Annotated in this window: 142 protein-coding genes, 1 tRNA gene and 3 rRNA genes (1 of these 146 cut by a window edge); 61 read left to right on the forward strand and 85 right to left on the reverse strand. The window is 61.5% G+C overall.

What is annotated here, in order from left to right; genetic code table 11:
- From L6D74_RS08970 to L6D74_RS08980, 3 genes are all read right to left on the reverse strand, one after another.
- Nucleotides 1–159, reverse strand: the 5' end (the start) of a protein-coding gene (locus L6D74_RS08970; RefSeq protein WP_039764604.1) for an acyl-CoA thioesterase. It extends 273 nt beyond the left edge of the window; 159 of the gene's 432 nt are visible here — the first part of the coding sequence; its start codon is at nucleotides 157–159; its stop codon lies beyond the left edge, outside the window.
- Nucleotides 160–190: 31 nt separating this feature from the next.
- On the reverse strand, nucleotides 191–1414 hold the full coding sequence (locus tag L6D74_RS08975; protein WP_236188775.1) for a 3-hydroxyacyl-CoA dehydrogenase: 1224 nt from the start codon (nucleotides 1412–1414) through the stop codon (nucleotides 191–193).
- 109 nt (nucleotides 1415–1523) lie between these two features.
- Nucleotides 1524–3452 carry a RecQ family ATP-dependent DNA helicase gene (locus L6D74_RS08980; protein WP_236188776.1) on the reverse strand — a complete coding sequence of 643 codons (1929 nt, stop codon included), beginning with the start codon at nucleotides 3450–3452 and terminating at the stop codon, nucleotides 1524–1526.
- Between the two features lie 234 nt (nucleotides 3453–3686).
- Here L6D74_RS08980 and L6D74_RS29975 point away from each other — a divergent pair, with 234 nt between their 5' ends.
- The gene (locus L6D74_RS29975) at nucleotides 3687–3821 is read left to right on the forward strand and encodes a hypothetical protein (protein ID WP_257784437.1); all 135 of its coding nucleotides are present in this window, start codon (nucleotides 3687–3689) and stop codon (nucleotides 3819–3821) included.
- Between the two features lie 17 nt (nucleotides 3822–3838).
- Here the strand turns inward: L6D74_RS29975 and L6D74_RS08985 are convergent, their stop codons facing one another.
- The gene (locus L6D74_RS08985; protein WP_064592749.1) at nucleotides 3839–4342 is read right to left on the reverse strand and encodes a hypothetical protein; all 504 of its coding nucleotides are present in this window, start codon (nucleotides 4340–4342) and stop codon (nucleotides 3839–3841) included.
- Nucleotides 4343–4646: 304 nt separating this feature from the next.
- Between L6D74_RS08985 and L6D74_RS08990 the strand changes: the two genes are divergently transcribed.
- From L6D74_RS08990 to L6D74_RS09010, 5 genes are all read left to right on the forward strand, one after another.
- On the forward strand, nucleotides 4647–4928 hold the full coding sequence (locus L6D74_RS08990; RefSeq protein WP_085647951.1) for a hypothetical protein: 282 nt from the start codon (nucleotides 4647–4649) through the stop codon (nucleotides 4926–4928).
- A 102-nt stretch (nucleotides 4929–5030) separates the two neighbouring features.
- Nucleotides 5031–6158, forward strand: a complete 1128-nt coding sequence (locus L6D74_RS08995; protein ID WP_064592745.1) for a hypothetical protein — start codon at nucleotides 5031–5033, stop codon at nucleotides 6156–6158.
- 347 nt (nucleotides 6159–6505) lie between these two features.
- Nucleotides 6506–6805 (forward strand): hypothetical protein, encoded by a 300-nt coding sequence (locus L6D74_RS09000; RefSeq protein WP_007952679.1) that lies wholly within the window; start codon nucleotides 6506–6508, stop codon nucleotides 6803–6805.
- Between the two features lie 158 nt (nucleotides 6806–6963).
- Complete coding sequence (locus L6D74_RS09005; RefSeq protein ID WP_039764743.1) at nucleotides 6964–7407, forward strand: hypothetical protein; 444 nt, start codon at nucleotides 6964–6966, stop codon at nucleotides 7405–7407.
- Nucleotides 7407–7679 (forward strand): type II toxin-antitoxin system RelE/ParE family toxin, encoded by a 273-nt coding sequence (locus L6D74_RS09010; protein ID WP_236188777.1) that lies wholly within the window; start codon nucleotides 7407–7409, stop codon nucleotides 7677–7679. The genes L6D74_RS09005 and L6D74_RS09010 overlap by 1 nt, the downstream gene beginning before the upstream one ends.
- A 173-nt stretch (nucleotides 7680–7852) precedes the next feature.
- Here the strand turns inward: L6D74_RS09010 and L6D74_RS09015 are convergent, their stop codons facing one another.
- Both L6D74_RS09015 and hslO read right to left on the reverse strand, forming a co-directional pair.
- Complete coding sequence (locus tag L6D74_RS09015; RefSeq protein WP_236188779.1) at nucleotides 7853–9394, reverse strand: phosphoenolpyruvate carboxykinase; 1542 nt, start codon at nucleotides 9392–9394, stop codon at nucleotides 7853–7855.
- A 181-nt stretch (nucleotides 9395–9575) separates the two neighbouring features.
- Entirely contained in the window at nucleotides 9576–10478 is a 903-nt protein-coding gene (gene hslO / locus L6D74_RS09020; protein WP_011331968.1) for an Hsp33 family molecular chaperone HslO, read from the reverse strand.
- A gap of 104 nt (nucleotides 10479–10582) precedes the next feature.
- Between hslO and L6D74_RS09025 the strand changes: the two genes are divergently transcribed.
- On the forward strand, nucleotides 10583–11383 hold the full coding sequence (locus L6D74_RS09025) for a phosphatase PAP2 family protein (RefSeq protein WP_236188786.1): 801 nt from the start codon (nucleotides 10583–10585) through the stop codon (nucleotides 11381–11383).
- A 66-nt stretch (nucleotides 11384–11449) separates the two neighbouring features.
- Here L6D74_RS09025 and L6D74_RS09030 read toward each other — a convergent pair whose 3' ends face one another.
- Nucleotides 11450–11857, reverse strand: a complete 408-nt coding sequence (locus L6D74_RS09030; RefSeq protein ID WP_011331966.1) for an RNA-binding S4 domain-containing protein — start codon at nucleotides 11855–11857, stop codon at nucleotides 11450–11452.
- 116 nt (nucleotides 11858–11973) lie between these two features.
- Between L6D74_RS09030 and rimA the strand changes: the two genes are divergently transcribed.
- From rimA to rimK, 3 genes are read left to right on the forward strand one after another with little or no spacing between them, the layout of a single operon-like run.
- Nucleotides 11974–12753, forward strand: coding sequence for a S6 modification regulatory phosphodiesterase RimA (gene rimA / locus L6D74_RS09035; protein WP_085611198.1), 780 nt, complete (start codon nucleotides 11974–11976; stop codon nucleotides 12751–12753).
- A 16-nt stretch (nucleotides 12754–12769) separates the two neighbouring features.
- Complete coding sequence (rimB, locus tag L6D74_RS09040; RefSeq protein ID WP_011331964.1) at nucleotides 12770–13249, forward strand: retropepsin-like aspartic endopeptidase RimB; 480 nt, start codon at nucleotides 12770–12772, stop codon at nucleotides 13247–13249.
- Nucleotides 13246–14151 carry a 30S ribosomal protein S6--L-glutamate ligase gene (rimK, locus tag L6D74_RS09045; RefSeq protein ID WP_007949201.1) on the forward strand — a complete coding sequence of 302 codons (906 nt, stop codon included), beginning with the start codon at nucleotides 13246–13248 and terminating at the stop codon, nucleotides 14149–14151. The genes rimB and rimK overlap by 4 nt, the downstream gene beginning before the upstream one ends.
- A gap of 83 nt (nucleotides 14152–14234) precedes the next feature.
- Here rimK and L6D74_RS09050 read toward each other — a convergent pair whose 3' ends face one another.
- Together L6D74_RS09050 and ompR are read right to left on the reverse strand one after the other, a co-directional pair.
- Nucleotides 14235–15548: an ATP-binding protein gene (locus L6D74_RS09050; RefSeq protein WP_039764576.1), complete on the reverse strand. Its 1314-nt coding sequence runs from the start codon at nucleotides 15546–15548 to the stop codon at nucleotides 14235–14237.
- Nucleotides 15549–15662: 114 nt separating this feature from the next.
- Nucleotides 15663–16403, reverse strand: a complete 741-nt coding sequence (gene ompR / locus L6D74_RS09055; RefSeq protein WP_007952694.1) for an osmolarity response regulator transcription factor OmpR — start codon at nucleotides 16401–16403, stop codon at nucleotides 15663–15665.
- A gap of 360 nt (nucleotides 16404–16763) precedes the next feature.
- On the opposite strand from ompR, the gene L6D74_RS09060 reads away from it, so the two are divergent.
- The 7 genes from L6D74_RS09060 (at nucleotide 16764) to tauD (ending at nucleotide 25258) form a co-directional block, all read left to right on the forward strand.
- Nucleotides 16764–19088, forward strand: coding sequence for a Tex family protein (locus L6D74_RS09060; protein ID WP_236188788.1), 2325 nt, complete (start codon nucleotides 16764–16766; stop codon nucleotides 19086–19088).
- Nucleotides 19088–19471: a PaaI family thioesterase gene (locus tag L6D74_RS09065; RefSeq protein ID WP_085647944.1), complete on the forward strand. Its 384-nt coding sequence runs from the start codon at nucleotides 19088–19090 to the stop codon at nucleotides 19469–19471. Before L6D74_RS09060 ends, L6D74_RS09065 begins: the two co-directional genes overlap by 1 nt.
- Nucleotides 19472–19788: 317 nt before the next feature.
- Entirely contained in the window at nucleotides 19789–21372 is a 1584-nt protein-coding gene (gene gshA / locus L6D74_RS09070; protein ID WP_163973843.1) for a glutamate--cysteine ligase, read from the forward strand.
- 361 nt (nucleotides 21373–21733) lie between these two features.
- Entirely contained in the window at nucleotides 21734–22711 is a 978-nt protein-coding gene (gene tauA / locus L6D74_RS09075; RefSeq protein WP_007952702.1) for a taurine ABC transporter substrate-binding protein, read from the forward strand.
- A 16-nt stretch (nucleotides 22712–22727) separates the two neighbouring features.
- On the forward strand, nucleotides 22728–23522 hold the full coding sequence (gene tauB, locus L6D74_RS09080) for a taurine ABC transporter ATP-binding subunit (RefSeq protein ID WP_011331959.1): 795 nt from the start codon (nucleotides 22728–22730) through the stop codon (nucleotides 23520–23522).
- A complete protein-coding gene (tauC, locus tag L6D74_RS09085) occupies nucleotides 23519–24358 on the forward strand; it encodes a taurine ABC transporter permease TauC (protein ID WP_074689446.1) in 840 nt (279 codons plus the stop codon). The genes tauB and tauC overlap by 4 nt, the downstream gene beginning before the upstream one ends.
- Nucleotides 24359–24415: 57 nt before the next feature.
- Nucleotides 24416–25258, forward strand: a complete 843-nt coding sequence (gene tauD, locus L6D74_RS09090) for a taurine dioxygenase (protein WP_074689444.1) — start codon at nucleotides 24416–24418, stop codon at nucleotides 25256–25258.
- Nucleotides 25259–25478: 220 nt separating this feature from the next.
- On the opposite strand, the gene mgrA is transcribed toward tauD, so the two are convergent.
- Genes mgrA through L6D74_RS09105 form a run of 3 tightly spaced genes read right to left on the reverse strand, consistent with a single transcriptional unit; the run spans nucleotide 25479 to nucleotide 30102 of the window.
- Entirely contained in the window at nucleotides 25479–26516 is a 1038-nt protein-coding gene (gene mgrA, locus L6D74_RS09095) for an L-glyceraldehyde 3-phosphate reductase (RefSeq protein WP_236188789.1), read from the reverse strand.
- 39 nt (nucleotides 26517–26555) lie between these two features.
- The gene (locus L6D74_RS09100; RefSeq protein ID WP_236188791.1) at nucleotides 26556–27875 is read right to left on the reverse strand and encodes an LLM class flavin-dependent oxidoreductase; all 1320 of its coding nucleotides are present in this window, start codon (nucleotides 27873–27875) and stop codon (nucleotides 26556–26558) included.
- Nucleotide 27876: 1 nt separating this feature from the next.
- Nucleotides 27877–30102 carry a TonB-dependent receptor gene (locus tag L6D74_RS09105; protein WP_236188796.1) on the reverse strand — a complete coding sequence of 742 codons (2226 nt, stop codon included), beginning with the start codon at nucleotides 30100–30102 and terminating at the stop codon, nucleotides 27877–27879.
- A 206-nt stretch (nucleotides 30103–30308) separates the two neighbouring features.
- Here L6D74_RS09105 and L6D74_RS09110 point away from each other — a divergent pair, with 206 nt between their 5' ends.
- Together L6D74_RS09110 and L6D74_RS09115 are read left to right on the forward strand one after the other, a co-directional pair.
- The gene (locus L6D74_RS09110) at nucleotides 30309–31346 is read left to right on the forward strand and encodes a LacI family DNA-binding transcriptional regulator (RefSeq protein ID WP_064592716.1); all 1038 of its coding nucleotides are present in this window, start codon (nucleotides 30309–30311) and stop codon (nucleotides 31344–31346) included.
- A gap of 87 nt (nucleotides 31347–31433) precedes the next feature.
- The gene (locus L6D74_RS09115; protein WP_007952727.1) at nucleotides 31434–31694 is read left to right on the forward strand and encodes a hypothetical protein; all 261 of its coding nucleotides are present in this window, start codon (nucleotides 31434–31436) and stop codon (nucleotides 31692–31694) included.
- A gap of 24 nt (nucleotides 31695–31718) precedes the next feature.
- Here L6D74_RS09115 and betT read toward each other — a convergent pair whose 3' ends face one another.
- Both betT and epsC read right to left on the reverse strand, forming a co-directional pair.
- On the reverse strand, nucleotides 31719–33680 hold the full coding sequence (betT, locus tag L6D74_RS09120) for a choline transporter BetT (protein ID WP_172829513.1): 1962 nt from the start codon (nucleotides 33678–33680) through the stop codon (nucleotides 31719–31721).
- 377 nt (nucleotides 33681–34057) lie between these two features.
- A complete protein-coding gene (gene epsC / locus L6D74_RS09125) occupies nucleotides 34058–34984 on the reverse strand; it encodes a serine O-acetyltransferase EpsC (protein ID WP_007952730.1) in 927 nt (308 codons plus the stop codon).
- 190 nt (nucleotides 34985–35174) lie between these two features.
- On the opposite strand from epsC, the gene L6D74_RS09130 reads away from it, so the two are divergent.
- The 11 genes from L6D74_RS09130 (at nucleotide 35175) to L6D74_RS09180 (ending at nucleotide 46596) form a co-directional block, all read left to right on the forward strand.
- A complete protein-coding gene (locus L6D74_RS09130; RefSeq protein WP_085647938.1) occupies nucleotides 35175–36179 on the forward strand; it encodes a D-cysteine desulfhydrase in 1005 nt (334 codons plus the stop codon).
- 245 nt (nucleotides 36180–36424) lie between these two features.
- Nucleotides 36425–37225 (forward strand): cystine ABC transporter substrate-binding protein, encoded by an 801-nt coding sequence (gene tcyJ / locus L6D74_RS09135; RefSeq protein ID WP_064592710.1) that lies wholly within the window; start codon nucleotides 36425–36427, stop codon nucleotides 37223–37225.
- Nucleotides 37225–37890: a cystine ABC transporter permease gene (gene tcyL / locus L6D74_RS09140; protein ID WP_236188800.1), complete on the forward strand. Its 666-nt coding sequence runs from the start codon at nucleotides 37225–37227 to the stop codon at nucleotides 37888–37890. The genes tcyJ and tcyL overlap by 1 nt, the downstream gene beginning before the upstream one ends.
- Before the next feature lie 4 nt (nucleotides 37891–37894).
- Nucleotides 37895–38644: an L-cystine ABC transporter ATP-binding protein TcyN gene (gene tcyN / locus L6D74_RS09145; protein WP_064592708.1), complete on the forward strand. Its 750-nt coding sequence runs from the start codon at nucleotides 37895–37897 to the stop codon at nucleotides 38642–38644.
- A gap of 456 nt (nucleotides 38645–39100) precedes the next feature.
- The gene (locus tag L6D74_RS09150) at nucleotides 39101–39865 is read left to right on the forward strand and encodes a hypothetical protein (protein WP_085647937.1); all 765 of its coding nucleotides are present in this window, start codon (nucleotides 39101–39103) and stop codon (nucleotides 39863–39865) included.
- A 267-nt stretch (nucleotides 39866–40132) separates the two neighbouring features.
- Complete coding sequence (locus L6D74_RS09155) at nucleotides 40133–41374, forward strand: SfnB family sulfur acquisition oxidoreductase (RefSeq protein ID WP_039764545.1); 1242 nt, start codon at nucleotides 40133–40135, stop codon at nucleotides 41372–41374.
- A gap of 38 nt (nucleotides 41375–41412) precedes the next feature.
- Entirely contained in the window at nucleotides 41413–42606 is a 1194-nt protein-coding gene (locus tag L6D74_RS09160; RefSeq protein WP_064592705.1) for an SfnB family sulfur acquisition oxidoreductase, read from the forward strand.
- Complete coding sequence (locus tag L6D74_RS09165) at nucleotides 42606–43958, forward strand: LLM class flavin-dependent oxidoreductase (protein ID WP_085611211.1); 1353 nt, start codon at nucleotides 42606–42608, stop codon at nucleotides 43956–43958. Before L6D74_RS09160 ends, L6D74_RS09165 begins: the two co-directional genes overlap by 1 nt.
- Before the next feature lie 67 nt (nucleotides 43959–44025).
- On the forward strand, nucleotides 44026–44835 hold the full coding sequence (locus L6D74_RS09170) for a MetQ/NlpA family ABC transporter substrate-binding protein (RefSeq protein WP_007952748.1): 810 nt from the start codon (nucleotides 44026–44028) through the stop codon (nucleotides 44833–44835).
- Between the two features lie 2 nt (nucleotides 44836–44837).
- Nucleotides 44838–45962: a methionine ABC transporter ATP-binding protein gene (locus L6D74_RS09175; RefSeq protein WP_236188802.1), complete on the forward strand. Its 1125-nt coding sequence runs from the start codon at nucleotides 44838–44840 to the stop codon at nucleotides 45960–45962.
- Nucleotides 45952–46596, forward strand: a complete 645-nt coding sequence (locus tag L6D74_RS09180) for a methionine ABC transporter permease (RefSeq protein ID WP_007952752.1) — start codon at nucleotides 45952–45954, stop codon at nucleotides 46594–46596. Before L6D74_RS09175 ends, L6D74_RS09180 begins: the two co-directional genes overlap by 11 nt.
- A gap of 30 nt (nucleotides 46597–46626) precedes the next feature.
- Here the strand turns inward: L6D74_RS09180 and L6D74_RS09185 are convergent, their stop codons facing one another.
- The gene (locus L6D74_RS09185; RefSeq protein ID WP_236188805.1) at nucleotides 46627–48030 is read right to left on the reverse strand and encodes a hypothetical protein; all 1404 of its coding nucleotides are present in this window, start codon (nucleotides 48028–48030) and stop codon (nucleotides 46627–46629) included.
- Between the two features lie 216 nt (nucleotides 48031–48246).
- On the opposite strand from L6D74_RS09185, the gene L6D74_RS09190 reads away from it, so the two are divergent.
- Nucleotides 48247–48876, forward strand: coding sequence for a class I SAM-dependent methyltransferase (locus L6D74_RS09190; protein WP_236188807.1), 630 nt, complete (start codon nucleotides 48247–48249; stop codon nucleotides 48874–48876).
- 26 nt (nucleotides 48877–48902) lie between these two features.
- Here the strand turns inward: L6D74_RS09190 and L6D74_RS09195 are convergent, their stop codons facing one another.
- From L6D74_RS09195 to L6D74_RS09205, 3 genes are read right to left on the reverse strand one after another with little or no spacing between them, the layout of a single operon-like run.
- Nucleotides 48903–51956, reverse strand: coding sequence for an efflux RND transporter permease subunit (locus L6D74_RS09195; protein WP_236188808.1), 3054 nt, complete (start codon nucleotides 51954–51956; stop codon nucleotides 48903–48905).
- Nucleotides 51953–53017, reverse strand: coding sequence for an efflux RND transporter periplasmic adaptor subunit (locus L6D74_RS09200; protein ID WP_236188810.1), 1065 nt, complete (start codon nucleotides 53015–53017; stop codon nucleotides 51953–51955). Before L6D74_RS09200 ends, L6D74_RS09195 begins: the two co-directional genes overlap by 4 nt.
- Nucleotides 53014–54117, reverse strand: coding sequence for an efflux RND transporter periplasmic adaptor subunit (locus L6D74_RS09205; protein WP_011331936.1), 1104 nt, complete (start codon nucleotides 54115–54117; stop codon nucleotides 53014–53016). Before L6D74_RS09205 ends, L6D74_RS09200 begins: the two co-directional genes overlap by 4 nt.
- Nucleotides 54118–54261: 144 nt before the next feature.
- Between L6D74_RS09205 and L6D74_RS09210 the strand changes: the two genes are divergently transcribed.
- Nucleotides 54262–55422, forward strand: coding sequence for an AAA family ATPase (locus L6D74_RS09210; RefSeq protein WP_085667646.1), 1161 nt, complete (start codon nucleotides 54262–54264; stop codon nucleotides 55420–55422).
- Nucleotides 55423–55667: 245 nt separating this feature from the next.
- Here the strand turns inward: L6D74_RS09210 and L6D74_RS09215 are convergent, their stop codons facing one another.
- The 13 genes from L6D74_RS09215 to L6D74_RS09275 form a co-directional block, all read right to left on the reverse strand.
- Nucleotides 55668–56546 (reverse strand): transporter substrate-binding domain-containing protein, encoded by an 879-nt coding sequence (locus L6D74_RS09215; protein WP_236188811.1) that lies wholly within the window; start codon nucleotides 56544–56546, stop codon nucleotides 55668–55670.
- On the reverse strand, nucleotides 56543–57340 hold the full coding sequence (locus L6D74_RS09220) for an amino acid ABC transporter ATP-binding protein (RefSeq protein WP_236188813.1): 798 nt from the start codon (nucleotides 57338–57340) through the stop codon (nucleotides 56543–56545). The genes L6D74_RS09215 and L6D74_RS09220 overlap by 4 nt, the downstream gene beginning before the upstream one ends.
- On the reverse strand, nucleotides 57337–57996 hold the full coding sequence (locus L6D74_RS09225; RefSeq protein ID WP_236188815.1) for an amino acid ABC transporter permease: 660 nt from the start codon (nucleotides 57994–57996) through the stop codon (nucleotides 57337–57339). Before L6D74_RS09225 ends, L6D74_RS09220 begins: the two co-directional genes overlap by 4 nt.
- Nucleotides 57977–58642: an amino acid ABC transporter permease gene (locus tag L6D74_RS09230; RefSeq protein ID WP_007918712.1), complete on the reverse strand. Its 666-nt coding sequence runs from the start codon at nucleotides 58640–58642 to the stop codon at nucleotides 57977–57979. The genes L6D74_RS09225 and L6D74_RS09230 overlap by 20 nt, the downstream gene beginning before the upstream one ends.
- Before the next feature lie 665 nt (nucleotides 58643–59307).
- Nucleotides 59308–60105, reverse strand: a complete 798-nt coding sequence (locus tag L6D74_RS09235) for a MetQ/NlpA family ABC transporter substrate-binding protein (RefSeq protein WP_236188816.1) — start codon at nucleotides 60103–60105, stop codon at nucleotides 59308–59310.
- Nucleotides 60106–60269: 164 nt separating this feature from the next.
- Nucleotides 60270–61202 carry a sigma 54-interacting transcriptional regulator gene (locus L6D74_RS09240; protein ID WP_064592681.1) on the reverse strand — a complete coding sequence of 311 codons (933 nt, stop codon included), beginning with the start codon at nucleotides 61200–61202 and terminating at the stop codon, nucleotides 60270–60272.
- A gap of 56 nt (nucleotides 61203–61258) precedes the next feature.
- Nucleotides 61259–61840: an alpha/beta hydrolase gene (locus L6D74_RS09245; protein WP_007952774.1), complete on the reverse strand. Its 582-nt coding sequence runs from the start codon at nucleotides 61838–61840 to the stop codon at nucleotides 61259–61261.
- A gap of 169 nt (nucleotides 61841–62009) precedes the next feature.
- Complete coding sequence (locus L6D74_RS09250) at nucleotides 62010–62411, reverse strand: ExbD/TolR family protein (RefSeq protein WP_003220570.1); 402 nt, start codon at nucleotides 62409–62411, stop codon at nucleotides 62010–62012.
- Nucleotide 62412: 1 nt separating this feature from the next.
- Complete coding sequence (locus L6D74_RS09255) at nucleotides 62413–63138, reverse strand: MotA/TolQ/ExbB proton channel family protein (RefSeq protein ID WP_011331927.1); 726 nt, start codon at nucleotides 63136–63138, stop codon at nucleotides 62413–62415.
- A gap of 45 nt (nucleotides 63139–63183) precedes the next feature.
- Nucleotides 63184–63996: an energy transducer TonB gene (locus L6D74_RS09260; protein WP_236188818.1), complete on the reverse strand. Its 813-nt coding sequence runs from the start codon at nucleotides 63994–63996 to the stop codon at nucleotides 63184–63186.
- Between the two features lie 380 nt (nucleotides 63997–64376).
- Nucleotides 64377–64703: a hypothetical protein gene (locus tag L6D74_RS09265; protein WP_039764506.1), complete on the reverse strand. Its 327-nt coding sequence runs from the start codon at nucleotides 64701–64703 to the stop codon at nucleotides 64377–64379.
- A 181-nt stretch (nucleotides 64704–64884) separates the two neighbouring features.
- Nucleotides 64885–66228, reverse strand: a complete 1344-nt coding sequence (locus L6D74_RS09270) for an aryl-sulfate sulfotransferase (protein WP_236188820.1) — start codon at nucleotides 66226–66228, stop codon at nucleotides 64885–64887.
- A 23-nt stretch (nucleotides 66229–66251) separates the two neighbouring features.
- Nucleotides 66252–68612, reverse strand: coding sequence for a TonB-dependent receptor (locus L6D74_RS09275; protein ID WP_236188821.1), 2361 nt, complete (start codon nucleotides 68610–68612; stop codon nucleotides 66252–66254).
- Between the two features lie 165 nt (nucleotides 68613–68777).
- Between L6D74_RS09275 and L6D74_RS09280 the strand changes: the two genes are divergently transcribed.
- Nucleotides 68778–69722: a LysR family transcriptional regulator gene (locus L6D74_RS09280; protein WP_236188822.1), complete on the forward strand. Its 945-nt coding sequence runs from the start codon at nucleotides 68778–68780 to the stop codon at nucleotides 69720–69722.
- Nucleotides 69723–69912: 190 nt separating this feature from the next.
- The gene (locus L6D74_RS09285) at nucleotides 69913–71523 is read left to right on the forward strand and encodes an alkaline phosphatase family protein (protein WP_236188823.1); all 1611 of its coding nucleotides are present in this window, start codon (nucleotides 69913–69915) and stop codon (nucleotides 71521–71523) included.
- A gap of 222 nt (nucleotides 71524–71745) precedes the next feature.
- Here L6D74_RS09285 and L6D74_RS09290 read toward each other — a convergent pair whose 3' ends face one another.
- A complete protein-coding gene (locus L6D74_RS09290) occupies nucleotides 71746–72654 on the reverse strand; it encodes a TauD/TfdA dioxygenase family protein (protein WP_236188824.1) in 909 nt (302 codons plus the stop codon).
- 180 nt (nucleotides 72655–72834) lie between these two features.
- On the opposite strand from L6D74_RS09290, the gene L6D74_RS09295 reads away from it, so the two are divergent.
- The gene (locus L6D74_RS09295) at nucleotides 72835–73755 is read left to right on the forward strand and encodes a LysR family transcriptional regulator (RefSeq protein WP_041475105.1); all 921 of its coding nucleotides are present in this window, start codon (nucleotides 72835–72837) and stop codon (nucleotides 73753–73755) included.
- A 39-nt stretch (nucleotides 73756–73794) separates the two neighbouring features.
- On the opposite strand, the gene L6D74_RS09300 is transcribed toward L6D74_RS09295, so the two are convergent.
- Nucleotides 73795–74808 carry an ABC transporter substrate-binding protein gene (locus L6D74_RS09300; RefSeq protein ID WP_236188826.1) on the reverse strand — a complete coding sequence of 338 codons (1014 nt, stop codon included), beginning with the start codon at nucleotides 74806–74808 and terminating at the stop codon, nucleotides 73795–73797.
- Between the two features lie 310 nt (nucleotides 74809–75118).
- On the opposite strand from L6D74_RS09300, the gene L6D74_RS09305 reads away from it, so the two are divergent.
- From L6D74_RS09305 to L6D74_RS09315, 3 genes are read left to right on the forward strand one after another with little or no spacing between them, the layout of a single operon-like run.
- Nucleotides 75119–76717, forward strand: a complete 1599-nt coding sequence (locus L6D74_RS09305) for an ABC transporter permease (protein WP_236188829.1) — start codon at nucleotides 75119–75121, stop codon at nucleotides 76715–76717.
- Nucleotides 76714–77529 carry an ABC transporter ATP-binding protein gene (locus tag L6D74_RS09310; RefSeq protein WP_236188831.1) on the forward strand — a complete coding sequence of 272 codons (816 nt, stop codon included), beginning with the start codon at nucleotides 76714–76716 and terminating at the stop codon, nucleotides 77527–77529. Before L6D74_RS09305 ends, L6D74_RS09310 begins: the two co-directional genes overlap by 4 nt.
- Before the next feature lie 14 nt (nucleotides 77530–77543).
- On the forward strand, nucleotides 77544–79154 hold the full coding sequence (locus L6D74_RS09315) for an arylsulfatase (RefSeq protein ID WP_064592659.1): 1611 nt from the start codon (nucleotides 77544–77546) through the stop codon (nucleotides 79152–79154).
- Between the two features lie 236 nt (nucleotides 79155–79390).
- On the opposite strand, the gene L6D74_RS09320 is transcribed toward L6D74_RS09315, so the two are convergent.
- Nucleotides 79391–80464, reverse strand: a complete 1074-nt coding sequence (locus L6D74_RS09320) for a fatty acid desaturase (protein ID WP_236188832.1) — start codon at nucleotides 80462–80464, stop codon at nucleotides 79391–79393.
- 100 nt (nucleotides 80465–80564) lie between these two features.
- Between L6D74_RS09320 and L6D74_RS09325 the strand changes: the two genes are divergently transcribed.
- Nucleotides 80565–81569 carry an AraC family transcriptional regulator gene (locus L6D74_RS09325; RefSeq protein ID WP_236188833.1) on the forward strand — a complete coding sequence of 335 codons (1005 nt, stop codon included), beginning with the start codon at nucleotides 80565–80567 and terminating at the stop codon, nucleotides 81567–81569.
- A gap of 133 nt (nucleotides 81570–81702) precedes the next feature.
- On the opposite strand, the gene L6D74_RS09330 is transcribed toward L6D74_RS09325, so the two are convergent.
- Complete coding sequence (locus tag L6D74_RS09330; RefSeq protein WP_236188834.1) at nucleotides 81703–83088, reverse strand: heavy metal sensor histidine kinase; 1386 nt, start codon at nucleotides 83086–83088, stop codon at nucleotides 81703–81705.
- The gene (locus tag L6D74_RS09335; protein ID WP_236188835.1) at nucleotides 83078–83758 is read right to left on the reverse strand and encodes a heavy metal response regulator transcription factor; all 681 of its coding nucleotides are present in this window, start codon (nucleotides 83756–83758) and stop codon (nucleotides 83078–83080) included. The genes L6D74_RS09330 and L6D74_RS09335 overlap by 11 nt, the downstream gene beginning before the upstream one ends.
- A 136-nt stretch (nucleotides 83759–83894) precedes the next feature.
- Between L6D74_RS09335 and L6D74_RS09340 the strand changes: the two genes are divergently transcribed.
- Together L6D74_RS09340 and uraH are read left to right on the forward strand one after the other, a co-directional pair.
- Nucleotides 83895–84377: a GlcG/HbpS family heme-binding protein gene (locus L6D74_RS09340; RefSeq protein WP_085647913.1), complete on the forward strand. Its 483-nt coding sequence runs from the start codon at nucleotides 83895–83897 to the stop codon at nucleotides 84375–84377.
- 16 nt (nucleotides 84378–84393) lie between these two features.
- Entirely contained in the window at nucleotides 84394–84804 is a 411-nt protein-coding gene (gene uraH, locus L6D74_RS09345; protein ID WP_064592647.1) for a hydroxyisourate hydrolase, read from the forward strand.
- A gap of 61 nt (nucleotides 84805–84865) precedes the next feature.
- On the opposite strand, the gene L6D74_RS09350 is transcribed toward uraH, so the two are convergent.
- The gene (locus L6D74_RS09350) at nucleotides 84866–85549 is read right to left on the reverse strand and encodes a Crp/Fnr family transcriptional regulator (protein WP_064592639.1); all 684 of its coding nucleotides are present in this window, start codon (nucleotides 85547–85549) and stop codon (nucleotides 84866–84868) included.
- Nucleotides 85550–85634: 85 nt separating this feature from the next.
- Between L6D74_RS09350 and L6D74_RS09355 the strand changes: the two genes are divergently transcribed.
- Nucleotides 85635–86159: an Mpo1 family 2-hydroxy fatty acid dioxygenase gene (locus L6D74_RS09355; RefSeq protein ID WP_236188836.1), complete on the forward strand. Its 525-nt coding sequence runs from the start codon at nucleotides 85635–85637 to the stop codon at nucleotides 86157–86159.
- 44 nt (nucleotides 86160–86203) lie between these two features.
- Here the strand turns inward: L6D74_RS09355 and L6D74_RS09360 are convergent, their stop codons facing one another.
- From L6D74_RS09360 to dibA, 9 genes are all read right to left on the reverse strand, one after another.
- The gene (locus L6D74_RS09360) at nucleotides 86204–88414 is read right to left on the reverse strand and encodes a GMC family oxidoreductase (protein WP_064592636.1); all 2211 of its coding nucleotides are present in this window, start codon (nucleotides 88412–88414) and stop codon (nucleotides 86204–86206) included.
- Nucleotides 88411–88923 (reverse strand): sorbitol dehydrogenase, encoded by a 513-nt coding sequence (locus tag L6D74_RS09365; protein ID WP_236188837.1) that lies wholly within the window; start codon nucleotides 88921–88923, stop codon nucleotides 88411–88413. Before L6D74_RS09365 ends, L6D74_RS09360 begins: the two co-directional genes overlap by 4 nt.
- Nucleotides 88920–90287 carry a cytochrome C gene (locus L6D74_RS09370; protein ID WP_373874464.1) on the reverse strand — a complete coding sequence of 456 codons (1368 nt, stop codon included), beginning with the start codon at nucleotides 90285–90287 and terminating at the stop codon, nucleotides 88920–88922. Before L6D74_RS09370 ends, L6D74_RS09365 begins: the two co-directional genes overlap by 4 nt.
- Before the next feature lie 221 nt (nucleotides 90288–90508).
- The gene (locus L6D74_RS09375) at nucleotides 90509–91498 is read right to left on the reverse strand and encodes a sulfate/molybdate ABC transporter ATP-binding protein (protein ID WP_064592629.1); all 990 of its coding nucleotides are present in this window, start codon (nucleotides 91496–91498) and stop codon (nucleotides 90509–90511) included.
- Nucleotides 91499–91501: 3 nt separating this feature from the next.
- Entirely contained in the window at nucleotides 91502–92374 is an 873-nt protein-coding gene (cysW, locus tag L6D74_RS09380) for a sulfate ABC transporter permease subunit CysW (protein ID WP_064361637.1), read from the reverse strand.
- 13 nt (nucleotides 92375–92387) lie between these two features.
- Nucleotides 92388–93206 (reverse strand): sulfate ABC transporter permease subunit CysT, encoded by an 819-nt coding sequence (cysT, locus tag L6D74_RS09385; protein ID WP_007952818.1) that lies wholly within the window; start codon nucleotides 93204–93206, stop codon nucleotides 92388–92390.
- A 156-nt stretch (nucleotides 93207–93362) separates the two neighbouring features.
- A complete protein-coding gene (locus tag L6D74_RS09390) occupies nucleotides 93363–94376 on the reverse strand; it encodes a sulfate ABC transporter substrate-binding protein (RefSeq protein WP_011331904.1) in 1014 nt (337 codons plus the stop codon).
- A gap of 139 nt (nucleotides 94377–94515) precedes the next feature.
- A complete protein-coding gene (oscA, locus tag L6D74_RS09395; protein WP_039772974.1) occupies nucleotides 94516–94698 on the reverse strand; it encodes a sulfur starvation response protein OscA in 183 nt (60 codons plus the stop codon).
- A 190-nt stretch (nucleotides 94699–94888) separates the two neighbouring features.
- Nucleotides 94889–96808, reverse strand: a complete 1920-nt coding sequence (gene dibA, locus L6D74_RS09400) for a phosphodiesterase DibA (RefSeq protein ID WP_236188838.1) — start codon at nucleotides 96806–96808, stop codon at nucleotides 94889–94891.
- 146 nt (nucleotides 96809–96954) lie between these two features.
- Here dibA and desA point away from each other — a divergent pair, with 146 nt between their 5' ends.
- Nucleotides 96955–98139, forward strand: a complete 1185-nt coding sequence (gene desA / locus L6D74_RS09405) for a delta-9 fatty acid desaturase DesA (RefSeq protein WP_039772978.1) — start codon at nucleotides 96955–96957, stop codon at nucleotides 98137–98139.
- Between the two features lie 146 nt (nucleotides 98140–98285).
- Entirely contained in the window at nucleotides 98286–99275 is a 990-nt protein-coding gene (locus L6D74_RS09410; RefSeq protein ID WP_085613312.1) for a GGDEF domain-containing protein, read from the forward strand.
- Nucleotides 99276–99302: 27 nt separating this feature from the next.
- Here L6D74_RS09410 and L6D74_RS09415 read toward each other — a convergent pair whose 3' ends face one another.
- From L6D74_RS09415 to gabD, 3 genes are all read right to left on the reverse strand, one after another.
- Nucleotides 99303–100514, reverse strand: coding sequence for a response regulator (locus tag L6D74_RS09415; RefSeq protein ID WP_236188839.1), 1212 nt, complete (start codon nucleotides 100512–100514; stop codon nucleotides 99303–99305).
- Nucleotides 100515–100655: 141 nt separating this feature from the next.
- Nucleotides 100656–101933 (reverse strand): 4-aminobutyrate--2-oxoglutarate transaminase, encoded by a 1278-nt coding sequence (gabT, locus tag L6D74_RS09420; protein WP_007957613.1) that lies wholly within the window; start codon nucleotides 101931–101933, stop codon nucleotides 100656–100658.
- Between the two features lie 186 nt (nucleotides 101934–102119).
- On the reverse strand, nucleotides 102120–103562 hold the full coding sequence (gabD, locus tag L6D74_RS09425) for an NADP-dependent succinate-semialdehyde dehydrogenase (RefSeq protein WP_236188841.1): 1443 nt from the start codon (nucleotides 103560–103562) through the stop codon (nucleotides 102120–102122).
- A gap of 443 nt (nucleotides 103563–104005) precedes the next feature.
- Between gabD and L6D74_RS09430 the strand changes: the two genes are divergently transcribed.
- Nucleotides 104006–104082 (forward strand) — tRNA-Arg (locus tag L6D74_RS09430).
- 67 nt (nucleotides 104083–104149) lie between these two features.
- On the opposite strand, the gene L6D74_RS09435 is transcribed toward L6D74_RS09430, so the two are convergent.
- The 5 genes from L6D74_RS09435 to L6D74_RS09455 form a co-directional block, all read right to left on the reverse strand.
- A complete protein-coding gene (locus L6D74_RS09435) occupies nucleotides 104150–104419 on the reverse strand; it encodes a hypothetical protein (RefSeq protein ID WP_232253888.1) in 270 nt (89 codons plus the stop codon).
- Nucleotides 104420–104439: 20 nt separating this feature from the next.
- A complete protein-coding gene (locus L6D74_RS09440; RefSeq protein WP_236188843.1) occupies nucleotides 104440–105042 on the reverse strand; it encodes a hypothetical protein in 603 nt (200 codons plus the stop codon).
- Nucleotides 105039–105620, reverse strand: coding sequence for an RNA polymerase sigma factor (locus L6D74_RS09445; protein WP_371855319.1), 582 nt, complete (start codon nucleotides 105618–105620; stop codon nucleotides 105039–105041). Before L6D74_RS09445 ends, L6D74_RS09440 begins: the two co-directional genes overlap by 4 nt.
- Before the next feature lie 29 nt (nucleotides 105621–105649).
- A complete protein-coding gene (locus L6D74_RS09450; RefSeq protein WP_236188845.1) occupies nucleotides 105650–107341 on the reverse strand; it encodes a vWA domain-containing protein in 1692 nt (563 codons plus the stop codon).
- Nucleotides 107342–107429: 88 nt separating this feature from the next.
- Complete coding sequence (locus L6D74_RS09455; protein ID WP_236188847.1) at nucleotides 107430–107990, reverse strand: YbhB/YbcL family Raf kinase inhibitor-like protein; 561 nt, start codon at nucleotides 107988–107990, stop codon at nucleotides 107430–107432.
- Nucleotides 107991–108129: 139 nt separating this feature from the next.
- Between L6D74_RS09455 and L6D74_RS09460 the strand changes: the two genes are divergently transcribed.
- The gene (locus L6D74_RS09460; RefSeq protein WP_236188849.1) at nucleotides 108130–109659 is read left to right on the forward strand and encodes an FAD-dependent oxidoreductase; all 1530 of its coding nucleotides are present in this window, start codon (nucleotides 108130–108132) and stop codon (nucleotides 109657–109659) included.
- On the opposite strand, the gene pgaD is transcribed toward L6D74_RS09460, so the two are convergent.
- The 11 genes from pgaD to L6D74_RS09515 form a co-directional block, all read right to left on the reverse strand.
- On the reverse strand, nucleotides 109652–110185 hold the full coding sequence (gene pgaD / locus L6D74_RS09465; RefSeq protein WP_039772993.1) for a poly-beta-1,6-N-acetyl-D-glucosamine biosynthesis protein PgaD: 534 nt from the start codon (nucleotides 110183–110185) through the stop codon (nucleotides 109652–109654). The genes L6D74_RS09460 and pgaD overlap by 8 nt on opposite strands.
- Nucleotides 110182–111537, reverse strand: a complete 1356-nt coding sequence (pgaC, locus tag L6D74_RS09470; protein WP_236188851.1) for a poly-beta-1,6-N-acetyl-D-glucosamine synthase — start codon at nucleotides 111535–111537, stop codon at nucleotides 110182–110184. Before pgaC ends, pgaD begins: the two co-directional genes overlap by 4 nt.
- A gap of 1 nt (nucleotide 111538) precedes the next feature.
- A complete protein-coding gene (gene pgaB, locus L6D74_RS09475; RefSeq protein ID WP_236188853.1) occupies nucleotides 111539–113536 on the reverse strand; it encodes a poly-beta-1,6-N-acetyl-D-glucosamine N-deacetylase PgaB in 1998 nt (665 codons plus the stop codon).
- 12 nt (nucleotides 113537–113548) lie between these two features.
- Nucleotides 113549–116029: a poly-beta-1,6 N-acetyl-D-glucosamine export porin PgaA gene (gene pgaA, locus L6D74_RS09480; protein ID WP_236188854.1), complete on the reverse strand. Its 2481-nt coding sequence runs from the start codon at nucleotides 116027–116029 to the stop codon at nucleotides 113549–113551.
- 256 nt (nucleotides 116030–116285) lie between these two features.
- A complete protein-coding gene (locus L6D74_RS09485; protein WP_085647902.1) occupies nucleotides 116286–117791 on the reverse strand; it encodes a YdgA family protein in 1506 nt (501 codons plus the stop codon).
- Between the two features lie 199 nt (nucleotides 117792–117990).
- Nucleotides 117991–118626 carry a hypothetical protein gene (locus L6D74_RS09490; protein ID WP_011331886.1) on the reverse strand — a complete coding sequence of 212 codons (636 nt, stop codon included), beginning with the start codon at nucleotides 118624–118626 and terminating at the stop codon, nucleotides 117991–117993.
- A gap of 93 nt (nucleotides 118627–118719) precedes the next feature.
- A complete protein-coding gene (locus tag L6D74_RS09495; RefSeq protein WP_064382679.1) occupies nucleotides 118720–120162 on the reverse strand; it encodes an efflux transporter outer membrane subunit in 1443 nt (480 codons plus the stop codon).
- The gene (locus L6D74_RS09500; RefSeq protein WP_236188855.1) at nucleotides 120159–121046 is read right to left on the reverse strand and encodes an efflux RND transporter periplasmic adaptor subunit; all 888 of its coding nucleotides are present in this window, start codon (nucleotides 121044–121046) and stop codon (nucleotides 120159–120161) included. Before L6D74_RS09500 ends, L6D74_RS09495 begins: the two co-directional genes overlap by 4 nt.
- Entirely contained in the window at nucleotides 121043–121252 is a 210-nt protein-coding gene (locus L6D74_RS09505) for a DUF1656 domain-containing protein (RefSeq protein ID WP_007957657.1), read from the reverse strand. The genes L6D74_RS09500 and L6D74_RS09505 overlap by 4 nt, the downstream gene beginning before the upstream one ends.
- On the reverse strand, nucleotides 121249–123312 hold the full coding sequence (locus tag L6D74_RS09510) for an FUSC family protein (RefSeq protein ID WP_236188857.1): 2064 nt from the start codon (nucleotides 123310–123312) through the stop codon (nucleotides 121249–121251). The genes L6D74_RS09505 and L6D74_RS09510 overlap by 4 nt, the downstream gene beginning before the upstream one ends.
- Nucleotides 123309–123737, reverse strand: a complete 429-nt coding sequence (locus tag L6D74_RS09515; RefSeq protein ID WP_011331882.1) for a MarR family winged helix-turn-helix transcriptional regulator — start codon at nucleotides 123735–123737, stop codon at nucleotides 123309–123311. Before L6D74_RS09515 ends, L6D74_RS09510 begins: the two co-directional genes overlap by 4 nt.
- A gap of 203 nt (nucleotides 123738–123940) precedes the next feature.
- On the opposite strand from L6D74_RS09515, the gene L6D74_RS09520 reads away from it, so the two are divergent.
- Together L6D74_RS09520 and L6D74_RS09525 are read left to right on the forward strand one after the other, a co-directional pair.
- A complete protein-coding gene (locus tag L6D74_RS09520) occupies nucleotides 123941–124219 on the forward strand; it encodes a hypothetical protein (protein ID WP_007957667.1) in 279 nt (92 codons plus the stop codon).
- Complete coding sequence (locus tag L6D74_RS09525) at nucleotides 124216–124497, forward strand: type II toxin-antitoxin system RelE/ParE family toxin (protein ID WP_236188858.1); 282 nt, start codon at nucleotides 124216–124218, stop codon at nucleotides 124495–124497. Before L6D74_RS09520 ends, L6D74_RS09525 begins: the two co-directional genes overlap by 4 nt.
- 3 nt (nucleotides 124498–124500) lie before the next feature.
- Here the strand turns inward: L6D74_RS09525 and L6D74_RS09530 are convergent, their stop codons facing one another.
- Together L6D74_RS09530 and L6D74_RS09535 are read right to left on the reverse strand one after the other, a co-directional pair.
- The gene (locus L6D74_RS09530; protein ID WP_236188859.1) at nucleotides 124501–124746 is read right to left on the reverse strand and encodes a DUF2789 domain-containing protein; all 246 of its coding nucleotides are present in this window, start codon (nucleotides 124744–124746) and stop codon (nucleotides 124501–124503) included.
- 129 nt (nucleotides 124747–124875) lie between these two features.
- Entirely contained in the window at nucleotides 124876–125337 is a 462-nt protein-coding gene (locus tag L6D74_RS09535; protein ID WP_007957669.1) for an aminoacyl-tRNA deacylase, read from the reverse strand.
- Between the two features lie 197 nt (nucleotides 125338–125534).
- Between L6D74_RS09535 and L6D74_RS09540 the strand changes: the two genes are divergently transcribed.
- Nucleotides 125535–126062, forward strand: coding sequence for an NfeD family protein (locus L6D74_RS09540; RefSeq protein ID WP_236188860.1), 528 nt, complete (start codon nucleotides 125535–125537; stop codon nucleotides 126060–126062).
- A 2-nt stretch (nucleotides 126063–126064) separates the two neighbouring features.
- Nucleotides 126065–126823, forward strand: coding sequence for a slipin family protein (locus tag L6D74_RS09545; protein WP_039773021.1), 759 nt, complete (start codon nucleotides 126065–126067; stop codon nucleotides 126821–126823).
- A gap of 43 nt (nucleotides 126824–126866) precedes the next feature.
- Here the strand turns inward: L6D74_RS09545 and L6D74_RS09550 are convergent, their stop codons facing one another.
- The 12 genes from L6D74_RS09550 to L6D74_RS09605 form a co-directional block, all read right to left on the reverse strand.
- A complete protein-coding gene (locus L6D74_RS09550; RefSeq protein ID WP_236188861.1) occupies nucleotides 126867–128447 on the reverse strand; it encodes a glycosyltransferase family 39 protein in 1581 nt (526 codons plus the stop codon).
- 55 nt (nucleotides 128448–128502) lie between these two features.
- Nucleotides 128503–130014 (reverse strand): efflux transporter outer membrane subunit, encoded by a 1512-nt coding sequence (locus L6D74_RS09555; protein WP_236188862.1) that lies wholly within the window; start codon nucleotides 130012–130014, stop codon nucleotides 128503–128505.
- Nucleotides 130011–131081 carry an HlyD family secretion protein gene (locus L6D74_RS09560; protein WP_085613328.1) on the reverse strand — a complete coding sequence of 357 codons (1071 nt, stop codon included), beginning with the start codon at nucleotides 131079–131081 and terminating at the stop codon, nucleotides 130011–130013. The genes L6D74_RS09555 and L6D74_RS09560 overlap by 4 nt, the downstream gene beginning before the upstream one ends.
- An 18-nt stretch (nucleotides 131082–131099) precedes the next feature.
- The gene (locus L6D74_RS09565) at nucleotides 131100–132635 is read right to left on the reverse strand and encodes an MFS transporter (RefSeq protein WP_236188863.1); all 1536 of its coding nucleotides are present in this window, start codon (nucleotides 132633–132635) and stop codon (nucleotides 131100–131102) included.
- 102 nt (nucleotides 132636–132737) lie between these two features.
- Nucleotides 132738–133655, reverse strand: coding sequence for a LysR family transcriptional regulator (locus L6D74_RS09570; RefSeq protein ID WP_011331856.1), 918 nt, complete (start codon nucleotides 133653–133655; stop codon nucleotides 132738–132740).
- Between the two features lie 58 nt (nucleotides 133656–133713).
- Entirely contained in the window at nucleotides 133714–134580 is an 867-nt protein-coding gene (locus tag L6D74_RS09575; protein WP_064592581.1) for an ABC transporter permease, read from the reverse strand.
- Between the two features lie 20 nt (nucleotides 134581–134600).
- Entirely contained in the window at nucleotides 134601–135461 is an 861-nt protein-coding gene (locus L6D74_RS09580; protein WP_007957720.1) for an ABC transporter ATP-binding protein, read from the reverse strand.
- Between the two features lie 5 nt (nucleotides 135462–135466).
- Complete coding sequence (locus L6D74_RS09585) at nucleotides 135467–136492, reverse strand: ABC transporter substrate-binding protein (protein WP_007957722.1); 1026 nt, start codon at nucleotides 136490–136492, stop codon at nucleotides 135467–135469.
- An 18-nt stretch (nucleotides 136493–136510) separates the two neighbouring features.
- On the reverse strand, nucleotides 136511–137407 hold the full coding sequence (locus L6D74_RS09590; RefSeq protein WP_236188865.1) for a TauD/TfdA dioxygenase family protein: 897 nt from the start codon (nucleotides 137405–137407) through the stop codon (nucleotides 136511–136513).
- A 386-nt stretch (nucleotides 137408–137793) separates the two neighbouring features.
- Nucleotides 137794–139161, reverse strand: a complete 1368-nt coding sequence (locus L6D74_RS09595; protein WP_011331851.1) for an HlyD family type I secretion periplasmic adaptor subunit — start codon at nucleotides 139159–139161, stop codon at nucleotides 137794–137796.
- Nucleotides 139151–141307, reverse strand: coding sequence for a type I secretion system permease/ATPase (locus L6D74_RS09600; protein ID WP_064592577.1), 2157 nt, complete (start codon nucleotides 141305–141307; stop codon nucleotides 139151–139153). Before L6D74_RS09600 ends, L6D74_RS09595 begins: the two co-directional genes overlap by 11 nt.
- 34 nt (nucleotides 141308–141341) lie before the next feature.
- A complete protein-coding gene (locus L6D74_RS09605; protein ID WP_011331849.1) occupies nucleotides 141342–142694 on the reverse strand; it encodes a TolC family outer membrane protein in 1353 nt (450 codons plus the stop codon).
- A gap of 359 nt (nucleotides 142695–143053) precedes the next feature.
- Here L6D74_RS09605 and L6D74_RS09610 point away from each other — a divergent pair, with 359 nt between their 5' ends.
- Nucleotides 143054–158986 carry a LapA family giant adhesin gene (locus L6D74_RS09610; RefSeq protein ID WP_276574946.1) on the forward strand — a complete coding sequence of 5311 codons (15933 nt, stop codon included), beginning with the start codon at nucleotides 143054–143056 and terminating at the stop codon, nucleotides 158984–158986.
- A gap of 146 nt (nucleotides 158987–159132) precedes the next feature.
- Entirely contained in the window at nucleotides 159133–159471 is a 339-nt protein-coding gene (locus L6D74_RS09615) for a hypothetical protein (protein WP_039773037.1), read from the forward strand.
- 236 nt (nucleotides 159472–159707) lie between these two features.
- Here L6D74_RS09615 and lapD read toward each other — a convergent pair whose 3' ends face one another.
- Together lapD and lapG are read right to left on the reverse strand one after the other, a co-directional pair.
- The gene (lapD, locus tag L6D74_RS09620) at nucleotides 159708–161654 is read right to left on the reverse strand and encodes a cyclic di-GMP receptor LapD (protein WP_236188866.1); all 1947 of its coding nucleotides are present in this window, start codon (nucleotides 161652–161654) and stop codon (nucleotides 159708–159710) included.
- A gap of 14 nt (nucleotides 161655–161668) precedes the next feature.
- Nucleotides 161669–162361, reverse strand: coding sequence for a cysteine protease LapG (gene lapG / locus L6D74_RS09625; RefSeq protein WP_039773040.1), 693 nt, complete (start codon nucleotides 162359–162361; stop codon nucleotides 161669–161671).
- 193 nt (nucleotides 162362–162554) lie between these two features.
- Here lapG and L6D74_RS09630 point away from each other — a divergent pair, with 193 nt between their 5' ends.
- The 5 genes from L6D74_RS09630 (at nucleotide 162555) to L6D74_RS09650 (ending at nucleotide 169613) form a co-directional block, all read left to right on the forward strand.
- On the forward strand, nucleotides 162555–163265 hold the full coding sequence (locus L6D74_RS09630; protein WP_221398446.1) for a GntR family transcriptional regulator: 711 nt from the start codon (nucleotides 162555–162557) through the stop codon (nucleotides 163263–163265).
- A gap of 754 nt (nucleotides 163266–164019) precedes the next feature.
- Nucleotides 164020–164793: a DUF3050 domain-containing protein gene (locus L6D74_RS09635; RefSeq protein ID WP_236188867.1), complete on the forward strand. Its 774-nt coding sequence runs from the start codon at nucleotides 164020–164022 to the stop codon at nucleotides 164791–164793.
- Nucleotides 164790–165719, forward strand: coding sequence for a diiron oxygenase (locus L6D74_RS09640; protein ID WP_236188868.1), 930 nt, complete (start codon nucleotides 164790–164792; stop codon nucleotides 165717–165719). The genes L6D74_RS09635 and L6D74_RS09640 overlap by 4 nt, the downstream gene beginning before the upstream one ends.
- A 13-nt stretch (nucleotides 165720–165732) precedes the next feature.
- Nucleotides 165733–169122, forward strand: coding sequence for a non-ribosomal peptide synthetase (locus tag L6D74_RS09645; protein WP_236188869.1), 3390 nt, complete (start codon nucleotides 165733–165735; stop codon nucleotides 169120–169122).
- Nucleotides 169123–169145: 23 nt separating this feature from the next.
- Nucleotides 169146–169613, forward strand: coding sequence for an SRPBCC family protein (locus L6D74_RS09650; RefSeq protein WP_085748542.1), 468 nt, complete (start codon nucleotides 169146–169148; stop codon nucleotides 169611–169613).
- Nucleotides 169614–169760: 147 nt separating this feature from the next.
- On the opposite strand, the gene L6D74_RS09655 is transcribed toward L6D74_RS09650, so the two are convergent.
- The gene (locus L6D74_RS09655; protein ID WP_064592567.1) at nucleotides 169761–171641 is read right to left on the reverse strand and encodes a methyl-accepting chemotaxis protein; all 1881 of its coding nucleotides are present in this window, start codon (nucleotides 171639–171641) and stop codon (nucleotides 169761–169763) included.
- 310 nt (nucleotides 171642–171951) lie between these two features.
- On the opposite strand from L6D74_RS09655, the gene L6D74_RS09660 reads away from it, so the two are divergent.
- The 4 genes from L6D74_RS09660 to L6D74_RS09675 all read left to right on the forward strand — a co-directional run bounded on the left by L6D74_RS09660 (nucleotide 171952) and on the right by L6D74_RS09675 (nucleotide 177296).
- Nucleotides 171952–172452 carry a sigma-70 family RNA polymerase sigma factor gene (locus tag L6D74_RS09660; RefSeq protein WP_236188871.1) on the forward strand — a complete coding sequence of 167 codons (501 nt, stop codon included), beginning with the start codon at nucleotides 171952–171954 and terminating at the stop codon, nucleotides 172450–172452.
- Nucleotides 172452–173453, forward strand: coding sequence for a FecR domain-containing protein (locus tag L6D74_RS09665; protein WP_236188872.1), 1002 nt, complete (start codon nucleotides 172452–172454; stop codon nucleotides 173451–173453). Before L6D74_RS09660 ends, L6D74_RS09665 begins: the two co-directional genes overlap by 1 nt.
- Nucleotides 173454–173540: 87 nt before the next feature.
- Nucleotides 173541–176042 (forward strand): TonB-dependent siderophore receptor, encoded by a 2502-nt coding sequence (locus tag L6D74_RS09670; RefSeq protein WP_064592562.1) that lies wholly within the window; start codon nucleotides 173541–173543, stop codon nucleotides 176040–176042.
- Between the two features lie 75 nt (nucleotides 176043–176117).
- Nucleotides 176118–177296 (forward strand): PepSY-associated TM helix domain-containing protein, encoded by a 1179-nt coding sequence (locus L6D74_RS09675; RefSeq protein WP_236188873.1) that lies wholly within the window; start codon nucleotides 176118–176120, stop codon nucleotides 177294–177296.
- Nucleotides 177297–177369: 73 nt separating this feature from the next.
- On the opposite strand, the gene rrf (L6D74_RS09680) is transcribed toward L6D74_RS09675, so the two are convergent.
- From rrf (L6D74_RS09680) to L6D74_RS09690, 3 genes are all read right to left on the reverse strand, one after another.
- Nucleotides 177370–177485: ribosomal RNA gene (gene rrf / locus L6D74_RS09680) — 5S ribosomal RNA — on the reverse strand.
- A 106-nt stretch (nucleotides 177486–177591) separates the two neighbouring features.
- A 5S ribosomal RNA gene (gene rrf, locus L6D74_RS09685) occupies nucleotides 177592–177707 on the reverse strand.
- Between the two features lie 156 nt (nucleotides 177708–177863).
- Nucleotides 177864–177957: ribosomal RNA gene (locus L6D74_RS09690) — 23S ribosomal RNA — on the reverse strand; the annotation flags it as partial.

A 177957-nucleotide genomic window follows, 5' to 3' on the forward strand; every position in this document is an offset into this window, starting at 1 on the left:
CAGCCCTCCGACCTGAATCAGATAGGTGTTCACGGCCGTGTCGAAGAAGCTGTAATAGGTGACGTTGTTGACGTGACCGTAGGCGTCGTTGTCATGCCAGCGCGTGGTGATCGGCTGGAAGTGCGGGTAATCGCTGCGTTGCGGCATCGGGTTGGACATCAGTGTCGATTCCTGGAGTGATCTGCTCAGTCTAAAGATAAAAACCCTTGCCGCGCGCCGCCAGCTCGCCAATCAATGGCGCCGGCCGCCAGTGATCACCCTGCCGGGTCTCCAGTGCCAGCAATCGCTTGTGAATGTCGGCCAGCCCCTGGTCATCCGCCCAGGCCATCGGCCCGCCTCTCTCTGCCGGGAAGCCGTAGCCATTCAGATAGACCTGATCGATGTCATGCGCCGACTCGGCAATCCCTTCCTGCAGGATCTTCGCGCCCTCGTTGACCAACGCCAGCAGGCACCGCTCAAGGATCTCCTCCGAGCCAATATCCCGGCGATGAAACCCCAGGCCTTCGCTGACGTTCAACACCAGCGCATCGACCTCGGGATCATGCTCGGCCTGTCGACTGCCCGGCTCGTAGTGGTAATAACCGTTGCCGGACTTCTGACCGAACCGACCCAACTCGCACAGACGGTTATCCACTTGAACCTCCGGTGCATCCTGCCCCTTGCCCGCCAGTTCACGGGCACGCCACTCGAGATCGATGCCGACCACGTCGTACATGCGAAACGGCCCCATGGCAAAACCGAAACTCTGCAACGCCGCATCGACCTGGTGTGGGTACGCCCCTTCAAGCAACATCTTGCGCGCTTCGAGCACATACGGATGCAGCATGCGGTTGCCGATAAAACCGTGGCAGTTGCCCGACACCACACTGACCTTGCCCATGCGCTTGCCCAGCTCCAGAGCGGCTTCAAGCACAGCCGGAGAAGTTTGTGCGCCACGGACTATTTCCAGCAACTTCATGATGTGCGCCGGGCTGAAGAAATGCAGGCCCAGCACTTGAGTCGGTCGCCGTGTCGCGGCGGCAATGGCGTCGATATCCAGCGCCGAAGTATTGCTCGCCAGCAGCGCCTCGGGTTTCAACACGCCATCGAGCTCGCGGAAGATCTTCTGCTTGAGCTCGAGGTTCTCGTACACCGCTTCGATCACCAGGTCGACGTTGCGGATTGCCACATAGTCCGCCGCCGCGCTGACACGGGCAATCCGCGCATCGGCTTCGGCCTGATCGATCCGCCCCTGTCGCACGTTGTGCGCGTAGGTCTCGGCCACGGTGGACAGCGCCTGCTCAAGCATCTGTGGATTGTTATCGACCCACTGCACTGACACGCCGGCGTTGGCCAGGCACATGACAATGCCGCGGCCCATGGTGCCGGCGCCGATCACGGCGGCCTGCTGAATAGCGAAGGATGTCTGGCTCATGTTGTTCTCTTGTTGGCGATCCGAAGACAGCCATCACCATAGTCAGCCACCGGGCATTTTTGAAGTTCATTGCCGTGATGATCGACATTCAGCAGATGGATTCGGAATCTCAAAGATGCGTCTGAGCCCAGGTCCGGACCTCGGCGTAGGGATATTCCTCCAGTGCCGCAAACCCGGAAATGGCCCGGGCCTTGAGCTTGGTAAACAACGGCACGCTAATTCCGCACAGAAAACGGGTCAACCGCTCCGCCGACGGAGCACTGCCGGTCAATTGTTGATGCCTGTGGATAAACTCCCCACATAACGCCGCAAAACTTTTATCCACAAGCGCCGGCAATTCCGGAGGCGCCGGGAGCCGGGCGATGTGCCCGTGACACACCGAGCAATGTCCGCACTGCTGCGGCGCATTGTGATCGCCAAAATATTCCGCCAGCCGATAGCCGAGACATCGCTCGGTGGCAAACAGCTCGAGCATGGCGTGAATCCGCGCCACTTCGGTTTGTTCATGGCGGGTGAAATAGTCATGCAGGTCAGCGCTCAGGGCCTGGCTGTCGAAATCGCCGCGCAGGACGTTGTAGACCTCGGTCATCTGCTTGCTCTCAAGCTCGACCCAGCCCTTCTCCTGAAAGTAATCCAGCGCTTTCACCACGCGGTTGCGCTCGGCGGAATACTGCTCGTACATCGCCTGGAAATTCACCGTGGCCCAGGTACGCGCGCGGCTTGAGGTCTGGATGATCGCGGCGACGAAATCCCTGCGTTCACCTTCAAAACGCTCGAGCAACGCCTCGGGCTCCAGCAGGTATTTGAAACGGTACTCGGCGTAGTACGCGTAGCGCGGGGCAATCAGTCCTCGCAGCTCCAACTGCACCAACAACGTCTTCAAAGGCAACGCGCGAATGTTGCTCTGATCCGCCAGCGGCCCGAGCAGAAACTCCCATTGGCCTACCGGCGCGGCGGCCTGCAGCTCGTCCAACACATGACGAATGCCCTCCTGTTCCGGCGTGTCGCCATACACGAAGTTTTCCAGCACGTTGAGGCTGTCGCGGTTGGCCAGTACCAGACAATCAGACGGTTGCCCGTCACGCCCGGCGCGGCCGATTTCCTGGCTGTAGTTTTCGATGGATTTGGGCAGGTCGAAATGCACCACGTTGCGGATGTCGCTCTTGTCGATGCCCATACCGAAGGCGATGGTGGCGACGATGCAATCGGACTGCCCGCCCATGAAGCGCTTCTGGATCGCGTCACGTTGCTCATGGGGCAAACCGGCGTGATAAGCCTCGGCCTGAATGCCATTGCGCTCCAGATGTTCAGCAATCTGCTCGGCGGTTTTCTGCAGGGTCACGTAGACGATGCTCGGCTGACCTGCGCGCTCGTTCATCCACTCCACCAGACGCCGGCGCTTGTCCTGCCCACGCACCGGCTCGACCAGCAGATTGAGGTTGGGCCGGTAGAAACCGGTGGTCACCACATCGTCTGCCGCGATGGCGAATTTCGCCTGCATGTCGTCGATGACCTTTGGCGTTGCGGTGGCGGTCAGCAGCAGGGTTTGCGGGATGTTGAACTGGCGCTGGTAGTCCGGCAGCTTGAGGTAGTCGGGGCGGAAGTTGTGGCCCCACTCGGAGATGCAGTGCGCCTCATCCACCACCAGCAGCGAGATCGGCACCTGCTGCAAAAAGTTGCGAAAGCGCTCGTTCTTCAAACGCTCCACGGAAATCATCAGGATCTTCAGTTCGCCCGAACGGGCGCGGGCCATCACATCGTTGGCGGCTTCGCGGCTCTGCGCCGAATCGATGCTGCCTGCGGATATCCCGTGCCGGCGCAAAAACTCGAGCTGATCCTGCATCAGCGCCAGCAACGGTGAGACCACCAGCGTCAGGTGCGGCAGCAAGAGTGCCGGGACCTGGTAACAAAGGGATTTGCCGGAGCCGGTGGGAAATATCGCGGCTGCCGAGCGCCCGGCGAGAACAGCGCTGATCGCGGCCTCCTGACCGGGTCGAAACTGTGGATAACCGAAAACCTGTTCCAGGGTGTTGTGCATTCGCTGTCACTCCGTTGACCGCTGTGATGCCAACAGCCTAGCGGGCGATCGCAGCGCGTCGAGAATAGGTCGGGGGTCAAATCGATACGGGATGATACAGCGTCGACGGCACGGTCAAGGGATCAAACAAATGAAACACTTTGTTCATCGCCGGGTGAAGCGATCCGAGGGTAATGTCCGTCACGCCTTGAGCCAGGACGGCCAATGCGCATGGATTTTTACCAAGGAGTGAACATGTCGAACAACTTGAAACTGCCCCTCGCCCTGATCTTTGCCTCCCTGCTGCTGGGAGGCTGCACCCCCTCTCCCGACGACTTTCCGCCGATCCTGGCCAGCGCCGTGACCGTCACCGCAGCGCCCTCGACTTAACCCCCGCAAGCGCTGTGTCAGGGCCGCAATACGGCTACCCGCAATTGCTCATCCAGTACCCGTTCATGCACATCGAGGCTCTGGCTCGCCCATCGTGCATGAGCCGGGCTGATATCGCCGGTGAAGGCTGCCGCCAGTTGACGCAAGTCGGCAACGCTGCGCACCCGGGGGCAAAATGCTTTCTCGTCGCAGTGAGTGCTGGCATTGCGGTAGGTGTTGAGCAAGCGATCCCACAGACCGTCGCGTACTTGTCTGATCGACTTGAGCTGCATTGGCTGCACGCCCAGTCGTTGCGTGAGTCCCGGTTCGTCCAGGGCTTCGCTCGCCAGCAGAGCCTTGCCGAAAACCAGCACTTCAGCACGGGCAGCTGTGTCGATGTCGGCCTGAGTGGCAAGCGCGTCGGGCCAACCGGTGCGCTCCAGGTTGGCAAGCAGCAACCCGTTGCCCGTGTCGGAGGCCAACGCCAAACGACAGCCACTCACCCACAGCAAAACGATCGAGGCCATTCGTAGCCACTGCATACCTAATTCCCTTTAAGCGTGTGTCGGACATTTGGAAACGACCTACGGATTCTGGCGCGCACCATACAGAGGTTTACTTTGAAACGCCTGATAATCACGTCGGAAAATTCGCCAATAAGGGTTTGGCTTTGAAAAACCGAAAAAACATGTAGGGCAAATGCCCATATCGTGGAAAAAACCCTTACGAAATCTGTCCATTGCGGCCGTCTTGTCCCACTCGACGGCGCCCTTCTATAGTGGCCGGCGCGACTGAAAACACTGTGTCGGCCCACCGAAGCGACTTCGTAAAGGACACGCCTCAATCATGAACATGTTCACACCGCTGAATACTCGTTTTCGCCCTCTCAAGACCTGCGACGGCGACAACCCGGTAATGGTCATCGACACCGCTGCAACAGCGGGTGACCTGCTCAATGCCGCCGATCAACGTCTGCGCGCGGCCAGCGATCTGCTGGAAACTCTTTACTGCTTGTGTTTCAAACAGGCCGATGTGAAAGACATTCCCAACATCGTCAATGCGCTTTATTTATTGACCCAAGACGGTTGTGACTTGTTGGAAGTTGCCAGACAACGAATAAACAACTAACGCCGCCAGCCACATTTACAAAGTTCGCAACAACCCTTCGCTTCCATTACTACAAAGTTTACAACTAGCCTGATTGCTCTTATATCAACCGAGAGCAACAACATGACTACGTTAACTATTTTCTTCTGCGGTACAGGTTCTACAAAGTTTGATAATGCACACGTTAACTATTGGAATGGGGAATTGGTCTCAACACTGGCCGCTCACCACACCGGGCGCGAGTTCGCCGACTGGATCGTGGTCGACGGCCCCGGCACCAGCAACCTGCAAGCCGATGAACTGTTCACCCAGTCGAAGGACTACGGCCTCAGTGGCACCTTGTTCGGCAAGGGCTGGGAGGAAAACGTCCAGCACGCGATGAACATCATCAAAGGCCAATGTGACTGGCAGCGCGAACAACTGACCGAAGCGGAATACAACCGCCTCAAAGCCGCCGGCATTCCGATTGAAGATGTAAAAGTCGAAGGTTCCTGGCTGTGGCGTAAATATAACTATGGCGATCGCAGCGTCACGCAACAGAAGTTACAGGAGCAAATTATCAAAACCTTTCGCAAGGACGGTGTTATTCCAACAAAAGTCAATCTGGTGGGCTGGAGCCGTGGCGGTATCAGTTGTCATATGCTGGCCAATGCCATGTTTAACGACAGTGCACTGAAAAACATTCCAGTGAATATCTTTGCCATCGACCCGGTGCCGGGCATCGGTAACTTTCAGGAACACCGGGTAAAGCTCAATAGCAACGTAAAAGAATATGTGGGTTTCTATGCGCGGGATGAGCGCTCCAAGGGTTTCAGTTGTGTCATTCCGCAAACCGCGACCGGCACCAAGACCAGCATCTTCCCCATGCCCGGCCGTCACGCCACCCTGGTCGGCAACGCCTCCGCCGACGGCAACAGTGGTCCAAAAGTGCTGGCCGAACCCGGCCTCATCGTCCGTCACTTTGCCGAGGTCTGCCTGAAACGCTGGGGCACCGTCCTCGACAAAAACCTCAACCTCAGCGACACCGATCTTCGCAACCACACCGCCGCCATCGTCAACGCGGCAGCGAAATACAAGGCCATGGAAAAGTGTTCCTACACCTGGTTCACCGAACTGGATCAAGGCGAACGCTACGTATCGCTGGGCAGCAAAGGCGTTCCGTTCTCGACGGTGAAAGGCGCGATCTACACCCCGGCGACCGGGCTGACGACGAGTGTGCTGGATGTTGAGGGGTATCGGGCTATTCGTTAAAAACCGTGATTGATCTGTAGGAACGGACTGCCGGAATATGCATCCCGTTCCTACACGTAGCGGCGCCTTGTCTTCTATCGGCGCCAGTGGGCCGAAACCTATAGTTGTGACTGTCGCTGCCAATTCAGCGACTCGGGCTTGGTCACCCGAATGGAACATGCATTCGCGTCCGCTGTATGCTGCCGGCACTCAATTGCCAGTAGCGTTATGGTGGCTGTGTTTGGGACGCTTCCGAGCGTGCCGGGTATGTGCATGATCCTCACCGGTTGACCAACCCGAACACAGTCGCCTCCAGTCGCTTGGTCACGATGTGGTGGCTTCATTCGAAGCAATTGAGGATCTAAAAAATGAAATCATGGAACGAGCTCCACTCCGATCGCTACCGCCCACTCGACTCCAACCTCACCGACACCAAGCCCCTGGTCATCGACACCGAAGCCAACCCGCAAGACATCCTCGAATGCGCCGTCCAGCGCCTGCGCGCCTCAAGCGACCTGCTGCAAACCCTCTACTGCCTCTGCTTCAAACACGCCGACGTCGAAGACATCCCGCACATCACCCACGCGCTCTACCTTCTCACCAAAGACGGCTATGACCTGCTCCAGGTCGCCCAGCAGCGAATGCTCAACTGGAAAGCGCCGGCCTGACGGACTCCTCGGGCAGGCGTGTTCATGGCTAGAACTGCCTGCCTCTATCTCGAACACTGACGCTGACATCTCCGGCGCAAAACTTAAGGATCAGAATTTTGCAAACTATTATTGATTGCGTACGATGGGAGCCATTGTTCAACCAAGGGCTTGCCTTCATGACCACTGAAACCATTGATCACAGCACTCTCACGCGGCTGTTTGAGAACGGTTCGATCAGTAGCGCACATATCGTCGCCAAACCGGGTGGCTGGTCGATTCAGATTCAGCAAGGAAGCAAAGAATACTCACTGACCGCACAACGCAGTGGCCAGGTACGTCTGTTCAAGCGGCTTGAAACACTGGTGACCTACCTGCAAGGAGTGGGCATCAATCACTTCGATGTGGACGCCTCCAGTTATGACCCTCTTCAGATAAAAACCTATGCCCGCCCTGATCGCGCCGAAGCGATGAAACAAGCTCATGAAGCAGCTGCGTATGAAGAATGGGTCAAGCAACAGGTACAAATAAGCATTGATGACCCAAGACCCAGCGTCAGCGATGAAGACGCTCGCAGGATATTTGCCGCCAAACGGGATGCCCTTCGTCAGCGAGCACGTTGATGAGGTTGGTCTGGCGCCAAGAAGCGCTGGATGACCGAGACAACATCATGGAGCGTATCGGCCAGGAAAATCCCGCTGCAGCGATTGAACTTGATGAGGCTTTCGAACTGAAAGGAGAAAGCGCTCGGCAGCACCCAGCCCTGTACCGAAAAGGTATCGCGGGAGATACCCGCGAAATCGTCGTCACTCCAAACTACGTCATCATCTACACAGTCAAAGTTGATGTTGTGGAAGTGCTACGAGTGCTGCATACCAGACGGCAATGGCCATGATGGCTGGAGGGAAAATGCTTAGGAGTTCACGGCTCCTTAAGTAGCATTATTCTGGCTGTTTAACGCGGATTCTGCGGGAATAATGGCAGTTGATCTGACAATGAAGTCCAACCCATCACCCACAAAAAAGCCGCCCTCAAGAGGCGGCTTTCTCATTCGCTACAAACCCAGTCTTACAACTTAGGCCCGGCAGCCTTGATCGCATCGCTCACTTCGAACTTCTTGAAGTTCTCGATGAACAGACCGGCCAGGGCTTTGGCAGCTTCGTCGTACGCAGCCTTGTCAGCCCAGGTGTTGCGTGGGTTGAGCAGGTTGGTTTCGACGCCCGGTACGGCCAGTGGCACGTCCAGGTTGATGGTGTCCAGGTGCTCGGTGGCTGCACCGATCAGCGCGCCGCTCTGGATCGCTGCGATCACCGCGCGGGTGGTCGGGATGTTGAAGCGTTTGCCGGCGCCGTAGCCACCGCCAGTCCAGCCGGTGTTGACCAGGTAGACCTTGGAGCCGAAGCCGCGGATGCGCTTGATCAGCAGTTCAGCGTATTCCCCAGCCGGACGCGGGAAGAACGGTGCGCCGAAGCAGGTGGAGAAGGTCGACTTGATTCCGCTGCCCGAACCCATTTCAGTCGAGCCCACCAGTGCGGTGTAGCCGGACAGGAAGTGGTAGGCCGCTTGTTCTTCGTTGAGGATCGACACTGGCGGCAGGACGCCGGTCAGGTCGCAGGTCAGGAAGATCACAGCGTTCGGCTCGCCGCCTAGGTTCTTCTCGGAACGCTTGGCAACGTGCTCCAGCGGGTAGGCCGCGCGGCTGTTCTGGGTCAGGCTGACATCGGCGTAGTCGGCGTGCTTGGCATCGTCGATCACGACGTTTTCCAGCACTGCGCCGTGCTTGATGGCTTTCCAGATGACCGGCTCGTTCTTCTCGGACAAGTCGATGCACTTGGCGTAGCAACCGCCTTCGATGTTGAAGACAACGCCTTCGCCCCAGCCGTGTTCGTCGTCACCGATCAGGTAACGGCTTTCGTCGGCGGACAGGGTGGTCTTGCCGGTGCCCGACAGACCGAAGAACAGGGTCACGTCGCCTTCTTCGCCGATGTTGGCAGCGCAGTGCATCGGCAGCACGTCAGCGGCCGGCAGCAGGAAGTTCTGCACGGAGAACATGGCTTTCTTCATTTCACCGGCGTAGCGCATGCCGGCGATCAGCACTTTCTTCTGGGCGAAGTTGATGATCACGCAACCATCGGAGTTGGTGCCGTCACGCTCAGGCACGCACTCGAAGTTGGCGACGTTCAGCACTTGCCACTCTTCGCGACCGGCCGGGTTGTACTGGGCCGGGTTGATGAACAGGCAACGACCGAACAGGTTCTGCCAGGCAGTCTGGGTGGTCATCTTCACGGCCAGGTAGTGATCTTCGGCCGCGCCTACATGCACGTGGGAAACGAAATGCTCTTGCGCGTTGTTGAATGCTTCAACACGAGCCCACAGCGCGTCGAACTTGTCGGCCGGGAACTTGCGGTTGATCGGGCCCCAGGCGATGGCAGCCTGGGTGGAAGGCTCTTCAACGATGAAACGGTCGACTGGCGAACGTCCGGTGCGATGACCGGTGCGAACAACCAGAGCGCCGGTATCGGCAAGCTCGCCTTCACCGCGGTTCAGGGCTTCTTTTACCAGATCATCAACACTCAGATCGGTGTACACGGCGTTATTGGCTTGCGTCATGAGGTTCCCCGTCGGCCAGTGGCCGAGTGTGCTCCAAACGTTTTGTAGTAGAAAGTCGTGCACTACTACCGCGAAAAAAGTGGGCCGGATTATGCCAGAAAAGCCCAAAAAGAGTAGGGCCCTCCCGTCGTAACGGCGTAATTCCGTCGTTGAGCAGTGAATTTACCTGCGCTGAACCGTTTTAGTGCCGGGTATCTGACGGCGTCTCGACGCCCGCGCCAGCGAACAATTGAGCGATATCCGCCGCGTCGAACAGGTAGCGCTGGTTGCAGAACTGGCAATCGATCTCGACCTGGCCACCTTGCTCGGCCACCAGTGCCTGCGCATCTTCCAGACCCAGACTGACCAGTGCATTACCCGAACGCTCTCGGGAGCAGCTGCAGTGAAAGCGCAGTTTTTGCACATCGAACAGACGAACCTGCTCTTCATGGTAGAGGCGATGCAGGACCGTTTCGTTGTCCAGGCTCAACAGTTCATCAGCGGTCAGGGTATTGCCCAGCGCGGTGATGTGCTGCCAGCTGGCGGCGCGTTCTTCTTCGTCTTTCAGGCGATCGGCCGGCAACTGTTGCAGCAGCAGACCACGGGCACGGCGGCCGTCGGCACAGAGCTTGAAGCGGGTGCCGACCTGCTGGGACATGACGAAATAGTTGGTGAAGCAGTCGGACAGGGTTTCGCCGTCGAGGTCGACGATGCCCTGGTAACGCTGGCCGGCGATCGGGTCGACGGTCAAGGCAAGGACACCGTTCGGCATCAGGTCGCCGAGGGTTGCGTCGGCCGGGATCTGCTCGGCGTGGTAGCGCGCCAGGCCACGAATCTCGCGCTCGCTGGAGCACTCGATCATCAGCAGCGGGATCGGGCCTTCGGAGCGGGCCTGCAGAATCAGCAAGCCATCGAATTTCAAGGTGCCCACCAGCAACGAGGCGGCCGCCATCAGTTCACCCAGCAATTGCGCAACCGGTTCCGGGTACGGGTGCTTGGCGAGCACTTCGGCGTAGCTGCGCTCCAGCGACACCAGTTCGCCGCGTGTGTCGCTGTCATCGAAGATGAAGCGTTGGGTGTAATCGGTATCGAGGAAATCGGTCATAGGTCTGGGTATCTGAATGTGATGACAAAATGGTTACAAAGAATGAAAATCCCGCGCTTCTGGCATCCTTTTTGATGCCGATGTTCAGCCACGGGAGGCATTTTATGAACAATCCGGGTTTGTTCCAATCAAGGTGGAACCTCGGCCGGCTGGTTCTGTGCAACGTTGTGCCATTGGCACTGCTGGCTTTCTGGTTATGGCCTACAGGTCAGATGCTGTGTGTGATTTTCGACGAGTGGCTGTTCCGCTCACTCAATGCACCGCTGGCCAGCAACCCCATATGGCTCCACATCTGGGCAATTGCAAGTCTGCGACCGTTCGACATTGTCGTCGGCGTGATTCTGCTGATGCTGCTGATCAAGGGCGACTGGGTGTTCAGGGCGATTGACGTGCGCCGCGCCTTTTTCGGTTTTTTCTCGATCCTGCTGCTGATGGTGGTGATCCGCGCGCTGTTTTCCAAGTTCTCCGATCACATGGGCTGGCAGCACAGCAGCCCGTCGATGGTGCTCGAAGGTGCCGTGCATATCAGCGATTACTTCCCGCATCTGGAGAAGACCTGGGAGCTGAAGGATCGCTCGAGCCAGAGTTTCCCCGGTGACCACGCCTCGGTGCTGCTGATCTGGGCGCTGTTCATGGGCGTGTTCAGTCGCACGGTCGGCCAGTTCCTGGTGATCTGGGGTCTGGCGCTGCTGTTCATGTTGCCGCGTCTGGTCGCCGGTGCTCATTGGGGCCAGGACGATTACATCGGCGGCATGCTGCTGGCGGTGTGGGCACTGGGCTGGGGTTACTACACGCCGTTTGCTTATCACGCGGCGAACTTCTGGTTGAAGGTCACGGCACCGGTCTTCCGGCTGCTGGGCAAGCTGCCGGTGGTTTCGCGGATGAGTGTAGTGTCCGCGCAGTAATCAACGGTTACTGAAAAAAACGCAGCCGGCGGCGGGTCTTGAACCCAGGCCGGCAGGCTGCGTTTTTTATTCGCCGCTACTGTTCCCACGAAATTTAAACAGATCCCGACGCTGCTTCTTGCTCGGTTTACCGTCGGTGGTGACACCCAGAGCGCCCGCCTTGCGCATCGCCGCAGCCGCTTCACGCTTGGCAATGCTGGCCTCGGTCTCGGCATACAGCGTCTGCGCCTCAGGTGCGCCGCGACGCACGATCGACAGGGCCTGAACCACAACGGTCTTTTCGTCGAAGCCGGCGCGAATCTCGAATTCATCGCCAATGCGTGGTTCTTTGCCAGGCTTGCAGCGCTCTCCCCGACAATGCACCTTGCCACTCTCGATGGCGGCTTTGGCCAAGGCGCGAGTCTTGAAAAAACGCGCGGCCCACAGCCACTTATCGAGACGAACCTTGTCGTCCTCTTCGCTTTTTTGTGCCATATGAATTCCTCGTTCAGCCAGTAGTCGGAACTGTACTACCGATTCTGTCGGGCGCAAGAACTCGGCCCTCCAGATAAACTGTGATCTTCGCCGGTTCAACGGCATGGAGTGATCGAGTGACCAAATTTCCGTCTTCATTGACCTCGCCCAAATCCGGGTGCCTGGGCTGCCAGCAAAGTGAGCCGCTGGGCTTCGACTTTTCCTTCGCGTATCAGCCCATCGTGGATCTGCGTGACAAGTCGGTGTACGCCTACGAGGCACTGGTCCGTGGTGTGGCCGGTGAAGGCGCATTAACCGTGCTGGATCAGGTTACAGAAGATAACCGCTACCGTTTCGACCAGCTCTGCCGGACTCGCGCCATCGAAGGCGCGGCCGAGCTTAATATGCAGACACACTTGTCGATCAACTTCATGCCCAACGCCGTCTATCGTCCAGAGTTGTGCATTCGCAGCACCCTGGAGGCCGCCAGGAAACACAATTTCCCGATCGACCGGCTGATTTTCGAAACACTGGAAAGCGAGCATGTAGATAACTATCGCCATTTGACCAATATTCTGCGTGAATACCGCGAATTCGGCTTCAAGACGGCCATCGACGATTTCGGTGCCGGCTATTCGGGGCTCAATCTGCTGGCCGATTTCCAACCGGACCTGATCAAACTCGATATGGCGCTGATTCGCGATATCGACCATGACCGTGTTCGTCAGGCTATCGTTCGGGGGATTGTCACAATCTGTGCGGAGTTGGACGTTACAGTCATCGCCGAAGGCATCGAGAGCGCTGGTGAGCGGGATTTCCTGGCGGACTGCGGAATATTTCTGATGCAGGGTTACTGGTTCGCCAGGCCCGCATTCAAAGCGTTGGCCCAGGTATCCCCTGAAGCGTGGACGCGTTAATTGTTGGTTTTTTCCATTGAAGACATTTGACCATTTGACCGTTATCGGTTTGCGCGAGTGGGTGGCGCTTCCGGATCTGGGAGTCGCCGGCCTTCGGGCAAAAATCGACACCGGCGCCAGCACCTCCAGCCTGCATGCCACCGACATCGAGCCGTTCGAGCGCGACGGCGAGAAGTGGGTGCGCTTCACCGCGCACCTGGGCACCGTCGTGCAGCTGCGCCATCGACGCTGCGAAGCGCCGCTGGTCGCCCGCAAGACCATCAAGAGTTCGAATGGCCAGGCCCAGGTGCGCTACGTGATCAGCACCACCCTGGCCCTGGGTGATCGGGTCTGGCCGATCGAGTTCACCCTCGCCTGCCGCAAGTCCATGCGCTATCGCCTGCTGCTAGGTTCCAAAGCCCTGATCGACGGCCAGCTGGTGGTCAATCCGGGCATCAAATATGTACAAGACAAGCCGGTGTTCCCGGTATCTACCTCCTCCACAGGTGTTGCATGAAGATCGCTGTGCTGTCGCGGAACCCGCGTCTGTATTCCACCCGCCGTCTGGTCGAAGCCGGAACCGAGCGCGGGCATGAAATGGTGGTGATCGACACCTTGCGCGCCTACATGAACATTGCCAGCCACAAGCCGCAGATCCACTACCGCGGCAAGCCGCTGGAGGGTTTTGACGCAGTGATCCCGCGGATCGGCGCGTCGGTGACGTTTTATGGCTGCGCGGTGTTGCGTCAGTTCGAAATGATGGGGGTGTTTCCGCTCAACGAATCGGTGGCCATCGCCCGCTCGCGAGACAAGCTGCGTTCGCTGCAGTTGCTGTCGCGCCGGGGCATCGGTTTGCCAGTGACCGGCTTCGCCCACTCGCCGGACGACATTCCCGATCTGATCGACATGGTCAACGGCGCGCCGCTGGTGATCAAAGTGCTCGAAGGCACCCAGGGCATCGGCGTGGTGCTGTGCGAAACCGCAACGGCTGCGGAGTCGGTGATCGAGGCGTTCATGGGCCTGAAGCAGAACATCATGGTGCAGGAATACATCAAGGAGGCCGGCGGCGCCGACATACGCTGCTTCGTGGTCGGCGACAAGGTGATCGCGGCCATGAAGCGTCAGGCCAAGCCCGGCGAGTTCCGCTCCAACCTGCACCGTGGCGGCAGTGCCAGCCTGATCAAGATCACTCCGGAAGAACGCATGACTGCGTTGCGCGCCGCCAAGGTCATGGGTCTGGCGGTAGCGGGTGTGGATATCCTGCGCTCCAACCACGGGCCGCTGGTGATGGAGGTGAACTCGTCACCTGGCCTGGAAGGAATCGAAACCACCACGGGCAAGAACGTGGCGGGGATCATCATCGAACACCTTGAGAAGAATGGCGGGCCGAACATGACCCGCACAAAAGGCAAGGGATAGGGGCACTGGGGAGCGGCGAGCTACGAGCTGAAAGCGGCGAGTGAAAGCAGCTTTGGCTTGTAGCTTGCCGCTTGTAGCTGCCGTTAAACGGCATCTCTTGGCAGCATCAATCCCAGCGGCAATCGAACCCGCGCCTCCAGCCCGCCACCGGAGCGGTTGCGCAGTTCAACATTGCCGCCGTGCATCGAAGCAATCCGCTTGACGATCGCCAGCCCCAGGCCGGTACCTTTTCCGCCCCGCGCCCGATCACCTCGGGTGAACGGGTTGAAAATCGCCTCAAGTTCCGACGGGGCGATTCCCGCCCCACGGTCCATTACGCTCAGCACCACGTACGGCGCACTCGTGTCCCCGGATACATAGGCCGCGACGTCCACGCTCCCTCCGGCATGATTCAACGCGTTGCCAATCAGGTTGTTCAGCAAACGCTTCATCGACACCCGCCGCAACGGGAACGGCTGGATCGGCTCCAGGCGCAGGCGCACTTTCTCTTCACTCTGGTTGTACGGTGCCGCGACTTCACGCACCAGATCACTGAGATCCACTTCCTCCACCGACTCGTCCCGACCATCACGAATGAACGCGAGGAACTGGTCGAGGATGGCGTCCATGTCTTCGATGTCGCGCACCATATCGTTGGTCAGATCCGTGCGGTCCCCCATCAACTCCAGCGACAGCCGCAAACGGGTCAGCGGCGTACGCAAGTCATGCGAGACCCCCGCCAGCATCAGCTCACGCTCGCGACCGGCCTGCTCGACGTCTTCGGCCATCTGGTTGAAGGCGCGATAAACCTCGGCCATTTCGCTGGGGGTGTCACTGATCGGCAGGCGTACGCTGCGGCCCTGGCCGAGTTGCCGGGCGGCATAGACCAGACGTTTCAATGGCTGATTGAGCTGGCTGACGAAAATCCAGGCAGATGCCGTGGACAGCAACCCGATGGCCAGGAACCAGCCGAGTACGTTCCAGATTTTCTGGCCGCGCAACGGGTGCGGGTACAACGGCACTTTCAGCCAGCCATCACCGAGGCTAGGTGCGCGCACCCACAACGCTGGCGGCGAATGCATGCGCAAGCGCACTTCGGTGTCGGCGCCCAGCTCCGCCTGCATCTGCCGCTGGTAGATTTCACTGTACGGCCAGTGCTGTTCGCCTTCCGGCACACCGGCGCCGACCACCCGGATCAAGGTCGCGGCATCGGCGATTTTCGCGCGGTTTTCTTCGTCGGCGGCCCAGTAGGCACGCAGCGTCAGGGCGACGCCGTGGCTGTATTGGCGATCCACCAGCACGTCCTCGTTCATCAACAGATAAACCAGGGTCAATGCCTTGGAAAACAATACGACGATGAGCACCAGCCACAGGGTGCGGGAGAAGAAACTTTGGGGGAACCAGACGGGGGTTTTCATGGATAACCGCTACACACTTGCAGGAGCGAGCAATGCTCGCATATTGCGGATTGCGAGTCTGCGTGGACGGCGTTTCCGACCGTTCCCCGCAGACTCGCTCCTACAAATCACCCATCACTTGGTGGAGTTGCCATCCGGCACGAACACGTAGCCGACACCCCAGACGGTCTGGATGTAGCGCGGCTTGGACGGATCGGGTTCGATCATCCGGCGCAGGCGGGAAATCTGCACGTCGATGGAACGCTCCAGGGCATCCCACTCCCGGCCACGGGCCAGGTTCATCAACTTGTCGCGGGTCAGCGGCTGACGGGCATTCATCACCAGGGCCTTGAGCACCGCAAACTCACCGGTGGTGAGCATGTGCACTTCGTCGCCGCGTTTGAGTTCGCGGGTGGCCAGGGACAGCACGTAGTCGCCGAACGTGACGTTTTCTTCTTCACTGCCCGGCGCGCCCGGCACCGGTGCGGCCTGACGGCGCAACACGGCCTTGACGCGGGCCATCAGCTCGTCCGGGTTGAACGGTTTGGCCAGGTAGTCGTCGGCCCCCAGTTCCAGGCCCTTGATACGACTCAGCTCGTCGCCCTTGGCGGTGAGCATGATGATCGGAATCTGATTGTTCGCGCCACGCAGGCGGCGGCAAGCAGTCAGGCCGTCTTCGCCGGGCAGCATCAAGTCGAGGACGACCAGGTTGAACACTTCACGCGACAGCAGACGATCCATCTGCTCGGTGTTCGGCACGGCGCGGGCACGGTAGCCCTTGCTGACGAAAAAGCGTTCCAGCAGGCTGCTCAGCCCCGGATCGTCGTCAACGATGAGAATTTTTTCGCCTTCAGCAGTTTGTGCAGTGCTGCTCATTGGATGCTCCTTTTAGCTCGGCGCGCATTATGGCGTAGCTGCCGTTATACGCACCGTGTGCATTGTTAGCAGATTTTTCCTTCACTGCCAGAAAACCGGGGCTTGTGCCTACAGACTGTGTCGCCCCCGAATGACAGAACGCTGGTTATAATGCGCGGCCTTTTGTGTCAGGCAACGTCTGAATCGTTACCGCAGGTGGCCGTCCCTTATTTTCATGGGCGCCGCAGTAATTGTTCGATTTCACGGGTCAATGGGATGCCTTTTGACCCAGGCAGCGGCCAGCATCAAGCCGCCCCACCAGACTCCGGGCCTTCATTTACGCGCCTGCGAGCCTGCTTTCACAATTTGTCAGGTGGTTTTATGGACAGCATCAACAGCCGCATCGCCGAGGAACTCGGCGTACGCCCACAACAGGTCGAAGCGGCCGTCGCGCTACTCGATGAAGGCTCTACCGTTCCCTTCATCGCCCGTTACCGGAAAGAAGTGACCGGCAGCCTCGATGACACCCAACTGCGTCATCTGGAAGAGCGTCTGCGCTACCTGCGAGAACTCGACGAACGGCGCATCAGCATTCTTTCCAGCATCCAGGAGCAGGGCAAACTCACCCCTGAGCTGGAGCGCGAAATCAAACTCGCCGACACCAAGACCCGCCTCGAAGACTTGTACCTGCCGTACAAGCAGAAGCGCCGCACCAAGGGCCAGATCGCCCTGGAAGCCGGCCTCGGCGAACTGGCCGACGGTCTGTTCAACGACCCGTCGCTGACCCCGGAAGCCGAAGCCGCACGCTTCATCGACGCCGAAAAAGGCGTGGCCGACGCCAAGGCAGCACTGGAAGGCGCCAAGTACATCCTCATGGAGCGCTTCGCCGAAGACGCCAACCTGCTGGAAAAACTGCGCACCTACCTGAAGCAGGAAGCCACTCTCAGTGCCCGCGTAATCGCCGGCAAGGAAGAGGAAGGCGCGAAGTTCCGTGATTACTTCGAACACGACGAACCGCTGAAAAGCATGCCGTCGCACCGCGCGCTGGCGATTTTCCGTGGCCGCAACGAAGGCATTCTCAGCTCTGCACTGAAAGTCGGCGAAGAACTGCCGGGCACCCTGCACCCATGCGAGGGCATGATCGGTCAGCACGTCGGCATCCAGAACCAGAACCGCCCGGCCGACAAATGGCTGAGCGAAGTGGTGCGCTGGACCTGGAAGGTCAAGCTCTACACCCACCTGGAAACCGACCTGCTGGGCGAGCTGCGCGACGGCGCCGAAACCGAAGCGATCAACGTGTTCGCTCACAACCTGCACGACCTGCTGCTGGCCGCCCCGGCCGGCCCGCGCGCCACCCTGGGCCTCGACCCGGGCCTGCGTACCGGCTGCAAGGTCGCGGTGGTCGACTCCACCGGCAAACTGCTGGATCACGCCACGGTTTACCCGCACGTGCCGCACAACAAATGGGATCAGACCATCGCCATCCTGGCCGCCCTGTGCGCCAAGCACTCGGTCGACCTGATCGCCATCGGCAACGGCACCGCCAGCCGTGAGACCGACAAGCTGGCCATCGAACTGATCAAAAAATATCCAGCAATGAAAATGACCAAGGTCATGGTGTCCGAAGCCGGTGCATCGGTGTACTCGGCCTCGGAACTGGCAGCCAAGGAATTCCCGGATCTGGACGTGTCGATCCGTGGCGCGGTCTCGATCGCCCGTCGTCTGCAGGATCCACTGGCCGAACTGGTGAAGATCGACCCGAAATCCATCGGTGTCGGTCAGTACCAGCACGACGTGTCGCAGCTGAAACTGGCGCGCGGTCTGGACGCCGTGGTCGAGGACTGCGTGAACGCCGTGGGCGTGGACGTGAATACCGCCTCCGTGGCACTGCTGGCGCGGATCTCCGGCCTCAACGCGACTCTGGCGCAGAACATCGTGGCCCACCGTGACGAGCACGGCGCGTTCAAGACCCGCGCGGCGCTGAAGAAAGTCGCGCGTCTGGGCGAGAAAACCTTCGAACAGGCCGCCGGCTTCCTGCGCGTGATGAATGGCGACAACCCGCTGGATTCCTCGGCCGTTCACCCGGAAGCCTATCCGCTGGTGCAGCGCATCGCCGCTGAAACCGACCGTGACATCCGCTCGCTGATCGGCGATGCGGCGTTCCTCAAGCGTCTGGATCCGAAGAAATTCACCGACGAGACTTTCGGTCTGCCAACCGTCACCGACATCCTGCAAGAGCTGGAAAAACCGGGCCGCGACCCGCGTCCGGAGTTCAAGACCGCCGAGTTCCAGGAAGGCGTCGAGGACCTGAAGGACCTGCAACTGGGAATGATCCTCGAAGGCGTGGTGACCAACGTGACCGCGTTCGGTGCGTTCGTCGACATCGGCGTGCATCAGGACGGTCTGGTGCACATTTCGGCGCTGTCGGAGAAATTCATCAAGGATCCGCGCGAAGCGGTGAAGGCCGGTGACGTGGTGAAGGTGAAGGTCATGGAAGTCGACATCCCGCGCAAACGCGTCGGCCTGTCGATGCGCATGAGCGACACCCCGGGCGAGAAGATCGACGGTGCCCGTGGCTCGCGTCCGGGCTCGGCGCCACGCCAGTCGCAAGGTTCGGCGCCGCGCAAGGAAACCACCCCGGCGGCTCCGGCGAACAACGCCATGGCGTCGCTGTTCGCCAACGCCAAGCAGTTGAAGAAACGCTGATGGAGATTCCGGCCGGGCTCGTCGAGAGCGCGTTTTTCAAGCTGTTGGGCTGCCGCCTGCACAGCCTGGAAACCGGGGTGGCGCAAGTCGCCCTGGCGCTGGAACCCGAACTGCGCAATCGCGGCGGCAAGCTGCACGGCGGCGCGCTGTTCAGTCTGGTCGATATCGCCATGGGGCTGGCCTGCTCCAGCACCCACGGCTTCGACCAGCAGAGCGCGACCATCGAGTGCAAGATCAACTACATCCGCGCCGTCTCTGATGGCGAGGTGCTGTGCACGGCGCGGGTGATCCACCCGGGCCGGCGCACGCTGGTGGTCGAAGCCGACGTGATGCAGGGCGACAAACTGGTCGCAAAAGCGCAAGGCACGTTCGCTGTCCTGTAGATGTTGTTCATCATTTTGAGTTAATTTCGGCGCTGTGATCGCAGCGTCGAGCGTTTCTGGGGGAGCGGGCTTGCCCGCGAAGAGGGAGTGTCAGGCAGCATCAGTTCGCCTGACACGACGCCTTCGCGGGCAAGCCCGCTCCCACAGGAACCGCGTAATCTTCGCGTGCATCGGCCAGATTCAGGGAGTGAAGTTGGCGTTTCAACGGGGGCTTCAGAGCCCGACAAACCAGGCGAAAACGCCAGTTTCAACTTCACCCTTGTAGACCGTCCTGCCCACCCCCATATTGGGGCGACTGACGCGTGAAGGAATCCAAATTGAGCGAACTTCTCAACCGCCGCCTGGCTCTGCTCGGCGAGCGCGCTAACCTCTCTCTGCTTGAGCAGTGCCTTCACGGTATCGAACGTGAATGCCTGCGGGTGACCGGCGAAGGCCGCCTGGCCCAGACGCCGCACCCTGAAGCCCTGGGTTCCGCGCTGACCAACGAACAGATCACCACCGACTATTCCGAGTCGCTGCTGGAGTTCATCACGCCCGCCCTGCCGGACCCGGCCGATACCCTGGCCAGCCTGGACAAGATTCATCGCTTCGCCTACAGCAAGCTCGGCAACGAGTACCTGTGGAGTCCATCGATGCCGTGCCCGTTGCCGGCCGAGGAAGACATCCCGATCGCCTATTACGGCACCTCCAACATCGGTCAGCTCAAGTACGTCTACCGCAAGGGCCTGGCCCTGCGTTACGGCAAGACCATGCAGTGCATCGCCGGGATCCACTACAACTTCTCCCTGCCGGAAAAGCTCTGGCCGTTGCTGAAAGAAGCCGAAGGCTTCGTTGGCACTGACCGGGATTTCCAGTCGTCGTCCTATATCGCGCTGATCCGTAACTTCCGCCGCTACAGCTGGCTGCTGATGTACCTGTTCGGCGCTTCGCCGGCGCTGGACGCCGGTTTCCTGCGCGGTCGTTCGCACCAGTTGGAACAGCTGGATCCGGACACCCTGTACCTGCCCTACGCCACCAGCCTGCGCATGAGCGACCTCGGTTACCAGAGCAACGCCCAGGCGGGCCTGACCCCGTGCTACAACGACCTGGCGAGCTACACCGACAGCCTGCGCCAAGCGGTGGCCACGCCGTACGCGCCGTACGTTGAAATCGGTACGCACCAGAATGGCGAGTGGGTGCAACTGAACACCAACATCCTGCAGATCGAAAACGAGTACTACTCGAACATCCGCCCGAAACGCGTGACCTACACCGGCGAGCGGCCGATCCAGGCCTTGATGGCCCGTGGCATCCAGTATGTCGAAGTGCGCTGCCTGGACATCAACCCGTTCCTGCCGATGGGCATCGACCTCACCGAGTCGCGCTTCCTCGACGCATTCCTGCTGTACTGCGCGCTGAACGAAAGCCCGCTGCTGACCAACAACTCCTGCGGCAACGCCACCTCCAACTTCCTCAGCGTGGTCAAGGAAGGTCGCCGTCCGGGCCTGCAATTGCAGCGCGATGGCCAACCGGTCGAGCTGAAGGAATGGGCTGCCGAACTGCTGGAAAAAATCGCTCCGCTGGCGGCATTGCTGGATCAAAGCCATGGCGGCGATGCCCATAGCAAGGCGCTCGATGCGCAGCTGGCGAAGGTCAAGGATTCATCCCTGACGCCTTCGGCCCAGGTGCTGGCGGCAATGGCCGCGCACAAGGAAAGCTTCGCGCAATTCTCCCTGCGCCAGAGCCAGGCTCACGCCGAGTTCTTCCGCAGCGAGCCGTTGGCGGCTGACGAGCAAGCGAAGTTCGAAGAACTGGCGCGGTCTTCGCTGGCGCAACAGGCGGAGCTGGAGCAGAACGAGGTGGGCGATTTCGACGTATTTGTCGGGTCGTATCAGGCGAGCATTCTGGCGATCAGTAACTGATTGATCGGCGTTGGATCGCAGCCCCCTCACCCTAACCCTCCCGAAACGTCGGACCGCCCAGAGGGAGAGGGGACTGACCGCAGTGTTTATCAGAGCTACGTCGACGTGAAATACCGAGTCGAACTCAGGATCTGAAAAGCCCGCGATCAGCTCCCTCTCCCCCTCGCCCCCCTGGGGGAGAGGGTTGGGGTGAGGGGGAAAAAATCTCAAGCCATACCCAAAACTCAAACGCCCCCAACACCAGCGAGCCTTAGATTTTTCCGCTCATAAGCTCATTCTAAAAAGTTATTTATTTTTAGATTCTTAGATCATTTAGTCTCCTTTCACGCCGACGCTCGGTCGCCTGATATGGAGCTCTTGAATGAAACTGAATTTCCCGCTTCGCCTGCTGGCCGTGGCCTCTCTGGCTGCTGCGAGTTTTCTGGCTCAGGCCGCCGACCTCACCGTCGCCTACCAGACCACCGTTGACCCGGCGAAAGTCGCCCAGGCCGACGGCGCCTATGAAAAAGCCACCAAGGCCGACATCAACTGGCGCAAATTCGATAACGGTGCCGACATCATTGCCGCCATCGCCTCCGGTGACGTGCAGATCGGCTACCTCGGTTCCAGCCCGCTGACCGCTGCGATCACCCGCAAAGTCCCGGTGGAAACCTTCCTCATCGCCACCCAGATCGGCGCCGCCGAAGCACTGGTCGCCCGTGACGGCTCCGGCATCAAGACCCCGCAGGATCTGGTCGGCAAGAAAATCGCCGTGCCGTTCGTGTCCACCGGTCACTACAGCCTGCTGGCCGCGCTGAAGCACTGGAACATCGATCCTTCGAAAGTCACCGTGCTCAACCTCGCCCCGCCGGCAATCATTGCCGCGTGGAAACGCGGTGACATCGACGCCACCTACGTTTGGGATCCGGCGCTGGGTGTGGCCAAGGAAAACGGCAAAGTGCTGATCACTTCCGGTGAACTGGCCAAGTTCGGCGCGCCGACCTTCGACGCCTGGATCGTGCGCAAGGACTTCGCCGAGAAGCACCCGGAAATCGTCACCGCCTTCGCCAAGGTCACCCTCGACGCCTACGCCGATTACCGCAAGGATCCGAAAGCCTGGCTGGCCAATCAGAGCAACGTCGACAAGCTGGTGAAACTGTCCGGCGCCAAAGCCAGCGACATCCCATTGCTGCTGCAAGGCAACGTCTACCCGCTGGCGGCGGATCAGGTCAGTGACCTCGGCGCACCGACCACCAAAGCCATCACCGACACCGCTGCGTTCCTCAAGGAGCAAGGCAAGGTCGAAGCGGTACTGCCGGACTACGCGCCGTACGTCAGCGCCAAGTACATCACCAACTGATCGGGAGTTAATTGCGATGGCCTTGCTACAGCTGGAGCGCATCAGCGCACAGTATCCCGGCAGCCCGGAACCGGTACTGTCCGACATTTCCCTGACCCTCGGCCCGCAGCAATTGCTGGTGGCCCTCGGCCCGTCCGGCAGTGGCAAGACTTCGCTGTTGAACCTGATTGCCGGTTTCGTCGAACCGAGCGCCGGCCGTATCACCCTCGACAATGTGCCGGTCAAAGGCCCGAGCGCTGAGCGCGGCGTGGTGTTCCAGGACGACGCCCTGCTGCCCTGGCAGGACGTGCTGGCCAACGTGGCTTTCGGTCTGGAACTGGCCGGTGTGGCCAAGGACAAACGCGAACAGCGCGCCCGGGAAATGCTCGCGCTGGTCGACCTTTCCGGTTTTGAACATCGTCGCATCTGGCAGCTGTCCGGCGGCCAGAAACAGCGTGTTGGCCTGGCCCGCGCTCTCGCGGCCGACCCACGTGTATTGCTGATGGACGAGCCCTTCGGCGCCCTCGACGCCTTCACCCGTGAACAGATGCAGGAGCTGTTGCTGCAAGTCTGGCAACGTACCGCCAAACCGGTATTCCTGATTACCCACGACATTGAAGAAGCAGTGTTCCTCGCCACTGACCTGATTCTGCTGGCGCCGAATCCGGGGCAGATCGTCGAGCGTCTGCACCTGGATTTCGGCCAGCGCTACGCCGCCGGCGAATCGGCGCGGGCGATCAAGTCCGATCCGCGCTTCATCGAAACCCGCGAACACGTGCTGGCCAAAGTGTTCTCGCAACGCAGCGCCGTTCAGCGGCAGGAGCGCGCATGAGCAGTTACGACGTTTCCGCCACCGCCGTGAAACCCGCCGCCACGTCAGTGGCGACTCCCGTGCGCCGCCGTCTCAGCACCCGCTGGATCAGCCTGCTGACCTTGTTCGCCTTGCTGGTGATCTGGTGGGCCGTCACGGCTACCGGCCTGATCGAACCGCTGTTCCTGCCACCACCGTCCGCCGTGCTGCAAAAAGGCTGGTTGCTGGCGACTACGGGCTACATGGATTCGACGTTGTGGCAGCACCTGGGCGCGAGCCTCAGCCGAATCGGCCTGGGCCTGGGTTTTGCGATTCTGACCGCGGTGCCGGTGGGCATCGCCATCGGCGCCAACCGCATCGCCCGTGGCGTGCTCGATCCGCTGATCGAGTTCTATCGCCCGATTCCGCCACTGGCCTATTTGCCGCTGATCGTGATCTGGTGCGGCATCGGCGAGTTGTCGAAAGTGCTGCTGATCTACCTGGCGATTTTCGCTCCGATCGCGATTGCCACCGCGACCGGCGTGCGCACCGTCGACCCGGCCAAATTGCGCGCCGCGCAGTCGCTGGGTGCCACCCGCGCGCAACTGATCCGCCACGTGATTTTGCCAAGCGCCCTGCCGGACATTCTGACCGGTGTGCGCATTGGTCTGGGTGTCGGCTGGTCGACTTTGGTCGCTGCCGAATTGATCGCGGCCACCAGCGGCCTGGGCTTCATGGTGCAGTCGGCTGCGCAGTTCCTGGTCACCGATGTGGTGGTGCTGGGGATTCTGGTCATCGCCCTGATCGCCTTCGCGATGGAAATGGGCCTGCGCGCCCTGCAACGCAAACTGGTGCCGTGGCACGGCCAGGCCCACTGATTTTTCAGCACTGACTACCCCGACAGTTTCGGGGCCCCGGAATTGAAGAGAACCACCATGAGCAGCCTGAACATCACCCCGTTAAGCTCGGCCCTCGGCGCACAGATCAGCGGCGTCGACATCAGCCAGCCGCTGAATCTGGAACAGCGCGATGCCATCGAGCAGGCACTGCTCAAATACCAGGTGCTGTTCTTCCGCAATCAACCGATCGAGCCGTCGCAGCAGGCGCGATTCGCCGCCTACTTCGGCGACCTGCACATTCACCCGATCTACCCGAATGTGCCGGAACAGCCGGAAGTGCTGATCCTCGACACCGCCGTCACCGACGTGCGCGACAACGCGATCTGGCACACCGACGTGACCTTCCTGCCGACCCCGGCCATGGGCGCGGTGCTCAGCGCCAAGCTGTTGCCGGAATTCGGTGGCGACACATTGTGGGCCAGCGGGATTGCCGCATATGAGGCGCTGTCGGCGCCGATGAAAGCGCTGCTCGAAGGGCTGACCGCGACTCACGATTTCACCCGCTCGTTTCCGCTGGAACGCTACGGCAACACGCCCGAAGCGCTGGCGCAGTGGGAAGCGGCACGACGCAAGAATCCACCGCTGTCGCACCCGGTGATTCGCACGCACCCGGTGAGCGGACGGCGCTCGTTGTTCGTCAACGAAGGGTTCACGTCGAAGATCAATGAGCTGTCGGAGACCGAGAGCGAAGCGGTATTGAAGTTCTTGTTCGCGCATGCGACGCGGCCGGAATTCACCATTCGCTGGCGCTGGCAGAAAGATGACATTGCGTTCTGGGACAACCGCGTGACGCAGCATTACGCGGTGGATGACTACCGTCCGGCGCGGCGGGTGATGCAGCGGGCTACGGTGTTGGGGGATGTGCCGTTTTTTCGCTGAGCCTTTAACGCCAGAGCAAAATCAAAAGCCCCCCTCACCCTAACCCTCTCCCGGAGGGAGAGGGGACTGACCGAGGTGTTTTGTCGCTATACACCGACCTGAAATATCGAGTCGAACTCAGGTTTGAAAACCATGGAGATTTGCTCCCTTTCCCCCTCGCCCCCCTGGGGGAGAGGGCTGGGGTGAGGGGGTGGATTTATCTGACCCACCCCAATTTCGATCACTCCGCCGTAGAAGGCTTCTCCCAAAGATTAATCCCGCCCTCCTGAGCAAACCGGTCAATCTCCGCCAGCTCTTCCGCACTGAAGCTCAGATTCTTCAACGCCCCGACGTTCTCGATAATCTGCTCCGGCCGGCTCGCGCCGATCAGCGCCGAAGTCACTCGCGGATCGCGCAGCGTCCACGCCAACGCCAGTTGCGCCAGGCTCTGCCCGCGACGTTTGGCGATTTCATTCAACGCCCGCACGTGAGCGATGTTGGCCTCGGACAAATGCGAAGACAGCAACGAGCCTCCGCCCGGACGATTGACCCGCGCATCCGCTGGCACGCCGTTGAGATACTTGTCGGTCAGCAGGCCTTGCGCCAGCGGGGTGAACGCAATCACGCCGGTGCCGAGTTCGTCGGTGGTGTCGAGCAGGTCCTTTTCCACCCAGCGGTTGAGCAGGTTGTACGCCGGTTGATGAATCAGCAGCGGCACTTTCCACTCTTTGAGCAACGCGGCGATCTCGCGGGTTTTCACCCCGGAGTACGACGAGATACCGATGTACAACGCCTTGCCCTGCTGCACCGCCGTGGCGAGGGCGCTGGCGGTTTCTTCCAGCGGGGTGTCCGGGTCGAAGCGGTGCGAATAGAAGATATCCACATAGTCCAGGCCCAGGCGTTGCAGGCTCTGGTCGAGGCTGGCCAGCACGTATTTGCGCGAGCCGCCGCCCTGACCGTAAGGGCCGGGCCACATGTCCCAGCCGGCCTTGCTGGAGATGATCAGTTCATCGCGGTACTGCTTGAAGTCTTCGCGCAGCAGACGGCCGAAGTTGATCTCGGCGCTGCCGTAGGGCGGGCCATAGTTGTTGGCCAGGTCGAAGTGGTTGATGCCCAGGTCGAACGCCGTGCGCAGCAACGAGCGCTGTGTGTCGATCGGCGTGCTGTCGCCGAAGTTGTGCCACAGGCCCAGGGACAGCGCCGGCAGCACCAGACCGCTGCGTCCGACGCGGCGGTAAGGGATGGAGTCATAGCGGTTTTCGGCAGCGGTGTAAGTCATCGAATCCTCTCTTGTCGGTCTTGAATCGGGTGTCGATTGCTACGCAAATCTGTTGCCGGGCCGGTCGAGGCCAAGGTTCTGGCGCAAGGTCCGGCCCTCGTATTCGGTTCTGAACAGCCCACGCCGTTGCAGTTCCGGGACCACGCCATTGGCGAAGTCTTCGAGCCCGCCGGGCAGATGTGGCACCAGCACGTTGAAACCGTCCGCCGCGCCCTGCTCGAACCATTCCTGCAAACGGTCGGCAATCTGCGCCGGGGTGCCGACGACGCTGTAATGACCGCGACCGCCAGCGATTCTGCGCCCCAGTTCGGCCAAGGTCAGATGCTCGCGGCCGGCCAGTTCGGTCAGCAGTTTCTGTCGGCTCTGCTGGCCGCTGTCAGTCAGCGGCAACTCCGGCAGCGGCCCGTCCAGCGGGTACTTCGACAGATCGAAGTTGCCCAGCATACGCCCAAGAAGGGCGACGCCAACCTCGGGTTCGACCAATTGCTGAAACGTTTCACATTTTTCCTGCGCTTGGGCTTCCGTCTGCCCGACCACGACAAACACGCCGGGCATGATTTTCAGCGAATCGGCGCTGCGTCCGTACTTCGGCAAGCGCCCCTTGAGGTCGGCGTAAAACGCCTGGGCGTTGGCCAGCGAAGTCTGCGCGGTGAACACCACTTCGGCCGTCTGCGCCGCCAGTTCACGCCCGGTTTCCGACGAGCCGGCCTGCACGATCACCGGCTGACCCTGTGGCGAACGCGCGACATTCAGCGGGCCTTTGACCCGGAAGTGCTCGCCAACGTGATTCAGCACGTGCAGTTTTTCCGGGTGGTAATACGCGCCGCTGGCTTTGTCGCGAATGAAGGCGTCGTCCTGCCAACTGTCCCAAAGCCCGGTGACGACCTGATGAAACTCCCGGGCGCGGCTGTAGCGTTCGGCATGGCCGATGTGTTCGTCGCGGCCGAAATTCTGCGCTTCGGCGGCATTGTCCGAGGTCACCAGATTCCACCCCGCTCGGCCGCCGGACAGGTGATCGAGCGAAGCGAATTTACGCGCCACGTGGTACGGCTCGTTGTAACTGGTGGTCGCGGTGGCGATCAGGCCGATGTGTTCGGTCACTGCGCTCAATGCCGAGAGCAAGGTCAGCGGTTCGAAATGATCGGAACGGGCCATGCGACTGGCGATGTCCTGGGTCGGCGCGGCGACGCTGTCGGCGACGAACAGGGTGTCGAACTTCGCTGCCTCGGCAATCTGCGCCAGGCGTTTGTAATGGGCGAAATCCAGTCCCGCGTTGGCCGGCACGTCCGGATGACGCCACGCGGCGACGTGGTGCCCGGTGGCCATGAGGAACGCGCCGAGTTTCAGCTGTCTGCTCATCTCAGAAGTCCTTGCGCAGTTGCACGCCGAAGTAGCGCTCGTCATCGCGAGGCACAGCGCGGTAGATGTAGTTGCCACCGCTGGCGAGCAATGGCGAATAGGACTTGTCGGTGAGGTTCTTGCCGAGCAACGCCACGCGCCAGCCATTGGTGTAATCGGCCAGGGCCACGCTGGCGTTCCAGAGACCGTAGGCGCCCTGTTTGGTGTCGGCGTTCTGGCTGATGTCGTACTGCACTTCGCTCTGCCAGCTGTAGTCGGTGCCGAGTTCGATATCCAGGCCGTTATCCAGCGGGATGGTGTAGTCGGCCCGCACGTAGCTTTTCCAGTCCGGGCTGAACGGCAGCGGTTTGCCGTTGACGTTGCAAGACGCCGCCGCGCCCGCCGGGCAGGCGAACTCGTCGATGCGGGCGCGGGTGTAGGCCAGCGCGCCGGAGAACTTCAGTTGCTGGGTCGCCTGCAGAGCGAAATCAAGTTCCACACCTTCGGTGCTGACGCTGCCGGCGTTGATCAGGCGCGTTACGACTTGCCCGGCGACGGTGTCGAAAAAATTCGCCTGATAGTTGTCGTAGTCGCTGTGGAAAACCGCGAGGTTGGTGGTCAGGCGATTGTTCCAGGACGAAGCCTTGATCCCCGCCTCCCAGGTGTTGGAGGTTTCCGGTTTCAGCGCTTCGGTGTCGCGCGGCTGCATGTTGAAGAACACGTTGTAAGCCGGGCCTTTGTAGCCACGCGAATAGGTCAGATAAGTGGTGACGGTATCGCTCAGGTCGTACTGCAAACCGAGCCGGCCGGACCAGCCGTCCTCATCCACCGACCCGGAACTGCGGGTGGCCGGTTGAATGCCGCTGACGGTGGTGGCGGAAGTGGAAACGCGACGGTGATCGTATTCCAGATCGTCGTGGGTGTAGCGCAGGCCGGCGATGCCACGCAAGTCCGAGGTGAAATTCAGCGTGCTTTCGCCGAACACCGCGTAGCTGTCGCTGGTGGTGCTGTAATCGGCGACGCCACGGTTGATGCTGGTTGTTGTAGTTAGCGTGCGCTGATAAGTCTCGTCATCCTTGCCATGCATGTAGAACAGGCCGCCAACGTATTCGAGGAACTCGCCTTTCGGCGACGCCAGACGCAGCTCCTGCGAGTACTGGTCGAAGGCCAGATCGCCCTTGTCCGCCGTGCCGGGGAACGCCGCCGTCACCGTGCCGAGACGGTCGCCGTCCTGATACTGGGTGTTGTCCCAGCCACGCCACGCGGTGATCGACGTCAGGGTGTAATCGCCCAGTTGCCAGTCGAGCTGGCCGGACAGGCCCTTGTTGGTGTCCTCGACGTGGGAGCGGGTGTCAGTGTTGATGTCGCGATTGTGGCTGGTGGCACTGACCGGGCTCAACGCATTGGCGAAGGCCGGGGTCAACGACTTGGTCACGACGCCGTTGGGGCCGTCATCGTGGGACTGCATGTAGTCGGCGATCAGGGTAAAGGTGACGTCGTCGTTCGGGGTGAATTCCAGTTTGCCGCGCACGCCGCGATGGTTGTAGCCGTTGACCTCCTGACCGTTGTGCTGGTTGTCGACGTTGCCGTCGTAAGTGCCGAACAAGGTGCTGATCGAACCCTTGAGCGTGTCCGGAATCAGGCTGCCGCCGATGCCGAAACGGGTGCGGCTTTCGTTGCCGCTGTAATACGACTGATCGATGTAGCCGTGGGTCGCGGCGGTCGGCGCCTTGCTGGTGATGTTCAGCACGCCGGCCGAGGCGTTCTTGCCGAACAGCGTGCCTTGCGGGCCGCGCAGAACTTCGACGCGTTCCAGGTCCAGCAGATCGAGGGTCGACTGGCCGGGACGGGCGTAGACCACGCCATCAATCACCGTGGCCACGGTCGGCTCGACGCCCGGCGAGGTGGAAATCGTCCCCACGCCACGCACGAACAGCGAGGTGTCCTTGTTCGATGCGCCGGTGCGGAAATTCAGCGACGGCACTTGCTGGACGATGCTCGCCACGCTGTTGCGGTTGTCACGCTCCAGCTGCTCGCCGTCGATCACCGACACCGCCACCGGCACCTTTTGCAGCGACTCTTCGCGGCGGGTGGCGGTGACCGTGACGGATTTGAGAGTCGGCTCCTGATCGGTGCTGTCGGCGGCGAACGCGGCCGGCAGCGGCAACGCGGCCAGCCCGGTGAGTAGCCAGCCCGCAGCGCGGATCGATTGCGCCAGTTTGTGTGTCGCCCCAGGAATGTTGTGCATGTTTGCCCGCTCGAAAAGTTGCCCTGAACCGCTGCCGTTCTGCGACGACAGCGCCTGTCTCGGTGTCTTGGGCATTCGCTCGAGCGAGTAGCAGACAACGCGCTTTGTTAGCGCTAACATCGCCAGTATTGGCAAGCCGGACATAGACCGTCCAATACTGAAAAATTACTTTTATATGCGTTTTGGTTTTCAAGAAGGATCGAGCCTTGAGCGAAGAAAAGCCCCGCAAACGCCGTGGCGCCGGTCGCGTGACCCTCAACGCGGTGGCGCGCCAGGCCGGTGTTTCGGCGATCACCGTGTCGCGCTATTTCAATCAGCCGGAACAGGTCTCGCCCGAGCGTCGCGAACGGATCGCGGCGGTGGTCGCCGAACTGGGTTATGTGCCGAATCTGGTGGCCGGCGGACTCGCCTCGGCACGGGGAAAAATCGTCGGTATGGTGATCCCGAATATTTCCGGGCCGATCTTCGCCAACACCATTCAGGGCTTCAGCGACACCCTCAGCCGTCACGGCTATCAGCTACTTCTGGCCTCGAGTTACTTCAGCACTGAACAGGAAGAAAACGCCGTGCGGGCCTTCCTCGGCTGGTCGCCGGCGGCGCTGGTGGTGACCAGTCACTTCCACAGCGCGGGCACAGAAAAGATGCTTGCCGAAGCGGATATCCCGGTGATCGAAACCTGGGATTACCAGCCGGATCGCGAGCCGATGCAGATCGGTTTTTCGCACTTTGAAGTGGGTGTCAGCGCCGCTCGTTATCTGCACAACAAAGGCTATCGACGCATCGCGTTCGTGCAGAACAGCGCACCCGGCGACTTCAGCGCACTGGAACGCCGCGACGGCTATGCGGCGACCGTCCGCGAGTTGGGCCTGGAGCCCTGGGTATTCGCACCGGACGCCGATCGCGCCCCGTTCGAGGCCGGCAAACAAGCGATGCAAGCGCTGATGAACGCCTCACCACGCCCCGACGCCATCCTCTTCGCCAACGACAACCTCGCCGCTGGCGGCCTGCTGGCCGGACAACGCGCCGGCCTCAAAATCCCCGAAGACTGCGCCGTCCTCGGCTTCGGCGACTACCCGTTCGCCGAGATGCTGCTGCCGAGCCTGAGCACCATCAAACCGCCGGCGCTGGAGATTGGCGTACTGGCGGCAACGCGGGTGCTGGAAAGCCTTGGCGTGTTGCCGAGCGATGAGGTGCAGCGGTTGAATCTGCTGCAGTGCACGGTCATTGAGCGGGAAAGTACCTGACGAATATGGCGTGGGCTGGTTTGGCTATGCTCTAAATGAAACCGCGAAGGCGCCCGACCAAACACCGACTATGCCGCAGGCCTCCCCATGCACACCGCAATCATCATCTTCTTCGGCCTGATCCTGCTGGCGCTGATGTTCTACATCGGCGAGCGCATCGGCTTCAGTCGGCAGACGCTGGCCTATGGTTTCGCGGCGTTGTGGCTGGCGTTGACGGTGATCAATGGTGCGGTCGGCGTGGTCCACGCCGGGCAGCCGTTGGGGTCGGAGATTGCGATCGGCAGCGCCGTGTATGGTGTGCCGCTGGCGGCGATGGTGTTGTTCATGGTGCTGAGCGCCGAGACCTGAAAGCGTCCCGGCGCCCTGCCCCGATCAACGCACCAGATGCAGGAACTGCATGTGCCGTTCGTACTGGTCAAGGATGTCGTTGATGATCTGCTCTTTCGTGTAACCGACCAGATCGTAATCCTGACTGCCCTCGCTCAAGTGCACTTCAGCGCGGTAGTAGCGGCGATTGTTGAGCTGTTTGGAACCCATCCCGCCTCGAGCGAACGACGGCGTGAAGTAGCCGCGCATCTGCACCTGATAGATGAACGGATGCTGCTCGCCGTGACCGATTTCCAGGCTGACGCTGTCGTGTGCCGGGTCCGGTTGGGTGACCACGTTCAGGCCTTTCTCGGCGAACACGGCCGTCACTTCTTCGATGGCCGGTTTTACCGTGGTGTCCATGAAGCGGTACACCTCGTCGCGCGACGGGAAGTGCACAGCCTGGCTCAAACGCTGACGCCAGCCGCCCTTGCCACGCCGTGAACCGGAGACCGGCGCCAGGGAATGCAGCTGCGCGATCTGCTTCTGCGACTCCAGATAGAACGCCTTGTGCAGGCCCCACATCATCAGCAGCAGAATCATCGAGAACGGCAGCGAGGTCAGCACCACCGCCGACTTCAACGCATCGATGCTGCCGGAGAACAACAGTGCGCTGGTCACCAGCGCGGTCATCGCACCCCAGAACACCCGCAGCCATTTCGGCCCGTCTTCATCCGGGTTGCCGCCCTTGGCCGACAGGGTCGAGAGCACCACGGTGCCGGAGTCGGCGGAGGTGACGAAGAACACGAAGCTGATGAACACCGTCACCGCGATGACGGTCTTGCTCCACGGATAGGTTTCCAGCAGCAGGTAGAGGGTCATCGACGGGTTGTCGAGGGCCGACATGCCCAGTGCCGTCATACCGTGATTGAGCACCTGGTCGATGGCGCTGTTGCCGAAGATCGACATCCACGCCAGGGTGAAACCCAGTGGAATCAGCAGCACGCCGAAGACGAATTCGCGGATGGTCCGGCCACGGGAAATCCTTGCGATGAACAGGCCCACGAACGGCGACCATGCAATCCACCAGGCCCAGTAAAACACCGTCCAGCCGCCGAGCCAGTCGCTCGGTTTGTCGTAGGCGTAGAGGTCGAAACTCTTCATCGGCAACGCGCCGAGGTAGTCGCCAAGGTTCTGGATCAGGGTGTTGAGCAAATGCTGGGTGGGGCCGGCGAATAACACGAACAGCAGCAACGCACAGGCCAGCAGCATGTTGATGTCGGACATCACCCGCACGCCTTTATCCACGCCGGAGACGGCGACGATGATCGCCGCGCCCATCATCAGCGTGATCAGGCCGACCTGAATCCACTGGGTGTGGGCGATGCCGAACAGGTAGTCCAGACCGGAGTTGAGATGGAGCACGCCGAAGCCCATGTCCGCACCGAGGCCGAACACCGTGGCGATGATGCCGAAGCCGTCCACTGCGTAGCCGATGGGCCCGTTGATGCGCTTGCCGATCAGCGGGTACAGCGCCGAACGCAGGGCCAGTGGCAGGTTGTGCCGATAAGCGAAATACGCCAGCGCCATGCCGACGAAAGCGAACACGCCCCAGCCGTGCAGGCCCCAGTGCAGAAAGAGAATCTGCATCGCCTGACGCGCCGCGTCCGCCGTGCCGGCCTCGCCTTGCGGCGGCTGAAGCATGTGGGTCAGCGGTTCGGACACGCAGAAGAAAAACAGCGTGATGCTGATCCCGGCGGCGAACAGCATGCCGGCCCAGGACAGGTAACTGAATTCGGGTTCGTCGTGGTCGGCACCGAGTTTGATCTTGCCGTAGCCCGACAACGCGGTAACCACCACGAAGATCAGATACAGGGTCATGGCGAGCATGTAGTACCAGCCGACCGTGTTGGCCGCCCAGTTTTGCGCTTCGAGAAGCCAGGCGCCGGCCTGTTCCGGCATGGCGATGACGGTCAGGCCGAACAGCAGAATCACCGTCGCGGCGAACCAGAACACCGGCGGATTCATGCGCACCAGACCGCTGGCGGGGGTGGACGATGCACTCATGAACGGTGCACCTCAAGGCGTTGGGAAATGGCTGAAATGATCGGACTCAGCAAAGGCAAGCCTCCTGTTGTGAGCGGGCAGCGAACCGCCGGTTTAACTTGAATGAACGTTCAAGTTAAACATGGATAGCGCGCCAAGGACTAATCGCAGGGCTCAGCGGTACTTTTCGTACGCTAGCTCAAGGAGAGGTATGACGGGGGTTTGGAAGGATTCGTTCAGTTATCGGTGTTGTGTGAAGGCCCATCGCGAGCAGGCTCGCTCCCACATTTGCAACGCGGCTCACTGTGGGAGCGAGCCTGCTCGCGATGGGGCCGGATCAGTCGGAGGAGATGCAAAGGCTACTTCTGCGTCCCGTCATCATGCTGCAGGTTGGCCTGGGTCAGGTTACACCCGGCCGGCACGCTGCGGGTCAGCCACACGTTGCCGCCGATGGTCGAACCCTTGCCGATGGTGATCCGCCCGAGAATCGTCGCTCCGGCGTAGATCACCACGTCGTCCTCGACGATCGGATGGCGTGGATGGCCCTTCTGCAACTGGCCGTCCTCGTCCGCCGGGAAGCGTTTGGCGCCGAGGGTCACCGCCTGATAAATCCTGACGCGCTCGCCGATGATCGCGGTCTCGCCGATCACCACACCTGTCCCGTGGTCGATGAAGAAACTGCGGCCGATCTGCGCGCCCGGATGAATATCGATGCCGGTCGCCGAGTGGGCGATTTCCGAGCTGATCCGCGCCAGCAGCGGCAGGCCTGCGCGGTACAAATGGTGGGCCAGACGATGGTGAATCACCGCCAGAATCCCCGGATAGCACAGCAGCACTTCATCGACGCTGCGCGCCGCCGGGTCGCCGTGGTAGGCGGCCAGCACATCGGTGTCGAGCAGGCTGCGCAGGCCCGGCAGTGCGAGGGCGAAATCCTGGATGATCCTGATCGCCTGAGCCTCGACTTCAGTGTCTGCCTGAGCACTGTGACGGGCGACGTAACGCAACTCGAGTCGTGCCTGGGCCAGCAACGCATTCAGCGCGACGTCGAGGGTGTGGCCGACGTAGAAATCCTCGCTCTCTTCACGCAGATCCACCGGCCCCAGCCGCATCGGAAACAGTGCGCCGCACAGGGCTTCAAGGATCTGCGCCATCGCATCGCGGGACGGCAATTCGCGCCCGCCCTGCTCGCCGGACGCGCGGCCATTCTGTGCACGCCACTGATCCCGCGCGGTACGCAGCTGGCTGACGATGGTCTGCAATTGCCAATGGCTGGAACGCTCGCTCACGGTAAAGACTCCTCACGGGCGGCCGGACTGTCTGGCCGCGTCAACGGCGACTACTTTACGGCAAGCCCACGGGCGCGAATTAAGAACCGATAGTGCTGGCCTAAGCACGTTTGGATATAAGCGATTGGCGGTTGCCCCGGTAAATCGGCGTGCCTATAGTCCGGTGATCTTCCTCCGCCAGTACGGAACCATGTCCACACAACCGATCAAACAACAGCTGCAACGCTTCAACCGCCTCGACCTGCTCGGCCAACCGACCCCACTGGAAAAGCTCGAGCGTCTGTCCACCTGGCTCGGCCGCGATGTCTACATCAAACGCGACGACCTGACGCCGCTGGCCATGGGCGGCAACAAGCTGCGCAAGCTCGAATACCTCGCCGCCGACGCCCTCGCCCAAGGCGCCGATACCCTGATCACCGCCGGTGCACTGCAATCGAACCACGTTCGCCAGACCGCCGCGCTGGCCGCCAAACTGGGCCTGGGTTGCGTAGCGCTGCTGGAAAATCCGCTGGGCACCGACGACAGCAACTACACCGGCAACGGCAACCGCCTGCTGCTGGACCTGTTCGACACCAAGGTCGAGCTGGTCGACAACCTCGACAACGCCGACGAACAACTGGCCGCCCTCGCCGTGCGCCTGCGCAGCAACGGCAAGAAGCCGTATCTGGTGCCGATCGGAGGCTCCAACGCCCTCGGCGCGCTGGGTTACGTGCGCGCCGGTCTGGAGCTGGCGGAACAGATCAAGGACACCGGGCTGCAATTTTCCGCCGTCGTTTTGGCCTCGGGGAGTGCCGGCACTCACAGCGGTCTGGCGCTGGCGTTGAGCGAAGCCCTGCCGCAACTGCCGGTGATAGGCGTGACCGTCTCGCGCAGCGAAGAAGATCAGCGCCCGAAAGTCCAGGGCCTGGCCGAACGCACCGCCGACCTGCTGGGCGTGGCGCTGCCGGACAGCTTCAAGGTCGAGTTGTGGGACGAATACTTCGGCCCGCGCTACGGCGAGCCGAATGCCGGGACACTGGCGGCGGTGAAACTGCTGGCGAGTCAGGACGCCGTGCTGCTCGATCCGGTCTACACCGGCAAGGCCATGGCCGGGTTGCTCGACGGCATCGGTCGCGGGCGTTTCGACGACGGCCCGATCATCTTCCTGCACACCGGCGGCGCCCCGGCGTTGTTTGCGTACAAGGATTTTCTCTGACGCGCTCGTTCCCACGCTCTGCGTGGGAATGCATCCCGGAATACGAAAAACACATATTCCACAGATGAATAACAAACAGAAAATTCATTATTTTCCATTCTAAAAGAACCGTCATATAGTCTCGCCGCAGGCGAATTTCGCGAGAGACGCATAAGCTGCTTTAAGGCAGGATAGCGCTGTCGTCCAATTCCCGGATTCGCCAACTTTCCTTAAGCGTCTTCCATAAGAAAACACAGGGGCTTGTCATGATTCTTTCCGCACTACGTCGAAATCTGCTGGTAGGTTCGCTGGGCCTGGCACTGAGCGCCGGTCTGATCAGCAGCGCCGTTGCCGGTGAACAACTGCAACAGATCAAGGACAAAGGCGTTATCAACGTCGGCCTGGAAGGCACTTACCCACCGTTCAGCTTCGTCGATGCCGACGGCAAGCTGTCGGGTTTCGAAGTCGAACTGTCCGAAGCCCTGGCCAAGAAGCTGGGCGTGAAGGCCAAGATTCAGCCGACCAAATGGGACGGCATCCTCGCGGCACTGGAATCCAAGCGTCTGGACGTCGTGGTCAATCAGGTGACCATCTCCGACGAGCGCAAGAAGAAGTATGACTTCTCCGAGCCGTACACCGTTTCCGGGATTCAGGCGCTGGTACTGAAAGACAAGGCCGCCGCGCTGAACATCAAATCCGCCGCTGACCTGTCCGGCAAGAAAGTCGGCGTGGGCCTGGGCACCAACTACGAACAGTGGGTCCGCGCCAACGTGCCGGGTGCCGACGTGCGCACCTACGACGATGATCCGACCAAGTTCGCCGACCTGAACAACGGCCGTACCGACGCGATCCTGATCGACCGTCTGGCTGCGCTGGAATACGCCAAGAAAGCGCCGAAAACCGTCGCCGCCGGTGAAGCCTTCTCGCGTCAGGAAGCCGGTATTGCCCTGCGCAAAGGCGAGCCTGAACTGCTGGCCGCCGTGAACAAGGCCCTCGACGAACTGCGTGCCGACGGCACCCTTGAGAAGCTGTCCACGAAATACTTCAACGCTGACGTCACCCAATAATGGAAGAAGCTTTCCAACTCGCACTGGTCTCCGCGCCCTTCCTGTTGAAGGGCGCGTACTACACGGTAATCCTTAGCCTGGGCGGCATGTTCTTCGGCCTGCTGCTGGGCTTTGGCCTGGCGTTGATGCGCCTGTCGCGCTTCAAGTCGGTCAGCTGGCTGGCCCGCATCTACGTGTCGTTCTTTCGCGGCACGCCGTTGCTGGTGCAACTGTTCGTGATCTATTACGGCTTGCCGCAATTGGGCATGGAACTCGACCCGCTGCCGGCGGCGCTGATCGGCTTCTCGCTGAACATGGCCGCCTACGCCTGTGAAATCCTGCGGTCCGCGATCGGCTCGATTGAACGCGGCCAGTGGGAAGCCGCTGCGAGCATCGGCATGACCCGCGCGCAGACCCTGCGCCGGGCCATCCTGCCGCAGGCGATGCGCACGGCGTTGCCGCCGCTGGGCAACAGCTTCATTTCGCTGGTCAAGGACACCGCACTGGCCGCCACCATCCAGGTGCCGGAGCTGTTCCGTCAGGCGCAGCTGATTACCGCCCGGACTTTCGAAGTCTTCACCATGTATCTTGCCGCCGCGCTGATCTACTGGATTCTGGCCACGGTGCTGTCGCACTTCCAGAACAAGTTGGAAGAGCGGGTCAATCGGCACGACCAGGAGTCCTGACCCCATGATTGTCGTGGAAAAACTGACAAAGCAGTTCAAGGGTCAAGTCGTGCTCAACGGCATTGATCTGGAGGTGAAGGAAGGCGAGGTCGTGGCAATCATCGGCCCCAGCGGCTCGGGCAAGACCACGTTCCTGCGTTGCCTGAACTTCCTCGAGGAACCCACCAGCGGCCGGATCAAGGTCGGCGAGATCGAGATCGATACCAGCCGCCCGCTGAACCAGCAGCAGAGCCTGGTGCGCAACCTGCGCCAGCATGTGGGCTTCGTGTTCCAGAACTTCAACCTGTTCCCGCACCGCACCGCCCTGGAAAACGTCATCGAAGGCCCGATCGTGGTCAAGAAGACGCCCCGCGATGCAGCCATTGCCCTGGGCAAGAAGCTGCTGGCCAAGGTTGGCCTGGCGGGCAAGGAAGACGCCTACCCACGGCGCCTGTCCGGTGGCCAGCAACAGCGCGTGGCGATTGCCCGGGCGCTGGCGATGGAGCCGGAAGTGATCCTGTTCGACGAGCCGACCTCGGCCCTCGATCCGGAACTGGTGGGTGAAGTGCTGGCGACCATCCGCGGCCTCGCCGAGGAGAAACGCACCATGGTGATCGTCACCCACGAAATGGCATTCGCTCGTGATGTGGCCAACCGCGTGGTGTTTTTCGATAAAGGCGTGATCGTCGAACAAGGTGAAGCGAAAGCGTTGTTCGCCAATCCGAAAGAAGAACGCACTCGGCAGTTCCTCAGTAAGTTCAGAAACAACAGCTGACCTGTAAACTTTCCGGAATACAAACTTCCATGGATGGAAGTTTCGCTTACGCCCTCCCCACTAAAAAATTAATCAAGTGACTGCATTACATATATATGTCCTGCAACAGTCTCGCCGCGATTAAAGTTCGCCCCCTCCAAATTTCCAGCTGTACAAACCGACCGACGACAGAACGATAAAATCCGGCAAAAGCTGTGGCTCGATTCGCCATGCAGAATAGGTAGAGTGCCTTATCTGCGTAGGAAGCTTCTGATAAATCCGTAATTCTTCAATTAACTAACCCTGTCCGTTGACACGCGATTCAGCGAACTTTTATCTAGTCACTTATCGCGCCCCACAACATTACCAAGACCCGATAACGAATGGCCGAACGACCCTGCTTTTATTACTGGGCAATTCATGCCATTTGAACTTTCAGAAACGGATTTCGCTGCAAGGCTTCAAGGAGAGGACTTCATGACCCGCACTTCGCACATCCCCGAACTGGCCGCGCCGAGCCTGGCGCCATCCCGAAACAACGGCATCAACCTCGCGGCAGCAGCTCATCTGCTGGTCGATGTGCCGCCTTATCCGGACATGGACACCGGCGATCTGATCGAACTGTTTTGGGACAACTGCTACGTCGCCTCTCACGTGCTGACAGCACAGGACGTCGCAACCCCAGTCAGCCTGCGAGTGCCGGAAAGCTTCATCGCCAGCGGCTCGTCTCGCATCCACTATCGGGTCATGCGGGTGGGGCACGGGCCATCGCTGTCGGCGGCGGCGCGGGTCACGGTCAAGCTCGACTGCCCCGGAGGACAGCCTCCAGCGCTGTGTGGCGACGAAAACCAGCAACTGGCTCCTGTGACCCTGCCCGAGACCATTCGCCGTCAGGGCGTCAACGCAAACCAGATCAGACGCGGCGTGCCACTGACTATCGAGCCGTATCTGAACATGGCCGAAGGCGATGCCATCACCTTGCGCTGGGGCGATGTACGGATGGATCTGGCACGCATCACCCCTGCCGATATCGGCAAGCCGATTCAGGTCTGGGTGCCGCCGGCAGTCATCACCGAGGCCGGCGAGGATCTGCGTCTGGACGTGACCTATTGCATCCTCGACCGGGTCGGCAACAACTCGCGCTGGGCACCGCCGCGAACGCTGAAGATCGGATGCGTGAATCCCTACCTCAAGGTGCCGCTCAAGGAAACGCTGAAGGCGGCAGAGCCACAAAAGAAATGAGCCAAAACGGTCGATGAGGGACGCCGTCCCTCGTCGCCGCACGCTTAACCAGCCAGACCACGCCCCCCTTCTATACATATTCCTAAAAGTTAGTTTATTTAAATTTTATACGCGCTTAGGGTATATGCACCGGACCACCGGACATTCTTTCGTTCGCCGCACCTTTGCGGCGTTTTTCATGAGATGTGAGGTGGGTAGCATGGTCCGGAACACAATCACCCCAGTGCAGATCGCCAGGGCATTGCGTGCAGCCAAGGAGCGGCACTGATGTCCAGTCTGGCAGACGCAAACGTCCAGAGTGACCTGGACATCGCCCCGCTGTTGTTGCCCGCACAAGTGCTGCGCAACGACGCTCAAGCCATCAAGGCCGCCCATGAGCTGGCGCAGGTCGCCCGCGTGCAGGCCGCCAAACGTGATCGCCAGCGCAAGCTGCCATGGTCGGAAATCGAACAGTTCACCCGCAGTGGCCTCGGCAGCATCGCGATTCCGCGCGAGTACGGCGGCCCGCAGGTTTCCTTCGTCACCCTGGCCGAGGTGTTCGCGATCATTTCCGCCGCCGACCCGGCGCTGGGACAGATCCCGCAGAACCAGTTCGGCATCATCAACCTGATCCTCGGCAGCGCCACCGAGCAGCAGAAAAAGCATCTGCTGCAGAGCGTGCTCGAAGGCTGGCGCATCGGTAACGCCGGGCCTGAACGCGGCACCAAGGACACCCTGGAACTGAAGGCGCGCATCACCGCCGACGGCGATGACTACGTGATCAATGGCCAGAAGTTCTACTCCACCGGCGCCCTGTTCGCCCACTGGGTGGCGGTCAAGGCGCTCAACGATGACGGCAAGCAAGTGCTGGCCTTCGTCCGGCGCGGCACGCCGGGATTGCGCATCGTCGATGACTGGTCGGGTTTCGGCCAGCGCACCACCGCCAGCGGCACGATCCTGTTGAACAACGTGCGGGTCGACGCCGGCCTCGTGGTGGACAACTGGAAGATCAACGAAAAGCCCAACACCCAGGGCGCGGTGTCGCAGCTGATTCAGGCAGCGATCGACGCCGGCATCGCCCGTGGCGCCATCGATGACGCCATCGAATTCGTCAAGACCCGCGCCCGGCCGTGGATCGACGCCAACGTCGAACGGGCCAGCGATGACCTCTACGTGATCGCCGACATCGGCAAACTGAAAATCGAACTGCACGCTGCCGAAGCGCTGTTGCGCAAGGCCGGTCAGGTGCTGGATCAGGTGCACGCCGCGCCACTGACCGCCGAATCCGCCGCCCGCGCGTCGATTGCCGTGGCCGAAGCCAAGGTGCTGACCACCGAGATCTCATTGCTGGCCAGCGAAAAACTCTTCGAACTGGCCGGCAGCCGCGCCACCCTCGCCGAATTCAACCTCGACCGTCACTGGCGCAACGCCCGGGTGCACACCCTGCACGACCCGGTGCGCTGGAAGTATCACGCGGTCGGCGCCTATCGCCTCAACGGCAAGTTGCCGGCTCGCCATTCCTGGATCTGACGACCCGAACACTTTTGACCAGATCTCTGGAGAAACACATGACTCTTTCCCATCCCGTCGCGCTCATCACCAGCGACGAGCAAGCCCTGATCGTCGCCAGCGACCTGGCCGAAGATTTCCAGCGCGACAGCAACCTGCGCGACCGCGAACGCCGCCTGCCGCTGCCGGAACTCGACGTGTTTTCCCGCTCCGGCCTGTGGGGCATCAGCGTGCCCAAGGAGTACGGTGGCGCCGGTGTGTCCAACGTGACCCTGGCCAAAGTCATCGCTTTGATCGCCCGGGCTGATGGCTCGCTGGGGCAGATTCCACAGAACCATTTCTATGCCCTCGAAGTGCTTCGGGTGAACGGCAGCCACGAGCAGAAACAACGGCTGTACGCCGAAGTCCTCGCCGGCCAGCGCTTCGGCAATGCTCTGGCAGAACTCGGCACCAGGACCGCCCACGACCGGGTCACCCGCCTCGAACGTGACGGCAGCGGTTATCGCATCAATGGCCGCAAGTTCTATGCGACCGGTGCGATTTACGCCCAACGCATTCCAACGTCCGTGGTCGATGAAAACGGCGTGCAGCAACTGGCCTTCGTCCCCCGCGACAGCAAAGGCCTGACCGTGATCGACGACTGGAGCGGGTTCGGCCAGCGCACCACCGGCAGCGGTTCGGTGGTGTTCGAAGACGTGTATGTCGCCGCCGAAGATGTCATCCCGTTCCAGAGCGCTTTCGAGCGCCCGACCCCGGTCGGCCCGCTGGCGCAGATCCTTCACGCCGCCATCGACACCGGCATCGCCCGCGCCGCCTACGAAGATGCGCTGCACTTCGTGCGCAGCAAGACCCGTCCATGGATCGATTCGGGCAACGACAAGGCCACCGAAGACCCGCTGACCCTCAAGAGCTTCGGCCATCTGAGTATTCGCCTGCACGCCACCGAAGCCCTGCTCGAACGCGCCGGCGAATTCCTCGACGCGGCCCAGGCCGAGACCAACGCCGAGACGGTTGCAGCGGCCTCGATTGCGGTCGCCGAAGCACGGGCGATCAGCACCGAAATCTCCTTGGCCGCCGGCAGCACCCTGTTCGAACTGGCCGGCAGCCAGGCCACCCTGAGCGAGCATGGCCTCGACCGCCACTGGCGCAACGCCCGGGTACATACGCTGCATGACCCGGTGCGCTGGAAATATCACGCGGTGGGCAATTACTACCTCAACGATGAAAACCCTCCGCTGCGAGGGACCATCTGATGAGCAAGAAAAAGATCCTGCTCAATGCGTTCAACATGAATTGCATCGGCCACATCAACCACGGGTTGTGGACGCATCCCCGCGACACCTCGACCCGGTACAAGACCATCGAGTACTGGACCGAACTGGCGCAACTGCTGGAGCGCGGGCTGTTCGACGGGCTGTTCATCGCCGACATCGTCGGCGTGTACGACGTCTATCAGAACTCGGTGGACGTCACCCTGAAAGAGTCGATCCAGCTGCCGGTCAACGATCCGCTGCTGCTGGTATCGGCGATGTCCGCGGTGACCAAAAACCTCGGATTCGGCCTGACCGCCAACCTCACCTACGAGCCGCCGTATCTGTTCGCCCGACGCATGTCGACCCTCGACCACCTGAGCCGCGGGCGGGTGGGCTGGAACATCGTCACCGGTTACCTGGACAGCGCCGCCAAGGCCATGGGCCTGAGCGAACAGGTCGAGCACGACCGGCGTTACGACCAGGCCGACGAGTACCTCGAAGTGCTCTACAAACTCTGGGAAGGCAGTTGGGAAAACGGTGCGGTGCTCAACGACCCACAGCAGCGGATCTACGCGCAGCCGGACAAGGTGCATAAGGTCGAACACAAGGGCGAGTTCTATCAGGTCGAGGGTTATCACCTGTGCGAGCCGTCGCCGCAGCGCACGCCGGTGCTGTTCCAGGCCGGCAGTTCGGATCGCGGTCTGCTGTTCGCCGGGCGGCATGCCGAGTGCGTGTTCATCAGCGGCCAGAACAAGCCGTCGACCAAGGTGCAGGTGGACAAGGTCCGCGCCAGCGCCGTCGAAGCGGGTCGCAATCCTGAGGACATCAAGGTGTTCATGGGCCTCAATGTGATCGTCGGCGAGACCGAGGAAGCGGCCTGGGCCAAGCATGCCGAATACCTGAGCTACGCCAGCGCCGAAGCGGGCGTGGCGCATTTTTCGGCGTCCACTGGCATCGACTTTTCCCAGTACGAAATCGACGAACCGATCCAGTACGTGAAGAGCAACGCGATCCAGTCCGCCACCAAGAACCTGCAGAACAACGACTGGACCCGGCGCAAATTGCTCGATCAGCACGCTCTGGGCGGGCGCTACATCACGGTGGTCGGCTCGCCGCAACAAGTGGCAGATGAACTGGAATCGTGGATCGCCGAAACCGGCCTCGACGGCTTCAACCTGACCCGCATCGTCACCCCGGAAAGCTATGTGGATTTCATTGATCTGGTGATTCCGGAACTGCAACGGCGCGGCTCGTACAAGACCGCGTACGACACCGGCAGCCTGCGGGAAAAACTGTTTCACGGCGAAGCGCACCTGCCGCCGCAACACACCGGCGCCCACTACCGACACTAACCCCGGCACTCATCCTTCCCACGCTCTGCGTGGGAATCAGGCTAATTTCACTGACTGGAAAACCACCATGACCAAGAAGCTCCTGTCCCACCCAGTCAAAGCACTGGCCCTGGCCTTCGGCCTGTTCAGCTCGGCGGTGTTCGCCGCAGATGCCCCGTTGAAAATCGGCACCACCGCCGCCTTCGCGATTCCGCTGGAAGCCGCCGTCGAAGAGGCCTCCAAACAGGGCCTGAAAGTCGAGCTGGTGGAATTCACCGACTGGATCGCACCGAACGTCAGCCTCGCCGCCGGTGACATTGACGTGAACTACTTCCAGCACATCCCGTTCCTGGAAAACGCCAAGGCTGCCTCCGGTTTCGACCTCGTGCCGTTTGCGCCAGGGATCATCAACAACGTCGGCCTGTACTCGAAGAAATACAAAAGCTTCGACGAGCTGCCGGAAGGCGCCAGCGTCGCCATCGCCAACGACCCGATTAACAGCGGACGCGGCCTGCAACTGTTGGCCAAGGCCGGTCTGATCACCCTCAAGCCGGGGGTCGGCTACAAGGCCACCGAAGACGATATCGTCGCCAACCCGAAGAAGATCAAGATCCTCCAGGTCGAAGCCGTGCAACTGGTGCGCGCCTACGATGACGCCGATCTGGTCCAGGGCTACCCGGCCTACATCCGTCTGGCGAAGACTTTCGACGCCGGCTCCGCGTTGTTGTTCGACGGCCTCGATCACAAGGAATACGTGATTCAGTTCGTGATCCAGCCGAAGAGCAAGACCGACCCGCGCCTGATCAAGTTCGTCGACATCTACCAGCATTCGCCGGCCGTGCGCGCCGCACTGGATAAGGCCCACGGCAAGCTGTACCAGGCCGGTTGGGAAAGCTGAGGATGACCGCGGCCATCCAACGGCGACTGGATCTTCCAGAGCCACCCACGCTGGCACAGCGCACCGAACTGCATCCCGAACTGAACCGCGCCCATGTGCGTTTCGTCGGGCTCGGCAAGACCTACGACGGCAAACAAGGCCCGGTCGCCGCCCTGCAAGGCATCGACCTGGCGATCCAGCGCGGTGAAGTGTTCGGCATCATCGGCCGCAGCGGCGCCGGCAAGTCGTCGCTGATCCGCACCATCAACCGCCTCGAACAACCGACCTCGGGCCGGGTGCTGATCGATCAGGTGGACATCGGCGAGTACGACGAGGATCGCCTCGTCGCCCTGCGCCGGCGGATCGGCATGATCTTCCAGCACTTCAACCTGATGTCGGCGAAAACGGTGTGGCAGAACGTCGAACTGCCGCTGAAAGTCGCCGGCGTCCCGAAGGAACAGCGGGAGAACAAGGTGCGCGAACTGCTGGAACTGGTGGGCCTGCAAGCCAAGCACAAGGCGTATCCGGCGCAGCTGTCCGGCGGGCAGAAGCAGCGTGTCGGCATCGCCCGCGCGCTGGTGCATGACCCGGACATTCTGCTGTGTGACGAAGCCACTTCGGCACTGGATCCGGAAACCACCCAGTCGATCCTCGGCCTGCTGCGCGAGATCAACAAACGCCTGGGCCTGACCATCGTGCTGATCACCCACGAGATGGCGGTGATCCGGGAAATCTGCGATCGCGTCGTCGTGCTCGAACATGGCCGCATCGTCGAGCAAGGCCCGGTCTGGGAAGTGTTCGGCAACCCACAGCACGAGGTCAGCCAGACCTTGCTCGCGCCGCTGCAACACGCCTTGCCCGAAGAATTGCAAAGCCGTTTGCAGGCGCAACCGTCGTCGCCCGATGCGGCCGTGGTGCTGCGCTTGCAGTTCACTGGCAGCCAACAGGACGAACCGGATCTGGCCGCGCTGTTCGCCGCGCTCGGTGGCCGGGTGAAATTGCTCCAGGGCGGCGTGGAACGGATTCAGGGCCATGCGCTCGGGCAACTGTTGCTGGCGGTCGCGGGTTCGCAGCTGAATGCCGAGCAATTGCGTGAGCGCGCCGGGCAATGGGCACAACGCACGGAGGTGCTGGGTTATGTGGTTTGATCGCTTGCTGCAGGGTTTCATCGACACGTTTCTGATGGTCGGCGTGTCGTCGCTGATCGCACTGCTGGCGGGGATTCCGATGGCGGTGATTCTGGTCACCAGCGACAAGGGCGGGATCTACGAAGCACCGGTGCTCAATCGCGCGTTGGGTGCGTTCGTGAACCTGTTTCGCTCGATCCCGTTCCTGATCCTGATGGTCGCGCTGATTCCGTTCACCCGGCTGATCGTCGGCACCACCTACGGCGTCTGGGCGGCGGTCGTGCCGTTGACCATCGCGGCCACGCCGTTCTTTGCGCGGATCGCCGAGGTGAGCCTGCGTGAAGTCGACTACGGCCTGATCGAAGCCGCGCAGGCCATGGGCTGCCGGCGCTGGCACATCGTCTGGCATGTGCTGTTGCCCGAGGCGCTGCCGGGGATTGTCGGTGGCTTCACCATCACCCTGGTGACGATGATCAACTCATCGGCCATGGCCGGAGCGATTGGCGCCGGCGGTCTGGGTGACATCGCCTATCGCTACGGCTATCAGCGCTTCGACAGCCAGATCATGCTGACCGTGATCGTGCTGCTGGTGGCACTGGTGGCGCTGATTCAGCTGGGCGGCGATCGCCTGGCGCGGGGGCTGAACAAGCGCTAGAACAATCGATGAGCGCTGCCCTCCCCGGCATCAATCATCGATCAGGCTGTCGAGCCACGCATATTCAGTTTTGCTTCGATGCAGCGCCTGCATGCTTTTTGCCGCGTAAACAATGCTGTCGGCGTTGTTCGCGGCCAAATGCGCGCGCAGCGCCGGATTTGCATTGAACAGGCCGACCGCCGTCTGAAGATCCAGATCGTCGCCGATCCCCAGATAATCACTGATCCCGAACAGCAGGTTGTCGTGATCGTCCGTAAAAGCGTTCACGTACTCGACTGTCAATCCACCGCGCATGATCACTTCAGAAACACTGCGCTCCGGAATGTCGTAGACGGTCAGCGGCTCCAGACTCAGCAAACCACGCTGGCTGTCACCCAGATAGAAGAAATCCGCGGCGTTGGGACCGATGGTCCTGAAGCGGTCGATGCGGTTGGTGTGCAGCATTTCATGGCCCAGGGACATGCCTAGAATCTCCTGCTGCATGTACTTGCGGTTGAGGAAGAACCGGCCATGAAAATCCTTCTTGTACATCCAGGCGGCGCTGTTGTTTTCAGTCTCCACTGCGAAGAATTTTTCCTCGCCCCAGGTCCCTTGGTACTCCCTGGAAAGCGCAAGACCTCGCGCCACCGAGTCAGAAAACTGCTGCGCCACGGCCTGGTGCCCTGCCCCAAAAAAACTTTCGTAAACCGCGCTGGCACCGTCGTATTTCATGCCAATGGCGTGAACGGCATCAGCGAAAACGCTTTCGACCACTCGCAACTCAGTGCGGACCATCGCAGCCTGATCCAGTGGAAACTGCTTCAGCCCCCGTGCAGTCAGCGTGGCTTCCTTTGCTGTCTCGTGCTCGATCGCGTCATCAATACCGGTGTGGACCCGACTGTGCTTTTCCGAATCTTTCCTGATATTGCGGATGAGCTCATCGATGTCGATATCGATGACATTGCCTGCGTTGCCGGATGACCGAGCCCGTTCCGGCGACCATATCTTGCTGTGCGGATCGAAGAACAGGACCGGTCCCGAAGCCGTCCACTCGGACATCAAGGTCGCGCGATATTCACCGCCCGCTGCGGTTTGCCGAACCTGGACAATCTCGCCGGGGGCGACATCGACGAACGTGCGTCCCTTGATAACCCTCAACCCCAGGGCATCAGGCGCAGGCAGGGTGGCCGGCGCTTTCAGGCGATAGTCCGCAAGCGTCCTGCCCCCGAAACGACCCGACAGGATCTCGGCGGTCGGCAGGGATGAAACAATGACTGCGGCGTCTGGCATATCCGGTTGGCGAACGGCCTCCACATCCGTTTGATCCATGTCCCGAAAACTCTTGTGCGCAGGTTCGTACTCGGGAAAGTCAGCACCGGATCTTTTACGCAGTGCAATGGCGTCTGCCAGGCTATGGCTGGAGGACGTGGTGGAGGTTTTTCGAGTATTGCCCATGAAAAATCCTTGTTGAGTAAATCCCCCTGAAAAAATCGGGCAGACATCGCGCTAGTCGTCTATCGCGTGGGCGCTATTGCAACCGATCGGGAACGGTCAGGTGCGGTAAATATGTATTGCACTTGAGCCGGCGTTTTGTGCTTTGTCCGGATCTGGATCCTCTGAACCGCGAAAGCGCTTATAGTCTGCCGATCTTCCTTTCAGCCCATGACGACCATGAAGCAGACCCCCACCGATCTTGAACAGATCACCGCCACCACCCTCGGCCATTACAACTCGGTGGCCGAGGATTTTCGTGAAGGCACCCGCGATCACGATGTCAGCCAGAACATCGACGCCCTGCTGCGGCACATCCAGGCTGAGGCGCCGTTTTCCATTCTCGATTTCGGCTGCGGGCCGGGGCGGGATTTGCAGACATTCACCCGGATGGGACACGTCGCCGTCGGCCTCGACGGCGCGGAAAAATTCGCGCAGATGGCGCGGGAAGACAGTGGCTGTGAAGTGTGGTGCCAGGACTTTCTGAAGCTGGATCTGCCGGCAGAACGCTTCGACGGCATCTTCGCCAATGCGGTGCTGTTTCATGTGCCGTTGCAGGAATTGCCTCGGGTATTGAAGCAACTGCACGGGACATTGAAACCGGGCGGCGTGCTGTTCAGCTCCAACCCGCACGGGGATAACCGTGAGGGCTGGAACGGACCGCGTTACGGCTCGTATCACGATCTTGAAGCCTGGCGCGGATTGTTGACCGCTGCCGGGTTCGTCGAGCTGGAACATTACTACCGGCCGGCGGGGCTGCCGCGTGAGCAGCAGCCCTGGCTGGCGAGTGTCTGGCGCAAAGCCGTGTAGTTGGCGATGAGCGCAAGGCGCTCGCCTTACTGCGCCTCTTTCTTCGGCTCGCGAATCTTGTACCAGGCGACATACAGCGCCGGCAGAAACAGCAGCGTCAGCAGGGTTGCAATCACGATCCCGCCGATCATCGCGTAGGCCATCGGCCCCCAGAACACTTCCCGGGCGATCGGGATCATGCCCATGCTCGCCGCGGCGGCGGTCAGCAGGATCGGGCGACGTCGATGCTCGGTGGCTTCCACCACCGCATCCCACGGCGCATAGCCTTTGCGCTCGAACTCGTCGATCTGGGTCACAAGGATCACCGAGTTGCGGATGATGATGCCGATCAAGGCCAGAATCCCGAGGATCGCCACGAAGCCCATCGGCGTACCGGTCGGCACCAGCGCCAGCACCACGCCGATCAACCCCAGCGGCGCGACACTGGCCACAAGGAACAGCTTCTGCACGCTGTGCAGCTGGATCATCAGGAACGTCGCCATCAAGAACAGCATCAACGGCAGCACTTTCGCAATCGGTCCTTGGGCCTTGCCACTCTCCTCGACCGTACCGCCGGTGGCGACCTTGTAGCCAACGGGCAGTTTTTCGGCGAACGCGTCGATGGACGGCTTCAACAGTTTCACCAGGTCGGTCGGCTGAATTTCGTCACGCACCGACGCCTTGATGGTGATGGTCGGCAAGCGGTCACGACGCCACACCAGCGGCTGCTCCAGCTCATAACGAACCGTGGCGAAGGCCAGCAAGGGGATCGACGTGCCGTTGGGCGTGACGATCTGCAGGTTCTGCAGGGTTTCCGGCGTACCGCGTTCCGAACTCACCGCGCGACCGACCACGTTGATCAGGTAGATGTCGTCGTTGACCTGGGTCAGCGGCGCGCCACTGACGATGCTGTTCATCAGGTTCGCCACGTCTTCGGACGACAGCCCGAGCTGGCGCGCCTTGTCCTGGGCGATGTCGATTCGCAGGACTTTGCCTGGCTCGTTCCAGTCGTAAATGATCTCGCCGATGTGCTCGTTCTTGTCCAGTTCAGTCGCCAGGTCGATGGCGTGCTTGCGCACCTGGTCGATGTCCTTGCCGCTGATCCGGTACTGGATCGGACGCCCTACCGGCGGGCCCATTTCCAGCGCCTGCACGTAGCTGCCGATGCCGACGAAATCCTTGTGCAGCCGTTCGCGCAGGCGTTGGCTCAAGGCCTCGCGGGCTTCAAAGTCTTTGCTGACGATCACCAGTTGCGCGTAGTACGGGTTCTGCAATTGCTGGTCGAGTGGCAGGTAGAAACGGATCGCGCCCTGACCGATGTAGGTGCTCCAGCGCACGATGTCCGCGTCGCCCTTGAGCGTGGCCTCGAGCTTGTCGACGGCCCTGCGGGTCTCGTCGATCGAGGCGTTTTGCGGCAGGTTGAGGTCGACCAGGATTTCCGGTCGATCCGAGGACGGGAAGAACTGATTCTGCACAAAACGCATGCAGAACACCGCCAGCACAAACAACAGCACGGTGATGCCGATGGCCCACCAGCGATTGCGCATGCACCACAGCAAACCGCCGTTGAATGCACGGCCAACGCGCCCCGGTTCAGCCTCATGGGCTTTCACGTTGGTGCTGAGAATGTGCACACCGATCACCGGGGCGAAGAACACCGCCACGATCCAGGACACGATCATCGCCACGGCAATCACCGCGAACAGCGTGTAGGTGTACTCGCCGGCAGAACTGGCGTTGAGGCCGATGGGGACGAAACCGGCGACCGTCACCAGCGTACCGGTGAGCATCGGGAACGCGGTCGAGGTGTACGCGAATGTCGCGGCCTCCTCCTTGCTCTCGCCCATTTCCAGGCGCGTGACCATCATTTCCACGGTGATCATCGCATCGTCCACTAACAGGCCGAGGGCAATGATCAGAGCGCCGAGGGAAATCCGCTGCATGGTGATGCCGCTGTATTCCATGAACACAAACACCATCGCCAGCACCAGCGGGATCGAGCACGCCACCACCAGCCCGGCGCGCACACCGAGACTGATGAAGCTGACCACCAGCACGATCACCACCGCTTCGAACAAGGCACTGGTGAAGCCGCCAACGGCCTCCTCCACCACCACGGCCTGATCGGACACCGTGTGCACACCCACGCCAACCGGCAGATCCGCGGTCAGTTCATCGATGCGCTTGTGCAGTGCTTTGCCGAATTCCTGAACGTTGCCGCCCTTCTGCATGGCAATCGCCAGACCGATCGCCGGCTTGCCGTCGAAGCGGAATTCCGGCGTGGCCGGATCGGTGTAACCGCGAGTGATGTCGGCAACATCTGCCAGGCGATAGAAGCGGTCGTTGAGCTTGAGATTGACCTCGGCCAGGTCTTTCTCCGAAGCGAACTGGCCCGAAGTCCGCACAGAAATCCGCTCCGGACCCGCCTCGATCACACCGGCCGGAGTCACGGCGTTCTGCGACTGCAGGCTCTGCACCACCTGACGCTGATCGATGCCCAGCGCCGCCAGTTTGCGGGTAGAGAAGTTCAGGTAAATCACTTCGTCCTGCTGGCCGATCATTTCGATCTTGCCCAGCCCCGGGACATTGCGGATCTCGGCCCGCGCCTGTTCCACGTAATCGCGCAACTGGCGCATGGTCAGGCCGTCGGCAGTGAAGGCGTACACCGAGCCGAACACGTCACCGAACTCGTCGTTGAATCCCGGCCCCTGAATACCTTGAGGAAACTGCCCGCGAATGTCGTCGATCTTCTTGCGCACCTGGTACCAGATTTCCGGAATGTCCTTGGCGCTGGTGGTATCGCGCAGGTACACGTAGACCGTCGATTCGCCGGGGCGCGTGTAGCTTTTCACATAGTCGAGGGAATCGAGTTCTTCGAGTTTTTTCTCGATGCGGTCGGTGACCTGTTTGAGGGTTTCTTCCTGGGTCGCGCCCGGCCATTTGGTCTGGATCACCATGGTCTTGATGGTGAACGACGGGTCTTCCTCGCGCCCCAGATTGAAGTAGGAGAACACCCCCATGAGCAATGCGACGAACATCAGATACCAGACGAAAGACTGATGCTTGAGGGCCCATTCGGAGAGATTGAAAGAGCCTTTCATTGACTGTCCTCGTCAAGTTTTACGGATTGTCCGGGTTTGAGACTGTTGACGCCGGCGCTGACCACGCGCTCGCCGTTCTTCACGCCCCCCGCGAGCACCACGCTGCTGTCGGTGCGGCTGATCACGCTGACGTCGCGCGGGTTGACGGTTTTGCTTTGGGTGTCGATGACCCAGATCCGCAGCTTGCCATCGACCTCTTGCAACGCTGTGACGGGCAATTCGATACGCGGTTTGATCGCCGAGCTGAGGGTGACGCTGATCGCCGTGCCGAGGCGGAAGCCGTCGGGCGTATTGGTCAGGGTCAATCGTGCGCGGCGGGTGCGCGTCGCACTTTGTGCCTGGGGTTCGATCTCGCGCAGGGTGGCCGTGGTGTTGATGCTCGGGTCGAGCTGCCCGGCCACCAGAAACACCACGTCGGACGGGATCTCATCGACCAGGGTGTCCGGCAGATCGATCACGGCTTCCTTGATGTCCGGTTGCGCCAGGGTCACCACCTGCTGGCCCGCCGTCACCACTTGCCCGGCCTCGGCATTCCACGCGGTGACCACCGCCTTGTGGTCCGAGCGTAGCTGGGTGTAATCGAGTTGATCCTTGCTCTGGTTGACCGCCGCCCGCGCCTGATCCAGCGAGGCTTGGGTGGTTTTCAGGTCCGTCATCGCAATGTCCAGTTGCGCCTGCGCCCCCACGCCCCGGTCGAACAGCGCTTGCTGACGGCGGGCGTTGGCCTGGGCGTTGATCAGCTGTGCCTGAACCCTGGCCAGGTCGCCCTGGGCCGAACGCAGCTGGTTCTGCTGATCGGACGGATCGAGGGTGGCGAGCAGCGTGCCCTTCTGCACCTCGGTGCCGACGTCGACGTTACGGCTGGCAATGCGCCCGCCGACGCGAAAACCGGTGTTGCTTTCATAGCGTGCCTGAATGCTGCCGGCGAAACGCCCGAGGTTTTCCTCGCTCAACGCTTCGACCTTGACCGACAACACCGGCCGTACCGGCTCCGGCGGTGGTTCGCTTTTCGAACAGGCGGCCAGCAACACGCCAATGGATAACAGCCCCAGACGCTTCATGGCTGTGCTCCCGGTTGCAGATCCTTGTAGGTGTTTTCGGCTATTTCGACCTTCATGCCCGGATGCAGCAACTGCCCACCCGCGACAATGACTTTTTCCCCGCCCTTGAGGCCCTCGCTGATGATGACCTTGCCGATCAGGTAGCGGCTGACGGTGACGTTGTGCAACTGCGCTTCACCTTTGTCGTCGACCATCCACACCGCCGGATCGCTGACGTTCTTGGTCAGCGCCGACCACGGTAATTCAACGGCCGACTTGCCGGTGCCCTTGGCCGTGGCGCTCACCACCGAGCCCAGCTGCATCCCCTGCGGCAGGCTGTCGAGGCTGACCTTGACCTGCACCGTGCCGGACTGCGCGGACACCGCCGGGGTGATTTCGCGCACGGTGCCGGTGGTCTTGATGGCGGGGTTGTCGAGCAGGCTGACGACGATCGAACGCTCCGCCGGCCGCTCGGCCAGCAGGGATTCGTAAACGTTGAACACGGCGTCGCGGTCACCGTCCCGGGCCAGACTGAATATCGGCGCCGTGGCCTGAACCACCTGGCCGACTTCGGCCTGACGCTCGGTGATGACGCCGGGCGCATCGGCGATCAGTGCGGTGTAGCTCAGTTGATCCTTGGCGTTGGCCAACTGCGCCTGCGCTGCGCTCAAGGCACTCTGGCTGCTGCGCAATGCGGCCTGCGCCGAATCGTATTCGCTCTGGCTGGTGTAGCCCTTGGGCAACAGTTTCTGCTGGCGGACGAACGCGGCGGCGCTCTGTTTGACCCGAGCCTGCTCGGCCACTACCTGAGCCTGTGCGGAATCGACGTTGGTCTGCAAATCCTTCGGATCGAGCTTGGCCAGCACTTGTTTGGCCGAGACGCGGTCACCGACATCGACCATGCGCTGGATGATCTTGCCGCCGACCCGGAACGACAGTTCGGTCTGCACCCGCGCCTGGACATCGCCGGTGAGGGTCACGGCGGCGGCATAATTGGCGGGGTTCACCTCCTGCACGAAGACCCGGGGCAGGTATTCGGCGGGGGCCTTTTTCTCGCCGCACGCGCTCAACAAAGCGAACAGACTCAGCATGACCGCTGTTTTCAATCCGGGACTCGCCATGCAGACTCCTTCCTGTGTACGAACGTGCAAGTGACGATACGACTGTGAGCTTAGAACAGGGTTCAACCTTCGTCCGGCCGATATATGCATTTCTGTGCAGCGAGTATCCTGACCCGGATTTCGGGGCACTCAAGAAGGATTTTCATGCTCAAGACCCTCGCGGTGGCCAATTACCGCTCGATCAATAAATTGGTGATCCCGCTGGGACGTCTGAACCTGATCACCGGTCCCAACGGCAGCGGCAAGTCGAACCTGTACCGGGCGCTGCGGCTGTTGGCGGAAACCGCTCAGGGCGGCGTGGTCAATGCGCTGGCCCGTGAGGGTGGGCTCGACTCGACGTTCTGGGCCGGGCCGGAAACCATCAGCCGGCGCATGCGCAACGGCGAGGTGCCGATCCAGTCCACCGTGCGCCAAGGCGTCAAACGCCTGCGCCTGGGCTTTGCCGGGGAAGATTTCAGCTATTCGATCGCCCTGGGCTTGCCGGAGCCGAGTCTTTCGTTTTTTTCCCTCGACCCGGAAATCAAAAAGGAATGCATCTGGGCCGGGCCGCTCTATCGTCCGGCCAGTCTGCTGGTGGATCGCGACGGGCCGATGATCCGTGCCCGTGAAGGTCGTGGCTGGGATGTTCTGGCGCAATACACGCCGAACTTCGACAGCCTGTTCGATCAGGTCGGCAGCCTGCGCACCTCGCCGGAGGTGTTCCAGATGCGCGAGTTCATCCGCCGCTGGCGCTTCTACGATCACTTTCGCAGTGACGCCGACGCCCCGGTGCGCCAGCCGCAACTGGGCACGCGCACGCCGGTGCTGCATCACGATGGCCGCGATCTGGCGGCTGCGTTGCAGACCATCCGCGAGATCGGCGATCCCGAGGCGTTGCAGGCGGCGATCAGCGACGCCTTTCCCGGCGCACGGCTGAACATCGCACCGCTGGCGGGCGGCCGCTTCGCCATCGAGTTCTTTCAGGAAGGGTTGTTGCGGCCGTTGTCGGCAGCGGAACTGTCGGATGGCACGTTGCGTTATCTGCTGCTGGTCGCCGCGCTGCTGACGCCACGCCCGCCGTCGCTGATGGTGCTGAACGAACCGGAAACCAGCCTGCACCCAGATCTGCTGCCGGCGCTGGCGCGCCTGATCATCCGGGTGTCGGAGCAGTGTCAGGTGTGGGTGGTGTCCCACGCCCGACGATTGATTTCGGCGTTGCAGGAAGACCCGGAATGCAATTGCATCGTGCTGGAAAAAACCCTCGGCCAGACGGGGATCGTCGGGCAGAGGGTTTTGGATGAGCCTGCGTGGAACTGGCCTGATTAGGTGTGTCAGTTGGAGAGCCCCTCACCCTAGCCCTCTCCCGGGGTGAGAGGGGACCGATCGGGGGATGCTCAAGAGTTACGCCGACCTGAAAGTGCTTCTGTGAATCCATAATCGACTCGGTGTCTCAGGTCGATGTAACTCTCAAAACACCTCGGTCGGCTCCCTCTCCCTCCGGGCGGTCCGACGTTTCGGGAGGGCTGGGGTGAGGGGTTGCTCTGCATCCTCACCGCCGACCTGTCAGGCAATCAGCCCTGCCACTTCCCACCCTCAACAATCACGCTCTCAGGCTTGGTGTCATCACTCAGCTCCTTACGCACATATTGGTCATACAGCTTGAGCAGGTATTTCTCCTCCCCAAGCTTGGCCAGTTCAGTATTCACCCAATCGCGCAATTCGATGTTGCCCTTCTTAACCGCCGGCGCAATCGGCGCTTCGGCACCGAGTTTTTCATCCAGCACACGGTAGCCCGGGTTCTGCTTGGCCCAGCTGAACAGCACCAGATTGTCCTGCGCGTAGGCATCGCCACGGCCGTTGGCCAGGGCTTGCAGGGACTCGGAGTTTTTCTCGAACTTCAGCAGTTTCCAGTCCGGGTGGTTTTTGGTCAGCCAGATATCGGCGGTAGTGCCGGTGGTGACGATGGTGGTGCGGCTCGCCAGGTCATCCAGCTTCTTCACTTCGCTGCCCTGCGGCACCAGCGCCTGCACCGCGACCTTCAGGTTCGGGTTGGTGAACTCCACCGCTTCCTTGCGCTCCGGGGTCACGGTCATGTTGGCGAGGATCAGGTCAACCTTGTCGCTTTGCAGGAACGGAATGCGGCTCGCCGGTTCCACGGCCACGAACTCGACCTTGTTTTCATCGCCCAGCAGATCCTTGGCGAATTGACGGCCGATATCGGTATCGAAGCCGACGTAACGCCCCGCTTCGTTGACGAAACCGAACGGCGGCTTGTCGGTGAATACGCCGACGATCAGTTTGTCGCGGGCCTTGATCTTGTCCAGATAACCGGCCGGCGCGGTGCTTTCGCTGGCGACTTTCGGCTTGGCCGGTTCTTCGGTCTTGTTGCAGCCGGCCAGCAGCGCGAGGCTGATCAGCGGTAGTGCGAATAAGGCTTTGGCAGTTTTCATGGCAGTTCCAGTTCCTTGGTTTGAGACGTTGTGGGCGAAGTCGTTGAAGTCAGCGCTTCGACGTAGGAGAACTTCTCCAGGAACTGCTGCGCGCGTGCGGTTTGCGGGTTCGTAAAGAAAAGCTCGGGCGGGTTCTGTTCAAGGATGCGCCCGCCATCCATGAACACGATGCGATCGGCCACCGCGCGGGCGAAGGCCATTTCGTGGGTGACGATCAACAGGGTCATGCCTTCGCGGGCCAGGCCCTGAATCACTTCCAGCACTTCCTTGACCATCTCCGGATCAAGGGCGGCGGTGACTTCGTCGAAGAGCATGACCCGCGGGTTCATGCACAACGAGCGGACGATGGCGATGCGTTGCTGCTGGCCGCCGGAGAGCTGGCGCGGGAACGCGTCGCGCTTGCCCGACAGGCCCACGCGTTCGAGCAACGCTTCGGCTTGTTGCTGTGCTTCGCGGCGTTCGCGCTTCTGCACCTTGAGCGGGCCGAGCAGCAAATTGTCGAGCACGCTCATGTGCGGAAACAGGTGATAACTCTGGAACACCATGCCGATCTGCTGACGCACTTCGCGCCAGTCGGTGGCCTTGTCCAGCAATTCACGGCCGGCGAATTTCAGGTGACCGCTGTGGGCGGTTTCCAGACCGTTGAGGCAGCGCAGCAAGGTGCTTTTGCCGCAGCCGCTGGGGCCGAGGATGACGATGACTTCGCCGGATTTCACTTGCAGGTCGATGCCCTTGAGCACCTGCTGTTCGCCGAAGAATTTGTTGAAACCCTGAAACTCGATCAATGCGCTCATGCTTGCGTCCAGCGCCGCTCCAGCACGCGCGAGGCAGCCGACAGCGGGTAGCAGATGAAAAAGAAAAACAGGAACAGCGCGCCGTAGATCAGCACCGATTCGTAGGTGCGCTCGATGATCTGCTGACCGACCTTGATCACATCCACCACGCCAATCAGCACCGCCAGCGAACTGGTCTTGATGATCCGCGTGTAGACGTTGATGGTCGGAGGTGTCATGCGTTTCAGCGCCTGGGGCAGCAGCACATAGCCGTAGAGCTGCGCCGCGTTCAGCCCGATCGACAGCCCCGCCTCACGCTGCCCGCGCGGCAACGAATGCAGCGCACCGCGCGCCACTTCGCCGACCTCGCTGGCGCCCCACAGCGACAGCACCAGCACCGCGCACCAGAAACTCGGCAAGCTCAGGCCGAAGAAAATCGGCAGGCCGAAAAACAGCAGGTACAACCAGACCAGCACCGGGATCGCCCGGAACAGTTCCAGATAGATCCGCAGCAACACGTTCAGCCACCGCACGTTGAGCGTGCGCAGCACACCGTAAAGCACGCCGCCGACGGTGCTGATGGCGATGCTGAGGAACGAGATCGACAGGGTTTGCCCGGCGCCTTTGGCCAGTTGCGGCAACGACACCCAGAGCAGTTCAAGACCCGAACTGGCCATGCTGGAGCCTCCTTTCCAGACGGCTCAACAGCAGCGACAGCGGCAGGAACAGCAGCACGCAGATCAGCGTCAGCACAGCGAGCATTTCGTAGGTCTTGTAGTAGAGCGCGATGTAGCTCTTGGTGGTGTAGAGAATTTCCGGCACCGCCACGGCCGAGACCACGGTGGTCTCCTTGAGCAGGAAAATGAAATTGGCGAACAGCGACGGCAGGCTGAGGATCCCCGCTTGCGGCAGGATCACGTAACGCAGCAACTGACCGTGGGACAGGCCGATTGAGCGGCCCGATTCAAGCTGCGCCTGAGGCACCGCATCGACACCGGCGCGCAGCACTTCGGTGAGGTAGGCGCCGCCGAGAAACGTCATGGTGATGATCGCGGCGGTGAATCCCGAAACCTTGATTCCCAGAGCCGGCAACGCGAAGTAGACGAAGAACAGCTGGATCAGCAGCGGCGTGTTGCGCGCCAGCTCCACATACAGGCCGACCAGCTTTTGCAGGTAAGGCGTGCGGAATACCAGAATCGTCGCATTGAGCAGCGCCACCAGCAGCGAGGTGCCAATGGCGATCAAACCGACCTGCAGCGTCACGCCCACGGCTTTGAGAAACGCCGGCAGGGTGCTGAGGATAAATGCGTAATCGAAGGTCATGAAACATCCTGACGCCGCTCGGTAAGCGACGGTGGTGCAGTCCATGGACAGCGGGTAACTGTCCGGCAGGCACCGACTTTAAAGGTATAAGAAAAAGAATTTAAATACCGTTAAAGCATATTGATATCACGCAAAAAACTATCCTGCGGGTTTGCCCCGACAGAATAAGAAGGCTATTTTTCCTCTCGCTGTAGGACGGATCTTTTTTTCATGAAAGCCCTCCAAGGACGAACAGCTTTTGGCCAGACTCCCCGGCCGAACTCATAACAAGGAAGAGAACATGGACGTAAAAGTGCCGCAGCGACCGGACCCGCAGGATTTCCTGAAATGGCTGGTGGCTTTGCGCAGGGCGCTGAAAACCGGAATGGCCTGAGATCAAGAGCCCCCTCACCCCAGCCCTCCCGAAACGTCGGACCGCCCGGAGGGAGAGGGAGCCGACCGAGGTGTTTCGCGTTATACATCGACCTGAAAGTTCGCGTCGATTATGGATTCGGTACAACACTTTCAGGTCGGCGTAATTCCCAAGCATCCCACGGTCAGTCCCCTCTCCCCCCGGGAGAGGGTAAGGGTGAGGGGGCTTTTGAAGCACACACAAAAACGCCGATGACCATCGCTGGTCATCGGCGTTTTTTTTCAACCTTGAAGGGGGTTGCTGCTGCGTCGGATCAGAACGCCGGCAGTACCGCGCCGTTGTACTTCTTCTCGATGAACGCTTTGACTTCAGGGCTGGTAAGGGCAGCGGCCAGTTTCTTGATGGCGTCGCTGTTCTTGTTGTCTTCACGGGCGACCAGGAAGTTCACGTAAGGCGAATCCGCGCCTTCGATCACCAGAGCATCCTTGGTCGGGTTCAACTTGGCTTCCAGCGCGTAGTTGGTGTTGATCATGTCCAGGTCGACTTCTTTCAGAACACGCGGCAGCAGGGCCGACTCCAGTTCCTTGAACCTGAAGTTGTGCGGGTTCTTGGCGATGTCTTTCGGCGTGGCCAGGGCGTTCTTCGGATCTTTCAGTTCGATCAGGCCAGCCTTCTGCAGCAGGATCAGAGCGCGACCGCTGTTGCTGCCTTCGTTCGGAATGGCGATGGTGGCGCCGTCCGGCAGTTCAGCCAGGGTCTTGTACTTGCTCGAGTAGCCACCGAACGGTTCAACGTGCACGCCTTGCACGGTCACCAGGTACTTGGCCTTGTCATCTTTGTATTTGCCGGCGTTGAAGCTGTCCAGGTAAGGCTTGGTCTGGAAGTAGTTGGCGTCCAGACGCTTCTCGCCCACCTGTACGTTCGGCTGTACGTAGTCGGTGAAGACCTTGATTTCCAGATCCACGCCTTCTTTGGCGAGGGTCGGCTTGATCAGCTCGAGGATTTCGGCGTGCGGCACCGGCGTCGCGGCAACCACCAGTTTCTCGCCGGCCTGGGCCAGGGAAGCAGTCAGAGCAGCCGCCAATGCGGTAAACAACAGAACCTTTTTCATGCAGTGTCCTTATCGAAAATCGGTCGTCATCGACGACGGCATTAATACGTGTGCCAGCGATGTGCTACTGCTGGCGTGAAGCGGACAATACCGGGATTTTTTATTCCCGGACAATAACGTTTATTCAGCTTCATATTCCATTTTGTTCATGTTGATCAAAATGGTTACAACGCCTCGCTCAGGCTCAACAGCAATTCTTTCAATGCCTTACGTTCGTCGGCAGTGCCGTTGAGGCTCACGCTCGCTACCTGACGTTCGATCTGAACCAGCGGCCCAGACACCTCGGGCAGGTTCAGGTGCTCCGGCAGGATTTCGTCGCCAGTGCTCACCAGCAGCGCAAAATGAATGACGTTTTCCAGCTCCCGGGTATTGCCCGGCCAGCTGTGTTGCTCCAGCACCTGTTGCGCCGCTTCGCTGATCAGCGGCACCGGCAGATCCAGGCGCTGGCTGTAGATGCCGAGGAAGTACTCGGCCAACGACAGAATGTCGCCGACCCTCGCGCGCAGAGCCGGCAGTTCCAGATGCCCCTCGCTGAGGTAGTGATAAAGCCGCTCGTGGAATTTCCCCGCCGCCACCGCTTGGGCCAGATCGATGCTGGTCGCCGCCACCAGGCGCACGTCCACCGGGCTTGGTTGATGCGCACCGACGCGGGTGACTTCGTGGTTTTCCAGGGCGGAAAGCAATTTGATCTGGATCGGCAGCGGCAGGTCGCCGATCTCGTCCAGGTACAAGGTGCCGCCGTTGGCCGAGCCGAACCAGCCGGCGCGACTGCTGGCCGATCCGCTGTAGCTGCCGGCGGCGTAGCCGAACAACTCCGCATCGGCGTAGGTCGGGCTGATCGCCCCGCAATTGACCGAGACAAACAAGCCGCTGCGATCACTGGCGCGGTGAATGTGGCGGGCGAGCAATTCCTTGCCGGTGCCGGTCTCGCCGCGAATCAACACCGAGATCGAGCGCGGTGCGAGTTGGGCCATTTCCTCGCGCAACTGGCGCGAGCGTGGATCGACGAACACCAGCGCCTTGGCGCGGATGCTCAGGGGACTTTTTTCCGCATCGGGAAAGGTCAGCAACGGCTGGCCAAAGGTTTCAAAACTCATGGCAGACTCCCGCCCCAAATCGCCGGGAGACGGGGGCGTTGAAAAAATAAAATTGATCAGGCACGGCGCCGGGCGTGGTGTTCCATGCGGTTTTGCAGGCGATACAGATAAGCGAATCCCTGCTCCCAGCGTTGATGTCCGGACTTCACGTTGATATGGCCGGCGCCGGCGAGAATCCCCGCCTCGGCGCCCCAGTTGCGCGCCAGCTCCAGCGCACGCGGCGCACTGACGGCGGCGTCGTTGTCGGAGCTGACGACCTGGCTCGGGAAGGGCAGCAGATCGGTCGGGATCGGCGCGAAATTGCGCAGCGCCGGCACGCAGGCCGGGCGCTCGACATCTGCCGGCGCCACCAGCAATGCCCCGCGCACTTGACGCAAATGATGCAGCGGCGCGGTGGCCGCCCAGTGCGCCACGGTGATGCAGCCCAGGCTGTGCGCGATCAGAATCACCGGCGAGCTGTCGGCGGCAATCGCCTCGGCCAGCGCCGCGACCCAGTCTTCACGACGCGGTGTCAGCCAGTCGGCCTGCTCCACCCGCGCGCTGTTGGGCAGGCTGTTTTGCCAATGGGTTTGCCAATGATCTTCTGGCGATCCTTGCCAGCCCGGCACAATCAGATAACGGATTGATTCGTTGCGCATGGGGGAGCTCTCCTGCGTCGTGTCTGTTCCTGAACGAGTATAGGGACGGGATTTATATTCGTTAAGGAATAAGAAGCTATTTATTAAGACCTGAAAAGAATATTAAGTTGCAGACAAAAAAAGGGGCCGCACCCTGCCAAGGAGACGGCCCCGGAAAAACGTGAAACCCTTATCGTGCAGTGATCACCGACAGCTTGGTGATGCCCGCCCGCTCAATCGAAGCCATGGCTCTCGCCACTTCGCCGTAATTCACCCCGTCGTCGGCCTGCAATTGCACGCGCACTTCCGGGTCCTTGGCCTTGGCCGACTTGAGGTTGAACTCCAGCAGATCCGGCTGGATTTCGTCCTTGTTGATAAACAGTTTTCCCGCACCGTCGATGCTCACCACCAACGGGTCTTTCTGCTCGACCGGCGCCACTGCTTCGGTCTTCGGCAGGTTGATCGGTATCGCGTTGGTCAAAAGCGGCGCGGTGACGATGAACACCACCAGCAGCACCAGCATCACGTCCACCAGCGGCGTCACGTTGATCTCGCTCAGCACCTCGTCGCTGTCTTGCGTGGAGAAGGCCATATCAGGACGCCTCCTTCACTTTTGTTGCGTTGCCCTGGGCCGCAGCCTTGTGCGCGGTCGGGTGGATCAGCACGCGGAACGAGCTTTTTTGCGCCAGGCTGTAGAAGTCGTGGGCAAAGTCGTCCAGGTCCGCCGCCGTCAGTTTCAGACGACGCAAAAAGTAGTTGTAAACCAGCACCGCCGGCACCGCGACCGCGATCCCCACACCAGTGGCGACCAGCGCTGCACCGATCGGTCCTGCGACCGTTTCCAGGCTCGCCGAGCCTGCCGCGCTGATGCCTTTGAGCGCTTCCATGATTCCCCACACCGTGCCGAACAGACCAATGAACGGCGAGGTGCTGCCAATACTCGCGACCACCGCCAGACCGGTTTCCAGCGAACGGCGCTCGCGGACGATCTGCTGGCGCAAGGCACGTTCGAGGCGATCCTGATGATTGATCGCCTGGCTCAGGTCATTGGCCTGCGGCGCCTCGCCCACTTGTATCGCCGCATAACCGGCCTGTGCCACCCGCGCTGCGGCGCCGGGCTGGGTTTCGCTCAACTCGGCGGCGGAGTCCAGACTCGACGCCGCCCAGAAGCGCTTGTGAAATTTGCGGTCCTGCGCCTTCAACCGGCCGAACTGCACAGCCTTGAGCAATGCCAGGCCCCAGGTAGCGACAGAGAAGACCACCAGCAGCCAGATCACCGCGCTTTCGATGGATTCCAGTGGAGATGCCAGTAACGTCATGATGTGTTCCCTCGTGTAAACGTTTAGCGCGAAATTGGTTTCGGTTTAATGAATCTTGAAATCGATGGGTACGCTGACCCAGCCGTCCTGGGCGACATCACCCTGCTTGGCCGGCACGAAGCTCCAGCGCTTCACGGCGTCCAGCGCCGCGTCGTCGAGTTGTTGCCGGCCACTGCTTTTCTGAATCTGGATCTCGCCCGGTTTGCCGCTGGCCAACACGTGCACCCGCAGCAACACCGTGCCTTCCCAACCGCGACGCTGGGCCAGCGACGGATATTCCGGCGCCGGGTTCTTCAGGTACGCGGCGTTGGCCGAGGCTGGCGTCACCGGAGCAGGCGCAGGTGGTGCAGGTGGCGCTGGCGCGGCGACCGGGGCGGCCGGTTGTGGCGGCGCCGGTGGTTGCTCGACCGCTTTCGGCGCCGGTTTCGGTACGGGTTTGGCCACCGGTTTCGGTTTGGGGATCGGCTTCGGCTTCGGTGGCGGCTTGGTTGCCAATTCGTCTTCCACCGGCGGCGGAGGCTCGACCACAGGCGCCGGTGGCGGCGGCACAACTACAGGTGGTGCCGGTGGCGCCGGGCGCGAAAACTCGATGGTCATCGGTGGAATTTCCGGCGGCACGATCGGCAGCGCCGGCGTCGGATGCCGGTTGATCCAGTAGATCACCGCGCCGTGCACCACCAGCGCCAGAACGCCGAGCAGAATCGTTTCGCGGCGGCTCAAAATGCCCTTGGGCGCGCGCTGCAAACGCAGCTGCCCCAACGGCACGCGATGGGGCCGGCCGAGATCGACCAACTCGCCGCTCGGCGCCTGGCGCCACAGCACCTCCTGTGCGCTGGCGGCGGTCTGGACATTGCCCATTGATTTACTCCCTGCGGTCTCTTTGCGTTTTTTTCGCTTAGCCGATTCGCCGCTTGTTGAATCCCCCACGGCGTGCTCGATGGGTCAATCATTGGGCCAGCGGCTTATCTCCGAAAGTAATCTTTAATGTTATGAATAGACGTTTATGGAATATATGAAACAGTCATTTCCGCCAAAGCCACGGCCCGCAAGGCTTCCAGCGATTCACCGAAATCGACATGCTTTCCCGGCATAAAAAGTATTCATCCAAGGCATCGGGTTATCGATGACCCGGGATCCAGTGACAACTAATTCCAAGGTGATAGTTGACGGACTTTTTAAAAGGCAAACAAAAAGGCCGATGCATGTTTAATGCATCGGCCTTCGATTTACGGAATTTCTTATTGCTTCAGAAACTCACCACCCAAGTTCACAACTTCACCATCGAAGTTCACGCGGGAGCCGGTAGCCCGGAGTTTCGCGTAGTTGTGATCAGGCGAAAACAGCGTCCAGGTCTGATAACCACTATTTCCGTTCTGAGCCAGCACCGCGATTGTGGTCGGGTTGCCGGTACTGTTCTGGAAGTGATAGTTCCCGTAACGGATGTCGTAATTCACGCCACCCTGGCTGAGGGTGCCGCTGAAGCTGCCATTGGAATCATTACCGTCGGTGATAACCAGCTTGGCGCCAGAGTTGGCATTTACATAAGTGCCATTAATGCTCGACATAACGAGATTTCCTTTATCGTTGGATAAGTGTCTTCCGATGAGAGCAAGTTTCCTCCTGGAAACTCACGACACTCAGGATGGTTGGACATTCATTTATTGTCCACGCGACTTTTCAACGAAATTGCTATATGCACTATTCATGTCGCTCATAACTTATTTCGATTCGGAAGACTCTTAATAACTAACGACTGGCATTGGTTTGTTGCACACCAATGGCCGGCGCAATCACTGCCGTCTCCGAGCGCGGCGTTCCTGCCGGAACCCAGTCATAACTCACAGGAAGGGCTCGATAGACCCAGTTGCTGATCGCGTCGCTGCCCGGTGCCTTGCCCAGATAAGGGCTGACGTATTCCCAGACATTTTCACCACTGGCCGTCACCTGGAAGAACCGCCCGTTCATGCCTTCATCGATCAGCGTGTTGCCGTTGGGCAAGCGCCGTGCGCTGCTGATGAACGAGCTGTAGAACGCCCACCCCGGCTGCTTCGAATTCGCCGCGCTGTACTGCCAGACGATTTCATTTTTCACCGGGTCGATCTCCAGCACCCGCGAACCGGAAATCAGCCCCAGCGTGACGTTCGGGTACCCCGCCGAACCCTGGTTGTCGAACACCAGCAGATTGCCCGCGCCGGGCAGTCCGGCCGGGATGATGTGCGCGTCATGCTGGCCGACGAACTGGTCCACCGGGCGCGGGATTTTCTGCGCGGTTTTCGGATTGGCCAGCGGCAGATTCGGCCCCAGACGCCAGACCACCTTGCCGCTGTGTTTGTCGACGATCGCGATGAAGTTGGCGTTGCGCGAATCGATCAGCAGGTTGTCCGGGTTGAAGCGCTTGTCGCCGGCATCGAACCACTTGTTCGGCCCGACCAGGCTGAGGTTGTTGATGTGCAGGTAATCCGGATTTTCACTGGCGCGAACCAGCTTCAACTGCTCGGCGGTGAAGCCGAATTCATTCAAATGATCCGACGCCAGCCACTGCCATTTCACCTCGCCGGCGGGGCTGACTTCATAGATCGCATCGTCAATCACCTCGGGCACTTTGAAGCCTTTGACCTGGTGCACCTTGTTCGCCAGCACCACGGTGTTGCCGTTGCTCAGGCGACGCTGATCGTGATGCTGTTGCGCAGCGCCACCGGGGGCCTTGTCGCCCCATTGCCAGACGACTTTGCCATTCCAGTCCAGCTCGCCGACGCTCTGATTGCCGAGGCCGTTACCGGCGGAGCCGAGCTTGCCCGGATCCTTTTCGCTCAGTTGCAGCAACACATGGCCGCGCTCGCCCCCGACCAGTTTCGGGTCGATGATCGCCGACGGGAAACCCGACTGCGGCCAGTTCTTCACCTCGTTGCCGTTCATGTCGATCAGGTGCGTCTGCTTGTCGGCACCGCTGAAGATCACATATTGATTGAAGGCCTTGGCCGGGTCGTAACGGGTGACGCCGGTGGGGTAGACGCTGGGGGCGGCGAGCGCCCCGGCACTGAGCACTGCGCCGGACAACAACACCGGTAAAGCGGTTTTGATGCGCAACATGATGCAGCTCCTTGAAGGATCAATCAGAAGTCGTAGCGACCGGTGACGCCGAGAGTGCGCGGCGTACCCAGCAAGCCTTCATAGCCGCCGTTGCCGCCGGTCCACAGGGTCGTGTAGTAGGTTTTGTCGAAGGCGTTTTTCAGCCACAGCGAGACGTCCCACTGACCCTGATTGAAATCGCCGCGCAGGCCGGTGGAGAGATTGACCACCGCGTAACTCGGGATCTGGCCGTAGTCGGAATCTTCGACCGTGCCCACCGCTTTGGAGCGGAACGCGTAACTGCCGGTGACGTAAGGTTGCAGACCGTTATCCAGATTCCATTCGTACTTGCCGTTGGCATTGCCGATCCATTTCGAGGCGCCGACCACCTGATGGCCGCTGAGGTCGCAAGAGGCCGGAGCACCCGGTGCCTGGCTGACTTCAGGTGGGCACGGCGCGTCCTTGTAGGAGAGATAGCTGACGTCGTTGTACGAGCCGTTGAAGTTCAGCGTCAGGCCGCGCAGCGGGATCAGGGTGCTTTCGAATTCCACGCCGCGCGAGCGCACCGAGCCGGCGTTGGTCAAGTATTGCACACGGTTGACGTCGTCGTAGGCGTTGGTCTGGTAAGCGTTGACCTGAGTCCAGAACACGTTGGCGTTGAGCTGCAAACGCCGATCCCACAGCGTGCTCTTGAAGCCGAGTTCGGCGTTGTTGGCACGCTCGGTGCCGATCAGCAAAGAGTCGGCGCCGGCGGTCGGTGCCGAGCCGACCACAAGGTTGACCCCACCGGATTTTTCGCCGTGAGACAACGTGGCGTAGCCGAGCAGATCATCGGTGAAGCGATAGCTGAGGTTGAGCAATCCGGACGGGCTGGAGCTGTACTGATTCAAGTCGCCGGAATCGTAGGCGCCGGTGCGGCCGCGTCGCGCGGTGGCGGCGGCACCCGTGACAGCGGCGCCACCGACCGGCGCATCACGATTGACCCAGGCGTTCTTCTCTTCATAGGTGCCACGCACTCCGGCGGTGAAATCCAGACGTGGGGTCAGGTGCCAGGTGCCTTGGGCGAACAGCGCGAAGCTGTCGGTCTTGATATGGCCACGGCCGACGCTGTTGACGTTGGCCAGCGCGCCCCGTGGCGTGCCGTTCCAGATGTCTGCCTGCGGGCCGTAATAGGCGAAGGATTTGTTGTCCAGATCCGAGCCGAAGTAATAAGCGCCGAGGACGTAATCGAAGAACTCGCCCTTGGGCGATGCCAGACGAAATTCCTGGGAATACTGTTTGTCTTCCACCGACACCCCGGCGTTGTAGGTCGCCGGCACATTGAGGCCATCGTCGTTGCGCGGGGTGAAATTCCAGAAACGGTAGGAGCTGACCGAGGTCAGGGTGAAGTCGCTCGGCAAGGTCCAGTTGGCCTCCACCGATGTGCCGCCCTGATGGACGGTGACGTGCTGGTCGTTGTCCAGATTGACCTTGCGGTGCGAGCCGTTGACCAGCGTCGCGCCGGCAGCGGCGGCGCGGGCCGAGTAGAGATTGACGCCATTGATGGTCGGCCCGGTGTTGTACAACACGCGGGTGCCGGCGCTGGAATCCTCTTCGTTGTAATCACCGATCCAGCGCAGGTTGAAATTCTCGTTGGGCTTGAACAGCAGTTGCGCCCGGAAGCCGTCGCGGGAACCGCCATTCAAATCATGGCCGTTGAATTCGTTCTTGATGTCGCCGTCGCTGCGGGTGCGATAGGCAGAGATGCGTCCGGCCAACTGATCGTTGAGCGGCCCGGAAAGCGTGCCCTTGGTCTGGAAATAACCGTCCTCGCCGACCGAGGTTTCGATGCTGCGCTCCGGGGTAAAACTCGGTGCGCGGGTGCTGATGTTGATCACCCCGGCGGTGGTGTTTTTGCCGAACAGCGTCCCTTGCGGCCCGCGCAGGACTTCCAATTGTTCGATGTCCATCAGGTCGAACACCGCCATTCCCGGGCGACCCAGATAAACGTTGTCGATGTACAGCCCGACGCTCCCTTCCAGACCGTCGCTGGCCGGGTTGTTGCCCAGGCCCCGGATCGACACGCTGGACTGGCGTGCATGCATGTAGGCGACGTTGACGCTGGGCACCAGTTGCTGCAGATCCTGAATCCGGTAGACCCGCTGCGTCTCCAGAGTCTGGCCGCTGACCACGCTCATGGGCGTCGGCACGTCCTGAGAACTTTCTTCGCGACGGCGGGTGGTGACGGTCACGGTTTCCAGTTGCGAAGTGGCGGTCGCGGTCTTGCCTGCCGGTGCCGAAACAGGGGTTTCCGTTTCCGCAGCGTAGCCGTGGGTCCAGCTGGCACTCCCCGCCAGCAACAGGGCCAGAGGCAGACGTTTGAGCCGTCGTGGCGGCGGCGGTGAAGCGAGGTTCAACGGACTCATGGGACTGCTCCTGGTCAAAAAACACGCAGACATCTTCCGTGCCGCATATTCTTTTAAGTTATTTATTTATGTTTTTACAAAGATTTACTGCATAAGAGATTGCCTTTATAAGGAGTCGACCTAATGCATATCCAATGCATTTCCCGGATATTTTTTATGTGAAAAATGCATATCGACTTGCGCCAACTCAGACACTTCATCGCCCTTGCCGAACAACGCAGCTTCGTCGCCGGCGCGCAGGCGGTGAACCTGTCGCAGTCGGCGTTCAGCCGCAGCATTCAGGCGCTGGAGCACAGCGTCGGTTGCCAGTTGGTGGATCGCGGGCGCAAGGAATTGCCGCCGACCAAACAGGGCCAGGTGCTGCTTGAACATGCGCGGCGGCTGGTCAGCGGTGCGCAGCAGATGGCCAACGAGATCAGCCAGTTCAACGGGCTGGAGGCAGGAGAGTTACGCTTCGGTTGCGGCCCGGCGCCGGCGGCAGGATTGATCCCGCGAGCGATCGGCAGCTTCATCGGCCGCTACCCGAAAGCGCGGGTGCATTACCAGGTCGATGACTGGCAGAGCCTGAGCAAAAGACTGCTGAGCGAGGAGTTCGAATTCTTCGTCGCCGACACTCGGCACTTCGAGGCGGATCCGGACTATCTGACCCACCGCTTGCGACCACGCAAATGGCATTTCTGCTGCCGCGCCGGGCATCCGCTGGCCGCATCGGATCGGGTCACGGCCGAGCAATTGATGAGTTATCCACTGGCCGTCAGCATTCGCCCGCCGAATCTGCGCAAGGTCATCGTCGACCTCAGTGGCCGCCCGGATTTCATTCCGAACGTGGAGTGCGAGAACAGCGCCAGCCTGCTCGGCGTGGTGCTGCGTTCGGATGCGATCGGCATCGTTGGCGCCTATTCGGATGCGCTGCATCAGGCCCGGGGTGAGTTGGTGTGTTTGAAGGTCGAAGGGTTGGCGGATGATCTGGAGGAGCTTTACACCCGTTATGGAATCGTCAGCCGCGCCGGGTATCGGTTATCACCGTTGGCCGAGGCGATGATCGAGCAGATCAAGGCGATTGATGCGGTGGATGAAGAAGTGTGTTCACTGGAGAATTTTGCCGTCTGACACTCCGCCTTCGCGAGCAAGCCCGCTCCCACATTTGAAACGCGTACTCCTGTGGGAGCGGGCTTGCTCGCGAAGAGGCCTGTGCAGGCGCCGATGCATTTCCTGCATGAAACCCATTCCCCGAATGCACTTGCCGAACACCCTCGCCGAAAGCGAAAAACCTCGCCTGTCTTCCTGACTGGTGAACCCCATGTCCAACCCGCAAAACCCTGTGCGCAATGTGCTGTACATCATGTGCGATCAACTGCGCCGCGATTACCTGTCCTGCTACGGCCACCCGCACCTGCACACCCCGAACATCGATCGCCTGGCTGCGGCCGGCGTGCGCTTTAGCCGTGCCTACACCCAAGGCACGATTTGTGGGCCGTCGCGGATGTCGGCCTACACCGGGCGCTATGTCAGCAGTCATCAAGTGGCGTGGAACGCCGTGCCGCTGCCGCTTGAAGAACTGACCATCGGCGATTACCTGAGACCCCACGGCATTCGTACCGCGCTGGTCGGCAAGACCCACGCTACAGCCAACGTGGATGCCTTGCAGCGGTTGGCGATCAACCCTGAAAGCGCCCAGGCCGAAGTGCTCAACGAAGTCGGCTTCGAGCCGTACTTTCGTCACGACGGCATCTTCCCCGACGACCCGCTGTTCGATGACAAACGCGAATCCGCGCCATACACCCACTACCTGCGCGAGCAGGGTTTCGAAGGGCGTAACCCCTGGCATGACTGGGCCAACGCGGCCGAAGGGGACAACGGCGAAATCCTCAGCGGCTGGAAAATGCGCAATGCCCATTTGCCGGCGCGAATTCCCGAGCAACATTCGGAGACTGTCTACACTACAAATCGGGCCATCGACTTCATCGGTGAGCAAGGTGAAAAACCGTGGTTTTTACACCTGTCCTATATCAAACCCCACTGGCCCTACATCGTACCGATGCCGTACCACACCTTGTACAGTACGAAATCGATTCTCAAACCGGTACGTAATGCCTCTCCCAGCGACCACCCGGTCTATCAGGCCTTTCGCCAGCATGAGGAAAGCCTGAATTTCTCCAAAGATCCGGTACGACTGAACGTCATCCCGACGTACATGGGCCTGGTCAAACAGGTCGATGATCAGTTGGGGCGGCTGTTCGATTTCTTGCAAAGCAACGGCCGCTGGGAGGACACGCTGATCGTGTTCACCAGCGATCACGGCGACTTCCTGGGCGATCACTGGCTGGGCGAGAAGGAGTTTTTGCTGGAGCAGGCGGTGGGCGTGCCACTGATCGTGCGCGACCCGCGCGCAGCGGCGGATGTCACACGGGGCACGGTGGATGAACGCCTGGCGGAAACCATCGACGGCGTGCCGACCTTTCTCGAAGCGCTGGGCGTGACGGGGGCGGAGCATCGCCTGGAAGGTCGCTCGTTGATTCCGCTGCTGCACGGTGAAAACCCTGACTGGCGCCGCTATGCGATCAGCGAATACGACTACGCCTTTCAGGCTCCGGCGCGGGAGCGGCTGGGCCAGCCGATCGACCGTTGCCGCATGACCATGGTGCGCAGCGAACGCTGGAAATACCTGGCGTACGACGGCTTCCGGCCGCAGCTTTTCGATCTGTTGAATGACCCGCAGGAGCTGCAGGATCTGGGCGCGGACCCGGCGTATGCGGCGGTGCGCGAGGAGCATGCGGGGTATCTGTTCGAATGGGTGCGCGGGTTGAAGCGCCGCACGACCATCAGCCATCAGGAGATTGATTTGCGCGGGCAGCGGTTTCGTTATGGCGAACCCGAGACCGAGAAGCTCGTTCAGATTGGCGTTTGGTAGAGATCAAGCGAAGGCAAGAGCAAGAGCCCCCTCACCCTAACCCTCTCCCGGAGGGAGAGGGAACCGATCGCGGGATATTGATGATTTACGCTGACCTGTATGAGCTTTGCTGAATCCATAATCGACTTGATCCTTCAGGTCGACGTATAGCGCCAGACACCTCGGTCAGCTCCCTCTCCCTCCGGGAGAGGGCGGGGGTGAGGGGCTTTTGATCTTCTGCTCTTACTCACGCCCTTTGATGGTCTGGCTACGCTGCCCATTCGCCCCGACCGGTACTTCGCCTTTGAGCGTCACCCGACGCACCACACGATCCTGAGTGCCGTAATCATCAATCGCATAATGCTGCGTCGAACGGTTATCCCAGATCGCCACATCACCGGCCTTCCAGCGCCAGCGCACGACGTTCTCCTGGCGGATCACATGACTTTGCAGCAAGCCAAACAGGTGCGCCGAATCGGCCTGGGAATAACCCTTGATGCGCTTGACGAAATGCCCCAGCAGCAAGCTCTTTTCGCCGCTGATCGGGTGCACGCGCACCACCGGGTGCTCGGTCTCGTAGACGGTCGAGGTGAAGATCTTGCGATAGCGCTCGAGCTTCTCCGCCGACACGTCCGGCTTCACCGCGGCGTAGTCGTATTCGTTGCTGTGCACGGCCACCAATTTGTCCGCCAGCTCACGCAACTCGGTCGGCAGTTCGCTGTACGCGGTCGCGGTATTCGCCCACAGCGTATCGCCACCGAACGCCGGGGCCACCACCGAGCGCAGGATCGAGGCTTTCGGGTAGGCATCGACGAAGGTTACGTCGGTGTGCCAGGAGTTGGCGCGCTGCCCTTCGGCGCCGTCCAGTTCCAACAGATAACGGGTGCCCTCGCGGGACGGCACGGTCGGGTGCGCCACCGGTTCACCGAGCAGATGCGCGAAGGCTTCCTGGCGTTGATCGTCGAGCTGAGTCTGCTCGCGGAAGAACACGACCTTGTACTGAATCAGCGCCTGTTGAATGGCTTCAACCGTCGCGGCATCCAGCTCACCGGACAGCTGCACGCCACGGATTTCGGCGCCGATACGACCGGCCACCGGATGAATGTCCAGCGCGTGGACAGCGGGTTTTACAGCGAGTGCGGCATTGCTCATGGGTAGACCCTCATCGACTGCTTGCGGTTGGACGGCAGCGAAACAACGCTCTATCTATATTCAATTTACATCTAATAGATATTCACATGCTTCGTTGACGGAATAAGAGCTTGCATTTAAAACCTCAAGCAACCTCGTCGCAAATGCCTTCGAGCTATTTTTAGGATGCCGGAAAAGCATATGGATCTTCGCCAGTTGCGCTACTTCATCGCCCTCAACGAACACCGCAGTTTTGTCCGCGCGGCCGACGCCATGGGCATCACTCAACCGGCGTTCAGCCGCAGCATTCAAGGGCTGGAGCAGGAGTTCGGCTGCGTGCTGGTGGATCGCGGCAACAAGGATCTGCGCCCTACACCCGAAGGCCAGGTGGTGCTGCAACACGCCCTGACCCTGGTGCAAGGCGCGGCATTGCTCAGCGCCGAGGTGACGCAGATGACCAAGCTCGACGCCGGCGAACTGCACTTCGGTTGCGGCCCGGCGCCGGCAGTGAAACTGGTGCCGGACGCGGTGGCGCAATTCATCAATGCGCACCCGAAAGTGCGCACCTGTTTTCAGGTGGATAACTGGGAAAAACTCAGCCGCGCCCTGAGCCGCGAGGAGATCGAATTCTTTATCGCCGACATTCGCCATTTCGAGTCCGACCCGAACTTCCAGACCCAGCCGCTGACACCCAAGCGCGGGGTGTTTTTCTGCCGGCCGGGGCATCCGCTGCTGGCCAAGGAAAGCCTGTCGACCAACGACATGTTCGACTACCCGCTGGCGACCACGCTGATCCCGCCGGGCATTCGCAAACTGCTGGCGAATCTCAGCGGCCGGATCGACTTTTCGCCGACCATCGAGACCGAGCACTTTCCGGCGCTGGTGAAAGTGGTGCTGCAATCCAACGCGATCGGCGTCGGTACTGAAGAGGCGTTCGTCGAGGATATTGCCCAGGGCTCGCTGGCGCTGCTGCACTGGCGCAATCTGCCGCAGAACCTGGAGAGCATGAATGCGCGGTGCGGGATTGTGAGCCGCACGGGATTCCGGCTGTCGCCGGCAGCGCGGGCGATGATTGAGACGTTGGTGGCGGTGGATAAACAGGCGATCAGCGTCGCGGTTTGAGGGTCATTCCCACGCCTTGCGCGGGAATGACCACATGACTCATAGCTTTGCAGCCGCCAGTTCAGGCGCCACCCACTCGTTGACCTTGAACGGTTTGCGAATCAGCTTCTGCTGCGCCGCCAGGTCCACCTTGCCCTGCAGGTTCTGAAGGAACAGCGGGTCCAGTGTCGACGGGAACACTTCGCTCAGGTTCTGATCCTTCAGATCCTGGGTCAGGATCACCGGCGGATAGCTCGCCAGCCCCGACACAAGCTGCACATAAGCGTCCTTGTTGCTGTCCTGCGTCAACCAATCCACCGCCTGCTGCTGCGCCTTGAGCAGTTTTGCCACGGCTTCCGGATGCCCATCGACAAACTTGCCAGTCCCCACCAGCACCGACTGCACACTGCCGGCGCCACCGAGATCCTTGGTATTCAGAGGCAACTCGGCCAGGCCTTTGGCCTGCAACGCGGTCAGCCCGGAACTGCCCCACGACGCATCGATCTGCTTCGCCGCCAGCGCCGCTACCGCTGCGTTGAAATCGAGGTTGATCACCTTCACGTCCTTCTCGCTCAAACCCACGCTGGCCAGCGCGGCATCGAACGACAACTGGGTCGCAGTGCCGCGGAAGATCGCTACGCGCTTGCCTTTGAGATCCTGCAGCGTCTTGATCCCCGAACCCGGCACCACGCCCAGGTATTGCTTCACACCCCGGGCGCTGGCGCTGAGCAGGCGCGTATCCAGTCCGTTGGACTTGCCGATGATCGCCGCCAGATCTCCGAGATAGGCCAGATCCACTTGGCCGTTGGCGAACGCTTCGTTGATCACCGGTCCAGCGCCCTTGAAGAAGCTCCACTGAATCTTGATGCCTTGATCGGCGAAGGCCTTTTCGAAGATCTGCTGATCGCGCAGCACGTCCACGATGCCCCCGCCGCTGTGCTGGGTACCGGCGCTCAGATCAGGCACGGCAATCCTGATTTCCTTGAGCTCGTCGGCCTGGACGGTGAACGCCAGCAGACCCGCCAGCGCCGGCGCGGCAAACAGACTGATGACACGTTTGAAGGGAAGGTTCATGGGTGCGGCTCCTGATCACGGCGGGCATTGAGGAACCGAAAGTAGGCACATTCCGCATCAACGTTTAAATACTTAAAAAGCACATTTTTATAGCTTTAAACGCTAAGCCAGAGTGCACAGGGCCTGTAGATCGATATGCATGCAGAGCATCGAAAATATTCTCCGAATGCATTGGATGCGCATGGGCTGGAGGCCTTAAATGGTCTGGCTTATCTCCCAATAGCATTGAATTGAATTTTTATATATCAAATTTGCATACCGCACTTCCATGAAGGCAGGCCTGCCTGCAACCCGACAACGGAGGTCACCCATGGCCCGACAATCCCTGCTCAGCCTGCCGCTGCCCGCACCACCGCTGAAAGCACTGCGCTCATGGCCGAGCCTTGGCCAGCGTGTGCTGCCGTGGCTGCTGCCCCTCTCCCTGTTCGCCCTGTGGTGGCTGGCGGCGCGCAATCAATGGATGAGCGAACAGATCCTGCCCGCGCCGTCACTGGTGTGGAGCAGCGCGATCGAGCTGTCCCAGGGCGAGTTGTGGAGTCATTTGTGGATTAGCCTGCAACGGTTGTTCTGGGGCCTGCTGGCGGGTGTTAGCGCCGGCGCGATGCTCGGCGCGGCGCTGGGCTTCAGCCGTCGCCTCGAACGCCTGATCTTCCCGACGTTCGCCGGCCTGGCCCAGGTGCCGACGCTGGCGTGGATTCCGCTGTTCATGGTGTTTTTCGGCATCGGCGAAACGCTGAAACTGGTGGTGCTGGTCAAAGCCATCGTGGTGCCGGTGACCTTGCATACGCTGGTCGGCGTGCGCGATGCGCAACCCAAGCTGCACGAAGCCGCCGCTGTTTTACGTTTGCCTCCACGACTGTTGATCCGCCGACTGGTGCTGCCCGCCGCCCTCCCGGCGTTCATGGCTGGCGTGCGTCTGGCGCTGGCCGCTGGCTGGACCTCGTTGCTTGCGGTCGAGCTGCTGGCCTCCAGCGAAGGCATCGGTTACCTGATGGTCTGGGCGCGACAGCTGTTCATGCTCGACATCGTCTTCGTGTGCATCGTCGTAATCGGCCTGATCGGCGTGGCGATGGATCGCGGCATCGGTCTGCTGGACAAAAAACTGGTGCACTGGCCGCACCCGGCCACGGCGGAAATTCGTCGCGGCCCACGCTACGAAGGCTGGCAGCGCGTGCAGCCATGGCTGCTGCCACTGGCGCTGTTTGCGTTGTGGCAACTGGCGGTCGACCAGCAATGGATCGATGCCAACATTCTGGTCAGCCCGTGGGTGGTGCTTGAGGCGACGAAAAACGGATTGCTCGACGGCACGTTGATCTCCGGCATGGCACTGAGCCTGGGCCGCACACTTGGCGGCCTGTTGATTGGCGGCGGTCTCGGCCTCGGGCTGGGTTTGCTGCTGGGTCTGTCACGCACCAGCGAACGCGTGCTCGGCCCGACCCTCGCCGCCCTGCGCCAGATCGCGATTTTCGCCTGGGTGCCGCTGCTCACCGCGTGGTTCGGTCTGGGCGAACTGGCGAAATGGGTGTTCGTCGCCCTGGCCGCTTTCTTTCCGTTGTTTGTCGCGACCCAACGCAGCGTCGCCAATCTCTCACCGCAGCTCAACGAAGCCGCGCAGGTGCTGCGCCTGAGCCTCGCCCAACGCCTGCGCCGACTGGTGCTGCCGGGGGCCGCGCCGGGGATTTTCGCCGGCCTGCGCCTGAGCCTGATCTACGCCTGGCTCGGCACCATCGGCGCCGAATACTTCATGCCGTCCAACGGCGGCATCGGCAGCCAGATGATCGGCGCCCAACAACTGCTGCGCATGGACCTGATCATGGCCGGGATGCTGCTGGTCGGCCTCACCGGCGCCCTGCTCAACCTCATTGGCCAACGCCTGGAAATCCGCGCCACCCGCTGGAGACACGCATGAACGCACCGATTGTCAGCTTCAACCATGTAGGCAAATCCTTCGACGTCGACGGCTTCGAACTGGAAGCGATTCGTGAATTCAACCTCGACATCGCCGAGGGCGAATTCGTCGCCATCGTCGGTTCCAGCGGCTGTGGCAAATCCACTTTGCTGCGCTTGCTGGTGGGCCTCGACACGCAGTTTCGCGGGCAGATCAGCGTCGACGGCAAAGCCGTCAGCGGTATCGGCGGCGAGCGCGGCATCGTGTTTCAGGAACACCGTTTGTTCCCGTGGCTGACGGTGGCCGACAACATCGGCCTGGGCCTGGTCAACGAGCCGCTGGCTGCCTCCGAAAAGCAGCAACGCATCAACGACTTCATCGAACTGGTGGGCCTGCGCGACTTCACCCGCGCCTACCCGCATCAGCTCTCCGGCGGCATGGCCCAGCGCGTGGCGATTGCTCGCGGGTTGGTGGCGAGCCCGCGAATCCTGCTGCTCGACGAACCCTTCGGCGCCCTCGACGCGCTCACCCGCCAGCAGATGCAGGACGAACTGCTGGCGATTCGCGAGCGGGCAAAGATCACCACGATTCTGGTCACCCACGATGTCGAGGAAGCGATTTTCCTCGCCGACCGCGTGGTGGTGATGGAACCGCGCCCCGGCCGGATCAAGCGGGTGGTGGACATCGCCCTGCCCCATCCGCGCCCGCGCAGCAGTTTCGACTTCCATCAGCTGCGCGAAGAACTGCTGCATGAACTGACCAGTGACGACCATTACCAACCGAGCGCACCGGTGCAGATCCGCGATCTGCCGCTGTCGTTCATTGCCTGCTGAACAGGAGCCTGTCGATGCCGCAACGTCCCAACTTTCTGGTGATTCTGGCCGATGACCTCGGCTTCTCCGACATCGGAGCCTTCGGCGGCGAAATCGCCACGCCGAACCTCGATGCCCTGGCCAACAACGGCCTGCGCCTGACCGATTTTCACACTGCGCCGACCTGCTCGCCGACCCGCTCGATGCTGCTCACCGGCACCGATCACCACATCGCCGGCATCGGCACCATGGCCGAAGCACTGACCCCGGAGCTGATCGGCAAACCGGGTTACGAGGGTTACCTCAACGATCGGGTCGTCGCGCTGCCGGAGTTGCTGCGCGAAGCGGGTTACCAGACCTTGATGAGCGGCAAATGGCACCTGGGCCTGACCGCCGAACTGGCGCCCCACGCCCGTGGTTTCGAGCGTTCATTCTCGCTGCTGCCCGGCGCGGCCAACCACTACGGCTTCGAACCGACCTACGATGAACACACACCCGGCCTGCTGAAATCCACCCCGGCGCTGTACATCGAGGACGACACGTTCATCGACGAATTGCCCAAGGATTTCTATTCCTCCGACGCCTTCGGCGACAAGCTGTTGCAGTACCTCAAGGAGCGCGATCAGAGCCGACCGTTCTTCGCCTACCTGCCGTTTTCCGCGCCGCACTGGCCGTTGCAGGCGCCCGCCGACATCGTCGAAAAATACCGTGGCCGCTACGACGCGGGCCCCGAAGTCTTGCGCCTCGAGCGTCTGGAAAAGCTCAAGTCGCTGGGACTGATCGAACCGGATGTCGAACCGCACCCGCTGATCCAGCTGACCGCGCAATGGGACGCGCTGAGCGATGAACAAAAACGCATTTCCGCCCGGGCGATGGAAGTCTACGCCGCGATGGTCGAGCGCATGGACTGGAACATCGGCCGCGTCGTCGACTACCTGCGTCAGCAGGGCCAGCTCGACAACACCTTCATCCTGTTCATGTCCGACAACGGTGCCGAAGGTGCGCTGCTGGAAGCCTTTCCGAAATTCGGCCCGGAGCTGATGACGTATCTGAGCCAGCACTACGACAACAGCCTCGACAACATCGGCCGAGCCAATTCCTACGTCTGGTACGGGCCGAACTGGGCGCAGGTGGCGACCGCGCCGTCACGCCTGTTCAAGGCGTTCACCACCGAGGGCGGCATTCGCGTTCCGGCGCTGCTGCACTATCCGCAACTGCCGCTGAAGGGACAGATCAGCCATGGTTTCGGCACGGTGATGGACATCACGCCGACCATCCTCGATCTGGCCGGCGTGCGCCATCCGGGCAAGCAATGGCACGGCAAACCGGTGGCGCCGTTGCGCGGGAAATCGTGGCTGGGCTTTTTGTCCGGCGAGACAGCGCAGGTGCATGACGAACACACCGTCACCGGTTGGGAATTGTTCGGGCGCCGGGCGATTCGGCAGGGACAGTGGAAGGCGGTGTGGATTCCCGGGCCGGTGGGGCCGGCGACCTGGCAGCTTTACGATCTCGGGAGTGATCCGGGGGAGATTCATGACCTGGCGTCGAGTCAGCCGCAGAAGCTTGAAGCGCTGATCGAGCATTGGCAGCGGTATGTGGAGGAGACTGGAGTGATTTTGAGTGAATCGCCGTTTCAGCCGGATTGAGGGCAGGATCAAAAGCCCTCCCTCACCCCAGCCCTCCCGAAACGTCGGACCGCCCGGAGGGAGAGGGAGCTGACCGAGGTGTCTTTCGCTATACATCGACCTGAGAAACCGAGTTGATTGTGGATTCGGTAAAGCACTTTCAAGTCGGTGTATCTCCCGAATATCCCCCAATCAGTCCCCTCTCCCTCCGGGAGAGGGTTAGGGTGAGGGCTGGATCTCCAGCCGAAAACACAAAGTCAGTTCACCTCGATCGCCTTACCCGCCAACCCTTCATTCTCCTTGCGAACAAACCGGTTCGCCCGCCCGAACGTCCCGAAATCATTAAACCGAACCCCCATCTCCCGCATCACCTTATGCGCCACCGGCACCGTCAGCTGACGGATGTAAAACGGCTCCTTCACCACAAAATGATGAATCCCGTGACTGCTGCCGAAATTGAAGCAGAACGCCTGCAACGGCCACAGCCACCAAGGATTCAGCACCTGACATTGCTGCAGCACATTGCCCGGTTCCACATCCCCGTAGTAATGCATGTTGGAGCTGATGAAGTGCAGGCAAAACGTACGCAACACGTTCGGGCCAATGATCACCACGGCGGCAATGTCGATCACCTGCATCACTGAAAGCGTGGTCGCCGACCATTCAATCGGCGAGCCCATCAAGTAAGCGACGCCATTGGCCGCATGGAATCCGAGAAACACATACCACGCCCCCCAATGCACCAGCGCCAGCGGCGCGTAGACCTTCAACGTGCGCTTGATGATGCTGAACTTGTGCGCCCAGGTCCTGGCCCGGAGCATGCGGATGAACGCCGACATCACGTTGTCGCCGACCATCAGCAATCGCGCAAAACCCCATGGCTCGCCGTTGGTGATCGCCCGTTCTTCCATGTCGGTTTCGGTGCCGGACACCTTGTGATGATTGAGGTGCAAATGACGGCGGATCCAAGGGTTGATCGTGCTCGGCCGCGCCAGCCACACCAGGCCCATCATCAGATTGTGTGGCACCCGCTGTTTGCGGAAATACATGCTGTGAATCAGGTCATGCTCAAGTTCGTGGGTCAGCGAAGCGAAAAACGCGTTGAGCAACAGGCACGCCCACCACGCCATGTGCCCGCTGATATACAGCGCCGCCGAACCGATCATTCCGGCCAGGGCAAAGGCGAGAATCCCGGCGCCGAGTGCATCCTGATGCGTGAGAATCGGGTAGCGCTCGCGCAGCTCCACGCCCTTGGCCAGCACCACTTCGCGAATATGCGCTGATCGCTGGGCAGCATTGTGTCGCTGGGGACTTGCAGAAGTACGGTCCATGCTTCCATCCTCTGGTTATTGATGTTCGCATCCTGCATCGCGCGGACTCCAAACGCGGTAGCCGAGAACGCCAACCTGTTGACCGGAAGCGCCAATCAGCATGAAGGAACCGACTTCTCTCGCCAGCTGGACCCGTGCCCTGCGCAAGCAACTCGACGCGCTGGGGCTGGACAGCACTGCCCTGTGCCGGCAGGCCGGGCTCGATCCGCAACTGATGGATGACCCGAACGCCCGCTATCCGTTGTCCGCCACCACGCGCCTGTGGGAAATCGCGGTGCAGGTCAGCGGCGATCCGGCGATTGGTTTGCGGGTGTCGCGGTTCGTCAGCCCCACGACCTTTCACGCACTGGGCTATGCGTTGGTGGCCAGCGGCAGCCTGCGGGAAGTGTTCGAGCGGATCGTGCGTTATCACCAAGTGGTCAGCGACGCGCTGGAACTGGAGCTGACCCGCACCGAGGACCGCTACCGCTTTCGCCTGAAAATCCCGGCCGGCAATCCGGCACCCGCCTTCGAAGCCATCGACGCCTTTGCCGCCATCTACGTACGCACCTGCCGCAATCGCCTGGGCCGCGACTACGCGCCAATGGCGGTTTATCTGCGCCGCCCGGAACCGGTCGATGCGCATCAATGGCACAAGGTGTTCCGCTCGCCGGTGCACTTTTCCGCCGAAGAAGACCGCCTCGAATTCGCCCTCACCGACTTCGACAGTCACCTCGACGACGCCAACCCGGAACTGGCCGAGCACAACGAAGCGGTGCTCAAACGCACCCTCGCCCAGCTCAAGCCGCTGACCTGGGAGCGCAAGGTGCGCGACGCCATCGAAGAACAACTGCCCGAAGGCGAACCCAGCGCCGAACGCATCGCCCAGGCCCTGCACCTGAGCCTGCGCAGCCTGCAACGGCATCTGGCGGACGAGGGTTGCCGCTTCGACACCCTGCTGAATGAAAGCCGCGAAAACCTCGCACTGCTGCACCTGCGCGATCCGCAATGCTCGCTGAGCGAGGTCAGTTACCTGTTGGGATTTGCCGATACCAGCAGCTTCAGCCGTGCGTTCAAACGCTGGACGGGGATGACGCCGGGGCAGTTTCGGGATCAGTTGCGCTGAAGGGGCTGGAATTTGTTCTGAATCGACCAGCCTCTTCGCGGGCGAGCCCGCTCCCACAAGGATTGGGGCGTACAAAAAAATCCGTGTCACACCTCGACCATTGTGGGAGCGGGCTTGCCCGCGAAGAGGCCATTCAGATCGCTGCAAATCCAAGCTCAAAAACCGTACCCGTTGCATCACTGCTGACCCGCACCTGCCCACCATGCAACCGCAGGATCGACTGCACGATTGCCAGTCCCAATCCGCCGGAATCTCCCGGCTCCGCGCGGGATGGGTCGACGCGGTAGAAGCGGTCGAACAGTTTGCCCAGATGCTCATCCGCGATCACCGGGCCGAGGTTGTGCACTTGCAGCCAGCACAGGTCTGGTTCATCGCGTCGGCGCAGGCTGATGACCGAGCCGGCATCGGCATGGCGTACGGCGTTGGCCAACAGGTTGCCCAAGGCGCGTTGCAGCAGTTGCTGATCCGCCAGCAATTCTCCGCTGAACGTGTTTTCGAGGCGGATTTCCCGGTCATCCGCCAGGGCTTCGAAGTAGTCGCATAACTCATCGCCGATTTCGTGCAACTTCAGCGTGCGCAGATCGAGCGCGCGTTCAGCCTGCTCTGCGCGAGCGAGAAACATCAGGTTCTCGGCCATGCGCTTGAGCCGTTCGAATTCTTCCATGTTCGACGCCAGCACTTCCTGATACTCGGTGCTGCTGCGCGGGTGATTCAGTGCCTGGCCATTGCTGGCGAGCAAGGTGTGCAGGGGCGTGCGGATTTCGTGGGCGAGGTCGGCGGAAAACTGTGAGAGGCGCTGGAAGCCGTCGTCCAGCCGTACGAGCATGCCGTTCAACGCGTGTACCGGCTCCAGCAATTCCGCCGGCGTGCCGGCGGTGGGAACGCGTTGGTCGAGGCTGCGCAGGTCGATGCCGCGCAGTGCTTCACTCAGCTTGCGCAGAGGCCGCAAACCTCGGCGCAACAGCACCAGGCCCAGCGTGAAGGCGAGCACGGCACCCAGGCCGACGGCCAGATACAAGCGCAGGCGATAGCTGCCGAGCATCTGCTCGCGCTCGCTCAGAACCTTGCCGGCGATCACGGTCAGCGCTTCACCGTTCGGCCCCTGGGCCTGACCTGACAACAGGGCCAGCTCGACACCGTCCGCCGCCTGCCAGGTCAGCACATCGCGGCGTTGCGGCGGTTGATCCCGGGGGATGGCCTGCACGGGCGGCAGTGCGCGTTGGCGAGGGTTGATCGTGATCACATTCGAGCCGTCCGCGCGTTGCACCAGCAGCAGACTGTCGAGGTTGCCCAGCATGTTCTGGTACAGCCGTGGCCGCGCCTGCAAGGCGTCGAGGCTGTCGCTGTCGGCGAGCAGCGCGCGCACCTGTTCCAGACGACCGAGCAACGCCATGTCGTCGCGCCAGGCGATTTCCGAGGCCAGCGAGCGATACAGAAACACGCCCATCGCGCTGAGTACCAGCGCACAGACGACAGCGAACGCCAGGGCCAGGCGCCAGGCAATCGACCTAGAACGCATCGTCGGGGGCTTCCAGTTGATAGCCGACCCCGCGCACGGTGTGGATCAGTTTGGGCATGTACGGATCATCGACTTTCGAACGCAGTCGACGCACCGCGACTTCGACCATGTTGGTGTCGCTGTCGAAATTCAGGTTCCACACCTGCGAGGCGATCAGCGTGCGCGACAGCACTTCACCCTGACGGCTGGCGAGCAGATGCAGCAGGACGAATTCCTTGTTGGTCAGGGCGATGCGCTGGCCGCCCCGGCTGACCCGGCGGCGCAGTACGTCGATTTCCAGATCGGCGATGTTGTACGACTCGGCTTCACGCAGGGGGCCGCGCCGCAACAACGTGCGCACCCGCGCCAGCAATTCGGCGAAGGCGAACGGCTTGAGCAAATAGTCATCGGCCCCCAGTTCGAGGCCGCGCACGCGGTCTTCGATGGCGTCCTTCGCCGTCAGGAACAGCACCGGCGTGGCGCCGCGCTGGCGGATCAGCTGGAGCAATTGCCAGCCGTTGAGGCCCGGCAGCATCACGTCGAGGATGATCAGGTCATATTCCTGCTGCTCAATAAAGTAGCGACCGTCGAGGCCATTCAGCGCCACGTCCACGGCAAAACCCGACTCTCCCAGCCCTTTGGCGATGAAGTTCGCGGTTTTGGCTTCATCTTCTACGACCAGCAAACGCATGGCACACCTCGATTGATCAGAGACACAGGCTAGGCCCCTTCGGCGATATTGCCCATTACAAACTTGTAATCCGACTGACGAGGTTTCGACGGGGACCGGCGGATAAGGTGGTGGCCTTCGCTTTTGGAGCCTGCCCATGTCCGTCAAATACCTGCTTGCCAGCCTCGCGATCGGCCTCAGCGGCGCGGCGCACGCCACGCCTGAGCTGCCCCGTCACGCCGATCTCGATCTGAAAACCGCGCGGCTGCTGGCCGACGCGGCGCTGGAAAACTGCACCGCCACGGTGTCGGTGCTCGACCGTGGCGGCAACCTGTTGGTGACCTTGCGCGGCGACGGTATCGGCCCGCACAACACCGCCGCCAGCCAACGCAAGGCCTACACCGCACTATCGACGAAAACCCCGACTCGACTGTTCGCCGAGCGCGCCCGCAACAACCCGGAAACCGCCAACCTCAACACCCTCGATGAGTTGCTGTTACTCGGCGGCGGCATCCCGTTGTTTGCCGGGAAAGAACTGGTCGGCGCCATGGGCGTGGCCGGTTCCGGCGGTGGCGAACAGGACGAAACCTGCGCAATCAAGGCCGCCGAAATCGTCGGCCTGTCCATCAACCGTACTTGAACCGAGGAACATCACCATGACCCCACTGCGCATGACTTTCACCGCGCTTGGATTGAGCGCCTTTTCGAGCCTGGCGCTGGCCGCCGGCAACCCGCTGAGCGTACACGTACTCAATCTGGAAAACGGCCTGCCGTCGCCGGGTATCAACGTGACGCTGGAACGTCATGTCGGCCAGGACTGGCAGCCACTGGCGCAGGGCACCACCAATGAACAGGGACGGATCGCCGAACTGTTCCCGGCGAACAAGCCGTTCGAGGCGGGTGAGTATCGGGTGGTGTTCAAGACTGGCGAGTACTTCGAGAAGGCGAAGCACGAGACGTTTTTTCCGGAGATTCCGGTGATCTTTAAAGTGAAGCAGACGGACCAGCACTATCACATTCCGCTGCTGCTCAGCCCTTATGGCTTCTCGACGTATCGCGGTTCGTAAAAACAACATCGATCCAATGTGGGAGCGGGCAAGCCCGCTCCCACAGGGAAACCCGTGTTCTTCAGAGGGTCGCCAGCGCGCGCAGTCGCACAGCGTCGAGGATTTCGATCTCGCCATAACTCAAGCCGATAATCCCCTGCCCCTGCAACTCCTTGAGGATCTGGTTGGTGGTCTGCCGCGATAGCGACAGCATCGACGCCAACTGCTCCTGAGGCAGTTGCAGCACGCGGCGCGGCGGGTCCAGTTCGCCATAGCCCTCGGCGATCATCAGCAAGCGATGAGCCAGACGTGCCGGGGCCGGCAGCAGGCTCAGCTGTTCGAGGTTGATGAAGGTCAGGCGCAGTTTGTGGCTCATCAACAACGCCAGATGTCGCCAGTAAACGGGTCGCTCATCGAGCAGTTGCAGCAGTGTGGCCTGGGGAATGTTCAGCAGCGTGCAGGGCCCGACCGCGTAGGCATCGTGGGTGCGGGGCTGGCCGTCGAACAGGCAGATTTCGCCGAACCAGTGCGGCGCCTCCACCAGACTCAGCAACGCCTCCTTGCCCTGCTCGCTGACCGCGCCGATGCGTACCGCGCCGTCGAGCACCGCGTACAGCCCGCACGGCGCATCGCCGCGCTGGAACAGCCGCTGCCCCGTCGTCAGCCGCCGCTCCCGGGCCGCCGCCAGCAGACTATCCTGAAAGGACGAGGGCAGATGACTGAACCATTGCCCGGTCAGCAGGCGCTCGCGCCAGACCTTATCCATGCGTTCTCCGAAAGATTGTCGCCTGCCTGACAGAGCGAGCCGTGAACCCGGGGCATGATTCGATCACCCTACAGGAGGAACAACAATGAAAAGCCTCGTCGATCATTTGAGTCAATACGCCGCTTACCACCGTGACCCGCGCAACATCGCCAGCCACTTTATCGGGATTCCGCTGATTGTGGTGGCGGTGGCCGTGCTGTTGTCGCGGCCGGAATGGTCGGTGGGCGGGTTGTGGATTTCCCCGGCGGTGATCGCCGCCCTTGCTTCGGCGTGGTTTTACCTGCGCCTGGAGCTGAAACTCGGGGTGTTGATGACCGTGTTGATGGGGCTGTCGGTCTGGGCCGGGCATGTATTGGCGCAGCAGAGCACCATGGTCTGGCTCAGCAGCGGTCTGGCGATGTTTGTGATTGGCTGGGCGATCCAGTTTGTCGGGCACCACTATGAAGGGCGCAAACCGGCGTTTGTCGATGACTTGAGCGGGTTGATTGTCGGGCCGCTGTTTGTGGTGGCCGAACTGGCGTTCCTGCTCGGGATGCGCCAGGAATTGAAACGAGCCATCGAACAGCGCTCGGGGCCTGTGGTTTTGCGCGAACACAAAACCGTCCACTGAGCACACCGGGCGACGTGCCCTTCTCGCACGCCGCCCGGCTTGGTTCACAGCGCGCCGAACGTCACCTGCACCGTCAGTGATCCCTGATTATCGGCAAGTCCGACTCCGTAGCGCCCCTCCAGGTCATCGTTGATACACAGCTGCAACTCACCTTGCTGCCCGGATGGAATCTGCGCCAGATCACCGATCAGAAACGGCGCGCCAGTGCTGCCTATCCGACCGATCAAAGCGCCCTCATTGGCGCCGGGCAAGGTGTAGCCGGGCTTGGCAATCAGCCCCGCACTGCCATTGCCGTCGACCATGCCTCCCACTGGACTGGCTAACCAACGACCGCTGAGATAACGCACCAGCCGCGGACTCGGCCCGTTGATCTGCACACCAGTGCCCTGCCACGGCTGATTGGCCTGAACCTGCACCGTAACGGCTTTCAGGTCGTTGGCCAGGGTATCGCCGGCCTGAATCGACAGCGCCGCGATAGTCAGACTCGGGTTTGAAGTACCGGTGCTCGGGAACACACCGTCACCGACCAGAAACAGGTTTTTGTGGTCCCAACTGCGCTGATCCTTGTCGACCACCGAGGTTTTCGGGTTGTCGCCCATGCGGTAGGTGCCCATCAAATGACCGGCGCCCTGATAGCTGTAATCCACGCCCTTGTAATTGAACAGGCCCGGTGGCAGCGGCTTGGTCAGCTCGGTCGCGCCCAACAGGTCCTTGATGATGTGCGTGGCGAGAATCTTCGCCTGCCTGAAACCCTCCTTGGTGTAGTCGGACAAGTCGTAGTGAATTTCCGGACGGGGGATACCCAACCGATCCTTGTATTGCTTTGACGGCACGATGGAACACCTGGCTTTATCCGGATCGTCCTCCACCTGTTCCACCAGAAAACCGATACGGAACTGGCGAGTCAGCAAGTCATTGAGTTTTTGCACCAGCGCCGTGCCATACAACACCTGTTGCGGCCCTTTGGCCGGTGGCAACGGATTGGTAGCGCTTTTGTTGGTGCCATCGATCAGATCCTCAACGGTGGTGTAGGGATCGCCGACCGGCCAGTTGAACCCTTCGTTACCGATCTCGATCCGCCACGCCGCGCGCTGGCTGCGGAAAGCACCGTCGCGCAGACTTTCGATGCCCGCCGTGGACACCGGTCCGCGATATGGAAACACCGCCTTGCCTTCCGGCATCAAACCCCAAGCCAGATAGATCGGGTGATCGGCCAGACTTTTCCCGACCTGTCCGCTGCTGTTGGCCACACCGTTGGGCCACGCGGGGCTGGTGGAGTTGAGCAGCAACTTTGGCGTTTCAATGGCATGGGCCGCGATGACATAACGCTGGCCCACCGCAACACCTGTCCCGGTCGGCGGACCGTCGCCCAATTGGTACTGAATGAATTCGATGCCGCTGATGGACTTGTCCGCCGCCACCGTGACCTTGCTTGCCACGGCTTTGTAGAGCACCCGAACATTGCCGGTGTTCAAGGCGTTATTAAGCGTGACGGTGGCATCGTATTTGGCCTGGATCGGGCAGATCGGCGTGCAGTTGGTGTTGCCGGCACACACTCGACGCCCTGCATACGGCTGCGAATTGCGCCCCGCCGGTGTAGGACTGACCACCAGCGGCAATCCGTCGAACGTCTGCCCCTTTACCGCCGCGACAAAGCTGCCATCGACCAGCGACAGCGGAATGCTGGCCATCGGGAATTGATAGTTCTGCGGAAACGTCATGCCCAGATACGCCTGATCCGCAACATTCGCGGCGACGCCAATCTCTGCTTCGGCACGGCAATATGCGCTTTGCAGATCGTTGTAGCTGATCGGCCAGTCGACACCCACGCCATACAGGGTCTTGATGCGAAAATCGTTGGGCACCATGCGCAAGCACGTCGCCACCCAATGCCAGGTGGTGCCGCCGCCAACGCGCTCGTAGGTACTGGTAAACGGCAGTGGACCTTTTTGCACCAGATAGCTGACTTCAGGTTTATCCCAGCCCAGAATCAGATCGGCGATGGTTGCGCGTGGCGCATTTTGTTCTGCCGGATTGCGCGGCGCATCCAGCGTGCTGACCGGCGGGTACGGCGATTCCGGTGTTTTCAACGTCGCGGTATAGAAGCGCTCCAGATATTGATTACGGTTGGCGGGAATTTCCGGACCGGATTCCAGCACCAGCACTTTCACCCCGGCCAGACCCAACTGGTAGGCAATGATGCTGCCGGCCAGACCGGCACCGACGATGACCACATCTGCTTGTTCGGTACTCATGACGACACTCCTTGTTGTCCGCTGGCAGGGACGCCGGTGAAGTCTTCGAGGCTGGGCGGTTCGCTGTTCCAGTAACCGAAGAAAAACTCGCTGTAACCCATGGGATGGGCCTGGGCGATTTTCCACGCCCAGCTCTGGATGTAGGCCTGATCGGAGACCACCTCCTGATCTCCCTGCTTGTTGCTGCCAACGTCATAAGGTTGATACCAGACACCCAGCAGCCACAGTTTCATGATCGAACGGGCTGCCCGGGCCGTTTGCGTGGCGGCAGGTTGCGCGCCGTTCATCAGCACGGCTTGGGCGATTTGATCCGGCGGTACTTTGTCGGCCAGCAATGTCGCGTATTGGTTCAACAACGCCTGCAACACCGAGGAAGTGATACGCGGTTCAATGAAGGCCAGGAACTGCGTCGGCAGGTCGACCGGGTCGACTTCAGGTGCCAGCAACGTTTGCGGGATGCCGGTCAAGGCCGATGACAGGCCGGCGAAATTGTCCAGATCGGTGCTCATGGCTGACTCCTTGTCGCGCCAGTCGACTGGGCGCGTTCGAGCAGATAGGTGAAGTCCGCGAAACTGGTGCGCGGCGACTGGGTCACATGGGTCGCGGCATTGCCGTGACAAGCGATGCAGCTGGAAGAAGCTTGCGGCACCGTCCCCTGGATATAGGTTTCGAGTGTCGCGTTGGCGAGGAACGTCGGTGCCGGTCTGCCCAAAGGCTCGGTTTTCGAAATCTGGCACGGTGGCTGCGGCGTCAGCGTCGGCCACTGCGTGCTGATCAACTGATAATTGGCCCAGACGCTGTTCGGATTCACCGTACGCAACAGGGTTTGATAAGTGCCATTGATCGTTTTCGTGGCCGCTGTCAGAGGCTCCTCGCGAACAATCTGTGAAGGTTCGGCCTTCACTGCCGGGTTCCACGGCCGCGGCGGTGGCTGATTGATTTCTGCCTGGCTGTTAGCGTTGTAAAACAGATAGGGGCCTTTGCGCTCGGCCACAGGGGTGGACTTCTCCGGCACGTTGTCGACGTGCTCGAAAGTCGACCAGACCCACTGCGGCGCACTGCTGGTTTTGTGCACGATGTGCAGACCGACCAGCCCTACCGGTTCGGCCTTGCATGATTCCGGCACGACCGGCCCTTTGCTCGGATCACTGTTGCCCGGGGTGTAGACCAGCGCATCGACGGTGTGGAAGTTCTCCCGTCGGTCATTGCCATCGAGCACTTTCCACGACGCCTTGACCATCAGCGAACCGACCTGACTGGTGTCGTTATTGCCGCAACTGAACGCCACCGTATTCTTCGGATCCGCCGCAAAAAAAGCCTGCTGGCCCTGAATGCTGTACAGACCGTTGTCGACGATGTCGTCGAACATTGGCTGGTTCACCACGATTTCGTTGCGCGTATAAACCCCGCTCTGATCAACCAGCGGCCCGCTCTGGAAAGGTTGGATAAATTCATCGAGCACATCAGGCACTTTGCCCATTTGTTGCAACAAGCGCCCTGACCCCAGCCCCTCACAGGCCGGGGGAACAGTCGCCGCTGTGCCCCAGGGGTTAGGCTTCTGTCCTTTGGCCAGGAAGATTTGATAACTCTCCTTCCAGCTCTCCCAGACGGTCGCGCCGTCCTGTTTGCCGATCTGCGTACCCGTGTTCGGGGCACCGCTATCCAGCGCCGGCCAGTTCAACGCGATAAAAGTCTGCCACGACATTTCATCGAAGTTCTGTTGCAGGCTGGTCAGGGAAAATGGCGGGGTAGCCGTGACATCGAAGGGTATTTGCGTCGACAGCGTGGGGGCGGAGTATGCCAGCGGGCTCAGTATTGCGCCGAACAACGCACAACCGAGCCACGGCACGGGCCGCAGGATTTCCATTCTCATCGTTATCTCCTTGGCATCAGGGTCCAGGAGATACGCCGGTCCGTCATGGACTCTTCACTGCGCCTCCTGGCACAGCTTGGAGATTAGGTAAGAAATCAATACCGTCAGGGCAAGCGCTAGATCAAATCGGGCTAAAGAATATAGCGATTAGCCATTATTTTAAGCCTGAGAACTCCCCCGCACTGTCGACATCGACAGTGCGGGGAACAAAGTGTTTGCCATCAAAGGCTGGCGACTTTCTGCCAGACCTTCGGCTTGAAGAACAACGTCTCACCCTTGGCCAACCCGGTCAGGCTGTCGTGGTCTTTCACCACTTCCGCCTCGATCAGATCAGCCTGCCCCTCAACCTTCAACGTCACCCGCGTGGTCGCACCCAGCGGCCGGATATCGCGGACTTCGGCGGCGTGGTGATCCTCCAGTTCATGCCGCGACAGCGACACTTCGTGCGGGCGGAACAGCACGTGGTTGTCATCGCCCAGATGCAGACGGTTCGAATCGCCGAGGAAGTGATAGACGAAATCGCTGGCCGGGTTTTCGTAGACGTCGCCCGGTGAGCCGATCTGCTCGATCACGCCCTTGTTCATCACCACGATGCGGTCGGCCACTTCCATCGCTTCTTCCTGATCGTGGGTGACGAACACCGAGGTCAGGTTGATGTCTTCGTGCAGGCGCGCCAGCCAGCGGCGCAGCTCTTTACGCACCTTGGCATCGAGGGCGCCGAACGGCTCATCGAGCAGCAGCACTTTCGGCTCCACCGCCAGGGCGCGGGCCAGGGCGATCCGCTGACGCTGGCCGCCGGACAGTTGCTCCGGATAACGATCCGACAGCCAGTCCAGTTGCACCATGTTCAGCAGCTCGTGAACCTTGGTCGCGATCTGGCTTTCGTTCGGGCGCTGGTTTTTCGGTTTCATGCGCAGGCCGAACGCGACGTTGTCGAACACCGTCATGTGGCGGAACAGGGCGTAGTGCTGGAACACGAAACCGACGTTGCGATCCCGCACGTCGTGGCCGGACACGTCCTCGCCGTGGAACACGATGTTGCCGTTATCCGGGGTTTCCAGACCGGCAATGATGCGCAGCAGGGTGGTCTTGCCGCAGCCGGACGGGCCGAGCAGCGCCACCAGTTCACCGCTGTGGATGTCCAGGCTGATGTTGTCCAGCGCCTTGAACGCATTGAAATTCTTGCTGACGTTACGCACTTCGATCGACATGAATTATTCCTCCGCGGCGCTGGCGCGCAGGCGGTTGATACGGTTTTCGCTCCACTGCTTGAGCAGCAGGATGAAGAGCGCCAGGATCAGCAACAGGCTCGCCACGGCGAACGCGGCCACGTGGTTGTATTCGTTGTAGAGGATCTCGACGTGCAGCGGCAAGGTGTTGGTCACCCCGCGAATGTGCCCGGAGACCACCGACACCGCACCGAACTCACCCATGGCCCGCGCGGTACACAGCACCACGCCATAGATCAGGCCCCACTTGATGTTGGGGACGGTCACGTGCCAGAACATCTGCCAGCCATTGGCGCCGAGCAGGCGCGCGGCTTCCTCTTCCTGAGTGCCTTGTTCCTGCATCAGCGGGATCAGCTCACGGGCCACGAACGGCACGGTGACGAAGATCGTCGCCAGCACGATGCCCGGCAGGGCGAAGACGATCTGGATGTCGTGATCCTGCAGCCACGGCCCGAACAGGCCCTGGGCGCCGAACATCAGCACGTAGACCAGACCGGCGATCACCGGCGATACCGAAAACGGCAGGTCGATCAGCGTCACCAGCATGCTCTTGCCGCGGAACGAGTACTTGCTCACGCACCACGCGGCGCTGACACCGAACACCAGGTTCAGCGGCACCGAAATCAATACCGCGATCACCGTGAGTTTCAGCGCCGACAAGGCATCCGGTTCAAAGATCGCGGTGAAGAACGCGCCGAGACCGTTCTTCAATCCCTGCGACACCACGATGAACAGCGGCAGCAGCAGAAACAGGAAGAAAATCAGCCAGCCGAGGCCGATCAGGATTCTGCGCGAAGTGGCGCTGCCACGGCGGGCGGCGTTGGCCGAGGACGCGGCCGCAATAGACGATTGGGACATGGTTCGCGCCTCCTTATGGGGTTTCGATGCGCCGCTGCAGCAAGTTGATCAGCAGCAACAGGACGAAGGAAACCACCAGCATCAACACGCCGATGGAGGTAGCGCCGGTGTAATCGTACTGGTCGAGCTTGACCATGATCAGCAGCGGCAGGATCTCGGTTTTCATCGGCATGTTGCCGGCGATGAATATCACCGAACCGTACTCGCCGACGCCACGGGCGAACGCCAGGGCGAAACCGGTCAGCCAGGCCGGCAACAGCGCCGGCAGCAGAATGTGACGGAACACCTGCAACGGTTTGGCACCGAGGCACGCCGCCGCTTCTTCGACCTCACGCGGAATGTCCGCCAGCACCGGCTGCACCGTGCGCACCACGAACGGCAGGGTCACGAAGGTCAGCGCCAGGGTGATTCCGAGCGGGGTGTAGGCGATCTTGAAACCGAGGTCGGCGGCGAACTGCCCGACCAGTCCGGTCGGGGTGTACAGCGCCGTCAGCGCAATACCGGCCACCGCGGTCGGCAGGGCGAACGGCAGATCGATCATCGCGTCGATCACCTTGCGCCCCGGGAACGTGTAACGCACCAGCACCCAGGCCAGCAACGTGCCGATGATGCCGTTGATGATCGCGGCGCACAGCGCGGTGCCGAAGCTCAGCTTCAATGCGGCGAGCACGCGGGGCGCGGAGATGATCGTCCAGAACTGATCCCAGGTGAGTTGGGCGGCGTGGACGAACATCGCCGCCAGCGGGATTAGCACAATCAGGCTGAGGTACACCAAGGTGTAGCCCAGCGTCAGCCCGAAGCCGGGTATGACGGGGGAGATACGACGCGACATAAAAGTCCTTGGTTAAAAACGCATCAATGTGGGAGCGGGCTTGCTCGCGAATGGGCCCTATCATTCAACATTTACGTCGTCTGACACACCTTCTTCGCGAGCAAGCCCGCTCCCACATGGTTTCGTGCCTGAGCATCAGGCTCGTTTCATTTGAGATTACTGCGCCTGATAGATCTGGTCGAACACGCCACCGTCGTTGAAGAATTTCGGCTGTGCGGTTTTCCAGCCGCCGAAGTCCTTGTCGATGGTCACCAGCTCCAGTTTCGGGAACTGCTGGGCGTACTTGGCAGCCACGTCCTTGTCACGCGGGCGATAGAAGTTCTTCGCCGCGATTTCCTGGCCGGCCGGGCTGTACAGGTGCTTGAGGTAGGCTTCGGCGATCTGCTCGTTGCCCTTCTTCTCGGCGTTCTTGTCGACCACGGCCACTGGTGGTTCGGCGAGGATCGACAGCGAAGGTACGACGATGTCGAACTTGTCCTTGCCGCCGTCTTCCTTCAGCGCCAGGAAGGCTTCGTTTTCCCAGGCCAGCAACACGTCACCCTGACCGTTGTTGACGAAGGTGATGGTCGAGCCACGGGCGCCGGTGTCCAGAACCGGTACGTGTTTGAACAGGGTTTGTACGTATTCCTTGGCTTTGGCTTCGTTGCCGCCGTTGGCTTTCAGGCCGTAGGCCCACGCCGCGAGGAAGTTCCAGCGTGCACCGCCGGAGGTTTTCGGGTTCGGGGTGATCACCGAGACGTCATTCTTGATCAGATCGCCCCAGTCCTTGATGCCTTTCGGGTTGCCCTTGCGCACCAGGAACACGATGGTCGAGGTGTAAGGAGTGCTGGCGTCCGGCAGACGCTTCTGCCAGTCGGCCGGCAGGGTCTTGCCGAGCTTGGCGATTTCATCGATGTCGCCGGCCAGGGCCAGGGTCACGACGTCGGCGCGCAGACCGTCGATCACCGCACGGCCCTGCTTGCCCGAACCGCCGTGGGATTGCTGGATTTTCACGGTGTCGCCGGCGTGCTCCGACTGCCAGTACTTCACGAACTCGGCGTTGTAATCCTGATACAGCTCGCGCGTCGGGTCATACGACACGTTGAGCAGTTCGTAATCCTTGGCAACCGCGGAACCGGCAAACACAGCACTGGCCAGGGCGGCCAAAGCGTAACGGCGAATCGACGACATGGTGAAAGCTCCTGGAATTCTTGGTGGTGGCTTTTTCTTATGGATTGCGAAAATCGGGTTGCCTGTAAAGATCACCGCCTGCGCCCACTCTTGCATTGATCCCCGGCAAGAGCGGGCGCAGGCTGGAATCTTTCTGGGTTCAGCTCGGTTTGTTGCCCGGTTGCTGCAAGCGGAATTTCTCTTTGCGTTCGATCTGGACCACTTGGGCGTTATGCACAGTGATTTCCACCGCGCCGAAACGCAGGTCGCGCAAGGCGCTCTGGATTTCACGCAGGATGGTGCTTTCGTCCTGACCGTCAACGCTACGCAGGGATGCGCTCATGGTGCTGCTCCTTTGTATGGGATATGCCTGGCAGTGGGCGGCACTGCGTTCGGCGTGGGAGCAATATAAGAGAGGCGCGGATATTCTTAAAAAGACTATTTAAGAATGTTTATATAACTGGAAAACATTATGTGATGCAGCAAGGGTTTGCGGCGGATTTGCCCGCCGGCAAACCCGCCGTACGCCGTCATCAACCGATCAAGGGCGCCCGGTTCCAGTCTATTTGCGCTTCCGGGACCGGCCGCCCAAACCAGTAGCCCTGCCCCAGATCACAGGCCTGCTCCAGCAGGAACGCGGCCTGTTCCACCTGCTCGATGCCCTCGGCATGCACCTGCATGCCCATGCTGCGGGCCAGGGCGATGATCACCCGGACGATCGCCGCATCGTCCTCGTCCCACGGCAGGCCGGCGACGAAACCCTGATCGATCTTGAGCTTCTGCACCGGCAGGCGCTTGAGCCGCAGCAACGACGAATAACCGGTGCCAAAGTCATCGATGGCCAGACGAATGCCCAGTTCGCGCAAACGATGCATCTGTTCCAGCGCGACTTCCGGATCGTCCATCACCGCGCTTTCGGTGACTTCCAGTTCCAGATAGGCCGGATCCAGGCCGGTCTCGTGCAGCACCTGCGCCACCTGCTGATACAACTCGCGGCGAGCGAATAACCGCGAGGACACGTTCACCGCGACAAACGACAGCACCACCCCGGCCTGCTGCCATTGGCACATCTGCCGGCAGGCCTGCTGCATGACCCAGGCGTCGATTTCCGAGATCAGCCCGGCGCGCTCGGCAATCGGGATGAACTCCGCCGGCGACACCAGGCCCCGCTGCGGATGCTCCCAGCGCACCAGCGCCTCGACGCCGATCAGGCGACTGGTTTGCAGGTCGTGCACCGGTTGGTAGTAGACCCGCAGTTCCTGCTGCTCCAGCGCGCGGCGCAACTCGAAGGCGATTTCGACCCGCTGCTGGGCGTGAGCCGTGAGCTCTTCGGTGTACAGCGCGTAGCCATTGCGGCCGCTGCTCTTGGCCTTGAACAGCGCCGCATCGGCGTTGCGCAACAGCTGTTCGGCGCTCAGTGCATCGCTGGGAAACAGGCTGATGCCGAGGCTGGCGTTGATGAACAGTTCATGGCCGTCGAGGCAGAATGGCTCCTTGAGCGCATCGAGAATACGCTGAGCCAGCGCTGCCGCCTGTGCCGGCTGTGGACAACTTTCCAGCAGAACCGCGAATTCATCGCCGCCCAGCCGCGCCAGGGTGATGCCCGGCCCGAACAACACCTGCAAACGCGCCGCGACCGCCTTGAGCAAACGGTCACCGATGGTGTGACCGAGGCTGTCATTGATCAGTTTGAAGTGGTCCAGATCGATCATCAGCAGCGCGCAACCGCGCTTGTGGGTCTGCGCCGATGCCAGCGCCTGTTCGGCGCGGTCGCTGAACAGCAGGCGGTTGGGCAGGTCGGTCAGCGGATCGTGGTGGGCCAGGTGCTTGAGTTCGTGCTCGGAATCCTTGATCGCGCTGATGTCGGAAAACACCGCGACGTAATGGCTGAGCCGGTTGTCATCGTCACGAATGACCCGGATCGTCTGCCATTGCGGGTAGATTTCACCGCTCTTGCGCCGGTTCCAGATCTCGCCGCTCCATTCGTCCCGCGCCTGTAAAGAAGCGAACATCGCTTGATAGAACCCCGGCGGATGATGCCCGGACTTGAACAGGCTGGGCTGCTGGCCGATGACTTCATCGCGCTGATAACCGGTGATTTCCATGAAGGCGCGATTGACGTGCACGATCAGCCCTTGCCGGTCCGTGACCAGCACGCCTTCGCGGGTGCAATCGAATACCGCAGCGGCCTGACGCAGGCGTTCGCGATCCGCCTGGCGTTCACGCAATCGGGCGCCGATGCCCAGGCATTCGAACAGCCGCGCCCGGGCCAGGAAGATCAACCCGGCGCTGAGCGCCACGAACAGGTAGCCGTTGATCAGTTGCCAGCGCAGCAACTCGTCAGAGCTATCGAAGAAACTGTTCAATAAATAACCAGTGCCTTGCAGCCAGACTACGGCAAGGACCAGGTAAAGCAGCGCTGCACGCAAGGCATCGCGGTAAGTGGCAGACATTCGGCCGTCCATGTCCCTACAAAAATGTCGGGATTATAGGTCAAGAAACATCCAGCCATCTCTTATCTGAAAGGGCGACTGGTTTTATCTGTGTGCTTGGTGATAATGCAACGGCTGTTTTTTCTTTATCGAGGGCCCTATAGCCTATGTGGTACGAAGGTTTTCTTGGCTTGTCGGCCTGGTCGCTGGTCGCCGTCACCCTGGTGATGACCCACGTGACGATCGTTGCCGTCACGGTCTACTTGCACCGCTACTCGGCCCATCGCTCCCTGGAGCTGAATGCCGGCCTGAAGCATTTCTTCCGTTTCTGGCTGTGGCTGACCACGGCGCAGAACACCCGCGAGTGGACTGCCATCCACCGCAAACACCACGCCAAATGCGAAACCGAAGACGACCCGCACAGCCCGGTCGTCAAGGGTCTTTCCACCGTCCTGCGCAAAGGTGCCGAGCTGTACCGCGAAGAAGCGCAGAACCCGGAAACCCTGCGCATCTACGGCAAGAACTGCCCCGAAGACTGGATCGAGCGCAACCTCTACAGCCGCTACAGGCTGCTGGGCGTGGCGATCATGGCCGTCGTCGACCTGCTGCTGTTCGGCACCATCGGCATCACCATCTGGGCGATCCAGATGATGTGGATTCCGGTCTGGGCGGCCGGTGTGGTCAACGGTCTGGGCCATGCCGTTGGCTACCGCAACTTCGAATGCCGCGACGCGGCGACCAATCTGGTGCCGTGGGGCATCCTGATCGGCGGCGAAGAACTGCACAACAACCATCACACCTATCCCAACTCGGCCAAGCTGTCGGTCAAGAAGTGGGAGTTCGACCTCGGCTGGGCCTGGATCCAGGTCTTCAGCTTCCTGCGCCTGGCCAAGGTCCAGCGTGTTGCCCCGATCGCCCACCGCGTCGAAGGCAAGGGCAGCCTGGACATGGACACCGCCATGGCGATCCTCAACAACCGCTTCCAGATCATGGCCCAGTACCGCAAGCTGGTGATCGGGCCGCTGGTCAAGCAGGAACTGGCCAAGGTCGATCATTCGGTACGCCACCAGTTCCACCGGGCCAAACGCCTGCTCTCGCGGGAAACCAGCCTGCTGGAAGATCGCCACCACGCGCGCATCCAGAACATGCTCGAGCACAGCCAGGCGCTGAAGGTAATCTACGAGAAACGTCTGGCCCTGCAGCAGATCTGGGTCAAGACCAGCGCAAATGGCCACGACATGCTCGCCGCCATCAAGGAATGGGTACACGAGGCCGAGGCCAGCGGCATCCAGTCACTGCGCGAATTCGCTGACCAGTTGAAAACCTACTCGCTGCGCCCTGTCGCAGCCTGAGTGCCGTTGATCGGTGCGCTCGGTTCCCGGGCGCACCCTTCGGAACTTCACCCTCGATCCCCTATCTCAAAGACACTTCGCCACCCCCGGCGGGTTTTCCCGTGGCCGTTGTCGATTGATCGGCACGCCCTTTGAGATTCGTGTCGATGGTCAACAACAATCAAAAAGACTCATCCCCTCCCCAGTGGCCCGAGGCCGCGCAAACCCTGATGGCATTGATGCACGCCCAGGGCGAAGTCGCCCGGCTCAGCGAACGCGAGCAGCTGTTCAGTTCGCTGCTGGTCAGCGTCAACGCCGTGCTTTGGGCCTTCAACTGGGAAACCCGTCAGGTGTTGTACGTCAGCCCCGCTTACGAGCGGATCTTCGGTCGTTCCGCCGGCCTGTTGCTGGCCGACTACAACCAGTGGCGCGACAGCATCTACCCGGATGATCTGGAATACGCCGAACGCAGCCTCGCCGAAGTGCTGCACAAAGGCGCCGTGGAAGACCGCGAATACCGGATCATCGCCGCCGACGGCCAGGTTCGCTGGGTCAGCGACAAGTGCTTCATCAATCGTCAGGACGAACCGGGGCAACCGGTGATCATCGTCGGCTTCGCCGAAGACATCACCGACAAGAAGCAAATGGAAACCGAGCTGCAACGCCTGGCCACCACCGACGTACTGACCCAGAGCAGCAATCGCCGACACTTCTTCGAATGCGCCCACCGGGAATTTGAACAAGCCCGCCTGCAAGGCGCGCAAATGGCGTTCCTGCTGCTGGACATCGATGACTTCAAAGTGATCAACGACACCTACGGCCACCCGGAGGGCGACAACGTGCTGCAACGGATCGCCGAATGCGGGCGAGCATCATTGCGCCGGGGAGACCTGTTCGGACGGATTGGCGGTGAGGAATTCGCTGCGGTTTTCCCGGGCTGTGCGCCGGACATGGCGATGCAGGTGGCCGAACGGCTGCAACGGGAAATCCAGCGGCTGAGTTTCAACCATGGTGAACAGACGTTCGGTATCACCGTCAGCCAGGGCCTGACCAGCCTCACCCCGGAAGATGAAAGCCTCGACACCCTGTTCGCCCGCGCAGACGCGGCGATGTACGAGGCCAAGCGCCAGGGCAAGAACCGGATCATTTCCGCCTGATTCAAGACTGGATGCGCAATCAAACCGCTATTTGCGCATCCGCATCAGCTCAGGCAAGCCGATTTTAAGCAAGCGCGCCGTGCGGCTCTTCGCCAGTTCCTCGACGCCTTCATGCTCGGTCAGCCGCGCCATCTGCGCCGCCATGTTCATCACCAGTGCCTCGCGGGAATACACCCCGCCACCGAGCTGGTAGACCGAGGCAATCAGCTCGCGCAGTTCCAACGGCAAACGCCAGCGAGTGCGCAGCGCCGAGCCATACGCCGCACCGAATTCGGCCAGCGCATCGCCGACTTCCTCCAGCTCATCCAGCTCGCCGCCAGCCTGCTTCCACTCCTGCAGACAACGCAGCAAAGCCAGATCACCGAGGCGGTGGAGCATCCCGGCGCAATAGCAGCGCTCCTGATCCAGATCGAGCAGCCGCGCCAGCGTGCGGGCGTACTCGGCGGTGTGCAGCGACAGGCCCCAATAGCGCTCGGCGTAGTCGGCCAGACACGGGTCGCTGAGCCGGGCGCTGCGCTTGAGTGCCAAACCAAGGATCAGGTTCATGCTTTGACCGGTGCCCAGACGATGCAGCGCCTGGGCCAGGGTCTGCACTGGCGCACCGTGGTGCTGGGCGGCGCTGTTGGCGGCGGCGATCAACACGGCGGTGATCTGCGGGTCGGTGCGAATTTCCTCTTCCAGCAGCTTCAGATCCAGGCCGTTGGGATTGAGGCTGCGCTTGACCGCCACCTGCACGTCGGTCATCAGCGGCGCGCCGTCGGCCTGCTCGCGGCGGCGTTCGAGGAACACCGACAATGTCATGCCCGGCGCCAGCGCCGGTACTTCACAGAACACTTCTTCGCCGGCGTTCAGCAGCAGTCCCTGCAAACGCTCGGTCAGGCTTTCCATGTTCAGGGGTTTGGCAAGATAAGCGGTCGGCGCCAGCGGCAAGGCTTCGCGCACGCTGGCGCTGTCGTTGCGGCTGCTCATCAGAATGAACGGCAGCGGCGGATTGCGTCTGCGCTGGCGCACGCTGCGCAATACGTTCAAGCCATCGACGCCGGGCAACTCCCAGTCGACGATCGCCAGGTCATAGGGCACTTCGCTGAGCAGCGTCATTGCCTCCTGGCCATCGGCGCACAGATCCAGCCGCGCATCGCAGCGCACATTCAGCAACACTTGTTTGAGCAGGTCACGAGACCACGGGTCGGCCTCGGCAATCAGGACTCTCGGTACAGCGGGTAAATCAACGGCCGTCATGCTCGCCCTCCCTTGCAATGCTTGAACCTTAGCCAATGCTGGCGTTTCGGTACAACCTGAAAACCGCGCAGGTGTTTCTCCCGGCATGAAAAAACCCGCCGAAGCGGGTTTTTTGTCGATCCGATCACACGGTGCTGCGGATTACAGCTCCGAGAAGCACTCTTCGATGATCGCCAGGCCTTTGTCCAGTTGCTCGTCCGGCGAGGTCAGCGGTACCAGGACGCGCAGCACGTTGCCGTACGTGCCACAGGACAGCAGGATCAGGCCCTTGTCACGCGCCTTGGCCACCACAGCCGCGACGGCGGTCGGGTTTGGCTTGTGGCTGTCGCCGTTTTCGAACAGCTCGACCGCGATCATCGCGCCCAGAGCACGGACTTCGCCGATCACCGGGTACTTGGCCTGGATGGCTTTCAGGCCGGTAACCAGACGCTCGCCGACAGCCTTGCAGCGGTCCAGCAGTTTTTCTTCTTCGAACACTTCCATCACGGCCAGGGCCGCGGCGCAAGCGATCGGGCTACCGGCGTAGGTGCCACCCAGGCCACCTGGCGCGATGGCGTCCATGTATTCGGCCTTGCCGCAGACACCGGCCAGCGGGAAGCCGCCAGCGATGGACTTGGCGAAGGTGGTCAGATCGGCAGCAACGCCCATCTGTTCCATGGCGAAGAAGGTGCCGGTACGGCCAGCGCCGGTCTGCACTTCGTCAGCGATCAGCAGGATGCCGTGCTGGTCGCACAGGGCACGCAGACGCTTCATGAATTCTTTCGGCGCGACGTAGAAACCACCTTCACCCTGCACAGGCTCGATGATGATCGCGGCGATGTCTTTCGGCTCGGCGTCGTTCTTGAAGATGCGTTCGATGGAAGCGATCGAGTCGTCGATGCTCACGCCGTGCAGTTCGTTCGGGTACAGCGCGCGGAAGATGCCGCCTGGCATCAGGCCCATGCCGGCCGAGTAAGGCACGACTTTACCGGTCAGGCCCAGGGTCATCATGGTGCGACCGTGGTAGGCGCCGGTGAAGGCGATCACGCCAGCGCGGCCAGTGGCGGCCCGGGCGATCTTGACGGCGTTTTCAACGGCTTCGGAACCGGTGGTCACCAGCAGGGTTTTCTTGGCGAAGTCGCCCGGTACGCGAGCGTTGATTTTCTCGCACAGCTCAACGTACGGCTCGTAGGCCAGCACCTGGAAGCAGGTGTGGGTCAGCTTGTTCAGCTGCTCGGTCACGGCGGCGATGATTTTCGGGTGCACGTGGCCGGTGTTCAGTACGGCGATACCGCCGGCGAAGTCGATGAATTCACGACCTTCAACGTCGGTCACGGTCGCGTTCTTCGCGGACTCGGCGAAGATCGGGTGAATCTGGCCAACACCACGTGGAACAGCTGCGGTACGACGGGCCATCAGTTCAGCGTTAGTCTTGCTCATTACAGTCCTCATTCGCCGCTCATCGGGCGGCGTGGTTCAAGGATAAAGCGGGAGGAATCGGCGGTGGCAGCATGCGATGATCGACTGCCACGGCGTTCCCGGCCGCAGAGAAAATTCCGGTTTGAAACGACGCAAAGGGACAGCGCTCTCGTGCCCTTTGCGTTTACAGCGATCTTCTACCGAGGCTTAGATGCCCAGGCAGAGGTATTTGATTTCCAGGTAATCTTCGATGCCGTACTTGGAGCCTTCACGACCCAGGCCCGAGGCCTTGATGCCGCCGAACGGCGCGACTTCGTTGGAGATCAGCCCGGTGTTGACGCCGACCATGCCGTATTCCAGGGCTTCAGCCACACGGAACACACGGTCCAGGTCGCGAGCGTAGAAGTACGAGGCCAGACCGAACTCGGTGTCGTTCGACATCGCGATCACTTCGGCTTCGTCTTTGAAGCGGAACAGTGGCGCCAGCGGACCGAAGGTTTCTTCCTTGGCCACCGCCGCGTCTTTCGGCACGTTGGTCAGGATGGTCGGCTCGAAGAAGTTGCCTTCCATCGGCTTGCCACCGGCCAGAACGGTCGCGCCTTTACTCACGGCGTCAGCGATATGCTCTTGCACCTTGGCCACGGCTTTCTCGTCGATCAGCGGGCCAGTGGTGGTGCCTTCTTCCAGACCGTTGCCGATCTTCAGCTTGGCGACTGCCACTTTCAGCTTCTCGGCGAACGCGTCATAGACCGAATCCTGAATGTACAGACGGTTGGCGCAGACGCAGGTCTGGCCGTTGTTGCGGTACTTGGAAATGATCGCGCCTTCGACGGCCTTATCCAGGTCCGCGTCGTCGAACACGATGAACGGCGCGTTGCCGCCCAGTTCCAGGGAGACTTTCTTGATGTCCTTGGCGCATTCCGACATCAGCTGACGACCGATTTCGGTCGAGCCGGTGAAGGACAGTTTGCGCACGATCGGGTTGCTGGTCAGCTCGCTGCCGATATCGCCGGCGCTGCCGGACACCACGCTGAACACACCTTTAGGGATGCCGGCGCGCTGGGCCAGTTCGGCCAGAGCGAATGCGGAGAACGGCGTTTGCGAAGCCGGCTTGAGCACCATGGTGCAACCGGCGGCCAGCGCAGGACCTGCCTTACGAGTGATCATCGCCGCCGGGAAGTTCCACGGGGTGATGGCAGCGGTCACGCCGATCGGTTGTTTGATCACGATCAGGCGCTTGTCCGGCTGGTGGCCCGGAATCACGTCGCCGTAAATGCGCTTGGCTTCTTCGGCGAACCACTCGATGAACGAAGCGGCGTAAACGATTTCGCCCTTGGCTTCGGCCAGCGGTTTGCCTTGCTCGAGGGTCATCAGGCGAGCGAGGTCGTCCTGGTGCTCGATCATCAGTTCGAACCAGCGACGCAGTTTGCCTGCACGCTCCTTGGCGGTCAGTGCACGCCAGGCCGGCAGCGCCTTGTCGGCGGCTTCGATGGCGCGGCGGGTTTCGGCAGCGCCCATCTTCGGCACGGTGCCCAGGATCTCGCCAGTGGCCGGGTTGTTGACCTTGATCGTCTGACCGTTGTCCGCGTCGACCCATGCGCCATCGATGAAGGCTTGCTGGCGGAACAACTGGGTGTCTTTAAGCTGCATGTCGGCTTTCCTTAACAGCACCGCGCAAGGCGCGGAGCAAAATTATGATTGTAGAAAGGCGCCTCGCAAGGCTGCCGTCAGGGAAATCATTCACCGGGCTGGCACATGAATAGCGCACGACTCGAAACGCGTGCGGCTCAGCACCTGGATCAGGAGCGTTTGAAATCTCAAACGAATCCTAGGTTCAAAGGGGTTGAAGGACAATAGGGCGTTCGAAAAAAAGAACAAAAACGCCGCAATTGCTGAACATTTCAGATCAACGTACCCACAGCCCCGATCGCAGGGAAACCATAGAACAGCCTCCCCAAAGCGCCAAGCGAGCCTTTTGCAGGACGTTACAGCTTTATGGAATACAGGGTTTTCTAACCGACACTTGCACTGACAATCCACGCCAAAACCCGGCATGGACGCCCCGAGCCGACCTAGGTATGATGTCGCCCGCTGCACCAGTAGCTCAGCTGGATAGAGTACTGCCCTCCGAAGGCAGGGGTCGTGGGTTCGAATCCCGCCTGGTGCGCCATTGATTTAAACGAGAAAGCCCCGGACTGTGATGGTCCGGGGCTTTTTTGTACCTGCTGGCTGGCGACTCACTCCGTCGTCCAGTCAAACTCGTCATATTCATCATCGTCTTCTTCGTCCTCGATCAAGTCATCATCGAGAACGTCGTCCTCCAGATCCTCTTCGGCCTGTTTGGCCAGAAGAAACTCCTTGCGACTCTCCGTCACTGCCCGCCGCAGTTCCTCACCCTTGACCGGGCAGTTGAGCATTTGGGCGATGCGGTCGATTTTTTGGGCCACGGCATCCTCCAGCGCATCGGCAATGACCCGATAGTGCGCGTTTTTGCGGGTCAATGCCAAATGGCGGATGGCTGATACAGTCAGTTCTTGCGGATTTTTTCCAGTCGCAGGTCGAGATTCACGTTCGGGTAGCGCTTGTGCAGGTTGTTGAACAGGCTGTCGGCCGCTTGCGACTGGCCGGACTCGCGCAGGCGCAGGACTTCGCGCAGTTGCGCGTCGAGACCGTTGACCGGGGCGGCGGCGCGCTTGCTGACCTTGGCTTCGTCCGCCGTGTCGGCGCTGATCGATTCGCTCTGCATCGGCGCGGCCATTTCCGCCATCGGCGCGGGAGCTGGCGCGGAAAGTGCGCCGGCAGGAGCCGACAGCGATCGGGCCTCCTGGCGGACCCCAGGCGCAGCCGGTTTGGCAGCAGGGGCGAAATCGAATTGAGCCACGGGTTCCGGCGCACGCTGCAACAGCGACAGCATCAGCGCGATGCCGACCAGACTGGCGAAAACCACCTGGTAGCGCGGCTTCTGGCAGGCCTTGAGCCAGCGTTGCCACAGGCTCTGCCTTGGCGCCGGGGTTTCACGGTGGGCGGCGTTTAGGATCAGCGCATCGAGATGCGCCGGCGGCTCGGCGTTGTGCTGTTCGCGCACATGCTTGAGCACTTGCTCTTCGGGTGTCAGGCGGGTATCCGTCATGTCAGTACCTCCTCGGCCAGCAGCCGACGCAGTTTTTGCTGGGCGTAGCGCAAGCGGCTCTTGACGGTTTCCAGCGGTGTTTCGGTGAGGCTGGCGATTTGCGCCAGGTCGAGGTCGCCATGGGCGCGCAGCAGGAACACTTCGCGCTGGTCGGCGGGCAAGGATTGCAGGGCGCTCTCCAGGCGCTGGCTGTCGCGGCTGAGGTTGAGCAATTGTTCGGGATCGGAGGCGTCGTCGCTGACGGCGTGGAATTGCTCGTCATAGCTGTCATGCAGCGGTTGCCGGGCGCCGTGTTTGCGCCAGTGGTCGATCAGGCGATTGCGGGCAATCTGGAACAACCATGTACGAAAGGTCGCCCGGCCTTGTGGCTGACTGGCGCTGCGGATCAGGCTCAGCCAGGTCTCCTGGAAAACCTCGTCGGCCAGTTCCGGTTTGCCGCTCAAACCGAGCAGAAACCGGTAAAGGCTCTGGCGATGACGGGCGTACAGGATCTCGAATGCCCTGCCGTCACCCTCGCGATAACGGGCCAGCAGCGATTCGTCGCTGCTGGCCTCAAGGCTGTCGGCGGAGGTAAACAGCTGGGTGATGAAGCCTTTGAGGCGGCTCACTATTCAATCCGTCGCTCGGTGGACATTGCGTTGGAGGCCGTGGACGTACGCAGGCTCTGCGCCAGTTCCACCAGTTGCACGAACTCGTTGCGCAGGCCGAAGCGGTCATCGCCGCGTGCACCTCGGGCCAGGGCTTCGGTGTCCTTGAGGCTGAATTCGCCGGTGTAGCGGCCGTCCTTGAGTTGCTGGGAAAACGCAGCGACGGCGGAGGCGAAACGCAGGTCCTCACTGGCCGATACAACCTGACTGGCAATCGGCCGCTCGATCAGCAGACTTTTCCCACCCTCAGGCTTTTGATATCGCACGCGCAACATGGCCAATTCTCCTTTCTTCTCGGAAACCACTGCATCGGTTTTTCCATAGCGCAGCGGTTCCAGCCAGCCCTTCTCGCCTGCCGGGACAATTTCATACAGCGCCGTCACCGTATGGCCTGCACCGATTTCACCGGCATCGACCTTGTCATTGCTGAAATCCTCACGCTTCAACGCGCGGTTCTCGTAACCGAGCAGCCGGTATTCGCTGACCTGCGCCGGGTTGAACTCGACCTGCAACTTGACGTTTTTCGCGACCACGGCGAGGGTCGAACCGAGTTGATCCACCAGCACCTTGCGCGCTTCGCGCAGGTTGTCGATGTAGGCGTAGTTGCCGTCACCGGCATCGGCCAGTTGTTCCATCAGGTGTTCATTGTAGTTATCCACACCAAAACCCAGGGTGGTCAGGGAAATCCCGCTCTTGCGTTTATCCACAGCCATTTGTTTCAGGCTGTCGAAGTCGCTGATGCCGACATTGAAGTCACCATCGGTGGCCAACAGGATGCGGTTGATGCCTTTGGGGATGAACGCCTGCTGCGCCATCTGATAAGCCAGCTCGATGCCTGAAGCGCCCGCAGTCGAGCCGCCGGCGGTCAATTGCTCGATGGCTGTGCGAATTTTCGCCTTTTCCCGTCCGGAAGTCGGCTCCAGCACCACTCTGGATTCACCGGCGTACACCACCAGCGACACCCGATCCTGCTCGCGCAATTGATCGACCAGCAACTTCAGGGTGCTTTTGACCCGCGGCAAGCCTTCGGGGCGGTCCATTGAGCCGGACACATCCACCAGAAATACCAGATTGGCCGGGGCCAATTCCGCCACCGCGCGGTCGGAGGCCTTGATGCCGATGCGCAGCAAGCGGGTGTGCGGGTTCCACGGTGAGGCGGCGAGTTCGGTGGTCACGCCGAAGGGCGAGCCATCGCTCGGCAGCGCGTAGTCGTAGGGAAAGTAATTGACCATCTCTTCCAGGCGCACCGCGCCTTCCGGCGGCAGTCGCCCCTGATTGAGCAGTCGCCGCACGTTGGCGTATGCGCCGGTGTCGACGTCGGCACTGAAGGTCGAGACCGGGGTTTCGGCGACGCTGTGGATCGGGTTGTCGGCCAGCTTGGCGTACTGCTCGCGCTGTTCGTCGCGATAGCCCTGTGGATAACTTTCAGCGGCCGGCAGCGGTGCAAAACTGGCGATCGGCGCCGCCCGTACACTGCGTTTGGCCATCGCGCTGTCGGCCATGACCACTTCGGGCTGCACGGAAGATTTCAGTTCGGTCTGCGCCGGCAGCGGCGCGACGGTGGTTTCCGGGCTGGAGGAAACACCGCAACCGGCAACCACCAGCAACACACTGGCAGCAAGGGGGCGCAGAAGCGTGGAAGGAAGGGACATGGGGGCTGACCTCGGGGAAGAATTGATCCATTCATCCCCTGAGACGGGCAGCCCTTTGCGTTCGGGTTAAATCTCGCCGAAATTTTTTTCAGCGGTGATAGCGCCGCACCGCACTGCTGTTGCGCAGCACGTGGCCTTTGATCTTTTCCATCAACTGGGCCCGGGTCAGGCCAGCGGGCAAGGCGTCCGGGGCCAGATCCAGGGCGTAGATCTGGATGATGTAGTGGTGCGCGCTGTCGCCCACCGGTGGGCACGGGCCGACGTAGCTGGTGGTGCCTTTGCTGTTGGTGCCACCGACGCCTTCAAGGGCCGATTTGGCGCCAACGCCGGCGGCAATCTGCCGGGTCGTGGCCTTGATCCCGTAGTGAATCCAGTGATCGACACCCGCGCCTTTCTGGCCGTCCGGATCGTGCATGACGATGGCGTAGCTCAGGGTTCCGGCCGGGCCGGCATTCCAGCTCAGGGCCGGCGACTGGTTCTTGCCGCCGCAGCCGGCCGCATCGCTGGCCGCCGCCGAGGTGAACAGGCGGTTATCCGACACGCCGGGAATGCTGAGGGTGAAACGCTCCTGGGCCTGCGCCGGAAACTGCACGCAAAGGGCGACGGCAACGGCCGCCAGCCAAGGGTTGAGAGAGGTCAATCGGGTCATTCCGGGAGCACCTTGTGCAGTTGGGCCTTCGTCGGCCTGCAAACTATAGCCGTACCGTTCGTGCCGTGGCAGTGGCAAATGGCTGAACCTCGCAATGCTGCCCAAACTCGTATGAGAAATGCCTGTGAGGAGCACGACCATGACCCTGCACCGTGTCGCCCGTTTCGCCGATGTGCCTGAAGACCGTGGGCTGGAGGTGCAAGTCGGCGACTGCAAGGTCGTCCTGCTGCGCGCCGCCGGCCAGTTGCGCGCTTTTCAGGGGGAATGCCCGCACGCCGGCGCACCGCTGGCGGAAGGTGCGTTGTGCCATGGCCGTTTGATCTGCCCTTGGCACAAGGCAGCCTTTCGCGCCGAAGATGGCGCGTTGTGCGAGCCTCCGGCGCTGGACAGCCTCAAGCGCTATCCGCTGGAACTGCGCGGCGACGAGGTGTGGGTCGATGACCAGCCGCTGCCGGATCCGCCCACCCCGCCGCAGGACGACCCGCGCACCTTTGTCATCGTCGGCGCCGGTGCCGGGGGAACGGCCTGCGCCGCCGCCCTGCGGGAAAAAGGCTTCGGCGGGCGAATCGTGCTGATCGACCGCGAGCCGGACGCCGGCTACGACCGAACGGTGCTGAGCAAATTCGTGCTGTCCGGGGAAATGCCGTCGGCGGAAACCCCGCCGCTGCGCGATGACGATTTTTACCGCGAACAGCACATCAACCGGGTTTCAGGCGAGGTCACAGGGCTCGATGCCGATACCAAAACCCTTCACCTGAGCGATGGCCGCACACTGCATTACAGCGCGGCGGTGCTGGCCACCGGCGCAACGCCAAACACGCTGGAACTACCCGGCGCCGACCTGCCTCAAGTATTTGTCCTGCGCTGCAAAGCCCAGGCGCAATCCATCATGGACGCCGCCCAGCCGGGGCAGCGCGCGGTGATCATCGGTGACAGTTTCATTGCGCTCGAATGCGCCTCGGCCCTGCGCCAGCACGGTCTCGAGGTGACGGTGCTGGCGCGTCACGAGATTCCCTTCGCGGCGCAATTCGGTGAAGCCGTGGGCAAGGCGATCCGGGCACTGCATGAAGAACACGGCGTGAAATTCATCACCGATCACGAAGCCAGGGAGATCACCGGCGACGGCAAGGTCGAGGCGGTGTTGCTCGACAACGGCCTGCGCCTGTCGGCGGATCTGGTGTTGGCGGGAATCGGCGTACATCCGGCCACCGAAGCCTTCGGCGACCTGCCGCGCGAGGAGGATCAATCACTGTTGGTCGATGCCAGCCTGCGCGTGGCTGACGACCTGTGGGCGATTGGCGATATCGCCACCTTCCCGTTGAACGGCAAACCACAACGCATCGAACACTGGCGCCTGGCCCAGCAGCACGCGCGGATCGCCGCCGCCAACCTGCTCGGTGGCGACGAGCATTACCTCGACGTGCCGTATTTCTGGACCTGGCATTTCGGCCGCAACTACGACTATCTCGGTCACGCCGAGCAGTGGGACGCAGTCGAATTCATCGGCGAACCCGAACAGCCGCCATTTATCGGGCTGTTCGGGAGCAAGGGCGTGGTGGTGGCGGCGGTGGCCTGCGAAGAGGAGCGAGCGATGGCGCTGCTGGCCGAACGCATGAAACAACCACTGCCGATGGATGAAGCCTGGCGGCTGATTCGCGCCGTCAGGTGATCCGGTTCAGCGGCTCGCGGTTGTCGTCGTCCTCGGCGTGCAGAAATATCACCCGAGGATGTTCCAGAGGCGCCAGCGGTGGCGGCAGTTCCTGCGGCTGGACCGGCCACAGATGCGGCACCACTTGGCTGACGTCGCCGTCCTGATCGTTGTGGATGGTCATCACGCCCGGCCCGCGCAGTTTCTGAAAGCGCTCGTCGCACAATTTGAAGCTGCGGCTCAGCCCTTCATCGTCGACCACCGGGGACGGCAGGCGGCGCTGGGCGAAGCTTCGGCTCTTGCGTTGCTGATAGCGCGCCCAGCCGATCAGGATCACCGCGTTGACCAGCGCCACCCACAGGTAAATCTGCAAGGTGCCAAGGGCTTCGAACGCCGAATTGTCGATGCGCGGCCCGCCTTCGTGGGTCTCGATCAGCGGCCATAAACCGCGCGCCAGCAGATACAGCAGGCCGATCCAGGCCAGCACGGTGAAGAACGCATCGACCACCACCAGAAACGGCCGTTGGCGGGTTCGGATGATTTTCATTTGATAACCTCCTCTTCATCGTCCCCGAGCGGCTTGATACCCCGGTCGGGACTGACCCAGCGCGCACGCTTCTGGTGTTGGCCGAACAAGACTTTGGGGAAACTGACCAGCGTGGTCAGCAGGCTGACGAACCAGAACGCAATCGGATACCAGACCACCCAGAACATGGTCTTGCCCAGGCCCGGCTCGTAACGACGGTCAATGATGATGCTGACCGCGAACTGCACCAGGCAGACAAACGCCAGCAGCAGACCGGTGAACGCCGGGGGCATCAGGTGATCGACCGCAATGGCTTCAGGCATGACCACGAACTTGCCGACGGCCCAGAAGATCACCGACAACAGGAAGGTGAACGCCCAACCGGTCGACAGGCAGTATTCGAACAGCAGCGGCCACAGGTAACGGTGACGGTACTGCCAGATCCCGCGAATGTTCTTGAACAGCACTTCGGCGCCGCCCTGGGCCCAGCGCAGACGCTGTTTCCACAGACCGCGCAGGGTTTCCGGCATCAGAATCCAGCACAGGGCACGGGGCTCGTAGAAGATGCTCCAGTGATCCAGTTGCAGCTTCCAGCTGATGTCGATGTCTTCGGTGATCATGTCCGGGCTCCAGTAGCCAACCCGGTTCAGCGCCGTGCGGCGGAACGCGACGATCACACCCGACACCGTAAAGATCCGCCCGAACACCCGCTGGGTGCGCTTGATCAGCCCGATGATCGACGAGAACTCGCCGACCTGAACCCGACCGACCAGGGTCGAACGTGTGCGGATCCGTGGGTTGCCGGTCACCGCACCCAGTCGTGCGTTGTCGAGCATCGGCGCGACGAGGTAAGCGGCGGTGTTCGGCGCCAGCAGCGCATCACCGTCGATGCACACCAGATATTCGCTGCGCGCAGCGATGGCGCCCATGCGCAGGGCCACGGCCTTGCCCTGGTTTTCCGCCAGGTGCAGCACCCGCAGCCGTGGGTCTTCCTTGGCCAGCGCATCCAGCACTTCGGCGGTGTTGTCCTTGGAGCCGTCGTTGATCGCGATGACTTCGATGTTCGGGTAGTGCTGCGCCAGCGCCGCGTGGATGGTGTCGGCGGCGTTGTCGCCCTCGTTGTAGCAAGGGATCAGGATCGAAATCAGCGGTTCGCCTTCCAGCGGTGGCGGCAGGGTGTCGTCCTTCCACGGCCAGTGCCGTTCCCAGTGCAGCCAGAAATACAGGCCACCGGAAATCCACAACCCGGACATGAACAGCGGGTAGAAGAACACGAAGTCCATCAGGAATTGCCCGGTGACCAGGAAGATCAGCCCCAGCGGGACGCCGAGGACGATCGCCAGAACAAGCAGGGCCAGCAGTCTATCCAGCATGTCATGGGTTCCATTTGTTGGAGAGCGCAGGCCGCACGGTTTTCAGGTCCGGCAGGTTCTCGAGAAAGTTGTCCGGGTAGTAGCCGAAACTGGTGGCGCCCTGACGCTTGAGGCGGCTCATCCAGTCGGCCAGTTGTGCGCCGTCGATGTCGGCCTGGTTCTTTTTCGTCCAGTCCCGGGCTTGCAGCTCGAACACCGTGCGGTCCAGCGCACCAGGGCGCTGTTTGATCTTCGCCACCAGCTCTTCGAGCCACGGGCCGGATTGCGCATGGGTCTGTTTTTCCATGAGCGGCATGGCCATCGGCGCCGTCCAGTCGTAGGTCCCGAGGAAGTCGTCGAGGTTCTGCGCGAACCACGCTTCGCTGTGCGGATTGAGCACCGGCTCGGCGAAGATGTTGCGCGCGGTGAGCACTTGCGGGCCACGAATCGCGCGCACCTTGGCGGTGAGTTCGTTGGTGAAGTCGATCAGGTAACGGCTCTTGAACCGCGTCCAGCGCTGCATCGCTGCCGGATCGTCACGCAGGGCGGCGATCGAGCCCGGCAAGCCTTGGGCGGCGTAAGCCTTCAGTGCCTGAGGGCCGGCGTCTTCGAAGTCCGAAAGCACCGCGTCGTCGTGGTAGAGAATGCCGTCGACCGAAGTCAGGCGTGCCACGTCTTCGTAGATCTCGCCGATGATTCGTCGCACTTCGGGATCGAACGGCGACAGGCGTTTGTATTGATCCGGGTCGACCGCGGTCGTGCCAGTCTTCGGATCCCAGCGCGTCACCCGTGGCAGCTTCGAATCCAGCTCGAAACTCAGCACCGGCATCCACGCGAAAACCTTCACGTGAGCCCGGGTGCGCAATTGCCAGGCGACGCGGTCGAACAGGTCGGCGCGCATCGGCAGATGACGGTTGGGGAAGTACAGCGAATGCACCAGCCCATCGCCCTTCGGATCGGCGAAGGCTTGCAGGAACACAGTGTTGGCGCCCATGTCGGCCATGCGCTGGATCAGTTTGCCGAGGTTGATTTCCTGCTGCGCCGGGTCCGGGTCGTAGACGTTGTCCAGATCGACGTGGACCACGCGCATGGTGAAATCCGATTGCACGCCGACCACGCTGTTGGCGAAGTGCTCGCCGTCAGGGTCGGAAGCCACCAGGAAACGCGGCCCGCTCATCAGGTTGTCGAGGGCATCGAGGCCGTCATCGAGGGTCAGGGCCATTTCATAGCCCTCTTCGCTGACCACGGTCAGCGACGTGCCGTCCGCCGTGCCGTAAGGCCAGACCCAGACGCGCGGTTTCTTACCGGTGTTCTTGCGGATTTTCTCCGAGATCGCTTGCACGTCGGCGCGGATCCGCGCCTGGAAATCGGCTTCGGATTCGTAGCGTTTGCTCACCGGATCGTAGCGGCGGGTCGCGGCCGCCGGCTGCAGGTTGCCTTGCGGGTTGGCGAGGATGCCTTTGTGGCTGGCGTCGGTGTGGGCGGCGATTTCCACCAGGCCCGATTGCGAGATTTCCCGCACCTGAGCCCAGGTCAGGAAGTCCGAGCGCGCACGCGGCGTACCGGCGAAATCCACCGGTTGGTTCAGCGGCGTATCGATCCAGGTGCCGACCGGGGCCAGCAGCGCATGCCAGTTGTAGGCGCGCAATACCGGCAACACTCGGGTGTAGAAGCTTGAGTAACCGTCGTCGAAGCTGAGCAGGATTGCCTTGGGCGGCAGTTCCGGCCCGCCTTTGCGCGCGGCCATGATCTGGTCGACCGTCACCGGTTTGTAGTTGTTCTCCCGCAACCAGGCGAGCTGTTCGAGCAGACGCTCGGTGCGCACCGCCACTACCGCCTGATCGGGGTCTCGGTCTTCGACGTCGTGGTAGGCAATGCCCAGCACGTGGTTTTTCGGCCAGGGCTTTTCATTGGCTGCCAGCGGTCGCTCGGACGGCGGCGCAAAGGCCGGGGCTTGCTGGGCGCAGGCGCTGACCAGCAGCACTCCCAGCAGAAGGAAGAAACGCGAAATCAAAGGCATCTTCAAACTCTTCTAGAAGCGGAAAGTGAGGTCGACGAGCAGACGCAGATCGGTTTCCCGGTCACCGTCGTAGGGCCGGTTAATCACGCTGAACAAACCGCCCACCTCGAACACGTCGTTCCAGGCGTAGCGCTGGCCGTAACCGAGCAATGCCATGCCGCCGGTGCCGTGATCACGCTGGCTGTAAGTGCCCGCTCCGGCCTGGAATTGCTGGCTCCAGGCGGTTTCGTAGCGGTGGTACAGCACGTGATTGACGTTGAGCAGCGGCATGACACTGAAGTCCGACTTCGGGTTGAAGTACGGCACGTCATCGGACTTGGAGTTGTGGCTGGTGCCCACTTCCAGGCCCGCATCGACTTGCAGGTTCGGCGCGCTGTAGACGCCCTCTTTGCCGGTCAGCAAGGCTTCGACGCGGTTATTGCCGTCGCTGAAGTGCGACGGGCTGACCGCCAGCCGCCACTCGCGGCTCTCGTTGGCGCGCCAACGGATGAAACCGCTGCCGCCGTTGGCCTTGATGTCGCTGTTCAATGCCCGCAGCGGGGTTTCGGCCGACAGGTATTCAAGGCTGCCGCCGTATTGCCAGTGGTCGTTGATATCCCGGGCAATCGCCAGACGCGCGCCCTGCTTGTCGCCGAAACCGTAGGAATGATTCGATACTTCGGCTTCGAGGGTCATGTCGCGGGTGCGACGCTCCAGGCCGACACGCTGGAAGCGGTGGTGACCGGTGCCTTCGGCAAAATCGCCGGTGGCGTATCCAGCCCCGGCGAACACTCGCCAGTCTTCATCGATTGGCGGGCTGTAAAGGGTGGTCTGGATACCGAAATCCCGGCTGCCGGAGACCGCGCCGGCATCGCCACCGCTGCCGCCGTTGGCCTTGCCGCCGTAGGCTTCGACGCGCAGCTCGGACATGTCGTGCACTTCACGTTCACGGGCCAGACGCTGGACCTGACGGTTGTCAGGAAAGCGCGCCACCACGTCATCGGTCAGCGCATCCATCTGCCGCCATTCCTGCAAGTCCATGGCGGTGCGGGCCTGCGCGACTTCCAGGCCCATGTCGCGCGGCGCGATGCTCTCGGTTTCCTTGAGCTGGTTTTCCGCGCGGCGCGGCCAGTTGCGGGCCAGGTACAGGTCTGCCTGGGCCAGGCGCAGGCCGATGTTGCCCGGTGCCTGATCCACCAGAGTCTGCAAACGCTCTTCACCGTGAGGCAGGTCGGAGCCATAGGTGCCGGCCTGCGCCGCCAGTTGCTGGGCGTCCATCCATTCGTCGTTGGGGTTGCCGATCGGCAAGCCCTTGAGTTCGACACGCGGCTTCTGCGCCTTGGCCTGCTCCTCAGCAACCTTGCGCGCCTCTTCGGCGCGGTCGCTTTCCAGCAGCGAGTAATACAGCGCCGTGGTGTCTTCGAGTCGGTCACCGACATCGGCGTCCGGTGCCGCCAGTACCTGACGGTAAAGATCGGTGGCGATTTCCGGCTGGCGCTGATCCAGATAGGACGCCGCCACCCAGCGCAGGGCGTAGGTCGGGATCTTCACGCCTTCGGCTTGCAGCTTCTGGTATTCGCTGATGACTTCGGCGGTGCGCGCCCGGGCCTTGAGTGCGCCCATGCGGTCGATGCGCCAGCGGGTCACGTCATCGTGGGCGCTGGCGTCCGGGGTCCAGGTGGCGAGCAACTGGTCGTAGTCGGCCAGGGCGCGGTCGGCGATCACGTAGCGTTCTTTTTCGCTGCGGGTGGCCAGTTCGGCCAGGCGCACGCGTTCGGCGGCCAGATCACCTTCCAGACGCCGCAAGGTGACCGGATCGATCAACCCCGGACGCAGCCTGGCAAGCCGCAGCGCCGGCTCCGGCAGACGCGCCTTTTGCAGGGCGACCACGTATTCGCGGGCGACCTCGGGTTTGTTGCCGGCGCGCATGAACGCCTGGTCGTATTCGAACAGCGCGTCGTACGGCTTGCCGGCGCGATTCAGGGCGTAGCCCAGCGCCAGTCGGCGGGAAGGATCATCGGGTTTGGCGGCGACCAGCGAACGGGCGCGGATCACCCCTTCGTCAGGCTTGCCGGAGTCGGCCTGGGTCAGTGCCAGACCGAGTTGCAGGTCGGCGTTATCCGGCTCCAGGGTCAGGGCCTGGTTGTAGACCTGGATCGCCTGATCCCAGCGCTTGAGGTTGCGGTAGGCCCGGGCGGTGGCGGTCAGCGCCTGAACCGGCAGTGCGCGGCCACGACCCTGGGTCTCGTAGACCTGCACCACTTCGGCGTCGAGCCCGGCCCAACCGGCGATTTGCAGGTGATCGCTGACCTGGCCGGTGGTGGCCTGGGCCGGCGGCACCTGACGCAAAACGGTCAGCGCGGGCGTGTAATGCCCGGCCCGGGCGTCGAGCACCATTTGATCGTAGGCCGTGTCGGCGAACGCGAACGCCGGCCAGAGCAACTGGCTGCACAGCGCGACTCGAAACAAAGGGCGTAAACCACGATGTAATACAGGACCATCAATACGCGGCATTCGTCAGCATCCTTACATGGCCAGCCGGGTAGCAGTGCCCCCCCTTGCCCATTTCGTAACGGAGGCCAAGTAGATCACCTGGCCAAGCTATCCAAGCAGTCTTGCACGCAAGCGTAGATCAATATTCAGAACACAATAATTGTTCAGATTCGTGACGATGACTGGCCCCGGCTGACCGTTGACCCGGATGCCAGACAGCAAAACGCCCGGCGTCTGCGGGTGCAGAGGCCGGGCGTTTCGGTGACGCGCGAGGCGTTTACTGAGGCTGTTCGATACTGCCGAACTTGCTCATCAGGAAGCCCACGAACTGCTCGACGGTCATCTTCTGGCCGTTGAACTCCACCTGATTGGCGGCGTAATGCAGCTTGGTGACAACGTTGGTGCCATCCAGGGTCGCCAGCTGCGAACCGACGGCCATGCCGGCGAACATGTCGGCGCCAGCGCTGGCCTGGTCGACGATGGCCTTGGCATCGGTCTGGCCATCGATTTGCGCCTGCACGCTGAGCAGGTCGACCAGCATCGGCTTGGACACCAACACATTGATGTCCAGCAGCGCGATCAACTGTTTGCCCAGTTGATCCGGTGGCAGGTCCATCGACGCAGGCTTGGTCAGATCAAGCACCAGATTCGCCCGGCTTTCGCCGTTGGCGGTTTTCAGCGACAGGTCTTCCAGCGCCAGTTGCGGCCCGGCCGCCAGCAGTTTCTGCAGGTCAGCCTTGACCTGGGTCGACTCGGCCTCGGTCAGGTTCAGCTCCGGTGCCGGCAGGCCGGCGGCGGTGGCTTCGGCAGCGGCTTTTTCGTAAGGCTGCAGCTTGGTCTGGTAGATCTGCATCAGCGACATCGCCGACGGAATGTCGAGGTTTTTCAGGCTCATGGCCAGGTTGGCCGAACCGATCTTCTTGTCGTTGAGGGTCACTTCAGCGACCTTGTAGTCGGCACGGCCGGAGGCGTTGCTGCCGTTCTCTTCGGTACGGTTCTTCATTTCGAAGTTCTTCACGCCCAGCACCGACTGCTTGGCGCCGAAGGTGGTCTTGCTGCTGGTCAGCTCCAGGGTGTTCTCGCCGGTGTAGTAGCCGTAGGTGCTCTTGGCGAGGTTGCTGGCCAGGGTCAGGCCATTGAGTTCGATCTGCACCGGGGTCTGGTCTTCGGCGACCGTGGTCAGGCGCAGGCTGTCCATGTAGCCGTCGGCCTTGACCTTCTGGGCCTGGGCGCTGGCGGAAATATCCATGTTCAAGCCGGAAAACTTCAGGTTCGACTTGTCATCCAGCGCGGTTTCCAGTGGCAGCAGTTCGAGGTTGCCGGTGGTGGACTGGTCGTAGCCGATGTTGACCACACCTTTGAGCGGCGCCGCGCCCTTGGTGGCGGCAAACCATTTTTCGGTGATCGGGGTCTTTTCCAGCTCAAAGTGACTGGTGGCCATGACCGGCAGCCATTTCAGCGAAACCAGACGCGAGAACGGCAGCGGGCCATGTTCGATGCGGTCGACGAACAGCAGCTCGACCGGCGCTTCGCCGAACATTTCACCCTCGCCCTTTAGGCGATAGTGCGCGGTGCTGCTGAAGGTGTTGCGCTCCAGCGACACCAGTTCCAGCGACGCACTGCCGTTGGAGCCGGCCATGGCGGTCTGCAACTCGCTGTTGGCATTGGCGACGGCGTTGTTCAGCACGCCTTCGATTTTGGTGCCGGTGTACCAGGCCCCGCCTACGCTGATGGCGCCAATGGCCACAACAATTCCGAGAAGCACGCCTGCTGATTTATTCATGAATGACCTGATCGATTTCCGTGGCTGAAAGTGTGGTCGTCTTCCCTGAACCCGTGACCGGGCCGTGGCGCGACTCCGCTGAATTTAGCGGTGGAGATTAGCACCGGGCGCGCCTGGCAGCCCAATGTTTAAAGGTTAAAGAATGTCGACAAGACATGGACAAACAAAAAGATCGCCGGGTTCGGCGATCTTTTCGGGCTCAGGAGTATTGAACCTCGATCTCGTCCAGCTGATGGTCGAAGCTTTTCAGCCGCGCGGTCCAGGTGTACACCAGCACTTCGAAATCCCGGTCGATCACCGCTCCGCCCGGCCCGTCGCTGCGCGGGTCGCAGAAATCCAGTTGATAACGCTCGCGGGCCATGGCTGTGGCGACGTCCGACAGTTCGCGGGCGTTGTTGAGCCAGTGCCAGCCGTCGCCGGCGACTTGTCGGTCGAGGGCCAGACATTGTTTTTTCAGGGCTTCGAGGCTTTTTTCCAGCGGCGTGCCGGTGAGCTCGCCCATGACTTCGGCGAAGGTACGCCCCGGCTGCCAGTAGCCTCCCCAGAAGTAGCGGTCGAATACGGTTTCGACTTTGCGCAGCGCGACCTTGGTGTCCCAGATCAGCAGCAGCGTCTTGCTTTGCTCAAGCTGGCGTTTCTTGAGTCGCTGGGTCTGCACCAGCGCCGACGCCACGACCACGATCGCCATGACCGCGATCAGCGCCACGGTGCTGTCGAGAAACACCATTGCCTTGTCGATCTGGTGGGCCAGCATGATGCCGTAGAAATAGGTGGCCGACAGCAGCACCAGGGCTACCAGGGCGCACCAGAAGCCAAGAGCGTAAGGGTTTTTCATTATTGGTTTCCCCTAGACCTGCGCTAGCGATGTGCACTGAAAAGGCGCCTGGTTCGGGGCGCCCTTTCAATACTTCAAAGCATAGCAACGGCCTCAGGGTTTGCTGGCGCTCGAGGCTTGCGTTCGTCCGCTTTCCCAACCTCCGCCCAGGGCGAGGAACAAATCGATCTGGCTCATGGCAACCTGGGTGTTGGCGGCGGCCAGTTGCGCGGTGACATCGGTGTAGGTGCGGGTGGCCTGCAGGTCGGCGAGGAACGACTCGCGGCCGGCCTGGAAGAAGCGGTGTGTCTGGTCCGCCGCCAGTTTCGCCGACTGCTCGGCATCGGCCAGTGCATCGCGGCGTTGCAGCAGCGCGGAGTACTGGGACAGACCTGTCTGGGTTTCGCGGATGGCGTTGAGCACCACGCCGTCGAAATGCGCCAGCGCGCCCTGGGTCGTGGCTTCGGCTTCACGGATGCGGGCCCGGGCGCCGTTGGTCGGCACACTCCAGCTCAGCGACGGGCCGAAGCCCCAGCGGTTGGTGGACGGTTTGCCCAGGTTGTCGAGAATGCCGACGGTGCCGATTGTCGCGCCGAAACTGATGTCCGGGTACAGCTCGCCGGTGGCGATGCCGATCCCGGCGGTCGCGGCCGCCAGACGCCGCTCGGCCTGGCGGATGTCCGGCCGACGCTTGAGCAGCGCGGCGCCGTCACCGACTGGCACCAGTTGGGCGATTTTCGGCAGCTCGGCACAGGTCGCGGTGCCGGCCGGCAATTGATCGACAGGCTTGGCCAGCAGCATCGACAGCCGGAACAACCCGGCCTGCCGCGCCGCCTCATAACGCGGCATGTCGGCGCGCAGGGATTTGAATTGGGTCTGCGAACGGGTGACCTGGGTTTCGTCGCCACGCCCGGCATCGCGCAGGCGCTGGATCAGGGTGGTGCTCTGGGATTGCAGGTCGAGGGAATGCTGGGCGATTTCCCGTTCCTCGTTCGCCGCGCAGACCTGGGTGTAGGCCCGCACCACGTCGGCGACCAGAGTGATGCGCGCGGTATCGGCCGCGGCCTGGGTCGCGTCGGCGTTGGCCTTCGCCGCTTCGATCCCGCGTTGCAGGGTGCCCCACAGGTCGAACTGATAGGACGCACTGATACCGATATCGCCGATGTTGGCCACCGGCACTTTCTCCGGCAGCAGGAACGCCTCGCCGGATTCCTGCAAGCGTTGCGCACCCATCTTCACGCCGCCGCTCCAGCCACCGGCCGCTTCGGCTTCATCGACCTGCGCACGGGCCCGCGACAGGTTCGCCGCCGCCACCCGCAGATCGGTGTTGGACGCCATGGCCTGCTGCACCAGTTGATCCAGACGCGGATCCTGGTACAGCCGCCACCAGTCCGCCGGCACCGGGGCCGACACCACCGGTTTGCCGGCCACCGCCAGGTCGCCCTGGAAATCCTTGCGCTGGATCGCCGCGTCTTCGGGCACGTGGTAGTCCGGCCCGACCATCGAGCAGGCCGACAGCATCATGCCCAAACCGGCGATCATCAGAGCCCTGCTCATTTGGCGGGCTCCTGCGGTTGATCGTCGATGATCGACACGGTCGCGGTACGCCCGGCGATCATGCGGAAGTCATCCGGCACATCGTCGAAGGCAATGCGCACCGGGATACGTTGCGCCAGACGCACCCAGCTGAACGCCGGATTGACGTTGGGCAGGAGGTTGCTGCCGCTCGAACGGTCGCGGTCTTCGATACCGGCGACGATGCTTTCGACATGTCCGCGCAGGCGGGCGCGGTCGCCGATCACGCGGATATCCACCGACTGCCCGATGTGGATGCCGTCGAGTTTGGTCTCTTCGAAATAGCCGTCGATGTGGAACGAATTGCTGTCGACCACCGACAACACCGGACGCCCGGCGGTGACGAATTCCTGCGAGCGTGGCGCACGGTCGTTGACGTAGCCGTCCACCGGGCTGCGGATCACCGAGCGATCAAGGTTGAGCTGAGCGCTGTCCACCGCCACCAGCGCTTCGGCCAGGGCCGATTGCGCGCGGGCCACTTTCGACAGGCTTTCTTCCAGCTGTTCGGCTGGCACCAGATTGCCCAGACCACGGTTACGCTTGGCTTCACGCTGCGCCTGAGCGAGGGTTTCTTCGCGATCAGCGACCGCCGCCTTGGATTGACGCAATGCCAGTTTGAAACGGTCCTGGTCGATGCTGAACAGCACCTGGCCGCGCTTCACCAACTGGTTGTCCTTCACTTCGACCTGCTGGATCAGCCCGGACACGTCCGGGGCGATCTGCACGATGTCGGCGCGAATGTGGCCGTCGCGGGTCCAGGGCGCGAACATGTAATACATCACCATGCGCCAGACCACGACGACGGCGAAAGTCACGATCAGCAGCGTCAGGACGACGCGACCGAGGGTCAGAAACGGTTTTTTCATGTCATCAGGTATCGACTGAGTGAGTCCACGCCGTACAGCATCACGGCGTAGAGAGCCACGTTGAACAATGCCCGGTGCCAGACCAGACGGTAGAAATGCAGGCGTGTGAGCACGCCGTGTACCAAAACAAACAGCACATAAGTGATGCCCATCAACACCAGCAGGGTCGGCAGGAAAATGCCGCTGATATCCAGATCACCGATCATAGGGGCGCTCCTTCGGGCAGCGGTTCTTCGGGCTCTGCGTTGGAAACGAATTCCACGCCGGGCAACAGCGCCAGGCGCAAACCGCTCAAGGCGTGCAACAGGTTGAGCCGGGTTTCTTCATCGCCGTGGCCGTTGAGCGCACGGCGGGTGCGATCCATGGTCATCAGCAAAGCGCTTGGTGCCGGCAGGCGTTCGCCGGCCTTGAGACAGGCCCGGAAATACTCGCCGACCTCTGCCACCACTTGCTTGAGCAACGCGTTCGGCGCACCCGTCACCCGCGGCGTATAGGCGAGCAGGTCGAGCAGGTTCAGCCCCACGCGCACTTCGCGCATGGCGATGCCGGTGTCCTGCCCGGTCAACGCCAGACGCGGCAGGTGCTGCATCAGACGGTCGAGCAATTGCACACCCAGTTGCCGGTGTTCGGCGAGGTTGGCCGGCTCGGTCATGCTGACGATGTCTTTCCAGCTGAAACGGGTCAGGCGCTTGGCCGCCAGTTCGGCGCCGAACGGCCGGGCGATCAGGGTCCAGATAAACGCGAACAACAACCCAATCGGGCCCGCCAGGTTGGAATTGACGAAGGCAAAGAAGTCCGCGTCGTAAGCACCGGAAATGCTGATGAACGACGAGGTGTTGACCAGCGTCAGCAGCATGCCGAGGTAGAAGCGTGGCTGCACCGTCAGGGTGCCGACACAGATGAACGGCACCGCGAACGCTAGCACCAGCATCGGAAAGTCATGCAGGTTCGGCAGCACCAGAAACAGGTACAGACTGGCAAACAGCACCGACATTCCGGTCCAGAAAAAGAACCGGTAAATCTGCGGCGCCGGGTCGTCCATCGAGGCGAAGAAGCTGCACGACACCGCCGCCAGAATCACCGCGCTGCCGCCGTCGGTCCAGCCCAGCAGAATCCACAACACCGAGGCAACGATGATCGCCAGAATGGTCGAGGCCACCGAATACAGCATCAGCCCGCGGTCGATGAATGGCGTCAGGCGACCGAGGCGCCAGTGACGATAGACCGCGCGCCAGCTGTCCTGGCGCTCGCACAGGATTGCGTCCTGCAGACTGCGGCAGTCCTGCCACAGATCGATGAATTCGCCGAGGCGGTACAGCGCGTTGGAAAACAGCAACTGTTTGCGATCTTCGAGGGCTTCGGCGCTCGGTTGCAGCGCTTCGAGTTGATCCCGCAGGGCTTGCCAGCGTTCCAGATCGGCGTCTTTGTGGCCGAGCCATTCGCGAGTCGCGGTGAGCAGTGGTGAGAACTTTTCCACCAGCTCGGGCGTGCGCCGTTCGAGGGCGTAAAGCGAATCTTCGAGGGCATCGATCACCGGCAGCAGGTGAATCATCCGGCCGCGCAGTTCCTTGGTGTTGCGTACGGTTTGCGGCCGCGCACCTTCGTGCGGCAACTGGCCGATCATCAATTCCAGGCTGTTGAAACTGCCAACCATCGCCATGCGCAGGGCTGCGACCTCTTCGGGCTGCACGTCGCGGCTGAGGAATTTCAGGCTGTAGGTCGTGGCGTCGGCGAACCACTTGCCCACGGCGTCGTTGAACACCGGCGCCAGGCGTCGTGGCCAGAACATTGCGCCGACCACCGCCGCTACGGCGATGCCGAGAAAGATTTCCTCGGTCCGCGACTCGGCCACGTCCCACACCGCCAGCGGGTTATCCACCACCGGCAGGGCGATCAACGGCAAGGTGTAGCCGGCCAGCATCAGCGCGTAGTTGTTGGCGGTGCGCAAATGCAGGGACAGAAACAGCAGAATCCCCGTCCACAAGGCGATGACCACCACCAGCACATACGGGCTCTGAACGAACATCGGCACGAACAACACCGCCGCCGCCGCACCGAGAAACGTGCCGATCGCCCGATACAACGCCTTGGAACTGGTCGGGCCGAGGAAAGGGCTGGAAACGATGTACACCGTGGCCATCGCCCAGTACGGACGCGGCATCTGCATGAGCAAGGCGATGTACAGCGCGGTCATCGAAGCCGCAAACGTGCGGACCCCGTAGAACCAGTCCCGCGCCGGGGGCATGCCGGAAAAGAACCCGTTCACGGATTGATCACCGTTGGCGGAGTGGCCGCCTCAAAAGCTCTCAGTACTCGAAGCGTAGCCTCCAGATCGCGCTGGTCGATGCCTTCGAGCACTTCATGACGCAGACGCACCAGTTGCGCCTCCACCGCTTGCACCAGCTCACGACCGGTGTCGGTCAGGCTCAGGCATTTGGCGCGACGGTCCTGGGCATCTTCGGTGCGGCAGACAAACCCGGCGTGACACAACTGATCGAGCAGGCGCACCAGCGACGGCGACTCCATCCCCGCCGCCTGCGCCACCTGCACCTGGCGCACACCCTCGCCCAACCGCCCGATCATCAACAACGGGACGGCGCAGGCTTCGGAAATTCCATAGTTGACCAGCGTGGTCTGGCAGATCTTCCGCCAATGCCTGGCGGCCACCACCATGGCACTGCTGATGTTCATCTGGAGAGCGTCGAGGTTATTCGGCACGAGGGAATGCACACACTGTTAGTTTGCTAACTATCAATATCGCATTGGCGGGGAAATTCAGTCAAGTTTTGAAACAACTTTGCCCACTTGTCGCTGGATCGTTCACTTGGTTCCATTTTTGGAACTTACGATGTATATACCTTTTCAGTACCAAGCCTCATTTGAAGGAGTTTCACATGTCAAAACAAGCCGTTTTTACGATGAAGCTGGAGCCTGAGTTGCGTGAGCAATTCATGGCTGAAGCTGAAGCAACGCATCGCCCTGCCTCGCAAATCGTTCGGGAAATGATGCGCCACTTTGTCCAGACTCAACGCGAGGCTCGCGAGTACGAGGCGTTTCTACAGCGGAAAGTAGATATCGCACGAGCCGCTATACGCGACGGTGATGGCTTGTCGAATGAAGAAGTAGAAGCAGAATTCGCCGCAAGGCGCAGGCGGGCAGACAATCAAGAATGAAGATTATCTGGACGAAAACCGCCACAAAGGAACGTGAAAAGATTTGGGATTATCTTCACTCCGTAAACCCAAAAGCCGCTGTAGATATGGATAACCGCTTCAGCGAAGCGGTTATCCGAATTTCCCAGAATCCGGAAATCGGCCCAGCCGGTATCATTGCCGGCACGCGAGAAGTCATTCCACATCAAAGCTATCGGCTCGTATACCAATTGGAAGACGACGCAGCCTGGATCCTGGCGCTGGTTCATACCGCTCGGTTATGGCCGCTACCGCGATGACTACTACCCCGCCCGCCCCTTCCTCAACATCACATCCAACTGATCCACCACCTCCGCCCAATCCGCATCATCGAGAATCTCGTCCCGCAGGAAATCCGCCTGGCTCTCGCTCCAGAAAAACGCGTCGCACAGGTGCAGTTCGGGTTTGAGCGGGGAATGGGTGGCGATGAACTGGTCGATGCTGACCGGGTCGTTGTCCAGGCCGAGTTGCTTGAACAGGGATGGGAGGCTGTGCGTCGGGTTTTCCATGTCGGAACTCCTGCGAGATTTATAGGGTGTGAAAGATTTTTCGCGAGCAAGCCCGCTCCCACAGGTTTAGCGCAGAACCTGTGGGAGCGGGCTTGCTCGCGATTGGCGTCGGCACAGACGCTAAAAAAGCTACTGACTCAACTCCCGCACCTGCGCATGCGGCACCATTTTCAGGAACTCGGGCATGCTCATGTGCAGCAGGTTGTTGTGGTTGCCGGCTTCCAGGTAGATGTCTTTCTGCCGGGTCAGCAGCGGGTCGATGACCATGTCCAGGCCATAGGAATCGCCCAGTGGCGGTACGGCGCCGCGTTCGCAGTCGTCGAAAATGTGCGCCAGATTGCTTTCGCGGGTGATTTGCCATTCGCCGCTGCTGCGCACCTTGCTCAAGTCCAGGTGTCGGCTGGCGGGCAGCACCGCCATCAGGTAGTGCCCGTGACGGTCGTCCAGGATCACCGATTTGGCCACCCGTTCTGCGGCAATCCCGGAGACCCGCGCCGTTTCCAGGCTGCTGGACGAGTGCGGGTGGGTGACGATGTCATATTCGCATTGCGCCCGGTTGAGGCTGCTCTGCACTTTCTTGGCCATACGCATGATGCACCTCGGTGCCCGCCGACGCTGCGCGGCGGACGGTAATGAAACGCTGTGGCTGTCCTTCAAAGTCTAGTCCCGTCGGCCGCGCACACCGGGAAATCCGCCCACTGGCGGGGCGGGGAGAATTGATCAAAATTCATCCAGCCACAGCCTCAACTAGACTGTAAGAACAAGCCCTGACTCTCGCGGAGGGTCACGTGAACATCCGTTGCTGTGCGTTTGCCCTGGTGCTGCTGAGTGGAACGGTGGTTGCGGCAGACACCCCGTTTACCGCTGTCAGCCCGGTCGGTCTGTGGCTGATCACCCTGGGCATCGCGTTTCTGATCGCCGAAGCCGCGCTGCCCAACTACGGGGTGATCGGCCTCGGCGGCATCGTCATGTTTGTGATCGGCGCGCTGATCCTGAGCAACGCCGAACTGCCGGTACCGATGATGATCGGCCTCGGCCTGGTCAGCGCCCTGTTGCTGATCGCGCTGCTGGTCCGCGCCCTGAAAACCCGACCGCGCCAACCGGTCAGCGGCGATGCCGGCCTGCTCGGCAGTGTCACGGCGGTGACGGTGGTGCAACCGGAAGACAGCCACAACGGCTGGGTGCAGTTACAAGGAGAACGCTGGCAGGTGCTGAGCGCCACACCGCTGCACACCGGGCAACCGGTGCGGGTGGTCGGGCGCAAGGGTCTGTTGCTGCAAGTGGCCGCGACTGACGCGGCACCGCTCGGAGAGTGATCATGGGTCTGCAAATCGGTTTTGTCGCGCTGCTGCTGTTGCTGATCGCCCTGGCCGGCTCGACGTTCCGCATCCTGCGCGAATACGAACGCGGCGTGGTGTTCCAGCTCGGACGCTTCTGGCAGGTCAAAGGACCGGGGCTGATCCTGCTGATTCCGGTGGTGCAGCAAATGGTCCGGGTCGATCTGCGCACCATCGTCCTCGACGTGCCGCCGCAGGACGTGATCACCCGCGACAACGTGTCGGTGAAGGTCAACGCGGTGCTGTACTTCCGCGTGCTCGACCCGCAGAAAGCGATCATCCAGGTCGAAGACTTCCTCATGGCCACCAGCCAACTGGCCCAGACCACCCTGCGCGCGGTGCTCGGCAAACATGAGCTGGACGAACTGCTGGCCGAACGCGAACGCCTGAACATCGACATCCAGCAAGTGCTAGACGCCCAGACCGACGCCTGGGGAATCAAGGTCGCCAATGTCGAGATCAAGCACGTCGATCTCAACGAATCGATGGTGCGCGCCATCGCCAAGCAGGCCGAAGCCGAGCGGGAACGGCGCGCCAAGGTGATCCACGCCGAAGGCGAATTGCAGGCCTCGGAAAAACTCATGCAGGCCGCCGAAATGCTCGGTCGCCAGCCCGGCGCCATGCAACTGCGCTACATGCAGACCTTGAGTTCGATTGCCGGCGACAAGAGCTCGACCATCGTCTTTCCGTTGCCGATCGAACTGCTCAAGGGCATGGCAGATTTGTCAGGTAAATCCTGAGGCAAAAGCTCGCAGTCGGCAGCGGCGTCTATGAGGGGCGGCTTTAGTCGAGTGGTGGCTGGGGGATGAACAGGCGTGCGTTGGCGCCGCCGGCATGGATTTCGGCGCCGGGCTGCCAGGTGGCGGGTAAGGGTGAGAATTCTTCCGCAGCGCCGAACGTCCCGACCAGCCAGACCCGTCCATGCCCCGGCAATTGCGCGAGGCTGTCCAGATAGACCTCGCGGCTCACCAGTGTGCCGAAGCCGTACTCATTCGGTTGTGTCGAACGGCCGTCCGCTGTCGGCGGAGTAAAGAGGCGCACCTGCGCACCGCTGCGGTCGTAATAGACGTAGCTCAAGTACCAGAGCATGTCGCTGGTGACGATACGATCGCCCGGCAGGAAATGCTGATTGACGTAATTCACCACGCGGTCGAACTGATCATCGCTGTCGACGTTGGCGTTGTTGTTCACGCCGAGCAGTTCCACGCCGATCAGTGAGACCAACACCGCCAAAGCGAGCAACCGTGCGTGGCTGTACAAACGGTCAATGGCCAACGCCGCCAGCATCGGCAACCCCAGGGCGTACGCCGTCAAATAGCGCTCGACAAAGACCGGCGTGATGAACGACACCGCAAATACCAGCAGCAGCGGCAGTCCGGTGTACAGCGCCAACAGCATACTGCCGCGCGACACGCTGCGATCGCGCATCACCGCGACAGCCGCCAGTGCCAGCAATGCCAGGGGCAACGCTGCGAACGTCAGCAGCGGTAACGTATCGCCATCGTCCTGAATCAACCACGACCAGATCATCGACGGCAGCGAACTCAAGGTGACGGCCGGCTCCCAGCCGACATCGCCGCCGGCCCTGAGCTGTTCCATGTGCTGCATCAAGTCGAGCAGATTGGGCAGCCAGGGCAGGTACAGCACGACGATGGCCAGGTTCGCCAGCCACCAGTTCCAGCGCTGGATATGGCGGAATCGATAACCGCGCTGTACGCGGATCGCGATCAGGTAGAGCCAGTGACACAGAACCGCGAGAACGGCGAAGTAGTGGGTGTAGAAGGCCGCGCTCATCAACAACGCGTAAATCACCAGATAGCGGTTTCGCTGGGGGCGCCTGATCCAGTAAACCAGCGCCAGGCTCGCGGCGAGCAACAGTCCTCCGAGCAACGCGTACATGCGCACTTCCTGGCTGTAGCGCACCGCTGTCGGCAGCAGCGCCAGCAACAGACCGGCGATGAAGGCGGCCCGGCGTGTGGCCAGGCGATCCACCAGCCAGACGCCCAACCCGACCGCCGCGATGCCGGCCAGCGCACTCAGGCAGCGGATCGCGAAGATGCCGTCACCGAACAGCTCGATCCAGCCATGCAGCAGTATGAAGTACAGCGGCGGATGCACATCGAAGGCTGCGTGCTTCCAGATTTCGCTCAACGGATAGCGCGCCAACAGCAGACTGGACCCTTCATCGCCCCAGATCGCCGCCGCCGTCAGGTCATAAAAACGCACGAACGCCGCCAGCGCGAGGATCGGCCACAGCCAATGGTGTTTTACCCAGCGCACCCAGCGCAGACTGCCGAACCAGGAGCCGGGTGCGGCAAAGGGATCTTGCGTGTCGCCCATTGGCGTGACTCTGTTAACCGCCATTGTTTCCTCTTGCCGCGCCGTTGCGCCACGAGAGTATGACGCGCCAACCTGCTCATCACTTTAGGTCAGCCACAGCAGAATCGTCGACGCCGGCTGGCGCTTTCGCGACATCCGGCAACACGGCGGTCCGGTTCTCGTCTGGGTACACCGACTCCCATCCCCCACCCAGCGCCCGGTACAGCCCGACCATCGCCAGTGAAACGCCGGTGGAGCTCTCCACCCATTGTTCCTGGGTGGCGAGCAGTGCGCCTTGCACGGTGAGGACGTTGACGAAGTCGACCACGCCTTCGACGTATTGCTGTTGCGCAGTGCGTAGGGCGATCTGGTTCTGGCGCACGGCTTCGGCGAGGCTGTCGCGGCGGCGCTGGCTGGCGTTGTAGGCGGTCAGTTGGTCGTCGATTTCGTGCCAGGCGCGCAGGACGGTCTGTTGATAACCGATCGCCGCTTCCTGCTGCTGGGCTTCGCGCAGTTGCAGCATGCCGCGCAAGCGGCCGCCGTCGAACAGCGGCAGGCTGAATTGCGGGCCGATGCCGAAGGCGCGAGAGCCCCAGGAACCGAAATCGCTGAGTTGCATGGCTTGCGAGCCGAGGTTGCCGGACAGGGTGATGCGCGGATAGAAATCGCCCTTGGCCACGCCGATGTTGGCGGTGGCGGCATGCAACCGGGCTTCGGCCTGGCGAATGTCCGGGCGGCGTTCGGCCAGTTGCGACGGCAGGCCGATGGCGACGGTCAATGGCGACTGCGGCACCGGCGCGTCTGTGGATAACTCTTGAGCCAAGGCCTGTGGCGGTTCGCCCATCAACAGGCTGATGGCGTTGATCAGTTGCGCCTGACGTTGCTCCAGCGCCGGCAGGCGCGATTCGATGGCCGCCACTTGCGCGGCGGCTTCGGCGACGTCGAGATCGGTGGCCACGCCATCGTTGAGGCGCAGTTGCGAGAGCTTCAGGCTGTGCCGCGCCACGTCGAGGTTCTGCTCGGTGACCGCGCGGGTGTTCTGCACACCACGCAGCTGGATGTAGTTCTGCGCGGTGTCCGCGAGCACCGCCAGCAGCACACCGCGACGGTCGTTTTCCGCGACTTCGAGATTGGCATCGGCCGCTTCGGTTTCCCGGCGCACACGGCCCCAGAAATCCAGTTCCCAGGAGGCGGAGAAACCGGCATCCCACAGGTTGAACGCGGAATCGCCGTTGTGCCCGGACGGGTCGTTCAAGCCTTCGCCGCTGTTGCGTTTGCGGGCGTAGCTGCCGGTGGTAGCGGTCGTCGGATAGCGGTCGGCGCTGATCACCTGACGGGCCGCGCGGCTTTGTTGCAGACGGCTGCTGGCCAGTTGCAGATCGAGGTTGCTGCGCAAGGCGCGCTGGGTCAGGGCCGAGAGCTGCGCGTCGTGAAAGACTTCCCACCAGCGCTCGTTCAACGGTTCGCTGACGGCCTGGCTGACGGCGGTTTTTGCCGGCTTGGCCCACTCGGCAATCCGGGTGGTTTCGGGTTTCTGGAAGTCCGGGCCGACGGTGCACGCCGCCAACGCCGACAGACTCAGGACAACCGTCATGGACTGAAAGCGCTTCATCGCTGCGTCACCTCACGCACCGAGGTGGCCGAACTTTCGGTGTCGATGCTCGCCTCTACCGACATCCCCACTCGCAGCCGTTCGGCCAGCGGCTGGCCCGGATCCAGCAGGACCTTCACCGGAATCCGCTGCACAACTTTGGTGAAGTTGCCGGTGGCGTTGTCCGGTTTGACCGCCGCGAAGGTCACGCCGGTAGCCGGGGCGATGCTTTCGACACGGCCGGTGAGGGCTTCGCCGCCGAGGCTGTCGACCCGCACGACCACGTCCTGCCCCGGCTGCACGTCGGTGAGCTGGGTTTCCTGGAAGTTGGCGACCACATAGGCCTGTTTCAGCGGCACCACCGCCAGCAGTTTGCTGCCCGGCGTCACATAGGCGCCGACCCGCACGGCGCGCTCGCCGATCATGCCGTCCTGGGGCGCGGTGATGCGCGTGTAGGACAGCTCGAAACTGGCGATTTCCAGCGCGGCCTGAGCGTGCTTCAAACTGCCTTCGGCGGCATCGCGCTGCGCCGTCAGAATCTCGACCTGCTTACGTTCCGCCGCCAGTTTCGCGGTGGCCGTGTCCAGCCGGGCAGAAGCCTGATCAATCCGGGTGCGCGCCTGCTGCGCGTTCTGCACGGTGCCGGCACCGACGCCGGCCAAGTGGTTGTAGCGGTTCAATTCCTGCTGGGCGAAAGCCATTTCAGCCTTGGCCGAAACCACCGACGCCTGCGCCTGAGCGATCACCGAAGTTTGGCGCTCCAGCGTGGCCTTGGCGTTCTGCAATTGAGCGCGGGCCACCAGGGTTTGCGCATCGGCGGCTTCGGCGGCGGCGCGCAGGTCGCGGTCATCGATCAGCGCCAGCAATTGCCCGGCCTTGACCTGCTGGTTGTCTTCCACCAGCACCTCTTTGATGAATCCGGCCACACGCGGCACCACCAGGGTGAAGTCGGCAGAGACGAACGCATCGTTGGTGTTCTGCTGGGTGCGTTTGCCGAACAGGCCGGGCATCGCCAGATACACCAGCACACCAACCGCCAGCGCAGCGGCTACGGCCACCGCGAGTTTTTGCTTTGCTTGAGTCGTCATAAAAACCTTCTGTTTCAGTCAGGTCGGCGCGCGCGGCGGAAAGATCCGCGTCGGCAGCCAGAAAATCAGCAGGATCAGCGCCACCGCGACGCCGGCCATGCACAGATAAAGATCCGAGGAAGTCAGCACCACCGCCTGTTCGTGCAGACGATGGGCGAGGCCGGGGTCATTGCTTGCGGCCAGCGGTGAGTTGCCGAGGCGATCGACCAGCATCGTCGAATGAAAATGCAGGCGCGAAGTGGTCAGCGCTTCGATCACGCCGGTGGCGACCACCGCCGCCAAGCCTTTCACGGTGTTGAACCAGGCCGAGGCGAACGGCCCGTCCTGGGGCTGGATGCTGCCGGTCGACAACATCAACAACGGCAGCACCGCCATCGGCTGGCCGAAAATCTGCAGCCATTGCAGGACGTAGAAATCGTCGCGAATCCATTCCGAGGTCAGTTGCGAGCCGCCCAGGCACGACAGGGTCAACATGCTCAAACCGACGCCGAGCACCCAGCGGCAATCGACCCAGCGCAGGTTGCACAGCGCCGCCACCAGCGGCAGCGCGATCAACTGCGGCAACGCCGCGATCAGCATGATCGGCGCGGTCTGTACCGGCCGGTAACCCTGCACCTGAGCCAGATAACTCGATGGAATCAGCACCACCGCCAGCAGCACCACCAGCACGCCGGCCAATGTCATCAGCGCGAACGACAGGTTGCGGATGCCGAGCATCTGCAACTTGAAAAACGGGATTGGCTGCGACCATTCATTGATCAGAAACGCCACCAGCAACAGCGAACCGGCGCCGAGCAAAGCGCAGATCAGGTTGGATTCGAACCAGTCCAGACGATTGCCCTGCAACAGGCCGATCACCAGCATGCAGATCGCCGGAAAGCCCAGCAGCAGGCCTTTCCAGTTGAACGATTTGAGGCGCTCCAGACGCAGCGGATCCTGTGGAATGCCCCAGGCAACCATCGCCATGGCAATCAGGCACGGCACGATGATTTGCCAGAACGTCCATTGCCAGCCGACGTACTCGGTCCACAACCCCGCCAGCGGCGTGCCGAGACCGGGGCCGAACGTCGCGGTCAGGGCGTAACCGGCCAGACCGTAAAGCTTGATGTTGGCCGGCAGGAATCGCAGCGCGACGGTCATCAGCATCGGCGGCAACGCGCCGCCAGCCAGGCCTTGCAGGATGCGCATCAGCAACAGGCTTTCGTAGTTCGGGGCGAACGGACAGAGCACCCCAAGCAGGGTGAACACGCCGATGGCGCACAGGGTGAAGCGACGCAGGGAAAAGGTCACCGAGCACCACGGCGCGAACGCCATGGCCGCCACCGAGGTCGCGGTGTAGCCGGCGACCAGCCAGGTGCCTTCGTCGTAGCCGATGCTCAGGGCGCCACGAATGTCGGCCAGGGCGACCTTGGTCACCATCTCGTTGAGACCCGACACCAGCACCGCCAGCAGCACGCCGACCAGACCGATGATGATCCGCGCCCCGAACACCGGTGGCGCGGCTGCCATCGGAGCGGTTGCGGCGATCGGCGCCGTGACCGTCAGGGATGTCATGCAAGCAAACTCCGGAGGGAAAAATACCGGAGCATGTTAGTAGGGCTTGGTGCTGACGAAAATTGACTTATTGGCAGCTTATAAGTGCGTCAGACGCAATCGTCAGGGCTGCGCCGCCAGCCAGGTTTCGTCGCAGCAGGTCTTGAGGGTTTCCCGCAGCCAGCGGTGGGCCGGGTCCTTGTCGAAACGCGGGTGCCAGGCCTGGGTCAGCATCAGGGTCGGCAGCGGAATCGGCAGGTCGAACGAGCGCAGCTTCAAGCCCAGCCGCCGCACGCTGAGCAGCGCTTCCTTGGGCACCGGCAAAATCAGGTCGGAGTCCGGCAGGGCGAACATCGCCGCGTGGAAACTCGGCGCAATCACTGCCACCCGCCGCTCCAGCCCCAAGGCATTCAAAGCGGTGTCGATGGGCCCACGGGCGATGCCCCGGCGGGACATGCTGATGTGGGAAAAACCGGCGTAACGTTCGGCCGTGATCTCGCCGTCCAGCAGCGGATGATCCTCGCGCACCAGACCGACAAAGTGGGTGGAAAACAGGTTCTGCACTTTGACTTCCGGCGTTACCGGGCGGGTGTTGCTCACGCTCAGGTCGATCCGGCCTTCGCGCAAGGCTTCATCGTCGCCGTCGCCCTCGGGGACGAAACGCAACTCACAGTGCGGCGCCAGTTGATCGAGGGTGTCGAACAGCTTGCCGCCGTACACCCCGACGAAAAAATCGTTGGCACGAATGCTGAAGCGCCGGCGCAACGTGCCCAGCTCCACGGCATCGGCCGAGCGAAACAGCAACGCCGCCTGCTCGACCACATCGCGCACCTGCTCGCGCAGCTCCAGGGCCTTGGGCGTCGGCACCAGGCCGCGACCGGCGCGCACCAGAATCGGATCGCCAATGGCTTCGCGGATCCGCGTCAGCGTGCGGCTCATGGCCGCCGGACTGAGGTTCATCCGCCGCGCGGCGCCGACCACGCTGCCCTCGTCGAGCAAAGCGTCGAGGGCGACCAACAGGTTCATGTCCGGGAGTTGCATGCTGAGCACTCGTGACTGATCAGGATTGATTCGCACGCAATGCTAGCAGATCAGAAAATCAGCGCTGCATCCCCCAGCGCTTCACCGTCACCCGCTCCAGCGTGTCGAACACCAGGTTCTCCACCAGCAAACCGATGAGGATCACCACCGCCAGACCGGCAAACACCTTGTCGGTGTACAACTCATTGCGGTTCTGGAAGATGTACCAGCCCAAACCACCCTTACCGCTGGTGGCACCGAACACCAGCTCGGCGGCGATCAGGGTGCGCCAGGCGAAGGCCCAGCCGATTTTCAGCCCGGCGAGGATCGATGGCAGCGCCGCCGGAATCAGGATGAACAGCACGAAGCGCATGCCCTTCAAACCGTAGTTGCGCCCGGCCATGCGCAGGGTTTCCGAGACGCCGAGAAACCCGGCGTAAGTGTTCAACGCCAGCGCCCACAGCACCGAATGCACCAGCACGAAAATCAGGCTGTTCTGGCCCAGGCCGAACCACAGCAACGCCAGCGGCAACAGGGCAATCGCCGGCAGCGGGTTGAACATCGAGGTCAGGGTGCTGAGCAAGTCCCTACCAACCTGGGTCGAAACCGCCAGCGTGGTCAGGGCGAAGGCCAGGACGATGCCGATCAGGTAACCCTTGATCAGCACCACCAGCGAGATCCACACCTTGCCCAGCAGTTCGCCGCTGAGCAGGCCGTCATACAGCGCGTGACTGGTCTGCAAGAAGCTCGGCAGCAGCAGGTCGTTGTTCTGCACCCGGGCCACAACCTCCCAGAGCACGGCGAGCAAAATCAGAATCACGCTTTTGCGCAACCAGCCCTGTTGCCACAAGCGTTGGCCCAGCGCCAGCTCGCGCTCCACCGGGACGCTGGTCAGCGGTTGCAGATCGTTTTCGAATTCTTGACGTACGGATGATGAATGGCTCATCGGGCAATTCTCCAGGCGGCTCAATAAGCGATGCGGATATCGGTGAAATCCAGTTCGCGCTCGGTTTCCGGCGACTGGCCTTCATCGAACAGCAACCGGTGAATGCGCCGCGCCGATTCCTGAAACGCTACACCGCCGAGGCTGTGCAAATCGTATTGATGACTGTGCACTTCCGCCCTCACCCGCCCCGGATGCGGCGACAACAGCAGGATCCGATTGCCCACCACCAGCGCTTCTTCAATCGAGTGGGTGACGAACAGCAAGGTGAACCGCACCTCCTCCCAGAGCAGCAGCAATTCCTCCTGCATCTTGCGCCGGGTCAGGGCATCCAGCGCGGCGAACGGCTCGTCCATCAGCAGGATTTTCGGCTGCATCGCCAGCGCCCGGGCAATCGCCACCCGCGCTTTCATGCCGCCGGACAAGGTGTGCGGGTAGGCATCGGCGAACGCCGCCAGACCGACTTTCTCCAGATAATGCAGCGCACGCTCTTCAGCTTCCTTTTTCTTCAGCGTGCGCGAAGCCAGCAGCGGAAACATCACGTTCTGTTTGACGGTTTTCCACGGTGGCAGTTGATCGAACTCCTGAAACACCACGATCCGGTCCGGCCCCGGCGCGTCGACCCGCTGGCCCTGCAGACGGATCTCGCCCTCGCACGGTGCAATGAACCCGGCGACGGCTTTGAGCAAGGTGGATTTACCGCAGCCGGAAGGACCGAGCAGCACGAAGCGATCCTGTTGATCGACTTCGAAACTGACCTGGTGGGTGGCGCGCACGACGCGCTGCGGCGTGCGGTATTCGAGGCTGACCTGATCGACCGCCAAAAGCGCTTGCGCAGTGGCGATCGGGTTGCTGGCCGCGTGGCCTTGCAAAGGGGCGTTCATGTCGATCAGCTCCCCTGCAACGGTTTGGCGTCCTGGAAGAAGTAGTCCTTCCACGATTCGGGTTTGTTCTTGATCGCGCCGACGCGGTAGAGGAATTCGGCGAGCGGGTAGGTGTTTTTCGGCGTGACGCTGAATTCGAATTGCGGGTTGTCGATGATTTTCAGCAACGCGGCACGGTCGATCTTGGCCTTGGTCACGCGGATGTAAGTGTCCGCCGCCGCGCCTTTATCGTTCTGCGCAAATTGCGCGGCTTCGGTCAGCGCTTCGACGAACGCCTTGTAGGTTTTCGGGTTCTCGTTGCGGAATTTCTCGGTGGCGAACAGCACGGTCGGCGAGTTCGGGCCGAGTACGTCATAGGAATTAAGCACGACGTGGACGTTCGGATTCTCCAGCGCCTGATCCTGGAACGGCGGGTTGGAGAAATGCCCGGTCAGCTCGGTGCCGCCGGCGATCAATGCAGCAGTGGCGTCCGGGTGCGGAACGGCGATGGTGTATTTGTCGAGGCGATTGAATTCCTTGTCGCCCCACTGTTTGGCCGCCGCGTATTGCAGGAAGCGCGACTGCACGGAAACGCCCACCGCCGGCACCGCGATGCGGTCCTTCTCGGTGAAGTCGGCGATGGTTTTGACCTTGGGATTGTTGCTGACCAAGTAGTACGGGAAGTTGCCCAGCGAGGCCACGGCTTTGACGTTCTGCTTGCCGTGGGTGCGATCCCAGATGGTCAGCAACGGCCCGACACCGGCGCCGGCAATGTCGATGGAGCCGGAAAGCAGCGCATCGTTGACCGCCGCGCCGCCGGACAGCTGGGTCCAGTCGACCTTGATGTCGAGGCCTTCCTGCTTGCCGTACTTCTCGATCAGTCCCTGATCGCGCACCACGTTGAGCAACAGATAAACAATGCCGAACTGCTCGGCGATGCGGATTTCACCTTCGGCGTGGGCCACAGTCGGCGCCACCAGGCTGCCGGCGATCAGGCTGAAACCGAGGCCGATGGCCGCCGCCAGCGGTGCGAATGGAAGACGTTTGGACATGATCGGATCTCCGGCGAATCAGAAAGGCGCGTCGCCCTGAATGGTGGTGCGATACAACTTGCGGCGCAGGTGCGCAGGGCAACCGGCGGCAAGGTGGATCAGCGAGCGGTTGTCCCAGAACACCAGATCGTGGGGCTGCCATTGATGGCGGTAGATGTTCTGCGGCAGCACGCTGTGGGCGTAGAGCTCCTCGAGCAGCTGTTTGCTCTCGTCTTCCGGCAGACCGACGATGCGGGTGGTGAAGCCTTCGCTGACGAACAACGCCTTGCGGCCGTTTTCCGGATGGGTGCGGACCACCGGGTGCACGACCTCGGCGACCTGGGCCAGTTGCTCCGGGGTCAGGGTCGGGCGCCAGTTGCCTTCGAATTTGGTTTCGCTGTAGCGCGCGGTGTAGGAATGCGCAGCCGAGCGGCCTTCAACGGCTTTGCGCAGCGCGTCGGGCAGGCTGTCCCAGGCTTTGTGCATGTCGGCGAACAGGGTGTCGCCGCCTTCGGACGGTAGTTCCTGGGCGTGCAGCATCGAGCCGAGGCTCGGCAGTTCTTTATAGGAAAGGTCCGAGTGCCAGAATTTGCCGGCATCACCGAGGCCGATGTTCTGGCCGTTTTCGACGATGTTGGAAACGATGAGGATTTCCGGGTGATTGGCCAGCAGGAACTGCTTGAGCACGTGGATCTGCAACACGCCGAAGCGGCGGCTGAAGTCGATCTGCTGTTGCGGGGTGATGCGCTGGTCGCGGAACACCACGACGTGGTGATCGAGGTGCGCGCGGTGGATGCGGGCGAAGTCTTCATCGTTGACCGGACGGGTCAGATCGAGGCCGATGATCTCGGCGCCGACGGCACCGCTGAACGGGCGGACTTCGAAGGTTTGCGGCGCGGCAGTCGCGGCGCTTGGGGTAGCAGTAGCTGCGGACATCAATCAATCTCCCACGCACGGCGCGCTCGATGGCGCGCGCGTCGATCAGAAACTCACGCTGGATTGCGTGTTGGTTCGTGTCGTGCGGCGCGCCGATTGGTCGGCAGGTACGCAGGAGGCTGACTTTATAGCTATAAGAAGCGGAATTTAAATACTGTTAACGAATAACGATATGGCGAATGCTTAGGAATGGACTGGATGGTGAGTGACCATTTGTGTCACTTACTGACAGGGATGTGGTGTTCGAGCTGACGCCATCGCTGGCAAGCCAGCTCCCACAGGGATCTCGGTTTGAACACAATTGTGTGCTCATTAAAGAACTCTGTGGGAGCTGCGGTGCGACGATTCGACTCGCCCGCGAAGAGGCCTGAAAGGCCAATCAAGATCTAGCGTTCGTGCAACGCCTCGGCCCGCGCCCGGATGATCGGCTTGAGCAGATAGCTCAGCACGGTCTTCTTGCCGGTGATGATATCCACCGACGCCACCATCCCCGGGATGATCAGCAACGGCTTCTCGTCAGTGCCGAGATGGCTGCGCTCGGTGCGCAGCTTGATGACGTAATAGGTGGTTTTCTTGTCTTCGTCGGTGATGGTGTCGGCGCCGATCTGCTCCAGCTTGGCCTTCAAACCGCCGTAGATGGTGTAGTCATACGCGGTGAATTTCACCGTGGCCTCCTGGCCCGGATGCAGGAACGCGATGTCCTGCGGGCGGATCTTCGCTTCGACCAGCAGGGTGTCGTCCAGCGGCACGATTTCCAACAGGTCGCTGCCCGGCTGGATCACGCCGCCGATGGTGTTGACCAGCATCTTGTTAACGATGCCCCGCACCGGCGAGGTGACGAGCGTCCGGCTGACCCGGTCTTCCAGCGCCTTGCCGGTGGCCTGGGCCTTGTTCAGGTCGGTGCGCGCCTCGTTGAGCTGGGTCAGGGCTTCGCTGCGGAATTTGCCGCGGGTCTCGTCGATCTTGCGCTGTACTTCCTTGATCGCCGATTCGGCGCGCGGGATCGCCAGGGTGGTGGCGTCGAGCTGACCACGGGTTTCCACTTCGGCACGCTTGAGTCGCAGCACTTCCACCGGCGATACCGCGCCCTGGGCCACCAGCGGCTCGGACATGTTGATTTCCTGGCGTTGCAGGCCCAGTTGCTGGCGATATTGCGCCTGCTTCGAGGTGAACTCGCGCAGCTCCTGCTGGCGCTGAATCAACTGCTCCTGCAGGCCACCGACCTCGTCGTGCAGTTGCTGGCGACGGCTGATGTACAACGACTCTTCGCTCTTGGCCTGACCCGGCACGGCTTTGAGCACGTCCTCGGGGAAATTCAGCGGCCGGTCATCGACCTCGGCGCTCAGGCGCTCGACCCGCAGCAGCATCGACAGGCGATCAGCCTCGGTTTCACCGACGTTGGAGGCGAAACGCGTGTCATCCAGGCGTACCAACGGTGCGCCGGCTTCGACGATCTGGCCTTCCTTGACGAACAGCTCGGAGACGATCCCGCCCTCGAGGTTCTGGATTTTCTGGATCTTCGACGAGGGAATCGCCTTGCCGTCGCCCTTGGTCACTTCGTCGATGACGGCGAAGTTGGCCCACAGCATCAGGAACACGAAGAAACCGATGATCGCCCAGATCGTCAGCCGCACCACGCGCGGCGCGTCCTCGATCAAGGCCTTGTTGACCTCTGGCAGCGGCTGGCCCTGCAGCGATGCCGAGCCCTTGAAGTAGCGGCGGATCGAATCCTTGAAACCCGACTTAAGCAACACTGATCTGCCCCTTCTTCAACGCTTCCATCACGGCCGCTTTCGGGCCATCGGCGAGAATCTGCCCACGGTCGACCACCAGCAGGCGATCGACCAGCGACAGCAGCGATGCCCGGTGCGTCACCAGCACCACGGTCTTGTTTTCCACCACCGCCGCGAGGCGTTGCTTGAGGCGTTCTTCGCCGGTGTTGTCCATGGCGCTGGTCGGTTCGTCGAGCAACAGAATCGGCGGATTGAGCAACAGCGCCCGGGCCAGCGCGACGTTCTGGCGCTGACCGCCGGACAGGTTCTGCCCGCGCTCGCCGACTTGCAGTTCATAACCCTGCGGGTGCAGTCGGGCGAATTCGTGTACGCCGGCCAGTTCAGCGGCCTGCAGGACAAGTTCGTCTTCGACGTAACGAGCGCCGGAAACCAGGTTGTCGCGCAGGGTGCCGGCCAGCAGCTGGATGTCCTGCGGCACGTAGCCGATGTTGTAGCGCAGCTCGCTGACGTCGATCTGGCGGATGTCGACGCCGTCCACCAGCAACGCTCCGTCGTCCGGCTGATAGAGGCCGACCAGCAATTTCGCCAGCGAACTTTTGCCCGAGCCGCTGCGGCCGATGATGCCGATCTTCTCGCCGGGACGGATCACCAGGTTGATGTTCTTCAGCGCCGGGTTCTGTTGTTCCGGGTAGGTGAAGCTGAGCTGGCGGCATTCGATCGCGCCTTGCAGCACCTTGCGGCTCAGCGGGCGCTCTTCGAAATTGCGCTCTTGCGGCAGCTCCATCATCTGGTCGACCGAAGTCATGGTCACCCGCGCCTGCTGGTAACGGGTCAGCAGACCGGACAGCGACGCCAGCGGGCTGAGGGCGCGGCCACTGAGCATGTAGCAGGCGATCAGGCCGCCCATGCTCAGGTTGCCGGCGATGATCTGGTACACGCCGAAGACGATCATGATCACCCCGGCCAGTTGCTGGATCAGCAGAGTGATGTTCATCGCCAGACCGGAGAGCATTTTCACCCGCAGCTCGAGGCGGCTGAGGGTGCCGATGGTTTGCTCCCACTGATATTGGCGTTCGCTTTCGGCGTTGTTGACCTTCACCGCGTCGAGGCCGGCGAGGGTTTCGATCAGGCTCGACTGACGCTCGGCGCCGAGGGCCATGGTGCGCTCCATGGTTGCCACCAGCGGCTTCTGCAAGGCGTAGCCGATCAGCAGCGCAATCGGAAAGGCCAGCACCGGAATCCACACCAGATGCCCGCCGAGAATCGCGATGACAATGAAGATCAGGATGGTGAACGGCAGGTCGATCAGGCTGGTCAGGGTCAGCGAGGCGAGGAAGTCGCGCAGACTCTGGAACTCATGAATGTTCTGGGCAAAGCTCCCGACCCGCGCCGGGCGGTATTTCATGGCCATGCCGACGATGCGTTCGAACAGCGTGGCGGAGATGATCAGGTCGGTTTTCTTGCCGGCCAGATCCAGGCACAGGCTGCGCAGGCTCTTGAGAATCAGGTCGAACAGATAGGCGCCGGTGATGCCCAGCGCGAGCACCCACAGGGTCGCTTCGGCCTGGTTCGGCACCACGCGGTCGTAGACATTCATCACGAACAGCGGCGCGGCCATGGCGATGATGTTGATCAGGAAACTGGCGGCGATGGCGTCGGCATACAGCCAGCGCGAACGCTTGAGGGTGTCGCGAAACCACGAGCGTGCACGCGGGATCAGCGTGCCGTGGTTGACATCGAATTTGTGCTGGGGCTGGGCGAAGAACACTTTGCCGGTGTAGTCGTCGGCCAGCAGCTCGCGGCTGACCAGGGATTCGCCGCCGTCGCTTTCGCTGAGCAGCACCCGTGCTTCGTTCTCGCCCTGCCAGCCGAGCAGGACGGCACTGCGGCCATCCTTGAGCAGCAACAGCGCCGGCATGGCAATCGCCGGAATTTCTTCGAGCTTGCGCTGCAGCACCCGCCCTTGCAGCCCGGCGCGCGCCGCTGCACGGGGCAGCAGCTCGACACTCAGGCGTTGTTTGGGCAGCGGCAGGCCGGTGGTCAGCATCGCCGCGCTGGCAGGTTTCTGGTGGAGCATGCAAAGAGCGAGCAGACCATCCAGTAACGGATCGTCGTGCAACGCGCGTGGATCATGACTGAGATGAACTCGACTGACTTCTGATTCCACGCTCGACACTCTTTAGCAGTTGAAAAGGGACAACTCAATTCATCCCAGGCAGCTGGACCTTGGGCTTCACGTCGTTCTGCACAACGGATGCCAAGGGTGCGACCACTCCCTGGCTCTTGAGCAATTCGCCCATGGTCGCCTTGATTCGATACTGAGTAAATAACTGAATGTTTTTGATTTCAGCCAGACGCCGCGAAGCGGTGAACAGCTCGTTTTCGCTGTCGAGCAAATCCAGCAGAGTCCGTTCGCCGAGGCTGAACTGGCGCTGGTAAGCAGTGCGCACCGAAGTGCTGTGATCAACGTACTGCTGAGCGATCGGCACCTGGGCGTTGGCGTTGTTCAGGGCGTTCCAGGCCAGGCCCAGTTCTTCATTCAATTGGCGCAAGGCGTTGTTGCGGATGTCCAGCGCCTGGTTCGACAGGTAGGACTTGGACTCCAGATCCGCCTTGTTGCTGCCGCCCGAATACAGGTTGAAGCGCATGCGCAACATGGCCTGCCATTCGTTGTTGTGACCGTTCTGGCCGTCGAGGTCGTTGTCGGCAGTGCGGCCCAGCTCGGCGTCGAAGCGCGGGTAGAAGGTCGACTTGGCAGTCTCGTATTGCTTCTCGGCCGCGGCGATGTCGGACTCGGCCGAACGCAGGATCGGGCTGTTTTCCAGCATCTGCTGGCGCGCTTCATTCAGGTTGGCCGGCATCATCGCCATGAACGGCGCCGGACGCTCCAGCTGATCGGGCATCTGGCCGACGGCGCTGAGGAAGTTGGTTTCCGAGTCGGCGAGGTTGGTCTGCTCGGTGATCAGGTTGTTGCGCGCCTGAGCCATACGCGCTTCGGCCTGATCGAGGTCGGCCCCGCTGCCGACGCCGCGCTGGGTGCGCAGCTGGATCTGGTCGTAGATGCGTTGGTGACTTTTGAGGTTTTCTTCGGCCAGACGCACGAATTCGCGACGGGTCAGCACATCCAGATAAACCTGGGCCACGGTCAGCGCGGTGCGTTCGGAAGTGCCGAGCAGGGAATACGCGCGGGAGTTGACGGTGGCTTGTTGACGCCCGACTTCGCTGGATGTCGCAAAACCGTCAAAAACCATTTGCGACAGACGTAAACTTGACTCGCTGCGGTTCAGGGTTTCCCAGTGATTGCCGCCACCATTGGCGCGGGTGGTCACGCTGTCGGTGCCTTCACGACCATAACCGCCCAGCAGATCGACCTTGGGCAGGTATCCACCTTTTGCAGCCTTTAATTGATAATCCGCGGCCAGCCGACTGTTGACCCCTGCCTGGATTTCCGGATGGACATCCAGCGCCTGCTGCATGGCTTCTGGTAAGGATTGTGCTTGTACGAAAGACGCGGCGAGAGCGAAGGGTAGAGCCTTGAACAGGTGCGAACGCATGGTAAAGATTTCCCAGAACTTCTTGTCTTGAATCACAGCAAATTGGTGAGCTGCGTCGGAAGATGGCAACCGGAATGACCGTATGTCGGAAAGTTTAAAACCGGAACTGGATCACACGCTGAAGGGCAGGTCGCCGCATAAATATCAATGTGACATTACTGGGACGATTGTTTAGGATGGCACCCAGAAGGTCAATAGTTTGGCATAAAGTTAATAGCGAAAGAATCTAGCCAAAATATTGACGAGCAGCAGCGTCAACTTTGCTTCATCTTTTTTTAAAAGTACGTCCAGACTGAATCGGCGCAGACAGCCATCAGGTCTATGGAAGTCAACTGAACGTGACACCCGGAGAGTCTTCAATGAGCAGTGTTGTTGCCATCGTCAAAAGCATTGTCGGTCAGGTTTTCGTGGTGTCCCCAGAGGGCGTCCGTCGCGTACTCGTTGAAGGCGACCGGCTGTTTGCCGGCGATCAGGTCGACACCGGCGTTTCCGGCGCCGTGTCCCTGGAACTGGCCGATGGCCGCACGATCGATCTGGGCCGTGACACTCAGTGGAGCGCCGATACCCCGGACTCCAGCACCGACCTGGCCGAAGCCACCGCGCAAGCCGCGCCGTCGGTAGAAGAACTGCAACAAGCCATCGCCGCCGGTGTCGACCCGACTACCGCCCTTGACGCCACCGCTGCCGGCCCGAGCGCCGCAGGGACTGGCGGTGCCGCCGGCGGCGGTCACAGCTTCGTGATGCTCGATGCGACCGCCGGCCGCGTCGACCCAACCATCGGTTTCCCGACTGCGGGCATCAACGCTGCAGGCCAGGCCGCGCAGAACATCACCGGCGGCCAGACCACCGACACCAACGCCAATGCCCTGCGCGAATCGACCCTGAGCCTCAGCGCCACGCCGAGCATCACCGAAGCCGGCGGCGTGCTGGTGTACACCGCAACGCTGACCCAGGCGCCGCTGACCGACCTGACCATCACCCTGTCCAACGGTGCGGTGATCGTGATTCCGGCCGGTTCCACCACCGGCACCGTCAACGTGCCCCTGGCGCCGAACGACACTGTTTATAACGACCCGACCCAGATCGACGTGACCGTCACCGGCACCACCGGCGGCAACGGCATCACCGTGACCCCGCCGACCACCCCGGCCACGACCCAGGTCACCGACACCATCGACACCACCACCGTGACCCTGACGGCGGGCCCGAGCGTGACCGAAGGCGGTCAGATCACCTACACCGCGACCCTGACCAACCCGGCGCAGACGCCGGTGACCGTGACCCTGTCCAACGGCTCGACCATCACTATCGGCGCCGGCCAGACCACCGGCACCGTCAACGTGCCGACCGCACCGAATGACGTCTATAACAACGGCAGCACCGTCACCACCACCATCACCGGTGCCACGGGCGGCAACTTCGAAAACCTGGTGCCGAACCCGACACCGGCCGTTACCACGATCGTCGATTCGGTCGACACCACCAATCTGACTCTGACCGCCACCGGCACCGTGGTCGAAGGTGGCCAGATCACCTACACCGCAACCCTGACCAACCCGGCGCAGACGCCGGTGACCGTCACCCTGTCGAACGGTTCGACCATCACTATCGGCGCCGGCCAGACCACCGGCAGCGTCAACGTGCCGACCGCACCGAATGACGTCTACAACAACGGCGGCACCGTCAGCACCACGATTACCGGCGCTACCGGCGGCAATTTCGAGAATCTGGTGCCGAACACGACGCCAGCGACCACTACCGTCACCGACTCCATCGACACCACCAACCTGTCGCTGAGCGCCACCGGTTCCGTGGCGGAAGGCGGCTCGATCGTCTACACCGCAACCCTGACCAATCCGGCCGGCACCCCGGTGACCGTGACGTTGAGCAACGGCTCCGTCATCACCATCGAGGCCGGTAAAACCACCGGCACCGTGACCGTTCCGGCGCCGGCCGATGACGTCTACAAAGACGCGGGCAAGGTCGAAGTCACCATCAAGGACGCCACCGGCGGCAACTTCGAGAGTCTGGTGCCAAGCACTGTTCCCGCTGTCACCGAAGTGACTGACACCATCGACACGTCGACGGTCAAACTGACGGCTGATACTTCGGTTGCAGAAGGCGGCACCGTTACTTATACCGCTACGGTTGGCGCACCAGTCACCGGTTCGCCGGTGACTGTCACTTTGGCCAACGGTCAGACCATCACCATCGAAGTGGGCAAAACCACCGGCACCGTGACCACCACCGCGCCGAACGACGCATTGGCTGGCAACGCACCGCTGACCAACTCGATCACCGGCGTTTCCGGCGGTAATTACGAAAATCTGGTGGCCGACAAGACCCCGGTTTCGACCACGGTTACCGACGTTGCCGACACCACCAACCTGACCCTGAGCGCCACCGGTACTGTCGCCGAGGGCGGTTCGATTGTTTACACCGCGACGCTGACCAATCCTGCGGGCACCCCGGTGACCGTGACGTTGAGCAACGGCTCCGTCATCACCATCGAAGCGGGTAAAACCACTGGCACCGTGACTGTTCCGGCGCCTGCCGATGACGTCTATAAAGACGCTGGCAAAGTCGAAGTGACGATCAAGGACGCCACCGGCGGCAACTTCGAGAACCTGGTGCCAAGCACCGTTCCGGCCGTCACCGACGTGACCGATACCGTCGACACCACCACCGTCAAACTGACCGCGACCGAGTCGGCGGCCGAGGGCGGCACCGTCACTTACACCGCGACTGTTGGCGCACCGGTGACGGGCTCGCCGGTCACCGTGACCCTGGCCAACGGCCAAAGCATCACGATTGAAGTGGGCAAGACCACCGGCACCGTGACCACCACCGCACCGAACGACGCATTGGCCGGCAACGCACCGCTGACCAACGCGATCACCGGCGTGAGCGGCGGCAACTACGAGAATCTGGTCGCCGACAAGACTCCGGTTTCGACCACCGTCACTGACACCGTCGACACCACCAACCTGACCCTGAGCGCCACCGATTCCGTGGCCGAGGGCGGCTCGATCATCTACACCGCGACGCTGACCAATCCGGCCGGCACGCCGGTGACCGTGACCTTGAGCAACGGCGCGGTCATCACCATCGAAGCCGGCAAGACCACCGGCACCGTGACCGTTCCAGCGCCTGCCGATGACGTCTACAAGGATGCCGGCAAAGTCGAAGCGACCATCACCGGCGCAACCGGTGGCAACTTCGAAAACCTGGTGCCAAGCACTGTGCCGGCCGTGACCCAGGTCACCGATACCATCGACACCTCGACCGTCAAACTGACCGCGACCGAGTCGGCGGCGGAAGGCGGCACCGTTACTTACACCGCGACGGTGGGCGCCCCGGTAACCGGCTCGCCTGTGGTTGTGACCCTGGCCAACGGTCAGGCGATCACCATCGAAGTCGGCAAAACCACCGGCACCGTGACTACCACGGCGCCGAACGACGTACTGGCCGGCCATGCACCGCTGACCAACTCGATCACCGGTGTGAGCGGCGGTAACTACGAAAACCTCGTGGCCGACAAAACGCCGGTCAGCACCACCATCACCGACACCGTCGACACCACCACCGTATCGCTGACCGCCACCGGCAACGTCAACGAGGGCGGGCAGATCGTCTACACCGCGACCCTGACCAATCCGGCCGGCACCCCGGTGACCGTGACGTTGAGCAACGGCTCCGTCATCACCATCGAAGCCGGTAAAACCACCGGCACCGTGACCGTTCCGGCGCCTGCCGATGACGTCTATAAAGACGCCGGCAAAGTCGAAGTGACCATCAAGGACACTTCCGGCGGCAATTTCGAAAACCTGGTGGCCAACCCGACGCCAGCGGTGACCAACGTCGCCGACACCATCAACACCACGCACCTGACCCTCAGCGCCGAAAGCTATGTGCTCGAAGGCACGTCGATCACTTACACCGCGACCCTGACCAACGCCGCGCAGACGCCGGTGACCGTCAACCTGAGCAACGGCCAGACCATCGTTATCGAGGCCGGCAAGACCAGCGGTTCGGTGACCATCCCGGCGCCGAGCGATGACGTCTACAAGGATGTCAGCAAGCTCACCGTGACCATGACCGATGCCAGCGGTGGCAACTTCGAGAAGCTCGACGTCAGCAAGACGCCAGTCAGCACCACGGTCAACGACACCATCGACAAGACCACGCTGACCCTGAGCGCCAGCGACACCGTCAGCGAAGGTGGCCAGATCACCTACACCGCGACCCTGAGCAACCCGGCCGGCACCGCCATGACCGTGACCCTGGCCAACGGCGCGGTCATCAACATCGCCGCCGGTGCCACCAGCGGTTCGGTGAATTTCCCTGCGCCGGCCAACACGCCTTACATCGATGGCGGCAAGGTGCAGACCGCGATTGCCAGCCACAGCGGCGGCAACTTCGAACAGGTCGATGCCAACCGTACGGCTGTGGTGACCAAGGTTACCGACACCGTCGACACCACCAATATCAGCCTGAGCGCCACCGGTTCGGTCGCCGAGGGCGGTTCGATCGTCTACACCGCGACCCTGACCAACCCGGCCGGCACGGCCATGACCGTGACCCTGAGCAACGGCGCGGTGATCAACATCGCCAAAGGCGCGAGCACCGGCACCATCACCGTCGCCGCACCGGGCGACGACGTGTACAAGGACGCCGGCAAAGTCGATGCCAGCATCACCAAGACCACCGGTGGCAACTTTGAAAACCTGGTGGTCGACAAGACCCCGGCGGTGACCGACGTCACCGACACCATCGATACCAGCACCGTTTCCCTGAGCGCCACGGCCAGCACCGTTGAAGGCGGCGTGGTGGTTTACACCGCCTCCGTCACCGCACCGGTGACCGGCTCGCCGGTGGTCGTGACCCTGTCCAACGGCCAGACCATCACCATCCCGGTCGGCGCCAGCAGCGCCAGCGTCAACTACACCGCACCGAACGATGCACTGGCCGGCGGCAACACGCTGAGCGTGAAGATCGACGGCACCAGCGGCGGCAATTACGAAAACCTGGTCGCCGACAAGACGCCGGCCGTGACCTCAGTCACCGACACCGTCGACACCACCAATCTGACCTTGAGCGCTACAGGTTCCGTGGCTGAAGGTGGTTCGATCGTTTACACCGCCACGCTGACCAATCCGGCTGGCACGCCAGTGACCGTGACCCTGAGCAACGGCTCGGTGATCACCATCGAAGCGGGTAAAACCACTGGCACCGTGACCGTTCCGGCTCCGGCCGATGACGTCTACAAAGACGCCGGCAAAGTCGAAGTGACCATCAAGGATGCGTCCGGCGGCAACTTCGAGAATCTGGTGCCGAGCACTGTTCCGGCCGTCACTGAAGTGACTGACACCATCGATACGTCGACCGTGAAGCTGAGCGCCGATACGTCGGTGGCTGAGGGCGGCACTGTCACCTACACCGCAACTGTTGGCGCTCCGGTGACTGGCTCGCCGGTCACCGTGACTCTGGCCAACGGTCAGACCATCACCATCGAAGTCGGCAAGACCACCGGCACCATCACCACCACCGCGCCGAACGATGCGTTGAACGGTCACACCCCGCTGAGCAACTCGATTACTGGCGTGTCTGGAGGTAACTACGAAAATCTGGTGGCCGACAAGACCCCGGTTTCGACCACCGTCACCGACACCGTCGACACGACCAACCTGACCCTCAGCGCGACAGGTTCCGTGGCCGAAGGCGGCTCGATCGTTTACACCGCAACGCTGACCAACCCGGCCGGCACCCCAGTCACCGTGACACTGAGCAACGGCGCTGTTATCACCATCGAGGCCGGTAAAACCACCGGCACCGTGACCGTCGATGCGCCGAAAGACGACGTCTACAAAGACGCCGGCAAGGTCGAAGTCACCATCAAGGATGCAACCGGTGGCAACTTCGAGAATCTGGTGCCGAGCACTGTTCCGGCCGTTACCGAAGTCACCGACACCATCGACACCACCACAGTCAAACTGACTGCGACCGAGTCGGCGGCGGAAGGTGGCACTGTCACTTACACCGCCACCGTGGGCGCTCCGGTGACGGGCTCGCCTGTGACCGTGACCCTGGCCAACGGTCAGTCGATCACCATCGAAGTCGGCAAAACCACCGGCACCATCACCACCACTGCGCCGAACGATGCGTTGAACGGTCACACACCGCTGACCAACGCGATCACTGGCGTGAGCGGCGGTAACTACGAAAATCTCGTAGCCGACAAAACACCGGTCAGCACTACCGTAACTGACACCGTCGACACCACCGACCTGACGCTGACTGCGACCGGCACCGTGGCCGAAGGTGGCTCGATCACCTACACCGCCACCCTGACCAACCCGGCCGGCACTCCGGTGACCGTGACGTTGAGCAACGGCTCCGTCATCACCATCGAAGCGGGCAAAACCACCGGCACCGTGACCGTCGACGCGCCGAAAGATGACGTCTACAAAGACGCCGGCAAGGTCGAAGTGACCATCAAGGATGCAACTGGCGGCAACTTCGAGAACCTGGTGCCGAGCACTGTTCCGGCCCTTACCGAAGTCACTGACACCATCGACACTACCACGGTGAAACTGACTGCGACCGAGTCGGCGGCTGAGGGCGGCACCGTTACTTACACCGCCACTGTTGGCGCACCTGTCACCGGCTCGCCTGTGACCGTGACCCTGGCCAATGGTCAGTCGATCACCATCGAGGTCGGCAAGACTACTGGCACCGTCACCACCACCGCGCCGAACGATGCGCTCAACGGCCATGCGCCGCTGCCTAACTCGATCACTGGCGTGTCTGGCGGCAACTACGAAAACCTCGTAGCCGACAAGACCCCGGTTTCGACCACCGTCACCGACACCGTCGACACGACCAATCTGACCCTCAGCGCCACTGACTCGGTGGCCGAGGGCGGTTCGATCGTTTACACCGCGACCCTGACCAACCCGGCCGGCACCCCAGTGACCGTGACCCTGTCGAACGGTGCCGTCATTACTATCGAGGCCGGTAAAACCACCGGCACCGTGACCGTCGATGCACCGAAAGACGACGTCTACAAAGACGCCGGCAAAGTCGAGGCAACCATTTCGACCGCTACTGGCGGTGGTTTCGAGAACCTGGTGCCAAGCACCGTTCCGGCCGTGACCAACGTCACCGACACCATCGACACCACCACGGTGAAACTCACCGCGACCGAGTCGGCGGCGGAAGGCGGCACCGTTACTTACACCGCGACTGTCGGTGCGCCTGTCACCGGTTCGCCTGTGACCGTGACCCTGGCCAATGGTCAGTCGATCACCATCGAAGTCGGCAAGACCACCGGTACCGTCACCACCACCGCGCCGAACGACGCGCTGAACGGTCACACCCCGCTGACCAACTCGATTACTGGCGTGTCTGGCGGCAACTACGAAAATCTCGTCGCCGACAAAACCCCGGTCAGCACCACCGTGACCGACACCGTCGACACCACCACCCTGACCCTGAGCGCCACGCCGGAAGTCAACGAAGGTGGCCAGATCACCTACACCGCGACCCTGACCAACGCCGCTGGCACTCCGGTGACCGTGACGTTGAGCAACGGCGCCGTGATCACCATCGAGGCCGGTAAAACCTCCGGCACCGTGACCGTCGATGCACCGAAGGACGACGTCTACAAGGACGCCGGCAAAGTCGAGACGACCATTTCGACCACCACCGGTGGCAACTTCGAGAACCTGGTCACCAGCACCGCCCCGGCGGTCACCACCGTCAATGACACCATCGACACGTCCACCGTGTCGCTGACCGCCACCGCCAACGTCGCCGAAGGCGAAACCGTGGTCTACACCGCGACCGTGACGGCGCCAGTGACCGGTTCGCCGCTCGTCGTGACCCTGTCCAACGGACAGACCATCACCATCGCCGTCGGCGAAACCACCGGCACCGTGAATTTCGTCGCGCCGAACAGCCCGTTGGCGGGCGGCAGCTCGCTGAGCGTGACCATCGACAAGGCCACCGGTGGCAATTACGAAAACCTGGCGGTCGACGGCAAACCGGCAAATACCTCGGTTTCGGACACTGTCGACACGACCAACCTGAACCTGACGGCCACCGACTCGGTGGCCGAGGGCGGTTCGATCACTTACACCGCGACCCTGACCAACCCGGCCGGCACCCCAGTGACCGTGACCCTGTCGAACGGTGCCGTCATTACTATCGAGGCCGGTAAAACCACCGGCACCGTGACCGTCGATGCACCGAAAGACGACGTCTACAAAGACGCCGGCAAAGTCGAGGCAACCATTTCGACCGCTACTGGCGGTGGTTTCGAGAACCTGGTGCCAAGCACCGTTCCGGCCGTAACCAACGTCACCGACACCATCGATACCACCACGGTGAAACTCACCGCGACCGAGTCGGCGGCGGAAGGCGGCACCATTACTTACACCGCGACTGTCGGTGCGCCTGTCACCGGTTCGCCAGTCACCGTGACCCTGTCCAATGGACAGTCGATCACCATTGAAGTCGGCAAAACCACCGGCACCGTCACCACCACCGCGCCGAACGATGCGCTCAACGGCCATGCGCCGCTGACCAACGCAATCACCGGCGTAACCGGCGGCAACTACGAAAACCTCGTAGCCGACAAAACTCCGGTTTCGACCACCGTTACCGACACCGTCGACACCACCAATCTGACCCTGAGCGCCACCAACTCGGTTGCCGAAGGTGGCTCGATCACCTACACCGCGACCCTGACCAACCCGGCTGGCACTCCGATGACCGTGACCTTGAGCAACGGCGCGGTGATCACCATCGAGGCCGGCAAAACCTCCGGCACCGTGACCGTCGATGCGCCGAAAGATGACGTCTACAAAGATGCGGGCAAAGTCGAAGCAACCATTTCGACCGCCACCGGTGGCAACTTCGAGAACCTTGTTCCGAGCACTGTTCCGGCCGTGACCCAGGTCACCGACACCATCGACACCACCACGGTCAAACTGACTGCGACCGAGTCGGCGGCTGAGGGCGGCACCGTTACTTACACCGCGACTGTTGGCGCACCTGTCACCGGTTCGCCTGTGACCGTGACCCTGGCCAATGGTCAGTCGATCACCATCGAGGTCGGCAAAACCACCGGCACCGTCACCACCACCGCGCCGAACGATGCGTTGAACGGTCACACACCGCTGACCAACGCGATCACTGGCGTGACTGGCGGGAACTACGAAAACCTCGTGGCCGACAAAACGCCGGTCTCGACCACCGTCACCGACACGGTCGACACCACCAACCTGACCCTCAGCGCCACCAATTCGGTTGCCGAGGGCGGTTCGATCATCTACACCGCGACCCTGACCAACGCCGCTGGCTCGCCAGTGACGGTGACCTTGTCGAACGGCGCGGTGATCACCATCGAAGCTGGCAAAACCACCGGCACCGTGACCGTCGACGCGCCGAAGGACGACGTCTACAAAGACGCCGGCAAAGTCGAAGCAACCATTTCGACCGCCACCGGTGGCAACTTCGAGAACCTTGTTCCGAGCACTGTTCCGGCCGTGACCCAGGTCACCGATACCATCGACACCACCACGGTGAAACTCACCGCCACCGAGTCGGCGGCTGAAGGCGGCACTGTCACTTACACCGCCACCGTGGGCGCTCCTGTGACTGGCTCGCCAGTGACTGTGAACCTGTCGAATGGCCAGAGCATCACCATCGAAGTGGGTAAAACCACCGGCACCGTGACGACCACGGCGCCTAACGATGCGCTCAACGGCCACACGCCGCTGACCAACGCGATCACCGGCGTGAGCGGCGGTAACTACGAGAATCTGGTGGCCGACAAGACGCCAGTCAGCACTACCGTGACCGACACCGTCGACACCACCAACCTGTCGCTCAGCGCGACCGGCACCGTGGCCGAAGGTGGTTCGATCACCTACACCGCGACCCTGACCAACGCTGCGGGCACCCCGGTGACCGTGACCTTGAGCAATGGCGCCGTGATCACCATCGAGGCCGGTAAAACCACGGGCACCGTGACCGTCGCCGCGCCAGCCGATGACGTCTACAAAGACGCCGGCAACGTGCAAGCCACGATCACCAACGCGACTGGCGGCAACTTTGAGAACCTGGTCACCAGCACCACACCAGCGGTGACCAGCGTTACCGACACCATCGACACCACCACCGTGAAGCTGACCGCAACCGCAACAGCGGCCGAGGGCGGCACCGTCACCTACACCGCTACCGTAGGTGCGCCAGTGACTGGCTCGCCTGTGACCGTGAATCTGTCGAACGGCCAGAGCATTACCATCGAAGTCGGCAAGACCACCGGCACCGTGACCACTACCGCGCCGAACGACGTGCTGACCGGTCATGCACCGCTGACCAACGCGATCACTGGTGTGAGCGGCGGTAACTACGAAAATCTGGTGGCTGATAAAACCCCGGTTTCGACCACCGTCACCGACACCGTCGATACCACCAACCTGTCGCTCAGCGCGACCGGCACCGTGGCCGAAGGCGGCTCGATCACCTACACCGCGACCCTGACCAACGCTGCTGGTTCGCCAGTGACCGTGACCTTGTCGAACGGCGCCGTGATCACCATCGAAGCGGGTAAAACCACCGGCACCGTGACCGTTCCAGCGCCAGCCGATGACGTCTACAAGGACGCCGGCAACGTACAGGCAACGATCACCAACGCCAGCGGTGGCAACTTCGAGAACCTGGTCACCAGCACCACGCCAGCCGTGACCAGCGTCACCGATACCATCGACACCACTACCGTGAAGCTGACCGCAACTGCGACGGCGGCCGAGGGTGGCAACGTTGTCTACACCGCCACTGTTGGCGCTCCGGTGACTGGCTCGCCAGTGACGGTAACTCTGTCGAATGGTCAATCGATCACCATCGAAGTCGGCAAGACCAGCGGCACCGTGACCACCACCGCGCCTAACGACGTGTTGAATGGTCATGCACCACTGACCAACGCGATCACCGGCGTGAGCGGCGGTAACTACGAGAATCTGGTGGCCGACAAGACCCCGGTCAGCACCACCGTGACCGACACGGTCGACACTACCAACCTGTCCCTGAGCGCCACCAACTCGGTCGCCGAGGGTGGTTCGATCACTTACACCGCAACCCTGACCAATGCTGCGGGCACTCCGGTGACCGTGACCTTGAGCAACGGCGCCGTGATCACCATCGAAGCGGGCAAAACCACCGGCACCGTAACCGTTCCTGCGCCAGCGGACGATGTCTACAAAGACGCCGGCAACGTGCAAGCCACGATCACCAACGCCACGGGCGGCAACTTCGAAAACCTGGTGACCAGCACCACGCCAGCAGTGACCAGCGTTACTGACACCATCGACACCACCACCGTGAAGCTGACCGCAACCGCAACAGCGGCCGAGGGTGGCACCGTCACCTACACCGCGACCGTGGGTGCGCCGGTGACTGGCTCGCCGGTAACCGTGAATCTGGCCAACGGTCAGTCAATCACCATCGAAGTCGGCAAGACCACCGGGACCGTGACCACTACCGCGCCGAACGACGCGTTGACCGGCCACACACCGCTGACCAACTCGATCACCAACGTTTCTGGCGGCAACTACGAAAACCTCGTGGCCGACAAGACGCCGGTCTCGACCACCGTCACCGACACCATCGACACCACCAACCTGACGCTCAGCGCGACCGGCACCGTGGCTGAAGGTGGCTCGATCACCTACACCGCGACCCTGACCAACGCCGCTGGCTCGCCAGTGACCGTCACCCTGAGCAACGGTTCGGTGATCACCATCGAAGCCGGTAAAACCACGGGCACCGTGACCGTTCCTGCGCCAGCTGACGACGTCTACAAAGACGCCGGCAACGTGCAGGCCACGATCAAATCCGCCACCGGTGGCAACTTCGAGAACCTGGTCACCAGCACCACGCCAGCCGTAACCAGCGTTACCGACACCATCGACACCACCACCGTGAAGCTGACCGCGACCACGACGGCAGCCGAGGGTGGCAACGTGGTCTACACCGCGACCGTCGGCGCACCAGTGACGGGCTCGCCTGTGACTGTGACCCTGGCCAACGGTCAGTCGATCACCATCGAAGTGGGTAAAACCACCGGCACCGTGACCACGACCGCGCCGAACGACGCATTGACCGGCCACACACCGCTGACCAACTCGATCACCAACGTCAGCGGCGGCAACTACGAAAACCTCGTGGCCGACAAGACCCCGGTCAGCACCACCGTCACTGACACCGTCGACACCACCAACCTGACGCTCAGCGCGACCGGCACCGTGGCTGAAGGTGGCTCGATCACCTACACCGCGACCCTGACCAACGCCGCTGGCTCGCCAGTGACCGTCACCCTGAGCAACGGTTCGGTGATCACCATCGAAGCCGGTAAAACCACGGGCACCGTGACCGTTCCTGCGCCAGCTGACGACGTCTACAAAGACGCCGGCAACGTGCAGGCCACGATCACCAACGCCACGGGCGGCAATTTCGAGAACCTGGTGACCAGCAACACACCAGCCGTGACCAGCGTCACCGATACCATCGACACCACCACCGTCAGCATCACCGGCAGCACCTCGGTGACCGAAGGCCAGACCGCAACCTACACCGTCAGCCTGACCAACCCGGCGCAGACCGAAGTCACCCTGAAAATCGTCTACAGCGGCACCGCCGCCGACGGTTCGGACTTCACCGGCGTGTACACCGTGAAGATCCCGGCAGGTGCCAGCACTGCGCAGTTCAACGTCGCCACAATCGATGACAAGATCACCGAAGGTACCGAAAACTTCGTGGTCAAGATCGACTCGGCCACCGGTGGCAACTTCGAAAACCTGGCGGTCAGCAGCACCAATGGCAGCGTCAGCACCTCGATCATCGACAACGATGCACCGCCGGTCATCGACCTGGACGCCAACAACTCCAGCGGTGCAACGGGTGCCGACTACAAGGTGACCTTCACCGAGAACACCCCGGGCGCAGGCGTGTCGATTGCCGACACCGACATCAAGATCACCGACCCGGACAGCACCATGCTGACCGGCGCCACCGTCGTGCTGACCAACCGTCAGGACGGCGATGCGCTGAACCTGGGCAACAGCGTCAACGGCATTACCATCAACGCCAACAGCACCAACGGCACCGTCACCCTGACCCTGTCGGGTAACGCGACGCTCGCCGACTACATGCAGGCCATCAAGAACATCAGCTTCACCAACAGCAGTGAAGACCCGAGCACCGTGCCACGGATCATCACCGTGACCGTGACCGATGGCGGCAACTACTCCAACACCGCGACCACCACGGTCAACGTGGTGGCAGTCAACGATGCGCCGGTCGCTGCACCGGTCAACGTCACCGGCACCGAAGACACCCCGCTGATCCTCGGCTGGTCGACCTTCGGCGTCAGCGACGTCGACAGCCCGGCCAGCAGCCTGGGCGTGAAAATCACCCAGCTGCCGGGCGAAGGCAAACTGCAGTATCTGGACGGTTCGACCTGGAAAGATGTCGCCAACAACCAGACTTTCAGCAAGGCCGATATCGACGCCGGCAAGTTGCGCTTCCTGCCGGATGCCAACGAGTCGGGTGTGAACGGTTACGGTGGTACTGGCGTTGGTAACAATCAGGCCGACTACGCGCAGATCAAATTCCAGCCAACCGACGGCCAGTTGCTGGGCAACACTGGCACCATCAAGATCGACATCACCCCGGTGGCGGATGCACCGACCCTGTCGGTCGCCGACAACAGCGTGAAATCCACCGGGCTGATCAAGGAAGTCTGGACCGGTCTGTCGGGCCTGGGCACCGACGGCAGCGGCGCCAACTCGACCACCCTGAAAAACGTGATCGACGGTGCCGGCAAGCCGAACACCAGCGGTACCGTGAACAACGTGCAGTCCGACGGCAGCGTAACCGCCGGCACTGCGTCGAAAACCTCGGGCCTGATTTATCTGGAAGCCGGCAAGACCTACACCTTCAGCGGCACCGGTGACGACAGCCTGCTGGTGACCATCGGCGGCAAGAGCGTGGCGTCCACGACGTGGGGCGCGGGCGGCAACCTCAACGGTTCGTTCACCCCGACCACCAGCGGCTACTACACCCTGGACATCTACCACCACAATCAGAGCGGCCCGGGCAGCTACGACGTCAACCTGTCGGTCAACGGCAGCACGCCGATCGACCTGAGCAGTGCCGGCGTGCCGATCTATACCGGCGTGCAGGATCTGGTGAATGCCGGCGTAACCGTCTCCGATCTGCACGGCAGCAACGGCGAAGGCTATTACGACGGCTACAAGCTCAACACCGGCGCCGAAGGCACCACCGTGAAACTGTCGTCGATCAGCACCGCGCTGACCGACACCGACGGTTCGGAAACCCTGAGCATCAAGATCAGCGGCGCACCGGTCGGTTCGGTGCTCAGCGATGGCGCAGGCCACAGCTTCACCGTGACCGCCACCAGCGGCGACGCCAACGTCACCGGCTGGAACCTCGGCACCCTGACCGTGACCCCGCCGACCTACTACAACGGCCAGTTCAACCTGACCGTGACCTCGACCTCAACCGAACAGGTCGGCGGCTCGGCCAGCACCACTGCGACCATCCCGGTCACCGTGGTGCCGGCGGTGTATAACGCGGTGGTCGCCACCTCGGCGGACGACACCGTCACCGGCACCGACGGCAACGACATCATCGTCGCCGACATCGGCGGCCTGACCGTGGTGCCGGGCACCAACTACAACATCGCGTTCATGGTCGACAGCTCGGGCAGCATGAGCGCCTCGTCGATCAACGCCGCCAAGGACTCGCTGACGTCGGTGTTCAACACCCTCAAGCAGAGCCTGGGCAGCAACTCCGGCACGGTGAACATCTTCCTGGTGGACTTCGACACCCAAGTCAACAAGTCGGTGTCGGTGAACCTCAACGACCCGAACGCACTGACCTTGCTCAAGGCCGTGCTGGACTCGATGTCGTCCGGTGGTGGCACCAACTACGAGGACGTGTTCAAGGCCACGGCGAACTTCTTCCAGAGCACCGAAGCGCTGGCCAACACCGGGGCGAAGAACCTCACGTACTTCATTACCGACGGCCAGCCTACCTATTACCAGAGCAACGAGCAGACCAACCCGACGCTGTACGGCAATGTGAAACTCGATGACGTGGTCAAGACCAGCAACTACAAACTGGGCGACAGCTTCAGCACCTACATCGACAACACCCACTACCTGAGTATCAACACTGCCGGCGCCGTGGTATTGCAGACGTACAAGAACGGCAGCTGGAGCTGGAACAGCCTGGGTACCATCCACGCTCAGGGTGACGGTACCTACGAGATCTCGAGTCTGGCGGGCAACGGCAGCAGCACCACGACGACGACCACCGATAACGCCAGCAGCGGTTTCGCCTTGCTCAACGGTTTGTCGAATGTGGAGGCCATCGGCATCAACAGTGGTGTCAGCCTCAACGACCTGAAACCGTACGATTCGGACAAGACGCCGCAGACCAACATCGATCCGAAGGACCTGGCCAACTCGATCATCGGCCACACCGAAGCGACGATGCCGGGCAACGACACCGTCAGCGGTGGCGACGGCAACGACATCCTGTTCGGCGACCTGGTGAGCTTCAACGGCATTGCCGGCGAGGGTTATCAGGCAATGCAGGCGTTCGTGGCCAAGGAAACCGGGGTCGACGTCAGCAAAGTCACCACCAGCAACGTGCACCAGTACATCACCGAGCACTATCAGGCGTTCGATGTGTCCGGTGCCCACGACGGCAACGACACGCTGCTGGGCGGCGCGGGCAATGACATTCTGTTCGGCTCGGGCGGCAACGACCTGCTCGACGGTGGCAAGGGCAATGACATCCTGCTCGGCGGCACCGGCAACGACACGCTGATCGGCGGTCAGGGCAACGACATCCTGATCGGTGGTTCCGGTGCCGACACCTTCGTCTGGAAGGCAGGCGACACCGGCAACGACGTGATCAAGGACTTCAAGGCCAGCGAAGGCGACCGCATCGACCTGCGCGACCTGTTGCAGGGCGAGACCGGCAGCACCATCGACAACTTCCTGAAGATCACCACGGTCGACGGCGTGTCGTCGCTGCAAGTCAGCTCGGGCGGCAAGTTCAACTCGGGCGATGCAGCCGCCGCCACACCGGACGTGACGATCAAACTGGAAGGCAACAACTGGTCCACGGCCAACATTCACAACCTGATTGCCGGCAGCGATCCGACCATCAAGGTCGACCACAACAACAGCTGATGCGTGAACAACGGCCGCCCCACTGGGGCGGCCGTCACGTTTGCAGCGCTTGAACCGGTGACGATTTCGTCGGCGCACCGCATACTCGCGCGCAATTGGCTATGCTGCTGACAGCATGACGCTGGTCCATTTCCGAGGGATGCTCAATGTTTTACGTGCAACGCGATGCGCAGGGTCAGTTGATTCGCGTGGAAGCTGCGGCCTACGCCGAGGCCACGGAAACGCTGCCGGCCGACCACCACGAAATCCAGGCCTGGTACGCCAACGAGGCGGTGGAAAACAGCCTCAAACAGCTCAAGCAGAGCGACCTGGAAATGATCCGGGTACTCGACGACCTGATTCAGGTGCTGACCCAGAAAGGCGTGATCCGCGTCACCGACCTGCCGCCGGCGGCCCAGGCCAAGTTGATGGACCGGACCCAGGCTCGGGAAGCGCTGGGCGGATTGAGTCAGTTGATCGATGAGGATGAGGGTGGGTTGATCTGATTTGCCTGTAAGTACAGATCAAAAGCCAGCCCTCACCCCAGCCCTCTCCCGGAGGGAGAGGGAGCAGACCGTGGAATATTGGGGTAGTACGCCGACGTGAAAGAGCTTCGCTGAATCCATAATCGACTCGATTTTTCAGGTCGATGTATAGCGCCAGACACCTCGGTCGGTCCCCTCTCCCTCCGGGCGGTCCGACGTTTCGGGAGGGCTAGGGTGAGGGCAGCGATCTCAATGACTCATCGCCAAGGCGCAGGCTCACCGAACAACTGCCCCTGAACCCCATACAACCCCATCTCGCGGATCACCGACAATTCCCCTTGCGTCTCGACCCGCTCGGCAATCAGCGGCAGATCGATGCTGTGCGCCGCACGCTGGATCGCTTCGATGAACAGGCGCTTGTCGCTTTCCTGATCGATCGCCCGGATGTAGCTGCCATCGATCTTCAGGTACGCCAGCCCCAGCCGCGCCAGGTTGCCGATCATGCTGAAGCGTCCGCCGAAACGCTGCAGGCTCAAGGAGAAACCGAGTTCACGCAGGCGCCGGGTCAACTGTTCCAGCACCGCTTGCTCCGGCAATTGTTCCTCGCCGATTTCCAGGGTCAGGCGCGCACCGAGGTTGGAATGCGCCCGTAGAATCTCGAACACTTTGTTCAACGCCTGCGGATCGGCGAGGGTCGCCGAGGACAGGTTCAGCGCCAGGGATTGTTCATGGCCGGCCATCTGCTCCAGCACCCGTTCGAGCATCAACCGGTCCAGCCGCGCGGTCCAGCCGAAGCGCTCCAGCCACGGCAGGAAGCGTCCGGCTGGAATGGTCTGGCCCTGCTCGTCGAGCAAACGCGACAGCACTTTGTAATGCAACACCAATTGCGTGTCCTGCGCCGCCACTACCGGCTGGAAGAACAGCTCGAAACGCCGCTGATTCAGGGCCTGATCGAGCAAGCGGTGCCAGGCGTGGTGATCGTCGCCGACCTCCGCCACCAGGCTCTGATCGAGGCACGCCCAGTTCTGCTCGCTCTGCCCTTCGGCCTGGGCCAACGCCTGATCGCCGAGGCTGAGGACCGCTTGCGGCGAATCGCCGTGAGCGAACGGCGCCAGGCCGATAGAAGCCACGGCGGGCACGTCGGTGGCGCCTGTCGCGTGCAGGCTGCTCAACGCACTGTCGAGGCTCTGCGCCAATTGCAGCGCTTCTTCACGGGTCAACCCCGGCGCCAGCACGGCGAATTCACCGCCGCGAATGCGGGTGACGAGGTTCTGGGTTTCCGGGTATTTGGCGCACTCGCGGGACAGTTGCTCGCCGACCGCTTTCAACAATTCATCGGTGCGCTGACCGCCGAGGCGCTGGTTGAGACCGGCCAGATCCTTGACCCGCAACAGCAGCAGATAACCGGAACTGGCCTGCTCCGGGTTGCTCACCCGCGCATTCAGCTGCATCTCGAAATAACGCCGGTTGGCCAGCCCCGTGAGGTTGTCCTGATAGGACTCGGTGCGCAGTTTTTCACTGCGCTCGGCCTGCTCCTGGAACAGCGCCTTGAGCTTCTCGACCATCTGGTTCATCGCCAGCACCACGCGGCGCAATTCAGGCGTGCGCGGCAGATCCGGCAGGCTGAGGAATTCGCGGCGGGCGATGGCGTGGGATTGTTTGACCATGTAATCCAGCGGCTTCAATTGCCGACGCAGCAACAGCGCGCCCAGCACCGCACTCACCGCCCCGCAGACCAGCAACCAGCCAAGGCTGCCGAGCGCGCTCTGCCAGAGCTTGGCCAGGGCGAACATCGGGTGGCTGACCACCTCGACCCGCGCCGCCTGCTCCCAGCCACGGCTGACCAGCGCATCGCCACCGGCCGGTTCCAGGCCGATCAGTCTGACGAACCAGTCCGGCACGTTGGTGATCGCCGGAATGCCGTTGCGCTCGACAATGGTCTGGTCAGTCTTCAGATCGACCACGCGGATGCTCGAGTAATAACCGCTGTCGAAGATCGAGCTGACCAGCAGCTCGACCATCGCCGGGTCATCGATGTTCGGCGTCAACGACAGCGCCAGCGCCGTGGCCGCATCCTGGGCGTGGGAGCGCAACTGGTTGACGTACTGGGTGCGCGAGCTCTCCAGACTGACCATGAAGCTGCCGGTGAAGGCGACCACCAGGAACAGACAGATAGCGATCAACAGCTGTTTGAACAAAGACATCTGAGCGCGTGCTCCTAGTTAGTCGTCTCGACCGGAAATCCTTCGGCCTGCATTTTCTTCAACACATCCTGCCAGCGTGACAGGCGTTTGGTGTCACCGACCTTCTTGTTGCCCTTGGCGCCCGGCAGGTACAGCCCTTCGGCATTGAAAGAGTAGACCGGCAGCAAATCGGTTCGCTCGGCGGCCGGCTTGATCGGGTCGATCAGGCTGTCGAGCACCAGCGGCATGGCGTCAGGGCTGGAATAGTAAGTCAGGACCATGTGCGCGCGGTTCTGGCGCAGGGCCTTGACGTAGGTGATGCGCAACTTGTCACTGGCCACACCGAGATGGCGCAGGCTGAAATACTTGGCGATCGCATAGTCTTCGCAGTCGCCGGCGCCTTTCCACAAGGCTTCGATGGGGGTTTCCCAATAATCGACCTCGTGCCACAGATCGATGTCTTCGACGTAGCGCATCTGTTTGTTGAAAAACAGGTTCACCACTTTGAGCTTTTCCATCTCGCTGACCTGCTTCTGCGTGGCCAGCAGATTCTGCCAGGCATCAATCCGCTGTTGCCCGGCGCCCAATGGCCCGTACAGTGCCGTGGCCTTGCGGCTGATCGCGGAAAAATCCCAATCGGCATGCAGGCCGCCCAGCATGATGCCGGCCAGCAGCAGCGCGCCGGCAAGCCAGCGCGCAATCCGTGGGATCACGTAACGTACCGCCAATGCAAGGCATCCAGGGCAGAGAGGAAAGCGCTTGATGGTGAAGGTTAGCCCAGCAAAAAACAATGGCACCATGAGATCATCGCTGCCGCGCTAAACTTCAGATGTGACAGGGTTCTTCTACACGGTTTGACAACCTGTAGAGCAATCACTAGTGTCCTTTGGATCCAAATCCGCAGTCATAGGGTGTGCAGTTGTGACCCAAAAGCCCAAGCCACTCCACAGCATCAAAGTCGACGGCCCGATTCCCGCGCATCTGGCGCGCTCGGTCATCGAAGAAACCCTGCGCGCCGCCATTCTCGACGGGCGCCTGCCCTGCGGCACCGCCGTGCGCCAGCAGGATCTGGCCGACCTGTTCGGTGTCAGCCGCATGCCGGTGCGCGAGGCCTTGCGCCAACTCGAGGCCCAGGGCCTGCTGAACGTCACTGCCCACAAGGGCGCCGTGGTGGCGCCGCTGATACAGGGTGACGCAACGGAAACCTACGAGCTGCGCATTCTGCTGGAGTCCGAAGCGCTGCGCCAGTCGATCCCGCTGCTGACCCCGGCCGACCACGAACGCGCGGCCGGTTTCATCGAAGAGCTGGAAAACGAACACGACTACACCGAAATCGGTCGGCTCAACCGTCTGTTTCACATGGCGCTCTACAGCAAGGCGCCCAATGGCCGATTGCTGCGGCTGGTGGAAGACGGCTTGAATGAAGAAGAACGCTTCCTGCGCTTCAACCTCGAGGCCATGGGCCTGGGCAAAATCTCCCAGGACGATCACCGCGCGTTGTTGCAGGCGGTGAAAGAGCGTGACACCGCGCACGCCGTGACACTGCTGGAGCAGCACCTCAACCGCGGTGTCGAGGTCATCACCCGTTACCTCGCCAGCTCCGCCGGCCAAAGCCGCAAAGCGGCGCACTGAATCCTCCCTCCCGGGTGAGCCTCCACTCACCCGGCGAATAACCCGCTTACAAATCCCCCCACCCGTCACGGTCATTTGCCGTGGCACATCGACGCCTGCGCTCTAACCTCCCTTCTGCTTTGAACAGCCCGGAATTTGCACCGCAAGGAAGTCATTTTCGACGATAGCCGCGGCGCCGATTTACGCGCACCCTTGAATCGCCAACCCAATATAGAACGGGGACGCGCCGCCCCGGCAGCAGTCCCCGCACCAGGAACCTACGGAAGGAGCCTTGTCACGGGAACAGGAAGAAACGGCGCTCTTACAGCCCGACTTCATCCCCTCATATCAATTCGATTACTTAATTTGAAAGTTGCTTCGAGTGAGGCATTCACTCTTGTCGTTCAATTTTGGCCATTAAACGCCGAAAGGAGCAACTACGCCCAAATAAAACTTAACTTATAAGTTTTATCAGCCCCACTCATACTTCAAAAACAGCCAACTAAAAATAATTAAAAATAAACTTGTTAAGTTGTTTTGCGATGTATTAGTTTTTCTTCGCCGGGTTTGGATCCGAAATCACCAACCCGGCAAAACCTTGCGCTACGGCCGGGTTCGCAGCGGTTTATCCGTCTGCTGCTGTCCCGGGCCCTTCAGACATTGCCTGTTTTCATCGAAACCGAATGAGGCTGTCGTTCGCCTGGAGAAACTTGCTCAACGTTGTTAGCGATTAATTGAGCGATCCTTATTCCCTATTAACCAGAGTCTCGCAACCATGCCAACCAAAGAGCAACTTACACTGAAGAAAGCCGAACTCAGCATTCATCCGATCTTCTCCGAGATCGATTCTTTGGCGACATTGCGCCGGTTTATGGAGTCCCATGTATTTGCTGTCTGGGACTTCATGTCGCTGACCAAACGCCTGCAGCAGGAACTGACTTGCACTCGCCTGCCGTGGTTACCGCCACGGGACCCGCACGCAGCAAGACTGATCAACGAAATCGTGCTCGGGGAAGAATCGGACGATCGGCTGTCACACGGGCATTACAGTCACTTCGAACTGTACCTCGATGCCATGCGCGAAGTCGGTGCGGACACGACAGCCGTGGAACGCTTCGTCACGCTGCAGCAGGAGGGCGTGAGTTACGACGTCGCCCTGCAAAGCGTCCAGGTCGATCCGGCGGCGGCGCGATTCGTCCGCGACACTTTGCACACCGCACTGCATGCACCCGGTCACAGCGTTGCCGCCGCCTTCCTGCACGGTCGCGAGAGCGTGATCCCGACCATGTTCCAGCGCATGCTCGATGCCTGGGGCATCGGCGTCGAACAGGCGCCGACCTTCCGTTACTACCTAGAGCGACACATCGAAGTCGACTCCGAAGACCACGGCCCGGCGGCGGAGCAACTGCTGGACCGACTGGTGGACGGCGATCCGCAGCGCGAAGCCGAGGTCTACGCCAGCGCCATCGCCGCCGTGGAAAGCCGCATCGCCCTGTGGGACGGCCTGCGCCTGAGCATGCGCGAACCGCTGGCGGAGGTGGCCCAATGAATGCCGCCGACTACCAGTCTTTCGCCGATGCCTGGGAAAGCCGCGCGACCATTCGCACCCGGCCACGCCGCGTGCTGGAGGACGACGCGCGGCTGATCTATCCACTCAGCCGCCAGCCGTTGGTGCTCAGCGAAACCTTCCTGCGTGAATGCCCGCAGCAGCGTGATTTCGCCCTGGTGCAGACGCTGTACAAATTCATCAACGACGTGGTGATTTTCGAAACCGAGATCGTCGACAAGACCGCCCGCAGCATCGCCAAGAACCGCTTCGCCGTGCCCTTCCCGTTCGCCTGTCGCTACGACGCCATGACCGTGGTGGTGGACGAGGATTACCACGCGCTGGTGGCGATGGATTTCATGCAGCAGACCGTGGCCATGACCGGCATCGAGCCGATCGAGCTGCCGAATGAAATCGAACTGAGCCGGGCGATTCCGGCCGCCGTCGAACTGGCCCCGCAACACCTGCGCAGTGCCGTGGAGCTGATCTGCGTGGCCATCGCCGAAAACACCGTGACCGGCGACGTCGCGGCGTTCGCCCGGGACGACACGGTCAAGCCATCCATCAAGGGCCTGATGGCCGACCACTTGCTCGACGAGGGCCGGCATTCGAGTTTCTGGGCGCGGATGGTGCGCATCTACTGGCACACCGCGAGTGACGCGGATCGCGCATGCATCGCGCAGATCCTGCCGGTGTTCATCGGCCATTACCTGACCAACGACATCCAGAAGGCCTTCGACCTGCGCCTGATCGACGCCCTGCCGGTCAACGATGCCACCCGCCGCGCACTGAAAGACGAGATGGCCGGGCTGGCCTTCCCGATCAATCGCCACCACCCGTTGGTGGGCAACATCGTGCGGTTTTTCCACAACAGCTCGCTGCTCGACACACCGTGCGTGCAGCACGCCCTGCGCGATTACCTGGTTTGACAAGGAGGCTGACATGAGACGTCTCGACATTTTGCTGAGGGGCCGCAGCCAGGCCTTGACCGACCTGGCGCAGGAGCTCGAACAACACGGTCATTCATTGCTGACGGAGATTGCACCGTCGGTGGATCTGGTGATCGATGACGGCAGTCTTGCGCCGCAGGATTACGGCACGACAGCGCAGCTGAACTTGCGCCTGGGCATTGGTGCAACGGGGATCGGCGGACTGCCGGTGCTCGATCTGCTATGCCTCTGCAACACGACACTGCTGAGCCGCGTGCCCATCGCCGACGAACCGTCCGGCAACGGTCAGGCCTTGCGCCAGCGAACACTGGCGCAGGTGGTGGACGAAGTGGCGCTGCTGGTCAGCCGTTTCTCCCGCGACGCCGAGTATTTCCAGCACGCGACAGCGGCCCGTGCGCCGGACTTCGAACAGGTGGAAAACCTGCTGTTTCTCGACGGCCTGGCCTACGTCCATCGCCTGAATGTCACGGCCAATCCGGCCTTGCTGCAACAGGCGCAGATCCCGGTGATCGAGCGGCTGCAGCAGAGTCTGATCGAGCACGCGGAGCGCCCGGCGCTGCACCTCGCCGAGCAGTCGATCAGCTACCGCCAGTTGCATGCTCACAGCCGAGCGATCCAGCAACGCTTGCTGGCCATGCTGGAGACACAACCGCAACCCTGGGTCGTGGGGATTTGCCTGCCGAAATGCGATGCGCTGTTTGCTACGATCCTGGCGATTCTCGGCAGCGGTGCGGTGTACCTGCCGCTGGAGCCGAGCCATCCACTTCAGCGCCAGCAGTACATTCTGGAAAACGCCGGGGCGGTGCTGTTGCTGCACGACGGCGAACACCCGCTGAGCGGTTCGATGCCGGGACTGGATGTCTGCCGCATCGACTGCACCGCCGCCGATCTGTCGCAACCGTTGATGCTTCGCCGGCCCGAGCTCGATGCGCCGTGCATGGCGCTCTATACCTCGGGCACCACCGGGCATCCGAAGGGTGTGCTGCTGAGTCAGGCAAATCTCGCCCACTTCACCGCGTGGTACGCCGATTACGTGCAATTGCACACCGAGAGCCGAGTGCTGCAGTTCTCTTCGCTGAGTTTTGACTCGTCGCTGATCGATATCTTCCCGACCCTGCTCGAAGGCGCGGAACTGGTGGTGCCCGACGACAACCAGCGCCGCGATCCGCTGCAACTGGTGGCGCTGATCCGACGCCGACAACTGACCCATGCGTTCCTGCCGCCGGCGCTGTTGAGCATCCTGCCGCTGGAGCAACTGCAAAGTGTCGGGCAGATCATGACCGGCGGTGATGTCTGCGAGCCGTTCGTGATCGAGCAACTGACCCGCCAGGGCAAGCTGCACAACCTCTACGGTCCCACCGAAGCCACGGTGCTGATCACCGCGCGGCAACTGCAACCGGGCGACAGCAATCGCACCCTCGGCGGACCGATTGCCAACAGTCGGGTGTTGATACTCGATGACGACCTGCAACCGGTGCCGGAGCAAACGGTGGGCGAACTGTTCATCGTCGGCCCCGGCGTGTGCCTGGGTTACTTGAACAATCCACAGCAGACCGCCGAGCGCTATCTGGACCTGGAGTTGCCGGATGGTCAGCGTCTGCGCGCCTACCGCAGCGGCGACATGGCCAAGTGGGGCGAGGACGGCATCGAGCTATGCGGACGTCGCGACAATCAGGTGAAGATCCGTGGCTTCCGGGTCGAGCCGGAAGAGATCGAACGCTGCCTGCGCGAGAGTCAGCTGTATCGGCAGATCGCCGTGGTGATCGACAGCCAGCGGCGGATTCTCGCGTTCCTCGCCCAGCCGCAATCAGATGCCGCCCGCGATGCGCTGAAGGTACACGCCCAGCAGTTTTTGCCCGACTACATGCAACCGGTGGCGTGGACGGAACTGCCGAACATGCCGTTCGCCGCCAACGGCAAAGTCGACCGAAAAGCCTTGCTGGAATTGCCGGTCAGCGTGCAGGACAGCGGCCCGAAATGCCTGCCGGCCAACGCCGACGAAGCGCTGCTGCTGGAGATCTGGGGCGAGTTGCTGGAGCTGCCGACCAGCGATATTTCCACCGACGAAAGCTTCTTCAATCTCGGCGGTCACTCGATTCTGCTGTCACGCATGCTCCTGCGTCTGCGGGAGGAATTCGGTCGCAGCATCTCGATCAACCGCTTCATCGAACTGCCGACCATCACCAAGCTCGCCACGCTGGTGCGCGGCACCGACAACAGCGCGGTGCTCAGCGCCCAGGCGATGGCCGACGCCGAGCGAGCGCTGGAAATCGAGCCGTTGCCGATCAGCCGCATGGGCGATGTGCACAAGGTGATCGTCACCGGCGCCAACAGTTTTGTCGGTGTGCACATCGTCGAGGCGCTGCTGGGATGGGGCGCCAGCGAGGTGGCGTGTCTGGTGCGCGACGGCGGCGGGCAAACCGCGGCGCAGCGCTTTGCCCAAGCGCTGCGAGAGAACCGGCTGGAGCATCTGGACCTGAGTCGGGTGCGGGTCTATTCGGCGGACATCACCCGGCCGCAACTGGGCCTGGCCAATGAGGATTTCGAGCGACTGGATCGTGAGTTCGGCGCGCTGGTGCACAACGCGGCCAACGTCAATCACGTCCTCGACTACGAGTCGCTGGCGGCGGACAACGTCGAGCCGATTTTCGAACTGCTGCGGCTGTGTGAAGGACGCAGCAAGAAGGTGTTCAACTTCGTCTCGACGCTGTCGGCCTCCAGCACCGTCGACGACGCGGGCCGGGTGCTGGAATTGCCCGCCGCACCGACGCCGCCGATCTACATCCGCAACGGCTACAACCTGTCGAAATGGGTCGGTGAGCGCATCCTCGAACGGGCCCGGGAGCGTGGGGTGCGGGTCAATCTGTATCGGCCCGGCAACATCAGTTTCAACAGCCTCAGCGGCGTCTGCCAACCGCACAAGAACCGTTTGATGCTGATGCTCAAGGGCTCGATCCAGCTCGGCCAGGTACCGGCCTTCGCGCTGAATTTCGACCTGATGCCGGTGGACTTCCTCGCCCGCTTCATCGCCTTCCACACCAGTCGTTATTCGCCGGAACGAGCGGTGTTCAACCTGCATAACCCGGAGCCCTTGAGCTGGGATGCCTACGTCGCGTCGTTCCGCGAAACCGGCAGCGAGTTTTCGCTGGTCAGCGTCGCCGACTGGCAACAGCAACTGGGCCGGGTCGATGCCGACAACGCGCTGTTCGGCGTACTCGGTTTCTACCTCAACGGCTTCGAGGAAGACATCGGCGACATCTCCCTGATCGGCCACGCCAACGCCCAGGCCGGCGTGCAGCAGATGGGCGCGCACTACCCGGAAAAATCCCCGGCGCTGCTGCGTCGCGGCTGCGACTACCTGAAAGAAATCAACTTCATCTGACTCATCAACCAAGGAGCAACACCATGAGCAATCTGCAACCCGACACCCTGATCAAGAATCCTCACGGCTGCCACGTCGTTTCTTCGGTGGAAGTACCGGTGGACGCCAAACAGGTGTGGGCAGTGGTCGGCAAATTCGACGGCTTCGACCGTTTCATTCCGGCGCTGTCGCACATTGAAATGACCGGCGAAGGCGTGTCTTCGCTGCGCAAGAAGTTCTTCAAGGATGGCAACGTGGTGGTCGAGCAACTCAATTCCCGGGACGACCAGGCGCTGAGCATGACCTGGACCACGATCTACAACACGCTGGGCGTGGCCAATCTGTGGGCAGCGATGAATGTGGAATCGCTGGGCGCGGGCAAGTCGCGGGCGACCTGGACGATCATTGCCGAACCGGCCAGCGGTGGGCCCGAGGCACTGCCGGGGTTCAAGGACTTCGTGCAGGGCTTTGCCGATGATGCGATGGGCAATGTGCTGAAGCTGTTTGTGTAAGGTTTCAGTTCTGCGGTGATTGAGCCACCGCTATCGCTGGCAAGCCAGCTCCCACAGGTTCCCGGTCGGTCACAAATGTTGTGTGCGCCTGAAATCCTGTGGGAGCGGGCTTGCTCGCGATGAACGATAACGCGGTCTGACTTGGTGTCAGATCTTGAAGCTGTCGACCAGTTGTTTCAAACGGTTGGCCTGCTGCGACAACGCATCGCAATCCTTCAACGTTTCATTGAGGTTGGCCACGCTCTGCTGGTTCAGCAGGTTGATCTGGTTGACGTCGACGTTGAGGGTTTCCACCACGGCAGTCTGTTCCTCGGTAGCGGCGGCCACCGACTGGTTCATGCCGTCGATTTCGCCGATGCGCTGGGTCACGCTGACCAGTCGCAGACCGGCCTGGTTAGCCACTTCAACGGTCTCCTCGCTGGACGCCTGACTGGCGTTCATGGTGGTCACCGCTTCGCGGGAGCCGACCTGCAGCGAAGTGATCATCTTGTGGATCTCTTCCGCCGATTCCTGGGTGCGGTGAGCGAGGTTGCGCACTTCGTCCGCCACCACCGCAAAACCGCGTCCGGCTTCACCGGCCCGGGCCGCTTCGATAGCCGCGTTGAGCGCCAGCAGGTTGGTCTGCTGGGAGATGCCTTTGATCACATCGAGAATGTGGCCGATGTTATCGGTGCTGGCATTCAGGGTTTCGATCTGGGTGCACGACAGGCTGATCTTCTGCGACAGCTCGGTCATGGCCTGAATCGTCTGCTCGACCACCTGACGACCGTCATCGGCCTGCTCGCTCGCGCCGCTGGCGTGTTGCGAAGCATCGGCGGCGTTACGGGCGATTTCCTGGGTGGCGGCACCCAGCTGATTGATCGCCGCAGCCACGCTGTTGGTGCGCGCGCTTTGCTCGTCGGAGCCGATGATCGAGGCGTTGGACGATGCCATCACCCGTTGCGACAGGTCGTGTACGTGGCGAGTCGCCGACGACACTTCGGAAATCGAGGCGTGAATCCGCTCGACGAACTGGTTGAACGAACTGCCCAGTTCGCCGAACTCGTCCTTGCTTTCCACTACCAGGCGGCGTGTCAGGTCGCCTTCACCCTGGGCGATGTCCTGCATAGCGCGGCCCATGGTGATCAGCGGACGCATCAGCACGGTGATCAGCAGGCTCAGGAACACCGCAATCGCGCCGACAGCGACGAACATTGCGATCAGTGCCGAGGTGCGGAACTGGCTGAGTGCGGCGTAGGCTTTGTCGCGGTCGATCGACAGACCGATGTACCACTCGGCATTCGGCAGACCGGCGACCGGAGTGAACGACAGGATGCGTTCCTGGCCGTTGAGCACCACGTTCTGGTTGCCCTTCTCGATACGCACACCGGCGTTCGGGTAGATGTCCTTGAGGTTCTTCATCACCTGGTCTTTGTCCGGGCTGACGATCACCTGACCGTCACCGCTGACCAGGAACGCGTGGCCCAGGCCGCCGAAGTCCACCGAGTTGATGATCTTCACCAGGGTTTCCAGACTCAGGTCACCGCCGACTACGCCGAGCAGCTCGCCGTTCTTTTTCACCGGCATGGCGATGGTCACCACCAAACCGCCAACGGCGGCCATGTACGGCGGGGTCAGCATGGTCTGGTCAGCGGCCACGGCCTGCTTGTACCAGGGACGCTGACGCGGGTCGTAACCGTCCGGCATCTTCGCGTCAGGGCGCTGGGTGAACACGCCGTTGGCCTGGCCGACGTAGGTGAACTGGAAGTTCGAGGTGAAGGCCGGTTGATCGACCAGGCCCGGGAAGTCGGCGTTTTTGCCTTGATGGGCAACGTTCTGCGCGAGGTTTTCCAGTACCAGAATCCGCCCGCTCATCCAGTTCTGCACACTGCTGGCGGTCAGGTCACCGGCCTGCTGGACGGAAGACTGGAGGTTCTGGCGAATGGTGTTTCGCTGCAGATAGTCGTTGTACAACGTGAACAGCGCGAACGCCAGGACCACGACGCCCGAGGCGGCCAGCAGGATTTTATGGCTGAACTTGAGATTCATTTCATGGGACTTCTTATGCGAAAAGTGGGGATGCGTTCCGGATGCAACATTCCATGTACAGCGCAGGCAGCGTTCTGACGGCTGCTCTACTTTGGTGCACGCATGTCTCACCAGTCTGTCGGCACGCTTTGGAGAAAACTTAGGGTTTTGCAGGAAATGGATGGCATTTCTGCCAGATTCCCGCCGGACGGCGTATTAGAGCGGTCGCCTCTGCTTTTTTGATGAGCGTTTGCAGCGCCGGTTGCAAATTCTGTAACCCTTGATGACAATGCGACTAATTATCATTTGTGACGTTCGGGCTGTCGCGTTCATGTCCTCACCTGAGTTGGCTGTACAGGCGCTTTACACGAGTCATCACGGCTGGCTCAACGGCTGGCTGCGCGCTCGGCTGGGCAATGCTGCCGATGCGGCGGATCTGGCCCAGGACACCTTCGTTCGCCTGTTGCAGCGCACCGAGCGCCTGGAACTCAAGGCACCCCGCGCGTTTCTGCGCACGGTTGCCCGGGGATTGGTGATCGACCATTGGCGCCGTGAGGAAATTGAACGCGCCTATCTGGAAACCATCGCCCATATGCCTGAAGCCGAAACTCCGAGTGCCGAATCCCGTGCATTGGTGATCGAACTGCTCGAGGGCATCGCCCGCATGCTTGAAGGCTTGAAGCCAAAAGTGCGTCAGGCATTTCTGCTGGCTCAGTGCGAAGGTTTGACCCACAAACAGATTGCCGAGCAGATGGGGCTGTCCCTGCGCTCGGTAGAACGCTACGTCGCCGACGCCCTGTTCCACTGCTACATGTTGCGGTATGAAAGCTGATGCCGGTGGATAACCTCTCGCTTGGCCGACGCGCCGAGCCACCGCAGCAGGTCGTACGACAGGCCATTCACTGGCTCCTGCGTCTGCGCAATAACCATGGCAACCCGCGCCTGAATCGCCAGTGCGAACAATGGCGCGCCGAACACCATGATCACGAACTGGCTTGGCAGCGGGTGCAGTCTCTGCAAGCCGAACTGACCCACAATCTGCGCGCCGTGCCCGGTGCGCAGGTGGCGTTCAACACGCTGGAAAACAGTGCGCAGGGGTTGGGTCGACGTCAGGCCTTGAAGCTATTGTCCGGCGCGCTGCTGATGGGCTCGGCGGGATGGCTGGCCAGCGACACTTCCGTCTGGCAACAGTGGCGTGCCGACTATGCCACCGCCACGGGCGAACGCCGTGGCTTCCAGTTGCCGGACGGCACGCGGATCGAGCTCAACACCGCCAGCAGCGTGGATCTCGATTACACCGCACAGCAACGGCTGATCAAACTGACCCGTGGCGAAATCGTCGTCACCTGCGGCGGTGCCGATGAAGGTGCGCCGTTTGATCGACCGCTGTGGGTGCAGAGCCGTCATGGCAGCTACGAGCCGTTCAAGGCGCGATTCATTCTGCGCCAGGAAGATGGATGCACGCGCCTGAGCGTCACCAGTGGCCGGGTCGCAATTCACTCCGCAGGCAACTCGACGGAAGCAGTCGCCGGTCAGAGCTACTTGATCGATCACCATCAAATTCGCCCGGCGCCGCCCTTGGATATGGACGCCGGTGCCTGGGTCGACGGGCTGATCGTGACCCGCAACATGCGGCTGGGCGACTTCCTCGGCGAAGTCGGCCGGTATCGTCAGGGATTTCTGAGCTGTGCGTCGGATATTGCGGATTTGCGCCTGTCCGGCGTGTTCCGTCTTGAGGACACCGACAAGCTGCTGGCGATCCTGCCGCAGACCCTGCCGGTGCAATTGCGCTACCGCACCCGTTGGTGGGTGACGCTGGAGTCTGTGGCCTGAAAGTATTTTGGCGGGTTTTCGCGGCAAGTCCGGCTTAGTCAGTAAGCACTTCAACTCAGCCTTCGCGACTGCCTACGGAAACCTACAATGACTGCGCGCGTTACCTGTAAGAACCCTCTGAATTTCTCTGCCGAATCCGGCCTGTTGCGCCACGCCGTTCGGGCGGCGCTGTTTTCTACTGCACTGGGCGTTGGCGTGCTGCCGAGCCTGAGCATGGCGGCCAATGCCAGCGAGGTCAGCAGCCACCGCTACAACATCGCCCCCGGACCGCTGGGCGATGCGCTCAACCAGTTCGCGCGTGAGGCGGGCATCACGTTGTCGATGACGCCGCAGCAAACCCAGGGCCGGCAGTCTCCGGGTGTGCAGGGCGAGTATTCGGCCGATCAGGCCCTGAGCCATTTGCTCGGCGGCTCGGGCCTGGAGGCGATCAGCCAGGACGGCAGCAGCTATGTGTTGCGCTCGGTCGCAGAAACCGAAGCGCTGGCCCTGCCGACCACCGACATCAAAGGCTTCGCCCTCGGCAACGCACTGGGCAGCATGGACGGCTATAACGCGACGCACAGTCAGATCGCCACCAAGACCAGTACCGCGCTGCTGGAAACTTCGCAAAGCGTGTCCGTGGTCACCCGCGAGCAAATGGATGACCAGGGCTCGCAAACCGTGTCCCAGGCCATGCGTTATACCCCCGGCGTACTGACCAACCCTTACGGCGCCACGCACCGTTACGACTATGTGGCGATGCGCGGCTTCAACGACGGTTCGGTGGATAACATCTACCTCGACGGCCTCAAGTCGATGGGCGACAGCGGCACCTACAGCACGATGCAGGTCGATCCGTATTTCCTCGAGCGCGTCGATATTCTGAAGGGCCCGTCGTCGGTACTCTACGGCCGTAGCTCACCGGGCGGTCTGGTGGCGCTGACCAGCAAGAAGCCGCTGTACGAGGCCTATCACCAGGTACAAGCCACGGTGGGTACTCAGGGCCAACGTGGTGTCGGTTTTGACTTCAGCGGACCGGTCGATGACGACAAGCGCATCGCCTATCGTCTGATCGGTTTGACGGATCAGTCCGACACGCAATTCGACCACAACAAGGAAAAGCGCTTCGCCCTCGCACCGACCGTCAGCATCGACTTCAGCGAAGACACCTCACTGACTCTGCAAGCGTATCTGCAGCATGACCCGGACGGCGGCTATCACGGTGGCGTGCCGGCCGACGGCACGATTCATCAACGCAACGGTAATCGTATCTCGCCGCACTTCTTTGAAGGCGAGCCGGGCATCGATGGCTACTCCCGTGATCAGCAGTCGTTCGGTTACCAGTTCGAACACCGCTTCAACGACGTCTTCACCGCGCGGCAGAATTTCCGCTACCTCGACTCCAAAGTGAACATGGATCAGGTGTACGCCTATGGCTGGACGTCGCCGACCAGCAACGAACTGAATCGCTACTACACCGGCGGTAACGAGCGCCTCCATGCGTTCATCGTCGACAACATGCTCCAGGCCGAATTCTTCACCGGCGCGACCAAGCACACAGTGCTGATGGGTGCGGATTACCAGCGGCGCAAAACCGTGGTCGACTGGACCAGCGGCGGTCTAGCGCCGATCAACGCGTTCAACCCGGTGTACGGCAATTCCGCTATTACACCGTACGGCGAGACCAGCTATCTGCGGCGCCTGGAGCAGACCGGCGTTTACCTGCAAGACCTGATCGAGATGGACAAGTGGCGCTTCTCGCTGGGCCTGCGTCAGGACTGGGTGGAAACCTCCGACGAAAACCGCATCGCCGAAGCGGGCCGTCCGGTCGGCACCGAGATCAATGATCGACGCACCAAGCTCACCGGCCGTGCCGGCGCTCTATATCTGTTCGATAACGGCCTCGCGCCGTACGTCAGCTATTCCGAGTCGTTCAACCCGAATTCCTACGCGGACAGTGCCGGCAATCCTCTCGCACCGACCGATGGAACGCAGTGGGAAGTGGGCCTGAAGTACCAGCCGCCGGGTACCGACAACCTGTTCACCGCCTCCTTGTTCCACATCGATCAAGAGAACCTGGCGACCAAGCTGCCGCAGGAAAACTTCTATCGCGCTGTAGGCGCTGTCCGCTCTCAGGGGCTGGAACTGGAAGCGCACATGCAGTTGACCGATAACCTGAAAGTCCTCGGCAGCTACACCTTCACCGACATTGAATACTCGAAATCGATGACCAGTACCTTGAGCACACCGACCAATGTGATCGAGAACAAAGGCAATTCGCCAACCCAGGCACCGCGGCACATGGCATCGCTGTGGGCCGACTACAAGTTCGACAGCGCGGCACTCGATGGTCTGCGACTGGGCGGTGGTGTGCGTTATGTCGGCTATAGCTGGGCGGATGCAGAGAACACCATGAAGGTGCCGTCCTATACGTTGTTCGACGCATCGATTGGCTATGACCTCGGCAAGGTCGGCTTGAAAGGGGTCGACGTACGCCTGAATGCGAACAATCTGACCAACGAATCCTACGTGGCCTCCTGCGCCAGTCTGGATTTCTGCTACATGGGCGAAGAGCGCAACGTCGCCGCTACGGTCAGTTACCAGTTCTAAACCTTGGTCTTGTGCATAAAAAAGCCAGCCCCTGATTTCAGGGGCTGGCTTTGTCGTATCTGTAGGGGAATTTTCATGCGTTCGTTTCTGGTTTTATTGCACCGGTATATCGGGTTGGCAACGGCGGTTTTTCTGCTGCTGGCAGGGGTTACCGGGAGCATTCTGGCGTTCCACCATGAGCTGGATGAGTGGTTGAATCCGGAGTTTTACGCAGCTTCAGCCGAGGGGGCGAGACTACCGCCAGGTGAGCTCGTGGATGCGGTGCAATCGTTACATCCGAAGTTGCAGGTCTGGTACATGGAGTACCCGAACGAGGCAGGCCACACGGCATTACTGGCGGCGGTTCCGCGAAATGATCCGGCGACGGGCGAACCGTTCAAAGAACGCAATGAAGTGTTCTACCTCGACCCGGTCAGTGGCGAGCAGAAAGGTCAGCGCTATTGGGGCGAATGCTGTTTCCAGCGTGAGAACTTCGTTCCGTTCATTCTTGAGTTTCACTACAACCTGACACTGCCCGGTAACTGGGGTTTGCTGTTGATGGGGTTGGTGGCCATCGCCTGGGTAATCGATTGCTTCATCGCCCTCTGGCTGACGTTGCCGCGGGGTAAACCGTTCTGGAAGAAGTGGTCGAACGCCTGGAAGATCAAGGGCGGGCATGCCTATCGGCTCAACTTCGATCTGCATCGGGCAGGGGGCTTGTGGCTGTGGTTGTTGTTGCTACCGATAGCCGTCAGCAGCGTGGCGATGAACCTGCCGAGTCAGGTCTTCAAACCTGCAGTGTCGTTGTTTTCTCCGATTGAACCGAGCGTGTATGAGGCGCGAGGGCGGATGCCTGCCGAAGAGCTGGGGATCACCCGATTGAGTTATCAACAGGCATACGAAAGGGCACAGCAGGAGGGGAAAAGGTTGGGGCTGACAGCGGCGATCGGCGAGTTGTATTACAGCTTTGAGTACAACTTCTACGGTGCGGGGTTTGGACAGCATGACACCGAGGCCCACGGCAAATCCTGGTTGTTCTTCCACGGTACTGACGGACGATTATTAGGGCAGGAGATCGCAGGAGAAGGGACGTTGGGAGAGCGGTTTTATCGGTTGCAGTTGCCGATACATGGGGGGCGGATCATAGGTTTCACCGGGCAAGTGATGATCGCAGTATTGGGTGTTCTGATTGCGGGGTTGTCGGGGACTGGCGTCTACATCTGGTGGCGCAAATGGCAGGCTCGTCGGAGCAGCAAGGCACGCAGAGCGGTTTGAAGACAGGTTTTTGGTGTCCCCTGAAACGACAAAACCCCTGTCTGCTTTAGCAGACAGGGGTTTCGGAATTCAATCTTGACGATGACCTACTCTCACATGGGGAAACCCCACACTACCATCGGCGATGCATCGTTTCACTTCTGAGTTCGGGATGGGATCAGGTGGTTCCAACGCTCTATGGTCGTCAAGAAATTCTGTGACCAGCCCGTTACCGCAGTAACGTTCCGGCAAAAATCGGTGACTTCTACTAAAACAAAACCCCAACTGCTTTCGCAATTGGGGTTTCGGAATTTAATCTTGACGATGACCTACTCTCACATGGGGAAACCCCACACTACCATCGGCGATGCATCGTTTCACTTCTGAGTTCGGGATGGGATCAGGTGGTTCCAACGCTCTATGGTCGTCAAGAAATTCGGGTACTGACTCGTGACCAGATGGCCTCGCTTCAGCAAATTGGGTATGTGACAGCTGTCGGTGTTTTGTGAGCGTCGAACTTTCGGTTCATTGCGTCTTCACACACCGCAATCTGGTCTCTTTCGAGTCTACAGATTGCTTGGGTGTTATATGGTCAAGCCTCACGGGCAATTAGTATTGGTTAGCTCAACGCCTCACAGCGCTTACACACCCAACCTATCAACGTCGTAGTCTTCGACGGCCC

The organism is Pseudomonas pharyngis, assembly GCF_021602345.1.
GTDB lineage: Bacteria > Pseudomonadota > Gammaproteobacteria > Pseudomonadales > Pseudomonadaceae > Aquipseudomonas > Aquipseudomonas pharyngis.

What these genes read in the sequence shown, in the direction of transcription:
- L6D74_RS08975 (WP_236188775.1), bottom strand. Translation starts at nt 1,414, where the DNA reads ATGAGCCAGACATCCTTCGCTATTCAGCAGGCCGCCGTGATCGGCGCC.
- L6D74_RS08980 (WP_236188776.1), bottom strand. Translation starts at nt 3,452, where the DNA reads ATGCACAACACCCTGGAACAGGTTTTCGGTTATCCACAGTTTCGACCC.
- L6D74_RS29975 (WP_257784437.1), top strand. Translation starts at nt 3,687, where the DNA reads ATGTCGAACAACTTGAAACTGCCCCTCGCCCTGATCTTTGCCTCCCTG.
- L6D74_RS08985 (WP_064592749.1), bottom strand. Translation starts at nt 4,342, where the DNA reads ATGCAGTGGCTACGAATGGCCTCGATCGTTTTGCTGTGGGTGAGTGGC.
- L6D74_RS08990 (WP_085647951.1), top strand. Translation starts at nt 4,647, where the DNA reads ATGAACATGTTCACACCGCTGAATACTCGTTTTCGCCCTCTCAAGACC.
- L6D74_RS08995 (WP_064592745.1), top strand. Translation starts at nt 5,031, where the DNA reads ATGACTACGTTAACTATTTTCTTCTGCGGTACAGGTTCTACAAAGTTT.
- L6D74_RS09000 (WP_007952679.1), top strand. Translation starts at nt 6,506, where the DNA reads ATGAAATCATGGAACGAGCTCCACTCCGATCGCTACCGCCCACTCGAC.
- L6D74_RS09005 (WP_039764743.1), top strand. Translation starts at nt 6,964, where the DNA reads ATGACCACTGAAACCATTGATCACAGCACTCTCACGCGGCTGTTTGAG.
- L6D74_RS09010 (WP_236188777.1), top strand. Translation starts at nt 7,407, where the DNA reads ATGAGGTTGGTCTGGCGCCAAGAAGCGCTGGATGACCGAGACAACATC.
- L6D74_RS09015 (WP_236188779.1), bottom strand. Translation starts at nt 9,394, where the DNA reads ATGACGCAAGCCAATAACGCCGTGTACACCGATCTGAGTGTTGATGAT.
- hslO (WP_011331968.1), bottom strand. Translation starts at nt 10,478, where the DNA reads ATGACCGATTTCCTCGATACCGATTACACCCAACGCTTCATCTTCGAT.
- L6D74_RS09025 (WP_236188786.1), top strand. Translation starts at nt 10,583, where the DNA reads ATGAACAATCCGGGTTTGTTCCAATCAAGGTGGAACCTCGGCCGGCTG.
- L6D74_RS09030 (WP_011331966.1), bottom strand. Translation starts at nt 11,857, where the DNA reads ATGGCACAAAAAAGCGAAGAGGACGACAAGGTTCGTCTCGATAAGTGG.
- rimK (WP_007949201.1), top strand. Translation starts at nt 13,246, where the DNA reads ATGAAGATCGCTGTGCTGTCGCGGAACCCGCGTCTGTATTCCACCCGC.
- L6D74_RS09050 (WP_039764576.1), bottom strand. Translation starts at nt 15,548, where the DNA reads ATGAAAACCCCCGTCTGGTTCCCCCAAAGTTTCTTCTCCCGCACCCTG.
- ompR (WP_007952694.1), bottom strand. Translation starts at nt 16,403, where the DNA reads ATGAGCAGCACTGCACAAACTGCTGAAGGCGAAAAAATTCTCATCGTT.
- L6D74_RS09060 (WP_236188788.1), top strand. Translation starts at nt 16,764, where the DNA reads ATGGACAGCATCAACAGCCGCATCGCCGAGGAACTCGGCGTACGCCCA.
- L6D74_RS09065 (WP_085647944.1), top strand. Translation starts at nt 19,088, where the DNA reads ATGGAGATTCCGGCCGGGCTCGTCGAGAGCGCGTTTTTCAAGCTGTTG.
- tauA (WP_007952702.1), top strand. Translation starts at nt 21,734, where the DNA reads ATGAAACTGAATTTCCCGCTTCGCCTGCTGGCCGTGGCCTCTCTGGCT.
- tauB (WP_011331959.1), top strand. Translation starts at nt 22,728, where the DNA reads ATGGCCTTGCTACAGCTGGAGCGCATCAGCGCACAGTATCCCGGCAGC.
- tauC (WP_074689446.1), top strand. Translation starts at nt 23,519, where the DNA reads ATGAGCAGTTACGACGTTTCCGCCACCGCCGTGAAACCCGCCGCCACG.
- tauD (WP_074689444.1), top strand. Translation starts at nt 24,416, where the DNA reads ATGAGCAGCCTGAACATCACCCCGTTAAGCTCGGCCCTCGGCGCACAG.
- mgrA (WP_236188789.1), bottom strand. Translation starts at nt 26,516, where the DNA reads ATGACTTACACCGCTGCCGAAAACCGCTATGACTCCATCCCTTACCGC.
- L6D74_RS09100 (WP_236188791.1), bottom strand. Translation starts at nt 27,875, where the DNA reads ATGAGCAGACAGCTGAAACTCGGCGCGTTCCTCATGGCCACCGGGCAC.
- L6D74_RS09105 (WP_236188796.1), bottom strand. Translation starts at nt 30,102, where the DNA reads ATGCACAACATTCCTGGGGCGACACACAAACTGGCGCAATCGATCCGC.
- L6D74_RS09115 (WP_007952727.1), top strand. Translation starts at nt 31,434, where the DNA reads ATGCACACCGCAATCATCATCTTCTTCGGCCTGATCCTGCTGGCGCTG.
- betT (WP_172829513.1), bottom strand. Translation starts at nt 33,680, where the DNA reads ATGAATCCGCCGGTGTTCTGGTTCGCCGCGACGGTGATTCTGCTGTTC.
- L6D74_RS09130 (WP_085647938.1), top strand. Translation starts at nt 35,175, where the DNA reads ATGTCCACACAACCGATCAAACAACAGCTGCAACGCTTCAACCGCCTC.
- tcyJ (WP_064592710.1), top strand. Translation starts at nt 36,425, where the DNA reads ATGATTCTTTCCGCACTACGTCGAAATCTGCTGGTAGGTTCGCTGGGC.
- tcyL (WP_236188800.1), top strand. Translation starts at nt 37,225, where the DNA reads ATGGAAGAAGCTTTCCAACTCGCACTGGTCTCCGCGCCCTTCCTGTTG.
- tcyN (WP_064592708.1), top strand. Translation starts at nt 37,895, where the DNA reads ATGATTGTCGTGGAAAAACTGACAAAGCAGTTCAAGGGTCAAGTCGTG.
- L6D74_RS09150 (WP_085647937.1), top strand. Translation starts at nt 39,101, where the DNA reads ATGACCCGCACTTCGCACATCCCCGAACTGGCCGCGCCGAGCCTGGCG.
- L6D74_RS09155 (WP_039764545.1), top strand. Translation starts at nt 40,133, where the DNA reads ATGTCCAGTCTGGCAGACGCAAACGTCCAGAGTGACCTGGACATCGCC.
- L6D74_RS09160 (WP_064592705.1), top strand. Translation starts at nt 41,413, where the DNA reads ATGACTCTTTCCCATCCCGTCGCGCTCATCACCAGCGACGAGCAAGCC.
- L6D74_RS09165 (WP_085611211.1), top strand. Translation starts at nt 42,606, where the DNA reads ATGAGCAAGAAAAAGATCCTGCTCAATGCGTTCAACATGAATTGCATC.
- L6D74_RS09170 (WP_007952748.1), top strand. Translation starts at nt 44,026, where the DNA reads ATGACCAAGAAGCTCCTGTCCCACCCAGTCAAAGCACTGGCCCTGGCC.
- L6D74_RS09175 (WP_236188802.1), top strand. Translation starts at nt 44,838, where the DNA reads ATGACCGCGGCCATCCAACGGCGACTGGATCTTCCAGAGCCACCCACG.
- L6D74_RS09180 (WP_007952752.1), top strand. Translation starts at nt 45,952, where the DNA reads ATGTGGTTTGATCGCTTGCTGCAGGGTTTCATCGACACGTTTCTGATG.
- L6D74_RS09185 (WP_236188805.1), bottom strand. Translation starts at nt 48,030, where the DNA reads ATGGGCAATACTCGAAAAACCTCCACCACGTCCTCCAGCCATAGCCTG.
- L6D74_RS09190 (WP_236188807.1), top strand. Translation starts at nt 48,247, where the DNA reads ATGAAGCAGACCCCCACCGATCTTGAACAGATCACCGCCACCACCCTC.
- L6D74_RS09195 (WP_236188808.1), bottom strand. Translation starts at nt 51,956, where the DNA reads ATGAAAGGCTCTTTCAATCTCTCCGAATGGGCCCTCAAGCATCAGTCT.
- L6D74_RS09200 (WP_236188810.1), bottom strand. Translation starts at nt 53,017, where the DNA reads ATGAAGCGTCTGGGGCTGTTATCCATTGGCGTGTTGCTGGCCGCCTGT.
- L6D74_RS09205 (WP_011331936.1), bottom strand. Translation starts at nt 54,117, where the DNA reads ATGGCGAGTCCCGGATTGAAAACAGCGGTCATGCTGAGTCTGTTCGCT.
- L6D74_RS09210 (WP_085667646.1), top strand. Translation starts at nt 54,262, where the DNA reads ATGCTCAAGACCCTCGCGGTGGCCAATTACCGCTCGATCAATAAATTG.
- L6D74_RS09215 (WP_236188811.1), bottom strand. Translation starts at nt 56,546, where the DNA reads ATGAAAACTGCCAAAGCCTTATTCGCACTACCGCTGATCAGCCTCGCG.
- L6D74_RS09220 (WP_236188813.1), bottom strand. Translation starts at nt 57,340, where the DNA reads ATGAGCGCATTGATCGAGTTTCAGGGTTTCAACAAATTCTTCGGCGAA.
- L6D74_RS09225 (WP_236188815.1), bottom strand. Translation starts at nt 57,996, where the DNA reads ATGGCCAGTTCGGGTCTTGAACTGCTCTGGGTGTCGTTGCCGCAACTG.
- L6D74_RS09230 (WP_007918712.1), bottom strand. Translation starts at nt 58,642, where the DNA reads ATGACCTTCGATTACGCATTTATCCTCAGCACCCTGCCGGCGTTTCTC.
- L6D74_RS09235 (WP_236188816.1), bottom strand. Translation starts at nt 60,105, where the DNA reads ATGAAAAAGGTTCTGTTGTTTACCGCATTGGCGGCTGCTCTGACTGCT.
- L6D74_RS09240 (WP_064592681.1), bottom strand. Translation starts at nt 61,202, where the DNA reads ATGAGTTTTGAAACCTTTGGCCAGCCGTTGCTGACCTTTCCCGATGCG.
- L6D74_RS09245 (WP_007952774.1), bottom strand. Translation starts at nt 61,840, where the DNA reads ATGCGCAACGAATCAATCCGTTATCTGATTGTGCCGGGCTGGCAAGGA.
- L6D74_RS09250 (WP_003220570.1), bottom strand. Translation starts at nt 62,411, where the DNA reads ATGGCCTTCTCCACGCAAGACAGCGACGAGGTGCTGAGCGAGATCAAC.
- L6D74_RS09255 (WP_011331927.1), bottom strand. Translation starts at nt 63,138, where the DNA reads ATGACGTTACTGGCATCTCCACTGGAATCCATCGAAAGCGCGGTGATC.
- L6D74_RS09260 (WP_236188818.1), bottom strand. Translation starts at nt 63,996, where the DNA reads ATGGGCAATGTCCAGACCGCCGCCAGCGCACAGGAGGTGCTGTGGCGC.
- L6D74_RS09265 (WP_039764506.1), bottom strand. Translation starts at nt 64,703, where the DNA reads ATGTCGAGCATTAATGGCACTTATGTAAATGCCAACTCTGGCGCCAAG.
- L6D74_RS09270 (WP_236188820.1), bottom strand. Translation starts at nt 66,228, where the DNA reads ATGTTGCGCATCAAAACCGCTTTACCGGTGTTGTTGTCCGGCGCAGTG.
- L6D74_RS09275 (WP_236188821.1), bottom strand. Translation starts at nt 68,612, where the DNA reads ATGAGTCCGTTGAACCTCGCTTCACCGCCGCCGCCACGACGGCTCAAA.
- L6D74_RS09280 (WP_236188822.1), top strand. Translation starts at nt 68,778, where the DNA reads ATGCATATCGACTTGCGCCAACTCAGACACTTCATCGCCCTTGCCGAA.
- L6D74_RS09285 (WP_236188823.1), top strand. Translation starts at nt 69,913, where the DNA reads ATGTCCAACCCGCAAAACCCTGTGCGCAATGTGCTGTACATCATGTGC.
- L6D74_RS09290 (WP_236188824.1), bottom strand. Translation starts at nt 72,654, where the DNA reads ATGAGCAATGCCGCACTCGCTGTAAAACCCGCTGTCCACGCGCTGGAC.
- L6D74_RS09295 (WP_041475105.1), top strand. Translation starts at nt 72,835, where the DNA reads ATGGATCTTCGCCAGTTGCGCTACTTCATCGCCCTCAACGAACACCGC.
- L6D74_RS09300 (WP_236188826.1), bottom strand. Translation starts at nt 74,808, where the DNA reads ATGAACCTTCCCTTCAAACGTGTCATCAGTCTGTTTGCCGCGCCGGCG.
- L6D74_RS09305 (WP_236188829.1), top strand. Translation starts at nt 75,119, where the DNA reads ATGGCCCGACAATCCCTGCTCAGCCTGCCGCTGCCCGCACCACCGCTG.
- L6D74_RS09310 (WP_236188831.1), top strand. Translation starts at nt 76,714, where the DNA reads ATGAACGCACCGATTGTCAGCTTCAACCATGTAGGCAAATCCTTCGAC.
- L6D74_RS09315 (WP_064592659.1), top strand. Translation starts at nt 77,544, where the DNA reads ATGCCGCAACGTCCCAACTTTCTGGTGATTCTGGCCGATGACCTCGGC.
- L6D74_RS09320 (WP_236188832.1), bottom strand. Translation starts at nt 80,464, where the DNA reads ATGGACCGTACTTCTGCAAGTCCCCAGCGACACAATGCTGCCCAGCGA.
- L6D74_RS09325 (WP_236188833.1), top strand. Translation starts at nt 80,565, where the DNA reads ATGAAGGAACCGACTTCTCTCGCCAGCTGGACCCGTGCCCTGCGCAAG.
- L6D74_RS09330 (WP_236188834.1), bottom strand. Translation starts at nt 83,088, where the DNA reads ATGCGTTCTAGGTCGATTGCCTGGCGCCTGGCCCTGGCGTTCGCTGTC.
- L6D74_RS09335 (WP_236188835.1), bottom strand. Translation starts at nt 83,758, where the DNA reads ATGCGTTTGCTGGTCGTAGAAGATGAAGCCAAAACCGCGAACTTCATC.
- L6D74_RS09340 (WP_085647913.1), top strand. Translation starts at nt 83,895, where the DNA reads ATGTCCGTCAAATACCTGCTTGCCAGCCTCGCGATCGGCCTCAGCGGC.
- uraH (WP_064592647.1), top strand. Translation starts at nt 84,394, where the DNA reads ATGACCCCACTGCGCATGACTTTCACCGCGCTTGGATTGAGCGCCTTT.
- L6D74_RS09350 (WP_064592639.1), bottom strand. Translation starts at nt 85,549, where the DNA reads ATGGATAAGGTCTGGCGCGAGCGCCTGCTGACCGGGCAATGGTTCAGT.
- L6D74_RS09355 (WP_236188836.1), top strand. Translation starts at nt 85,635, where the DNA reads ATGAAAAGCCTCGTCGATCATTTGAGTCAATACGCCGCTTACCACCGT.
- L6D74_RS09360 (WP_064592636.1), bottom strand. Translation starts at nt 88,414, where the DNA reads ATGAGTACCGAACAAGCAGATGTGGTCATCGTCGGTGCCGGTCTGGCC.
- L6D74_RS09365 (WP_236188837.1), bottom strand. Translation starts at nt 88,923, where the DNA reads ATGAGCACCGATCTGGACAATTTCGCCGGCCTGTCATCGGCCTTGACC.
- L6D74_RS09370 (WP_373874464.1), bottom strand. Translation starts at nt 90,287, where the DNA reads ATGAGAATGGAAATCCTGCGGCCCGTGCCGTGGCTCGGTTGTGCGTTG.
- L6D74_RS09375 (WP_064592629.1), bottom strand. Translation starts at nt 91,498, where the DNA reads ATGTCGATCGAAGTGCGTAACGTCAGCAAGAATTTCAATGCGTTCAAG.
- cysW (WP_064361637.1), bottom strand. Translation starts at nt 92,374, where the DNA reads ATGTCCCAATCGTCTATTGCGGCCGCGTCCTCGGCCAACGCCGCCCGC.
- cysT (WP_007952818.1), bottom strand. Translation starts at nt 93,206, where the DNA reads ATGTCGCGTCGTATCTCCCCCGTCATACCCGGCTTCGGGCTGACGCTG.
- L6D74_RS09390 (WP_011331904.1), bottom strand. Translation starts at nt 94,376, where the DNA reads ATGTCGTCGATTCGCCGTTACGCTTTGGCCGCCCTGGCCAGTGCTGTG.
- oscA (WP_039772974.1), bottom strand. Translation starts at nt 94,698, where the DNA reads ATGAGCGCATCCCTGCGTAGCGTTGACGGTCAGGACGAAAGCACCATC.
- dibA (WP_236188838.1), bottom strand. Translation starts at nt 96,808, where the DNA reads ATGTCTGCCACTTACCGCGATGCCTTGCGTGCAGCGCTGCTTTACCTG.
- desA (WP_039772978.1), top strand. Translation starts at nt 96,955, where the DNA reads ATGTGGTACGAAGGTTTTCTTGGCTTGTCGGCCTGGTCGCTGGTCGCC.
- L6D74_RS09410 (WP_085613312.1), top strand. Translation starts at nt 98,286, where the DNA reads ATGGTCAACAACAATCAAAAAGACTCATCCCCTCCCCAGTGGCCCGAG.
- L6D74_RS09415 (WP_236188839.1), bottom strand. Translation starts at nt 100,514, where the DNA reads ATGACGGCCGTTGATTTACCCGCTGTACCGAGAGTCCTGATTGCCGAG.
- gabT (WP_007957613.1), bottom strand. Translation starts at nt 101,933, where the DNA reads ATGAGCAAGACTAACGCTGAACTGATGGCCCGTCGTACCGCAGCTGTT.
- gabD (WP_236188841.1), bottom strand. Translation starts at nt 103,562, where the DNA reads ATGCAGCTTAAAGACACCCAGTTGTTCCGCCAGCAAGCCTTCATCGAT.
- L6D74_RS09440 (WP_236188843.1), bottom strand. Translation starts at nt 105,042, where the DNA reads ATGACGGATACCCGCCTGACACCCGAAGAGCAAGTGCTCAAGCATGTG.
- L6D74_RS09450 (WP_236188845.1), bottom strand. Translation starts at nt 107,341, where the DNA reads ATGTCCCTTCCTTCCACGCTTCTGCGCCCCCTTGCTGCCAGTGTGTTG.
- L6D74_RS09455 (WP_236188847.1), bottom strand. Translation starts at nt 107,990, where the DNA reads ATGACCCGATTGACCTCTCTCAACCCTTGGCTGGCGGCCGTTGCCGTC.
- L6D74_RS09460 (WP_236188849.1), top strand. Translation starts at nt 108,130, where the DNA reads ATGACCCTGCACCGTGTCGCCCGTTTCGCCGATGTGCCTGAAGACCGT.
- pgaD (WP_039772993.1), bottom strand. Translation starts at nt 110,185, where the DNA reads ATGAAAATCATCCGAACCCGCCAACGGCCGTTTCTGGTGGTGGTCGAT.
- pgaC (WP_236188851.1), bottom strand. Translation starts at nt 111,537, where the DNA reads ATGCTGGATAGACTGCTGGCCCTGCTTGTTCTGGCGATCGTCCTCGGC.
- pgaB (WP_236188853.1), bottom strand. Translation starts at nt 113,536, where the DNA reads ATGCCTTTGATTTCGCGTTTCTTCCTTCTGCTGGGAGTGCTGCTGGTC.
- pgaA (WP_236188854.1), bottom strand. Translation starts at nt 116,029, where the DNA reads ATGCCGCGTATTGATGGTCCTGTATTACATCGTGGTTTACGCCCTTTG.
- L6D74_RS09485 (WP_085647902.1), bottom strand. Translation starts at nt 117,791, where the DNA reads ATGAATAAATCAGCAGGCGTGCTTCTCGGAATTGTTGTGGCCATTGGC.
- L6D74_RS09490 (WP_011331886.1), bottom strand. Translation starts at nt 118,626, where the DNA reads ATGAAAAACCCTTACGCTCTTGGCTTCTGGTGCGCCCTGGTAGCCCTG.
- L6D74_RS09495 (WP_064382679.1), bottom strand. Translation starts at nt 120,162, where the DNA reads ATGAGCAGGGCTCTGATGATCGCCGGTTTGGGCATGATGCTGTCGGCC.
- L6D74_RS09500 (WP_236188855.1), bottom strand. Translation starts at nt 121,046, where the DNA reads ATGAAAAAACCGTTTCTGACCCTCGGTCGCGTCGTCCTGACGCTGCTG.
- L6D74_RS09505 (WP_007957657.1), bottom strand. Translation starts at nt 121,252, where the DNA reads ATGATCGGTGATCTGGATATCAGCGGCATTTTCCTGCCGACCCTGCTG.
- L6D74_RS09515 (WP_011331882.1), bottom strand. Translation starts at nt 123,737, where the DNA reads ATGAACATCAGCAGTGCCATGGTGGTGGCCGCCAGGCATTGGCGGAAG.
- L6D74_RS09520 (WP_007957667.1), top strand. Translation starts at nt 123,941, where the DNA reads ATGTCAAAACAAGCCGTTTTTACGATGAAGCTGGAGCCTGAGTTGCGT.
- L6D74_RS09525 (WP_236188858.1), top strand. Translation starts at nt 124,216, where the DNA reads ATGAAGATTATCTGGACGAAAACCGCCACAAAGGAACGTGAAAAGATT.
- L6D74_RS09530 (WP_236188859.1), bottom strand. Translation starts at nt 124,746, where the DNA reads ATGGAAAACCCGACGCACAGCCTCCCATCCCTGTTCAAGCAACTCGGC.
- L6D74_RS09535 (WP_007957669.1), bottom strand. Translation starts at nt 125,337, where the DNA reads ATGCGTATGGCCAAGAAAGTGCAGAGCAGCCTCAACCGGGCGCAATGC.
- L6D74_RS09545 (WP_039773021.1), top strand. Translation starts at nt 126,065, where the DNA reads ATGGGTCTGCAAATCGGTTTTGTCGCGCTGCTGCTGTTGCTGATCGCC.
- L6D74_RS09550 (WP_236188861.1), bottom strand. Translation starts at nt 128,447, where the DNA reads ATGGCGGTTAACAGAGTCACGCCAATGGGCGACACGCAAGATCCCTTT.
- L6D74_RS09555 (WP_236188862.1), bottom strand. Translation starts at nt 130,014, where the DNA reads ATGAAGCGCTTTCAGTCCATGACGGTTGTCCTGAGTCTGTCGGCGTTG.
- L6D74_RS09560 (WP_085613328.1), bottom strand. Translation starts at nt 131,081, where the DNA reads ATGACGACTCAAGCAAAGCAAAAACTCGCGGTGGCCGTAGCCGCTGCG.
- L6D74_RS09565 (WP_236188863.1), bottom strand. Translation starts at nt 132,635, where the DNA reads ATGACATCCCTGACGGTCACGGCGCCGATCGCCGCAACCGCTCCGATG.
- L6D74_RS09570 (WP_011331856.1), bottom strand. Translation starts at nt 133,655, where the DNA reads ATGCAACTCCCGGACATGAACCTGTTGGTCGCCCTCGACGCTTTGCTC.
- L6D74_RS09575 (WP_064592581.1), bottom strand. Translation starts at nt 134,580, where the DNA reads ATGAGCCATTCATCATCCGTACGTCAAGAATTCGAAAACGATCTGCAA.
- L6D74_RS09580 (WP_007957720.1), bottom strand. Translation starts at nt 135,461, where the DNA reads ATGAACGCCCCTTTGCAAGGCCACGCGGCCAGCAACCCGATCGCCACT.
- L6D74_RS09585 (WP_007957722.1), bottom strand. Translation starts at nt 136,492, where the DNA reads ATGTCCAAACGTCTTCCATTCGCACCGCTGGCGGCGGCCATCGGCCTC.
- L6D74_RS09590 (WP_236188865.1), bottom strand. Translation starts at nt 137,407, where the DNA reads ATGTCCGCAGCTACTGCTACCCCAAGCGCCGCGACTGCCGCGCCGCAA.
- L6D74_RS09605 (WP_011331849.1), bottom strand. Translation starts at nt 142,694, where the DNA reads ATGCGTTCGCACCTGTTCAAGGCTCTACCCTTCGCTCTCGCCGCGTCT.
- L6D74_RS09610 (WP_276574946.1), top strand. Translation starts at nt 143,054, where the DNA reads ATGAGCAGTGTTGTTGCCATCGTCAAAAGCATTGTCGGTCAGGTTTTC.
- L6D74_RS09615 (WP_039773037.1), top strand. Translation starts at nt 159,133, where the DNA reads ATGTTTTACGTGCAACGCGATGCGCAGGGTCAGTTGATTCGCGTGGAA.
- lapD (WP_236188866.1), bottom strand. Translation starts at nt 161,654, where the DNA reads ATGTCTTTGTTCAAACAGCTGTTGATCGCTATCTGTCTGTTCCTGGTG.
- L6D74_RS09635 (WP_236188867.1), top strand. Translation starts at nt 164,020, where the DNA reads ATGCCAACCAAAGAGCAACTTACACTGAAGAAAGCCGAACTCAGCATT.
- L6D74_RS09640 (WP_236188868.1), top strand. Translation starts at nt 164,790, where the DNA reads ATGAATGCCGCCGACTACCAGTCTTTCGCCGATGCCTGGGAAAGCCGC.
- L6D74_RS09645 (WP_236188869.1), top strand. Translation starts at nt 165,733, where the DNA reads ATGAGACGTCTCGACATTTTGCTGAGGGGCCGCAGCCAGGCCTTGACC.
- L6D74_RS09650 (WP_085748542.1), top strand. Translation starts at nt 169,146, where the DNA reads ATGAGCAATCTGCAACCCGACACCCTGATCAAGAATCCTCACGGCTGC.
- L6D74_RS09655 (WP_064592567.1), bottom strand. Translation starts at nt 171,641, where the DNA reads ATGAATCTCAAGTTCAGCCATAAAATCCTGCTGGCCGCCTCGGGCGTC.
- L6D74_RS09660 (WP_236188871.1), top strand. Translation starts at nt 171,952, where the DNA reads ATGTCCTCACCTGAGTTGGCTGTACAGGCGCTTTACACGAGTCATCAC.
- L6D74_RS09665 (WP_236188872.1), top strand. Translation starts at nt 172,452, where the DNA reads ATGCCGGTGGATAACCTCTCGCTTGGCCGACGCGCCGAGCCACCGCAG.
- L6D74_RS09670 (WP_064592562.1), top strand. Translation starts at nt 173,541, where the DNA reads ATGACTGCGCGCGTTACCTGTAAGAACCCTCTGAATTTCTCTGCCGAA.
- L6D74_RS09675 (WP_236188873.1), top strand. Translation starts at nt 176,118, where the DNA reads ATGCGTTCGTTTCTGGTTTTATTGCACCGGTATATCGGGTTGGCAACG.